Source organism: Shimia sp. R9_1, assembly GCF_017743775.1.
Lineage (GTDB): Bacteria > Pseudomonadota > Alphaproteobacteria > Rhodobacterales > Rhodobacteraceae > Shimia.
The window spans coordinates 568,166-793,542 of sequence record NZ_JAGHRN010000001.1 but is presented as its reverse complement, the minus strand read 5'-3'; the positions used below and the strand labels follow the sequence as shown (position 1 = coordinate 793,542).

Annotated in this window: 220 protein-coding genes (1 of these 220 cut by a window edge); 126 read left to right on the top strand and 94 right to left on the bottom strand. The window is 58.7% G+C overall.

Translation table 11 applies throughout. The features are described from left to right. Positions 1–71 precede the first annotated feature (71 nt). On the top strand, positions 72–686 hold the full coding sequence (locus J7399_RS03790; RefSeq protein ID WP_209061821.1) for a response regulator transcription factor: 615 nt from the start codon (positions 72–74) through the stop codon (positions 684–686). Between the two features lie 20 nt (positions 687–706). On the opposite strand, the gene J7399_RS03785 is transcribed toward J7399_RS03790, so the two are convergent. The 5 genes from J7399_RS03785 to J7399_RS03765 form a co-directional block, all read right to left on the bottom strand. Next, positions 707–3,319 (bottom strand): calcium-binding protein, encoded by a 2,613-nt coding sequence (locus tag J7399_RS03785; RefSeq protein WP_209084209.1) that lies wholly within the window; start codon positions 3,317–3,319, stop codon positions 707–709. A gap of 36 nt (positions 3,320–3,355) precedes the next feature. Next, positions 3,356–4,750 (bottom strand): nucleotide sugar dehydrogenase, encoded by a 1,395-nt coding sequence (locus J7399_RS03780; protein WP_209084208.1) that lies wholly within the window; start codon positions 4,748–4,750, stop codon positions 3,356–3,358. A 268-nt stretch (positions 4,751–5,018) separates the two neighbouring features. Then, positions 5,019–6,602 carry a glycosyltransferase gene (locus J7399_RS03775; protein ID WP_209084207.1) on the bottom strand — a complete coding sequence of 528 codons (1,584 nt, stop codon included), beginning with the start codon at positions 6,600–6,602 and terminating at the stop codon, positions 5,019–5,021. Continuing rightward, complete coding sequence (locus J7399_RS03770; protein ID WP_209084206.1) at positions 6,595–8,019, bottom strand: HlyD family efflux transporter periplasmic adaptor subunit; 1,425 nt, start codon at positions 8,017–8,019, stop codon at positions 6,595–6,597. Before J7399_RS03770 ends, J7399_RS03775 begins: the two co-directional genes overlap by 8 nt. A gap of 153 nt (positions 8,020–8,172) precedes the next feature. Then, positions 8,173–9,369 (bottom strand): ROK family transcriptional regulator, encoded by a 1,197-nt coding sequence (locus J7399_RS03765; RefSeq protein WP_209084777.1) that lies wholly within the window; start codon positions 9,367–9,369, stop codon positions 8,173–8,175. A 192-nt stretch (positions 9,370–9,561) separates the two neighbouring features. Here J7399_RS03765 and J7399_RS03760 point away from each other — a divergent pair, with 192 nt between their 5' ends. From J7399_RS03760 to J7399_RS03745, 4 genes are all read left to right on the top strand, one after another. Then, positions 9,562–10,572 carry a sugar ABC transporter substrate-binding protein gene (locus J7399_RS03760; RefSeq protein WP_209061812.1) on the top strand — a complete coding sequence of 337 codons (1,011 nt, stop codon included), beginning with the start codon at positions 9,562–9,564 and terminating at the stop codon, positions 10,570–10,572. A 92-nt stretch (positions 10,573–10,664) separates the two neighbouring features. Further along, positions 10,665–11,726 (top strand): ABC transporter permease, encoded by a 1,062-nt coding sequence (locus J7399_RS03755; RefSeq protein WP_209084205.1) that lies wholly within the window; start codon positions 10,665–10,667, stop codon positions 11,724–11,726. Beyond that, the gene (locus J7399_RS03750; protein ID WP_209061808.1) at positions 11,726–12,496 is read left to right on the top strand and encodes an ATP-binding cassette domain-containing protein; all 771 of its coding nucleotides are present in this window, start codon (positions 11,726–11,728) and stop codon (positions 12,494–12,496) included. Before J7399_RS03755 ends, J7399_RS03750 begins: the two co-directional genes overlap by 1 nt. Beyond that, complete coding sequence (locus J7399_RS03745; protein WP_348539426.1) at positions 12,493–13,134, top strand: nucleoside/nucleotide kinase family protein; 642 nt, start codon at positions 12,493–12,495, stop codon at positions 13,132–13,134. The genes J7399_RS03750 and J7399_RS03745 overlap by 4 nt, the downstream gene beginning before the upstream one ends. Positions 13,135–13,143: 9 nt before the next feature. On the opposite strand, the gene J7399_RS03740 is transcribed toward J7399_RS03745, so the two are convergent. Both J7399_RS03740 and nirK read right to left on the bottom strand, forming a co-directional pair. Continuing rightward, on the bottom strand, positions 13,144–13,911 hold the full coding sequence (locus tag J7399_RS03740; RefSeq protein WP_247742709.1) for an SUMF1/EgtB/PvdO family nonheme iron enzyme: 768 nt from the start codon (positions 13,909–13,911) through the stop codon (positions 13,144–13,146). A gap of 17 nt (positions 13,912–13,928) precedes the next feature. After that, a complete protein-coding gene (gene nirK / locus J7399_RS03735) occupies positions 13,929–15,146 on the bottom strand; it encodes a copper-containing nitrite reductase (protein WP_209061806.1) in 1,218 nt (405 codons plus the stop codon). A gap of 240 nt (positions 15,147–15,386) precedes the next feature. Here nirK and J7399_RS03730 point away from each other — a divergent pair, with 240 nt between their 5' ends. The 8 genes from J7399_RS03730 (at position 15,387) to J7399_RS03695 (ending at position 22,439) form a co-directional block, all read left to right on the top strand. After that, positions 15,387–16,103 carry a Crp/Fnr family transcriptional regulator gene (locus J7399_RS03730; protein ID WP_247738671.1) on the top strand — a complete coding sequence of 239 codons (717 nt, stop codon included), beginning with the start codon at positions 15,387–15,389 and terminating at the stop codon, positions 16,101–16,103. Positions 16,104–16,303: 200 nt separating this feature from the next. Continuing rightward, positions 16,304–16,756, top strand: a complete 453-nt coding sequence (locus J7399_RS03725; protein ID WP_209084204.1) for a cytochrome c — start codon at positions 16,304–16,306, stop codon at positions 16,754–16,756. A gap of 12 nt (positions 16,757–16,768) precedes the next feature. Further along, the gene (locus tag J7399_RS03720) at positions 16,769–18,118 is read left to right on the top strand and encodes a cbb3-type cytochrome c oxidase subunit I (protein ID WP_209061802.1); all 1,350 of its coding nucleotides are present in this window, start codon (positions 16,769–16,771) and stop codon (positions 18,116–18,118) included. Continuing rightward, a complete protein-coding gene (locus J7399_RS03715; protein WP_209084203.1) occupies positions 18,115–18,915 on the top strand; it encodes a CbbQ/NirQ/NorQ/GpvN family protein in 801 nt (266 codons plus the stop codon). The genes J7399_RS03720 and J7399_RS03715 overlap by 4 nt, the downstream gene beginning before the upstream one ends. A 5-nt stretch (positions 18,916–18,920) precedes the next feature. Next, complete coding sequence (locus tag J7399_RS03710; protein ID WP_209084201.1) at positions 18,921–20,804, top strand: VWA domain-containing protein; 1,884 nt, start codon at positions 18,921–18,923, stop codon at positions 20,802–20,804. A gap of 1 nt (position 20,805) precedes the next feature. Continuing rightward, complete coding sequence (locus tag J7399_RS03705) at positions 20,806–20,979, top strand: protein NnrT (protein ID WP_209084199.1); 174 nt, start codon at positions 20,806–20,808, stop codon at positions 20,977–20,979. Beyond that, positions 20,958–21,215 (top strand): NnrT protein, encoded by a 258-nt coding sequence (locus J7399_RS03700; protein WP_348539425.1) that lies wholly within the window; start codon positions 20,958–20,960, stop codon positions 21,213–21,215. Before J7399_RS03705 ends, J7399_RS03700 begins: the two co-directional genes overlap by 22 nt. A gap of 30 nt (positions 21,216–21,245) precedes the next feature. Further along, positions 21,246–22,439 (top strand): NnrS family protein, encoded by a 1,194-nt coding sequence (locus tag J7399_RS03695; RefSeq protein ID WP_209084197.1) that lies wholly within the window; start codon positions 21,246–21,248, stop codon positions 22,437–22,439. Between the two features lie 72 nt (positions 22,440–22,511). Here the strand turns inward: J7399_RS03695 and glyA are convergent, their stop codons facing one another. After that, the gene (gene glyA, locus J7399_RS03690; RefSeq protein ID WP_209084195.1) at positions 22,512–23,804 is read right to left on the bottom strand and encodes a serine hydroxymethyltransferase; all 1,293 of its coding nucleotides are present in this window, start codon (positions 23,802–23,804) and stop codon (positions 22,512–22,514) included. A gap of 194 nt (positions 23,805–23,998) precedes the next feature. On the opposite strand from glyA, the gene J7399_RS03685 reads away from it, so the two are divergent. Beyond that, positions 23,999–24,760: an NAD kinase gene (locus J7399_RS03685; protein ID WP_209077691.1), complete on the top strand. Its 762-nt coding sequence runs from the start codon at positions 23,999–24,001 to the stop codon at positions 24,758–24,760. 46 nt (positions 24,761–24,806) lie between these two features. On the opposite strand, the gene prpE is transcribed toward J7399_RS03685, so the two are convergent. Then, positions 24,807–26,699: a propionate-CoA ligase PrpE gene (prpE, locus tag J7399_RS03680; protein ID WP_209084193.1), complete on the bottom strand. Its 1,893-nt coding sequence runs from the start codon at positions 26,697–26,699 to the stop codon at positions 24,807–24,809. A gap of 312 nt (positions 26,700–27,011) precedes the next feature. Between prpE and J7399_RS03675 the strand changes: the two genes are divergently transcribed. After that, complete coding sequence (locus J7399_RS03675; RefSeq protein WP_209061781.1) at positions 27,012–27,638, top strand: YceI family protein; 627 nt, start codon at positions 27,012–27,014, stop codon at positions 27,636–27,638. Between the two features lie 45 nt (positions 27,639–27,683). Here the strand turns inward: J7399_RS03675 and J7399_RS03670 are convergent, their stop codons facing one another. After that, a complete protein-coding gene (locus tag J7399_RS03670) occupies positions 27,684–29,963 on the bottom strand; it encodes an NADP-dependent malic enzyme (protein WP_209061779.1) in 2,280 nt (759 codons plus the stop codon). 166 nt (positions 29,964–30,129) lie between these two features. Between J7399_RS03670 and J7399_RS03665 the strand changes: the two genes are divergently transcribed. The 7 genes from J7399_RS03665 (at position 30,130) to J7399_RS03635 (ending at position 37,215) form a co-directional block, all read left to right on the top strand. After that, positions 30,130–31,218: a cupin domain-containing protein gene (locus tag J7399_RS03665; protein WP_209084191.1), complete on the top strand. Its 1,089-nt coding sequence runs from the start codon at positions 30,130–30,132 to the stop codon at positions 31,216–31,218. Next, a complete protein-coding gene (locus J7399_RS03660) occupies positions 31,215–31,634 on the top strand; it encodes a cytidine deaminase (RefSeq protein ID WP_209061775.1) in 420 nt (139 codons plus the stop codon). Before J7399_RS03665 ends, J7399_RS03660 begins: the two co-directional genes overlap by 4 nt. After that, on the top strand, positions 31,635–32,939 hold the full coding sequence (locus tag J7399_RS03655; RefSeq protein ID WP_209084189.1) for a thymidine phosphorylase: 1,305 nt from the start codon (positions 31,635–31,637) through the stop codon (positions 32,937–32,939). 4 nt (positions 32,940–32,943) lie between these two features. Then, entirely contained in the window at positions 32,944–34,152 is a 1,209-nt protein-coding gene (locus J7399_RS03650; RefSeq protein WP_209084187.1) for a phosphopentomutase, read from the top strand. Further along, complete coding sequence (locus J7399_RS03645; RefSeq protein ID WP_209084185.1) at positions 34,149–35,135, top strand: adenosine deaminase; 987 nt, start codon at positions 34,149–34,151, stop codon at positions 35,133–35,135. Before J7399_RS03650 ends, J7399_RS03645 begins: the two co-directional genes overlap by 4 nt. After that, complete coding sequence (gene upp, locus J7399_RS03640; protein WP_209062081.1) at positions 35,132–35,764, top strand: uracil phosphoribosyltransferase; 633 nt, start codon at positions 35,132–35,134, stop codon at positions 35,762–35,764. Before J7399_RS03645 ends, upp begins: the two co-directional genes overlap by 4 nt. A 77-nt stretch (positions 35,765–35,841) precedes the next feature. Next, positions 35,842–37,215, top strand: coding sequence for an SPOR domain-containing protein (locus tag J7399_RS03635; RefSeq protein ID WP_209084184.1), 1,374 nt, complete (start codon positions 35,842–35,844; stop codon positions 37,213–37,215). 27 nt (positions 37,216–37,242) lie between these two features. On the opposite strand, the gene J7399_RS03630 is transcribed toward J7399_RS03635, so the two are convergent. Beyond that, the gene (locus J7399_RS03630; protein ID WP_209084182.1) at positions 37,243–38,253 is read right to left on the bottom strand and encodes a hypothetical protein; all 1,011 of its coding nucleotides are present in this window, start codon (positions 38,251–38,253) and stop codon (positions 37,243–37,245) included. Between the two features lie 143 nt (positions 38,254–38,396). Further along, positions 38,397–39,050: a fructose-6-phosphate aldolase gene (fsa, locus tag J7399_RS03625; protein ID WP_209061765.1), complete on the bottom strand. Its 654-nt coding sequence runs from the start codon at positions 39,048–39,050 to the stop codon at positions 38,397–38,399. Positions 39,051–39,229: 179 nt separating this feature from the next. On the opposite strand from fsa, the gene J7399_RS03620 reads away from it, so the two are divergent. From J7399_RS03620 to J7399_RS03605, 4 genes are all read left to right on the top strand, one after another. Then, positions 39,230–41,425, top strand: coding sequence for a primosomal protein N' (locus J7399_RS03620; RefSeq protein WP_209084181.1), 2,196 nt, complete (start codon positions 39,230–39,232; stop codon positions 41,423–41,425). Positions 41,426–41,562: 137 nt separating this feature from the next. Continuing rightward, on the top strand, positions 41,563–42,795 hold the full coding sequence (locus J7399_RS03615; protein WP_209084180.1) for an MFS transporter: 1,233 nt from the start codon (positions 41,563–41,565) through the stop codon (positions 42,793–42,795). 71 nt (positions 42,796–42,866) lie between these two features. After that, the gene (locus J7399_RS03610; protein WP_209084179.1) at positions 42,867–43,745 is read left to right on the top strand and encodes a 50S ribosomal protein L11 methyltransferase; all 879 of its coding nucleotides are present in this window, start codon (positions 42,867–42,869) and stop codon (positions 43,743–43,745) included. Positions 43,746–44,041: 296 nt separating this feature from the next. After that, positions 44,042–44,389, top strand: coding sequence for a hypothetical protein (locus J7399_RS03605; protein ID WP_209061757.1), 348 nt, complete (start codon positions 44,042–44,044; stop codon positions 44,387–44,389). 158 nt (positions 44,390–44,547) lie between these two features. On the opposite strand, the gene J7399_RS03600 is transcribed toward J7399_RS03605, so the two are convergent. Further along, complete coding sequence (locus J7399_RS03600; protein ID WP_209084178.1) at positions 44,548–44,736, bottom strand: DUF1127 domain-containing protein; 189 nt, start codon at positions 44,734–44,736, stop codon at positions 44,548–44,550. 330 nt (positions 44,737–45,066) lie between these two features. On the opposite strand from J7399_RS03600, the gene ruvC reads away from it, so the two are divergent. The 4 genes from ruvC to J7399_RS03580 are packed head-to-tail and all read left to right on the top strand — an operon-like array spanning position 45,067 to position 47,771. Beyond that, positions 45,067–45,573, top strand: a complete 507-nt coding sequence (ruvC, locus tag J7399_RS03595) for a crossover junction endodeoxyribonuclease RuvC (RefSeq protein ID WP_209061753.1) — start codon at positions 45,067–45,069, stop codon at positions 45,571–45,573. After that, on the top strand, positions 45,570–46,295 hold the full coding sequence (gene ruvA, locus J7399_RS03590; RefSeq protein ID WP_209084177.1) for a Holliday junction branch migration protein RuvA: 726 nt from the start codon (positions 45,570–45,572) through the stop codon (positions 46,293–46,295). The genes ruvC and ruvA overlap by 4 nt, the downstream gene beginning before the upstream one ends. A 3-nt stretch (positions 46,296–46,298) precedes the next feature. After that, positions 46,299–47,336 (top strand): Holliday junction branch migration DNA helicase RuvB, encoded by a 1,038-nt coding sequence (gene ruvB, locus J7399_RS03585; protein WP_209084176.1) that lies wholly within the window; start codon positions 46,299–46,301, stop codon positions 47,334–47,336. Positions 47,337–47,393: 57 nt separating this feature from the next. Then, positions 47,394–47,771 (top strand): hypothetical protein, encoded by a 378-nt coding sequence (locus tag J7399_RS03580; RefSeq protein ID WP_209084174.1) that lies wholly within the window; start codon positions 47,394–47,396, stop codon positions 47,769–47,771. On the opposite strand, the gene J7399_RS03575 is transcribed toward J7399_RS03580, so the two are convergent. Next, on the bottom strand, positions 47,756–48,619 hold the full coding sequence (locus tag J7399_RS03575; RefSeq protein WP_247742769.1) for a DMT family transporter: 864 nt from the start codon (positions 48,617–48,619) through the stop codon (positions 47,756–47,758). The two genes, J7399_RS03580 and J7399_RS03575, sit on opposite strands and share 16 nt — an antisense overlap. A gap of 122 nt (positions 48,620–48,741) precedes the next feature. On the opposite strand from J7399_RS03575, the gene dacB reads away from it, so the two are divergent. Both dacB and J7399_RS03565 read left to right on the top strand, forming a co-directional pair. Beyond that, positions 48,742–50,235, top strand: coding sequence for a D-alanyl-D-alanine carboxypeptidase/D-alanyl-D-alanine-endopeptidase (gene dacB, locus J7399_RS03570; RefSeq protein ID WP_209084172.1), 1,494 nt, complete (start codon positions 48,742–48,744; stop codon positions 50,233–50,235). A 248-nt stretch (positions 50,236–50,483) separates the two neighbouring features. Next, positions 50,484–52,109 (top strand): ATP-binding protein, encoded by a 1,626-nt coding sequence (locus J7399_RS03565; RefSeq protein WP_209084171.1) that lies wholly within the window; start codon positions 50,484–50,486, stop codon positions 52,107–52,109. Positions 52,110–52,157: 48 nt separating this feature from the next. Here J7399_RS03565 and J7399_RS03560 read toward each other — a convergent pair whose 3' ends face one another. Then, on the bottom strand, positions 52,158–52,580 hold the full coding sequence (locus tag J7399_RS03560; RefSeq protein WP_209061742.1) for a tellurite resistance TerB family protein: 423 nt from the start codon (positions 52,578–52,580) through the stop codon (positions 52,158–52,160). 142 nt (positions 52,581–52,722) lie between these two features. Here J7399_RS03560 and J7399_RS03555 point away from each other — a divergent pair, with 142 nt between their 5' ends. Both J7399_RS03555 and J7399_RS03550 read left to right on the top strand, forming a co-directional pair. Next, on the top strand, positions 52,723–54,375 hold the full coding sequence (locus tag J7399_RS03555) for a lysine--tRNA ligase (protein ID WP_209061740.1): 1,653 nt from the start codon (positions 52,723–52,725) through the stop codon (positions 54,373–54,375). A gap of 157 nt (positions 54,376–54,532) precedes the next feature. Then, on the top strand, positions 54,533–54,949 hold the full coding sequence (locus tag J7399_RS03550; RefSeq protein ID WP_209084170.1) for a DUF4864 domain-containing protein: 417 nt from the start codon (positions 54,533–54,535) through the stop codon (positions 54,947–54,949). Here the strand turns inward: J7399_RS03550 and J7399_RS03545 are convergent. Beyond that, a complete protein-coding gene (locus J7399_RS03545; protein WP_209084169.1) occupies positions 54,946–55,839 on the bottom strand; it encodes a DMT family transporter in 894 nt (297 codons plus the stop codon). The two genes, J7399_RS03550 and J7399_RS03545, sit on opposite strands and share 4 nt — an antisense overlap. 338 nt (positions 55,840–56,177) lie before the next feature. Here J7399_RS03545 and J7399_RS03540 point away from each other — a divergent pair, with 338 nt between their 5' ends. From J7399_RS03540 to J7399_RS03530, 3 genes are all read left to right on the top strand, one after another. Beyond that, positions 56,178–57,359 (top strand): aspartate aminotransferase family protein, encoded by a 1,182-nt coding sequence (locus tag J7399_RS03540; RefSeq protein ID WP_209084168.1) that lies wholly within the window; start codon positions 56,178–56,180, stop codon positions 57,357–57,359. Positions 57,360–57,371: 12 nt separating this feature from the next. Further along, positions 57,372–58,295 (top strand): ornithine carbamoyltransferase, encoded by a 924-nt coding sequence (gene argF / locus J7399_RS03535; RefSeq protein WP_209084167.1) that lies wholly within the window; start codon positions 57,372–57,374, stop codon positions 58,293–58,295. Between the two features lie 167 nt (positions 58,296–58,462). Next, on the top strand, positions 58,463–59,500 hold the full coding sequence (locus J7399_RS03530; RefSeq protein ID WP_209084166.1) for a 2-dehydropantoate 2-reductase: 1,038 nt from the start codon (positions 58,463–58,465) through the stop codon (positions 59,498–59,500). Between the two features lie 19 nt (positions 59,501–59,519). On the opposite strand, the gene J7399_RS03525 is transcribed toward J7399_RS03530, so the two are convergent. The 4 genes from J7399_RS03525 to J7399_RS03510 all read right to left on the bottom strand — a co-directional run bounded on the left by J7399_RS03525 (position 59,520) and on the right by J7399_RS03510 (position 64,799). Then, positions 59,520–61,001: an inorganic phosphate transporter gene (locus J7399_RS03525; RefSeq protein WP_209084163.1), complete on the bottom strand. Its 1,482-nt coding sequence runs from the start codon at positions 60,999–61,001 to the stop codon at positions 59,520–59,522. Between the two features lie 78 nt (positions 61,002–61,079). Further along, entirely contained in the window at positions 61,080–61,538 is a 459-nt protein-coding gene (locus tag J7399_RS03520) for an NUDIX hydrolase (protein ID WP_209084161.1), read from the bottom strand. A 107-nt stretch (positions 61,539–61,645) separates the two neighbouring features. Further along, positions 61,646–64,090, bottom strand: a complete 2,445-nt coding sequence (gene hrpB / locus J7399_RS03515) for an ATP-dependent helicase HrpB (protein WP_209084159.1) — start codon at positions 64,088–64,090, stop codon at positions 61,646–61,648. Positions 64,091–64,130: 40 nt separating this feature from the next. Then, positions 64,131–64,799 (bottom strand): DUF3108 domain-containing protein, encoded by a 669-nt coding sequence (locus J7399_RS03510; protein ID WP_209084157.1) that lies wholly within the window; start codon positions 64,797–64,799, stop codon positions 64,131–64,133. Between the two features lie 118 nt (positions 64,800–64,917). Between J7399_RS03510 and meaB the strand changes: the two genes are divergently transcribed. From meaB to J7399_RS03480, 6 genes are all read left to right on the top strand, one after another. Then, the gene (meaB, locus tag J7399_RS03505) at positions 64,918–65,889 is read left to right on the top strand and encodes a methylmalonyl Co-A mutase-associated GTPase MeaB (protein ID WP_209084155.1); all 972 of its coding nucleotides are present in this window, start codon (positions 64,918–64,920) and stop codon (positions 65,887–65,889) included. Between the two features lie 140 nt (positions 65,890–66,029). Further along, entirely contained in the window at positions 66,030–66,662 is a 633-nt protein-coding gene (locus J7399_RS03500) for a hypothetical protein (RefSeq protein WP_209084154.1), read from the top strand. A 153-nt stretch (positions 66,663–66,815) separates the two neighbouring features. Further along, positions 66,816–67,526: a hypothetical protein gene (locus J7399_RS03495; protein WP_209084153.1), complete on the top strand. Its 711-nt coding sequence runs from the start codon at positions 66,816–66,818 to the stop codon at positions 67,524–67,526. 171 nt (positions 67,527–67,697) lie between these two features. Beyond that, on the top strand, positions 67,698–67,988 hold the full coding sequence (gene rpmB / locus J7399_RS03490) for a 50S ribosomal protein L28 (RefSeq protein ID WP_209061714.1): 291 nt from the start codon (positions 67,698–67,700) through the stop codon (positions 67,986–67,988). Positions 67,989–68,089: 101 nt separating this feature from the next. Further along, complete coding sequence (locus J7399_RS03485) at positions 68,090–68,449, top strand: hypothetical protein (RefSeq protein ID WP_209084152.1); 360 nt, start codon at positions 68,090–68,092, stop codon at positions 68,447–68,449. A 36-nt stretch (positions 68,450–68,485) separates the two neighbouring features. Further along, positions 68,486–68,977: a copper chaperone PCu(A)C gene (locus J7399_RS03480; protein WP_209061710.1), complete on the top strand. Its 492-nt coding sequence runs from the start codon at positions 68,486–68,488 to the stop codon at positions 68,975–68,977. A 63-nt stretch (positions 68,978–69,040) separates the two neighbouring features. Here J7399_RS03480 and J7399_RS03475 read toward each other — a convergent pair whose 3' ends face one another. Next, complete coding sequence (locus J7399_RS03475) at positions 69,041–69,745, bottom strand: NAD-dependent deacylase (RefSeq protein WP_209084151.1); 705 nt, start codon at positions 69,743–69,745, stop codon at positions 69,041–69,043. Between the two features lie 90 nt (positions 69,746–69,835). Here J7399_RS03475 and J7399_RS03470 point away from each other — a divergent pair, with 90 nt between their 5' ends. Continuing rightward, entirely contained in the window at positions 69,836–70,264 is a 429-nt protein-coding gene (locus J7399_RS03470) for a low molecular weight protein-tyrosine-phosphatase (protein ID WP_209084150.1), read from the top strand. A gap of 144 nt (positions 70,265–70,408) precedes the next feature. Here the strand turns inward: J7399_RS03470 and J7399_RS03465 are convergent, their stop codons facing one another. Beyond that, positions 70,409–71,374, bottom strand: a complete 966-nt coding sequence (locus J7399_RS03465; RefSeq protein WP_209084149.1) for a LysR family transcriptional regulator — start codon at positions 71,372–71,374, stop codon at positions 70,409–70,411. Between the two features lie 89 nt (positions 71,375–71,463). On the opposite strand from J7399_RS03465, the gene hisD (J7399_RS03460) reads away from it, so the two are divergent. Then, positions 71,464–72,774 (top strand): histidinol dehydrogenase, encoded by a 1,311-nt coding sequence (hisD, locus tag J7399_RS03460; RefSeq protein ID WP_209084148.1) that lies wholly within the window; start codon positions 71,464–71,466, stop codon positions 72,772–72,774. 7 nt (positions 72,775–72,781) lie between these two features. On the opposite strand, the gene J7399_RS03455 is transcribed toward hisD (J7399_RS03460), so the two are convergent. Continuing rightward, a complete protein-coding gene (locus J7399_RS03455) occupies positions 72,782–73,102 on the bottom strand; it encodes a hypothetical protein (RefSeq protein WP_247742706.1) in 321 nt (106 codons plus the stop codon). A 228-nt stretch (positions 73,103–73,330) separates the two neighbouring features. On the opposite strand from J7399_RS03455, the gene J7399_RS03450 reads away from it, so the two are divergent. The 3 genes from J7399_RS03450 to J7399_RS03440 are packed head-to-tail and all read left to right on the top strand — an operon-like array spanning position 73,331 to position 74,620. Continuing rightward, on the top strand, positions 73,331–73,657 hold the full coding sequence (locus J7399_RS03450) for an antibiotic biosynthesis monooxygenase family protein (protein WP_209061698.1): 327 nt from the start codon (positions 73,331–73,333) through the stop codon (positions 73,655–73,657). 34 nt (positions 73,658–73,691) lie between these two features. Further along, positions 73,692–74,099 (top strand): universal stress protein, encoded by a 408-nt coding sequence (locus J7399_RS03445; protein WP_209061696.1) that lies wholly within the window; start codon positions 73,692–73,694, stop codon positions 74,097–74,099. A gap of 17 nt (positions 74,100–74,116) precedes the next feature. Then, on the top strand, positions 74,117–74,620 hold the full coding sequence (locus J7399_RS03440; protein WP_209077728.1) for a hypothetical protein: 504 nt from the start codon (positions 74,117–74,119) through the stop codon (positions 74,618–74,620). Between the two features lie 41 nt (positions 74,621–74,661). Here J7399_RS03440 and J7399_RS03435 read toward each other — a convergent pair whose 3' ends face one another. Together J7399_RS03435 and J7399_RS03430 are read right to left on the bottom strand one after the other, a co-directional pair. Further along, on the bottom strand, positions 74,662–75,060 hold the full coding sequence (locus J7399_RS03435; RefSeq protein WP_209084146.1) for a VOC family protein: 399 nt from the start codon (positions 75,058–75,060) through the stop codon (positions 74,662–74,664). A 31-nt stretch (positions 75,061–75,091) separates the two neighbouring features. Then, positions 75,092–75,595 (bottom strand): pyridoxamine 5'-phosphate oxidase family protein, encoded by a 504-nt coding sequence (locus J7399_RS03430; RefSeq protein WP_209084145.1) that lies wholly within the window; start codon positions 75,593–75,595, stop codon positions 75,092–75,094. A 405-nt stretch (positions 75,596–76,000) separates the two neighbouring features. Between J7399_RS03430 and J7399_RS03425 the strand changes: the two genes are divergently transcribed. Further along, positions 76,001–76,288: a zf-TFIIB domain-containing protein gene (locus J7399_RS03425; protein ID WP_209084144.1), complete on the top strand. Its 288-nt coding sequence runs from the start codon at positions 76,001–76,003 to the stop codon at positions 76,286–76,288. Positions 76,289–76,339: 51 nt separating this feature from the next. Here J7399_RS03425 and J7399_RS03420 read toward each other — a convergent pair whose 3' ends face one another. The 3 genes from J7399_RS03420 to uvrB all read right to left on the bottom strand — a co-directional run bounded on the left by J7399_RS03420 (position 76,340) and on the right by uvrB (position 79,781). Beyond that, positions 76,340–76,723 carry a hypothetical protein gene (locus J7399_RS03420; RefSeq protein WP_209084143.1) on the bottom strand — a complete coding sequence of 128 codons (384 nt, stop codon included), beginning with the start codon at positions 76,721–76,723 and terminating at the stop codon, positions 76,340–76,342. 29 nt (positions 76,724–76,752) lie between these two features. Further along, positions 76,753–77,241: a hypothetical protein gene (locus tag J7399_RS03415; RefSeq protein ID WP_209084142.1), complete on the bottom strand. Its 489-nt coding sequence runs from the start codon at positions 77,239–77,241 to the stop codon at positions 76,753–76,755. Positions 77,242–77,588: 347 nt separating this feature from the next. Next, positions 77,589–79,781, bottom strand: a complete 2,193-nt coding sequence (uvrB, locus tag J7399_RS03410; RefSeq protein WP_209084141.1) for an excinuclease ABC subunit UvrB — start codon at positions 79,779–79,781, stop codon at positions 77,589–77,591. 549 nt (positions 79,782–80,330) lie between these two features. On the opposite strand from uvrB, the gene J7399_RS03405 reads away from it, so the two are divergent. The 3 genes from J7399_RS03405 (at position 80,331) to J7399_RS03395 (ending at position 81,988) form a co-directional block, all read left to right on the top strand. Beyond that, the gene (locus J7399_RS03405; RefSeq protein WP_209061680.1) at positions 80,331–80,642 is read left to right on the top strand and encodes an ETC complex I subunit; all 312 of its coding nucleotides are present in this window, start codon (positions 80,331–80,333) and stop codon (positions 80,640–80,642) included. A 103-nt stretch (positions 80,643–80,745) separates the two neighbouring features. After that, complete coding sequence (locus J7399_RS03400; RefSeq protein WP_209084140.1) at positions 80,746–81,393, top strand: alpha/beta family hydrolase; 648 nt, start codon at positions 80,746–80,748, stop codon at positions 81,391–81,393. A gap of 127 nt (positions 81,394–81,520) precedes the next feature. Then, complete coding sequence (locus J7399_RS03395) at positions 81,521–81,988, top strand: thioesterase family protein (protein ID WP_209077737.1); 468 nt, start codon at positions 81,521–81,523, stop codon at positions 81,986–81,988. Between the two features lie 66 nt (positions 81,989–82,054). On the opposite strand, the gene J7399_RS03390 is transcribed toward J7399_RS03395, so the two are convergent. From J7399_RS03390 to J7399_RS03380, 3 genes are all read right to left on the bottom strand, one after another. Beyond that, the gene (locus J7399_RS03390; protein WP_209084138.1) at positions 82,055–82,831 is read right to left on the bottom strand and encodes an enoyl-CoA hydratase-related protein; all 777 of its coding nucleotides are present in this window, start codon (positions 82,829–82,831) and stop codon (positions 82,055–82,057) included. An 11-nt stretch (positions 82,832–82,842) separates the two neighbouring features. After that, positions 82,843–83,820 (bottom strand): nitronate monooxygenase family protein, encoded by a 978-nt coding sequence (locus tag J7399_RS03385; protein ID WP_209061672.1) that lies wholly within the window; start codon positions 83,818–83,820, stop codon positions 82,843–82,845. A gap of 166 nt (positions 83,821–83,986) precedes the next feature. Then, entirely contained in the window at positions 83,987–84,901 is a 915-nt protein-coding gene (locus J7399_RS03380; protein ID WP_209084136.1) for a LysR substrate-binding domain-containing protein, read from the bottom strand. 158 nt (positions 84,902–85,059) lie between these two features. Between J7399_RS03380 and ugpB the strand changes: the two genes are divergently transcribed. The 5 genes from ugpB to J7399_RS03355 all read left to right on the top strand — a co-directional run bounded on the left by ugpB (position 85,060) and on the right by J7399_RS03355 (position 90,171). Continuing rightward, positions 85,060–86,364 carry a sn-glycerol-3-phosphate ABC transporter substrate-binding protein UgpB gene (gene ugpB, locus J7399_RS03375; protein ID WP_209084134.1) on the top strand — a complete coding sequence of 435 codons (1,305 nt, stop codon included), beginning with the start codon at positions 85,060–85,062 and terminating at the stop codon, positions 86,362–86,364. Between the two features lie 88 nt (positions 86,365–86,452). Continuing rightward, complete coding sequence (gene ugpA, locus J7399_RS03370; RefSeq protein WP_209084132.1) at positions 86,453–87,334, top strand: sn-glycerol-3-phosphate ABC transporter permease UgpA; 882 nt, start codon at positions 86,453–86,455, stop codon at positions 87,332–87,334. Then, the gene (ugpE, locus tag J7399_RS03365) at positions 87,334–88,185 is read left to right on the top strand and encodes a sn-glycerol-3-phosphate ABC transporter permease UgpE (protein ID WP_209077743.1); all 852 of its coding nucleotides are present in this window, start codon (positions 87,334–87,336) and stop codon (positions 88,183–88,185) included. Before ugpA ends, ugpE begins: the two co-directional genes overlap by 1 nt. Before the next feature lie 10 nt (positions 88,186–88,195). Next, the gene (locus J7399_RS03360; protein ID WP_209084130.1) at positions 88,196–89,245 is read left to right on the top strand and encodes a sn-glycerol-3-phosphate import ATP-binding protein UgpC; all 1,050 of its coding nucleotides are present in this window, start codon (positions 88,196–88,198) and stop codon (positions 89,243–89,245) included. Then, positions 89,245–90,171, top strand: coding sequence for a glycerophosphodiester phosphodiesterase family protein (locus tag J7399_RS03355; RefSeq protein WP_209084128.1), 927 nt, complete (start codon positions 89,245–89,247; stop codon positions 90,169–90,171). The genes J7399_RS03360 and J7399_RS03355 overlap by 1 nt, the downstream gene beginning before the upstream one ends. A 67-nt stretch (positions 90,172–90,238) precedes the next feature. On the opposite strand, the gene J7399_RS03350 is transcribed toward J7399_RS03355, so the two are convergent. Continuing rightward, positions 90,239–93,832 carry a hydantoinase B/oxoprolinase family protein gene (locus J7399_RS03350; RefSeq protein WP_209084127.1) on the bottom strand — a complete coding sequence of 1,198 codons (3,594 nt, stop codon included), beginning with the start codon at positions 93,830–93,832 and terminating at the stop codon, positions 90,239–90,241. Between the two features lie 113 nt (positions 93,833–93,945). Here J7399_RS03350 and J7399_RS03345 point away from each other — a divergent pair, with 113 nt between their 5' ends. From J7399_RS03345 to J7399_RS03335, 3 genes are all read left to right on the top strand, one after another. After that, a complete protein-coding gene (locus tag J7399_RS03345) occupies positions 93,946–94,908 on the top strand; it encodes a TRAP transporter substrate-binding protein (protein ID WP_209084126.1) in 963 nt (320 codons plus the stop codon). An 82-nt stretch (positions 94,909–94,990) separates the two neighbouring features. Next, a complete protein-coding gene (locus J7399_RS03340; RefSeq protein WP_348539424.1) occupies positions 94,991–95,515 on the top strand; it encodes a TRAP transporter small permease subunit in 525 nt (174 codons plus the stop codon). A 1-nt stretch (position 95,516) separates the two neighbouring features. Beyond that, on the top strand, positions 95,517–96,818 hold the full coding sequence (locus J7399_RS03335; protein WP_209084123.1) for a TRAP transporter large permease subunit: 1,302 nt from the start codon (positions 95,517–95,519) through the stop codon (positions 96,816–96,818). A 21-nt stretch (positions 96,819–96,839) separates the two neighbouring features. On the opposite strand, the gene J7399_RS03330 is transcribed toward J7399_RS03335, so the two are convergent. Next, complete coding sequence (locus J7399_RS03330) at positions 96,840–97,346, bottom strand: winged helix DNA-binding protein (protein WP_209061649.1); 507 nt, start codon at positions 97,344–97,346, stop codon at positions 96,840–96,842. 179 nt (positions 97,347–97,525) lie between these two features. Between J7399_RS03330 and J7399_RS03325 the strand changes: the two genes are divergently transcribed. From J7399_RS03325 to J7399_RS03315, 3 genes are all read left to right on the top strand, one after another. Next, the gene (locus J7399_RS03325; RefSeq protein ID WP_209061647.1) at positions 97,526–97,912 is read left to right on the top strand and encodes a carboxymuconolactone decarboxylase family protein; all 387 of its coding nucleotides are present in this window, start codon (positions 97,526–97,528) and stop codon (positions 97,910–97,912) included. Between the two features lie 194 nt (positions 97,913–98,106). Beyond that, positions 98,107–98,625, top strand: coding sequence for a sigma-70 family RNA polymerase sigma factor (locus tag J7399_RS03320; protein ID WP_209062073.1), 519 nt, complete (start codon positions 98,107–98,109; stop codon positions 98,623–98,625). Beyond that, the gene (locus J7399_RS03315) at positions 98,622–99,257 is read left to right on the top strand and encodes a ChrR family anti-sigma-E factor (RefSeq protein WP_209084121.1); all 636 of its coding nucleotides are present in this window, start codon (positions 98,622–98,624) and stop codon (positions 99,255–99,257) included. Before J7399_RS03320 ends, J7399_RS03315 begins: the two co-directional genes overlap by 4 nt. A gap of 5 nt (positions 99,258–99,262) precedes the next feature. Here the strand turns inward: J7399_RS03315 and J7399_RS03310 are convergent, their stop codons facing one another. From J7399_RS03310 to J7399_RS03300, 3 genes are all read right to left on the bottom strand, one after another. Then, the gene (locus J7399_RS03310) at positions 99,263–100,375 is read right to left on the bottom strand and encodes a GTP-binding protein (RefSeq protein WP_209084119.1); all 1,113 of its coding nucleotides are present in this window, start codon (positions 100,373–100,375) and stop codon (positions 99,263–99,265) included. Between the two features lie 64 nt (positions 100,376–100,439). After that, positions 100,440–101,165, bottom strand: a complete 726-nt coding sequence (locus tag J7399_RS03305; protein ID WP_209084117.1) for an SDR family NAD(P)-dependent oxidoreductase — start codon at positions 101,163–101,165, stop codon at positions 100,440–100,442. Next, the gene (locus J7399_RS03300; protein WP_209084116.1) at positions 101,162–101,938 is read right to left on the bottom strand and encodes a DUF1365 domain-containing protein; all 777 of its coding nucleotides are present in this window, start codon (positions 101,936–101,938) and stop codon (positions 101,162–101,164) included. Before J7399_RS03300 ends, J7399_RS03305 begins: the two co-directional genes overlap by 4 nt. Positions 101,939–102,100: 162 nt before the next feature. Here J7399_RS03300 and J7399_RS03295 point away from each other — a divergent pair, with 162 nt between their 5' ends. Genes J7399_RS03295 through J7399_RS03285 form a run of 3 tightly spaced genes read left to right on the top strand, consistent with a single transcriptional unit; the run spans position 102,101 to position 105,330 of the window. Next, complete coding sequence (locus J7399_RS03295; RefSeq protein ID WP_209084115.1) at positions 102,101–103,471, top strand: FAD-dependent oxidoreductase; 1,371 nt, start codon at positions 102,101–102,103, stop codon at positions 103,469–103,471. A 6-nt stretch (positions 103,472–103,477) separates the two neighbouring features. Further along, positions 103,478–104,740, top strand: a complete 1,263-nt coding sequence (locus J7399_RS03290; protein ID WP_209084114.1) for an MFS transporter — start codon at positions 103,478–103,480, stop codon at positions 104,738–104,740. Further along, positions 104,740–105,330, top strand: a complete 591-nt coding sequence (locus tag J7399_RS03285; RefSeq protein ID WP_209084113.1) for a DUF3833 domain-containing protein — start codon at positions 104,740–104,742, stop codon at positions 105,328–105,330. The genes J7399_RS03290 and J7399_RS03285 overlap by 1 nt, the downstream gene beginning before the upstream one ends. Positions 105,331–105,371: 41 nt before the next feature. Here J7399_RS03285 and J7399_RS03280 read toward each other — a convergent pair whose 3' ends face one another. Next, entirely contained in the window at positions 105,372–105,641 is a 270-nt protein-coding gene (locus J7399_RS03280) for a hypothetical protein (RefSeq protein WP_209084112.1), read from the bottom strand. Between the two features lie 339 nt (positions 105,642–105,980). Between J7399_RS03280 and J7399_RS03275 the strand changes: the two genes are divergently transcribed. Beyond that, complete coding sequence (locus J7399_RS03275) at positions 105,981–106,919, top strand: diguanylate cyclase (RefSeq protein WP_209084110.1); 939 nt, start codon at positions 105,981–105,983, stop codon at positions 106,917–106,919. Here J7399_RS03275 and plsY read toward each other — a convergent pair. The 5 genes from plsY to J7399_RS03250 all read right to left on the bottom strand — a co-directional run bounded on the left by plsY (position 106,900) and on the right by J7399_RS03250 (position 110,853). Further along, complete coding sequence (plsY, locus tag J7399_RS03270) at positions 106,900–107,505, bottom strand: glycerol-3-phosphate 1-O-acyltransferase PlsY (protein WP_209061626.1); 606 nt, start codon at positions 107,503–107,505, stop codon at positions 106,900–106,902. The genes J7399_RS03275 and plsY overlap by 20 nt on opposite strands. Next, positions 107,505–108,779, bottom strand: a complete 1,275-nt coding sequence (gene pyrC / locus J7399_RS03265; protein WP_209084109.1) for a dihydroorotase — start codon at positions 108,777–108,779, stop codon at positions 107,505–107,507. Before pyrC ends, plsY begins: the two co-directional genes overlap by 1 nt. Positions 108,780–108,790: 11 nt before the next feature. Beyond that, complete coding sequence (locus J7399_RS03260) at positions 108,791–109,225, bottom strand: hypothetical protein (RefSeq protein WP_209084108.1); 435 nt, start codon at positions 109,223–109,225, stop codon at positions 108,791–108,793. Continuing rightward, positions 109,222–109,782: a hypothetical protein gene (locus J7399_RS03255; protein WP_209077763.1), complete on the bottom strand. Its 561-nt coding sequence runs from the start codon at positions 109,780–109,782 to the stop codon at positions 109,222–109,224. Before J7399_RS03255 ends, J7399_RS03260 begins: the two co-directional genes overlap by 4 nt. 117 nt (positions 109,783–109,899) lie before the next feature. Further along, on the bottom strand, positions 109,900–110,853 hold the full coding sequence (locus J7399_RS03250; RefSeq protein WP_209061617.1) for an aspartate carbamoyltransferase catalytic subunit: 954 nt from the start codon (positions 110,851–110,853) through the stop codon (positions 109,900–109,902). Positions 110,854–110,966: 113 nt separating this feature from the next. Between J7399_RS03250 and J7399_RS03245 the strand changes: the two genes are divergently transcribed. The 5 genes from J7399_RS03245 (at position 110,967) to J7399_RS03225 (ending at position 117,935) form a co-directional block, all read left to right on the top strand. Continuing rightward, positions 110,967–111,773 carry a uracil-DNA glycosylase gene (locus J7399_RS03245; RefSeq protein ID WP_209084107.1) on the top strand — a complete coding sequence of 269 codons (807 nt, stop codon included), beginning with the start codon at positions 110,967–110,969 and terminating at the stop codon, positions 111,771–111,773. After that, a complete protein-coding gene (locus J7399_RS03240; protein ID WP_209084106.1) occupies positions 111,770–112,375 on the top strand; it encodes a metallophosphoesterase in 606 nt (201 codons plus the stop codon). Before J7399_RS03245 ends, J7399_RS03240 begins: the two co-directional genes overlap by 4 nt. Before the next feature lie 9 nt (positions 112,376–112,384). Further along, a complete protein-coding gene (gene moaB / locus J7399_RS03235; RefSeq protein WP_209084105.1) occupies positions 112,385–112,927 on the top strand; it encodes a molybdenum cofactor biosynthesis protein B in 543 nt (180 codons plus the stop codon). Positions 112,928–113,078: 151 nt separating this feature from the next. After that, positions 113,079–114,533, top strand: a complete 1,455-nt coding sequence (locus J7399_RS03230; RefSeq protein ID WP_209084104.1) for an HlyD family efflux transporter periplasmic adaptor subunit — start codon at positions 113,079–113,081, stop codon at positions 114,531–114,533. A 3-nt stretch (positions 114,534–114,536) separates the two neighbouring features. Continuing rightward, on the top strand, positions 114,537–117,935 hold the full coding sequence (locus J7399_RS03225; protein WP_209084102.1) for an efflux RND transporter permease subunit: 3,399 nt from the start codon (positions 114,537–114,539) through the stop codon (positions 117,933–117,935). Positions 117,936–117,974: 39 nt separating this feature from the next. On the opposite strand, the gene J7399_RS03220 is transcribed toward J7399_RS03225, so the two are convergent. After that, on the bottom strand, positions 117,975–118,793 hold the full coding sequence (locus J7399_RS03220; RefSeq protein WP_209084101.1) for a protein-disulfide reductase DsbD domain-containing protein: 819 nt from the start codon (positions 118,791–118,793) through the stop codon (positions 117,975–117,977). 184 nt (positions 118,794–118,977) lie between these two features. Here J7399_RS03220 and J7399_RS03215 point away from each other — a divergent pair, with 184 nt between their 5' ends. Further along, positions 118,978–119,541 carry a YqgE/AlgH family protein gene (locus J7399_RS03215; RefSeq protein ID WP_209062069.1) on the top strand — a complete coding sequence of 188 codons (564 nt, stop codon included), beginning with the start codon at positions 118,978–118,980 and terminating at the stop codon, positions 119,539–119,541. Between the two features lie 28 nt (positions 119,542–119,569). Here the strand turns inward: J7399_RS03215 and J7399_RS03210 are convergent, their stop codons facing one another. Both J7399_RS03210 and J7399_RS03205 read right to left on the bottom strand, forming a co-directional pair. Then, positions 119,570–120,712, bottom strand: coding sequence for a serine hydrolase domain-containing protein (locus J7399_RS03210; RefSeq protein ID WP_209084100.1), 1,143 nt, complete (start codon positions 120,710–120,712; stop codon positions 119,570–119,572). Positions 120,713–120,791: 79 nt separating this feature from the next. Then, on the bottom strand, positions 120,792–121,736 hold the full coding sequence (locus J7399_RS03205; RefSeq protein WP_209084099.1) for an L-threonylcarbamoyladenylate synthase: 945 nt from the start codon (positions 121,734–121,736) through the stop codon (positions 120,792–120,794). A gap of 118 nt (positions 121,737–121,854) precedes the next feature. On the opposite strand from J7399_RS03205, the gene J7399_RS03200 reads away from it, so the two are divergent. The 5 genes from J7399_RS03200 (at position 121,855) to J7399_RS03180 (ending at position 125,994) form a co-directional block, all read left to right on the top strand. Continuing rightward, positions 121,855–123,576 carry an acyl-CoA dehydrogenase gene (locus tag J7399_RS03200; protein WP_209084098.1) on the top strand — a complete coding sequence of 574 codons (1,722 nt, stop codon included), beginning with the start codon at positions 121,855–121,857 and terminating at the stop codon, positions 123,574–123,576. Further along, positions 123,576–124,619, top strand: coding sequence for an MBL fold metallo-hydrolase (locus tag J7399_RS03195; protein WP_209084097.1), 1,044 nt, complete (start codon positions 123,576–123,578; stop codon positions 124,617–124,619). The genes J7399_RS03200 and J7399_RS03195 overlap by 1 nt, the downstream gene beginning before the upstream one ends. Positions 124,620–124,629: 10 nt before the next feature. Next, positions 124,630–125,079, top strand: coding sequence for a DUF6173 family protein (locus J7399_RS03190; RefSeq protein WP_209077774.1), 450 nt, complete (start codon positions 124,630–124,632; stop codon positions 125,077–125,079). A 116-nt stretch (positions 125,080–125,195) separates the two neighbouring features. Next, positions 125,196–125,330: an aa3-type cytochrome c oxidase subunit IV gene (locus tag J7399_RS03185; RefSeq protein ID WP_209061573.1), complete on the top strand. Its 135-nt coding sequence runs from the start codon at positions 125,196–125,198 to the stop codon at positions 125,328–125,330. Positions 125,331–125,358: 28 nt separating this feature from the next. After that, a complete protein-coding gene (locus J7399_RS03180) occupies positions 125,359–125,994 on the top strand; it encodes a hypothetical protein (RefSeq protein WP_247742704.1) in 636 nt (211 codons plus the stop codon). Between the two features lie 97 nt (positions 125,995–126,091). On the opposite strand, the gene J7399_RS03175 is transcribed toward J7399_RS03180, so the two are convergent. Together J7399_RS03175 and J7399_RS03170 are read right to left on the bottom strand one after the other, a co-directional pair. Then, positions 126,092–126,412, bottom strand: coding sequence for an AzlD domain-containing protein (locus tag J7399_RS03175; protein WP_209077775.1), 321 nt, complete (start codon positions 126,410–126,412; stop codon positions 126,092–126,094). Continuing rightward, positions 126,409–127,125, bottom strand: coding sequence for an AzlC family ABC transporter permease (locus J7399_RS03170; RefSeq protein ID WP_209061569.1), 717 nt, complete (start codon positions 127,123–127,125; stop codon positions 126,409–126,411). Before J7399_RS03170 ends, J7399_RS03175 begins: the two co-directional genes overlap by 4 nt. Positions 127,126–127,271: 146 nt before the next feature. Between J7399_RS03170 and fdhD the strand changes: the two genes are divergently transcribed. Genes fdhD through glp form a run of 4 tightly spaced genes read left to right on the top strand, consistent with a single transcriptional unit; the run spans position 127,272 to position 130,578 of the window. Continuing rightward, positions 127,272–128,159 (top strand): formate dehydrogenase accessory sulfurtransferase FdhD, encoded by an 888-nt coding sequence (gene fdhD, locus J7399_RS03165; RefSeq protein WP_209084096.1) that lies wholly within the window; start codon positions 127,272–127,274, stop codon positions 128,157–128,159. Next, on the top strand, positions 128,156–128,779 hold the full coding sequence (gene mobA, locus J7399_RS03160; RefSeq protein WP_209084094.1) for a molybdenum cofactor guanylyltransferase MobA: 624 nt from the start codon (positions 128,156–128,158) through the stop codon (positions 128,777–128,779). The genes fdhD and mobA overlap by 4 nt, the downstream gene beginning before the upstream one ends. Next, positions 128,776–129,270, top strand: a complete 495-nt coding sequence (gene mobB, locus J7399_RS03155; protein WP_348539423.1) for a molybdopterin-guanine dinucleotide biosynthesis protein B — start codon at positions 128,776–128,778, stop codon at positions 129,268–129,270. The genes mobA and mobB overlap by 4 nt, the downstream gene beginning before the upstream one ends. Before the next feature lie 36 nt (positions 129,271–129,306). Continuing rightward, entirely contained in the window at positions 129,307–130,578 is a 1,272-nt protein-coding gene (glp, locus tag J7399_RS03150) for a gephyrin-like molybdotransferase Glp (RefSeq protein ID WP_209084093.1), read from the top strand. Positions 130,579–130,610: 32 nt separating this feature from the next. Here the strand turns inward: glp and J7399_RS03145 are convergent, their stop codons facing one another. Both J7399_RS03145 and greA read right to left on the bottom strand, forming a co-directional pair. Further along, complete coding sequence (locus tag J7399_RS03145; RefSeq protein WP_209084768.1) at positions 130,611–131,633, bottom strand: hypothetical protein; 1,023 nt, start codon at positions 131,631–131,633, stop codon at positions 130,611–130,613. Between the two features lie 25 nt (positions 131,634–131,658). Then, positions 131,659–132,129: a transcription elongation factor GreA gene (gene greA / locus J7399_RS03140; RefSeq protein ID WP_209061561.1), complete on the bottom strand. Its 471-nt coding sequence runs from the start codon at positions 132,127–132,129 to the stop codon at positions 131,659–131,661. Between the two features lie 251 nt (positions 132,130–132,380). Here greA and J7399_RS03135 point away from each other — a divergent pair, with 251 nt between their 5' ends. The 3 genes from J7399_RS03135 (at position 132,381) to J7399_RS03125 (ending at position 136,783) form a co-directional block, all read left to right on the top strand. Continuing rightward, positions 132,381–134,030, top strand: coding sequence for an electron transfer flavoprotein-ubiquinone oxidoreductase (locus J7399_RS03135; RefSeq protein WP_209084092.1), 1,650 nt, complete (start codon positions 132,381–132,383; stop codon positions 134,028–134,030). A 211-nt stretch (positions 134,031–134,241) separates the two neighbouring features. Continuing rightward, positions 134,242–135,948, top strand: coding sequence for a tetratricopeptide repeat protein (locus J7399_RS03130; protein ID WP_348539422.1), 1,707 nt, complete (start codon positions 134,242–134,244; stop codon positions 135,946–135,948). Further along, complete coding sequence (locus tag J7399_RS03125; protein ID WP_209084091.1) at positions 135,938–136,783, top strand: 4-(cytidine 5'-diphospho)-2-C-methyl-D-erythritol kinase; 846 nt, start codon at positions 135,938–135,940, stop codon at positions 136,781–136,783. The genes J7399_RS03130 and J7399_RS03125 overlap by 11 nt, the downstream gene beginning before the upstream one ends. 20 nt (positions 136,784–136,803) lie before the next feature. Here the strand turns inward: J7399_RS03125 and J7399_RS03120 are convergent, their stop codons facing one another. Then, positions 136,804–137,805 carry a polyprenyl synthetase family protein gene (locus J7399_RS03120; protein ID WP_209084090.1) on the bottom strand — a complete coding sequence of 334 codons (1,002 nt, stop codon included), beginning with the start codon at positions 137,803–137,805 and terminating at the stop codon, positions 136,804–136,806. A 59-nt stretch (positions 137,806–137,864) separates the two neighbouring features. Here J7399_RS03120 and J7399_RS03115 point away from each other — a divergent pair, with 59 nt between their 5' ends. From J7399_RS03115 to J7399_RS03105, 3 genes are all read left to right on the top strand, one after another. Continuing rightward, the gene (locus J7399_RS03115; RefSeq protein ID WP_209061553.1) at positions 137,865–138,086 is read left to right on the top strand and encodes a DUF2007 domain-containing protein; all 222 of its coding nucleotides are present in this window, start codon (positions 137,865–137,867) and stop codon (positions 138,084–138,086) included. Further along, the gene (locus J7399_RS03110; RefSeq protein WP_209084089.1) at positions 138,083–138,841 is read left to right on the top strand and encodes a methyltransferase; all 759 of its coding nucleotides are present in this window, start codon (positions 138,083–138,085) and stop codon (positions 138,839–138,841) included. Before J7399_RS03115 ends, J7399_RS03110 begins: the two co-directional genes overlap by 4 nt. Before the next feature lie 181 nt (positions 138,842–139,022). Further along, entirely contained in the window at positions 139,023–139,187 is a 165-nt protein-coding gene (locus tag J7399_RS03105; RefSeq protein WP_209061549.1) for a YdcH family protein, read from the top strand. A 3-nt stretch (positions 139,188–139,190) separates the two neighbouring features. Here the strand turns inward: J7399_RS03105 and J7399_RS03100 are convergent, their stop codons facing one another. Together J7399_RS03100 and gcvA are read right to left on the bottom strand one after the other, a co-directional pair. Beyond that, positions 139,191–140,057, bottom strand: coding sequence for an EamA family transporter (locus J7399_RS03100; RefSeq protein ID WP_209084088.1), 867 nt, complete (start codon positions 140,055–140,057; stop codon positions 139,191–139,193). Next, positions 140,054–141,004, bottom strand: coding sequence for a transcriptional regulator GcvA (gene gcvA / locus J7399_RS03095; protein WP_209084087.1), 951 nt, complete (start codon positions 141,002–141,004; stop codon positions 140,054–140,056). The genes J7399_RS03100 and gcvA overlap by 4 nt, the downstream gene beginning before the upstream one ends. 74 nt (positions 141,005–141,078) lie before the next feature. Here gcvA and J7399_RS03090 point away from each other — a divergent pair, with 74 nt between their 5' ends. Continuing rightward, complete coding sequence (locus tag J7399_RS03090) at positions 141,079–141,276, top strand: hypothetical protein (RefSeq protein ID WP_209084085.1); 198 nt, start codon at positions 141,079–141,081, stop codon at positions 141,274–141,276. 85 nt (positions 141,277–141,361) lie between these two features. Here J7399_RS03090 and phbB read toward each other — a convergent pair whose 3' ends face one another. The 5 genes from phbB to J7399_RS03065 all read right to left on the bottom strand — a co-directional run bounded on the left by phbB (position 141,362) and on the right by J7399_RS03065 (position 146,175). Then, positions 141,362–142,084, bottom strand: coding sequence for an acetoacetyl-CoA reductase (phbB, locus tag J7399_RS03085; protein WP_209061531.1), 723 nt, complete (start codon positions 142,082–142,084; stop codon positions 141,362–141,364). Between the two features lie 193 nt (positions 142,085–142,277). Next, positions 142,278–143,453: an acetyl-CoA C-acetyltransferase gene (locus J7399_RS03080; RefSeq protein ID WP_209061522.1), complete on the bottom strand. Its 1,176-nt coding sequence runs from the start codon at positions 143,451–143,453 to the stop codon at positions 142,278–142,280. A gap of 210 nt (positions 143,454–143,663) precedes the next feature. Next, a complete protein-coding gene (locus tag J7399_RS03075) occupies positions 143,664–144,506 on the bottom strand; it encodes an EAL domain-containing protein (protein ID WP_209084084.1) in 843 nt (280 codons plus the stop codon). A gap of 283 nt (positions 144,507–144,789) precedes the next feature. Further along, entirely contained in the window at positions 144,790–145,416 is a 627-nt protein-coding gene (locus J7399_RS03070; RefSeq protein ID WP_209084082.1) for a DUF4189 domain-containing protein, read from the bottom strand. 156 nt (positions 145,417–145,572) lie between these two features. Continuing rightward, positions 145,573–146,175 carry a TlpA disulfide reductase family protein gene (locus tag J7399_RS03065; RefSeq protein ID WP_209084080.1) on the bottom strand — a complete coding sequence of 201 codons (603 nt, stop codon included), beginning with the start codon at positions 146,173–146,175 and terminating at the stop codon, positions 145,573–145,575. 22 nt (positions 146,176–146,197) lie between these two features. On the opposite strand from J7399_RS03065, the gene argH reads away from it, so the two are divergent. The 5 genes from argH to J7399_RS03040 all read left to right on the top strand — a co-directional run bounded on the left by argH (position 146,198) and on the right by J7399_RS03040 (position 152,341). Next, the gene (gene argH, locus J7399_RS03060; protein ID WP_209084078.1) at positions 146,198–147,589 is read left to right on the top strand and encodes an argininosuccinate lyase; all 1,392 of its coding nucleotides are present in this window, start codon (positions 146,198–146,200) and stop codon (positions 147,587–147,589) included. 131 nt (positions 147,590–147,720) lie between these two features. After that, on the top strand, positions 147,721–147,918 hold the full coding sequence (locus tag J7399_RS03055) for a hypothetical protein (RefSeq protein WP_209084077.1): 198 nt from the start codon (positions 147,721–147,723) through the stop codon (positions 147,916–147,918). Between the two features lie 138 nt (positions 147,919–148,056). Continuing rightward, a complete protein-coding gene (locus tag J7399_RS03050) occupies positions 148,057–148,365 on the top strand; it encodes a DUF2834 domain-containing protein (RefSeq protein ID WP_209084076.1) in 309 nt (102 codons plus the stop codon). Positions 148,366–148,465: 100 nt separating this feature from the next. Next, positions 148,466–149,731 (top strand): diaminopimelate decarboxylase, encoded by a 1,266-nt coding sequence (gene lysA / locus J7399_RS03045; RefSeq protein ID WP_209084075.1) that lies wholly within the window; start codon positions 148,466–148,468, stop codon positions 149,729–149,731. 84 nt (positions 149,732–149,815) lie between these two features. Beyond that, positions 149,816–152,341, top strand: a complete 2,526-nt coding sequence (locus tag J7399_RS03040) for a TIGR02302 family protein (protein WP_348539421.1) — start codon at positions 149,816–149,818, stop codon at positions 152,339–152,341. A 57-nt stretch (positions 152,342–152,398) separates the two neighbouring features. Here J7399_RS03040 and J7399_RS03035 read toward each other — a convergent pair whose 3' ends face one another. Further along, the gene (locus J7399_RS03035; protein WP_209084073.1) at positions 152,399–153,496 is read right to left on the bottom strand and encodes a zinc-ribbon domain-containing protein; all 1,098 of its coding nucleotides are present in this window, start codon (positions 153,494–153,496) and stop codon (positions 152,399–152,401) included. 144 nt (positions 153,497–153,640) lie between these two features. Between J7399_RS03035 and J7399_RS03030 the strand changes: the two genes are divergently transcribed. Genes J7399_RS03030 through J7399_RS03015 form a run of 4 tightly spaced genes read left to right on the top strand, consistent with a single transcriptional unit; the run spans position 153,641 to position 156,549 of the window. Then, positions 153,641–154,318, top strand: a complete 678-nt coding sequence (locus J7399_RS03030; protein WP_209084072.1) for an ATP-binding cassette domain-containing protein — start codon at positions 153,641–153,643, stop codon at positions 154,316–154,318. After that, positions 154,315–155,217 (top strand): FtsX-like permease family protein, encoded by a 903-nt coding sequence (locus J7399_RS03025; protein ID WP_209084070.1) that lies wholly within the window; start codon positions 154,315–154,317, stop codon positions 155,215–155,217. The genes J7399_RS03030 and J7399_RS03025 overlap by 4 nt, the downstream gene beginning before the upstream one ends. Continuing rightward, positions 155,217–155,960, top strand: coding sequence for a lysophospholipid acyltransferase family protein (locus J7399_RS03020; RefSeq protein ID WP_209084069.1), 744 nt, complete (start codon positions 155,217–155,219; stop codon positions 155,958–155,960). The genes J7399_RS03025 and J7399_RS03020 overlap by 1 nt, the downstream gene beginning before the upstream one ends. Continuing rightward, on the top strand, positions 155,944–156,549 hold the full coding sequence (locus tag J7399_RS03015) for a pyridoxamine 5'-phosphate oxidase family protein (RefSeq protein WP_209084068.1): 606 nt from the start codon (positions 155,944–155,946) through the stop codon (positions 156,547–156,549). Before J7399_RS03020 ends, J7399_RS03015 begins: the two co-directional genes overlap by 17 nt. A 62-nt stretch (positions 156,550–156,611) precedes the next feature. Here J7399_RS03015 and lpdA read toward each other — a convergent pair whose 3' ends face one another. The 9 genes from lpdA to mdh form a co-directional block, all read right to left on the bottom strand. After that, a complete protein-coding gene (gene lpdA / locus J7399_RS03010) occupies positions 156,612–158,009 on the bottom strand; it encodes a dihydrolipoyl dehydrogenase (protein WP_209084067.1) in 1,398 nt (465 codons plus the stop codon). 79 nt (positions 158,010–158,088) lie between these two features. After that, complete coding sequence (locus J7399_RS03005; RefSeq protein ID WP_209084066.1) at positions 158,089–158,478, bottom strand: MAPEG family protein; 390 nt, start codon at positions 158,476–158,478, stop codon at positions 158,089–158,091. A 355-nt stretch (positions 158,479–158,833) separates the two neighbouring features. Continuing rightward, entirely contained in the window at positions 158,834–160,330 is a 1,497-nt protein-coding gene (gene odhB, locus J7399_RS03000) for a 2-oxoglutarate dehydrogenase complex dihydrolipoyllysine-residue succinyltransferase (protein ID WP_209084065.1), read from the bottom strand. A gap of 3 nt (positions 160,331–160,333) precedes the next feature. Next, a complete protein-coding gene (locus J7399_RS02995) occupies positions 160,334–163,294 on the bottom strand; it encodes a 2-oxoglutarate dehydrogenase E1 component (protein WP_209084064.1) in 2,961 nt (986 codons plus the stop codon). Between the two features lie 228 nt (positions 163,295–163,522). After that, entirely contained in the window at positions 163,523–164,410 is an 888-nt protein-coding gene (gene sucD, locus J7399_RS02990) for a succinate--CoA ligase subunit alpha (protein ID WP_209084063.1), read from the bottom strand. 18 nt (positions 164,411–164,428) lie between these two features. Further along, the gene (locus J7399_RS02985) at positions 164,429–164,863 is read right to left on the bottom strand and encodes a hypothetical protein (protein WP_209084061.1); all 435 of its coding nucleotides are present in this window, start codon (positions 164,861–164,863) and stop codon (positions 164,429–164,431) included. Positions 164,864–164,869: 6 nt separating this feature from the next. Beyond that, positions 164,870–166,063 carry an ADP-forming succinate--CoA ligase subunit beta gene (sucC, locus tag J7399_RS02980; protein WP_209061479.1) on the bottom strand — a complete coding sequence of 398 codons (1,194 nt, stop codon included), beginning with the start codon at positions 166,061–166,063 and terminating at the stop codon, positions 164,870–164,872. Positions 166,064–166,357: 294 nt separating this feature from the next. Continuing rightward, the gene (locus tag J7399_RS02975) at positions 166,358–166,579 is read right to left on the bottom strand and encodes a hypothetical protein (protein ID WP_209084059.1); all 222 of its coding nucleotides are present in this window, start codon (positions 166,577–166,579) and stop codon (positions 166,358–166,360) included. A 168-nt stretch (positions 166,580–166,747) separates the two neighbouring features. Then, complete coding sequence (mdh, locus tag J7399_RS02970; protein ID WP_058241421.1) at positions 166,748–167,710, bottom strand: malate dehydrogenase; 963 nt, start codon at positions 167,708–167,710, stop codon at positions 166,748–166,750. A gap of 222 nt (positions 167,711–167,932) precedes the next feature. Here mdh and J7399_RS02965 point away from each other — a divergent pair, with 222 nt between their 5' ends. Together J7399_RS02965 and J7399_RS02960 are read left to right on the top strand one after the other, a co-directional pair. Beyond that, positions 167,933–168,142 (top strand): SHOCT domain-containing protein, encoded by a 210-nt coding sequence (locus J7399_RS02965; protein WP_209077804.1) that lies wholly within the window; start codon positions 167,933–167,935, stop codon positions 168,140–168,142. Positions 168,143–168,205: 63 nt separating this feature from the next. Continuing rightward, the gene (locus J7399_RS02960; RefSeq protein ID WP_209084057.1) at positions 168,206–168,946 is read left to right on the top strand and encodes a sulfite exporter TauE/SafE family protein; all 741 of its coding nucleotides are present in this window, start codon (positions 168,206–168,208) and stop codon (positions 168,944–168,946) included. A gap of 9 nt (positions 168,947–168,955) precedes the next feature. On the opposite strand, the gene J7399_RS02955 is transcribed toward J7399_RS02960, so the two are convergent. After that, positions 168,956–169,273, bottom strand: coding sequence for a hypothetical protein (locus tag J7399_RS02955; RefSeq protein WP_209061470.1), 318 nt, complete (start codon positions 169,271–169,273; stop codon positions 168,956–168,958). Positions 169,274–169,598: 325 nt separating this feature from the next. Between J7399_RS02955 and J7399_RS02950 the strand changes: the two genes are divergently transcribed. The 16 genes from J7399_RS02950 to J7399_RS02875 all read left to right on the top strand — a co-directional run bounded on the left by J7399_RS02950 (position 169,599) and on the right by J7399_RS02875 (position 182,325). Further along, a complete protein-coding gene (locus tag J7399_RS02950; RefSeq protein ID WP_209084055.1) occupies positions 169,599–170,453 on the top strand; it encodes a CoA ester lyase in 855 nt (284 codons plus the stop codon). A 38-nt stretch (positions 170,454–170,491) separates the two neighbouring features. Beyond that, a complete protein-coding gene (locus J7399_RS02945; RefSeq protein ID WP_209084053.1) occupies positions 170,492–171,043 on the top strand; it encodes an NnrU family protein in 552 nt (183 codons plus the stop codon). 4 nt (positions 171,044–171,047) lie between these two features. After that, positions 171,048–171,251 (top strand): DUF1737 domain-containing protein, encoded by a 204-nt coding sequence (locus J7399_RS02940; RefSeq protein ID WP_209061465.1) that lies wholly within the window; start codon positions 171,048–171,050, stop codon positions 171,249–171,251. Continuing rightward, complete coding sequence (locus J7399_RS02935; protein WP_209084052.1) at positions 171,252–172,283, top strand: MaoC family dehydratase; 1,032 nt, start codon at positions 171,252–171,254, stop codon at positions 172,281–172,283. Positions 172,284–172,292: 9 nt separating this feature from the next. Next, entirely contained in the window at positions 172,293–172,874 is a 582-nt protein-coding gene (locus J7399_RS02930) for a histidine phosphatase family protein (protein WP_209084050.1), read from the top strand. 38 nt (positions 172,875–172,912) lie between these two features. After that, positions 172,913–173,665, top strand: a complete 753-nt coding sequence (locus J7399_RS02925; protein WP_209084048.1) for a DUF4344 domain-containing metallopeptidase — start codon at positions 172,913–172,915, stop codon at positions 173,663–173,665. Positions 173,666–173,721: 56 nt separating this feature from the next. Then, positions 173,722–174,417: a DUF1194 domain-containing protein gene (locus J7399_RS02920; protein WP_209084046.1), complete on the top strand. Its 696-nt coding sequence runs from the start codon at positions 173,722–173,724 to the stop codon at positions 174,415–174,417. Between the two features lie 232 nt (positions 174,418–174,649). After that, the gene (gene sdhC, locus J7399_RS02915; protein ID WP_209061454.1) at positions 174,650–175,033 is read left to right on the top strand and encodes a succinate dehydrogenase, cytochrome b556 subunit; all 384 of its coding nucleotides are present in this window, start codon (positions 174,650–174,652) and stop codon (positions 175,031–175,033) included. 12 nt (positions 175,034–175,045) lie between these two features. Beyond that, positions 175,046–175,417, top strand: coding sequence for a succinate dehydrogenase, hydrophobic membrane anchor protein (sdhD, locus tag J7399_RS02910; protein WP_209084044.1), 372 nt, complete (start codon positions 175,046–175,048; stop codon positions 175,415–175,417). Between the two features lie 86 nt (positions 175,418–175,503). Continuing rightward, the gene (sdhA, locus tag J7399_RS02905) at positions 175,504–177,312 is read left to right on the top strand and encodes a succinate dehydrogenase flavoprotein subunit (protein ID WP_209077813.1); all 1,809 of its coding nucleotides are present in this window, start codon (positions 175,504–175,506) and stop codon (positions 177,310–177,312) included. After that, on the top strand, positions 177,312–177,854 hold the full coding sequence (locus J7399_RS02900; protein ID WP_209061448.1) for a hypothetical protein: 543 nt from the start codon (positions 177,312–177,314) through the stop codon (positions 177,852–177,854). The genes sdhA and J7399_RS02900 overlap by 1 nt, the downstream gene beginning before the upstream one ends. Positions 177,855–177,993: 139 nt before the next feature. Then, the gene (locus tag J7399_RS02895; protein WP_209061446.1) at positions 177,994–178,773 is read left to right on the top strand and encodes a succinate dehydrogenase iron-sulfur subunit; all 780 of its coding nucleotides are present in this window, start codon (positions 177,994–177,996) and stop codon (positions 178,771–178,773) included. 179 nt (positions 178,774–178,952) lie between these two features. Then, positions 178,953–179,111 carry a hypothetical protein gene (locus J7399_RS02890; RefSeq protein WP_209084042.1) on the top strand — a complete coding sequence of 53 codons (159 nt, stop codon included), beginning with the start codon at positions 178,953–178,955 and terminating at the stop codon, positions 179,109–179,111. 150 nt (positions 179,112–179,261) lie between these two features. Further along, complete coding sequence (locus tag J7399_RS02885; protein ID WP_209084040.1) at positions 179,262–180,902, top strand: FAD-binding dehydrogenase; 1,641 nt, start codon at positions 179,262–179,264, stop codon at positions 180,900–180,902. A 66-nt stretch (positions 180,903–180,968) separates the two neighbouring features. Further along, a complete protein-coding gene (locus J7399_RS02880) occupies positions 180,969–181,403 on the top strand; it encodes a DUF4399 domain-containing protein (protein WP_209084038.1) in 435 nt (144 codons plus the stop codon). Positions 181,404–181,464: 61 nt separating this feature from the next. Further along, on the top strand, positions 181,465–182,325 hold the full coding sequence (locus tag J7399_RS02875) for a DUF1989 domain-containing protein (protein WP_209084036.1): 861 nt from the start codon (positions 181,465–181,467) through the stop codon (positions 182,323–182,325). Positions 182,326–182,828: 503 nt separating this feature from the next. Here J7399_RS02875 and J7399_RS02870 read toward each other — a convergent pair. The 7 genes from J7399_RS02870 to J7399_RS02840 form a co-directional block, all read right to left on the bottom strand. Then, positions 182,829–183,860, bottom strand: coding sequence for a hypothetical protein (locus J7399_RS02870; RefSeq protein WP_209084034.1), 1,032 nt, complete (start codon positions 183,858–183,860; stop codon positions 182,829–182,831). Positions 183,861–184,354: 494 nt separating this feature from the next. Then, positions 184,355–184,939 (bottom strand): HNH endonuclease, encoded by a 585-nt coding sequence (locus J7399_RS02865; protein WP_209061434.1) that lies wholly within the window; start codon positions 184,937–184,939, stop codon positions 184,355–184,357. Between the two features lie 331 nt (positions 184,940–185,270). After that, positions 185,271–186,869, bottom strand: coding sequence for a DUF1302 family protein (locus tag J7399_RS02860; protein ID WP_209084032.1), 1,599 nt, complete (start codon positions 186,867–186,869; stop codon positions 185,271–185,273). Between the two features lie 349 nt (positions 186,870–187,218). After that, positions 187,219–187,884 carry an alpha/beta fold hydrolase gene (locus J7399_RS02855; RefSeq protein ID WP_209084030.1) on the bottom strand — a complete coding sequence of 222 codons (666 nt, stop codon included), beginning with the start codon at positions 187,882–187,884 and terminating at the stop codon, positions 187,219–187,221. Positions 187,885–188,003: 119 nt separating this feature from the next. Further along, positions 188,004–188,708 carry a purine-nucleoside phosphorylase gene (gene deoD / locus J7399_RS02850; RefSeq protein WP_209084028.1) on the bottom strand — a complete coding sequence of 235 codons (705 nt, stop codon included), beginning with the start codon at positions 188,706–188,708 and terminating at the stop codon, positions 188,004–188,006. 215 nt (positions 188,709–188,923) lie between these two features. Beyond that, on the bottom strand, positions 188,924–189,238 hold the full coding sequence (locus tag J7399_RS02845) for an H-NS histone family protein (protein WP_209061427.1): 315 nt from the start codon (positions 189,236–189,238) through the stop codon (positions 188,924–188,926). Positions 189,239–189,419: 181 nt separating this feature from the next. Continuing rightward, positions 189,420–191,396 carry a protein meaA gene (locus J7399_RS02840; RefSeq protein WP_209084027.1) on the bottom strand — a complete coding sequence of 659 codons (1,977 nt, stop codon included), beginning with the start codon at positions 191,394–191,396 and terminating at the stop codon, positions 189,420–189,422. Between the two features lie 192 nt (positions 191,397–191,588). Here J7399_RS02840 and J7399_RS02835 point away from each other — a divergent pair, with 192 nt between their 5' ends. The 5 genes from J7399_RS02835 to J7399_RS02815 all read left to right on the top strand — a co-directional run bounded on the left by J7399_RS02835 (position 191,589) and on the right by J7399_RS02815 (position 197,680). Beyond that, the gene (locus J7399_RS02835; RefSeq protein ID WP_209084026.1) at positions 191,589–192,968 is read left to right on the top strand and encodes a 1-acyl-sn-glycerol-3-phosphate acyltransferase; all 1,380 of its coding nucleotides are present in this window, start codon (positions 191,589–191,591) and stop codon (positions 192,966–192,968) included. A 151-nt stretch (positions 192,969–193,119) separates the two neighbouring features. Continuing rightward, positions 193,120–194,406: a crotonyl-CoA carboxylase/reductase gene (gene ccrA / locus J7399_RS02830; protein ID WP_209077822.1), complete on the top strand. Its 1,287-nt coding sequence runs from the start codon at positions 193,120–193,122 to the stop codon at positions 194,404–194,406. A gap of 179 nt (positions 194,407–194,585) precedes the next feature. Further along, positions 194,586–195,338 (top strand): VOC family protein, encoded by a 753-nt coding sequence (locus J7399_RS02825; protein WP_209084025.1) that lies wholly within the window; start codon positions 194,586–194,588, stop codon positions 195,336–195,338. Positions 195,339–195,422: 84 nt separating this feature from the next. After that, positions 195,423–196,955 carry an AAA family ATPase gene (locus tag J7399_RS02820; protein WP_209084024.1) on the top strand — a complete coding sequence of 511 codons (1,533 nt, stop codon included), beginning with the start codon at positions 195,423–195,425 and terminating at the stop codon, positions 196,953–196,955. Continuing rightward, positions 196,952–197,680 carry an SDR family oxidoreductase gene (locus tag J7399_RS02815; RefSeq protein WP_209084023.1) on the top strand — a complete coding sequence of 243 codons (729 nt, stop codon included), beginning with the start codon at positions 196,952–196,954 and terminating at the stop codon, positions 197,678–197,680. The genes J7399_RS02820 and J7399_RS02815 overlap by 4 nt, the downstream gene beginning before the upstream one ends. Positions 197,681–197,798: 118 nt before the next feature. Here J7399_RS02815 and J7399_RS02810 read toward each other — a convergent pair whose 3' ends face one another. The 10 genes from J7399_RS02810 to J7399_RS02765 all read right to left on the bottom strand — a co-directional run bounded on the left by J7399_RS02810 (position 197,799) and on the right by J7399_RS02765 (position 207,824). Beyond that, the gene (locus tag J7399_RS02810; protein WP_209084022.1) at positions 197,799–199,697 is read right to left on the bottom strand and encodes a PhoX family phosphatase; all 1,899 of its coding nucleotides are present in this window, start codon (positions 199,695–199,697) and stop codon (positions 197,799–197,801) included. A 165-nt stretch (positions 199,698–199,862) separates the two neighbouring features. Further along, entirely contained in the window at positions 199,863–200,357 is a 495-nt protein-coding gene (locus tag J7399_RS02805) for a VOC family protein (protein WP_209084021.1), read from the bottom strand. A gap of 174 nt (positions 200,358–200,531) precedes the next feature. Next, positions 200,532–201,374, bottom strand: a complete 843-nt coding sequence (locus tag J7399_RS02800) for a fumarylacetoacetate hydrolase family protein (RefSeq protein ID WP_209084020.1) — start codon at positions 201,372–201,374, stop codon at positions 200,532–200,534. Positions 201,375–201,392: 18 nt separating this feature from the next. Continuing rightward, a complete protein-coding gene (locus J7399_RS02795; RefSeq protein WP_209084019.1) occupies positions 201,393–202,142 on the bottom strand; it encodes an SDR family oxidoreductase in 750 nt (249 codons plus the stop codon). Positions 202,143–202,153: 11 nt separating this feature from the next. Further along, a complete protein-coding gene (locus J7399_RS02790; protein ID WP_209084018.1) occupies positions 202,154–203,656 on the bottom strand; it encodes an aldehyde dehydrogenase (NADP(+)) in 1,503 nt (500 codons plus the stop codon). 13 nt (positions 203,657–203,669) lie between these two features. Further along, on the bottom strand, positions 203,670–204,782 hold the full coding sequence (locus J7399_RS02785; RefSeq protein ID WP_209084017.1) for a fumarylacetoacetate hydrolase family protein: 1,113 nt from the start codon (positions 204,780–204,782) through the stop codon (positions 203,670–203,672). A gap of 1 nt (position 204,783) precedes the next feature. Continuing rightward, on the bottom strand, positions 204,784–205,614 hold the full coding sequence (locus J7399_RS02780; RefSeq protein ID WP_209084016.1) for an amidohydrolase family protein: 831 nt from the start codon (positions 205,612–205,614) through the stop codon (positions 204,784–204,786). Continuing rightward, complete coding sequence (locus J7399_RS02775; RefSeq protein WP_209061400.1) at positions 205,611–206,039, bottom strand: RbsD/FucU domain-containing protein; 429 nt, start codon at positions 206,037–206,039, stop codon at positions 205,611–205,613. The genes J7399_RS02780 and J7399_RS02775 overlap by 4 nt, the downstream gene beginning before the upstream one ends. Next, positions 206,029–207,081, bottom strand: coding sequence for an aldo/keto reductase (locus J7399_RS02770; RefSeq protein WP_209084015.1), 1,053 nt, complete (start codon positions 207,079–207,081; stop codon positions 206,029–206,031). The genes J7399_RS02775 and J7399_RS02770 overlap by 11 nt, the downstream gene beginning before the upstream one ends. 29 nt (positions 207,082–207,110) lie before the next feature. Next, positions 207,111–207,824, bottom strand: a complete 714-nt coding sequence (locus J7399_RS02765; RefSeq protein ID WP_247742702.1) for a GntR family transcriptional regulator — start codon at positions 207,822–207,824, stop codon at positions 207,111–207,113. A gap of 84 nt (positions 207,825–207,908) precedes the next feature. Here J7399_RS02765 and J7399_RS02760 point away from each other — a divergent pair, with 84 nt between their 5' ends. The 4 genes from J7399_RS02760 to J7399_RS02745 all read left to right on the top strand — a co-directional run bounded on the left by J7399_RS02760 (position 207,909) and on the right by J7399_RS02745 (position 213,067). Beyond that, positions 207,909–209,462: an altronate dehydratase family protein gene (locus tag J7399_RS02760; RefSeq protein ID WP_209084014.1), complete on the top strand. Its 1,554-nt coding sequence runs from the start codon at positions 207,909–207,911 to the stop codon at positions 209,460–209,462. Positions 209,463–209,505: 43 nt separating this feature from the next. Next, entirely contained in the window at positions 209,506–211,032 is a 1,527-nt protein-coding gene (locus J7399_RS02755) for a sugar ABC transporter ATP-binding protein (protein WP_209084013.1), read from the top strand. Then, complete coding sequence (locus J7399_RS02750; RefSeq protein WP_209061384.1) at positions 211,029–212,036, top strand: ABC transporter permease; 1,008 nt, start codon at positions 211,029–211,031, stop codon at positions 212,034–212,036. Before J7399_RS02755 ends, J7399_RS02750 begins: the two co-directional genes overlap by 4 nt. Positions 212,037–212,119: 83 nt before the next feature. After that, positions 212,120–213,067 carry an ABC transporter substrate-binding protein gene (locus tag J7399_RS02745; RefSeq protein WP_209061382.1) on the top strand — a complete coding sequence of 316 codons (948 nt, stop codon included), beginning with the start codon at positions 212,120–212,122 and terminating at the stop codon, positions 213,065–213,067. Between the two features lie 177 nt (positions 213,068–213,244). On the opposite strand, the gene J7399_RS02740 is transcribed toward J7399_RS02745, so the two are convergent. After that, positions 213,245–215,395 (bottom strand): ATP-binding protein, encoded by a 2,151-nt coding sequence (locus J7399_RS02740; RefSeq protein WP_209084012.1) that lies wholly within the window; start codon positions 215,393–215,395, stop codon positions 213,245–213,247. A 361-nt stretch (positions 215,396–215,756) separates the two neighbouring features. Here J7399_RS02740 and J7399_RS02735 point away from each other — a divergent pair, with 361 nt between their 5' ends. Beyond that, on the top strand, positions 215,757–216,215 hold the full coding sequence (locus tag J7399_RS02735) for a response regulator (protein WP_209084011.1): 459 nt from the start codon (positions 215,757–215,759) through the stop codon (positions 216,213–216,215). A gap of 23 nt (positions 216,216–216,238) precedes the next feature. Here J7399_RS02735 and J7399_RS02730 read toward each other — a convergent pair whose 3' ends face one another. The 8 genes from J7399_RS02730 to J7399_RS02695 form a co-directional block, all read right to left on the bottom strand. Beyond that, complete coding sequence (locus J7399_RS02730; RefSeq protein WP_209084010.1) at positions 216,239–216,646, bottom strand: universal stress protein; 408 nt, start codon at positions 216,644–216,646, stop codon at positions 216,239–216,241. A 43-nt stretch (positions 216,647–216,689) separates the two neighbouring features. Beyond that, positions 216,690–217,670 (bottom strand): alcohol dehydrogenase catalytic domain-containing protein, encoded by a 981-nt coding sequence (locus tag J7399_RS02725; RefSeq protein WP_209084008.1) that lies wholly within the window; start codon positions 217,668–217,670, stop codon positions 216,690–216,692. Further along, on the bottom strand, positions 217,667–218,428 hold the full coding sequence (locus J7399_RS02720; protein ID WP_209084006.1) for an SDR family oxidoreductase: 762 nt from the start codon (positions 218,426–218,428) through the stop codon (positions 217,667–217,669). Before J7399_RS02720 ends, J7399_RS02725 begins: the two co-directional genes overlap by 4 nt. Beyond that, entirely contained in the window at positions 218,421–219,728 is a 1,308-nt protein-coding gene (hisD, locus tag J7399_RS02715) for a histidinol dehydrogenase (RefSeq protein ID WP_209084005.1), read from the bottom strand. The genes J7399_RS02720 and hisD (J7399_RS02715) overlap by 8 nt, the downstream gene beginning before the upstream one ends. 11 nt (positions 219,729–219,739) lie before the next feature. Beyond that, positions 219,740–220,810 carry a DUF475 domain-containing protein gene (locus J7399_RS02710; RefSeq protein WP_209084004.1) on the bottom strand — a complete coding sequence of 357 codons (1,071 nt, stop codon included), beginning with the start codon at positions 220,808–220,810 and terminating at the stop codon, positions 219,740–219,742. After that, on the bottom strand, positions 220,807–223,119 hold the full coding sequence (locus J7399_RS02705) for a TRAP transporter large permease subunit (protein ID WP_209084003.1): 2,313 nt from the start codon (positions 223,117–223,119) through the stop codon (positions 220,807–220,809). Before J7399_RS02705 ends, J7399_RS02710 begins: the two co-directional genes overlap by 4 nt. Positions 223,120–223,209: 90 nt before the next feature. Then, on the bottom strand, positions 223,210–224,307 hold the full coding sequence (locus J7399_RS02700) for a TRAP transporter substrate-binding protein (protein WP_247738659.1): 1,098 nt from the start codon (positions 224,305–224,307) through the stop codon (positions 223,210–223,212). 112 nt (positions 224,308–224,419) lie between these two features. After that, positions 224,420–225,377, bottom strand: the 3' portion of a protein-coding gene (locus J7399_RS02695) for a GMC family oxidoreductase N-terminal domain-containing protein (RefSeq protein ID WP_209084002.1). Its footprint extends 644 nt past the window's final position; only the last 958 of its 1,602 coding nucleotides appear in the window; its start codon lies off the right edge, out of view; the stop codon is at positions 224,420–224,422.

Sequence of the window (225,377 nt, the reverse complement as noted above, 5' to 3'; positions counted from 1 at the left end):
CGCTCTCTGGTTCTGGCACCGCTTGCGAGTTAGGCTCGGGTCAGGCCAATCACATAGGGCGACCGGTTTCGATGCGAATTTTACTTGCTGATGATCATGGAATGGTTCGGGAAACCATTTCTGCCTACCTCACCTCTGAGGGGCGTGCGGCCGTTGTTGCGGTGTCTGACTACTTTGAAGCCATGAAGGCGCTGGAGCAGAAGGGGACCTTTGATCTCGTTTTGCTGGATTTCAGCATGCCCGGCATGAACGGGCTTCAGGGATTGACCGACGCTTTGGCCAAATACCCGGAACAGCCCATTGCGATTGTCAGTGGCACCGCCCCCAATAAGGTGGCGCAAGAGGCTCTGGATGCGGGTGCGATCGGATTTCTGCCCAAAACCATGGGTGCCAAATCGTTGGTGAACGCCGTGCGCTTCATGATCGCGGGAGAGAGCTTTGTGCCGCCCAGCGTGATGGCGGGGGGCGAAGCGGATGAGGAAACCGCTTTTGCCAAGCAGTTCAGTCAGCGTGAAAAAGAAGTGCTGACCGGGCTTTGCAAAGGGCATTCCAACAAGGAGATCGCGCGGGATCTGGATCTTCAGGAGGTCACGATCAAGCTGCATGTGCGTACCCTTTGCAAAAAATTGAATGCGAAGAACCGCACACAGGCGGCATTAATCGCGAAGGAAGCGGGCTTTGAGTAAGCCCACTTCTACGTTTTCGATCAGAACAGAATAGTGTCATAAAGATCGTTAAGTTGCGCGGCCGTGCCGTCCAGCACGAGAGTGGTGTTGTTTGACAGGGAGATCTGCAGATCATCGCCAGAGCTTGTGACATGGGTGGCAAACCATTGCAGATGTTCCGCGTCGCTTGCGCCCAACTCCAGGCGGCGGAAGTCCAGACGGTCACCGCCATCTATGTCGTAGTCCAGAATGCGGTCGGTGCTGCCGTCCAGATCATCACTGCGGAAGATGAAGCGGTCAGCTCCAGCGCCACCCGAGGCCAGGTCCGCTCCAGCCCCGAGGTAGAGCCGGTCGCCGCCTGCGCCGCCGTCCAGAGTGTCATTGCCTGACGCGCCGCTGAGATAGTCGCGGTCATCGCCACCGTTCAGGACGTCGTTGCCGCTGTCGCCGCGCAGGCTGTCGCGACCCAAGCCGCCGGTGAGCACATCGTCGTTCACACCGCCACGCAGATCGTCGCTGCCAGCGCCGCCATCAAGCTGGTCGTCGCCGGAACCGCCCCGGAGCGTGTCTGCGCCATCGTCGCCGTTGAGCGTGTCATCGCCTGATCCACCCACAAGGCTGTCATCGGCTGCGCCGCCTGAGAGTGCATCATGGCCGCTGCCGCCTTCGAGCGTGTCAGCATCTGCGCCGCCGTCGAGGGTATCGTAGCCGGAGCCGCCGCGCAGCAGATCACTGCCTGCGCCACCTGAGAGCGCATCGTCGCCTGATCCGCCGTCGAGGGTGTCCGCTCCGGTGCCGCCCTCCAGCGTGTCGTCTTGGCCGCCGCCTGACAACAGATCGTCGCCGGTGCCGCCATAGAGGGCATCCGAGCCGGAGCCGCCATTCAAGACATCATTGTTTGCGCCGCCATCCAGCGTGTCGTGGCCTGCTGAGCCCTCCAGAGTGTCGTCTCCGGCACCGCCAAGAAGCAGGTCGTCATCCTCTGGCAGGAGGTTGCCGTACTGGTCATAGCGCAGCCCGCCGTCGTAGTCGGATATGATGCTGCTTTCATAGTTGGGACCAGCTCCGCCGTGCAGATAGTCGTTGCCGTCGTCACCGCGCAGCGCGTCTCCGGCGCTGCCGCCGAACAGGGCGTCGGTGCCGATGCCGCCGTTGATGGTGTCATGCCCTGCATTTCCCGAGAGATGGTCATCATAGGTCAACGCGCCTTCGGTGGTGGCCACAAGCTCCAGATCGCGCAGAAGCACAGAGGAGCTGAGATCCACCTCGGCAAAGGGGCTTTCTGCGGTTGGGTCAGCGGCACCATCGTTGGAGTAAGACCGTGGCGCGTTGGTGATCAGGTGCAAGGCCGCTTCGCCGGTGTCTGGATCGATGATGACCTGATAGATGCCGCCGGAGCTGCGGGTGCTGTTGTTCATATCGTGATCGCCGGAGTTGCCGCCCACATAGAGCGTGCCATCTGCATCCACGATCGCAGCCCCAAAGGTTATGGCCGGTGCGCCAGCAAGGGTCTGCCCATCCACCACGGTTGATGTGACCGGAACGGTGGAGAAGGTGGGCTCACCTGAAGAGATGTCCACGACCAGAAGGATGGTGTCGTGACCTTCCCCCGGTGGGCGGGCAACGCCGTAGAATTTCTGGCTGCCGGCATCGTAAGCCACATCATAGACGCGATGCTGCACCAGAGAGCGGGGGAGGTGGTGCACGGTGACCTCGGGATTGCCGTTTTCATCAAACGTATCGACGTCGATTACCGCGATGCGGTCCATGCTGGATTCAAAAGACCAGAGATTGCCTTGATCATCAAAATCCCCAGTCCAGGAGCGGTAAGGTGTTTCACCGATCCGGTAGCTGTGGCCTTCGGCATCGAGCATGATCAGATCAGAGCGCTGAACCGCATTGCCAAGGCTGTCGATACCGTTGCTGACCGCAATCGCATAGAGCAGATCGTCTTCGGCGTTGTAGCCCATGGAGTTCACATTGACCGTGCCTGCGGCGCCTGCGATTTCATAGCTTTGGGTTTCCACGTCAAAGACATGCAGTGTGCCGTTGAGCACCTGATAGAGATTGGATTGGCCATCCGCAAAGGCCGCAACTGTCACTGTCTGCCCGCCGATCTCCATCTCTTTGTCATAGTGGAAAGCAGGGCCTGAGGTGTCGATGACCGGGCCTTGGCCTTCGCCCTGAACCGAGCGGATGGTGATTTCAGGCGCATTGCGTTGTGCCGTAAAGGTGGTCTCAAAAGTGGAGAAGGCCCCGCTTTCTGAAGAGAAGTCGCCGACCACCACGCCGTCGACCAGAACCTCGATTGAGGCGCTGGTCAGACCGGCGGAGAAGTTGGCCGCAAGATCAAAGCTCAGGCGGTAGACGCCGTTTTCAGCCAGAGAGAGGCTTTGGCTCATGGATTGGTGGCCGCCATCAAGGTCGGTGATGGTCCAGTTGCCGCTGTTGGCATAATCTTGAAAGCCGGAGGCGCCAGAGGTGCCAGACAGCAGGTTTTCCTGAGCGTGATCGCCGTGGATGACATCGTTTCCTGCAGAGCCGGTGAGCGTGTCATCCCCGTCCAGCCCGACCATGAGGTCGCTGGCTTGCGTGCCATCAAAGGCGTCGGACAGAATTGTGCCGATGAGTGTGTTTTCTGTTGGATCAGGCATAGCCGTTCCTTTCCTGTTTCTCGGAGGCGTGCGGGCTTACCAGCCGATGCCGTTTACGGCGATGTTGCGGGGAGCGGTGTCAAAGAGGCGCACCACGTCGATCACTTCGATGTCCGGGTGCCGTGTGACGGCCTCGCGATAGGTGTCGCTGGCGTGGCAGACGATCACCGCATCCACCGAACGCATCAGGTGGTCGATGTCGTCACACAGCATGTCTTTGAGCTGTGCCGAGAGGGTCGCCAGACCCTGGCTGCCATGTTTGGTGTAGCTGGCGAGGCCTTCCAGCGGGGTGTCTTTGGTGACGGCGGCGTCATGGGCCAGCAGTTCCACACCTTGGCCTTGCAGAGTGGCCATTGCCTCAAGGATCGGACTTTCGCGCAGATCGTCGGTGCCCGGCTTAAACGCAAGACCGAGGACGCCGACGCGCCGGGCACCTGTGGCCAAGGCCATTTCGACTGCGCGGTTGATCTGTTCCGCGTTGGAGCTTTCCAAATTGCCGATCATCGGCAGGGACACGCCGTGCTTTTGTGCCACATATTGCACCGCGCGCACCTCTTTGGGCAGGCAGGAACCGCCATAGGCAAAGCCGGGTTTGAGGTAGTAGGAGGACAGGTTGAGTTTCTGGTCCTGAGTGAAGATGTCCATCACGGCGTGGCTGTCGACACCAAGCGGTTTGCACAGACGGCCGACCTCATTGGCAAAGCAGACCTTGGTGGCGTGCCAGACGTTGTCGACATATTTGATCGTTTCAGCCACTTCGATGGTGGTGAGGATCGGATTGTCATCCACAGGGGCATAGATCCGGCGCATGATTTCCGCGGTGGCAAAATCGGTGGTGCCGATCACGGTTTTGGGCGGGTGATGGAAATCAGAGATTGCCACGCCTTCGCGCAGGAATTCCGGGTTAAAGCAGATGCCGAAATCGCGGCCTGCAACTTTGCCGGAGACCTCTTCCAGAATGGGTGTCATCACAGACATGGTGGTGCCCGGCGGGATCGAGCAGCGCATGGCAAAGACGTGAAACCCTTCTTTGTCGCGCAGCCCTTCGCCCATCGCGCGGGAGGCGGCCCGGATGTAGGTGTCGTCACAGCCACCATCGGCAGCGGTTGGCGTGCCAACGGAGACAAAGGTCACATCCGTCTCGCGCACAGCGGCGGTGAGATCGTCGGTTGCCGAGATCAGCCCATCCTTGACGCCCTGTGTGAGGGTTTCGCTCAGATCCGCCTCATGGATCGGGCTTTTGCCGCGGCCAATTTGTGCCACTTTGCCAAGATCCAGATCGACGCCGATCACACGGTGACCAAGTGCTGCGAGGCAGGCGGTGGACACCGCGCCGACATAGCCGAGACCTACGATGCTGATGCTGGCCTTCTCGCTTGGGATGGGGGTAACAAGCTCAGCTGGTTGGTTTGAAAAATCGCGGAATTCCATAAAAACGTCCTCCTGTTTGAATTGAGCTTAGGAGGAAGCCCGCAGTCTTTTTGCTGGCGTTAGATCAGGTGGGGATGGCTTTGGGTCACGAGGCTATCCTTTTGATAAAATTGGAAATACCTCCAAAAACGACAAAGCCTGCATGAGGGGACATGCAGGTTTGCCGCGTGGGCTGTATTGGGGTCGGCGTTGCCACAACCCACGTTGTGGTACCTATCTTAGGGCAGGGGCTGGTCAGGCGGGTTTGCGCGAAAGGATAGGGCGCGCCTCAAAACGGCAGCTCGATCAGTCCGACGTATATCATCAGCAATGTCAGGAAGCCTGTGACCGCTGTGACCAGCTGGAACTTGGCAAAGCCGTTGCGCAGCTGCTCCAGAAGACCATCGCCATCGCCTGCGCTTTGATTGCCCCGGTTGGACCATTTCTGCTTGGAGAGATGGAAGATCATGTAGATTTTGACCGACGCGTTGATGACCTGGTTGAGGTAGAGAATGAACGGCCAGGTCATGTCGGCGCGGCGGCTGTAGCCAAACAGGAACATGCAGAGCACGACGCGGGAGAAGATCACCCAGATCAGGCAGTTCCATATGTAGCCGGGGGCCACGATGCTGCCGAGCACGGCCATGAAAGGGCTCACCATCATGGTCCACATGGCGATGCGCTGATCGACCACGCACCACCAGATGAAGAACGGCATCCGGCGCGGGCCAAGCGCTATGGCGCGGCTGCCGTTGCGCAGCATATTGCCAGACCAGCGGCGGAAGTTTTGCACCATCCTCAGCAGGCCGTTTTCTTTGATGACTTCGATAGTGTAGACCGTGGCGTCCGGCACATAGGTCATCTTGGCACCCACGCTCAGCAGCCGGTACCAGGTGGATTTGTCATCCCCTGACAGGAAGCGGAAGCGCCCCCAGAGCCAGTGATTGAGGTGGTCGGCCTCAATGGTGCGGATGAACTTGGGATCGACGATGTGGCGCGCGCGAAAGACGCTCATCCGGCCGGTGAGGGTGAGCACACGGTTGGATAGGGCGTGGCTCTGCATGGCGAGGCGGCGCTGGGCAAAACGCATGTCGAGCCATTTGGCGATCCATGTAGGGCCGTAGCAGATCACCTCTTCATCGGTGGTAAGCGCCTGAAGCTCCGGATCATAGGCAAACATTGAAAGGGTTTTCTTGAGCACGTCCTGCCCGTAAAGCGCGTCCCCATCCATAAAGATGACCATATCATCGGGGTCCGCACCGGCCCGTGAAATGGCGCGTAGGATCAGCCCGATCGCCATGCGCTTGCCCGGTTGGTTTTGCCGGATAAACACCAGCTCGGCCAGATCATCCGGAATGTCCTGGGCGTAGGTGTCTACGAACTGGCGGATGATGTTTTCGTCATAGGCGCTGCCGGTGCCGATGTAGAGCGTGGTGGGAATGCGCTCGCGTTTAATCTGGCCAAGGATGGAGCCGATCACCCGTTTGGTGATCGAAGGTTCCTCATAATAGGTGGTCATCTGGACATGCAGGCGCTTGGGGCGCCAGCCTTCTTGCCAGAGCGCGTCGGCGCGGGCGCGTATGTGGGGCCACTTCAGGCGGGCATAGATCATGGCGCGCACCGAATGGGTGAACCACCAGCCAAAGCGCCACAGGCCCAAAGCGCCGAGGATCACGGTGATATGCAAAGCGTTGGGATCGACAAAGCGGTTGGGCACATTCACCAGCAGCCAGAGCAGCGCCGCGATCACCGCCATGAATGCCAGCACGTTGGGCAATGTCCAGCGCGCCCAATAGGGTTTGATCGGGGTCTGCAGATCGCGCAGCTTGAGGGTCAGATCCTTGTCAAAGGCGAACTCGGACAACTCACTCATCGCGGCTCACCAGAGATTGAATGCGCGCAATCATGCGCAGGCCAACCGCGCGGCGGGTTTGGATATTGACCGGCGCGTCGCGGCGCAGCAGGGATTTGGTCTGCGCCGGACTGATATCCTGGGGAGTGACGGTGACGATGATGCCAAATTCGCCAGGGCGGCGGGGATCAGCGCCCGCCCGCACATCGGTGACGGTGCCGGCGATGGTGGTTTTCTGGCCAAGGCTGTTGACGCCGATATGCGCCTCCATCCCGATGAAGATGGCCTCGGAATACCGCTCGGAGACCCATCCCATGGCCACGCGGGGGGTGTCAGACTCAAAGACAACCGCGAGATCATCATGGCGGTAGGGCTGCCCCTTGCGTACCAGAACCTCGTGTACCACCCCATCTGAGGGCGCGCGCACGTGGCTCATGGAGATCGCTGATTTGTTGGCATCGCGGGTGGCGCGCAGGCGGCGCACTTTGGCGTTGTGCTCGAGCTCCAGCTCGATGAGTTTGTCCAGCGCAAAGACAAAGGGGTCAAAGGCTGTGGCGGCTTCGGGATCATGCGTTTGAATATCGAGCCAGCGCTTCCATAGGGCGTCAAAGCCGCGATCTCCGATGAACTGCGCATAGATCTGAGCTGCAAGGGCACCCCGCACCTGAAGGGGCTGTGTTTCATCCAAGGCTTCCAGCATGGCGCGGGCTTCAATGACGCGGTCGAGCTCCTTCTCCGCAAGGCTCAGGCGGGCGCGGGTCTGGGACAGCTCTGCCTGTGCGGCCGGATCGCGCAGGCGCACCATGACTTCGCCTGCCTCAACCCGCTGGCCGGGGACCACGTGGATGGATTTCACAAAGCCTTCACTGGCGGGCAGATCTTCGGAAATGGGCGCGACGACGCGGCCGTGCTGGATATTGATGCGGGTGAGGCCGTTGAAGAGTGCCGATCCAAGAACGGTGGCGATGAGGGCTGCCAGCAGCAGGTAGATCACTACATGGATCACCGCTCGCACAGAGCCGGGCATCCTGGATTGCTGGTTGGTGGTTTTCTCTTCTTCGGTTTCTTCCATGGGCACGAGATCAACGGGCGTATCAAGGCTCATGATCACGTCTTCGCTGCTGGCCATGCGACCGGAGAGGATGGAACGGTAAAACAGCGCCAGCGTTTCGCGCTGACGCCCGCTGAGGCCTTCAAAGGCCACCGTGCCGTCGGCATCCGGTGCCGTCAGCCGCACGTCAAAGCGGACATCAACCCCCTGAAAAGGCACGCTCAGAGTGCCGGATTGCGGGGGCGATCCTGCATTCTCGGGCCAGTCAAAGCCAGCAAGAGACCACGCCTCAATGCGGATTTGGTCGCCGTCCGGCGTGTCCAAAAACAGCGGGGCGTGCACCTTCCAGCTGAGCTGGGCGCTGGGGTTTTCATGGCGGATTTGCACGGGCACTCTCACAGGTTGAATGCCCAGAAGGTAGCTGGCGGATGGCGCAAGCGTGCGTCGCGCTCAGGTATGGTTGGGGTGGCAAAAGGCAGGGCGACTATACGCAGGTATAGGCCCGCTCACTTTGGTTGCTACAAAGCCGGGTGTTGCGGCTCAGCGGGACAGTCCGGCGTGGGTGTTGAGGAAGAACTGCGAGAAGATCGGGCCGCTGGCGGCGCCAATTTCGCGGGCGTCCTGACCCACCACAGCCTCTTCGATGCGCGGCACGATCAGGCCGCGTGTGTCCTGATTGACCAGATAGCGCCGGACCCGCTCCACCAGCTCTTGGCGGACATCGGGGGGAAAGGCCCCGTCTATCAGAATGGCCTCAAAATCGACCACGGAGCAGACCGACAGCGCCGCCTTGGCGAGCTCCTGCGCGGTCTGGCCAAGCCAAGGATCGACATAGCGGCTGAGCACCGACCAGTCTTGTGGCTGGCTCCAGAGCATGTCGGGGTTGAGGCCGGCCTCGATCAGCCGCGTTTCCAGCAGGTGGATGGAGGCCACATCTATGAGCTGGCGGCTTTCGCCCATAGGGCCTGTGGCGCGCATGGAGCCAAGCGCGCCTGCGTTGCCCTGATTGCCTTCAAACACGCTGTCATTCATCACGATGCCGCCGCCAACGAAGGAGCCGACAAAGAAATAGGCATAGTCGCGGAACTCTTTGCCACGGCCATAGAGATGCTCGGCGCGGCAGGCTGCGGTGGCATCGTTGCCAACAAAGATGGGCAGGTCGCTGAAGCGGGCCACCTCTTGGGCAAAATCAATGTCTTTCCAGAGCTTGAACTGCTCTGCGGCGGGGCCTGCCAGATCGCTCCAGCGCCAGAGCTCAAAAGGGGCGGCGACGCCGATGCCGCAGATGCGCGCGACCTCCTCAGTACTGAGGGCAGCGAGCAATGTCTCTAGGCTGTCATGCAGGAAGGAGAAGACATCTGCGGGCAGCGGGTAGTCGTAGGTGGTGTGCTCTGAAGCGCGCACATTGCCTGCGAAATCCAAAAGCAGGAGATCCGCAGTCCGGCGACCGATCTTCAATCCCAAAGCCAAGACGCCGTCGGGGTTGAGGTGCATGGGGATGGAGGGCTTGCCCACCTTGCCGCGCGTGGGTTCGCCGCGTTGAAGCAGGCCATCGCTTTCCAGTTTGCGCAGCATGGTGGAGATCGCCGGTGGCGTCAGCCCCATGCGTTTGGCGAGGTCGATGCCGGGCAGGGCGCCCTGTCGCTGCAGGATGGACATCAGAAGGCGTTCATTGTGGTTGCGGACGCGCCGTTGATTCACGCCTCCGCTGAGTGCTCTGATTTTTCCGCCATCCATATGGCTGATCATAAAAGGCTCCTCCCAGCTTTGGAAGATAGGGGGCTTCGATTATTTAATAAAGTTAATTTATTTATTGACAGCTCTTGGGGAATCGCCGTTACCTATGGGGGCATCCTGCGTCACGAATTAGAGGCAGGCCTGGAGCTGGAGGGAGCCAGATCCAAATATTGCGAACCTTGGGAGGACATTATGAAAAAGCTACTTGCGACATCGGCCCTTGTTTTGGCCGGAATGACGGTCAGTGCGGCGGCGGATGTGAGCGCGTGCCTGATCACCAAAACAGACACCAATCCGTTCTTTGTGAAGATGCGCGAAGGCGCGACGGCAAAGGCCGAAGAGTTGGGCATCACGCTCAACAGCTATGCCGGTAAGGTGGATGGTGACCACGAAACTCAGGTGGCGGCGATTGAGACCTGCATTGCCAATGGCGCGAAAGGTATTTTGCTGACAGCCTCTGACACCAGCTCGATTGTGCCAGCGGTGCAGCAAGCGCGGGATGCGGGCCTTTTGGTGATTGCACTCGACACGCCGCTGGAGCCGATTGACTCTGCGGATATGACCTTTGCCACCGACAACTTCCTGGCTGGAGAGCTGATCGGAAAATGGGCGGCAGCGGCGCTGGGCGATGAGGCGGCCAACGCAAAGATTGCGATGCTCGATCTGGCGGTGAGCCAGCCCACTGTGGGTGTTTTGCGCGATCAGGGCTTCCTGAAAGGCTTTGGCATTGAGCTGGGCGATCCCGGCAAATGGGGCGATGAGACCGATCCACGCATCGTGGGCAATGACATCACCGCTGGCAACGAGGAGGGTGGCCGCCGCGCCATGGAGAACCTGCTGGCCAAAGATCCGATGATCAATGTGGTCTACACCATCAACGAGCCTGCCGCTGCGGGTGCTTATGAAGCGCTGAAGGCGATTGGCCGTGAAAACGACGTGCTGATTGTGTCTGTCGATGGCGGCTGCCCCGGTGTGGACAACGTCAAGGACGGCGTCATTGGCGCAACTTCGCAGCAATACCCGCTGTTGATGGCGTCCAAAGGTATTGAGGCGATTGCCGCCTGGGCCAAAGACGGCACCAAGCCGCAGGCCTCTGATGGCAAAGAGTTCTTTGACACTGGCGTCTCGCTTGTCACCGATCAGCCGGTAGATGGCGTGGACAGCATCGACACCGCCAAAGGCACCGAGCTTTGCTGGGGCTGATCGCGGCCAAGTCGTGTTAACCTGACGCGAGAGGGTGGGGGCAGCCTCACCCTTTTGCACAAGCTCAGACAGAATGCCGGGGGAGGGCTCACATGTCTCAGTCGGAGAATTATGAGGCTGTGGTGACAGATTCAGCGTCCGAAGTTGCTCATTTTGACGAGGGCAAAAGGGGGATTGTCGGGCGGTTTCACCACGCCTTGCACACCACGCCCGCGTTGGTGCCGCTGATCGTTCTGGTTGGGGCGGTGGTGATTTTTGGCCTGCTGCTGGGCAGCCGGTTTTTCTCACCCTTCGCGCTTACCCTGATTTTGCAGCAGGTGCAGATCGTTGGCATTGTGGCGGCGGCGCAAAGTCTGGTGATCCTGACCGCGGGCATCGACCTGAGTGTCGGGGCCATTGCGGTGATCTCCTCTGTGGTGATGGGGCAATTCACCTTTCGCTATGGCTTGCCACCTGCGGTGGCTGTGGCCTTCGGACTGGCATTTGGCACCGCGATTGGCGCGCTTAATGGCTGGCTTGTGGCACGCATGAAGCTGCCGCCGTTTATCGTCACATTGGGCATGTGGCAGATCGTACTGGCGGCGAATTTCCTCTATTCGGCCAATGAAACCATCCGCTCACAGGACATCGCCGCAGAGGCGCCTTTGTTGCAGCTCTTGGGGGCAAAGTTCAAACTTGGCGGGGCCGTGTTTACGCTGGGCGTGGTCTTCATGGTGCTTCTGGTTGTCGTGCTGGCCTATGTGCTGAAGCACACGGCCTGGGGCAGGCATGTCTATGCGGTGGGCGATGACCCTGAAGCGGCGGAGCTGTCGGGCGTGAATGTGAAGGGCGTGCTGATCTCAGTCTATGCACTGGCCGGGCTGATCTGTGCCTTTGCGGGCTGGGCGTTGATCGGGCGGATTGGCTCTGTCTCGCCGACATCGGGGCAACTTCTGAACATCGAGAGCATCACCGCGGTGGTGATCGGGGGCATATCGCTCTTTGGCGGGCGCGGCTCCATTCTGGGCACATTCTTTGGCGCGCTGATTGTGGGGGTCTTCACACTCGGGCTGCGTTTGGCCGGGGCGGACGCGCAATGGACCTTCCTGCTCATCGGCGCGCTCATTATCGGCGCGGTGGCCGTGGATCAGTGGATTAGAAAGGTGGCGGCATAATGGAACCGATTTTGAAAGGCCGCGGACTGGTCAAGCGCTATGGCCGTGTGACGGCACTGGATCATTGTGACTTCGACCTGATGCCGGGCGAGATTTTGGCGGTGATTGGCGACAATGGTGCCGGGAAAAGCTCGCTGATCAAGGCGGTCTCCGGTGCGGTGATCCCCGATGAAGGCACCGTGACGCTGGAGGGCAAGGAAGTGCGCTTTACCTCCCCCATTGAGGCGCGTGAAGCGGGGATTGAGACGGTTTATCAAACCCTTGCCATGTCTCCAGCGCTGTCGATTGCCGATAATATGTTCATGGGGCGCGAGCTGCGCAAACCCGGTTTTCGCGGCAAATGGATGCGCCAGCTCGACCGTCCTGCCATGGAGAAATTTGCCCGCGACAAGCTGAGCGAGTTGGGGCTGATGACCATTCAGAACATCAATCAAGCGGTGGAAACCCTCTCCGGCGGTCAGCGGCAAGGCGTGGCCGTGGCGCGTGCGGCGGCGTTTGGCTCCAAGGTGATCATTCTGGATGAGCCCACCGCGGCGCTGGGCGTGAAAGAGAGCCGGAAAGTGCTGGAGTTGATCCAGGATGTGAAGGCGCGGGGCATTCCGATCATCCTGATCAGCCACAACATGCCGCATGTGTTTGAGGTGGCTGATCGCATCCATGTGCACCGTCTGGGCAAGCGGCTCTGTGTGATTGATCCAAAGGATTACACCATGTCAGATGCGGTGGCCTTTATGACGGGGGCGAAGGCTGCGCCATCGGAGGCGGCGTGAGCCGCGTGATGCAGGATCTGGATGCGCTGGTTGCGGCTATAGCGGCCGCGCCGCGCAAAGGCGCGCGCCGGGTTGTGGCGGTGGCGGGCGCACCGGCGAGCGGGAAATCTACGCTGGCAGAAGAGATTGCTGCGCGGTTGCGTGCCGCCGGATCAGCGGTGCAGGTTGTGCCGATGGACGGGTTTCACATGGACAATCAAGATCTCGTGGATCTGAGGCTTCTAGCGCGCAAAGGTGCGCCAAATACCTTTGATGTAGAAGGGTTTGTGGCCTTGGCGGGTCAGCTGTCTCAAGGCGGGGTGCAGGCCTATCCAACCTTTGACCGCGCCCGCGATGTGACCATACCCGGTGGCGGCGCGGTGTCGGCGCAGTGCGATACGGTGGTGGTTGAAGGCAATTACCTGCTGTTTGACGCGCCGGTCTGGCGGGCGCTGTCAGACATTTGGGATGTATCGGTTTTTCTGTCGGTGCCAGAAGAAGAGCTGCGTCGGCGTCTGGTGGAGCGGTGGCTGACCCACGGGCTGTCGCAGGAGCAGGCGGAGCAGCGCGCAGAGGAAAACGACCTGACAAACGCGCGTTTGGTGCAAAGCCAGCGTCTGCACGCGGATATCGAGTTTCAAAACACCGGCGCTTTTTAGAGCGGGGCCTTAGCCGCGCGGAACGTCATGATCAGAGATCAGACGGAGCCCGAGATGAGCGGGCGGGGAGCCGACGGCGCATCCACCGCGGGCTGGATCGCGGATCAGATAAGACATCGCGGCGACGTGTTCACCGCCCACAAAATATGCCGGACAACGGTCGCGGTCGATGCCTTCCTCGGCACCAGCGTAGCATTCCATGGTCCATTCCCAGACGCTGCCATCCAGATCAACCACACCCTCAGGAGAGGTGGAAAAGCTGCCTTGAGGTTTCAGCGCGCGGGGTGTTGTGCCTTCGGTTAGGTAGGTTGAAGCCCAGGTGAGTGAGGGATCGGTGAAGAGCGGATCGGGTTCTTCTGGCAGAACCTCGGCCGCCATATGTTCCCATTCTGTGGCGGTGGGCAGGCGAAAGCGCTGTCGGGTTTGCGTGTTGAGCCACGCGATGTATTGCTGCACATCTTCGTAGCTGAGACCGGTGGCTGGCGTGGTCTCGGGCTTTTGGTCCGGCCGCACGCGCAACGACACCGCGCAGCGGCCTTCTGCCGCGCATATGTTCCACTCAGCAACGGAGACCTCAAAGCGCTGCGCAAAAAACCGTTGCCCGTCTGGCATAACAACCGCATGGGCGGCCATCTGCGGCAGTAGTTCGGGCCGTGATGGTGATTTGGGGGCAAATTGCAGGGCAGCAGCCCCCAAAAGAGCCGCCGCCAAGACACCAAAACCGGCAAGACGAAGGGAGGGTCCGCTTGTGAGGTTTGGGCGCTTGGCGGCGGGCATGGGTTTATCCTTTCAGATCAAGTTTCAAAGTATCTGGGAGCGACCACCTGCTCCATCAGCTCGTTGTTCCACGTGCCATCGACAACGAAGTGGGCCGTGGCACCAAGCATGACACCTTCGATCAGGTTGTGGTTGACGTAGGCATAGACGCCCGGTTGCTCGAAGGTATACATCGCTGCCACCGCGCAGCCGCCGCGCACGAACCAGGTCTCCATGTCCTGCAAGGGCGCATCAGTGAAGGAGCTTTCCCAGACATAGTTACCGTGCCCACCGATCAGGTGCGGACGGGAGTCGCGGTTGGCCTGATTGTGTATCATCAGGACCGTTTCACCCACCTCGGCTTTCAGGGCATTTTCGCCGGTCAATGCGCCCACGGCTCCGTTGAAGACAGAGTGCGTCGGGATCAGGGTGCGCATGGCGTCAAGGCTGTCAGAGAAGTCTTCGCCCGCTTGCTCATATTGAATGAAGTCGCCGTTTTCATCTTGTGGCAGGTAGTAGTCCTGCTCGCCGATGTAGGCGATGCGGTCATAGCGCAGCGGATTGCCGTCTTTGTCCTTCAGTCCGTCTCTTGGCAGCACCATCACAGCGCCGTTCATGCCGTGGGTGACGTGGTAGGGGATCATCGCGCCGCCGGGGGCACAGTGATAGGTGAAGCAGCCTGGTTTGGTGGCCTTCCACCGCAGCACTACCTCTTCGCCGGGTAGAACATGGGACAGTCCGCCGCCGCCAAGCGCTCCGGTGGACGCGTGGAAATCGATGTTGTGCTCCATCATGCTGCTCTCAGGATTGCGCAGGGTGAGCTCGATCATGTCGCCTTCGTGGCAGATGATCAGCGGGCCCGGCACCGAGCCGTTATATGTCAGCGCCCAGATGCTGGCACCGGTGTCTTCATCCACCACCATCAGACGCTCTTCGGTGATCATGGTGATTTCGATGATTTTTGGCCCACCAGTGGCGACCTGCTCATGTTCCGGTGCAAAGGGCGGCGCGACCAGCTCCTGTTTCACACGGGTGTAGCCGGAAAGATCTGCTGGCTTCGCGGTGCTTGCTGTCTCTTGTTTGCCAGCTGTTTTGTAAAGGTGTGTGGAGGTTGCATTGATCGCGTCGATTTTGGGCGCACGCGGTGTCGCCTTAACCGTGGCACCCGCCATAACGGCGGCCCCTGCGAGCATGCTGCCGCGCAAAACATTGCGGCGGCTTGTTTTCATGAGACCGGGATTGATGATTTTGGCCATTTTACCCTCCATGAGGTGGTTGCTTGGCACCGGGTGGTCGACCCATGTGCTGCTTTTGAAGAGAAACGCGCAGTCACGCCTTGAAAGTTTTTGCAGTGTTCAAAGTGGGCTGTGTGTTGCGGCGAGATTTAACGGATTTGAAAATCTGAACTTTGTTCCAGCGCAAAGAACTTTGGTTTTGTCGGCGCGCGGGCCTTGCGGCAGGTGGTCTTCGCCTTGGTGTTCTGGCACAACTCATGCATGGACCGTACGCCGCCGCATAAAACGCTGCCTAGGCTGGATGAAAGCCTGCTCACGCACTTGCCGCCGTTTTCCGAACTTGAAAAACGGCAGATCCGCAGGATTTTGGATCAGGCGACCTCTAAGCGATATGAAGCGGGGGTGGCGATTTTTGACGAAGGCGCTCCGGCAGAGCGCTTTTATATGCTGCTGGATGGGTATGTGCGTGTGGTGCGGATCACGGCGACCGGCGAGCAGGTGACTTCCCTGTATATCCCGTCGGGCCAGCTGCTCGGGATTGCAAAGGCCATTGGGCGCGAAACCTATCCCGCAACCGCAGTGACGGCGACGGAGTCGATTGTTCTGAGTTGGTCGATGGGGCTGTGGGAGAGCTTTGTTTCCGACTATCAAGGGTTTGCCGTGAACACCTATAAGACGGTGGGCAAGCGGGTCGGAGAGTTGAACACACGCATTGTGGAGCTGGCCACGCAGCAGGTGGAACAGCGTTTGGCCAATGCCTTGTTGCGGTTGATCAACCAGACCGGACGCAAGACACCCGACGGTATAGAAATAGACTTCCCGATCACGCGGCAGGATCTTTCTGAGCTCACAGCGACCACGCTGCATACGGTCAGCCGTTTGTTGAGCGACTGGGAAAAGCGTGGGCTGGTGCAGAGCAAACGCAAACAGATCAAGGTGCTTGATCCCAGTGCGCTTGTGGATTTGAGCCGGGCCTAAACGCGGCTTTTGCCTTTACTGGCGCGCCTGAGCAATCTGCAGCGATCTCTTCTCGTCCGACATTTTCTCCGCAGGCATTTGCGTGCTGCGTTTTAGAGCAGGTTTGCCCCAAAAACCGTTTCAAAGGTTGTGCTGGCACAAACTTCCACGTGAGCTGCCCCGCTATGACAAGGCCATCCCGAATCCAAGGAGGCCGGCTCATGGCTGAATTTCTGACAAAGTCGCGGGCGCGAAACATCTTCTACGGAGGTTCGATCTTTTTTGTCGTGATCTTCGTGGGGATGACCGTCCAATCGCACAAATACGTGGTGAACACCTCGACCGCCGGAATGGCGCTGAGCGAGGCGGTGATCCACGGTAAACATGTCTGGGAAGAGAACTCCTGTATCAATTGCCACACCCTGCATGGCGAGGGTGCCTACTTCGCGCCTGAAGTGGGTAATGTGATGACCCGCTGGGGTGTGCAGGACAGCCCGGAAGACGCCTTTGAAATGCTGAAGGGGTGGATCGAAAGTCAACCCAGCGGAGTCGAAGGACGTCGCCAGATGCCCCGCTATGAGTTGAGCGATGAAGACATCCGCGGGCTGTCTGAGTTTTTGCGCTGGGCGGATCAGACAGACACGCAGGGCTGGCCGCCCAATGACGCCGGATAAGGAGGCGAAACCATGAAATATCAGTCTCAAAAAGTGGCCCTTTACTATTTCGCCGCAGCGCTGGCGCTGTTTGGCGTGCAGGTATTGGGTGGTCTGCTCGCAGGTTGGGTTTACGTTTCTCCCAACTTCTTGGCGGAAATCCTGCCTTTCAATGTGATCCGTATGATCCACACCAATGCGCTGGTGGTTTGGCTGTTGCTAGGTTTTTTTGGCGCGGCTTACTTCCTTATTCCCGAAGAATCCGAGCGCGAGCTTTGGTCACCGAAATTGGCCTATATCCAGCTCATCATTCTGACAGTAGGCGCGCTGGGCGCAGTTGGCTCTTACCTTGTGGGCATCCACGGTGGCCGTGAGTTTCTGGAGCAGCCGTTATGGGTGAAATTCGGCATTCTTGTTGGGGCGCTGATCTTTCTGCTCAACATCTCGATGACTGTGCTGGCGGGAAAGAAAACCGCGATCACCAATGTGCTCCTGATGGGGCTTTGGCTGCTGTCGCTGTTGTGGGTATTTGCCTTCATTAATCCGGCTAACTTGAGCCTTGATAAAATGTACTGGTGGTTTGTGATCCACCTCTGGGTAGAAGCCACCTGGGAATTGGTGATGGCTGCAATCCTCGCCTTTCTGATGCTGAAGCTGACCGGCGTGGACCGTGAGGTGGTTGAAAAATGGCTCTATGTCATCGTGGCCACGGCGCTCTTCAGCGGCATTCTTGGCACGGGGCACCATTTCTACTGGATTGGCTTGCCGGGCTATTGGCAGTGGGTTGGTTCGATCTTCTCCACCTTTGAGGTGATCCCCTTCTTCCTGATGATGTCCTTTGCCTTTGTGATGGTCTGGAAGGGCCGCAAGAACCACCCCAACAAAGCCGCGCTCCTGTGGTCTTTGGGGGCAAGCACAGTCGCCTTCTTTGGCGCAGGGGTCTGGGGCTTTTTGCACACGCTGCATGGTGTGAATTTCTATAGCCATGGCACGCAGATCACCGCAGCCCACGGTCACCTGGCCTTCTACGGTGCCTATGTTGCGCTCAACCTTGCGGTCTTTACCTATGCGATGCCGATGCTGCGCAACCGGATGCCGTATAATCAGGTGCTGAACATGGCGTCATTCTGGCTGATGACCGGCGGCATGGCCTTCATGACATTTGTGCTGACCTTCGCAGGTACGATCCAGACCCATATGCAGCGCGTGGTGGGCGACTATTTCATGGACGTGCAGGAGAGCCTGTCGGTCTTCTATCTGATGCGCTTTGGCGCGGGTGCCGCTGTGGTGATTGGCGCGCTTCTGTTCATCTACTCGCTGGCCGTTGTGCGTGAAAAAGAAATCATCGCACCGGGCTCTGCCAAAATTGTTGCAGGAGAATGAGTATGAATATCGCAACTGTTCCTTCGTTGCCGTTTTATCAAGAAACCGGCCGTGAGTGCGATCTGTTTGAGACCGCTTATGACAATGGTTTGCCCCTTCTTTTGAAGGGGCCGACCGGCTGCGGCAAAACCCGTTTTGTTGAGCACATGGCCGCCAAACTAGGCAAGCCGCTTTATACGGTGGCCTGCCATGATGACCTATCTGCGGCAGATTTGATCGGGCGCTATTTGCTGAAAGGGGGCGAGACTGTCTGGGTCGATGGCCCGCTGACGCGCGCGGTGCGCGAGGGCGGGATCTGTTACCTTGATGAGGTGGTTGAAGCCCGTAAAGACGTGACTGTGGTGCTGCACCCGCTCACAGACTCGCGGCGCACATTGATGATCGACCGCACCGGAGAGGAGCTGGTGGCGCCCAAGGACTTCATGTTGGTCGCCAGCTACAACCCCGGCTATCAGAATGTGCTTAAGCGGTTGAAACCCTCTACACGCCAACGCTTTCTGTCGATCTCCTTTGACTTTCCGGATGCGGAAACCGAAATCTCGGTGGTTGCACAGGAAAGCCGTCTGGAAGTGGGGCGGGTCGCGCCCCTAGTGCGGCTTGCCGGGCATATCCGGAAGCTCTCCGGCATGGATCTTGAAGAAGGCGTTTCGACCCGTTTGCTGATCTATGCCGCCAGTCTGATGGCGGGAGGCATGGGGGTGGATCGCGCGCTTGAGGCGGCGATCATTGAACCTTTGAGTGATGAGCCAGATGTGCAGCAGTCCCTCAGGGATCTGGTTGCAACGATCTACGGGTGAGTGGAATGCGACTTCTCGATTTGATGGAGCCGGAAGAGACCGTGGGCAACCTTTGGCATGAGATGGCCAGCGGATTGGGTGCGGAGGCACATTATCCGGAGGCGGCGGTCACGTTGGCGTCTGTGCGCCCAAGTCTTGCGGTCTTGTTTCGTGCGCTGGGCGGGGATGCTGCAGTGGAGCTGGGCGAGGCACCTGCGACCGTGATGCAGCATCGCCGTCCGCTGCGCCGCAAGTTGGGTGCGGAACGCGAAAAGGAATATGTGGCGCGTTTTGATGGCGAGCGTCTGGCGCTGCCGCCACAGATCGCGGTCTTTCCCGAGAAGTGGTTGAACCGCGCCGCCTATTTCTGGCTGACAGCGCTGGCGGCCAAGGCAGACATCGCGCCAAACACATTCTCTGGCGATGGTGCCGCACTTGATTGCGCGCAAATCCGGGCAAATGCGCAGGCTGCGGATGACGCCTTTGAGGCCTGCCCGGGATTGCGCAAGGGCTATGCCCAGATGGCGCGGCATTGCCTGAATATTCGGCCCGAGGTTACCCGACCCGCGCAGGAGGCCGCCCTTGAGCAGGCTATCCGCGATCAGCTGTGCGGCACACAGGCCACTCTGGAAGCTGGCGTGGCAACGCGGGGCTATATGCCCTTTGCGCCAGTACCAATTTGGCTGCGTTTTGCGGCCCCCGGCACAGGTGCGGTGGCTGGCGAGGAAGACGCTGCGGATAAGGCCCCGCCAACGGCAGCGGTCTATTCAAAGCGCAAAGCTGGTGAGCGCAAAGATCAGGAACAGCAAAACCGTAAGGACAGTTTTATCATTCACCGTTTTGAATCCATCCTGTCCTGGGTGGAGTCGATGAACATCAACCGCAGTGTGGATGATGATGACGATGAAAACGCACAGAAAGCCGCGGATGATCAGGATCGCATCACTCTGTCCAAACAGAACCGCAAGGCAGCGACGCGCTTGCGCCTGCACCTTGATCTGTCCCCCGCGGATGCGGATCATGAGGCGCTTGCGGGCGTGCATACCTATGACGAATGGAACCACCGGGCGCGCAGCTATATGAAGGATCACTGCCGTGTGCTGGAAGCGCCCGCGCCGCCGGACGGTACCGAATTCATTCCCCATGCACGCACAGTGCGCGAGGTGCGCAGGCAGTTTGAAGCGCTGCGTCCGCGCAGGATTCTGCAGGCGCGCCAAATCGACGGCAGCGAGCTGGATCTGGAGGCTGTGCTGACGGCGAAGGCGGATCTGGCAGCCACTGGTCGTGGTTCTGACCGCATCTGGCAGGCAGCTCGCAAAGTTGAACGCGATGTCTCGGTCGCTTTCTTGATTGATGTGTCCCGCTCGACCGAGGCCGCGATTGGCGACACCAGCGTGATTGAAGTGGCTCGTCAAGCCATGGCCGCTTTGGCCGTGGGTGTGGATGCTGCCGGTGACCGGATCGGCATCTGGGGCTTTTCCTCCCTACGCCGGGATCGGGTGTTTTTGACGCGTTGCAAGGATTTTGAGACGCCGATGACCCGTGAAGTGACCGACAACATAGGCGCGTTGAAGCCCGGCCATTTTACGCGCCTAGGGGCCGCGATACGGCATGTGACCGCGCAGCTGGCTGAGGAGCCGAGCGCACATAAGCTGTTGATCGTGCTCACCGATGGCAAGCCCAACGATCTCGATCACTATGAGGGGCAGCATGGCATTGAAGACAGCCATATGGCCGTGCGGGAAGCGCGGGACTTGGGGCTAAACCTGCATGGTGTGATCATTGATGAAGACGGGCAGGATTGGTTTGCCCGCATCTTTGGGCGCGGCGGCTTCACGCTTTTGCCAAATCCGATGCGATTGTCGCGCGCCTTGCCCGACATTTACCGCAGTCTGACACAGGAGACTTGAGATGAAACTTTCTGTCGTTCTTTTTGCATTGATGGCTTCGCCTGCAATGGCAGAGGCGTTTGATCGCCCAATCCCGCAGGCGCAATCTGCCACAGCGGAGTTCTGGTATGCGCTGGCCTGTCTGACGCTGGTTGCGTCCATGGCTGCGGTGCAATGGCTGGTGTCACGGCGATGACACAAGCGGGCTGTTCAACACAGAGAATTGCGCTGGCGCTATATCCGTTTGGGGCAGGGGCCGCAGCGGTGAACGTGTTTTTCCTATCTTTGATCTTCAGCTGGGTAGGTGGTCCGGTAGTCTCGACCGGCCTTTCGATCTTGCTTGGCGCGCTGATTGGCGCGCCTGCGACATGGTACTTTGCCCGCCACATTCGTCATCTGATGGATGTGGCCGACGGCACGGATGCGCGTTGAGCGCCATCTCACACATAAGGAGGCCGCAATATGGCCCTGTGTTCTTCTGAACAAATGCGTCGCTGGTCGGGACCGGCGTTGCTGAGCTATGGGTTCCGCCCGTTCTTTCTGTTTGGCGCGCTGTGGGCGGCGCTGGCGATGCCGGTCTGGATTGCCGCGCTGAGCGGTGACTTGGAGCTGCCGTCGCGCTTTGACCCGGTGACATGGCATGCACATGAATTCCTCTTTGGCTATCTTGGCGCGATCTTAGCGGGGTTCCTGCTCACCGCGGTGCCCAATTGGACAGGGCGTTTGCCTCTGGTGGGCTGGCGGCTGGGCGGGTTGTTTGCACTTTGGGTGGCAGGGCGCGTATCAGTGCTTTTCTCGGCAAGCTTACCCCTAGGGGCCGCTGCCGCAGTTGATCTGGCTTTTCCCATCGTTTTGGGTGGCGTGATTTTGCGAGAGATCATTGCTGGTCAGAATTGGCGCAACCTGATCGTGTTGGCGATGCTGGCCGTTTTTACACTGGCGAATGGGGTGTTTCACCTAGAGGCGCTGGTGGACGGCTTTGCCGCGCAGGGGCTGGGCCTCCGTTTGGGTCTCGCGACCGCTGTGATGATGATTGTCGTGATCGGTGGGCGCATCGTGCCGTCGTTCACGCGCAACTGGTTGGTCAAACAGGGCAGCGATGTGCGCCCCGCCCCCCCCATGCAGCGCTTTGACAAGTTTGTACTGCTGACAACGGTTGCGGTGCTTCTGCTTTGGAGTTTTTGGCCAGAGGAGGCTGGCGTAGGTGGGCTGTTGATCGGTTTGGCACTGCTGCATGTGGCGCGCCTCTGGCGTTGGAAAGGCACGCATACGCTGGCTGAACCGTTGCTGTCGGTGCTGCACGCTTCCTATGCTCTGATCCCGCTGGGAGCCCTGGCATTGGGAGCCTCCATTCTGGGAGTCGGGGCAGGGCAGGCCGCCGCGCAACACATATGGATGGCAGGTGCGATCGGGGCAATGACCTTGGCGGTGATGACGCGGGCGACGCTGGGCCATACCGGTCGTGCGTTGAAAGCGGATGGGCCCACACTTGCGATCTATCTCAGCCTCTTTGGCTCTGTTATCGCACGGTGGTTGGCGGGCGAAGTCCCTGTATGTCTAGAGATTTCCGCCGTGCTTTGGGTTACGGCTTTTGGCGGATTTGCGCTGCGCTATGGCGCCGCGCTGGTGCGACCCAAACCGCCAATAGAAGGGTAACGCCGGCCCCACAAAAAAAAAGCCGCCGCAGAGGGTGTCTGCGGCGGCTTTGTCTTTAGCTAAGCGCTGGGCTTAGAGGTTCGGGTAGAGCGGGAAGCGTGCGCAGAGATCTGCCACTTTGGCTTTCACAGCCGCTTCCACTTCGCCGTTGCCCTCTTCGCCGTTGGCGGCCAGACCGTCGACCACTTCCACAATCATGTCAGCAATCGCGCGGAACTCTTCCTCGCCAAAGCCACGGGTGGTGCCGGCCGGGGTGCCCAGACGGATGCCGGAGGTGACCATTGGCTTTTCAGGGTCAAACGGGATGCCATTTTTGTTGCAGGTGATGTGGGCGCGGCCGAGAGCTTTCTCGGTGGCGTTGCCTTTCACACCTTTGGGGCGCAGGTCGACCAGCATCACGTGGGTGTCGGTGCCACCGGTGACGATGTCCAGACCACCTTTGACCAGCTGATCCGCCAGCGCCACAGCGTTGGCGCGAACTTGCTTCTGGTAGGCTTTGAACTCAGGACGCAGCGCTTCGCCAAAGGCGGCGGCTTTGCCTGCGATCACATGCATCAGCGGGCCACCCTGAATGCCTGGGAAGATCGCGGAGTTCACCTTCTTGGCGATTTCTTCGTTGTTGGTCACGATCATGCCGCCGCGCGGGCCGCGCAGGGTCTTGTGGGTCGTGGTGGTCGCTACATCCGCATATGGGAATGGGGAGGGGTGCTCACCTGCGGCCACGAGGCCAGCGAAGTGTGCCATGTCGACCATCAGGTACGCGCCAACGGAGTCCGCGATTTCACGGAATTTTGCGAAATCGATCTGACGCGGGATGGCGGAACCGCCTGCGATGATCAGCTTTGGCTTGTGCTCGTTGGCCAGCTCTTGAACCTGATCGTAGTCCAGCAGGCTGTCCTGCTTTCGCACGCCGTACTGCACCGCGTTGAACCATTTGCCGGACTGGTTCGGCTTTGCGCCGTGGGTCAGGTGGCCACCTGCGTCCAGGGACATGCCGAGGATGGTGTCGCCAGGCTGCAGCAGAGCGGTGAATACACCTTGGTTGGCCTGGGAGCCGGAGTTTGGCTGCACGTTTGCGTACTCAACGCCAAAGAGCTCTTTTGCGCGGTCGATGGCGAGGTTCTCCGCCACATCCACGTGCTGACAGCCACCATAGTAGCGGCGGCCAGGGTAGCCTTCTGCGTATTTGTTGGTCAGCACAGAGCCCTGCGCTTCCATAACGGCCGCAGACACGATGTTTTCAGACGCGATCAGTTCGATCTCGTCGCGCTGGCGGGCCAGCTCATCTGTGATGGAGCCAAACAGCTCCGGGTCGCGGGATGCGAGGGTTTCTGTGAAAAAGCCAGAATCACGGGAGGTGCTCATGGACGTTTGCTCCTGTTGAACGGTTCGAGTTGCGAGTTTCCTAATGGAAACATGCCCGGCTTGAAAGGTCCCAAAGCGACGCAACACCTTGCCTGAGCGCCGCAGATGGTGCAGGGGGTAAACATATGTCGCTATCGGAAACCTTTGGCGGCGCAGGGAAACCTGCTTTTTGGGAGTTGGGAGCATGAGCGACGATGTCTGAAAGAATCGCTTTTATGGCCAGCGATGCGCCAGTTGCGCAGACCGCACGGGCGGCTCTGATCGGGCGTTACGGCAATGTCGCGCCTGAGGAGGCGGATGTGATTGTCGCGCTTGGCGGCGATGGTTTCATGCTTCAGGCCCTGCATATGACGCAGGCGATGTCTGCGCCGGTCTACGGTATGAACCGCGGCACGGTGGGCTTTCTGATGAATGCCTATTCCGAAAGCGATCTGCTGGAGCGGCTGGGGGCCGCAGAGGAAGAGATGCTCAATCCGCTGGCGATGCGTGCCACAGCTGCGGACGGCTCGGTGCATGAAGCGCTTGCCATCAACGAAGTCTCGCTGCTGCGGGCAGGGCCACAGGCGGCCAAGCTGAAGATTTCGATTGATGGGCGTCTGCGCATGGAAGAGCTGGTCTGTGACGGGGCATTGATCAGCACCCCTGCGGGTTCCACTGCCTACAACTATTCAGCCCACGGGCCCATTTTGCCCATCGGGTCGGATGTGCTGGCGTTGACGGCGATTGCGCCGTTCCGCCCGCGGCGCTGGCGCGGGGCGCTGCTGCCAAAATCTGCGGCAGTGACCTTTGATGTTCTGGAGCCGCAGAAACGCCCGGTGATGGCCCATGCCGACAGCCGCGCGATTGAGAATGTGTCGCGGGTTGAAATCCGCTCGGACGCGCAGATCGCGCACCGCATTCTGTTTGACCCAGGCCATGGGCTCGAAGAGCGGCTTATTCGCGAACAGTTCGTCTAAGGACAAAAGAGGCGCGCGAGCGGGGTGCGCGCCTCTCTGACACAGGTCACGCGGATGCGTAGCCTATGGTTTTCAGGGCCTCGGTGATTTCATCGAGGATGACTGGATCGTCGATGGTGGCGGGCATTTTCCAGTCGGTGCCATCTGCGATGGAGACCATGGTGCCGCGCAGGATTTTGCCCGAGCGGGTTTTTGGCAAACGATCCACCACAACCGCGAGCTTGAAGGCGGCAACGGGGCCGATTTTCTGGCGCACCAGAGCGACAACCTCTTTGACTACCTCGTCATGGGCGCGTTCGTTGCCAGCGTTGAGGCAGAGGAAACCGACGGGCATCTGGCCCTTGAGCTGATCCGCCACGCCAATCACCGCGCATTCTGCCACATCCGGGTGCCCGGCAAGCACCTCTTCCATGCCGCCGGTGGACAGGCGGTGGCCAGCGACGTTGATGACGTCATCGGTGCGCGCCATAATATAGACGTAGCCGTCCTCATCCTTCATGCCCGCATCACCGGTCTCATAATAGCCCGGGAAGTGGGTGAGGTAGGAGGATTTGAAGCGCTCTTCGGCATTCCACAGCGTGGGCAGCGTGCCGGGAGGCAACGGCAGCTTGATGGCGATGGCGCCAAGTTCGCCAGCCGCGACGGGGTGGCCGCCTTCGTCCAGAATTTCGACGTCGTAGCCGGGCATGGGAACGGTTGGGGAGCCCAGTTTGATGGGCAGCTCTTCGATGCCGAGCGGGTTGGCGGCAATCGACCAGCCGGTCTCAGTCTGCCACCAGTGGTCCACGATTGGCACGCCCAGTTGCTCCTGCGCCCAGACGATGGTGTCCGGATCCGCACGTTCCCCCGCGAGATAGACCTGCTCAAGGCAGCTGAGGTCATATTTCTTGACGTACTCGCCTGTTGGATCTTCGCGCTTCACGGCGCGGAACGCGGTGGGGGCGGTGAAGAAGCTCTTGACGTTATGCTCTGAAATCACGCGCCAGAAGGTGCCCGCATCCGGTGTGCCAACCGGTTTGCCCTCAAAGACAATGGTGGTGTTGCCATGGATCAGAGGGGCGTAGCAGATATAGCTGTGGCCCACGACCCAGCCCACATCGGAGGCCGCCCAGAACACATCGCCGGGGTCGACATTGTAGATGTTTTTCATGGTCCAGTTCAGCGCGACCAGCTGACCAGCGGTGTGGCGGATCACGCCTTTGGGCTGTCCTGTGGTGCCGGAGGTGTAGAGGATATAGGAGGGGTGGTTGCCTTCGACCGGAACACATTCGGCCGGTTCTACGCCATACTGAAAGCCGTGCCAGTTGACGTCCCGCCCCTCGACCAGCTGCGCAACCTCTTGTTCGCGTTGGAGTATCACGCAGAAATCAGGCTTGTGTGTGGAGAGGTCGATGGCGCCGTCGAGCAGAGGTTTGTAGTGCACCACGCGGCCCGGCTCCAACCCGCAGGAGGCGGCGATGATGGCTTTGGGCTTGGCGTCGTCGATGCGCACTGCAAGTTCGTTGGCGGCAAATCCGCCAAACACCACGGAATGGATGGCACCCAGTCGGGCACAAGCTAGCATGGCCTCCAGCGCCTCGGGGATCATCGGCATGTAGATGATGACGCGGTCGCCTTTCTCAACGCCTTTGGCGCGCAGGGCACCGGCAAGTGTGGCGACTCGGTTGCGCAGCTCAACATAGGAGATTTCGCGTTTGGTGTGGGTGATCGGGCTGTCATAGATGATGGCCGTCTGCTCGCCGCGCCCGGCTTCGACGTGGCGGTCCACCGCGTTCCAGCAGGTGTTGACCTTTGTGTCCGCGAACCACTCATAAAGATGGTCGCCTTTGTCCGTCAGCGCCTTGCTGGGCGGCGTATGCCAATCAATTGCTTCTGCCGCCTGCATCCAGAAAGTTTCCGGATCGTTTTTCCAGCGTTCGTATACGTCTTGATATGACATTTGGTCCTCCTCTACCTGCCAGACGGCATAGAGGAGGTATCACATCGTCGGCAAGTGTGGGGCAGAAAAGCGGGACAGATTATCGCATTTGTCGGGCCAGTTTTCGGTGTTTGAAATTGCAAAGTTTAGTAAAGTCGCCAATTTTTGCAGGAAAAATAGAGAAATTTGTTGTTTTTGCAAATTTGCAAATTTTGCGACTGTGGCTGATAGTTGACTCACCTTTTCTCGCAAAAACGTGCAACTCTGTAACGGTTTTCTCTGCCATACTGACGGGGACTAGCCCATCCGGGCCTGTGAACTGGGAGGAAGATCATGATTGGGACATTGGTTAGCGTCAAAGGAAGACGTCATGGTCTTTGGAGTGGATTGCGCGTTTTGGCGGCTGTGACACTGCTTGGTGGGGCTGTTGTGCAGCCCGCGCAGGCGGCACCCGTGCAATATGAGCTTGATAAATCGGCCAGCGTTGTTGGCTTCACCTACTACTTCAATCAGGACGGCACAGAAGGTCAGATGCCGGTTGAGGCGGCGGATCTGCAGTTGGATCTGGGCAATGTCTCCCGCAGCAAAATTGATGTGACCCTGAGCCCCAAGCGGGCAAAGGCTGGGTTCCTGTTTGCCACCGAGGCGCTCAAGGGGGCGCAGGTGCTTGATGCCAGCAACCACCCCACTATCCGTTTTGTTGCGCGTGAGATTTCGGGCACGATCCACGGGGCGAAGGTGCTGGGGGATCTGACGGTGCGGGGCGTGTCGCGTCCGGTGACGCTGGCGGCGCAACTGTTCCGTCAGCGCGGCACCGAGGCCGGAGATCTGGACAAGCTGTCGATTTTGCTGACGGGCAGCCTGGATCGGCGGGAGTTCGGCGCGGATGGCTATCCCGATCTGGTGGGACCAACCATTGATTTGCGCATCCTTGCGCGGGTGAATCGCTCAGACAGTTGAGCGGTACGGCGGGCTTTGGGTGCCCGCCGTTAAGTGGTTCAAGTTTTATCCGTAGTGGGTGACCGGCGAGCCAGCAATGGCGGCCATGTTCAGCAGGCCGCGCGCCGTGATCGATGGGCTGACAATATGGGCGCGGTTGCCCATGCCCATCAGGATCGGTCCCACTTCCAAGGCATCAGCGCGCATTTTCAGGATGTTACGCACCCCTGACGCCGCATCGGCGTGGGCAAAGACCAGCACGTTGGCGGCCCCTTCAAGGCGTGTGCGCGGGAAAATGCGGCTGCGCAGGTCTGGGTCAAGCGCGGTGTCCACGTTCATTTCCCCTTCATAGGCAAAATCGCGCGGCTTGCTGTCCAGGATTGCGATGGCTTCGCGCAAACGCTTGCCAGAGCCTTGGCGGTGGTTGCCAAACTGGCTTTGCGAACACAGCGCGATTTTTGGCTCCAGACCAAACCGGCGCACATGCCGCGCAGCGCCTTCCGCGATGCGGGCGATATCCTCGGGGCTTGGCAGCTCATGCACCTGCGTATCGGCGATGAAGAGCGGGCCATCCTCCAAAATCATCAGAGACAGCGCGCCATGCGGAGAGAGAGTGCCTTTGCCCAGCACCTGTTCAACATAGTTGAGGTGCCAGCGGTATTCACCAAAGGTGCCGCAGATCAGGCTGTCGGCCTCCTCGCGGTGCACCATGATTGCGCCGATTGCCGTGGTGTTGGTGCGCATGATGGCCTTGGCCAGATCGGGTGTGACCCCCTCGCGTTCCATCAGCTCATGATAGCTGTTCCAGTAGTCATAATACCGTGGATCGTTTTCCGGGTTTACTATCTGGAAATCGCGGCCGGGGCGGATGGACAGGCCCGCGCGTTCACAGCGGGCTTCGATCACCTCGGGGCGGCCGATTAGGATGGGGGTCTCTGTGGTCTCTTCCAGAATTGCCTGCGCTCCGCGCAGCACGCGCTCATCTTCGCCCTCGGCAAAAACGATGCGGCGGGAGGCTTTCTGGGCGGTCTCAAACACCGGGCGCATCAGCAATGCGGATTTGAAGACCGATTGATTGAGTTTGTGAACATAGGCGTCGATGTTTTCAATCGGGCGGGTGGCAACACCACTGTCCATGGCAGCCTGGGCCACGGCGGCGGACACCACGCCGACAAGGCGTGGGTCAAAAGGTTTGGGGATCAGATACTCAGCGCCAAAGGTGAGCTGTTCGCCTTTGTAGGCAGCCGCTGCCTCAGCCGACGTGGTGGCGCGGGCCAGTTCGGCAATGCCGTTCACGCAGGCGACGCACATTTCATCGTTGATCTCTGTCGCGCCAACATCAAGCGCACCGCGGAAGATGAACGGAAAGCACAGGACGTTGTTGACCTGGTTGGGGAAGTCGGAGCGGCCGGTTGCGATGATGGCATCGGGCGCAACTTTGCGTGCCAGATCCGGCATGATTTCCGGGGTTGGGTTTGCCAGAGCAAAGATGATCGGCTGGCTGGTCATCTTTTCGACCAGTTCAGGTTTTAGGACGCCGGGGCCGGACAGGCCGAGGAACATATCCGCGCCATCGATCACCTCTTCGAGTGTGCGCAGCTCGGAGTTTTGGGCAAACTCGGCTTTTTGCGGATTCATATCCTCTTCGCGACCCTCATAAACGAGCCCGTGGATGTCGCAGAGCCAGATGTTCTCGCGTTTGACACCCAGCTTCACCAGCATGTTGAGGCAGGCAATGCCCGCCGCGCCACCGCCGGTGGAGACAATTTTGATATCTTCAAACTTTTTGCCCGCCACGCGCAATGCGTTGGTGGCTGCGGCGCCGACCACGATGGCGGTGCCGTGCTGGTCGTCGTGAAACACTGGGATGTTCATCCGCTCGCGGCAGATTTTTTCCACGATAAAGCAATCGGGGGCTTTGATGTCTTCAAGGTTGATCGCACCAAACGTTGGCCCCATGGCGCAAACGATGTCTGCCAGTTTTTCCGGGTCTGCTTCGTCCAGCTCGATGTCAAAGCAGTCAATGTTGGCAAATTGCTTAAAGAGAACCGCTTTGCCCTCCATCACCGGCTTTGAGGCCAGCGCGCCAATGTTGCCAAGCCCAAGCACGGCGGAGCCGTTGGAGACCACCGCCACAAGGTTTTGACGTGCAGTATAGAGTGCAGCATTTGCCGGATCGTCTTTGATCTCAAGGCAGGCCTCGGCCACGCCCGGGGAATAGGCGCGCGACAGGTCGCGCCCGTTGGCGAGCGGTTTGGTCGCGCGGATCTCCAGTTTGCCGGGTTTTGGGTTGGCGTGATAGGCCAGCGCCGCCTCGCGCAGGGATTGGTTGCGATTTTCAGACATCGGAGACCTCTGTTTGGCACTTTGGGTGCGGTCAAAAAGAAATTAGTTCAGCCTTAAACCAATTTTCTCCCAGTTAAAATGCACAAATCTGACGCAACGGCACAAGCTTGTATTTTTGACCATTTGGTCTCAATCTCGCGCAATCAAATGAGCGGAGAGTGACACCTTGGAGATCAAAGCCGAATTTCGCCTGCCGACACAGGAATTGCGCGACGATATCCCGTTTTACACCAAAGTGCTGAAAATGCGGATGGACATGATCTATCCCGCGGATGACCCGACGATTGCGGTGTTTTCCGGCCATGGGCTACGGTTGCGGATTGAGAAGGGGGCTGAAGAAGCGCCGGGCACGCTGCGGATCTTGACCGATGATCCGGACGGGTTTGCCGACGGGCAGCGCCATCTGACCGCGCCCAATGGCACAAAAATCGAGATCGAAGAGCTGAACCCGCCTTTGGTTTTGCCTCCTGTGCAGTATTCCTTTGTGGTACGCCGTCTGGCGGATCAGGCCCCTTGGGTGATCGGGCGGGCCGGAATGCATTATCGGGATCTGGTGCCGGATCGTTTGGGCGGCGCGATGATCGCCAGCCACATCCGCATTCCTGACGGCGGGCCGGTGCCGGATATGGTTCATTATCATAAGGTTGGCTTTCAGCTGATCTTCTGCGTCAACGGTTGGGTTGATGTGCTTTATGAAGATCAGGGGGGCATGCGCCGCCTGAACGCGGGCGATTGTTTTATCCAGCCGCCCGAAATCCGCCACCGGGTTTGCGAGGCGAGTGATGATCTGCAGGTGATCGAGATTGGCGTGCCAGCCGATCATGTCACTGAGATTGACCATGAGATGGAGCTGCCGACACCCCATGAGCGGCCTGAGCGTGAATGGGATGGCCAGCGTTTTGTGCACAATCTGGCAGAAGGTGCGGCGTGGGCGCCGTTCCGCCTGCCCGGGTTTGAATGCCGCGACACCACCATTGCAGCCAACACCAAAGACGTCGCCGGCGTGCAGGTCGTGCGCCGGGGCGCGGGCACACCGCAGTGGAGCCGCCATGACGCGGATATCCACTTTACCTTTGTGATGAAGGGCACGATGCTTTTGGAAGGGGAGGAGCGCGCGCCATTCCCGCTTGAAGCTGGTGATGCCTTTGTTGTCCCGCCGGGCATGAAAACCCGCTACGCCGAGCCAAGCGACGACATCGAACTGTTGGAAGTGACCTTGTCGGGTGCGTTTAAGACGAAAGTGATCGAGACATGAGCCAAGACAAAAGCCTTGAAACCCTCGCCTTTGAGGTGCGTGAAAACGCCTATGCACCTTATTCCAACTTCAAGGTTGGGGCGGCGATCCTGTCTGAAGGTGGCGTGAAATACGCAGGCTGCAATGTGGAGAACATTGCCTATCCTGAGGGCACATGCGCGGAGGCCGGAGCCATTGCGGCCATGGTGGCGGCAGGGGAGACCCGTCTGACCGAGGTTTTTGTGGTGGCCGACAGCAAGCAGCCGGTCAGCCCCTGTGGCGGATGCCGTCAGAAGCTGGCGGAATTTGGCGGCAAGGACACCAAAGTCACGCTGGCCAATCTGGAAGGCGTGCGGGTTTCCATGACCATGGCAGAGCTGTTACCCGGAGCCTTTGGCACGGATCATATGGACGCAGACCACAAGGATCGCGACTAAATGGGCGCGCGGGCGATTATCGCGAATCTGCGCCGTGGAGAGACGCCAAGCCGAGAGGAATTGGCGTGGTTTGCCAAAGGTCTGGCGGATGGCACCGTGTCTAATGCTCAGGCTGGGGCCTTTGCCATGGGGGTCTGCTTGCGCGGACTTTCAGAGGAGGGGCGCGTGGCGCTGACGCTTGCGATGCGCGACAGTGGCGACCGGATGGCATGGGATTTGCCTGGCCCGGTGTTGGACAAACACTCCACCGGTGGCGTTGGCGATTGCGTTTCGCTGGTGCTTGCCCCGGCTTTGGCGGCCTGCGGGGCTTATGTGCCCATGATTTCCGGACGTGGTCTGGGGCATACCGGTGGCACGCTCGACAAAATGGAGGCCATTCCGGGGCTGTCCACGAGCCTGACGGAAGACCGCTTCAAAGAGGTGGTGGCCGATGTGGGCTGCGCCATTGTCAGCGCCACGGCGGAGATCGCCCCGGCTGACAAGCGCCTCTATGCCATCCGCGATGTGACCGCGACCGTGGAAAGCCTCGATCTGATCACCGCTTCGATCCTGTCCAAGAAGCTTGCGGCGGGGCCTGAGGGCTTGGTGCTTGACGTGAAAGTCGGCTCTGGCGCGTTTATGAAGTCCGTTGAGGATGCGCAGGCCCTGGCGGACTCGCTTGTCAGTACGGCGAACCTTGCGGGCTGCCCCACCAGTGCGGTGATTTCCGACATGAACCAGCCTTTGGCGGCGTCGCTTGGCAATGCGCTTGAGGTTGCGGAATGCATGAAGGTGCTCTGCGGGCAAAATGGCGGGCCACTCGCAGAGCTGTCTGTGTCACTTGGTGGTGTGCTCTTGGCCAGCGCCGGGTTGGCTGCGGATGTGGAAGAGGGTGTCGCGCGAATGCTTGACGCGCTGTCCAGCGGTAAGGCCGCAGAGATCTTCGGGCGCATGGTCGCCGCGATGGGTGGCCCGATGCGCTTCACAGAAGAGTGGCAAAGGTTCCTGCCGGAAGCGCCGATTATTCGCGAAATTGCGGCGCCACAAGCTGGCGTTGTGCAAGCTATTGATGGCGAGGCACTTGGGCTGGCGGTTGTTGGTCTGGGCGGCGGCCGTCAGGTGGAAAGCGACGTGATTGACCCGGCGGTTGGCCTGTCGGACGTGGTGCGTCTTGGCGAAACAGTGCAGGCGAGGCAGCCCCTGCTGCGTTTGCATGCGGCGCGTGAGGATGCGGCGGCAGCGGCTGAGGCGGCTGTGCGAAAGGCCATTGTCATTGGCGAGGGAATGCCCGATATACCCCCGCTTATTCATGAGAGGAGCCGATAGGGCGATGGCACGTGTGTTTCTGGTGGTGATGGATTCCGTTGGCTGCGGCGGGGCAGTGGATGCTGCGCGGTTCTTCAACGATGATCTGCCGGACACGGGTGCGAACACGGTCGCGCATATCGCGCAGGCTTGCGCCAAGGGGCTGGCGGAGGAGGGGCGGTCCGGCCCACTGACTGTGCCACATCTTGATGCGCTTGGCTTGGGCGCGGCGGCGCGGCTGGCGTCCGGCGATGAAACGCCCGGATTGGACGCAACGCCAACTGGCTTCTGGGGCGCGGCCAGCGAGCAAAGCCCGGGCAAAGACACGCCATCGGGCCATTGGGAGCTCGCCGGACTGCCTGTGCCGTGGGATTGGGGGTATTTCCCCAAAGGTGCGCCCTGTTTTCCGGACGAGCTGGTCGCCAAAGTCTGCGAACTGGCAGGAACGGACGCGATCTTGGGCGATTGCCACGCTTCTGGCACGGTCATCATCAACGAGCTTGGAGCCGAGCACGTGAAAACCGGCGCGCCGATTTGTTACACCTCTGCGGACAGCGTGTTTCAGATCGCAGCGCATGAAGAGCACTTCGGGCTGGAGCGCTTGATTGATCTGTGCCGCGACCTCGCGCCGATCCTGCATGAGATGAAGATTGGTCGCGTGATTGCGCGCCCGTTTGTTGGCAACGCGGAAGAGGGCTTCACCCGGACGACCAACCGGCGTGACTTTGCGATTGCGCCGCCGGCGCCGATCCTGACCAACTGGGTGCAGGACGCAGGCGGCGCGGTGCTGGGTGTTGGCAAGATTGGTGACATCTTCACCATGGCTGGCATAGACAGCTGCACCAAAGGCAGCGACGCGAAGCTGATGCAGGATTTGCATGGGCTGGCGGAGACCGCGCCGGACGGCAGCCTGACCTTTGCGAATTTTGTGGAATTTGACAGCCTTTACGGGCACCGCCGCGACGTGGCGGGCTACGCCCGTGCGCTGGAATGGTTTGACCGCGAGATTGGTGCCTTCATCGCGAAGATGCGAGAGGATGATTTGCTGATCCTGACGGCCGATCACGGGAATGACCCAAGTTGGCCGGGCACAGACCACACCCGTGAGCGCGTTCCTGTGCTCTGTGCCGGTGTCGGCTCCGGTGAGGCTGGATTGATTGATTTTGTGGATGTGGCCGCAACTGCGGCGTCCCATCTTGGCGTGACACCGCCGCGTGGAAGGAGTTTCCTATGACAGTGGCAGACCTGAAAAAGATCGAGCTGCACATTCACCATGAAGGCGCGGCTCCGCCCGCCTTCATCAAGCAGCTGGCGCATGAAAAGAAGATGGACCTGAGCAAAGTCTTCACGGACGATGGTGGCTATGCGTTTGAGAACTTTGTGCATTTCCTCAGTGTCTATGAGGCGGCGACCAGTGTTCTGACTGGCCCGGAAGAGTTCGCGCGGCTGACATCTGCCTGGCTTGAGGAAAGCGCAGCGAATGGCGTGGTCTACACCGAGAGCTTTATCAGCCCCGATTTCTGCGGAGGCGGCGATGTGGGGGCGTGGCGTGAATATCTGCACGCCATTGAAGAAGCGGCCAATGCGGCGGAGGCCAAGCATGGCATCACGCTGCGTGGTGTCGTCACGGCGGTGCGTCATTTCGGTCCAGAGAAATCCCGTGCCTCCTCGCTCTGCGCGGCGGAAACGGCGGGCGATTTCATTGTCGGCTTTGGTATGGGCGGTGACGAGGGGCAATTCACGCAAGGCGACTTTGCCTATGCCTATGATCAGGCGCGTGAAGCCGGTTTGAAACTCACCACCCACGCGGGCGAGTTTGGCGGGCCGGAAAGTGTGTGGGATGCGATCAACGACCTGAATGTGGAACGTATCGGCCATGGCGTGCGCTCGATCGAAGATCCTGATCTGGTCAAAGAGCTGGTGGCGCGTCGGGTGACGCTTGAAGTGTGCCCCGGATCCAATGTGGTGCTGGGGGTCTATCCTGATTTTGCCTCTCACCCGATCCAGAAACTGCGGGGCGCGGGTGTGCGGGTCACTGTCAGCACGGATGATCCGCCGTTCTTTCACACCACCATGCGGCGCGAATACGAGATGCTCGAAAAGGCCTTTGGTTGGGGTGAGGCAGATTTTGCCGAGATCACCAATACCGCGCTTGACGCCGCGTTCTGTGACGCGGATACGAAGGCAATTGTGGCCAAGAGACTGGAGAAAACCTGATGGATCATTTGACCGTAGTGAACCACCCACTTGTGCAGCACAAGCTCACGATCATGCGGGATGAGGCAACCTCAACGGGCGAGTTCCGTCGCTTGCTGCGCGAGATCAGTCAGCTGTTGGCCTATGAGGTGACGCGCGAGTTGCCGATGACAACCAAACGCATCAAGACACCTATGGTCGAGATGGATGCGCCGACACTGGATGGGCGCAAATTGGCGCTGGTGTCGATCCTACGTGCGGGCAACGGCCTGCTGGATGGCATGCTGGAACTGGTGCCTTCTGCACGTGTTGGCTTTGTTGGTCTTTACCGCGACGAAGAAACGCTGGAGCCGGTGCAGTACTATTTCAAAGCGCCTAGCGAGCTGGGCGAGCGTCTGGTGATTGCTGTGGACCCGATGCTGGCAACCGGGAACAGCTCTGCGGCAGCTATTGATCTTCTGAAGAAAGAAGGCGCGACCAATATCCTGTTCCTTTGCCTGTTGGCGGCCCCTGAGGGTGTAGAGCGTATGAAAGAAGCGCACCCTGACGTTCCAATCGTGACAGCAGCGCTGGATGAGCGTCTGAACGAAAAGGGCTACATCCTGCCGGGTCTTGGCGATGCGGGCGACCGCATGTTTGGCACAAGATAGGCAGAATTTGGGCTTTTCAGTGGTTTACTCACTGTAAAGATTTTGGCTAATGTACCCCTACATCTTGTGGGGGCAAAATGACATTAGGCAAATTTCTTGCGATTGCTGCAATCGCAACCGCTTCTGGATTCGGCGCAGCCCATGCGCAATCGATCAGTGACAGGCAAACACCGGCGGAGTTTCCGCCGGCGAATTTCCAGGGCAAACAGTTCGTTGACAGCCGCGGCTGTGTATATATCCGCTCAGGTGTGGACGGGGTGACCACATGGGTGCCCCGTGTGACCCGCGACCGCAAAGTGATCTGCGGGTTTAAGCCGACCTTCGACACCGCAACCCGTCCGACCAATGCAGCGCCGCAGCTTGATGGCGACGTGGTTCAGATCGAACCAGCCGCGCCACCGACAGAGCGTCCTTCGTTGTTTGGCAATGCGCGGCCCACACCTCAGGCGGCACCCACGACGACGCCAAAAGCACCAGCGGCGACAGTAGCGACCCCGGCACCCAAAGCCGCGCCGGTTGTGATCCAGCCCAAAGCGCAGCCTGCGCCCACCAAGTCGACCGCGAAGGCTGCCCCCAGCACGGTAAAAGCTGCACCGGCAAAAACCACTGCTTCAGCTGCGGCGCCGTCACCTGCGCCCGCAAAAACAGTGGTTTCAAAAACCGTACCGGCACAAGCGGAACGTCGCACCACTGGGCAGGCCCCTCGCGCCTCCGGTATTATCTCGCCATGTCGTGAAGGCGTGACCCAATACAAAGGGTCCACCGTGCGCTGTGGTCCGCAGGCGCAATCGCCTGTGACGCCCGGTGTCGGCGGCCCGATTGCGACCCCGCCGCAAATCAATCTAGAGCAAAGCAGCGCGCTGCCGCGCCCGCCTGTGGGCACTGTGGTGCGCGTTGGCGAAGCGGCGCCGGACGTGCGGATTGTGCCCAAGCATGTCTATGAGGCGCGCCTGACCAATGCGGTGTCCTCCTATGTGCCGGAAGGCTATCGCCGCGCCTTTGAGGACGGTCGTCTGGACACCGAACGCGCAGTGATGACCTTTGCCGGGCACGCGCAGACCAACTTGATCTGGACTGAAACAGTGCCGCGCCGCTTGATCCAGGTGACGCTGGAGTCTGAGGCCGCGGAGCCGACCACCACCCGGTTCAAAACCGGTGAAAGGGTCAAAACCAAAACGGTTTCCACCAAGTCGGAAGCCCCGCAGAAGTCTCTGCGTCTTGCGGGCACACCTTATGTGCAGGTGGCGCAGGCAACGGATGCAGCACAGGCGCAAGCTTTGGCGCGGGATGTGCGCAAGCTGGGCGTGCCGGTGCGGATCGGGCGGTATGAGCGCAATGGCGCCACCCAACGGATTGTGCTCGCTGGGCCTTTTGCCACACAGGCAGAGGCGGCCTCTGCGCTGGCCAAAGCCAAAGGTGCCGGATTTGGCGGCGCGTTCCTGCGCAAGTAAACTGACAGTCTTTGAGATTTGCGGTGGTCAGCTGTCGCAAATCTCCTGAAGCGCCACCCAATAGCGGTCAATCAGCACCGGCTCTGGCAGATTGTCTGTGAACGGAGCCGCTTCAATCAGCGCCAGCGTGCTTTCCCCGGACGGGTCTTGGGCCAAAGCATAGGGTTTGAGGCGCACGCGCTTTTCCTCAAAGGCAGCAATCAGAGTGTCATCCGGTGCCGCCATTGGCGGAGCGCTGATCAGCTCTTCAATGTGGCTGCTGAGCAGCGTGTCTGGCAATGTGCCGGTGGTCAGTAGGCGCAGGCTGGCGCGAATGCCGCCGCTTTCCAGAAGGCCGCGGAGCGGGTCTGCGACCGCGGCTTGCGCGGAAATCACATAGCCTGCTGCCACATCCGGCTCCTCAAAGTCTTCCACCGCGTCGCGCCCCAAAAGCACGATGTTGCCGGGCAGGGCGACCGCGTCCCGCAGGGCGCTTGGCACCACGGTGATGGCGCGTACTTGCAGGCGTTTTTGAAAGGCATCAAGCGCGGGCAATGCCTGCGGGCCGGTGCAGGCTTTGCCGGTCAGGCGCAGTGCATGGGTCTGCATCTCCTGACCAATTGTCTGGCGGGTCACATTGGGCACAACCCGCAGCGCGTGGTTGACCAATGCGTTTGGCAGCCAAAACACGCCCAAGGCCACAATTGCCGCCACCGACCCGCCAAGAATGAATTTGCGCAGCCTGCCTGTGGCCTGGCCCGGGTTGGCGACCGCTTTGCGCAGCTTCTCGATGGCTTCGACCACCTCAGGGTGATCTGCACCGATTTCCAAGGTCTCGCTTGGGTCGCCGTCCGGATAAAACACGGCAGGCCGTTCGCCGGGGTTGAGCCTGCGCACGGCGGGAAGAGACCAATGGGTCAGCGCCCGATCATTGCTGTCTTTGATCACAAGCGTTGCGTCCCCCAGAGACACAATCACATCCCTGCGTTGTGCGTCGGGGTTTTCGCGCCACAGAGCTGTGGCTTCCAAACGTTGGAATTTCTCGAGTGCAGTGCTCATGTTGGGGTCTGCTCAGGCCTCTGATTGAAACAACCCCTATCATGGCCTGAAAGGGCGGGGCAATCATTTGCCGACAGTCGGCCTCTCATAAAAAAGGCCCGGGCAAACGCCGGGCCTTTGTCTGGTTTTCTCTGTAGTTGAGATCAGAGGATCTTGATGTCTGCCGCTTTGATGTCCGCGAGGAAGGCATCGAGACCTTTGTCGGTCAGCGGGTGGTTGATCATGGATTTGATCACGCCGGGAGGGGCGGTCATCACGTCGGCACCCACCAGCGCACATTGGGTGGCGTGGTTCACGGTGCGCACGGACGCGGCGAGGATTTCGGTTTCAAAGCCATAGTTGTCATAGATCTGACGGATGTCAGCGATCAGGTCCATGCCATCAAGGTTGATGTCGTCCAGACGGCCGATGAAAGGCGAGATGAAGCTTGCGCCCGCTTTGGCGGCCAGCAGCGCCTGGTTGGCGGAGAAACACAGGGTCACGTTCACCTTGTGGCCCGCATCGGTCAGGGTTTTACAGGCTTTCAGACCGTCCCAGGTCAGCGGCACTTTCACGGCGATGTTTTCAGCGATCTCAACCAGCTTGCGGCCTTCAGCGATCATTTCGTCAGCGTCGGTCGCGGTGACTTCGGCGGAAACCGGGCCTTCGACCAGATCACAGATCTCTTTGGTCACTTCGAGAATGTCGCGGCCGGATTTTTTGATCAGGGAGGGATTGGTGGTGACACCATCCACCATGCCAAGGGCGTTGAGCTCGGCAATGGCGTCGATTTCGGCAGTGTCTACAAAGAATTTCATGTCAGGTCCTTTGCTGGCTTTGACAAGTGCATGGATGATTGGTGCAACTGCGGGATTGCGCTGCGGCTGTGATGGCTTTACCCGATAGAAGGCCGCGCCGAAAGCTGTAATGCGCCATTTGGGCGCAATTATCGTTAGCGATAACGGCATTTGGTGGGCAAAGCTGGCAAGAGGGTCTGTTGAGCGACGCAGAGTTTTATCCCGAAGGGGCTTTGATTGCGGTTCTGACCACGCAACCGCTGGACCGGGTTTTGGATTACAAAGCGCCGGAAGGAGGCGTTTTTGCGGGCAGTTTTGTCGAGGTGCCGCTTGGGCCGCGCAAGGTGCTTGGGGTGGTCTGGGGGGCGGGCAAAGGCGATTATGACATCTCCAAAATTCGCGCCGCCAATAAGGCGCTGGATGTGGCACCCATGCGGGCCGACATGCGCAATTTCCTGCAGCGGGCAGCGGATTACACGCTGACACCGCTGCACGCGATGTTGCGGTTGGCGACCCGTGCGCCGGGGCTGAGCGATCCTCCCTCGATGCGCAAAGTCTATCGCCGTGGCGCAGGGGAGCCCGACCGGCAGACCGATGCGCGGCGGCGGGTTCTGGCGACATTGGAAGACTATGGCGGGCTTGCTTTCACGCTGGGCGAACTTGGCGAGATGGCTGGGGTCACAAACTCCGTCATCAAGGGGTTGGTGAAACAGGGCGTTGTGCTGGAAGAAGCCGCGCCTCGGGACACACCATATTTGCGGCTTGATCCGGACTACGGCGGCAAAGAGCTGACGGCGGATCAGGAAGCCGGGGCGGCGGAATTGCGCGCCGGTATTCAGTCAGGTGTTTATGGCACCACATTGCTGCGCGGGGTCACGGGCTCAGGCAAAACTGAGGTTTATCTTGAGGCCGTCGCGGAATGCCTGCGCAAAGGGCGGCAGGCGCTGGTGCTCTTGCCGGAGATCGCGTTGACCGCGGAGTTTCTGACGCGCGTTGAGGCGCGTTTTGGTGCGCGTCCTGCGGAGTGGCACTCCGGTGTGACCATGACCGAGCGTCGGCGGGCGTGGAAAATGGTGGGGGAGGGTGGCGCGCAGCTTGTGGTTGGTGCGCGCTCTGCGCTGTTCTTGCCGTACCGCGATCTTGGTCTGATTATCGTCGATGAAGAACACGACACCTCCTATAAGCAAGAGGACGGCGTGCTTTATAATGCGCGCGATATGGCGGTGCTGCGCGCGGCGATGTGTGACGCGCAAGTGGTGCTGGCTTCTGCCACCCCCTCGTTGGAAACCTGGGCCAATGCGGAAGCGGGCAAATACAAGCGGCTTGAGCTGACCAGCCGCTATGGCGCGTCGGTTTTGCCGGAAATGCGGGCGATTGATATGCGCACGCAGGAGCTCCCGGCCAGCCGTTGGATCTCGCCTGCGTTGAAACAGGCGGTGGACGCGCGCATTGCCAAAGGGGAGCAAGCGCTGCTGTTCATCAACCGCCGTGGCTATGCGCCGGTGACAATCTGCCGGGCTTGCGGGCACCAGATCGGCTGTGATCATTGTGACGCGCGGATGGTGGAGCACCGCTTTCTCAAGCGTTTGCTGTGCCATCAGTGTGGCGAGACAAAACCGATGCCGGAGGCCTGCCCGAGCTGCGAGGTCGAAGGCAAGCTGGCCCCGGTCGGGCCGGGCGTTGAGCGGCTGGCCGAAGAAGCACAAGCGCTTTGGCCGGAGGCGCGCCAAGCGGTGCTGAGTTCGGATCTCTTTGGCTCAGCGCGTGCGCTGAAAGAAAGCATTGAGACCATCGCCAACGGCGGCGCAGATATCATCATCGGCACGCAGTTGGTGGCGAAAGGTCACAATTTTCCGCTGCTGACGCTGGTGGGCGTCATCGACGCGGATCTTGGCCTGCAAGGCTCTGACCTGCGCGCAGCAGAGCGGACCTTTCAGCTCATGCGACAGGTTGCCGGGCGGGCAGGGCGCTCTGAACGCGCGGGGCTTGCGCTGTTGCAGACCTTCCAGCCGGAGCACCCCGTGATCCGCGCGATCCTGACCGGCGATGAAAACGGCTTCTGGCGGGCTGAGGCGGATGAACGGCGTCACGCTGTGGTGCCCCCCTTTGGCCGCATGGCCGGGATCATCCTTTCAGGCAGCGATGTGGGGCAGGTGTTTGATCTGGGCAATGCGCTGGCACGCAATTCGGAGGCTTTGCGGGCGATTGGGGCTGAAGTTTATGGCCCGGCCCCGGCCCCCATAGCGCGTGTGCGTGGACGACATCGGGTGCGGCTTTTGGTGAAAGCCGACAAATCTGCGCCGCTGCAAGTCGCACTGGCGCGCTGGGTCGGCCAGTTCCGCCTCAAAGGCGATTTGCGCCTCGCCGTGGATATCGACCCGCAGAGCTTCTACTAAGCGCAGGGTTTCCTCTTGCGTCCAATATCCCGGAGCGCGAGGCAGAGCCTCGCATTTGCCTTGCGTGCAAATACGCAGCCCAACCTGTGCATCCTTTCGCTCTCGCCTTTTGGGGTATTTCCCCGTATGCGCTAGGCATGTTCGAAAAAATTGCCATTGATGACGCGCAGGCTTTGCCGTGGTGGCGTCGCCCGATCGCGCTTTTGTTCCTGATGGCGCTGGCCATGCCCATCGCGTTCAACACTTGGAGCGCGCTGCTCAACAACTTTGTGGTTGAGCTGGCAGATTTTGACGGGGCTGACGCAGGCCTCTTGCACACTGTGCGGGAAATACCGGGCTTTCTGGCTGTTGCGGTGATCTTCTTAATCCTCTTCATTCGGGAGCAGGTTTTGGGGACGATCTCCCTCCTGCTCCTAGGCGTTGCAACTGCGCTGACCGCCTATTTCCCGAGCATGGGCGGCATTCTGATGATCACGCTGCTGAGTTCTATCGGGTTTCACTATTATGAGACCGTGAACCAGTCTTTGCAGCTTCAGTGGCTCGACAAGAAGCGCGCGCCCAAGGTGCTGGGCTGGCTGGTAGCTGCGGGTTCTGGCGCAACGCTGCTTGCCTATGGGCTGATTATCCTGAGTTGGAAGCGGTTTGATCTGAGCTATGAGGTTGTCTACCTCGCTGGAGGCGGCATAACCGCGCTGATCGCGCTCTACTGTATTTTCGCCTTCCCGCAGTTTGAAGGCCGCACGCCACAGGCGCGCAAGATGGTGCTCAAAAAGCGCTATTGGCTTTATTACGCGATGCAGTTCATGGCCGGCGCTCGCCGTCAGATTTTTGTGGTCTTCGCTGGATTCATGATGGTTAAGCACTTCGGCTATGAGGTGCATGAGAGCACCGGCCTAAATATGGTTACGCTTGTCGCAACTATGATGTTTGCACCTTTGGTTGGGGGTGCGCTCTCGCGCTTTGGTGAACGTCGTATATTGGTTTTCGAGTATACGGGGCTTTTTGTTGTGTTCTTGGCCTACAGCGGAATCTTCTTCTTTGGCTGGGGGGTGACACTCGCTGCTGCCCTATTTGTTATCGACCATTTGCTTTTTTCTCTCGCTATAGGGCTTAAGACCTACTTTCAAAAAATTGCTGATCCCGAGGATATGGCCCCTACAGCGGCTGTTGCCTTCACAATTAACCATATTGCGGCCGTGTGCTTGCCGTTTCCATTGGGGTTGTTGTGGGTGTATTCTCCTGGCTCAGTGTTTGTGCTGGCGGCGTCTATGGCGGCGGTGTCACTTGGCTTGGCCTGCCTGATCCCGCGCCACCCTGAGAAGGGTAATGAAACCCGCCTGACACGCCCTTTGGCCGCCGCTGCAGAGTAGTTTGCCCCCGTCAGGCTTGACGAAGCTGGGCCAAGACCCTAGGCCCGGCACAAAGTTTCTGGAGATCTGTTATGGCCACATTCACCGCGCTGACCACGCTCGTCGGGAAATCCCAAGCTGAGGCGCTTGGCGAAGCCATGGAGCGTTTGGTGCCGGAGCCCACCGGTGTGGGCGTCTTTGAAATCGAAGACGGCTCTGGTCTCTGGGAAGTGGGCGGCTATTTCACCGAGGCGCCTGATGAGGCGGGCCTTGCGGTTCTCGCTGCTGCTTTTGAGGCAAAGCCCTTTGTGGTGTCCGAGCTGCCAGAAACCGACTGGGTGGCCCATGTAAAGCGCGAGCTGGCCCCTGTGGAGGCCGGTCGTTTCTTTGTTTACGGCAGTCATGACGCAGACAAAGTGCCAGAAGGCGCAGAGCCTCTGTTGATCGAGGCGGCGATGGCCTTTGGCACCGGACACCACGGCACCACGCTTGGGTGTCTGAAAGCGCTGGATCGCCTCGCCAATGAAGGTTTTGTCGGCGAGAACGTCGCAGACATCGGGTGCGGCACTGCCGTGCTGGCCATGGGCGCGGCGCGCATCTGGCCCAACAAGGTGCTCGCCAGCGACATTGACGAAGTCGCCGTGGATGTGGCGAAGGCCAATGCGGTTGCCAATGGTCTGGAAGACAAGCTGATCTGTCTGGAGGCGGCAGGCTTTGGCCATCCGGATCTGGCTGCAAAAGCGCCATATGATCTGGTGTTCGCCAATATTCTGAAAGCCCCGCTTGTGGATCTGGCGCCTGACATGGGCGCCAATATCGCGCCACAGGGCCACGCGATCCTGTCCGGTATCCTGAATGAGCAGGCGGATGAGGTGGTTGCGGCCTATGAGGCGGCTGGCTTTGCCGTGCATACGCGCGAGGAAATTGGCGAGTGGACCACATTGACCATGACCCGCAATAGCGCAGGCTGACATTTCCAAGCAGATAAGGCGGGTTGAGATACATCTCGCAATCGGCCCTTGTCGAATCATGAATAAGGCGTTCCGCGACGGAGCGCCTTTTTTGTATGTTTTTGCGGGATTGTTTGGCTTGAGGGGATAGTCAGGATCGCTGCTCTGCGACTGTTTCCAAATGAGCGTGATCTGTTAAGCATAAAAACAAGTTTTGTCTCGAATTTGCCTTATTTGTCAGGGCTTGCCTTGATTTTAGGGCAATTTTTTGGTCAATTTTATTCGAGTTTGGTGGGGGCCAAACCTGAGTATTTGCTATGAGTGAATCCAACGCTGAGTTTCATGAGCGTCTCGCACGGATTTACCGCAATCAAGCGGAAGCCGGGCCGAAGGCGCGTGAGGCAGTTGCTATTGACCGCAATGGCTACGTCATCGTGCGCGGTGCAGGACGCAGACGCACGATCCCGTGGCACGGTCTGAGCATGGTTGTGGTCTCTTTTTTTGTCATCAAAGGCTTGATGATGTCCCAGCTTGGTCCTGACTTCTATTCGCAGGATGTGGCGCGTTTGAGCGGCGGAAATGCTGTGGAGAAAGCTGCAGCCTGGACCATGCGCCCTGATCCGGTGTCTCGCTGGATCGCGCTCAAGATCAATTCACTGGGCTAACACCCTTCTTTTTCATGGATCCCTCCAAGATCCTTGCGGCCTCGGGTTCTCTCCCCCGGGGCCGCGTTTGTTTTGGGCACGAAAAAACCGCAGCCTCCCCAAGCTGGCTGCGGTTTCCGACCCGAAGGCCCGACCATGTGAGTGGTGACTTGCCAGACTCAGCGATAGCGGGGGATGTCGGCACGAGACATGCCGATGTCCTCCAGCTCGCGATCGGTGAGCTGTTCCAGGGCTTTCCGGGTCAAACGTTTCTCGTTCCAGTCTGCAACCTGAGCAGCGAACACAGTGAATGTGTCACGGATACGGCCAGCAAAACTGGGGGTCGACGTCGTTTCAAAAGAGGCCATATCAGTGTTCCTTCTGCCAATTTGGTATGGTCTATTCTTCAAGATGGACGGCAAATATGGAGGTCGATCAAAGCTCACAAGACGGATTCCGGCATAGGTCCTATGCAGGTTGTGCATGGGTCGGATCGGCTTGTGAAAATGCGCGTTGGTTTGGCATTTACGACATTTTTGAGGGTAAAAACGACCCCCTTGTAACAGTTATGTAACGGGTGCAAGGCGGGGCTGCAGAATACGCATGCAGCTATTGGAATGGGATTGGCCTTGGCGTTTGTTCTCGTTTCGTGCTACTCCGGAGCACAACAGAACAAAAAGAGCAGAATGGGGCGGCAGATGCGCGTATTGGGAATTGATCCCGGCTTGCGGAATATGGGCTGGGGCGTGATCGACGCTGATGGCAGCCGGTTGAGCCATGTGGGCAATGGAATCTGTCATTCGGTTGGCGAGGATCTGGCCGCGCGCCTGCTGTCTTTGCATGAGCAGCTGACGGATGTGGTGGCACGCTTCCTGCCGGATCATGCGGCGATTGAGCAGACCTTTGTGAACAAGGATGGCGCGGGGACGCTGAAGCTGGGGCAGGCGCGCGGGATCGCCTTGCTGGTGCCTGCACAGGCCGGGCTGATCATCGGGGAATATGCCCCCAACAAAGTGAAGAAAACCGTGGTGGGCGTTGGCCATGCGGAAAAGCATCAGGTGGAGCATATGGTGAAGCTGCAGCTGCCCGGTGTGCAGATTGCCGGGCCTGACGCTGCAGATGCGCTGGCCATTGCCATGTGCCATGCGCATTATGCGCGGGCAGGGGCCGGATATGCGGCCGCATTGAAAAAGGCGCAGGCATGATAGGCAAGATTTCTGGAACGCTGGAATATCGCAGCACGGATCACGTTCTGATCGACGTGCGCGGGGTGGGCTATATGGTCTACTGCTCTGACCGGACGCTGGCGGCGATGCCGGCCGCAGGGGAGGCCGTGGCGCTTTATACCGATCTCTTGGTGCGCGAAGACCTTTTGCAGCTCTTTGGATTTGGCAGCCTGTTTGAAAAAGAATGGCACCGGCTCTTGATGAGTGTGCAGGGCATTGGCGCAAAGGCCAGTCTTGCCATTCTGGGCACGCTGGGCGCCGAGGGGGTCAGCCGCGCTGTGACGCTGGGCGATGTGGCGGCGATCAAAGCCGCCAAGGGAGTCGGCCCCAAAACCGCTCAGCGGGTTGTCATTGAGCTGAAAGACAAAGCGCCTGAAATCATGGCGCTGGGCGGCAGTCTCAGCAATGCGATGGCCACAGCCACCGGTGAGGCGGCGCAGAGCGCGCCGGAGGAAGATGACGCGGTGTTGGAAGATCCGGCACATGCACCGGTCACGCCAGGTGGCGCTTCCGGGGCGAGCGGCTCTGCGGCTGCGGCATCCATGAGTGTGCAGGCCGACGCTTTGTCCGCACTTGGCAATCTGGGCTACAGCCCCTCCGATGCGGCAACCGCAGTGGCACAGGCGGCGGGCGAAGATCCCGAGGCGGATACGGCAACCTTGATCCGCACAGCCCTCAAGCTCTTGGCGCCGAAGGGATAATCTATGGATCAGCCAGACCCGACATTGCGCCCCGAGCCGCGACCAGAGGATGCGGATCGCGCCCTGCGCCCACAGGAGCTTGACGCCTTCATCGGCCAAGCCGAGGCGCGGGCAAACCTACGGGTGTTCATTGAGAGCGCCCGGCGTCGTGGCGAAGCGATGGACCACACGTTGTTTCACGGGCCTCCGGGGCTGGGGAAAACAACGCTCGCCCAGATCATGGCGCGCGAGCTTGGTGTGAACTTCCGGATGACCTCCGGCCCCGTGCTGGCCAAGGCAGGCGACCTCGCGGCGATCCTGACCAATTTGGAAGCGCGCGATGTGTTATTCATCGACGAAATTCACCGTCTGAACCCGGCGGTGGAAGAGGTGCTTTACCCGGCGATGGAAGACTTTGAGCTTGATCTGGTGATCGGGGAGGGCCCTGCTGCGCGGACCGTGCGCATTGAGCTGCAGCCGTTTACCCTGGTTGGCGCAACCACTCGACTGGGGCTCTTGACCACGCCTCTGCGCGACCGTTTCGGCATTCCGACACGTCTGCAGTTTTACACCGAAGATGAGCTCAACGAGATCGTGACCCGCAATGCACGCAAGCTTCATGTGCCTGCACAGGATGGCGGTGCGCGTGAGATTGCACGCCGGTCGCGTGGCACACCTCGGATCGCGGGGCGGCTGTTGCGTCGGGTGGTGGACTTCGCGCTCGTGGAGGGCGACGGCGTCATCACCAAGGCGCTTGCGGACGGGGCGCTGACGCGGCTAGGGGTGGACAATCTCGGCTTGGACGGGGCCGACCGCAGATACCTGCTTTTCATTGCAGAGAACTACGGTGGTGGCCCTGTTGGGATCGACACCATCAGCGCCGCGCTGAGCGAGAGCCGCGATGCGATTGAAGAGGTGATCGAACCGTTTTTGCTACAGCAAGGGCTGATCCAGCGGACGCCGCGTGGCCGGATGCTGGCGCAAAAAGCGTGGCGACATCTGGGGCTTTCGGCGCCCAAACGCCCGGATCAGAAAGATCTGTTCTCGCCAGGCAAGCGGTAAGAGAGGTCTTTGAGGGGGCGAAGGTGGCGCAGTTGTTCAGATCTGTGGAGTGTGTGAATGAATGAATTGGATCGACCCACAGGGCGGAGTGTCGCGGATCTGACGGCTCGGGCCAAACAAGTCAGCGACATCTATGCTGAGACCTTCGAGATCACGCGCGACCCTGCTTGGTATCTTGCAAAACTGACGGAAGAGCTGGGGGAGATGCAATCTGCCTATCTCGCGTCCATTGGCAATCAGCGTCGCAGTGGCTCCGGGCAATGTGCCAAAGAGGCTTTGGAGGACGAAGCCGCAGACCTGTTTGGGTTTCTAATGGTCTTTGCCCAATGGCAGGGGATCGATCTGGAAGCCGCCTTTGAGCGGAAGTGGGGGAAATATCTTAACGGTTCTCCTGCCACGCAGGCTGCACCAGAGACCCCTCAACCAGCTGTCTGACGCTTGGCTTTTGCCTGCAAGCTCGGAAGGGCTGCGGAGAGCACGCCCGCGCTCAGGATCAGCGCCAGACCGAGCCAGGTGAGGGCGGCGGGCAATGTGCCAAACACCACCCATCCAAGCGCCGTTGCACTCAGAAGCTGGAGGTAGACCAAGGGCGCAAGCTGTGCGGCCTCGGCGCGGCGATAGGCGAGCAACAGGAGGAGATTTCCTCCCATCGAAAAGGCCGCACTGCCAAAGGTGAGTGCGCTGAACTCCAGTGTTGCGGCGGTCGGCAGATGTGGCAGGCCAAAAGGTGTCAGGATCAGAGCGCTGAGCGCCAGTTGGGTGACAAGCAGGTCGGTGGCGCGCACCGTGCCTGAGAGCCAGCGCGAGGCCGTGAGAAAGGCACCGTAGCAGAGGCCTGCGGCCACCGCGTAGAGAAGACCGGGAGACATCTCGGCACTTGGCCGCACCACGAGCAGGACCCCGAGAAACCCAAGCACCATCAGAAGGTTGCGGCTCCGTGTTGCGGGCTCGTTGAGCAACATGACAGACAAGATGTAGGAAAAGATCGGCCCGATGAAAAACGCGGCAAAGACGTCGGCGATGGGAGCCGTCTGCAGGGCGTTTTGAATGCAGAAGATACCACAGCTCATCAATGCGGCGCGCAGCCAGATGGCCCAATGGCCTAGCGCATGCAGGGTTGTTGGTCGCAGCAAAGGCAGGGCCATCAACGCGCCAAGTGCGAAGCGGGACCAGGCGACAAATATCGGGCTGGCGCCATGGGTCTGCATCATGAGTTTGCCCGCCGTGTCCCCTGCGGGGATCATGGACATGGCGACAAACATCAGGGCAAAGACTTTCCACATAGGCACAGCGGTAACATGTTAACAGCCTCACCAAAAGCCCGCTGATTTTTGTTTATTTTGTGAAGTCGCACGGGCACTCTGCTGGTTGAACCATCAAGCGGTTCAGAGGTACGGTTGCGACTATGAAAAAGAGCTTCACACGCCGGTCGTTTCTGACCTTGAGCGCCGCCAGTTTGGGGACACCTCTTTGGGCCAATGCGCCGAGCCGATCATTGCGGCCTGTGCTGCGCCCGGATGCGCAGAGACTGATCGACAGTGCGCCTTCTGCAGAAAGTTTGATCCGCGACAGTGGCCTCACCGGCAAGGTGAGCTATGCGGTGGCGCGCGCCGGAGATGGCGGCATTCTGGAAGGGCATAATGCGGCCTCGGGGTTGCCGCCCGCCAGCGTGACCAAAGTGCTGACCGCGCTTTATGCGTTACACTATCTGGGGCCAAACCACCGCTTTCTCACAAGCTTGGTGGCTGTCGGGACAGTGGAGAACGGTGTTCTGAATGGCGATCTTGTGTTGCGCGGCGGCGGCGACCCGACGCTTGACACAAACGGGCTGGCGGACTTGGCAAGAACGCTGAAGGCCTCCGGCATTCGTGAGGTGACCGGCCGGTTTTTGGTGTGGGGCGGGGCGCTGCCATCGGTCAAAAGGATCGATAAGAAACAGCCCGACCACGCAGGCTACAATCCAGCGGTTTCCGGCATCGCGTTGAACTACAACCGGGTCCACTTTGAGTGGAAGCGTGGCGCAGACGGTTACGGCGTGACCATGGATGCGCGCAGCAACAAATACCGTCCTGCCGTGACCGTGGCGCAGATGAAAATCGTCAACCGTGCGGTGCCCGTTTACACCTATCAATCGGCGGGGCAGACGGATCAGTGGACAGTCGCTAAAGGCGCGTTGGGGAAGAGCGGCGCGCGGTGGCTGCCGCTGCGCCAGCCAGAGCTTTATTCGGGCGAAGTGTTTCGGACTCTGGCGCGCGCGCATGGCATTGTGCTGCAGGCACCCAAGGTGGCGCAGGGCGCACCGCGTGGCACGATTGTCGCCCGCCAGCAAAGCCCGGATTTGAAGACCATCCTCACCGGCATGCTGAAATACTCCACCAACCTCACCGCGGAGATGGTGGGTCTAGCGGCCTCTCAGGCGCGCGGGGCGCAACCTTTGACCTTGAAGGACTCTGCTGCGGCGATGAATGCCTGGGCCAAGGAGCAGCTTGGTATGCAGGCGGCTGCATTGGTGGATCACTCCGGTTTGGGCGAGGCATCGCGACTGCGTGCGGATGAAATGGCTTTGATGTTGGCGCAGGCGGGGCAACATGAGGTGCTTCAGCCGATCCTGAAAGACATACCTGTGAAAGACGCCAAAGGACGGCCGATCAAAGCCCATCCGGTCAAGGTCCGCGCCAAAACCGGAACGCTGCATTTTGTGAGCGCGCTTGCAGGCTACATCAACGCGCCTGACGGAAAAGTTCTGGCCTTTGCAATTTTTGAGGCCGATGTCGGCGCGCGCCAGCGTCTGATTGGCCCTGACCGCGAACGCCCGAAAGGCGCGCGCACCTGGAATGGGCGGGCCAAGCGATTGCAGCAGGCGCTGATTGCGCGGTGGGGCACTGTCTACGGGGCGTAGAGCGGGCAGGATCAGCGTTCTCTCATCTTGAGGGGGGCTGCTGGATCTCAGGGAAGCGTTTGAGCGCTATAATGCGTCACTCAGCCGCCAAGGCTCTCCTTTGCGTAGCAAAGATCTACGGCGCGTGCAGGCGTATGTAGAAATACGGCGCGTGTTGTATTTGGCGTTTGGTAGCAATAGTTTCGTAATTATTGCTAAGTAAATGAATTTGTACCCATGTTTTTGGAAAGGGCTGTTGCTCTAGCGTGATGAATACCCCCAGGAAGCCCAGTAATCTCTCACACCATTTCGCGTTTCTAGACGCAGCTCAGGGTGCGATCTTCGTCTTGGAGGTCGGCACGGATGGTATGCCGCGTTATGTGAAGGTCACCAAAGAGTGGGAGCGACGCACAGAGATCGCCGCCAAGGATGCGCTTGGCAAGACTGCCCTTGAGATTTTTGGCGGTTGGAATGGGGAGCGCGGGCTTGCGCTCCATCTTGAGGCTGTCAAGGCGCAGACCGAAAGCGTGCATTTTGTGACCATCCCGTTTGATGATCGTATCGCTGATTTTCGCACTACGCTAAGACCGGTGTTTGATGACGCTGGGCAGCTGACGCATATTGTTGGCACAACAGAAGACATCACCTCGCAGCGGGAGCGCGATCAGGCGCTTGAGCTGAACAAGCTGGCACGCGAGGAGGCAGAGGAAGCCAACCGCGCCAAAGAACGCTTCTTGGCAAATGTCAGCCACGAAATACGCACGCCGATGAACGGGATCATGGGGATGTGCGAGCTGTTGTCGGAGACGGAGCTGGACGACCACCAGCGCCTCTGCGCCAACACAATCTACAATTCCGCCAATGCGCTGCTGACCATCGTCAATGATGTGTTGGATTTCTCAAAGATTCAGGCGCAGAAGATCTCTCTGACGGATGAGCCGTTTTCTTTGCGGGAGCTTGTGCGCGAGTGCTGTGCGCTTCTATCGCGGCATTCTGATGCCAAGAAGCTGGAGCTGGTTTTTGACTATCCGGAGGATATGCCGAGCAGCTTTGTCGGTGATATGAGCCGCGTGCGTCAGGTTTTGCTGAACCTCATCGGCAACGCGGTGAAGTTCACAGAAGTGGGGCGTGTGTCTGTGAAGGTCTCATTCGCATCAGGCGTGGATGAGATGCCGCTTAAGATAGCCGTGTCAGACACGGGCGTCGGCATCGATCCGGCTCAGCTTGAGATGATCTTCACAGCCTTTGAGCAAGTGCACGAAGATGGCAAATTGCGCGGCAAAGGCACCGGGCTTGGCTTGGCGATCAGCAAGGCTCTGGTGGAACGTATGGGCGGAAAACTCTCGGTTGAGAGTGTTCCGAATGAGGGCACCACCTTCCTTGTGGCCTTGAACTTGACCCCGACAGATGCGGTGACGCCCAAAGTGGGGGCAGGCCAAGAGATCCATTCTGAGCCGACCGAGAACGTCATCTGGGACAGTCGCAAGATTGCCCGAACCGATGCGAGCCTGGCTGTCGGGAAGGGGCCGCTCTCAGGGCGTCAAATCCTAGTGGCGGAAGACAACAAGACCAACCAGATGGTTGTGCGGAAAATGTTGGAGCCTACCGGTGCCGATATGCGCTTTGTGCAGGACGGGTTGGAAGCCTTGGAGTGCTGTCGCAATCAGGTCTACGATGTGATCCTGATGGATCTGTCGATGCCGGTGATGGGCGGGCTACAGGCGACGCGGGAAATCCGTCTCTTTGAGAAGGAAAGCGGGAGAGCGCCCTGCCGGATTGTCGCGTTGACGGCAAATGCGCAGCCCAGCGACACGGAGGCCTGTTTTGAGGCTGGAATGGATGGATTTCTCAGCAAGCCGTTCCGCAAGCAGGCCCTGATCGACATCCTTCAATAGCCGCGCAGGCGTGCTACCTGCGCAGCTCATTTTGTTACCGTAAGCGGCTTAGGTCATGTGACGCGCACGGGCGCCGCGCTCAATTGCGGCAGCGTGCAGGCGGTCGATGTTCAGCTCATAGCGGATCTCTTCAAGCAGGCGCAGTTCCGGCTCAGCCAGAGTGCCATCCGCAGCCCCGACATCACAGGCCAGCGCATAGGCGGTTTCAAAGAGCCGTTCATCCAGATTGTCGCGTACCAGACCAAACAGCGCGGCGAGACCGTCTTCCTGTTCAAACAGGTCAAACACCAGCTGGCTGATGACCTGCATCCGGTCCACATCATATTCCGCAAATACCGGCAGGTGGTTCACGGCCGCCTGAATTTTCACGAGTTCAGCGGTGCGGATGTTCTCGTCAGACGCGGAGACAGCCACCATCACCAACACCAAGCAGTCCTGCGGGGTGAGCGGGTGTGGAATTTCTTGGGTCACTTGCAAATCCTTTGCATTGCTGTGTTGCAGTGCAGAATATTGACTGCCAGTCTCAGGAGCAATAGGAAGCGTCGGATTGTCACGTGCAATGAGGCGCTTGGCATTCTTTCGCTGAAACCCGATCCTGAACCGGAGATGGACAATGTCTGACCTGCGCGCAGCAGCCCTCGAATCCAAAGCTTGGCCCTTTGAAGAAGCCCGCAAGCTTCTCAAACGCTATGCAAAGGGTGCGCCAGAGAAGGGCTATGTTCTGTTTGAAACCGGCTATGGCCCCTCAGGCCTGCCGCACATCGGCACCTTTGGCGAAGTGGCCCGGACCACAATGATTAAGGTGGCCTTTGAGGCGATCAGCGACATCCCAACCAAGCTGATTTGTTTCTCCGATGATCTGGACGGGCTGCGCAAAGTGCCCTCCAATGTGCCAAATCCGGAAACGCTTGAGCCATATCTGCAGATGCCGCTGACCGCTGTGCCTGATCCTTTTGGCACCCATGACAGCTTTGGCGCGCATAACAACGCCATGCTGCGCCGCTTCCTGGATACCTTTGGCTTTGAGTATGAATTCTACTCCGCCAAGGAATTCTACGAAACCGGCCAGTTTGACGAAGTGCTGAAACGCGCGGTGGACAATTATGATGCCATCATGGCGATCATGCTGAAATCCCTGCGCGAAGAGCGCGCCGCGACCTATTCGATCTTCCTGCCGCTGCACCCGGAAACCGGCCGCGTGCTTTACGTGCCGATGAAAAAGGTCTGCGCCGAGACCTACACCGTCACCTTTGATGATGAAGACGGTAAAGAATGGACCGTGCCTGTGACCGGCGGCAACGTGAAGCTGCAGTGGAAGCCGGATTTTGGTGCGCGCTGGGCGGCGCTGGGCGTGGACTTTGAGATGTATGGCAAGGAGCACGCCACCAACGAGAAGATCTATGACGCGATCTGCCGCGCACTGGGTGGGCGTCAGCCCAACCACTTCTCATACGAGCTGTTTTTGGATGAAAACGGGCAGAAGATTTCCAAATCTTCCGGCAACGGTGTGTCGATTGACCAGTGGCTGACCTATGCTTCTACCGAGAGCCTCGCCTATTTCATGTACCAGAAGCCCAAAACCGCAAAGCGGATGCATTTTGATGTGATCCCCAAAGCGGTGGATGAGTATCACCAGCAGCTGCGCGCTTATCACACTCAGGACATCAAGGCACAGCTGAACAACCCGGTGTGGCACATCCACGGCGGCGACGTGCCGCAATCCGATATGGTGGTGCCATTCAGCATGCTGCTGAACCTGGCCTCTGCGTCTTCTGCGGAAGACAAAGAAACCATGTGGGGTTTCATCAACAAATACGCCCCTGATGCGACAGCAGAAACCCATCCGGGCATGGATGCGGCGGCTGGCCATGCGGTGCGCTATTTCAACGACTTCGTGAAACCGGCAAAGGTTTACCGTGCCCCAACAGAGCAGGAGCGCCGTGCGCTGGAAGATCTGGCCGGCGCGCTGAGCTCGCCTGAGACCGCACTGGCGGTGATTGCGGCCAAGAACGCGCTTGTTGGCAATGACGATCCGCTTCCGGAACCGGATTTCACCGATGAGGAGTTCCTGCAGTCCATCGTCTTCGCGATTGGCAAAAACCATGAGTTTGAGCCGCTGCGCGATTGGTTCAAGGCGATCTATGAGGTGCTTCTTGGGGCGTCTCAGGGTCCGCGCTTTGGCGGCTTCATTGCGCTTTATGGCGTGGAAGAGACTGTGACGCTGATCCACAAGGCGCTTGCCGGAGACCTCGTTTCAGGCGCGTGATCCGCAAATGTGTTTGACGTTTCAAAAGGCTCTGCTCCGGCGGGGCCTTTTCTTTTGGCGATACCTCTCAACGCATCGGCTCGCCATCGGGGCTCAAAGCACCACGTGTGATCTGTAGCTCCTCATTGGCCGTAGGCTCCTAAAGGGAGGACGTAAGATGAAGCATGTTTTGCTCGCCTTTGTGGTGGTTTTGGAATTTGCCCGCTCGGGGGCTGCGCAAGCACAAGTGAGCGCCAAGGCGGAGATCGAAGCCGTGATCAGCGCGCAGATAGAGGCGTTTCGCGGCGATGATTTTGTGACGGCCTTCGGCTTTGCCGCAGACAATATCCAGCGCATGTTCCTGACGCCCGAGAATTTTGGCGCCATGGTGCAGCGCGGCTACCCGATGGTCTACCGGCCTCAAACCGTGCAGTTCGGATCGCAGACCTTGGAAGGCGCGGCTGTTTGGCAGCGGGTGCTGATGAAGGACGCTCAGGGTGTGACCCACGCATTGGATTATCTGATGGTGCCGCAAGGGGGTGTTTGGCGCATTGCAGCTGTACAACTGCAACCCGCTCTTGATGCTGCGGCTTAAGCGTCGGGCCTGTTGCGGCCTTCGCGCCAAACCAAAATGGCTGCGGCGGTCAGAATGACACCCGCGCCAACCCGGCTCACCACATCGGGCAGCACCGAAAACACCAGCGCATCATAGAGCGCGGCAAAAGCCAGCGTTGCGTAGAAGAACGGCGCCACAAAACTCGCATCTGCAAGCCGCATTGCGTTGATGAAGCAGGTCTGGGCAGAGGCCATCAACAGCCCAATCCCGGCGAGTGCGGCCCATTGCGCTAGTGTCGGCAGTTGCCAGACAAAAGCGGCGGCCGCTGTGGATATGGCCAGACCAATGGCATTGTTGATAAGCAGAATTTGAAACGGGCGCTCGCGGCCGGTTAGCTTCTTGATGAAGATCAGCTCGCCGCCCATGGCGACGGCGGCACATAGGGCCAGCACCGCCCCAAGCTCCAGCGCCCCGGTGCCGGGGCGGGTCAGGATCATCGCGCCACAAAATGCCAATGCCGCAGAACCCCAGCGCCACGGGCCGATTTTTTCCCCAAGAAACGGGATCGCCAGCAGCATGCCGACCACGGGGTTCAGAAAGCTGATCGCAGTGGCATCCGAGAGCGGGATGAACGCCGCCGCCGCAAACATCAGCGTCACGCCGCCCCAGCCAAGTGTGGAGCGACCAATATGGAGCCCCCAGTGAAGGCGCTCAATTTGCGGGCGCAGGATCATCGCCGCAGTGGCAAACCCAATGAAGGCAAAGAGGAAGCGCCCGTGACTGATCTGCAGCGGGTGCAGCGCTGGCCCCAGCGTTCCGGTTCCAAGCGCTTTCGCCAGAAGCGTTGTGCCAGCGGCAAAGGCAGACGCGGCCAATGTCAGCGCGGCAGCGAGTGCGGGATTCGTCTTGGGGGCGGCGATGGGGTGCATAAGGAGGTTATGGGGGCAGTGCTCACTGCTGACAAGCGGCCGATTTACGCAGCACAAAATTCGCCGCGTGTCAGTCCGAAATGATCAAAAACCACAAAAACCATCCATAGTGGAAGTTGGGGGTTCCCATTCGTCGATTGCCGCATTAGGGAGAGGTCATGAACAAGTGCATCCATATCTCTTTGCTGCGACGCCGACGCTTTATCGCGTAAAAGGCGCGTAAGCCTGTGTTTGTTCTGATGCGTTAGAAAGTGACGCAAACCCCCTCAAAAACATTGACCTAAATGCCTTAAGTGATGCAGTCACTGAGGCTCATGATCTGAAAAAGGAAGATCGCAATGATCCCGTCCATTCTGCCGACATACAACCGTGCGCCGCTCACTTTTGAGAAGGGCGAAGGAAGCTGGATGATCGAGGTGGATGGCCGACGTTTTCTGGATCTGGGCGCAGGCATTGCGGTGAACGTGCTGGGTCATGCGAACCCTGTTCTGGTCAATGCGCTGACAGAGCAGGCCGGTAAGCTCTGGCATGTTTCCAACCTTTACAACATCACCCAGCAGCAGGCGCTGGCGGATAAGCTGGTGGCGCATACTTTTGCCGACACCGTGTTTTTCACCAACTCTGGCACCGAGTGCTGTGAGTTGGCCGTTAAAATGGCGCGCAAGTACTGGAACGACAAAGGGCAGCCCGAGCGTGTGGAGATCATCGCCTTTGAAGGAGCGTTCCATGGCCGGAGCTCTGCGGGCATTGCCGCTGCAGGCTCTGAAAAGCTGGTGAAAGGCTTTGGTCCTTTGCTGCCGGGCTTCCATCAGGTGGCTTGGGGCGACGTGGAAGCCGCCAAGGCGCTGGTGGGTGATCAGACCGCTGCGATCATCGTGGAGCCTGTCCAAGGTGAGGGCGGCATTCGCCCGCTGCTGGATGCAGATCTGAAGGCGCTGCGGGCCATTTGTAATGAGGCCGGCATCCTGCTGATCATGGATGAGGTCCAATGCGGCGTTGGCCGGACAGGCAAGCTCTTTGCCCATGAATGGGCGGGCGTGGCGCCTGACATCATGATGGTGGCGAAAGGCATCGGTGGGGGCTTCCCGCTGGGCGCGGTGCTGGCGACGGAAGAGGCAGCAAGCGGCATGGTTGCGGGCACCCACGGCTCCACCTATGGCGGCAACCCTCTGGCCTGTGCCGTGGGCGGCGCGGTGATGGATGTTGTGGCGGATGATGCCTTTTTGAGCGACGTGAACCGCAAGGGTGGGCTTTTGCGCCAAAAACTCGAGGGACTGGTTGCGGCGCATCCGGATGTCTTCGAAGAGGTGCGTGGCGCGGGGCTGATGCTGGGACTGAAGTGCTCCAAAGCAGTCTGCGGCGATGTAGTTGCAGCGGGATATGACCATGAGGTCGTGACCGTGCCAGCCGCAGACAATGTGGTGCGCCTGTTGCCACCGCTGAACATTACAGATGAAGAAATTGCCGAAGCCGTCCAGCGGCTGGAGAAGGCGGCAGCCCAAGTGGGCGCGCAGGCGTAAGGACCAAATAAGATGAAACATTTTCTGGATATCCACAAAACCGAAGTCGCCGATTTGCGCGGCATGATCGACAGCGCGAAAGCGATGAAAGACGCGCGCAACGGCCGCCCCAAAGGCGCGCTGGACGATGATCTTCCGCTGAAAGATCACATGGTTGCGCTGATCTTTGAAAAGCCCTCCACCCGGACCCGCGTGAGCTTTGACGTTGGTGTGCGCCAGATGGGCGGGCAGACCATGGTGCTGTCCGGCTCTGAGCTGCAGCTGGGCCATGGCGAGACTGTTGCGGACACCGCCAAAGTGCTGAGCCGCTATGTGGATCTGATCATGATCCGGACCTTTGAAGAGGCCACGCTTCTGGAAATGGCGGAAAATGCCACGGTGCCGGTGATCAACGGTCTGACAAACCGCACGCACCCCTGCCAGATCATGGCGGACATCCTTACCTTTGAGGAAAAGAACGGCCCAATCGCGGGCAAAAAGGTTGTCTGGTCCGGCGATGGCAACAACGTGTTTGCAAGCTTTGCCCATGCGGCGGGTCAGTTCGGCTTTGACCTCACTTTCACCGGCCCCAACACTTTGGATCCGGAGGCCGTCTTCATCGAGGAGGCGCGCGCCAAAGGTGTGAAGGTGGAGATCGAGCGTGATCCGGTGAAAGCTGTGCAGGGCGCGGATCTGGTGGTCACCGACACTTGGGTCAGCATGCATGATGCGGTCTCGACGCGCGAGCGACGCCACAATCAGCTGCGCCCCTATCAGGTGAATGAAGATCTGATGAGCCACGCTGCGGACAACGCGCTGTTCATGCATTGCCTGCCCGCCCACCGCAACGAGGAAGCCACGGATGCGGTTATGGACGGTCCGGCTTCGGTGATCTTTGACGAAGCAGAAAACCGGCTGCACGCGCAGAAAGCCATCATGAAATGGTGCCTGAGCTAACGCTTGGTTCCGCAGTTTGCATAGGAAAGGCGCTGGCTTCGGCTGGCGTTTTTTTGTTGGGCATCGCTATGTTGCCCGCTTGCGTTTTGGCGCTCGCATGTCTGTTGCCGTAGAATTGCCTCAAATTATCTATACTGGCAGAGCTGGCGCAACAGGGGACAGAAGACATGAGCGATGCGGAACGCAGCGCGCTCCATCCACGTATCGTGGTGGCAGGGGCGGGCAGTATTGGCTGTTTTGTGGGGGGAATGCTCGCGCACGCGGGGCGCAATGTGACGCTGCTGTTGCGGGCGGGAACCCTTGAAGAAATCAGCCATCACGGTCTGTCACTGACCGACTATGATGGTTTGGATGAGGCGCTTTCTCCTGACAGTTTTGCCATGCAGACGGATCCCTCTTGCCTCGCTGAGGCTGATATTGTGCTGGTGACCGTCAAAAGCGGTGCAACCGCCCAGATCGCTGATGAGATTGCGCGCCATGCCCCCAAAGGGGCGATTGTGGTCAGTTTGCAAAACGGCGTGGAGAACGCCGACACACTGCGCACGGCCTTGCCGGATCACGATGTGCGCGCAGGCATGGTGCCGTTTAACGTGGTCTGGGTCGGCGGTGGGCGCTTTCACCGGGGCACCAGTGGCCAGATCGCGATCGAGAAGGGGGCAGGGCATGTGGCGCGGCATCTGAGCTGTCTTGGGCTTGAGGTGCATGAGAAGCGCGATATGACCGCTCTGCAGTGGGGCAAGCTGGTGATCAATCTCAACAACGCGCTCAATGCGCTGTCAGGCCTGCCCCTGCGCCAGCAGGTCGGCGACATGCGGTGGCGGCGCTTGATGGCGGCGCAGATGTCAGAGGCACTGACGGTTCTGGAAGGGGCAGGGATCACCCCGAGCAATCCCGTTGCGGCTCTCCCCATGAGCGTTGTGCCGCGCGTGCTCAGGCTGCCTACCTGGGCGTTTCGTTGGGTTGCCCGCGCGATGCTGTCGATTGATCCAAATGCCCGCAGTTCCATGTGGGAGGATCTTGATCGCGGGCGCCGCACCGAGATTGAAGAGCTGCAGGGGCAGATTGTGCGGCTGGCACGGCAGAACGGTCAGGACGCGGCGATCAACGGGCGCATTGCGGCGCTGATCCGTGCGGCGGAGGCGGAGGGCGTTGGATCACCCTGCCTGAGCGCCAAAGAGGTGCAAAAACGCCTGCGGGGCAGATGATCCCCACAGGCGTATGCTGTTAGCTTGTGATGGCGTTGAGCAGCAGGAAGATCACTGCGGACATGGACGCTGCGGCGGGCACTGTGATGACCCAGGCTGCCACAATCGTCATGAAGTGGCTGCGGCGCACAAGCTTGCGGCGGCGACGCTCTTCCGGTGCGATGCGCTTGGTGACAGGGCGCTGGCCGGCGTTCTTGCGCAGGCGACGCTCTGCGTCCCATTCGCGATAGAAGCCGACGCCAAAGATCCCGCCCACTGCAATATGGGTGGAGCTGACCGGTAGGCCCAGCCATGAGGCCACAATCACGGTGATGGCGGCGGACAGTGCCACACAATAGGCGCGCATCGGGTTCAGCTTGGTGATCTTCTCACCCACCATGCGGATCAGTTTGGGGCCAAACAGGAAGAGGCCGAAGGAGATGCCAAAGGCCCCGATGATCATGACCCAGCTTGGGATCGCCACTTTGGCTGCGATGTCGCCAAACTCTGCCGCGTGCACAATGGCGGCGAGCGGGCCCACTGCGTTGGCCACATCGTTTGCACCGTGGGCAAAGGACAGGAGCGCAGCGGAGAACACCAGCGGAATGCCAAAGAGCACTTTGAGAGATTTATTGCGGTTCTCCAGCCCTGCTGATTGCTTACGAATGAAGGGTTTGGACACCGCGTAGAGCAGCACGCCCGCCGCGAAGCCGATCAGCAGGGAGGTTTGGATGTCGATCTTAACGATCTTTTTCAGGCCTTTGAGTGCCAGATAAGAGGCAAAGGCGGCTGCCATGATACCAATCAACACCGGCACCCAGCGGCGGGCGGCAGCGATCTTGTCATCCTGATAGATGATCTTGGCTTTGATGAAGGCCAGGAACATGGCGGCAATCACACCGCCCAGAACGGGGGAAATCACCCAGGAGGCGGCGATTTTGCCCATGGTGGGCCAGTTCACAGCGGCAAAACCCGCCGCTGCAATGCCCGCGCCCATCACGCCCCCCACAACGGAGTGGGTGGTGGACACTGGCGCGCCGACCCAAGTGGCAATGTTCACCCAAAGCGCGGAAGAGATCAGCGCGGCCATCATGGCCCAGATAAAGATGGCGGTGTTCGCCATGCCCGAAGGATCAATGATCCCTTTGGAGATGGTGGAGACCACGTCGCCCCCAGCTAGCAATGCGCCTGCGCTTTCACAGATCGCGGCGATGATGATGGCGCCGCCCATGGTCAGGGCGTTGGCCCCCACGGCGGGGCCCATGTTGTTGGCCACATCGTTTGCGCCGATGTTGATTGCCATATAGGCACCAAAGCCAGCGGCGGCGATGATGATCATATTGCCTGAGTCAGCGCCGGTCAGCAGGCCTGCAAGCACAGCGGCAAGCACGATGAACGCCAGCGCAATGCCAAGACCGACCATGGGGCGGGAGACATAAAGAGTGGCGGCTTCGAGGTGAGAGATGCGGTGAAGGTCGCGATCCAGCGTGGACCATTCGTTGCCAGAGGTTGGCGAGGACATAACAGAGAATCCCAGTTTGCTTAGCGCTGGGGCCTATCCCCGTTGGCGCCGCAATGCAAGAAACGGGTTATAAAACTGTTACATTTGTCGCAGGAGCGCCTGCAATTCGGGTTCATCGACCATATGCGCGGCCTCAGAAGGAGCCACCCATTTGCGGGTGCGCTCGTCCGCTTCGGGGAAGTCGTCCACCAATTTGGTCACTTCCGCCTCAAACACAGTGACGTCCACACCAACAGCAAGGCCGCCATCAAGCCGCTTGTCATAGGTATAGATGCCCAGAGGCTCGCGATTGATATTGGCGTCTTTCACCCCGGCTTCTTCCCAGGCTTCGCGCAGGGCCGCACCGGCGGCATCCAGCCCGTCAATCGGCCAGCCTTTGGGCAGAACCCAGCGGCCTGTGTCGCGAGAGGTGATCAGCAGAACTTCACGGCCCTGGCCCGATCCGCGCGTGCAAAGCGCCGCCAACTGAATGCGGCGGGGACGGCGCCAAAGCGGCGCAATCACGCTGTCGTAAGCGGTTTTCAAGGCGTTGGTCATAGACGTCTGCTCAGCTTGTGGATAAGTCCGTTTGGCGGACCTGTTGTTAACTAGGAAGTGTATATACGTTTCTCGCGCCAGTAAATCAAGGTTTGGTAAATTTTCCGCTAATTTCCACGTCTTTTGGCGCGCAATGTCGGATCAGCTTGCGTCGGATCTTCGGGCCAGGGGTGCTTTGGATAGCGCCCGCGCATGTCCTTGCGCACGTCCACATAAGAGCTCGCCCAGAAGCCGGGAATGTCCATGGTGGTCTGCACGGGTTTCTGTCCGGGAGAGAGCAGGGTGACACGCAAAGGGGTGTTGCCGACCATCGGGTGCCTGGTCTGGCCGAACAGCTCCTGCAGGCGCAGGGTGATTTCAGGGTGCTCGCCACCGTAGTCGATGGGAATTTTGCGATCCAGTGGCGTGGTGAAATGCGCAGGGGCCATGCGGTCCAGAAGCTGCATCTGGTTCCAGTCCAGCCGCGCGCGCAGGGCGTCCAGCACGTCAAACTTCTTCCAGTGCTCAGCCGTTTTCACGCCGCCAAGATGTGGCAGGAGCCACTCTTCGATGTTGTCCATCAAAGCGTCCGGTGCCATGTCCGGCAAATCATGCCCGGCGTCACGGATCAGGGTCACACGCGCAACAAAACGTTGGGCGGCGGGTGAGAGCGTAAGGCCAAGGTCGCGCACGCCGTCCAGCATGGCATGTGCGATTGCCTCTGAGGGGGCCTCTTTCCAGATGCGGTCGTCCAGCGCAATGGAACCAAAGCGCTCCTGGCGTCGCGCAATCACGCGGCGCTCGCGCTTTGACCATGCGCAGCTGTCGACCCATTCAATATGTGGCTCAAACAGGCTGCGGACCTGCGCTTCGGTGATCTGAATGGCTTGCCGGATGCGGGCTTCGCGCGGGTTGCCATCGGTGTCAGTCACCACGATCAGGCGGCTTCCGGCAAGCGGGTCGCCGTCTTCCATCACCGCGCCCTTGCCGCCGGAGAGTACAAAGCGGGGCGCGTCGCCTTTGCGGTGCAACCCGATGCGGTCAGGGTAGGCGAGCGCGGCGAGTTCGGCTGGCGCATAGGCGGGCGCGTCTTTGGTTTTGCTCGATTTGGCGAGGCGTTTGGCTTCGTCTTTCAGAGTGTGCAGCGCTGCGCGGTTGACCCCGAAGGGCCGCCGTTCTGTGAAGGTTTTGAGGTCAGTGAGCGCTTCAAGCCGTAAGGCCAGATCTACAGGGGCACCGCGGATCAGCGGATCGCGCGCCGCCAAGAGCGCTGCCATTAGCGCACCCTGAGGCCCGGCGATGGTCAGCATATGCGCAAGGCGCGGATGCAGGGGCAGGGCTGCGATGGCTTTGCCGTGTTCCGTGATCCGGTTGCTGTCATCCAGCGCATCAAGCATGTGCAGCACGGCCTGCGCCTCAGAGAAACTCCCGGGATTGGGCTGGGACAGAAGCGCGAGGTCGCTGGGCGCTGCGCCCCAAAGCGCAAGCTCAAGCGCGAGGCCGGTGAGGTCGGCAGCTTCGATCTCTGCAGGCGGGAAGGGAAGCAATGCGCCTTCTTCGCCCTTGGTCCAGAGACGGTAGCAGACCCCTTCGGCCACACGGCCTGCGCGGCCCTGACGCTGGGTGGCTTCTGCGCGGGTGACACGCTCTGTCACAAGGCGTGACATCCCGGTGCCGGGATCAAAGCGCGCGCGGCGGGCGCGGCCTGCGTCCACCACCACCCGCACGTCTTGAATGGTGAGCGAGGTTTCGGCAATGGAGGTGGCGAGCACCACTTTGCGGCCCTGTTCAGCGGGGCGGATGGCGGCTTGCTGATCCTTAAAGGGCATCGCGCCAAAAAGCGAATGCACGGTGCAATCCGCAGGCAGTTTCAGCAGAGTCTGCGTGCGCCGGATCTCCCCTTCGCCGGGCAGGAACACCAGAACGCCGCCGGTTGTCTCGCTCACCGCCTGAGTGATCAGCCGCGCAGTCGCATCCTCCAGCCGCGTGCCTTTGACCAAGGGTTTGTCCAGCCAGCGAGTCTCCACCGGGAAGGCGCGACCTTCGGAAGTAATGATGGGGGCGTCCCCCATAAGCGCGGCCACAGGGGCGGCATCCAGCGTGGCGGACATGGCAACAAGGATCAGATCGTCGCGCAGGGCCTCGCAGATCTCAAGGCACAAGGCGAGGCCCAGATCAGCGTTGAGCGAACGTTCGTGAAATTCGTCAAAGATCACCGCGCCAATACCCGCCAGCTCCGGGTCGGACTGGATCATACGGGTGAGGATGCCCTCGGTGACCACCTCAATCCGCGTGGCTTTGGAGATTTTGCTGTCGCCGCGCACGCGATAGCCAACGGTTTCGCCCGCTTTCTCGCCCAAGGTTTGCGCCATGCGCTCGGCAGCCGCGCGCGCGGCAAGGCGGCGCGGCTCCAGCATCAGGATGCGGCCCTTGGTCAGGCCCGCCTCCAGCATGGCGAGCGGTACCACGGTGGTTTTGCCGGCGCCAGGAGGGGCTTGCAGGACCGCGCGGTTGTGGCTGCGCAGGGCAGCGAGGAGCGGATCGAGGGCGTCGTGAATGGGCAGCTGCGTCATGGCGCTGTTATCGGCCAGCTGCGCCGGAGGGTCCAGAGGCTTACTCGCGCCGCATCAGCTTGGCCTTGCCATGTCTTGAGGTGAGCTGCACCTCACTCGCGCGCCACAGATCGCCGTCGCGCTCATAGGTCACCGACAGCGGAGATGTTTTGAGCTCCGTCAACTCCTCCTCAGAGTAGCCGCCAATGCGGTCATAGGTGCCTGAGCAAGTCACGCTGTTGCCCTCTGAGGCGCGGGTTTTCAGAGTGATGCGCACAAGGCGGGTGCCGTCAAACTGGGTCTGGTCGATCTGACACAGTGTTTGATCCGTCTGGTCGCGCAGGCTGAGCCACATCATGCTCATCGGATCAAGCGCGCCCTTGGTGGCGCTGGGCGCAATTGGCGTTGCGGGATCCTGCGCGCCTTTGGTTTTGATGAGCAGGTTATTTTGCGCCTGAAGGCTGGTTTCAGACACCCGCTTGCCGGTGTTGATATATCCGTCATAACGCGCGGGGCGCAGGTTTTGTCCAACCTGCGTGCCCTCACCTGAAACCGTGAAGCGGATGCTGCGCAGGATGCCCGCGAGGCCGGTGGTGCGAAAGCTGCCTGCCCCCTCATAAGCGTTGTCCGTTTCGCTTACGGCCAGCGTTAGCTCCCCCACTTTGATGCCAAAGGCGTGTACCGACCAGAGCTGCGCGTGGCTCTCTGCCCGCGCCGCAGGTACCGTCATCGCCGCCGCGCAAATCCAAAGAGGCAGCAAATTGAAGCGGCTGACGTATCGCCGGACTAGACAAGACAGGGTGGGGCGCGGCATGTAGTTTTCCAAACAAGAAGCACGGGTTGTCGCCATGGATATCGCAGAACTGCGGGACAGAATACTGAAACAAGACCGCAGGGCTCTGGCGCGGGCGATTACATTGGTGGAAAGCGCACGGGATGACCACCGCGCACAGGCCAGCGCGCTTCTGGAAAGCCTGCGCGGCGCTGGGCGACAATCCCTGCGCATCGGTCTTTCTGGCACGCCGGGGGTTGGGAAATCCACGTTCATTGAGAGCTTTGGCATGATGCTGACCGCGCAGGGTTTGCGCGTGGCCGTGCTGGCGGTTGATCCCTCATCGGCCCGCAGCGGCGGCTCAATTCTTGGGGACAAAACCCGCATGGAGCGGCTGAGCCGGGAGAAAAACGCCTTTATCCGCCCCTCGCCAAGCCAAACCCATCTGGGAGGCGTGGCGCGCCGCACCAGAGAAGCGGTGGCGCTTTGTGAGGCGGCTGGGTTTGATGTCGTGCTGATTGAGACCGTTGGGGTCGGGCAATCGGAAACGGTTGTGGCAGAAATGTCTGATCTCTTCCTGCTGTTGTTGGCGCCTGCGGGTGGTGACGAGCTGCAGGGCGTGAAGCGCGGGATCATGGAAATGGCGGACGTGATCTTGGTGAACAAGGCTGACGGTGCGCTCAAAACCACCGCCATGCGCACCTGCGCCGATTATGCCGGAGCGCTCCGTCTGTTGCGCAAGCGTCCGCAGGATCCGGAAGGGTTCCCAAAGGCAATGACCGTGTCGGCGCTCGAAGAGGAAGGGCTGCTGACGGCTTGGACTGAAATGACTGCGCTGACGGATTGGCGCAAGACGGAAGGGCATTGGGATATCCGCCGCGCCACGCAGGCGCAGTTTTGGTTCCACGAAGAGGTGCGGCAGGGGTTGCTGGCGCGTCTGCATAAAGAGCAAGCGCGCAAGGACCTGCAATCATTGGATGAAAAGGTGGCCTCCGGTGTCATCACGCCGTCGCAGGCCGCGCAGGAGATGCTTGCGCGACTGGCCTAGCTGACGCATGGTTTTCTGAGAAAATTCAATTTTGAGCGCATGTTGGCGTTCAAGATAGAGGCAGAAAACCTATGGGGAAGAGGTCAATTGCACCGGCAAAGCGTCCGGAGCTTTAAAGGTTTGAGTGACCCCAGCGCCGGTTGGAAGACGCCACCACTGCGTTTTCGCAAATGCCGGATGGTCGTCTTGAGCTGACGGTTGAGCATCAACGGCTGAACGGCATCAGCTGTGAAATGCTGTGCTGGTGGTTCGGTGTCTATGCGTTCCTTGAAGTCGACTTGGGCGCGCATATTGAAAAGACGTTCTCGGTTTGGCATCCGCGAGATCACATAGATATCAAGCCTTTTCTGGCCACGCAGATGATGCCGAGCAACCCCGGCGATTATATTGTCATGGAAGAGGCTTACGGCGCTGAACCCTCTTATCGCACCATCGAGAAGTTCAAGATCGTACAGCGGGATACCTCCAAATACGCCATCGAAGTCTATCGCGCCGGGCTTCGGGTGGCCGGACTTGAATATTCCTTTGAAGCCCACCGGGATGGAACGGACGTGGTCTCCTGCCTTTGGGTCGGCGTTGATAAAGGGTGGTCCCGGATCCTGATCAACAATCTCGTCGTGCCGTTCCTGTTTGATGTGAAAAAGACCGAGGCATGGATGCAGCACAATGTGGAGGAGATTGGCGTCTTGGAGCACCTGCTGCCGATCCTCTATGAGCGGCGCGGCGAAGGCCGCCGCATCACTTGGCCCACGCCAGCCAATGGTGTGTTTTAATCCCCCATATCCGCAAGGCGACGCAGCGGGACTTCCGGAAAATCTTGCGTGGCTTGTCGAAAATGCGCAGCCTGTCCTGAGAAATATCAGGTGTTGTTGTCAGTGGAGAAAGCAGAGGCGGGTTTGGCCTAATATGAGCTGGGAGGGTGGTGCATGGAGTTTCCTGAGCCGCGAGACTTCGGATGGGACCTCAAGAGTTTTGACAACGCGTTTTCGACTGTGACGCATCTGTCAGATGGACGGACCCTATTTGAAATCGAGCACCCACCGGTTCGGGAAGTGACCGCAGAAATGCTCTGTTGGTGGTATGGGGTCTATGCGGATCTTTCTCTGGTGATTGATGGCACGACCTATCCGGCCTTTTTGGTGAGCCATCCTAAGGACCATATCTCTCTGCAAAGCGAAAAGGCAGACAAAGAGCGACCGCTGACGGCAGGCGACTTTGTCACCATCGTTGAGGGCTATCAACGCAACCCCGATTTCACGACAAATGAGCGGCTGGAGGTCGTGCGCAGAGATGAGACCCGTTTTGCCCTGCGCGCCACCAGAAGCGGTGTGACGGTTGCGGATGTGGAGTTTCACTATGAGGATGGACCTGAAGGGCTCAAGGTGCGCAACCTCTTGACCGTTGGTGTGGCCAAAGGGATTTTCAAACCGATTGTGAACCGGATGATCATTCCCTGGCTCTACTATGAGGACAAGAATTACGCCTGGCTCTTGCACAGCGTTGAGGAAATCGGCAATTTCGAAAACTTCCTGCCGGAGATCTTTGCGCGCCGTGATCAGGGCATGACGATCAGATGGGATCGCAACAGCCTTCCGTCTAAAAAGCCGCTCAGAGGGCCTTCCCCGGCGGATGTATAAGGTTTAAACGCCTTTGCAGGCCATCAGAGTCATTATGTGATGTTGAATCACTTGACGGCCCTGCCAATTCCGCCTAATCACGCCAAACAAAATTCCGGGCGCGGCCTAGGCAGCGCCCTTATGCTTTGACGGGGCCGTTATCCCCGTGCACCGTAAAACGAGGATGAACCCATGTCGCGCCGTTGCGAATTGACCGGAAAAGGCCCGATGACTGGCAACAATGTCAGCCACGCCAACAACAAAACCAAGCGTCGTTTTCTGCCTAACCTGAACGACGTGACTCTGCAGTCCGAAACTCTGGGCCGTGGCGTGAAACTGCGCATCTCCGCAGCCGCGCTGCGCACCGTGGACCACCGCGGTGGCCTGGACGCGTTCCTGGCAAAAGCAAAAGACACCGAGCTTTCCGACAACGCTCTGAAAGTGAAAAAAGAGATCGCAAAAGCGCAGGCAGCAAACGCCTGATCGCACTGATCTTTTTTGAGATTTTAACAGCCTCACCCTCGGGTGGGGCTGTTTCCTTTTGTCGTCTTCACAAAGCTTAGACGCCATGTCTATATGCGGGCATGACGGCAACTTTCCGCGCATATATCTCCGGAGTGCTCGCGCTCCTGCTGGTCCTGACAGGGCACAGCATGGCGATTGCGCGTGGAATGCCCGGCGTTACAGGCTATGCGGAATACTGCATCGGCGAAAATCCGGTGATGGTGCCCGTGGATGCCGATGGCAACCCCACAGGCGCGCCGCATCTATGCCCTGATTTTTCGGCGTCTTTGCTGACTTGGATCGCGGTGCCCGAGGTCGCAATAGAAGCCCACTTTGGGCAGGGTCGCATTGCGCGATTGGCTTTGGGCGACCACGTAGAGGCGATTCGTCAAACCTCCCCCAGCGCACGTGCGCCTCCGATTGGTGTGTTCATTTTTTAATCTGACACATCAACTCACAGGGACAGGAGACCAATAATGTCCGTCAAAACCTTCACCCTCGCCGCCGCTGCCGCTGTGGCTTTCGCGCTTCCGGCATTTGCCGAAACAACCATTGCCGTGAAAGACGCCTATGCCCGCGTCGCCACCAAGATCTCCAAATCCGGAGCAAGCTTTATGGTGATCGAGAACACCGGCAGCGAAGATGACCGTCTGGTCTCTGTCAGCTCCGATGTAGCCAAGCGCACAGAGCTGCACACCCATAAGGACATCGGCGACGGCAAAATGAAAATGCTGCATGTGAAAGAGGGCTTTGTGATCCCGGCAGGTGGCAAGCACATGCTGCAACGTGGCGGCGATCACGTGATGTTCATGGGGCTGACCCATGGTCTGGAGCATGGCGACGTTGTGAATGTGACGCTGACCTTTGAAAAAGCAGGCGATATCACGCTTGAGGTGCCTGTGGATCTGGAGCGCAAGCCCGCCGCAGGGGCGCATGGCCATGGCGAGATGAAAAAGACCGACGGCTGACCGCCGCGCTCTGTTTACGTCTTCAATCTGGGCCGCCCGTTGAGGTGGCCCTATTTGTTTGCGTCAGCTGTTGGTGCGGGCCAGCTCGCTCGCCACCCATTGCGGGACTGTTTCCGTGGCGGGGCCAAGATGCACTTCGGCAAAGCGGGATGCCCCGGCAGAGGGCTCCAAATTCAGTTCCACCGTATGCGCGCCAATATAGTCGGCGTGTGACACGAAGTTCGCCGCCGGATAAACCTCTCCTGACGTGCCAATCGAGACAAAGATGTCCGCCGCGGAAAGCGCATCCTCAATGCGCTCCATCTCATAGGGAATTTCGCCAAACCACACCACGTCCGGGCGCGTCTGAGGCGCGGCGCAGGCCGGGCAGGGGTCTTCCTTGGCCATCACCGCCGGAGCCTCCCAGCGGTGACCGCATGCGGCGCACAGTGCTCCGGCAAGGATCCCATGCATATGCAGCACGTTCTTGCTGCCAGCTTTTTCATGCAAGCTGTCGACGTTTTGGGTGACAATCAGCAGGGTGCCGTCAAGTTTGGCTTCAAGCTCGGCCAGCGCATAATGCGCGGCGTTGGGTGCCGCCTCTGCCGCATTGGCGCGACGGGCGTTATAAAACTCATGCACGAGATCGGGATTGCGGGCAAAGCCCTCTGGCGTGGCCACATCCTCAATTCGGTGCTGCGCCCAAAGTCCGCCTTCGTCCCGAAATGTGCCAAGGCCGCTTTCCGCGCTGATACCGGCGCCGGTCAGGATAACGATGTTGGTGGTCATATGCGCGTCTCGCTGGTTGCTGCATGTGGTGCCTCTGTGTTGACTGTGGCAAGGTGTCGGGGTGCTGGCAAGGTAAGGGGATGATCCGCCATGAAAATTTTGTTTGTCTGTTTGGGCAATATCTGCCGGTCCCCCACCGCCGAAGGCGTGTTTCGCAGCTTTGCACCGGAGGTGGACGCAGACAGCGCTGGCACTGGAGGCTGGCACGTGGGAGAGCCGCCCTATGGCCCGATGCAAACGGCGGCCAAGGCGCGGGGCTACGATCTCTCAGATCTGCGCGCGCGCCAGTTCGACGTCGCAGACTTCTCGCGTTTTGATCTGATCATCGCAATGGACGGAGACAATCTCGCCAATATTGAGCGGTTGCGTCCGGCGGGCAACGAAACGCCAGTGCGGCTTTTCACCGATTATGAAGACAGCGGCGCTGATGCGGTGCCTGATCCTTACTACACCCGTGATTTTGACGGGGCATTGGATCTGATTGAAACCTGCGCACGCGGTCTTGTTACTGCGCTTTAGATCTGCGCAACTGAGGCCGTAGTTTCAGAAAAATGAAAAGTAGAGGCTGCTGTTTGCAAAGCAGCGCTGCGGCCTCTTGCTGAAATGAGCGGCACCGGCAGACAGTGAAACCGAAGTCATTTCGGAGCCAGACCTGTGCGGTGCCTATCGGTCCAACACGCGAAAATCATCCTCCAGCCACGGGAGTTTCTCGATGGCCGGGGCAATCATGTGGCTGCTCAGCAGATTGCGCATGGTTTGGGCCACGTCGCGCGGCACTGTGTCAGCCCAGTCTCCGCTTGCCAGAAGCGAAATGGTGCGGCTGAAGGGGGCAAACGGCAGCGGGTGTGCGGTGACGCGATCATGAAAGCGCGTCGCACGCAGGTAGCCCAGAGGCGTGGTGATGGCCCATCCAATGCCGCGCGACACCATGGCAATGAGCGACGGGTTGGAGCCGATTTCAAACCGTTGCGGAATGTCAAGTTTGCAGCGTTTCAGGTGGGCTTCAATCTGACGTCCAATCAATTGCTCCTGCCCGTAGCGCAGCATCGGCAGATCGGCCAGCGCGCCCATGACATCGCCTTTCGCAGGCACGCGACCGGCTGGGGCAATCAGGATAAACGGATCTCGGGTCAGCGGGTATTCGGTAATCCCGTCAATGACTTCTCCGGAGGAGGCGGTGATTGCGAGATGCAGATCACGGGCGCGAATGGCTTCGGTGATCTCATGGCTCGGCGCGGTGACAAGGCGGAACTGACAGCGGGTCATCGACTCCGCCAGCGTCGTAACAAGGCGCGGGGTCAGGTCATTGTCAAAGTCATCAATGATGCCCATGGAGAGCTGCGTCAGGTGGGTGAGATCCATCACCGCCAGCTCAGACTGCGCCAGCCGCAACTGCGAGAGCACGGCACTGGCGCGGATCAGATAGGCGCGCCCTGCAGGAGTGAGCTGCATGGGTCGTTTGCTGTGGTCCAGCAAGTCGGCACCAAGCGCTTTTTCCAGATTTCGGATCTGTTGAGACACCGCCGGTTGCGACAGCCCCGTGATCTCCGCCGCCTGCGCCACGGCTCCGGTTGCTGCGAGCGCTTCAAACACTTCCAACCCTCTGAGGGTGACACCTTTGTTCAACATTTTGGCTCTCCGGCAGATTTGCCTTTTGTGAATAGTCGTAGGGATTGGGTCAAGCCAAGAATAACATCGAGATATGGCAGGAGACTGACATGACCATCACTTATCTGAAGCGGGCGGACGCCACGATTGCAGAGGCCGGTACGGCGGATGCGCGAGACACTGTCGAAATCATGCTGACCCGTATCCGGCAGGGCGGAGAGGCGACGGTGTGCGAGTATGCGCAGCGGCTGGATCGCTGGGACGGCGAGGTTGTGGTGGGGCGGGACCAAATGGCCGAAGCTGCACAGCATGTCACGCCTGATCTGCGTGATGCGATCCGCTACGCGCATAACAACATTCGCCGGTTTGCCGAAGCGCAGCGCAGTAGCCTCAACGAATTTGAGGTCGAGCTGCGCCCGGGTTTGTTGGCCGGGCAGCGGGTGATCCCACTGGATGCAGCGGGCTGCTATGTGCCTGGCGGGCGCTATAGCCACATCGCCAGCGCGTTGATGAGCATCACCACCGCGCGTGTGGCAGGGGTCGGGGATGTGACAGCTGCCTCACCGCCGCGTCCGGGGGAGGGCATTCCGGCGGCGATCCTTTATGCGATGTGGCTTGCCGGGGCGGACCGCGCCTTGGCGCTTGGCGGTGTTCAGGCGGTGGCTGCCATGGCAGAGGGGCATTTCGGAGCTGGCCGCGCCGACATTCTGGTGGGGCCGGGCAATCAATATGTCGCTGAGGCGAAGCGGCAGCTTTTTGGCGAAGTGGGCATCGATATGTTTGCGGGTCCCACAGATGTCTTGATCATTGCAGATGAGAGCGCCGATCCCGATCTTGTGGCTTGGGATCTGGTGGGGCAGGCGGAACACGGCAGCAACTCTCCGGTCTGGCTCGTCTGTGACAATCGCGCGTTGGCAGAGGCTGTGATGGCGCGGATCGCGGATTGCGTGGCACAGCTGCCGGAGCCCAACCGCAGTGCCGCGCGGCAAGCATGGGAAGAGCGCGGCGAGGTGATCCTCTGTGAGGGGCGCGAAGAAATGGCTTTGGTCTCAGACAGATACGCGCCGGAGCATTTGCATGTGCAGGCGGTGGATCTGGCATGGTGGAAAACGCGGCTGCGCAGCTATGGCTCACTGTTCCTTGGGGCGCGCGCCTGCGTGACCTTTGGTGACAAGGCGGCGGGGCCAAACCACGTGCTGCCCACTGACAGAGCCGCGCGCTACACAGGCGGGCTGTCGGTGCATAAATTCCTGAAAACCGTGACTTGGCAGCGGCTTGCGGATGAGGCTTTGCCTGAGTTGGTGCGGGCCTCCTCTGTGATTTCGCGCGAAGAGGGCATGGTTGGCCATGCCATCAGCGCGGAGATGCGAGAGGAGCATTTTCTGACGCCGCCGAGCTTGAAGTTGGTCAGCGGTGCGTAAATGCGCCTTAGCGCAGGTGGTTGCAGCTGCGCGTGGCGTCTTCGCCAAAGGCCTTGTAGCGCTTCCAGAAAATCTCATGGCTGCGGCTGTCTGACTGGCGGATTTCCTGCGCCTTATGCGGCTCTTTGATGAAGCTGGCGGCCAGTCGCTGATCCGCACGGGATAGCGATTTGTTCGCCACTTTTTGAATGCAGCGGCACAGGCTGCGGTTGGCGGCGTCACGCTCTGATTGCTGACAGGCGCGGTTCAGTACACGCGCGTCTGCCTGCTGTGGGATCGACGGGATCAGAAAAGCTGCCATCAGCAGCGCAAAAAGTGCTCGGGTCATTACTGCCTCATGTGTCTGCTCGGGCCCGCGGAAATACTTTTGCTCCGTCATTTGGCCTGACCGTATTTGCGCCCAGTATGGGCCAGAGGCGGGTTTGTTGCAATCACAAGCGCGTGGGGTGCGGTTGCGTGGCGCAGCCCGACAGGCGCGGCTCTGTGCCGATGCGGCTTTATTCATTGGCCAATCGCGGCGTGGCTGCGCTAAGCTGAGGAAAAGGAAGGAGGAACTATGCCCAAAATCACCAAGGAGGCGGACCTTCAAACCGTCATCACGACATTTGAGATGACCCCCGGCACCTGTCAGGATCTGCTCGATGCGCTGACCGAAGCTTATGATCAGTTTATCTCAAAACAGCCGGGTTTTATCGCGGCGGGGTTGCACGTGAATGATGCGCAGACCCGGATCGCCAATTATTCTCAATGGCGTCGCCGCGAGGATTTTCAGGCCATGCTGCGGAGTGAGGAAATGCGGGAGCGAAACCGGCGTATCCATCAGCTCTGCCGCAGTTTTGAGCCGGTGATGTATGATGTTGTAGAGGCTTTTGATCGGGCCTAGTCTGGTTTGGGTTTCAAAGGCTTGGGAGAGTCACATGTATCAGCATATCTTGGTTCCCGTGGCCTTTGATGATGCGCATGATCCGAAAGAGGCGATTGCGGTGGCGCGCCGCTTGGTTGCTGAGGATGGTCAGGTGACGTTGCTGCATGTGATGGCCAATGTGCCCAACTATGTGATCAACTATGTGCCAAAGGGCTTTCAGGAAGAGGCGCAGGCCGCCATTGTTGCCAGCCTTGAGGCGATGGGGGCAGAGATGCCCAATGCGCGCGGGGTGGTAACCGAAGGTTCCGCAGGGAAAACCATTGTCAATTGGGCCAAAAACGAAGATGTGGACTGCATCGTCATTGCGTCGCATAGACCCGGGGTTCAGGATATTGTACTGGGCAGTACTGCGGCGCAGGTTGTGCGCCACGCCACCTGTGCGATTCACGTGACCCGTTAACAAGGAGCCCCGGCAAAATGATCAAGACTGTCAAATGGTTGCGCGGAGCCGCGATGGTTGCGGTATTGGCTTTGGCGGGCGCTGTTTCTGCGGAGGAGGACAATGGATTCTCCGAGCATCAGACCAAGCGGGCCGTTGACACTTTCACCTACGGTGCAGAGCAATGCGCGACCTTGGATCCGATCTATCGCGTAGATTGCCTGCGTCAGGCCTATAGCCAGACCGTGCGGGTGGTGGCCAATGCCTCCGTGTATTGGGAGGCCGAGGTTGCGCTGACCCGTGTAAATCGCGGGCTCTATGCCTTTGTGCGCGAGCATCTTGACAAGAACGTCGACCGGGTCCGCGTGAATGGTGGGCGCATCAAGGCGGTCACGGCTGACTCGGTGCCCGTTGCGCAGGCGCTTTATGGCGACGGTGTGGATCGGGCCGTAGCCGCAATGCGGGGCGCGTCATCGCTGGAAGTGCGCTACTTTGAGCCGATCGCTCAAGTGCTTCTGGCGTCCAAAGCTTTGATGCAGTGACGCGTGAGCGGTAGCGGCGCTCATCGAATGCGCGCCACTGGCTAAGCCGGGCGGAGTTTCTCCGGCAATTCATCAATGTGAAAATCCACATGCAGATGATTGCCGTCTGGATCATTCAGATTGACTTGCACAATCGGAAAGCCCGGCGGGAAGCCGAGGTAGTAGTCGATCTTGCGGGATTTCAGCAGGTCGAGAAACGCCGCCATGCCCGTCGCACCAAAGGCGGCATGCTCAAGCGCCAGATCACCATCGGTCTGCGGGCTGCCCTCCACCTCCACAAGATGCACCACCGCTTGCTCCCCCAGATACATCCACGCGCCGGGAAAACCGAAATCCGGTCTGGGGCCTGCCTTCATCCCCAAGACTTCTTCGTAAAAGGCGACCATCCTGCTGAGATTGCCGGTGCGGATGTTTGCGTGATCAAGCGAATATAGGGGCATAGCCCGACGGTAGGGACGCGCGCGCCATGGGTCAAGCTGGGCTGGATGGCGCCAACATATCCACCGGTGTCAGCTTGAAAGCCTTGCCAAATCCGCCGTTCAGAAGACCGCTGAGGGCGTCAAACCGCACAAAGCTGAAGTCGCCAAAGTCCACATAGAGTTTCGCCTTGGGCCGCTGCGCCAGATAATGGCTGCGCAGCGCTGTGTGCTCTTCACTGTCGCGTGGCACAAAACAGGCCTTGGCATGAACCGTCAGGCGCGGATGGGTAAGAGGATCGCCCTTCTCGGCAGGCTCGCCCAGAAGCAAGGCGCAGCGGGGATCAGCGCGCAACGCTGCCGTGTGGCTGGAGAGGTCGGAGATCAAAGTGAGCGGCGCCGCATCAGGTGCAGTGGCGATGGCGATCCGCGTGACCGAGGGTGCGCCTGTCTCGGGATCTGTCACCGCCAGTGCGGCAAAGCGGGCCTCTGAAATCAAGGCGCGCGCCAAGGCTCGGGCATCTTCATCGGTGGGGCGGATCGGAGATTTTTCAGTCATGTCAGCACATTGCCAGCCTATGGCCCAAAACAAAAGCGGCGCTGGGGATTTTCCCTTGCGCCGCATTGTATCGCTGGCTTGATCTTTGCTGCCTACGTGCGTGGCTGGCTGTCTGGCTGGACCTGGCGTTGGGCTGGGCCTTGCTGGAGCGCTCGCTTCGTACGTGAGTTGCCGATCTGGCTCGCTGATGTCTTGAGTATTTATCTAGAGTGAGTCGCAGGGAGGTGCAAGAGAAAATCGTTTAAAAACATATAGTTGAGTGGTTTTGTCAGGATCGGAATTTGAGCGTTTCAGTCAGGTTTGCGCGAAATTTTGCGCGTGTGGCGCTATGTCTTTGCCTGCGCTCATGAAATTTGAACGGTGCGTGCCTATCTCTGTCTCAGGAAACATAGGAGGAGTTCTTTGATGAAATGTCCGGTTGATGGCGCGACGCTGGTGATTGCAGATCGCAACGGTGTGGAGATTGACTATTGCCCTGAGTGTCGCGGCGTGTGGCTCGATCGCGGGGAGCTGGACAAGATCATTGAACGCGCAAGCGCCTACAGCCCGCCACCGCCGCCAAAGCAGCAGGCCCCGCAAGGCCGTGGCTATGAGAGCCGCGACTATGACCGCGGGCACGATCGCGATTACCACAGCAAGCCGCGCAAAAAGAAAAGGATGAGCAGCTTTCTGGATGACATCTTTGATTTCTAAGCGTGTGCTCGGATGAGATGACAACGGGGGCCTTGCGCCCCCGTTTTTGGTTTAGCCTTCGGGATAGGCCGCAAAGCACTGATCCGACTGTCGCGCGGCCTGTGTGCGTGCAGCCCGCAGATCCCGGCGCAAGCCATCGCGCTTTTCCCGCTCCGCCCGAATGTCGATGTCCACCGGCACTTCGACAGTGTGATATTCCGTCTCATCACAACGATACCAACGCCCGTGCTCATCGTGACAGTCTTTGGGCACAACAACCGGCTCCTGATAGGTATGGATGGCATAGCCGCGCGAGATATTGCCTTCGGCTGTGGCGACGGCGTTCTGCAGCTGCGTCACCCGGCTGTTGGCGGTGTTGAGGCAGCGTTCCAGCGGCGTGGCGCAGGCGGCAAGTGCATAAAGGGTGAGCAGGGCGAGGGCGCATTTTGCGTGCATGTGAGTCTCCGTTTTTTCGGAGCCATGGCTTAGGGCGCTGTGACAGGCAAAAACGCGGCGGTGTTATCGGATAACGGGTGGCTCAAGAGTGTTGCAGCGGCGCAGTCACGAAATTTCTGCACTTCCGGCCCGGCCCCTTTAAGCGAAAGTGGAATGGTCTGCGCCTGAGTGAACGCCGCTGCGGTGTGGTTGAACTGCAACCCGTCCAGCACATTGCCAAACCCGCTGTCCGCCACATTGAGCGTTTGGTCATTGTCCGACAGCGCATGTTTCGGCGTGGAGATGGTGATCTCATTGGGGCCAAGGAACCGCATGGCGAACCATGGGGCTTGCTGCCATGGATCGGACTTGCGGGTGATTGCGAGGGTGTAGAGCGGTTTGCTTGGGTCGTAAGTGAGGTGGACGCGGGTGTCGGCGGTCTCATGCGTCAGGGTGCAGATGTCGCCGGTGGTGGCTTCCCATGCTGTGGCAGGGGAGGCGAGGGTGGCTAAGAGGAGAGGGATGAAGAGTATGCGCATGGGGGAAGGGTAGCGATTGGCATGGCTTGCGCCAAGTCACGGCTTTGTGCTGCCTCAGGGCGCGGATGCCGCCGCACAGCGACCGAACAGGCAAAACCCTCACTTCAATTGCTGAGCCGGAAAACTCATTCTGAGTTAGCCCGGAAAAAGGCGCCTTGCGCCGCCGGGCCAGCGCCGGACCGGCCCCATGGGCCGGCGCTTTTACGAATATCGTGACCACTTGATGGAGTGGGAGATACTTGGCTGACATAAAATGCCAAATTGTGCGCTTTGGTGCGCCGCCCCCGGTCCGGCGCTGACCCTTTGTTGTGCGTGCGTCGGTGCGCAAGGATTGCGCACCCTACGTTTTACCGCCCGCGTTTGCTCCGCACGTTCCCACCACGCTGCCCAGCACGGCCTGCCGTCGAGCGCCCCTTGCTCTTCACCGCCTCTTCCTCAGCAGCCTTAATCGCGTATTGGCGCGCCATGGGGTCATCTGCCACAGCCAGATCCACGGCTTCCAGACGTTTGATCTCGTCGCGCAGGCGCGCGGCCTCTTCGAACTCGAGGTTCTCTGCGGCTTTGCGCATATCGTCACGCAGCCCGTTGAGCACGGTCTCCAGATTGCCGCCGTGCAGCGGGTTGTCGATCTTGGCGGTGACGCGGGACTGATCGGTGTCGCCCTGATAGAGCCCGGCCAGCACATCCTCGACGTTCTTTTTGACCGTCGCGGGCGTGATGCCGTGTTCTTCATTATAGGCTATCTGTTTGGCGCGGCGGCGGTTGGTTTCGCCAATTGCGCGCTCCATGGAGCCGGTCATACGGTCCGCATACATGATCACGCGGCCTTCAGCATTCCGCGCCGCCCGGCCAATAGTCTGCACCAGCGAGGTCTCAGAGCGCAAAAAGCCCTCTTTATCCGCATCCAGAATGGCCACCAGCCCACATTCCGGGATGTCGAGCCCCTCACGCAGCAGGTTGATGCCGACCAGCACATCAAACGCGCCAAGCCGCAAATCCCGCAGAATTTCAATGCGTTCCAGCGTGTCGATGTCGCTGTGCATATAGCGGATCTTGATGCCCTGCTCGTGCAGATATTCGGTGAGGTCTTCGGCCATGCGTTTGGTGAGCGTGGTCACCAGCGTGCGGAACCCATCGGCGGTGACCTTACGGATCTCATCGAGCAGATCGTCCACCTGCATTTCCACAGGGCGGATTTCCACCTCCGGATCAAGCAGGCCGGTGGGGCGGATCACCTGTTCAGAAAACACACCGCCGGATTGGTCCAGTTCCCAGCCCGCGGGCGTGGCGGAAACAAAGACCGATTGCGGGCGCATGGCGTCCCATTCCTCAAACTTGAGCGGGCGGTTGTCCATGCAGGAGGGCAGGCGGAAGCCGTGTTCCGCCAGCGTGAATTTACGGCGGTAGTCGCCCCGGTACATGCCGCCAATTTGCGGCACCGACACGTGGCTTTCATCGGCAAAGACGATGGCGTTGTCGGGGATGAATTCAAACAGGGTGGGGGGCGGCTCCCCCGGCGCGCGGCCTGTCAGATAGCGAGAGTAGTTCTCGATGCCGTTGCAGAAGCCCTGCGCCTCCAGCATCTCCAGATCGAAGTTGGTGCGCTGCTCCAGCCGTTGCGCCTCAAGCAGTTTTCCTTCGTCCACCAGCTGATCCAGCCGCTGACGCAGCTCTTTCTTGATGTTCACAATGGCTTGGTTGAGCGTTGGCTTGGGCGTCACATAGTGGCTGTTCGCATACACGCGGATCTGTTCAAATGTGTCGGTCTTCTCGCCTGTCAGCGGGTCAAACTCGGTGATGCTTTCCAGTTCCTCGCCAAAGAAGGAGAGCTTCCATGCGCGGTCTTCCAAGTGGGCAGGGAAGATCTCAAGGCTGTCGCCCCGCACTCGGAAGGACCCGCGCTGGAAAGCAGCGTCGTTGCGGCGGTATTGCTGGGCCACCAGATCGGCGATCACCTGCCGTTGGTCATATTCTCCACCCGCCTTCAGATCGAGGGTCATGGCGGAGTAGGTCTCAACCGAGCCGATACCGTAGATGCAGCTCACCGAGGCCACGATGATCACATCATCGCGCTCCAGCAAAGCCCGCGTCGCAGAGTGGCGCATCCGGTCGATCTGTTCGTTGATCTGGCTTTCCTTCTCGATGAAGGTGTCAGAGCGCGGCACATAGGCTTCCGGCTGGTAGTAGTCATAGAAGCTGACGAAATATTCGACCGCGTTTTCCGGGAAAAAGCCTTTCATCTCGCCATAGAGCTGCGCCGCCAGCGTCTTGTTGGGCGCAAGGATGATGGCGGGGCGCTGGGTCTCCTCAATGACCTTGGCCATGGTGAAGGTTTTACCGGTCCCTGTGGCACCAAGCAGCACCTGATTGCGGTCGCCGTCGTTCACGCCTGCGGAGAGTTCAGCAATGGCGGTGGGCTGGTCGCCTGCAGGCTCAAATTCTGTATGCATAACAATGCGTTTGCCGCCCTCAAGCTTGGGGCGGCGGGGGGCGCTGGGATCAGGGCCATTTAAGAGCGGAGCATTGGCGGCATCGGTCATCGTGAATATCCAGGCGCTGGGCAAACGTTTTGCGCGCGCGGGCGCGCCAGTCTCTGATGTTGGTCTCTTTTTGTTCTTATGCAAGGGCGAAATAGCAATTCAAGGGTGGCTGATGTGAAATGCTGACAATAAGTGACAGGAGGGGAGGTTTTGCGTTTGCAGAAAAACAGCGCGATCTCCGTTTTGGCGCTGCAGCAATTTGGCTCAAATTGCCCTAAGGGAAGCAGTTGGTGCGCTTCATTAAGTAAGTCGTTGTGCTTGCTTTTGAAATTTTAGAACAAAATTCCAGCGCTTTGCGTAATTAAATATATGTTGCACTTGCAAATAAAGCGGCATGTTCGATATGCTCATTTCAGCAAGCAACCATGTGCAACGACCGTTTCAATCTGCACTTACACCCCTCGCTCCCCGCAGTTTGGAAAGGCGTTTTGGTTGCTTGCGAGCCTTTCCTTTCCAAAGATTGAATATTTGCAAGCGCTTCTGCGCTATTCTGCCACTTGTCGCAGCGTCCGGAATCCGTGATAAAGTGAACAGTCCAAGGAGAATGCGATGATTGCGCGTATCTATCAGCCAGCCCGGACAGCGATGTCATCGGGCACCGCCAAGACACACCAATGGGTGCTTGAATACGGCCCTTCGGAGGCCAAGGACATTGATCCCCTGATGGGGTGGACCGGCTCCGGCGACACGCAGAGCCAGGTGCGCCTGAAGTTCGACAGCAAAGATGCGGCAGTGGCCTACGCGCGGGATCGCGGGATCGACGCACAGGTGGTTGAGCCGCAAAAGCGCAAGCCAAACATCCGCGCGGGCGGCTATGGCGAGAATTTTGCCACCAACCGGCGCGGGCCTTGGACACACTGAGGCTGGATCTGCCAAACCCCGTGTTGTGCCTTTCTAGTGGGCGGAGCCGGGGTGAGTGTTAATCGAGGCGCCTGCGGGCGCCTTTTCTATGTTTGGAGGCCGCATGACTGCACCTGAATTTCTGATTAACCCAGCGGGCAAGGGCGCGCCGACCTTTGTGTTCGCACATGGGGCGGGGATCGGCATGGAAGCGCCGTTTATGACCACCGTGGCCGAAGGTCTGGCAGCGCGCGGTGTGCAGGTGGCGCGGTTTGAATTTGCCTATATGGCGCAGCGGCGCACGGGCGGTGCGAAACGGCCGCCGCCCAAGGTGGCGCTCTTGCAGGATGAATATCTCGCGGCGCTGGCGGCGCTGGCCCAAACTGGTCCGGTGGTCATTGGCGGAAAATCCATGGGCGGGCGCGTTGCCAGCCTGATTGCGGATGATCTTTTGGCGGCAGAAAAGATCAAAGGTGCCCTGTGCCTTGGCTACCCGTTCCATCCGCAGGGCAAGCCCGAAACCCTGCGGGTTGCGCATCTGGAAACGCTGCTGACGCCGACCCTGATATGCCATGGCACGCGTGATCCCTTTGGCACCCAAGAAGAAGTGGCGACTTATGCGCTGTCACAGCAGGTGGAACTCGCTTGGTTTGAAGATGGCGACCATGATCTGAAGCCGCGCAAACGGGTGACGGGGCTGGACCACGCCGCGCATTTGGAGCGGCTTTGCGAGGTGGCGGCTGATTGGATCAAACAGGTCTGTGCTCACTAAATTGCCTGCCCAAGAGACATGTTGCAGGGACGTTGCGTAGCGACCTAATGCGCTGACTGGCGCAGTGTGAATGCAATCTCTAGGGTGTCTCAAAATCCTCCTTCCCAAGCCAACGTGAGCAGTGCACATGACGGATCAAGAGATCGAAAACCTCGCTGATTTTCCAAACTCTTACTGGAAACGCTTTCAGGTCACCAAAGAGGATCTGGACGGGTTTCACCACGTCAACAATGCGGTCTATCTGAAGTGGCTGGACGCCACCGTTTGGGAGCACACGCGCGCGGTTGGTTTGACCGAAGAAGTTTGCCTGAAGATGGAGCGCGGCATGGCGGCTGTGCGCCATGAGATCAAATACCTGTCGTCAGCCTTTCTGGATGACGAGGTCGTGGTGTTTAACTGGATCCTGTCAAACGATGGGCGCTTGCGCTGCAGTCGATTGTTTCAGGTGGTGCGCCTGAGCGATCAGAAAACCATCCTACGCGCGCAGTCTGACTATGTGAGCACCAATTTGACCACAGGTCGCCCTGTGAAGATGCCAGAGATTTTCAAAACCGACTACGCCGTGACCGTGCCGGAAGGGGCCAAGCTGGTCTGAGTTTCCACAGATTTTGGCAATAGAAAAAAGCCGATGCAGGGAGGTCCTTGCATCGGCTTTCTTGTCTTATTTGAAGACCGGTTTACGCTTTTCGGTGAAGGCTGCGTAGGCCTCTTTGAATTCGTCCTTGTCCAGACCGGCGGCAAAATCCGATAGCTCATTGCTGACGCGATCCCAAAGGGTGCCTTCCAGATCACGACGCAGGAACGCCTTGGTCAGGCGCATGGCTTCCGGTGGCTGTTCGCACAGCGCCTTGAGCGTCGCCTCAACCGTGGGCACCAGATCGGCCGCAGGCAGAACCTGATTGATCAAACCCGCGCTCAGCGCTTCGTCCGCGTCAAACATGCGGCCCAACAGCAGCAGCTCCGCCGCTTTGGCTTGGCCCATCAGACGTGGCAGCACGTAGCTCGCGCCGGCTTCTGGCACCAGACCAAGGTTGACAAAAGGCAGGCGGAAGCGGGTGCCTTCCGCCACATAGATCAGATCGCAATGCATCAGCATGGTGGCGCCAATGCCGATTGCGACGCCTTCAACCTCGGCAACGATCGGTTTCGGGAATTCGATCAGCGCCTTCAGGAAGGCCGCCACCGGAGGATTGTCCCCTTTGGCGGTCTGATCAAAGCCAGAGACCACATTGCCGCTGGTGAAGTCATTGTCTGCGCCGCGCAGCCAGACTGCACGGATCTCGGAGTTGGCAGCGGCCGCGTTGAAGGCGTCGGCCAGACCAAGGTACATGTCTTTGTCGATGGCGTTTTTCTTGCCCGGCGCGGTCATGGTGATGCGCATCGCTTGGCCGAGCTGTTCGGTGAGAACGCCGTTTTCTGGTGTGGTTGTATCGGTCATTTTAGGTCCCCTTACGCTTTGCTGAAGCCAACAAGGCGCTGATTGATGATCTCATCAGCTTCCCGCATGATGCGCGAAATCAGCTCCTCGCAGGTCGGGATGTCGTTGATCAGGCCCGCGACCATGCCACAGGACCATGCGCCCGCATCCATTTCGCCATCCTGCATAACACGCGGATAGACGCCTGCGACCTCATCGATGATGTCGTCAAACTGGATCGCGTCGCCTTTTTCTTTCTCTTTGGTGAGAACACGCTCCACCGCCTTGTTGGTCAGCACACGCTCGGTGTTGCGCAGCGGGCGCATGACGAGACGGGTGTCAAGCTCTGTAGCAGCGACCAGCGCGTCTTTGACGTTCTGGTGCACAGGGGCGTCCTGCGTGGCCACAAAGCGGGTGCCGAGGTTGATCCCCGCAGCGCCAAGCGCCAGAGAGGCCACGAGAGAGCGGCCGTCTGCCTGACCGCCGGAGGCCACAAAGGGGATCTCCAGCTCATCTGCGGCACGCGGCAGCAGGATCATGTTGGGGATGTCATCTTCGCCCGGGTGACCACCGCATTCAAACCCGTCCACGGAGACCGCGTCACAGCCAATCTCCTGCGCCTTCAGCGCGTGGCGAACAGAGGTGCATTTGTGGATCACTTTGATGCCCGCGTCTTTGAGATAAGGCATCACCTGCGCAGGGTTGCGGCCTGCGGTTTCCACCACGGTCACGCCGCCGTCGATGATGGCTTTGATGAGCGCGGGATAATCCGGTGCGTTGACGGTTGGCAGGAAGGTCACGTTCACCGCAATCGGCTTGTCGGTCATGTCCTTGCAGCGGGCAATTTCATTGGCCAGATCTGCCGGTGTTTTCTGGGTGAGGCCGGTGATGGTGCCAAGCCCACCTGCGTTGGAAACCGCCGCCGCCATCTCGGCAAAGCCGACATAGTGCATTCCGCCCTGAATGATCGGGTGTTCAATCCCCAACATTTCGGTGATGGCTGTTTTCATGAGAAGCCTCCTCTATCTCTTACGATCCTGATTTGGTGCATAAGAACCATGGGAGGCGCGACGGATGAAAGCGCTGATCTTGAAAACGTAGCGTCCTTGATTTTTCCGGCCATTTAGCGTGCCTTTATGGCCGGAAATGGTAATTTTCAGGAGGCCGTTGAGGCCTTTATCCCGGTGCGTTCGGACCTGCGGCCATGAATGGCACAAGGCTGTCTGTGAAGGCTTTGATAAAATCAAAAACCAGCGGCGAGGCATTGGCGGTCACCGGGCGCAGAATGGTCAGCCGGTGGTCGATCTGTGGCGAAAAAGGCCGGATGGTCAAACCCTTGTTGCGATATTGCTCCGCGTCCAAGGCGCTGACAATCGACACACCATGACCCTGGCTGACAATGGTGCAGGCAGCGGTGAACTGGCGCACTTCGATCCAGGATTTGAGCTGCTCGCCATGATCGGCAAAGGCGCGCTCTACCCGGCGAAAGAATGGGCTGTCGCGGCGCGAGTGGATCAGCTTCTCATCCCGAATGTCGCTGGGCGTGATCACCTGCTTGACGGTTAGCGGGTGACCTTCTGGCATGATCAGCACGGAGCGGATGGAAATATCGGTGGCCTCCGTCGCCGGATGCCCGGCAAACCCGTCGGTGATGCCACAGTCATATTGCTCCCCGATGATCCACTCCAGAATGCGTTCAGGCCGATCCGGCTCCAAGGTGACGGTCACTCCGGGGCGATCGCTGAGAAAATCCACCAGCACGCCGGGCAGGTGGCTGGTCGCAAATCCGGGAAGGCAGGCAATGCGGATATGTCCCGTTTTCCGCTCGGCAATGTCGCGGCGCAGATCATCCAGATGATCAAGCCGGTCCAGAATGCGGGTCACCTCTGCCAGCAAATAGCGGGAGTCGCTGGTGGGTTCGAGCACCCCGCGCCGCCGGTGAAAAAGCTCAAAGCCGACCGACTTGGAAAAGTCCGACATAAGCCGACTCACTGCCGGTTGAGAGACGCCAAGTGCCTCCGCAGCTTTGGTAATTGACCCGCTTTCCGCCACCGCACGGAAGGCTTCGAGTTGTCTCATCTGAAATTTCACGGCACCCGAACCCTTGGTTTTTCTTATGTTTGTATCGTTTTATCGCACCTATATAACACTGAGTTATGTTTGTGTCTAAAAAGTTTAACTTGCATTATTTCATCTATTTTCGAATGCTTTGCCTGAAATTTGGTCAGTTCAGTGAGGGGACGAGAGAGATGAATTTTACCAAAGCAGCATTTTCCGGCGTGGCATTGGCGAGCCTGATGGCAGGAATGGGCATGGCCCAGACCGAGATCCAGTGGTGGCATGCCATGGGCGGCGCCAATGGCGAGCGTATCGACAAGATGGCGGCAGACTTCAACGCCAGCCAGTCTGAGTACAAAGTGGTGCCAACCTACAAAGGCAACTACACCGAGACGATGACCGCGGCAGTCGCGGCTTTCCGCGCCAAAGAGCATCCGCATCTGGTGCAAGTGTTTGAAGTGGGTACCGCAACCATGATGGCGGCAAAGGGCGCGATCTACCCGATTGAGCAGATGATGGCGGATGCCGGTGAAGGTTTTGACAAATCCGACTATCTGCCAGCGGTGATTTCCTACTACCAGACGCCTGAAGGCGAACTGCTGTCGATGCCGTTCAATAGCTCCACACCGGTGCTGTGGTACAACGCCGATGCTCTGCAGGCGGCGGGTGTTGATGCACCCAAAACTTGGGATGATGTGAAAGCCGCCTCTCAGGCGCTGGTTGACAGCGGCATGGACTGCGGCGTGAGCTTTGGCTGGCAATCCTGGGTCATGATCGAGAACTTCTCCGCATGGCACGATCTTGAGATGGGCACCAAAGAAAACGGCTTTGCGGGCTTTGACACCGAATTCACCTTCAACAACGACAAGGTCGCGGCCCGTCTGGACGATGTCGCGGCGATGTCAGATGGCAACCTCTTCAAATATGGCGGTCGTCGCGGTGACTCCCTGCCGATGTTCACCAATGGTGAATGCGGCATGTGGATGAATTCCTCCGCATATTATGGCTCGATCAAATCCCAGGCAGGCTTTGAGTTTGGCCAGACCATGCTGCCGCTGGACACCGCTGTCGCAGACGCGCCGCAGAACTCCATCATCGGCGGGGCAACGCTCTGGGCGCTCGCAGGCCATGAGGCGGATGAATACAAAGGTCTGGCCCAGTTCATGACCTATCTGTCTTCTGCTGAGGTGCAGGCATGGTGGCATCAGGAAACCGGCTATGTGCCGATCACCACAGCCGCTTATGAGCTGTCCAAAGAGCAGGGCTTCTATCAGGACAATCCGGGCACAGACACCGCCATTCAACAGCTGAGCCTGAACACGCCAACCGCCAACTCTCGCGGCATCCGCTTTGGTAACTTCGTGCAGGTGCGCGACGTGATCAACGAAGAGATGGAAGCGCTCTGGGCTGGTGACAAAACCGCTCAAGAGGCACTGGACGCGGCTGCCGAGCGCGGCAACGCCCTGCTGCGCAAATTTGAGCGTGCAGCCAACTGATCAAGGTTAACTCCGGGCGCCTGGCGGTCTTTCATGGCTGCCGGGCGTTTTTTGTCGTTCAAAACGACCACAGGTTTTCAGGGGTGACATGCTCAAACGCGTCCATTTCCCATCCTCTGCGCTGCCCTTCCTTCTGGTGGCCCCGCAGATCATCATCACGCTGGTCTTTTTCATCTGGCCAGCCGCTCAGGCGATCTATCAGTCGTTTCTGATTGAGGACGCTTTCGGGCTGTCCACAGAGTTTGTCTGGTTTGAGAACTTCCAGATCCTGTTTCAAGACAAACAGTATCTCGCAACATTCTGGCGCACGCTGTTTTTCTCCGCTGCGGTGGCCATCTTGTCGATGTCGATTGCGCTGATCCTTGCGGCCTTTGCCGATCGCGTGGTGCGCGGGGCGACCGCCTACCGGACGCTCATGATCTGGCCCTATGCGGTCGCCCCGGTATTGGCGGGCGCGCTTTGGGTGTTCATGTTCAATCCGACGCTTGGCATTTTCCCGTTCCTTCTGGATATGGTGGGGCTGGATTGGAACCACTACCTCAAAGGCAGCCATGCGATGATGCTGGTGATCTTTGCCGCCGCGTGGAAGCAGATCGCCTACAACTTCCTGTTCTATCTCGCCGCGATGCAATCCATCCCGCGTTCGGTGATCGAAGCTGCTGCGATTGATGGGGCAGGGCCGGTGCGCCGGTTCAAGGATTTCATTTTCCCCCTGATCTCGCCCACGACGTTTTTCCTCTTGGTGATCAACGCGGTCTACGCCTTCTTTGACACCTTCGGCATCATCCACGCGGTGACACAGGGCGGGCCAGCGAACAGCACCACAATCCTTGTCTACAAAGTGTTCAACGACGGTTTTGTGGGCCTCGATCTGGGCGGCTCAGCGGCACAATCCGTGATCCTGATGTTCCTCGTCATCACCATGACCGTGGTCCAGTTCCGCTACGTTGAGCGAAAGGTCGAATACTGATGGTTGAAAATCGTCCCATCCTGACTTTGGTCAGCCATCTGATCCTGATCTTTGGCGTGGTGCTTGTGGCGCTGCCGATCTGGATCACCTTTGTGGCCGCCACCCATGACGCCGTGCGCATGACCCAAGCGCCAATCCCGCTGCTGCCGGGCACGCACTTCTTGGAAAACCTCAAGGCAACGCTTTTTGGTTCCGGGCTCTCCAGTGCGGAGGCCGCGCCGGTGTGGCGGATGCTGCTGAACTCGCTGGCTATGGCGCTGATGATTGCACTGGGCAAGATCATCATCTCGCTCTTGTCAGCCTTCGCCATCGTCTACTTCAAATTCCCCTTCCGCATGGGCTTTTTCTGGCTGATTTTCATCACCCTGATGCTGCCCGTAGAGGTGCGCATCCTGCCCACCTTTGAGGTGGTGGCCAATCTGGGGATGCTCAACAGCTATTGGGGGCTGACCGTGCCGCTGATTGCGTCGGCCACCGCGACCTTCATGTTCCGGCAGGTGTTTCTGACCATCCCGGATGAGATGCTGGAAAGCGCGCGGATTGACGGGGCCGGACCGATGCGGTTCTTCATCGACATCCTCGTCCCGCTCAGCCGCACCAACATTGCCGCGCTGTTTGTGATCCTCTTCATCTATGGCTGGAACCAGTATCTCTGGCCGCTGCTGATCACCACAGACAACGACATGACCACGATTGTCATGAGCATCAAACAGATGCTGGAGGCAGCAGAGCAATCCCCGCAATGGAACATCATCATGATGACCGCACTACTGGCGATGATCCCGCCGGTGTTTGTGGTGATCGCAATGCAGAAGCTCTTTGTGCAAGGGCTGACCGAGACAGACAAATAGGCAAACGACCATGGCATCCATTACATTGAAAGACCTTGTGAAAGCCTATGGCGACACCGAGGTTCTGCATCACATCGACGGAAAGATTGAGGACGGCGAATTTGTTGTGATTGTCGGCCCGTCCGGCTGCGGGAAATCCACTTTGCTGCGGATGGTGGCAGGGCTGGAAACCGTGACCGGCGGGGAAATTCACATTGGCGACCGTGTGGTCAACGAGCTGGAACCCGCAGACCGCGACATCGCAATGGTGTTTCAGAACTACGCGCTTTACCCGCATATGTCGGTGCGCGAGAACATGGCTTATGGCCTGAAAATCCGCAAAATCAGCAAGGATGAAATCAACCGCCGCGTTGAGGAAGCCGCGGATATTCTTGAAATCCGTCCGTATCTTGAGCGCAAACCGCGCCAACTGTCCGGCGGTCAGCGCCAGCGCGTGGCCATGGGGCGTGCGATTGTGCGCGATCCGCAGGTCTTTCTGTTTGATGAGCCGCTTTCAAACCTCGATGCCAAGTTGCGCGTGCAAATGCGCCTTGAGATCCGCAAGCTGCAGCAAAAGCTGGGCGTGACCTCGATCTATGTGACCCACGATCAGGTCGAAGCCATGACGCTGGGGGATCGGCTGATGGTGCTCAATGGCGGCTATGTGGAACAGTTCGGCACCCCCATTGAGCTCTATGACCGCCCGGAAACCATGTTTGTGGCTGGCTTTATCGGCAGCCCGGCCATGAACTTTCTACCTGCCGAAGTGGCGAAGGGGGTGACGACCTTGTCCAATGGAGCACAGCTTGGCGTTGCTCAGGGGCAGGGCCATGTGGTTCTGGGCGTGCGACCGGAGCATCTGGAGCCCCAAGAGGACGGTGCAATTGAGGTACAGGTGCAACTGATGGAACAGTTAGGTGCCAACACATTGTTACATGGCGCACTTAAAGGTACCGACACTGAAATGGTGGTGAGTCTGCCCGGACATGTGACGGCAGCACCCGGCACCGAAATGAAATTTGGTGCGGCGCCTGAGAATTTGCACTTCTTTGCGCCGGACACGCAAAAACGGATCGAGTGATGCGTCAATATGGGCAGCTAGATGGATTTCGCGCAGATGCGGCGGGGCCCCGGATTTCCGGGCACCGCGGTGCGCGCGGGGTTTTGCCGGAAAATACCATGGAAGGCTTTGCCTTCTGCCAGCAGATCGGCGTGGCGTCGATTGAATTTGATGTGGTGATGACCAAAGACCGGGTGCCGGTTGTGGTACACAATCACACGCTGGACGGCGCCTTGGCCCGTGGCGCAGATGGCCTCTGGCTGCCCGATCCCGGGCCGCGCGTGGCCGAGATGACCCTGGCCGAAGTGCAGGGCTGCAATGTGGGTGCCGCCAATCGAGACACTGAATACGGCCGCCGTTTTTCTGATCAGGCGACACTGCCGTCAGCCAAAGCGCCCACTCTGGCCGATGTGCTGGCCTTTGCCGCCAAGCCTGAGAACGCATCGCTCTCGCTGTTGCTGGAGATGAAGACAGATCCTGATGCGCTTGATATGGCGCAGGAACGCGAAGAGATGGTCGCCGCCGTTGCTGCCGAGGTGCGCCGAGCCGGTGTGGTCGAGCGCACGGTGATGCACAGCTTTGATTGGGGCATTCTCGATGTGGCCCGCGCGCAAGCGCCGGAGATGCCGACCTCCTATCTGTCCTATCTGCCCAAGGGCTTTCCGGGTGAAAACGTGGACCGCACAGTGATGCCACGCTGGAAAGAAATTCCTCCGTCCCTGCCCAAAGCGGTCGTGGCGGCCGGCGGCCAGATGTGGTGCCCGCATTTTCTGGATGTGACCGCCGAGTTGGTGGAGGAGGCCCACGGCCTTGGCTTGGTTGTCGGCACATGGACTGTCAATGAGGTCGCAGACATCAACCGCATGATTGAATGCGGCGTGGACAGCATCGTGAGCGATTATCCCGGTCGCGTGCAGGATTGCCTGCTCCGCCGCGCCGCCGCTTAACAAGGCTTCCTGCTGCAAAGAACAAGGGCCGCTTGGGGATCTCTCCAAGCGGCCCTTCTTTGTTGCTTTAAGCAGCGCCGAAGCCGCCGCCTCCCGGAGTTTCCATCACAAAGATATCGCCAGCAGTCAGTTCAGCCTGATCGTTCCCGGTGAGCTTTTCTTCGGTGCCATCGGTGCGGACCACGCTGTTGAGGCCCACTTTCCCTGTGCCACCTCCTGCTGTCCCATGGGGCGGGATCACGCGGTGCGAAGATAGCACCGTCACGGTCATCGGCTCATTAAACCGCAGCCGCCGGATGATGCCATCGCCGCCTTGCCACTTGCCTTCACCGCCAGAGCCATGCCGGATGGAGAATTCCTCCACCCGCACCGGGAAGCGGGTTTCCAGCACTTCCGGGTCAGTCATACGGGTGTTGGTCATATGGCTGTGCACCGCGCTTGTGCCATCAAACCCGTCGCCCGCGCCTGTGCCACCGCAGATGGTTTCGTAGTTCTGATAGGTGTCGTTGCCATAGACAAAGTTGTTCATGGTGCCCTGACTGCCCGCGATCACCCCGAGCGCGCCATATAGCGTGTCGGCAATCGCCTGACTGACTTCCGTGTTGCCAGAGATCACCGCCGCAGGGAATTTCGGGTTGATCATCGAGCCTTCAGGCACAATGAGAGACAGCGGTTTCAGGCAGCCTTCGTTCATGGGGATGTCACTGCCCACCAACGTGCGGAAGACATAAAGCACCACCGCGCGGCAGATTGCCATCGGGGCGTTGTAGTTCGTCGCGCTTTGCTCTGAGGTGCCGGTGAAGTCGATGGTCGCGGTGCGGTTTTCCTTATCCACTTTGATCGCGACTTCGATCTTTGCGCCGCCGTCCAGCGGGTAGGAGAACGCGCTGTCTTTCAACACGTCCAGCACCTGCCGCACGCTTTCTTCGGCGTTATCCTGTACGTGGCCCATATAGGCTTGAACGGTGGAGTGGCCGAACTGTTCGGTGATCTTCGTGAGCTCGGAGGCCCCAGTGGCATTGGCCGCAATCTGCGCGGCCAGATCGGCCATGTTTTCATTCACGTTCCGGCAGGGGTAGCGCCCGGAAGTGAGCAGCTCGCGTGCGGCCGCCTCCTGCAGGCTGCCTTGATCCACCAGAAGGAAGTTGTCGATCACGATGCCTTCTTCTTCGATATGGCGGCTGTCAGGCGGGGCGGAGCCCGGCGTCTTGCCGCCAATATCCGCGTGGTGCCCGCGCGAAGCGACGGTGTAGATGATGGTTTCGCCCGCCGCATCAAACACCGGGGTGATCACCGTCACATCCGGCAGGTGGGTGCCGCCGTTGTAGGGGTTGTTCATCATGAACACATCGCCGGGGCGGATCTTGCCCGCGTTTTCACGCAGCACCGTGCGCACACTTTCCGACATAGAGCCCAGATGCACAGGCACATGCGGTGCGTTGGCCACCAGATCACCATTCTGATCAAAGATCGCACAGGAGAAATCATAGCGCTCCTTGATGTTGACCGAATAGGCCGTGTTCGCAAGCGTCGCGCCCATCTGCTCGGCAATCGACATAAAGAGGTTGTTGAACACCTCTAGCATCACGGGATCCACCGAGGTGCCAATCGCCTCCGAGCGTTTGAGCGGCACGATGCGCTTCAGCACCAGATTGCCGCCGGTCGCGCATGTCGCCTGCCAGCCGTCTTCAATCATATTGGTGCCGGTTGGTTCTGTCAGAATGGCCGGGCCGGTCACCGATTGCCCAAGCGCCAAAGTGGCGCGGTCCACCAGCGGCACCTCTTGCCAGCGCCCGCCCGTGTAAAGCGTCACATTGGGGGGCGCGCTGTCGGTGCCCTCGGGATCTGGCATGGTCACGGCTTCGCCGGTTTGCCCGATCGCTTCGGCCACCACCACATCAATGATCAGATCATCGGTATCCGGCGCAAAGCCAAAGCGCTGCTTGTGTGCGGTGATAAAGTCGTCCCGCATGGTCTCAGGAGCGCCGAACGCCACGGTAAGGCTCTGTTGTGCCCCCTTGGGGCGGATGTGCGCGGTTTGTGAGACGGTGATATCCTGATCCGCAACCCCTTGCTCGGCCACTTCGGCATGCGCTGCAACGGTGAGATCTTGCAAGGCGTCGGCGGCCTCCGCCGCGTTAAGCGCACAGGCCACTTGGCTCTCCCGCATGGCGCGGATGTCCGCAAGCCCCATGCCAAAGGCAGAGAGAACGCCCGCAAACGGGTGGATGAAGATGCTTTCCATGCCAAGCGCATCCGCCACCAGACAGGCATGCTGCCCGCCTGCGCCGCCAAAGCAGTTCATCGTGTATTTGGTCACGTCATAGCCGCGCTGCACCGAGATCTTCTTGATCGCATTGGCCATGTTTTCCACGGCAATCCGCAGGAAGCCCTCTGCAAGATCTTCCACGGATTTCTCGCTGCCAATCTCCACCTTCAGCGCTTCAAATTTCACGCGCACCGCGTCCACATCCAGCGGCTGATCGCCGTTTGGACCAAAGACATGCGGGAAATGGTCGGGCTGCAGCTTGCCCAAAAGCACGTTGCAGTCTGTCACCGTCAGCGGCCCGCCACGTCGATAGGCGCAAGGCCCCGGATTGGCGCCCGCGCTTTCCGGACCCACCTGCATACGGCCATCACGGTAGCTCAGGATCGAGCCGCCGCCCGCCGCAACCGTGTGGATCGACATCATCGGTGCGCGCAACCGCACCCCGGCCACTTCGGTCTCAAAGGAGCGCTCATATTCACCGGCATAGTGGCAGACATCTGTGGACGTGCCGCCCATGTCAAAGCCGATCAGCTTGTCAAATCCAAGCTCCGCCGCAGAGCGCACCATGCCGACAACACCGCCCGCCGGGCCAGACAGGATTGCGTCACGCCCCTGAAACAGCCGCGCATCGGTCAATCCGCCATTGGATTGCATGAACAAAAGCCGCTCACAGCCGCCTTTGGCCGTGTCCAGCGCAGTGGCCACCTGATCCACATAGCGGCGCAGGATGGGGGAGAGGTAGGCATCTACAACAGCGGTGTCGCCACGTCCCACCAGCTTGATCAGCGGGCTGGTCTCATAGCTCAGCGAAATCTGCGAGAAGCCAATCTCCTCAGCAATCTCCCCCAGCGTCTTTTCATGTGCGGGGAAGCGATAGCTGTGCATCAGCGCAATGGCCACAGACCGGAACCCCGCCGCATGGGCCGCTTCCAGCGCACTTCGCGCCGCTTCAGCATCTAGCGCGGTGATCACATTGCCATCCGCATCCAGCCGCTCTTCAACCTCGATCACCTCATCATAGAGCAGCTCAGGCAACACAATGTTGAGATCAAAAAGAGTCGGACGGTTCTGGTAGCCAATCCGCAATAAATCGTGCAGCCCCTTGGTGATCAGGAGTGCCGTGCGCTCGCCCTTGCGTTCCAAAAGTGCGTTGGTTGCAACCGTTGTGCCCATTTTTACGGCATCGATCGCGCCTCTAGGAATCGCGTCGCCTTCAGCCAGATCAAGCAGCTGGCGGATGCCATGCACCGCCGCGTCTTTGTAGATTTCTGGGTTTTCTGACAAGAGCTTATGGGTTTTTAGCCCGCCATCCGGCGCCTTCGCCACGATGTCGGTAAACGTGCCGCCACGGTCGACCCAGAATTGCCATGCGCTGTCGTGCTCTGTGGTCATCGGTCTCTCCTAGAATCGAATTATTGTTGCTTTATGATGAGAACGCTGACAATTTGTCAACGTTATGTGAGCGTCAGATTCGACGTTCTGCAAAAACAGGGAGCACCAAAACAATGCGCAATATCACATTTGCCGCCGCCGCCATGGCCTGTGCCACAATGGTCCACGCCGAAGGCTGGGATATGCCAACACCATATGGTGACAGCACATTCCACACACAGAACATCATGCAGTTTGCCGATGATGTGCGCGCCGCCACTGATGGCGGGCTGGACATCACCATCCATTCTGCTGGCTCGCTGATCCCGCACGCGGAAATCAAAAACGCCGTGCGTTCGCGTCAGGTTCCGCTGGGGGAATTTTTCCTATCGCGTCTGTCCAATGAGGATCTGGCCTATGGTCTGGACAGCCAGCCATTTGTCGCCACCAGCTATGATGACGCGCGCGCCCTTTGGGAAGCGCAAGAGCCGGTTGTAACCGAGCTTCTGGCAGAGCAGGGGCTGATGCCGCTCTTTTCCGTGCCATGGCCAGCGCAAGGTCTCTATACCAATGGCGAAATCGCCACCGTTGAGGATCTGAACGGTCTGCGCTTCCGAGCCTACAACGCCGCGCTGGAAGAGTTTGCCACCCTCGCCGGTGCCGCGCCGGTACAGGTTGAAGCGTCCGACATTCCGCAAGCCTTCACCACAGGTCAGGTAGCCGCGATGATCACCTCGCCCTCCACCGGGGTGAACTCCACCGCCTGGGATTTTGTCAGCCACTACAGCCCGATCAACGCTTGGGTGCCCAAAAACATCGTTGTGGTGAACAAGCGCGTGTTTGACCGTCTGGATGCAGATGTGCAGGCCGCTGTTCTGGCCGCAGCAGACACCGCCGAAACCCGCGGCTGGGACATGTCCGCCGCTGAGGCCGACGCCAAAACCGCCGAACTCGCCGCCAATGGCATCACCGTCTATGAGCCAAGCCCGGCTCTGGTCGAAGGCTTGCAGGGTATTGGTGCCAAGATGCTGGAAAACTGGAACGCAAACGCCTCTGACGCCGCCAAAGCAGCGCTGGCGGATTATTCCAGCAAGTAAGCCCCATCGCGAACCGGCGGTGCCTGTCATCGCCGGTTTTCATATGTGGCGAACAAGACCAGACCAAACAGGAGGGCAGGGCGTGAGCAGAGCTTTGGACGGAATTTACCGGGCCGCCGGATATCTCAGCGCCATGCTGATACTGGCGATCTGCCTTCTGGTCAGCGCGCAGATTGTACTCAACGGCATGGGCCGCGTGATGCCCGGCGTCTTGCCTTCCACCATTCCCTCTTATGCGGATTTCGCGGGTTTCATGCTGGCCGGCGCCACCTTTCTGGCCATGGCCTACACCCTGCGCTCAGGCGGCCACATCCGGGTGACGCTGTTTGTGCAGCGCATGGGCCGCCGCGCGCTTGTCGCGCTCGAAGCGATCACGCTTTTGGTGGCCATCGGTTTTGTCGGCTATGCGCTCTACTTCAGCGGCGCGCTGGTGATGGAGAGCCTGCACTACGGGGATGTCTCCAACGGTATCATTCCTGTGCCGGTCTATCTGCCTCAAGGCGTGATGACCTTTGGCATCGGTCTGCTGTTCCTTGCGCTGGTGCAGTCCTTGGTGGAACTCATGGCAACCCGCAAGCCGGTGCTGCACGCCGCGGAGGAGATGTAATATGGCCGATCCAATGATTGCCGCTGTCCTTCTGGGGCTGATGCTGGTGTGCCTCGCTGCTGGGCTTTGGGTGGCCATGGCGCTGGGCGTGGTCGCGCTGGTGGCGATGACCGCCTTTTCCAACGCCCCCGCCGGGCTGGTGCTTGCCACCACGCTTTGGGGGCACTCCCACAGCTGGGCGCTCACCGCCTTGCCGCTCTTTATCCTGATGGGGGAGATCCTGCTGCGCAGTAGGTTGAGTCAAGATATGTTCTCCGGCCTCGCACCGTGGCTCACCCGCGCGCCGGGGCGGCTTTTGCATGTGAACGTCTTTGGCTGCGCGATCTTTGCCGCCGTCTCGGGCTCAAGCGCCGCCACTGCCGCCACCATCGGCCGCATGTCGGTGCCCGAACTCACCAAACGCGGCTATCCAGAAAGCCTGATCATCGGCACGCTGGCAGGCTCCGCCACCTTGGGCCTGTTGATCCCGCCCTCCATCATCCTGATCGTCTACGGCGTGGCGACAGAGCAATCCATCGCACGCCTGTTCGTGGCGGGTATCCTGCCGGGCTTTATGTTGATTGCGCTTTTTGCCGGCTATGTTGCCGTGCGCGCATGGATGAACCCCGCGCTGATCCCCCAGGAAGTGCGGGATTTCCCGCTGCGTGAAAAGCTTGCCGCCTCGCGCAATCTCATCCCCGTGGCCCTGTTGATCATCGGCGTGATCGGCTCGATCTACACGGGGCTTGCCTCGCCAACAGACGCGGCCGCGCTGGGCGTGGTGCTGGCCACCGTGCTTGCCTGGGCCTCCGGCAGCTTCAGCGTGAAACTCTTCAAGGACGCGCTGCTGTCTGCCACCCGCACCAGCTGTATGATCGCCTTTATCCTTTTGGGCGCTGCCTATCTTTCCGTGGCGATGGGCTTCACCGGCCTGCCGCGCAATCTGGCGGCTTGGATTGGCGCGATGGAGCTCTCCGTGCCCGCTCTTTTGGTGGCGCTGACACTGTTCTTCATTGTTCTGGGCTGTTTTCTGGATGGAATCAGCGTGGTGGTGCTCACCACCTCGATCATCATGCCGATGATCTCCGCTGTCGGCATCGACCCGCTGTGGTTTGGCATCTATCTGGTGATCGTGGTGGAGATGAGCCAGATCACCCCGCCAGTGGGCTTCAATCTCTTTGTTATCCAAGGCATGACCCGGCTCGACATCCTGCGCATCGCCAAAGCGGCCTTCCCGTTCTTCCTGCTTTTGCTGCTGGGCGTCCTGCTGATCTGTGTCTTCCCACAAATCGTGACCTACCTGCCTGAGCTGATGAGCCGCTAAACCTTCGGCCGCTTCGCTCAATCAAAGCGAGGCAGCCGCCCGGCTGGCCTGATCATACTGCCCAGACAGCGACCGCAGAGAGGCCGCAATCTCGCGCATCTCCTCGCCGGAGATATCCAATCGTGGCAGCCCATCGATAAAGCACCGATTGCGCACCACACGGTAAGCTTCACAGACGTCCTTGCCTTCCGCCGATGTGCTATAAAACACCTCTTTGCCGCGTTTCTCCGATTGGATCAGCCCAAGCTTCAGCAGCTTCTTCAGCGCATAATTGACCGTATGGCTGTCCTCGATATTGAGCAGAAAACAGATGTCTGTGAGCCGCTTGTCCTTGTCGCGGTGATTGACATTATGCAGCGCCAGGATCTCCAGCGGCGTCATCTCAGGATGTCCCGCCGCCGCCATGCACCTGGTCATCCAGCGCGAAAACGCGTTGTAGGCGATGATCATCCCGTACTCGACCTCTGAGGCTTCCCAGCCATCCCCCTCAGCGAGGTGACGGGAGGAGACGATAGGGCGTTTTTCCATGGGTTTGACCAATCATATCGGCGTTACGTCAGTAAATTAGTAGCATAATCTCTCGGATTTACGAGGGAAACCCCGTGGTTCCCCCTCAACGCCACAAAGCGTTTGGGAAATTCGCCTGTCGCTCGCTATTCAAGAGGTGCCGCGCATTTTCGCGGGAAATTTGGAGGAAAGGGCAGAGGATGAGTTTGGACAAAGAGATGTTTGAAAAAGGTCTGGCCGCGCGCAAGGCGACGCTGGGGGCCGAGTATGTGGAAAAGACGCTGGACGGAGCAGATGATTTCAACCGCCCGTTTCAGGAGGCCATGACCGCGTGGTGCTGGGGCTTTGGCTGGGGCGATGACACCATTGACGCCAAGACCCGCTCGATGATGAACCTGTCGATGATCGCGGCCCTTGGCAAAATGACCGAATGGGAAATTCATCTGCGCGGCGCGCTTACCAATGGCGTGACGGCAGAGGAGGTGCGCTCCATAATCCATGTGATCGGGATCTATTGCGGTGTGCCGCAATCGCTGGAGTGTTTCCGCGTGGCGCGCCGCGTTCTGGAAGAAACCGGCCATATCTGAAGCATCGCGCTGAAAAGACGCCAGAAAAAATCCACCACGGGGGTGATCCGTCTTTTAAGCCCCCGCGTATTGGGGATATGGTGAGTGCAACACTTGATATTTCCCGCGATCGGGCGAAAGCCCCGATAACGCGACCAAAGGAAAGGCAGCGCGTGACGCAAGCCAGAGCGGAGCCCTCACAAGAGACTCAGTGGATGATCGCCGTGCGCGATCACCGCGACAAAGCCGCATTCTCGCGGCTGTTTGATCACTTTGCCCCACGTTTGAAGGGCTTTGTGATGCGCAATGGCACCTCTGCGGCGCAGGCCGAAGAGATTGTGCAGGATGTGATGCTGACGTTGTGGCGCAAGGCCCATATGTTTGATCCGCATCGTGCTCAGGTGTCCGCTTGGGTCTATCAGATCGTGCGCAACCGTCAGATCGACGTGGCGCGCAAAGAAAACCGCCCGATGCCGGAGGCGCTGAAGGAAGAACCTGATGCGGAGCCGGATGCCAGTCAGATCCTGGCCATCGAGCAAGAAACGGGACAGCTGCGGGCCGCTTTGCAAAAGCTGCGGCCTGAACAGCGGGAGGTGATTGAGCAGGCCTATCTTGGGGAGCTGACCCATCAGGAGATCAGCACAAAAACGGGCTTGCCGCTTGGTACTATCAAATCGCGCATCCGCCTCGGATTGCAGCGTCTGAGACACGAATTGAAAGACCTGAGTGAATGACAGCCATCAGCCATCATATCCCAGAGCCCATGTTGGCGGCTTACGCGGCGGGCAACCTGCCGCACGCCTTCTCCCTTGTTGTGGCCACCCATATTTCGATCTGCGCGGAATGCCGTGCTGTGGTCGAGGCCCATGAAGCTGTGGGCGGTGTTGTGGTCGAAGACAGCGGCGCGGTCGCCGTGTCAGCCTCCATGAAAGCCGACCTTCTGAGCCTTCTGGATGATCCTATTCCAGAGGCCCCGGTCTATGCGCGCAGCGGCCCCTATCCGGGCCCTGTTGTTGAGGCGCTCAATGGGCGTGAACCTCGGTGGAAGAAACTTGGCATGGGTGTGCGCCAGGATATTCTCGCCGAAGACAAGCACGGCAGCGTGCGTCTGCTCTATATTCCGCCGGGACAGGCGGTACCCGATCACGGCCACAACGGGTTGGAGCTGACACTGGTGCTGCAAGGCAGCTTCACTGATGAGACCGGCTTCTTCGGGGTTGGCGATGTGGAAGTTGCTGATGAAACGCTGGAGCATACGCCGATCGCCGGAGCAGGGGATGCCTGCATCTGCCTTGCCGCGACGGATGCCAGGCTGAAATTCAACGCCTTCGTACCGCGCATGTTGCAGCCGATTTTCCGGATTTGAGCAATCTAGTTTTGACTTCGCACCTCTAGGTCTTTCCAACCCGGAAAGACCTCCTTTTGTTTCGGCGCTGCCGTTGCGCGCAGCATATCGAGACTGCGCTGCAATTCGGGATTGGTCATGTCCCGTGCAATCACAACGATGCGCGAGGTGGTGTCGCCGTCTGGCCAGTTGTTGAGTGACTCCGGACGATCAAAGATGTGCTGCACACCATGAAAGACAAAAGGTGTTTTGAGCCCTTTGAGAAAGACGATGCCTTTTACTCGTAAAAGGTCTGGTCCCTTCAGCGCCACCAGTGTGTCCAGCCAGTGATCAAAAATCGTGTCTTCCAGTGGAGTCTCCAGCGTAATAGAAGCCGACTCAATGCGCGCATCATGCGGAGAGAACTTGCGCACCAGCTTGGTTGGCGCAAAGCCTGAAAGATTGACGAGCGGATCAGATGGCGCGGCCGCAGATGGCGCACGTGTCAGCCAATTGAGCGCTTGAGTGGCATCAGCATTCCGGCGCAGCGCAGACAGGCCCCAAAGCCGCTTCGGATCTTCCACCGCCTCAGCGACATTCAGGATCTCCGCTGTGGGATTGAGCTTTTCCAAACGACGGCGCAAAGCCGAGGTTGCCTTGGGGGTGGCAATATCTGTCTTGGATATCAGGAGAAGGTCGGCGGTTGCGGCCTGTGATACCGCTTCAAATTGGGCGTCCAGTGTCGCCTTCCCATTGCTTGCATCCACCATCGTGACAACGCCGTCCATTCGCGTCGCCCGGGCAAGGTAGTAATCCCGCAACAAGGTTTGTCGTATCGGTGCAGGGTCCGCCAGCCCGGTGGTTTCAATCACCACACGGTCAAATTCCAAAGTCCCACGCGTGCGGCGCTCTATCAGATCTGCAAGGGTTTTGGAAAGATCATCGCGCATGGAGCAGCACAGACAACCAGACGATAGAAGCACCACCTCTTCGTCGGTGGCTTCGATCAGATCGTGATCCAACCCAACTTCCCCGAACTCGTTCACAATCACGGCAATTTTCTCTTTGCCAGTCTGAGATAGAATTTTATTGAGTAGGGTGGATTTCCCTGCGCCTAAAAATCCGGTGAGCAGGGTAACAGGTAGGCGTGAATCGGTCATGACGGGCCTTCAGATAGCTGACGGCTGCACATCTAATGGTATGTTATAACATTTACAATGCACTTCACTTTCCGCGATAAATCAGCCAATCCGGCAGATATTGCAGCAAGCGGATCACCCAGGAAAAAGGCCTTGGAAAATCGGTGCGGAAGCGGCGCGATGTCATCGCCCGCAAGATATGATCTGCAGCCACATCCGGCGTCATGAGCATGGGCATCTTGAAGGCGTTTTTGTCGGTCAGACGTGTCTTGATGAAGCCCGGATTGACCAATCGCACCGTGATACCAGTGCCTTTGAGATCGTGGCGCATGGTTTCCGCAAGGCTCACCAGCGCGGCTTTACTGGCCCCGTAGCCGATGGCATTGGGCAGGCCGCGATAGCCCGCAAGAGAGCCGACAAGCGTGATGTCGCCCGCGCCCCGCGCGGTGAAACCGGGCATAAGCGCGCCCAAGACGCGCATCGCGCCCATGAAGTTGACATCGGCCACGGTCAGCGCGCTGTCAGCCTCCCATTGGGTGGCCGCCATCGGCTCATAGGCACCTGCGTTATAGATCACCCCGTGAATCTCACCCACGGATTTGGCGGCCGCCTTCACCGCCTTGCCATCCGTCACATCAAGCATCAGCACCCGCGTATTGGGCAGCTTTGCCGCCAGCGAGGCAAGCCGTTCGCCATTGCGCGCCGACACAATCAAATGCGCGCCTTCGCCGCTCAGCTTCTCAGCCAATGCGCGGCCCAAGCCTTCACTGGCCCCGATGAGCCAGAAAGTTTTGCCGGAAAACACGCTCATTGGTTCTGCGCCGGGGCGGGTATATTGTCAGACAAGAGGGCTTCGGGCGCAGGCTGTTTCCTCAGGAACGGTGCGCGTTTTGCCCACAAAATCGCCGCCTGCCAATGGATCAGAGCCACCACCCGCGCCGCACCAAGGGGTCGACGCACAGCCGCCCAAAGCAGGCTTGCGTTGCTTGCGGGTTTGCGCGGACCAAAGAGCGTGGCAATCACACCCTGATCCCCGTTTTCATAGGCAATGCGGATGTTCAGCGCGTCCGCACTGAACCCGAAATTGAAGCGATACCCGCCTTCGACTTTCTGAAACGGGGACACATGCATGAGTTTCTGGGCATGCATCTGGTCTGAGGCCGCTATCGGTCGAAAATCCTCATGGGCACAGAAATAGCAGTGCCGGTCACCAAAGGTGTTGTTCACCTCTGCCACGAAGGCGCAGGGCTGATCGTCGATCAACGCAATCCAGAAGCTGACCGGATTGAAGTGAAACCACAGAAAGCTTGGCTGCGTGAGCAGCACCAGCCGCGCGTTCTCCACCGGAAAGCCACGGTCGCGTAGCACATGTTTGAACCACTCGACCCCATCACCCGCGCCGCGTGTGCCCCCGTGGTGGCGATCCCAGATCGACCAGAGGTTAAAGCGGTTGCGCGACAGGAGGGCGGGCCTGCGGCTCTCGGAAAGGTCAGTCAGGACAAAATCCACGCCATAGCGAAAGGCGTTTTTCAGCTGTCCTCTGCGGGCGTGTGTGGTGTGGCCCTGTATGTGCTCTATCGTCATGGTCCCTTTACGCTTTTGTCTGCGTCACAGATCACACAGGTCAGGGTTTTCTGACCTTTTAAAGCGCCCGCGCTGTTGAGCGAGTTTTGCATGTCATTGAGAGTGAACCAAGGTTTAGTTCGCCGCGTATCTGCTTTCAAACGATCAATAAATGAGGGTTTCATGTTCGATCAGTCGATGAATGCACGCCGCAAGATTGCCATTGTCGGGGCCGGTATCTCAGGCCTCTCTGCGGCCTATGCTTTGTCGGAGCAGCATGATGTCACCATTTTTGAAGCTGAAGGGCGTCTGGGCGGCCATGCCCGCACGGTGCTCGCGGGGCTGAACGGTGATCAGCCGGTGGACACAGGGTTCATTGTGTTCAACTACGCCACCTATCCTCATTTGACCCGCCTGTTTGACGAGCTCAACGTGCCGGTTGCCAAAAGCGAAATGAGTTTTGGGGCCAGCATCGACAATGGCTGGCTGGAGTATGGCCTGAACTCCTTGGGGGCGATTGCCGCGCAGAAGCGCAACCTGCTGCGGCCCAAGTTTTACGGAATGATCGCGGACATTCTGCGCTTTGGCAAACATGCAGAGGCCGCCGCGCAGGATGACGACAAAACCATCGGCGAGCTTGTGGATGAGCTGAAGCTGGGACAGTGGTTCCGCGAGTATTACCTCATGCCCATGTGCGGCGCGATCTGGTCCACACCGATTGCCGAAGTGGATCAGTTCCCGGCGCGCTCGCTGGTGCAGTTCTTCAAGAACCACGCGCTGCTGGCGGGCAACAAACAGCACCAGTGGTACACTGTGGATGGCGGCAGTATCGAATATGTCAAACGGCTGGAGGCCGCGCTGGTCACACGCGGTTGCACCATTCGCCTGAATGCCCCCGTGGAACATGTGAGCCGCGGGCTGAACGCCGAGCGCGGAGTGCCGGGCGTAACGCTCAAAGCAGCCGGCAGTGAAGCGCAGAGTTTTGATGAGATCATTCTGGCCTGCCACTCTGATCAGGCGCTGCGCATTCTTGGCAAAGACGCCACCGCTGCCGAGCGCAAGGCGCTCAGCGCAATCCGCTATCAGCCCAACCGCGCCGTGCTGCACCGCGATCCGGCGCTGATGCCAAAGAACCGCAAGTGCTGGTCAAGCTGGGCCTACCGCTCTCAGAACGGGGCGATTGGCGTGACCTACTGGATGAACCGGCTGCAAAACATTGACACCAAAGATCCGCTGTTTGTGACGCTCAACCCGACGCAGGAGATCGCAGAGGACGCCATCTATGACGACGTGAGCTTTGCGCATCCGGTGTTTGACAAAGCTGCTCTTGTGGCTCAACGCGAGATCCGCGAACTGCAAGGCCACAACCGCACCTGGTTTGCAGGGGCTTACAACCGCCATGGCTTCCATGAGGACGGTATCGACAGCGCCATGCGTGTGGTGGCTCAACTGAGCGCCCAGCAGGAGGCCGTGCAAAACGCCGGTACAGCGGCAGCGCAGGTTGGTGAGGCCGAACGCGCCGCCAATGCCGTTTTGCTGCGTGACAGCGCATAAAGATCAATGTCTGAAGCGGCGGTCATAGAGCAAACGCGCGGCCTCTATCCGCGCGTCAGTCTTTATGCGCTGATCTTGGCCGCCGCAGGCATTCCGCTCTATATCCATTTGCCGCGCTATGCTTCGGTTGAACTTGGCATTGGGCTCGCCACGCTGGGGGGGCTTCTGCTGGCGATCCGTTTGGTCGATCTGGTACAGGACCCGCTGATTGGCTGGGCCATAGACCGCTTCCCACGGTTTCAACTTGGCTTTGCGCTGCTGGCTGTCGGCGGGCTGGCCGTCGGCTTCCCGTTGCTGTTCACCCGCGCAGAGGCGCTGGTGCAAGGCGGTATGGGCGCACTTGCGGCGGTCTTGGTGTTGCTGTTTTCAGCCTATAGCCTTGGTATGATCCTTCTCTACGGGCGCAGCGCCACCCTCGCACTTAGGCCGGCACCGCCGGAACTGATGCGCTTGGCTGCATGGCGGGAGGCCGGGATGCTCGCGGGCGTGATCATGGCCGCGCTGCTGCCCACGCTTTTGGTCGCCATGGGCGCGACCGGTTCTGGCTACGGGGCCTTTGGTCTGACATTGGGGGCGGCTGCGCTGCTGGTCGGGGTGCTCACGCGGCCGATCTGGCAACGCCCCGTGATCCAAGGCGCGCGCTTTTCACTGGCGGATCTCACGCAGGCTGGTGCCACCCGCCTGATCCTGCTCGCGCTGGTCAACAGCCTGCCGGTTGCCATCACCTCAACGCTCTTTCTGTTCTTTGTGGAAGACCGCCTGCAGCTCGCCAATGCCGCCGGGCCGCTCTTGGTGCTCTTCTTCCTCAGCGCCGGGCTCAGCGTGCCGCTTTGGGCGCGAGTTGCAGGGCATCTGGGCGGGCGCAAAACGCTGCTGATCGCCATGCCACTGGCCATCGGCGGCTTTGTCGGGGCAGCCTTTCTATCGGCAGGCCATCTGGTGGGCTTTGCCCTCATCTGTGTGGCCTCCGGCGCGGCATTGGGTGCGGATATGGTGATCCTTCCGGCGCTCTTCTCCGTATCTCTCACAAAGGCACGTCTGAGCGCGTCTTTGGCCTTCGGAATATGGTCTTTTGCCGGAAAACTGGCACTGGCTCTCGCGGCGTTTCTGGTTTTGCCAGCGCTGCAGACCAACGGGTTTGTGCCCGGAGAGACCAACACGCCTGAGGCCCTGAACGCGCTCAACATCGCATATGCGGTGGTGCCCTGTGTGTTGAAACTTGTGGCGCTGGCGATGGTGCTGGCCCTTCCTGCCGAGGAGGCAGAGTGATGAAACTACTGACTGTATTGTTGATTTTGGCGTTGGGGCTGACCCTTGGCGTGGTCTACCTCAAAGGCCGCCTGTTCAGCTTCCGCTCCCAAGAGCCTTCTGACTATGCCGAACTCGGCCCTTTCATCTCGCTCAAAGAGCATCTGAACGGCCCCATCCTGTCAGAAGGGCTGATCTACGGCCCTAACGGGCGTGTGGCCAACAGCTTTGTGGCCCGTATGGAAGGCAGCTGGGACGGCGACACCGGCACCCTGAAAGAAGCCTTCACCTACTCCAACGGCAAACAACAAAACCGCCAGTGGAACCTCACAATCGTGGACGACACCACCTTCACCGCCACCGCTGATGACATCATTGGCGTGGCCAAAGGCAAGGTCTCCGGCGCCACCATCCGCATGGACTACACCATCGTGCTCACCGAGGAAGCGGGCGGTCACAGCCTGAACGTGACGGACTGGCTTTACATGACCGAGAGCGGCGTGATCATGAACCGTTCAGAGATGCGCAAGTTCGGCATCAAGGTCGCTGAACTGATCGCCACCATGCGCCCGCAGGCCGAGGAAGAAGAACGCAGAGAGGCGGCGGAGTAGGGGGAAGATGGTGGTGGCTTCCTTGTGAACGGAGCTGCCATCTAATTTATCATCTTATGAACCGCGTCTCTGAGTTGCCTTAGGTTCGAATATGGATGACCGTTTGCGATTAGCGTGCGGGTAAAGTAATTCATGATGACAACCCATGCATAATCAATTTCTCTTCTGTCGGTTTCTGTCTTGTCTTCCTTATGGTGAAGCCGAATGAGCGAGGCATGAGCTTGTAAATACTCGAGGTTTTCTTTCGCGCCATCCAAAATTTCGGATACGGTTTCGTCCGAAAGAGGTTCGTGGGCAGCTTGCTGGACCATGGTTTATGCCTTCTCCGAACTAAAACATGCCAGATAGTAAGATGTAGGCTGTGTTATGATCTGACTGATCTAAGTCGGTGTAAAGTTTGAATTTGTGAAAGCGTACACGCGGACTCATAGCCGAAGGAGCGCGTTCAACGGGCCCCTCACTTCACCCAAATCTCAGGCTCTTCCCCATTCCACAGGCTGCCGCAGTCCCGAACAAAACACACGCTTGAGTCTCAACTCATTGATAGTTGAGCTAAATTTTACGTTCAAAAATATATTTAGAAAGAACCTTTTAACTTCTGCTGATCTAATGCTCGTACCCTACAAGCCGTTATAGAGGGAGGCTGTAGCGTGAGAGTGTCTCAGTTATTGAAATCGAAGGACACGAACAAGGTCGAAGGCATTCGACCTCATTCGACGCTTCGGCAGGCCGCCCGTGTTCTGATCGATCTCAAACTTGGCGCATTGGTCGTGACGGATGAAGCCAACACAATGGTCGGGATTGTCTCGGAAAGGGATCTCCTGCCTGTGGTGGCAAGTTGCGATCCCAACGCCGCAGAGGCTTTGGTTTCAGACGTCATGACCTGTTCCGTGATTTCTTGCGGCCCGGAGGACGAGGTGAGCTATCTGCTGCACCTCATGAATGAAAATGCGATCCGGCACATTCCCGTGCTTGAGGATGAGAAGCTTGTCGGCATTCTGAGTATTCGAGAGCTGACCAAAGCCTATGAGCTGCTTCAGATCGAGGCGAATACGGACCCGCTGACCCAAGTTTCCAACCGTCGACCGTTTCTGAAAACACTTGAAACCCAATTTGATACGGCTCGGAAACAAGGTCTGCCCATGTCGGTGGCCATGCTCGATGTCGATCATTTTAAGCGGATAAATGATACCTATGGTCACGATGCAGGGGATAAGACCCTGCAACAGCTCTCAAGGATGCTGATACGCGAATTTCGCACGATTGACCTTGTTGGCAGACTGGGCGGCGAGGAATTTGCGCTGGTCTTTCCCGACACCGATTTGATCGGCGCATATGCGGCCTGCGAGCGGTTGCGATCCACCATCCAATCCAGCGAAATTGTAGCTGACGCCAACAAAATCCGCTTAACGGTGAGCATCGGGCTGACCGAGATTTGGGATCAGTCCAGCGCCGCCGCGGCCCTACTCAAGCGCGCGGATGAGCTGCTCTATATGGCGAAAAACTCTGGCCGGAACCAGGTGATGGTGGAAGGCGGGGTGAGGATACCTGCGAAGCTGGAAAGCACGCTCACTTCGCCCCAATCTTAGGCTCTTCGCCCGCGCGCAGGCGCTCAATATTCTCGCGGTGCCGCCACATTACAATTGTGGCAAGCGCCAGCGACAAAAACACTGCGCTGCCGTAGCCCAGAACAAACATCCAGATGGCACTCGCGCAGGCGGCCACAAGCGCTGACAGCGACGAGATGCGAGAGATCGCAGCCGTCACAAGCCATGTCAGACAGCAGGCGATGCCCACGGGCCATGCCAGCGCAAGGATTAGGCCAAGGAAGGTCGCTACGCCTTTGCCACCTTTGAATTTCAGCCACACCGGATAGCAATGGCCTAGAAACGCCATCAGCCCGGCCAATTGTGCGGCGTCCTCGCCTGCCATGGCGCGCGCGATCAGCACGGCCACCGCGCCTTTGCCGCCATCCAGCAGCAAGGTCAGCGCGGCGGCTTTCTTGGAGCCTGTGCGCAGCACATTGGTCGCGCCGATGTTGCCGGAGCCGATGTTGCGCAGATTGCCCAGCCCCATCACGCGGGCCAGCACCATGCCAAAGGGGATCGAGCCCAAAAGATAGCCAATCGCGGCCCAGAGAAGCAGGGCGGCGGGCGCGGTTTCCAAAATGGGCATCAGTCTCTCCGGTATACGGCCTCACCGGCCACGTAAGTTGCCTGCACCTTACCCTGCATGCGGGCGCCGTCAAACGGGGTGTTCTTGGATTTGGAGCGCAGCTTGAACCGGTCGAGCACAAAGGGCGCATCCGGGTCAAACAGCACCAGATCAGCAGGCGCGCCTTCGTCCATCTGACCGCTTGCAAGCCCCAAACGCTGCGCCGGGTTCAGCGCCAGCGCGCGGAACAGCTCGGGCAGGGTCAGATCGCCATTGTGATAAAGCCGCATCGCCGCTGGCAGCAGAGTCTCCAGTGCCACCGCGCCGGACGCGGCCTCCTCAAATGGCAGGCGTTTGCTTTCCTCATCCTGCGGGGTGTGCATGGAGCTGATCACGTCGATCAGTCCGGATTTTACCGCCGCAATCAGCGCCAGACGGTCTTCTTCTGCCCGCAACGGCGGCTTGATCTTAAAGAACGTGCGGTAGTCCGCCACATCCAGCTCATTCAGCGTCAGATGGTGGATCGAGGTGCCCGCCGTCACGTCCAAGCCGTTGTTTTTGGCGCGTTCCAGCGCGGGCAGAGCGCGCGCGGTGGTGATCTGGTCCGCGTGATAGCGTGCGCCGGTCATCTCCACCAACGCGATGTCGCGATCCAGCCCCATACGCTCCGCCATGGGCGAGACCGAAGGCAGCCCGCGCAGCGCCGCAAATTTGCCCGCGGTTGCCGCGGCGCCTTTGGACAGCACAGGCTCCTGCGGGTGGGCAATCACCAGCGCACCGCAAGAGCGCGCATAGGTCAGCGCACGGGACAGCACTTTGGTGTCGCGCACCACATGGTCACAATCGGTGAAGGCCACCGCGCCCGCGTCCATCAGAAAGCCGATCTCGGTCATCTCGCGACCCTCGCGCCCCTTGGTCAGCGCGGCCATAGGCAACACATTGACCGGTGCGGCTTCATTGGCGCGGCGCGCGACAAATTCCAGCGTCTCCGGCGTGTCAATCGCAGGGAGCGTGTCAGGGCGCGTGACCATGGTGGTCACACCACCCGCCGCCGCCGCCAGACCTGCGGATTTGTAGCTTTCCTTGTGGCGCTCGCCGGGCTCACAGACCTTCACACCAATGTCGACAATCCCCGGCGCAAGGCACAGCCCGCCGCAATCAATGGTCTCTTCCGCTGCGGGCGGCGTGTCGGTGCCAAAGCCTGCGATCTTGCCATCTGCAACCAGCAGCCAGCCGGGGGCATCCGTGCCCTCCGCCGGGTTGATCAGGCGGGCGTTGGTGAAAAGCGTGGTCATCTCTGCTCTCCTTAAAGGGCGCCGCTTTGGCGTTTCAGGGCGGCCACCGTGGCCTCTGGGTCCAGCTGATACTTGATCAGATGTTTGTCGCCACTCTGGGTCACAACCTGCACGAAGCTGCCCATTTTGTTGATTTTATCGATGTTTTCCAGCGCGATCATCCGGCCGCCGGGGCCCAGAAGGCGCTGATTTGTCAGGTCCCAACGCATCGCCAGCTCATCAGACATCAGATAAGCGCCGCGCACCACAATCGCGCCCAAGCCCCCCACAGCGCCGGTCCAGACATAGGGGTTGCCCAGCAGCCAAAGCACGACCATGCCGCCGAACATCGCTGCGGCTGCAAGCCATGTGTTGGCGCGGATATAGGTCGCGCGATCCGCAGAAAAACTCTGCTGCACGCTTTCGGCGTCAAGCAGCTCTGCATTGGGGGTCAGATGCGTGTTCATCCGATCATCCATAATATGAGAAAACCAAGCAGTGCCGCGCCAAGCGGCAAAGCAAAAAGCGCAACCAGCAGTGTGAGGTAAGGGCTGCGCGGGGCAGGGACGGGCTCCGGGGCGACCTCCGGCGGCAGCGGTGCACCTTTTGCGGATTTGTCCGGCAGAGGGGCAAACTGCACCGGCGCGGTTTCTTCCTTATAGGTGCCGATCCAGCGCAGCGGAGATCTGGGGGAGAGGGTTTGCGCAGTGCCCTCAAACGCCGAGGACAGCACCACCAGCATCCAGCCCTTCTGGCTCGACAGCCGCGCCGCGTCCTCTTTCACATCGGCTGCGGCGATCCCAAGGCCTTCGACCATATAGCCTGTCAGTCCGAGATCATCGAGATCACGCAGATCAAACAGCTCGACAAAATCGGGGTCCAGCGTGCTTGCGCCCAGCGCTTTGGCAACCGGCCAATCCGCGCTGTCCTCCGTATCTTCGGGCATATCGCGAAAGCCCGGAATCTGCTCCGGCGACAGGTCGACGGCAAAGAGCCGCACCAGCCCGCGTTCGGAGTCAGACACCCGCACCGCGCTTAACCTCCGATCCAGATCATGAGGCCGACAAAGGCAAACATCACCAGAAGCGCCACCATGGCGACGCGGCCGGACATGCGCGGATCTTTGGGATCTTCCATAGGCTTAAACCTCCGCTTCTGCAGGTTGATTTGCCCGCAGGTTGCGTGCAAGCAGATCCATCGCCGCCATGCGCACCGCCACGCCCATCTCCACCTGCTCCTGAATAACGGAGCGGTTGATGTCATCGGCGATCTCGCCGTCAATTTCGACGCCCCGGTTCATCGGGCCGGGGTGCATCACAATGGCGTCGTCTTTGGCGTGCGCGAGCTTCGCGGCATCCAGCCCGTAGCGGTGATAATATTCGCGCTCGGAAGGGATAAAGCCGCCGTCCATACGCTCTTTCTGAAGGCGCAGCATCATCACCACGTCCACATCCTTGAGGCCTTCTTCCATGTCCTCATAGATTTCGGCACCAAATTCGGCAAAGTTGCCCGGCACCAATGTGGGCGGCCCGATCAGCCGCACACGGTTCTCCATCTTCCCCAGCAGGATCAGGTTGGAACGCGCGACGCGCGAATGCGCCACATCCCCGCAGATCGCAATGTTGAGACGGTGCAGACGGCCCTTGGCGCGGCGGATGGTCAGCGCATCCAAAAGCGCCTGTGTCGGGTGTTCATGTTTGCCGTCCCCGGCGTTCAGCACCGCGCAGTTCACTTTCTGCGCCAGCAGGTCCACCGCGCCGGAATGCGGATGGCGCACCACCAGCAGATCGGGATGCATGGCGTTGAGCGTCATGGCCGTGTCGATCAGGGTTTCGCCCTTTTTGATCGAGCTCGCCTGCATCGCCATATTCATCACATCCGCGCCCAGCCGTTTGCCGGCCAGCTCAAAGCTCGCCTGCGTGCGGGTGGAGTTCTCAAAGAACATATTGACCTGTGTGAGGCCCTTGAGCGCATCGGAATGTTTGTGGGCGCGGCGGTTCAGATCGACATATTGATCGGCCAGATCCAGCACGGTGGTGATTTCCTCGGGCCGTAGCGGCTCGATCCCCAGAAGGTGCTTGTGGTCAAAGCGCATGGTCTGCTCCTTATGCCGATATTGGCCCGCTTATAGGTAGCCCGGAGGGGCGGGGCAAGCATGCGGTGTGATGCGCCCTTTTGTCTGGTCGGCCATAGGGATAGTCTGTGGCCATGGAATCGACTTTGGACCCCTCCGCACTGGATTATCACACGGCGCGTGCCCTGCTGGAATGGCAGGTGGAACTGGGGGCCACAGAGGCGATTCTGGATGCGCCGTTCAACCGCTATGAGGCCCCCAAAGAGGCGCCCAAGGCGAAGAAAAAGGCCGGACAGCCTGCGCAGCCGATGCCGCTTCAGCCCGTGCCACAGATTGATCCGGTTGCCGAGGCGCAGGTCGCCGCCAAAGCCGCAAAAAGCTTGGAGGAGCTGCAGGCCGCCATGGCCGCCTTTGAGCATTGTCAGTTAAAACGCGGCGCGCGCAATCTGGTGTTTTCCGATGGCAATCCCGCCGCGCGGGTGATGATCATCGGCGAAGCGCCGGGGCGGGACGAAGACCGCGAAGGCAAACCCTTTGTGGGCCGCGCCGGTCAGCTGCTTGATCGTATGCTCGCCGCCATCGACATGGGGCGGGATGTGCCTTTGTCCAAAGATGCGGTCTACATCACCAACGTGCTGCCGTGGCGCCCGCCGCAAAACCGCGACCCCAAACCCGAAGAGATCGCCATGTTGCGCCCGTTTCTGGAGCGCCATGTGGAGATCGTTGCGCCTGAGGTCATTGTGCTGATGGGCAACATCTCCTGTGCGGCGGTGCTGGGCCGACGCGGCATCACCCGCCTGCGCGGCAACTGGCAGGAGGCTTTTAACAAGCCGGTCATGCCGATGTTCCACCCCGCCTATCTGCTGCGCCAGCCCCACGCCAAACGCGAGGCCTGGGCGGATCTCTTGAGCCTGAAGGCCAAGCTGGAGGATATGTCGTGAGAATACTTGCTTTCTCCGATCTGCACCGGTCGCGGGTGCAGGCCGACCGCTTGGTTGCCGCCAGCAAAGAGGCCGATCTGGTGATCGCCGCTGGGGATTTTACCAACCACCGACAGGACCTGGAAGGCGCGCTTGCGCTGATCGAGGGCATCTCGGCCCCCATGGTGATGGTACCGGGCAACAACGAAAGCGAAGCTGAGCTGCGCGCTGCCGCACCGGCCAACGCGATTGTATTGCACGGCGAGGCCCATGAGTTTGAGGGGTTTAAGCTTTTTGGACTGGGCTACGCCGTGCCGGTCACGCCATTCACCGATTGGTCCTGTGATCTTGATGAGGCCACTGCGGCCGGGATGCTTGCCAAATGTGAGGCCGCCGACATTCTGATCAGCCATTCCCCACCCAAAGGCGTGGTGGATGTTGCCTCAAATGGCATGTCGCTTGGCTCCACCGCCGTGCTTGACACCATCAAACGCATCGCACCGCCGCTTGTGGTCTGTGGCCATATTCACGACTGCTGGGGAAAGAGCGCTATGGTTGGTGACACCCGCGTCATGAACCTTGGCCCCACCGGCACATGGCTGGACGTCACCCCGCAAAACTAGGAGCCGCTCATGGGCCGCATTGACGAAAGCAAAGACTTCATTCCCGTGCGCATTGCCGTGCTAACCGTAAGCGACACCCGCGCCCTTGAAGAAGACCGCTCCGGCGACGTGCTGGTCGGGCGGCTTGAGGCGGCAGGGCATGTGCTCGCTGATCGCAAGATCATCCGCGACGAACGGGCAGAGATCGCCGATCAGCTGCGCGCATGGTGCGCAGACGAAGCCATTGATGTGGTGATTTCCACCGGCGGCACCGGTCTCACCGGGCGCGATGTCACGGTAGAGGCGCACCGCGATGTCTATGAGAAGGAAATTGATGCCTTTGGCACGGTGTTCACCATGGTTTCCATGCAAAAGATCGGCACCAGTGCCGTGCAGAGCCGCGCCACCGGCGGCGTTGCGCAGGGCACCTATCTCTTTGCGCTGCCCGGCAGCCCCGGGGCCTGCAAAGACGCCTGGGATGACATCCTCGCCTATCAGCTCGACTACCGGCACCGCCCCTGCAATTTCGTCGAAATCATGCCGCGTCTGGATGAGCATCAGCGCCGCAAGTGAGTGCGCGCCTTCACGGCCCATCACATTTATCGGCAAAGCGTAAATTAAAGTGACGGAAACCTGACGGGCGTCCGTATCAACCATGCGTCGTCTTGGAATCTTCCCGGATCAGGCGCATCATGGGGTTAAGCCACGCACGGAGGCGCAGCATATGAGATTTTTGCGGCAAAGTTTGACCGGGCTTTTTCTGCTCTCGGTGACCGCTGGATTTTTGCTCTACGCGGGCCATCTGGTGCGCGGCGCGGTCGAAGAGCGGCTCTCTCAGGATGCCAAAGGCCCACCGGCGCGTGAGCGTATCTTTACGGTCAACGTCAAACGCGCCGAGCCGGGGGCGGAAACGCCGGAGCTTGTCGCCTTTGGCGAGGTGCAGAGCCGCCGCTCGCTCGAAGTGCGCGCTGCTGCCGCCGGAACCGTCGTGCATCTCTCTGAAAACTTTGAAGATGGCGCGCGGGTCACGGCTGGTGAAATGCTGGTTCAGGTCGACCCCACCAAAGCACGCTATGGGCTCGATCGTGTGGCCAATGATGTACTGGATGCAGAGGCCGAGCGGCGCGATGCGGATCGCACTTTGGCGCTCGCACGGGATGAGCTGAGCGCGGCCGAGGCGCAATACGCGTTGCGCCAGACAGCTTATGACCGTCAGGTGGATCTGCAGGAGCGCGGCGTGGGCACCGCTGCTGCGGTGGAAACCGCAGAGCTCGCGCAGGCTTCGGCGCAGCAGGCTGTGCTGTCCAACCGCCGTGCTGTGGCGCAGGCAGAGGCGCGTGTGGATCAGGCCAAAACCCGGTTTGAGCGCACCTCCATCCTCTTGGCCGAGGCCCAGAAAGATCTCGATGACACGGTGATCCGTGCAGATTTCAGCGGCACCCTGTCAGAGGTGACCATTGTGCAGGGCGGACTGGTCTCGATGAATGAACGGCTGGCCACTCTGATTGACGCAAACGCGCTGGAAGTCGCGTTCCGGGTCTCCACCACCCAATATGCGCGGCTGCTCGACGCCACGGATCAACTGCATCAGGCCGAGGTGCGGGTCTCGCTGGATGCGCTCAACACCGACCTCTCCACCACCGGCGTGATCACCCGCGATGCGGCTGCCGTGGGGGAGGGGCAAACCGGTCGGGTGCTCTATGCGCGGCTTGACAGTGCGCGCGGCTTGAAGCCCGGCGATTTTGTCACCGTGCGCGTGAAAGAGCCGGAGCTTGAAAATGTGGTGCGCCTGCCCGCAACCGCGCTGAGTGCCGCCAATGACGTGCTTGTGGTGGGCGAGGGGGATCGCCTTCAGGCCATGAAAGTGAACCTGATCCGCCGCCAGGGCGATGATGTGCTTGTGCGCGCCCGTGGTCTTGTGGGCCAGAACGTGGTGACCCGACGCACCCCGCTCTTGGGGGAGGGAATCGCCGTGAAACCGCTGAGCGGTGACAGCTCCCAGATCGAAGCGCCCGAAATGGTGGCGCTCAGCGACGAGGAGCGCCAGCGCTTTGTGGCCGCAGTCGAAGCCAATGGCCGGATGCCAAGTGATGCCAAAAAGCGCATCCTTGAGGCGCTGGCCAAACCGGAGGTGCCCGCCCAGATGGTTGAGCGCCTGCGCCGCCGGATGGGAGGTTAACCCATGCGTGAGATCGGAGTCCGCGCGGGCGGATTGCTGAGCTACTTCACCCGCCACCGCACAGCTGCCAATTTGCTGCTGGTGGTTCTGATCATCGCCGGCATCGCGGCCATGCCCCGCATGCGGGCGCAGTTCTTCCCGGATGTGGTGGTCGACAATGTCACCGTCAACATCACATGGGAGGGCGCCGGCGCCGAGGATGTTGATGCGGCGATTGTGCAGGTGATGGAGCCTGCCTTGCTGGCCGTCGAGGGCGTCGAGTCGACCGAGTCCCGCTCAACCGAAGGCTCCGCCCGCATCACCATGGATTTCGAACCCGGCTGGGATATGGCGCGGGCCACGGATGACGTGCAGGTGGCGGTGGATGCCGTGACCACTTTGCCGGAAGAAGCCGATGATCCGGTGGTGCGACGCGGCGCTTGGCGCGACCGCGTGACCGATGTTGTGATCACCGGCCCCGTTGACGTGGACCAACTTGCGCGCTTTGCCGATGAGCTTGTGGCGCGGCTCTACACCGAGGGCGTGACGCGCACGACCATACGTGGCTTGGCTGAGCGACAAACCATCGTTGAGGTGTCCTCGGTTGATCTGATCACCCACGATATCGCCATAGCAGAGATTGCCGATGCGATTGCACAAGAGGTCAACGCTGACCCCGCGGGAGACGTCACCGGCGCTGTGGCGCGTGTGCGCACCGGCATCGAGAAACGCGCACCAGATGAGATTGCCGGTATCGTTCTGCGCTCCAATCCTGATGGCACAAAGCTGACAGTGGAAGATGTCGCCTCCATCCGCCTTGAGGGGGTAGATCGTAACCGCTCTTACTTCGTGGGTGAAAACCCGGCCATGGCTGTGCGTGTCGATCGTTCAGAGGCAGGCGACGCCATCGCCATTCAGCGACAGGTCGAAGACGTGGTGGCAGAGATGAGTGCCACCCTGCCTGAAGGCGTGTCTATCGAGCTGATCCGCACCCGCTCTGAGGCGATCACCGGCCGTTTGAACCTGCTGTTGGACAATGGCATTGCCGGTCTGTCGCTGGTGCTGATCCTGCTGTTTTTGTTCCTGAACACCCGCACAGCCTTTTGGGTGGCGGCGGGCATTCCCACCGCGATGTTTGCCGCTGTGGCGCTCATGTATGTGGGCGGGTTGACCATCAATATGATCTCGCTCTTTGGCCTGATCATCACGCTCGGTATCGTGGTGGATGATGCCATCGTTGTGGGCGAACATGCCGATGCCCGCGCCCGCCGCTTGGGCGAGCCAGCCCCCGTCGCCGCCGAGAACGCCGCGCGCCGGATGGCCATGCCGGTGTTTTCCTCGACCCTGACCACCGTGATCGCCTTTTTTGGCCTCACCGCGATCAGCGGGCGGTTTGGCGACCTGATCGCCGATATCCCCTTCACGGTGATCGTGGTGCTGATCGCCTCGCTGGTGGAATGTTTCCTGATTCTGCCCCACCACATGTCACATGCCATCAAACACTCCGCCAAAGAGCATTGGTATGACGTGCCAAGCCGCGTGGTGAACCAAGGGTTCCGCTGGGTGCGTGAAAACATGTTCCGCCCCTTCATGCGTCTCGTGATCTGGGCGCGCTATCCGGTGCTCGCCGTGGCGGTTGTGGCTCTGGCCTCGCAGGCGGCACTCTTTATCAACGGGGATGTGAAATGGCGCTTCTTCAATGCGCCGGAACGCGGCTCGGTCACGGGCAACTTCTCCATGCTGCCCAGCGCCACCCGCGCAGACAGCCTTGCCATGATGAAAGAGATGCAGCGCGCCACCGAGGAGCTGGGCAAGGAATTTGAGGAGCGCTACGGTGAAAACCCGCTGGACTATGTGATCGCTGTGATTGGCGGCAACAGCGGACGGGCGCTGCCCGGCTCTGAAAGCCTTGATCCGGATCTTTTGGGCAGCATCGCCATTGAGCTGATTGACGCGGACCTGCGCCCCTATTCCAGCTTTGCCTTTGTAGGTGCGCTGCAAGACAGCGTTGCGCGCCACCCGCTGGTGGATCAGATCAGCTTCCGTGGCTGGCGCTCCGGCCCCGGCGGCGACGCGCTGGATGTGGAGTTCTACGGCTCTGACAGCCCAACCTTGAAAGCGGCCAGTGAGGCGCTCAAAACAGCGTTGGAGGAGTTCCCTGAGGTCTCCGCCGTTGAGGATAATCTCAACTACGACAAACAGGAACTGATCCTTGATCTCACGCCGCAGGGCCGCGCGCTGGGCTTCTCCATTGACGCGCTCGGTCGGGAGTTGCGCCACCGGCTCAACGGGCTTGAGGCCGCCACCTTCCCGGATGGCCCACGCAGCGCGGCGATCCGCGTGGAACTGCCTGAAGGCGAGCTGACCGCTGATTTCCTCGAAGGCAGCCTGATGCGCACACCCGCCGGAGCCTATGTGCCGCTCGCAGATGTGGTGACCGTGCAAAGCCGCACCGGCTTCAGCACCGTGCGGCGCGAAAATGGCGTGCGGCTGATCAATGTGACCGGCGACATCTCCGAGGATGATCCGGCCCGCGCCGAGGCCATTCTGCAGCAACTGCGCGAAGACATCCTGCCCACCATCGCCAGCGAGAAACAGGTCGAATGGCGTCTCGCGGGTCTGGCAGAGCAGGAGGATGAATTCCTCAACGATGCGCGCACGGGGCTTATTCTATGTCTCAGCGGGATCTATCTGGTGCTGGCATGGGTGTTCTCAAGCTGGACCCGGCCCATGGTGGTGATGGCGATCATCCCCTTTGGCCTCGTTGGCACGATTTTTGGCCACAACCTGCATGATGTGCCGCTCAGCATGTTCACCGTTGTGGGGCTGCTGGGCATGACCGGGATCATCATCAATGACAGCATCGTGCTGGTCACCACAATTGACGAGCACGCCAAAGACCGCGGTGTGATCCCCTCCATCATCGACGGCGCGGCAGACCGCCTGCGACCGGTGTTCCTGACCACCGCCACCACGGTTCTGGGCCTCGCCCCGCTGCTGTTTGAGCGCAGCGCGCAGGCGCAGTTCCTCAAGCCTACTGTGATCACGCTGGTCTATGGCCTTGGCTTTGGCATGTTGCTGGTGCTGATCGTGGTGCCCGCGCTGATGGCGATCCAGACAGATTTCGCCCGTCAGGTACAAGCCTTTGGCCGCGCGCGACGTGCGCGCCGGTTGCAAGGCGCGCTGCTTCTGAGCGGGGCGGTCCTGACCGGCTGGCTGGTGATGACCATGGGCTGGATGGTGTTGCAGGGACAGATGCACCCGCTGCTCGGTCAGATCGTGCCCGCGTTGGCAGGTGTGACCACGCCGATCATGGCACTCTTGGTGTTCATCTTGGGCGCTGGGCTGGTCTGCGTGCTGGGCTATGGCGCAGCGGCGGGCTGGATGCTGTATCGCGCCCGCCGGTCCGAAGCGTCGGCCTAGGCTTTCGCCGCCTCGCTCGGATTACTCTGTTTGCCCTGATTACCCGGTGCAGCCGTGAATATCGACCGCATCGCCGTCACTCAGCACTGTGAAGCGCAGATCGGAGCGGTTGATCAGGAACGACGCATCAGAGACATGCACCATCTCGGTCTCCGCAATCAGCGTGTCCCCGCTGCGCGTTGTGGTGCCTTCCGCAACCCAGATCTCAGGATTGGCGGTTTCAATCACCGCGACTTCTGCGCCACCGGCGCGGGGCATCTTGATTTTGGCCTGAAGCTTCACACCGCCGTTTGTTGGGGCAAGGGTGCAGGTGACCTTATAGACGCCCGCCTCATCTGCCGAGAGTGGCTGATCCACGATAGAGGCCACAATCCGCGCGTCCCGCGTGCCGGGTGCGGCCAGCTCACCATCAAGATGCAGCCGCTGCGGCACACAGATGTCGCGACAAACGCCAATATCCAGCACCGCCTTTAGCCGCACAGGCTTGTCTGATTTCTTCGGGTCGATCTTCACCGGCAGAACCAGCTCTTCGGAATACCCGATGGAGCGCATGCCGTTTTCATAAAACACATCCGGTGTCGGCCAGCTCACGGCAATATCGCGCGCATTGTGCGAGCCCTGCCAGGAAATTCGCGGCGGAATGCCCGCATCCCCGGGCGCACGCCAATAGGTCTTCCACCCCGGATTCAATGTGATCCGCAATCCCGCCATATGGGTCCCATCCGCATTGCGCCAGCCGGGCAGCACTTCGGCCTGAACGACTTGGTCAAAGGACTGTGCCGTCGCCACAGCAGGCGCCACGGCAGGCGAAATCAATGCGCAAAGCGCGGTGAGGGTACGTGCGGTTGTCTTGAACATGAGCTTTAGATGGGCCAGAATCGGCTGAAATCCAACTCACAATCGGGCGAGAAACCCGTGTGAGACTGAAACACAACGCTTACCACTTGAGTCTATGATGGCGGGCGCACATGTTGGATGTACAGACAGCGCGTCTGTTGAAGGAGGCGTCTTGAGCAGCGAAGAAAACAGCACCACCACCAAAATGGACGAGCTCGATTTCACCGGGCAAGTTCTGATTGCCATGCCGGGGATGGAAGACTCGCGCTTTGCCAACTCCGTGGTGCTGATGTGTGAGCATTCTGAAAAAGGCGCGATGGGGTTGATTATCAACAAATCCATCGACGGGCTGAAACTCACCGATCTGTTTGAGCAACTCTCGATTTCCACCCACCAACCGGATGCGCCCTCTGCGCTGCATTTTGGCGGCCCTGTGGAAACGGGGCGCGGTTTTGTGCTGCATTCGCCGGAATATAAATCCGGTCTCAGCCACATGCGCGTGGGCGCGGATTTTGCCCTGACCACCACACAGGATGTACTTGAGGATATGGCAGAAGGACGCGGCCCGCAAAAGGCGCTGACCATGCTGGGCTACAGCGGTTGGGGCCCGGGGCAGCTCGAGCGCGAAATCGGCGAAAACGGCTGGCTTGTGGCCGAAGCGGCGCCGGATCTGGTGTTTGACGATCCGGACGGTGAGAAATGGGCCAATGCCCTCAAAAGCCTCGGCGTCGACGCGCTGACACTCTCCGCCGCCGCCGGTCGGGCGTGAGGCAGCCCAACGCCCGCCTCAACCGCCTCTATTGCGTATAAACCGCCGTTTCAAACGCCTCATAGGTCCGCAGATAGGGCGCTTCCACAAACGGCAGGGATTGCGTGAACACCAGACCGGCCACATCTGACGCCGGATCAACCCAGTAATGCGTATTGCACACCCCGGCCCAGCTTTGTGACCCGGCTTTGCGCCGTCCCGGAACATCGGCCTCAAAACGCACCGCCGCAAAACTATGGGTGGTGCCTTCAGGCAGTTCCACATCTGCCGTCACAGGTGGAGCAATGGTCACCATCTTCTGAAACGTCTTACCCTCCATCTGGTCCTCCAGCATTTCGGCAAATGCGCCTTCAGTCAGAATGCGCTGCCCATCCAGCGCGCCTTTGTTCAGCAGCATGCGGAGAAACTTCATATAGTCCGGCGCCGTGGAATAGAGGCAATGCCCCATGCCATAGACCTCCGGCTGAGGCGGCGGGGCCAAGTCAAATGGCATAAAACTGCCGTCCTCACCGCGGGCCCGCACCTCTGAAAGCCGATCTGCAAAGGCGTCCGGCTCAAAGGCGGTGTCGTTCATGCCAAGCGGGTCAAAGATCTCCTCGCGGCAGAACTGGTCAATGCGCCGACCGTCCAGTGCTTCAACCACTTGCCCCAGCCAGTCGATGCTTGGGCCATAGCCCCAGCGATCGCCGGGGTCATACATCAGCGGATAGCTGAGCGACGCTTTGGTGCCGCTCAACACGCTGGGATGTCCGGTCGCCTCAAGGTACCTGCCCACATCGGGGTTCCAGAATTCATACTCCAGCCCGCTGCGATGGGTGGCCAAATGGCGGATGGTGGCCGTGGTTTCGGGCGCACGCATCACAGGCGTGTCGCCGTCCCAGCGCGCCAGCACCTGCAGCTTGTTCCAGTCGGGCAGGATATCGGCCACGGCTGTGTCCATCGACAGTTTGCCCCGGTCGATCATGATCATCGCGGCCACCGAACCGATGGCTTTGGTGGCAGAAAAAATCCGGAACACCGTGTCCTCAGAGGCGGGGCGTCCTGCGGCGGCCTCTCCTGAGCTTCCCGAATAGGTGACGCCATCGGTATTGGCGCTCATCGCCACAACAAAGGGCACATCCTGCGCCGCAACGGCATCCTTGAGGATGCGATCAAAATTTTCAGACGACATGTGGTTCCTCCCAAAACCTCGATTGGGAGAAAAGCTAGCCCAAGGGCCTTTTCAAAACAACTTTGCAGGCTTGAAGGGGCTAATCCCTTGGCGCGGCCGCCCGTCTCAGCCGGTCATTGATCGCCAGTCCAAGTCCGGTTTCAGGGATCGGGGACACCGCGATGGGCGCGTCTCCGTCCTGATCGAGCTGGTGCAGGTGGTGAAACAGATTTGCGGCTGCTTCTGTCAGATCCCCGGAAGGGCTGAGGTTGAGGGTTGCGCCGTCAACCTTGCCAAAGCCAAGCAGCCGCTCCTGCGCACTGATCTCGGTGGCGTTCAGGCGGACCGTGGCACCGGGTGCGTAATGTGAAGTCATCTGACCCGGCGCAGTGAGCGGCGCGTTCTCGGCGCGGCCCGCCACGGGCGCCCCAATCGCTGCTTCCAGCGCTTCTACCGGCAGCCCGCCGGGGCGGAGCAGGGTGGGGGTGTCAGGCAGGCCAAGGATGGTGGATTCCACACCCACGTCACAGGCGCCGCCATCAACCACAGCTTCGATCCGGCCCGTGAGGCCAGCGCGCACATGGGCGGCTTCGGTCGGGCTGATCTTGCCGGAGGGATTGGCCGAGGGGGCGGCCACCGGCCCGTCAAACTGCGCCAGCAACGCTTTGGCCACCGGATGGGCGGGCACGCGGATCGCAAGGGTGGACAGCTCTGCGGTGACAAGCGAGGACAGGCCCGAATCCGGGCGCAGCGGCAAGACCAGCGTCAGCGGGCCGGGCCAGAAGGCGGAGGCGATGCGGTCTGCAAGGTCGCTCCAAATGACGTAGCGTTTCGCGGTTTCGACATCTGCGACATGCACGATAAGCGGGTTGAAACGAGGGCGTCCCTTGGCCTCAAAGATGCGGGCCACCGCATGATCCTGACGGGCGTCAGCCCCCAGTCCATAAACGGTTTCCGTTGGGAAAGCGACTAAACCGCCACCCCGAAGAAGGGTCGCGGCCTCAACAAAGCCGGAGGCATCAGCAGGGAGGGTTTTGGTGTCCAAGATGGGGCTCTCCAGTGACGTCGCGTTCCGCTATGATAGGATCCTTGCTAACACTATCTTTGCGCTCAAAGCTGCATACATGCGGCGCTCATCAAAGCCAAGCCTGCCGGAGAGACAGATGCCCTTTCGTGCCCCAGTGACAGATTTCCAATTCCTGTTCGACCACGTGGTCGATTTTGCTCAGATCACTGCAACCGAGCGTTTTGCAGATGCAGACAACGACACCCGCGACGCCATTCTGGTGGAAGCTGGTAAGATGGTCGAGGAGATCATGGCCCCACTGCAGCGCAACGGTGACCTTGAAGGTGCGTTGCTGGAAAACGGTGTTGTGCGCACCTCTCCCGGATTTGGTGACGCCTATAAGCAGATCGCAGAAGGCGGCTGGGTCTCCACCAGCGCCGATCCGGAGTACGGCGGCATGGGCTTGCCTCATTCTATCACCACCGCCGTGAACGAGATGATGGGAGCTGGCTGTTTGTCTTTGCAGCTCAACCCGCTGATGACCCAGGGCCAGATCGAAGCGCTGGAGCACCATGCCTCTGACGAAATCAAGGCCACCTACCTGCCCAAGCTGATCTCTGGCGAATGGTCCGGCACCATGAACCTGACCGAGCCTGCCGCAGGCTCTGACGTGGGAGCGCTGCGCTCCAAAGCCGAACCAAACGGCGACGGCTCCTACGCGATCACCGGGCAGAAGATCTACATCAGCTGGGGCGACAATGATTTTACAAACAACGTCTGCCATCTGGTTCTGGCCCGTTTGCCCGACGGCGTCCCCGGCACCAAAGGCATCAGCCTCTTCATCGTGCCCAAGTTCCTGCCAGATGAGAACGGCGAGCCCGGCGTGGCCAATACGCTGAAGGTGGTCAGTCTTGAGCACAAAATGGGTCTGCACGGCTCCCCTACCGCGGTTATGCAGTATGACGGTGCCAAAGGCTGGTTGGTCGGCCCAGAGCACGGCGGCATGAAAGCCATGTTCACCATGATGAACAACGCCCGTCTCGGTGTGGGTGGCCAAGGTGTTGGTGTTGCCGAAGGCGCCTACCAGCACGCATTGGGCTACGCTATGGACCGCACACAAGGCCGCAGCCCAATTCAGGGCGGCACCGGAACCATTATGGACCACGCCGATGTGCGCCGCATGCTGACCGGTATGAAGGCGGATATCTTCGCCGCCCGCGCCATCGAAATGGCCTGTGCTGTGGCGATCGACATGGGGACTGCCACCGGCGCGGCAGATTGGAAAGCCCGTGCGGCCTTTCTCACGCCTATCGCCAAAGCCTTTGGCACCGATGTGGGCATGAAGGTCTCTGAAGACGGTGTGCAGGTGCACGGCGGTATGGGCTTCATTGAGGAAACCGGCGCAGCGCAGTTCTATCGCGATGTGCGTGTGACCGCGATCTATGAAGGCACCAATGGCATTCAGGCCATGGACCTTGTGGCGCGTAAGCTGATGGACGGTGGCGACGCCGCCTACGCCATCCTTGATGAGATCGAAGATTGCGCCGAAAAAGTGCGCGAGAGCATGGCAGACCTGGCAGAGCCTCTGTGGCAGGCCACCGAAACCCTGCGCGAAGCCACCGAATGGATGGTGGCACAGGGCGATCTGAACGACCGCTTTGCTGGCTCCGTGCCGTTCCTGCGCGGCTTTGCCCGCGTGCTGGGTGGCTACTATCACCTGCGCGCAGCGATTGCTGAAGGCGGCGAAGGCCCACGCTCCAAGCTGGCCAAGTTCTACATCAAGCGTCTGCTGCCAGAGCACGCAGGTGTGCTGGCCCACGCCATGGAAGGCGCTGGCGACCTCTACGCGCTGAGCCCTGAAGAACTGGGCGCAGCCTGATGCACGACGGCGCGGCAGGCATCCGCTATCCATGGGAAACGCCCCCTGCAGAGGGGGAGGCCATCGAGGTTGCCGAAGGGGTCCTCTGGATGCGCTTGCCGCTGCCGATGAAGCTGGACCATGTCAACATCTACGCGCTGGATGATGGCGACAGCTGGACAGTGGTGGACACCGGCTTTGACAGCAGGAAGTCCCGCGCCATCTGGCAAAAACTCCTTGATGGCCCGCTCGCTGGAAAACCAGTCGGGCGGGTTGTCGTGACGCACCACCACCCGGATCACGTTGGTCTTGCCGGCTGGTTTCAGTCCGAGCATGGTGCGGAGCTCTGGACAACCCGCACAGCTTGGCTGTTTGCCCGTATGCTGCAGCTTGATGAGCAGGCGGTGCCCCGTCAGGAAACGCTCGATTTCTACCGCGCTTGCGGCATGGATGAAGAGATCTTCCAGAAACGCGCGAGCGAACGCCCCTTCAACTTTGCCGATATGGTCGCGCCCATGCCGCTGGGCTTTAAGCGCATCAAACAGGATGACGTGATCCGCATGGGCGGACGCGACTGGGATGTGCATATCGGCAACGGTCACGCGCCAGAGCACGCCACCTTCTGGAGCCGCGACGACCATCTGGTGCTGTCTGGCGATCAGATACTGCCCTCGATCAGCTCCAACATTGGCGTCTACGCCACCGAGCCTGAGGCGGACCCCGTGGCCGATTGGCTGGAGGCCTGTGAGCGTCTGGCCATCTATGCACGTGCGGATCAGTTGATCCTTGGCGGGCACAAACTGCCTTTCACCGGCGCGCCGACCCGCATGCGCCAGCTGATCGACAACCACCACGGCGCGCTCGACCGTTTAAAAGATCACCTTGATGATCCGAAAACCGCAGGCGAGTGCTTCCCGCCTTTGTTCAAGCGCACCATTGATGAAGGGGCCTACGGTCTCGCCTTGGTGGAGGCCCTTGCCCATTTGAACCATCTCTACCAGATTGGAGAGATAAGCCGGACAAAGCGCGCAGATGGCGCCTACGTCTGGCAGAGGATCAAATAGGGCAGCTTTTATGAGCGAAGACATCAAGACCACAGCAGAGGCGGCCGAGGCTGCGGCTCTGCCGCGCCGCCGTGAGGTACATTCCAATCCAGAGGTGGCAGAGGTTGAGGTGCCCGAAAAGGTCGCCAAGGAGCCTGTGCAATCCAAGAGCGCTGCCGAATGGGCCTATGAGCGGTTGATCCTCTATATCCAGAATTTTGAAAAGCAGCTGGATGAAACCCATGAGGTGGCCATGGGCTTTGTCGGCGGGGAGGCCGGTGTGCTGCGGATCGAGGGTATGGGCTATTTTGATCCCGACATCGTGACCTTCTATGGCACCGACTCAAACGGCATCAAAACCCAGCTTGTCCAGCACGTCAGCCAGCTCAATGTGATGCTGCGCGCTTTGCCCAAACCCAGCGATGATGGTGAGGCGCCCACGCGCATCGGTTTCCGTCTGGCAGAAGGGCTTAAGAAATAGGCCCTCAGGCAGTGCGGCATTTTGTGTCGCCTCTCTGGGGGCTTGCTCTGCGCAGGCAGGGTGACAGGTGATCCTGAATCAGCTATCCAAGCACATAAGCGACAGGAGGAATGACCATGGCAGAACACAAGCACGGCTCGATGGATATCGAAGTTCAGGAAAAAACCTTTGCAGGCTTTATCAAAGCCTCTGTGTATGTGGCTTCTGCAAGCATTGGCATTCTGATCTTCCTGGCTCTCTTCAACAGCTAAGGCCGATAGGGCTACAGAGGTGCCCGACATGATCAGGACAATTCGTATGATGGCGCTGGCTTTGCTGGCGCTTTCTCTTGCTGCGTGTACCGTGCGCAATCCGGTTGAAACCAACGCGCCCGATCAGGCGGTCGCCGCAGCCCGCTATGCCCATGCCGGGCCAAAGCAGCTCACGCTCTTTACAATGATTTCCAATGACAACGGATCAGGCGCGCATACCTCGCTTCTGATCAACGCCAGCGAACGGGTGGCCTTTGACCCGGCCGGGTCTTTCCGCACGGAAGGGATCACCGCGAAGAACGACGTTGTCTACGGCATGACGCCCTATCTGGTCGACCAATACACGCGCTTCCATGCGCGCGAAACCTTCCACGTGGTGGTGCAGACTTTGGACGTGGAGCCGGAGGTGGCGGAATTGGCGTTGCGCAAGGCGCAGTCCCTTGGACCGGTGCTGGAATCACAATGCGCTTTGACCACCTCTCAGGTGCTGGCAGGCCTGCCGGGTTTTGAGGATGCGCCGCGCACTTATTCTCCCCGCAAGCTGAGTGAGTATTTCGCGGCCAAAGGGGCGAGTTATGATCGCCTGTTTGAGTATGACGACGCGGACAAATCCAAGGTTCTTGCGGCTTTTGTCCCCGAATATGAGCGCGCGCCGACCAACTGATCTGCGCACGTTAACCATGGTTTTTCGGGTGTTCTGTGCGTGAAATGCCACAGACGCAATACCGTAGGGATACCGACGCGATACAGACGTGAAATTTTCAGAGGATTTGGAGCCCGCCAAAAAGGGTTAACGCACCGACGAGGATCGCCCACAGAATGTTTTTGGTGACATAGCCGGTGACCAGCGTCGCCGCTGCTGCGGCCATCCGTGCCGGGTCCGGTTGCCCCCCTGTGGCGCTTGGCCAGATCACCAGCGGGGCCACGAGGCCGGGCAACACCGCTACAGCGGTATAGCGCAGGTGGCGCAGCACCCACTCGGGCATTTGCCGGTCGCCGATGATGCCCAAAAACACATAGCGCAGTCCGAAACTGCCGATTCCCATGCAAATGATGATGATCCAGGTTGTGGTCTCATTCATTTGGAATCCCTCGCTTTTTCCGTCTGGCGTTCAACTTCTGCCCCGGTAATCATCCCCGCCGCAGCGGCCACCATCAGCCCGAGGTTCCAGGGCAGGAAGGCAAAGATCAGGGCCGTGATGACAGAGACCACAGCGGCCAGAACATGGGCTTTCGTGCGCAGCATCGGCCCGATCATCGCTAGGAACGTGATCGGCACCGCAAAATCCAGCGCAAAGGAGGGCGGAATGGCTTGTCCCACCAAAGCCCCCACCAAGGTCGCCGCATACCAGGCGGGAAAAACCGGGGTGATGGAGCCCAGAAAATATGAGAATTTCTGCCCAAGCGACATCTCGGAGCGTTTCTCAAATTCAATGATTGCAAGGGCATAGCTCTGATCAACCAACCCATAAGCCACAAAAGCCCGTCGCCAAAAAGGCAGAGCTCCAAAGTGCGGAGTCAGCGATGCGGAATACATCGCCATGCGCAGGTTCACCGTCAGCGCAGAGGCGATCACAACAACCGTCGGCGCATTCTCCGCCATCAGCTGAAGAGCGGTGAACTGCGCAGCGCCAGCGATCACAACCACTGAAAAAGCAAGGGTTTGCACCACCGGCAAGCCCGCCTCGGTCGCGACCACGCCAAAGAGCAGGGCAAAGGGCCCCACCACCAGCAGAAACGGCAGACCATGGCGAACACCGCGCAGGAACTCGGTTCGATCAAAGTAGGATGTCATGAGACTCGCTCAGAAAATAAAGCCCTCAAGGCCTACCCAAGTCCGGTTGGGGATGCAATGCGTGGGGATAGCTGAAACGTGTTTGATTGGTGGTGGTCAAGGCAGCGAAAGCTGATTAGGTTTCAGTGCGATGTGGAGGAGGATGCATGTCAGAAGCATCAGATTTGGCAGACTATTTGATCGCGCCCGACCCAAAGGCGCCACGGCTGACACGCGCCGTGGTGGGCACAGATCAATTTGGTCACCCCACCGAGATTTCGGTCGTGGAGGAGCGTCCCCTGACGATCTATCTCAACAGCCGAGAGATCGTCACCGCGATGACAATTGGGGATTATCCGGAATATCTCGCGCTTGGTTTTTTGCTCAATCAAGGGATGCTGAAGCCGACCGATGACGTGACCCGCGTGGACTATGATGAGGAGCTTGAAGTCGTCGTTGTCCGCACCGCAACCGAGACGAACCACGAAGAGAAGCTGAAGAAAAAGACCCGCACATCAGGCTGCGCAGTGGGCACTGTGTTTGGCGATATGATGGAGGGGCTTGAGAATGTGACCCTGCCGCAAAGCTCCATCCGGACCAGCGATCTCTATGCCTTGGCGCATAAGATCAACCGCACGCCCTCGCTCTATCTGGAAGCCGGAGCCATCCATGGCACGGTGCTCTGTCAGGGCGATCAGCCGCTGGTCTATATGGAAGATGTCGGGCGTCACAACGCAGTTGATAAAATTGCAGGCTGGATGTTTCAGGAGCAAGCAAGCGCCTCTGACAAAGTGCTCTACACCACAGGCCGACTGACCTCTGAGATGGTCATCAAATGCGCTTTGATGGGCATACCGGTGCTGGCCTCACGATCCGGATTTACCGCCTGGGGCGTTGAAATTGCACGACAAGTCGGGCTGACACTGATCGGGCGCATGCGCGGGCAGCGGTTTGTTTGCCTGAGCGGCGAAGACCGCCTGCTGCGGGATGTTGATCCCAACAGCGTGCCGGAGGAAGCGCGCAAACATGGACGCAAGAGCGGAGCAAAAACGTGAAGCAACCACTCGGAGTGATCCTTGCGGGAGGGCAGGCCACGCGTATGGGCGGCGGCGACAAAGGGCGCTTGATGCTTGGTCAACGCAGCATTCTGGAGCATGTTATCGAGCGGCTCGAGCCCCAGGTTGCTGGATTGGCGCTGAACGCCAATGGCGATGCTGCGCGGTTTGAAGATCTTGATTTACCTGTGTTGCCGGATTCGATGGAGGGCTATCCCGGACCTTTGGCCGGGGTGCTCGCAGGCTTGGATTGGGCGGCAGAGCAGGGGGCGGATGCCATTGTGACCGCTGCTGCAGACACACCGTTTTTCCCGTGTGATCTGGTGCCGCGTTTGTTGCTGGCCGCAGAAGACAAACAGCATACGCTCGCACTCTCTGCGTCGCGTGAACCGGACGGCAAAGTCTGGCGACAGCCCACATTCGGCCTTTGGCCTGTGGCGCTTCGGGATGATCTGCGCGCGTCTTTGCAAGAGGGGCTTAGAAAAGTTGTGCTTTGGACGGACAAACATGACGCAGGTCAAGCCATCTTTGCCCAAACCGGGGTAGATCCCTTTTTTAACGTGAATACCCCGGACGATCTGCAAGAAGCGCGCCGGTTGGCAGGAGACCCCACAAAGTGAAGCAGGTTTATGGCGTTGTCGGCTGGAAAAACTCTGGCAAAACCGGATTGATGGAGCGCTTGGTGGCGGAAATCACCAGCCGAGGCTTGACCGTCTCTACGATCAAACACGCGCATCACAGTTTTGATGTGGACCAGCCGGGCAAAGACAGCCATCGGCACCGCGAGGCGGGGGCAAGCGAGGTCTTGCTTGCCAGCCGCGCGCGTTGGGCCTTGATGCGGGAGCTACGAGAGGAAAATGAACCGTCGCTGTCAGAGCTTCTGGAGAAGCTCGCTCCGGTGGATCTGGTCCTGATTGAGGGCTATAAGCGGGACAAGCACCCAAAGGTAGAAGCTCACAGGGCCGTGACGGGCAATGCGCTGATCGCGCCGGAAGATCCAACCGTGCGCGCCATTGCCTCGGACACAGCATTGGAAAGCGATCGGCCGGTGATGGACCTTGATGATACCAAAAAGATCGCAGATTTCATTCTGTCAGACCTTGGAATATAGCCTCTTTATCAGCCGTTTACACAAAAGAGCAGAGCAATGGTGCAAGACAACAAACTGGTGCCGCCACCGCTGAAGAATGATTGTTTTGCCTTGCCTGCAGACACCCACTGGACGCCGGTTTCTGACGCTTTGGAGCGGTTGAAAGAGCGGTTGCATATTTGCGTGCCGGTCGAACAGGTGGCGCTTTCAGAAGGTTTGGGGCGCATTTTGGCGCAGGATGTTGTTGCGCAACGCTCCAATCCTCCGCAGCCCAATTCTGCGGTTGATGGCTATGGTCTCAATCATGCGGATGTCGTTGATGGCGCACAAAGCCTGCCGCTCGCAGAGGGACGATCCGCCGCTGGGGAACCCTTCGACGGCGCTGTTCCCGCAGGCCATGCGGTGCGAATCCTCACCGGAGCCACGATCCCTGAGGGAGTGGACACGGTGATCCTGCAGGAAGATGTGAGCACGGATGGCAAGGCGATTGCTTTCCATGGGCCGCTCAAGAAAGGAGCGAACACCCGGAAGGCCGGAGAAGATGTTGCAAGCGGTGATGTGATCTTGCCCAAAGGGCGGCAAGTGACTCCCTCGGATCTGGCGTTGATCGCGGCAACGGGGTGCTCCGGTTTGAGTGTGTATGCACGTTTGCGCGTGGCTGTGATCTCCACAGGTGACGAACTGGCGGAAGCCGGGTCTGAGGCGCGGGAAGATCAGATATTTGATGCCAATCGGCCAATGCTGTTAGGCATGATCGCGCAGTTTGGCTTCACACCCGTGGACATGGGGCGGGCCCCTGATGATCGCGAGGCTCTAAGAAGCTTCTTGGATCAGGCCGCAGAGCAGGCTGACATGATCCTGACTTCTGGTGGCGCGTCTGCAGGGGACGAAGATCACATGTCCGCGCTGCTGAATGAAACCGGCTCCATGACCCTATGGCGTCTGGCAATCAAGCCGGGCCGTCCGCTGGCGTTGGGCGTGTGGAACGGGACGCCGGTCTTTGGGCTGCCTGGCAATCCGGTGGCTGCCATGGTCTGTACCCTGATTTTTGCCAAGCCTGCCATGAGTGCGTTGGCTGGCGCGGGTTGGACTGTGCCGGAGCCTATCTGGGTGCCTGCCGCGTTTGAGAAAGACAAGAAGGCCGGTCGTCGCGAGTATCTGCGCGCGCGACTTGTTGCCGGGCGAGCCGAGGTGTTCAAGTCCGAAGGTTCGGGCCGGATCAGCGGTTTGAGTTGGGCAGAAGGGCTTGTGGAGCTTCCTGACGAGGCCATGCAGGTCGGCGAGGGCACACTTGTCGCCTACTACCCCTACGCGGCCTTTGGTCTGTAAAAAAAAAGGCGCCACTTGGGCGCCTGTTTTGCTCAGTCAAATATGCCGGCAACACGCCCCAGAAGCATGAAGGCTCGGGCTGTGCGTGTGTCAGACAGTGCGGCGATATCCGCGTCTGTGGCGGTCTCTTCAAACTCAACGAAGCTCTTGTCAAAGCGGCGCAGAAAATGATGCGCTGCGTCGCGGAAAATCGCATCTTGTTTCATGCGGCCTGCCGCCAATGCCAGAGAGCTGCGATCACGCACTCCCCCCAATGCTGCGATGGCTTTGCCACGTTCGCCTGAGGCAAAGCGACGCCAGATTTCTGGACGCGCCAGATCAGGACGCAGATCATCCATGTAGATGCCGTCTTGGCTCAGCAGGGTGAGAACATCTTGGCTCGCCTGAATGAGATGTGCAGCTTGCCGGTCCCGCAACGCCTTGCGCAGAGCGGCAAAGCCTTCGGCGTCTTCTGCGTTTTCGGGGAAATTGAGCGCTTGGATAAAGTCTGCACGGGCGAGAGGCGGGGACAGCTCCTCAGCAGGTGTGCCAAGTGCCAAAGTGCCCTGATCGGTCAGATCTTCCGCAGGCGCGTCAGTTGTGGGGGCCTTGCGAATGCCGTCCTCACGGTCCCGGCTGGTTGAGAAGGTGGCCAGCGCGGTTTCAGTCTTGCGTGTGGCGGCGGCGATCTCGTCGAGCTTTTTGGTGACGGAAGGCTCAACACCCTGCGCGGCCTGTGCGCCTTGTGCTTGCAGCACATAGGTGCGGCGCATGGCATCTATTGCCGCCTGAAGGCGTGCGCTTTCTTCGCGCATCACGCGGGAGGAACGGGCGGCGGTGGCCGCCACCCAGATCATCGCAATTGGCATGAACACGGCAAAGAGAGTCATCAAGAACGCCACGCCGTCAGCTTGTTCTACTGGATTTGACGGAAGGATCAGAAAGAAGATGACGGCGCCGAGCAGCCAGATAAAGCTGAGACCAACCGCAATCCATTCGATTGCGGTGATCTTGGGCTGCTGAGGTTTGTCGTAAATACCCAGCGGTGTTGACTGGGATTCGGTGTCGTCTTTCATGCCAGTGCGTGTGGTGGCCATCGGGTTACTTGTACGCGATACTCAGGACTTCGTAGCTTTTCTCACCACCGGGGGTGCGGACTTCGACGCTGTCGCCTTCTTCTTTGCCAATCAGCGCCCGTGCGATCGGTGATTTGATATTGAGAAGGCCTTTTTCAACATTGGCTTCGTGCTCGCCCACGATTTGCCAAGTTTTCTCTTCGTCTGTGTCTTCATCAACCAGAGTGACGGTTGCACCAAATTTGATGGCGCCAGAGAGGGTTGCGGGGTCAATGACCTCGGCAAGACCAATCACGCCTTCCAGCTCTTTGATACGCCCTTCAATGAAGCCCTGTTTTTCACGGGCTGAATGGTATTCCGCGTTCTCTTTCAGGTCGCCAAGCTCGCGCGCAGAGGCGATGGCCTCGATGATCGCGGGGCGTTCCACCGTTTTGAGTTGCTTCAATTCCGCTTCGAGCGCCGAGTGACCGGCGCGAGTCATTGGTATTTTTTCCATGGGTGCGGTCCCGTTGGTCCTTGGCCGCCTTAAACACAGGGCGGCAGTTCTGTTTCAACTGTTGCGGTGCAGAATGCACTGAGGCCTCTTTCAAATGCAAGTGGCGCACCCTTTGCAAGAAGAAATATCCGAGCGTGCCGCAAAAACGCGCTATTGGGGCGAAATGTCGTTGGGTTCCGATTGACGGATCGATTAAAGACACGCTAGCAGATGCGAAAGAAAATTACCCAGCGATCCGAAAGGGGAAGCCAATGTCGGAAATCGAACGCGAAGCCATGGAATATGACGTTGTCATCGTTGGCGCGGGCCCTGCAGGTCTGTCAGCAGCGATCCGTCTGAAACAGCTAGATGCGGACCTTGACGTTGTTGTGTTGGAAAAGGGTTCCGAAGTTGGTGCACATATCCTTTCGGGTGCTGTACTGGACCCTTGCGGGCTGAACGCGCTGATCCCTGATTGGAAGGGAAAAGGCGCGCCGCTGAACACCCCGGTGAAAGAAGACAACTTCTACATGCTGGGTGAAGCCGGTGAAATTCGTATCCCGAACTTCCCGATGCCACCGCTGATGAACAACCACGGCAACTACATTGTTTCCATGGGCAACGTCTGTCGCTGGATGGCAGAACAGGCGGAAGAGCTGGGCGTAGAAATCTTCCCGGGCATGGCGTGCTCAGAGCTGGTCTATGGCGACAATGGCGAAGTCAAAGGCGTTGTGGCTGGTGTCTTCGGTCTGGAAGAAGACGGCTCTTATGGTCCTGGCACTGAGCCTGGGATGGAGTTGCACGGCAAATACGTCTTCCTGTCGGAAGGTGTGCGTGGGTCTCTCGCGAAGGAAGTGATCGCCAAATACAATCTGCAGGACGGCAAAGAGCCTCAGAAATTTGGCGTTGGCATGAAAGAGATCTGGGAAATCGACCCGGCGAAACACAACGAAGGTGAAGTCACCCACACCATGGGCTGGCCTCTAGGTAGCAATGCGGGCGGTGGTTCCTTCATCTATCACCTTGAGAACAATCAGGTGTATGTGGGTTTCGTGGTGCACTTGAACTACAAGAACCCGCATCTGTTCCCATACATGGAGTTCCAGCGCTTCAAGCATCACCCAAAGGTGGCCAAGCTGCTTGAAGGCGGCAAACGGGTCGCTTACGGCGCCCGCGCTATTTCTGAGGGTGGCTATCAGTCCATGCCGAAGATGGTGGCGCCTGGTGTTGCGTTGCTTGGCTGTTCGGTTGGTATGGTCAACGTGCCGCGCATCAAGGGCAACCACAATGCGATGCTGTCTGGCAAAGCCGCAGCGGAAGCTGCCTTTGAGGCCATCAAGGCAGAGCGTTCCGGCGATGAGCTGAGCGCATATGAAGAAGAAGTGCGCACCGGTGCCATTGGTCAGGACCTGAAGAAAGTTCGCAATGTGAAGCCGATCTGGTCCAAATGGGGCCTCACCGCATCCCTGATGCTGGGCGGTTTGGATATGTGGACAAACACCCTTGGGTTCTCCCTGTTTGGAACCGTGAAGCATGGAAAGAACGATGCGGAGGCCACGGAAGAGGCCAGCAAGCACAAGCCGATCGACTATCCGAAACCGGATGGGAAGCTATCATTTGACCGCTTGACCAATGTGAGCTTCTCCATGACGAACCATGAAGAAAGCCAGCCTTGCCACCTGCGTTTGACCAACCCTGACACACCGGTGTCTGTTAACCTGCCTAAGTTTGCGGAGCCAGCACAGCGTTACTGTCCTGCGGGCGTTTATGAGGTGGTTGAGGAAGAGGGCAAAGATCCGCGCTTTGTTGTGAACTTCCAGAACTGCGTGCACTGCAAAACCTGCGACATCAAAGATCCAAGCCAGAACATCACTTGGGTCACGCCACAAGGTGGCGACGGGCCAAACTACCCGAACATGTAAGCTTCACTGGCCTATCCAAGGCCGCCGTGTATGAAATCGCCCCGATCAGCAACTGCTGGTCGGGGTTTTCATTTACCGGTTGGAATTGCGCAGAACGCGGTGGATCCCTCAAAAACTTGATCTGTTTTGCGCGCATTCTCGCCGGTGCGCCATTGCGCGTGGCAATGGGCGCGACTAGGTTCAAGGGAAGGCATGAACATGGGAGTTTCACGTGGCCAATAAGCTTTTCAGATCGGTTGCCGTTTCGGCGGTTTTGGCGGCGATGGCGCTCCCAGTGCAGGCAAATGGCTTGGCGGGGTCTTATCTCGCGGCGCGGCAAGCAACCTATGAGTCTGATTACAGCCAGGCCGCGCGGTATTTCACTCAGGCGTTGACCCGCGATGCCGGCAATCCAATGCTGCAGGAAAACGCTGTTCTGGCGTTTCTGTCTTTGGGGCAGATTGATCGGGCGATGCCGATTGCGCGCAAGATGATTGCGGAGGGCAACCACAGCCAGCTCGCGGAAATGGCACTGACCACAGGACTTGTTGAGGATGGGAATTTCTCTGAGCTGATTGATCGCCTTGAAAAGGGCGGTGTCGGTCCTCTGGTGGATGGGTTGTTGAAGGCCTGGGCTGAGATTGGCCGTGGCGAGATGTCTGAAGGACTTGCCGCATTTGATGAGGTGTCCAAAGAGCCGGGGCTTGGCGGGTTCGCAGAGTATCACAAAGCCATGGCCTTGGCTTCGGTTGGTGATTTTGAAGGCGCGCTGGCGGTGTTTGACGCGGGCACTATGGATGGTTTGCAGCTGACCCGTCGTGGTGTGATGAGCGAAGTTGAGGTGCTGTCTCAGTTGGATCGCACTGAAGATGCGATCGCGCGCATTGACGAAGCCTTTGGCAACGATCTTGACCCGGCCTTGCGCCAGATTCGCGATCGCCTGGTGGCTGGAGAGACCTTGCCATTCACGCATGTGACAAGCGCGGCGGACGGCATTGCAGAGGTCTATCACTCCATCGCAAGCGCGCTGCGCAATGAAGCCAATGCGGATTACACGCTGCTCTATGCCCGGATCGCTGAGTATTTGCGCCCAACGCACACTGAGGCTTTGTTGATGACCGCAGAGCTTCTGGAAACGCTTGGACGTTATGAACTGGCCTCCCAGACCTATCAGAAGGTTCCAGCGGATGATCCCTCGTTTCACGCGGCCGAATTGGGGCGCGCAGAGGCCCTGCGGGAAACGGGTAAGACTGAAGCCGCGCTGGAGGTGCTTGAGCAGCTGACGCGCAGCCACGGGGACGTGGCCTATGTCCACACCGCACTGGGGGACCTGCGCCGTCAGGAGCGCGATTTTGCGGGCGCTGTTGCCGCCTACAACGACTCGATCAACCTTTATGACGAACTAGAGCCGCGCCAGTGGTTCCTGTTTTACGCACGTGGCATCAGCTACGAGCGCTTGGGAGAATGGGAAAAGGCAGAGGCGGATTTCCGCAAGGCATTGGAGCTGAACCCGGAGCAACCGCAGGTGCTGAACTATCTGGGCTATTCTCTGGTCGAGAAGCAAATCAAACTGGATGAAGCGCTGGATATGATTGAGCGCGCTGTCGCGGCCCGTCCTGACAGCGGCTATATCGTGGACAGCCTCGGTTGGGTTTTGTTCCGCCTTGGACGCTATGACGAAGCTGTGGCCCATATGGAGCGTGCGGTGGAGTTGATGCCGGTCGACCCTGTGGTGACCGATCATTTGGGCGACGTCTATTGGGCGGTCGGGCGTAAGCTGGAAGCTCAGTTTCAGTGGCGTCGGGCCCTGAGCTTTGTTGATGCAGACACTGTGGAAGAGGCCGATCCAGAGCGCATTCGGCGCAAACTGGAAGAGGGTCTGGATGTTGTTCTCGAAGAAGAAGGCGCTGCGCCTCTGACGGCTGCCAATGAAAATTGAGGCATTTGCGCCTGCCAAGATCAATCTGACCTTACATGTGACCGGCCAACGCGCTGATGGGTACCATCTTTTGGATTCCCTTGTGATGTTTGCCGACTTTGGGGATCGGATTTGGGTCGAACAAGCAGATGAGACCACGCTGGACGTGACGGGGCCTTTGGCAGGTCCAGTCCCGACCGACAGCCGCAACCTTGTTAGAAGAGCTGCTGACTTTTTGGGTGTGACGGCCAAAATCACGCTGGAAAAAAACTTACCGGCTGCGGCAGGTATCGGCGGGGGGTCTTCCGACGCAGCAGCAACGCTGCGCGCTTTGTGCGCGCTATACGACCTGCCGTTGCCTTCCGAAGATGCTGCGCTCGCGCTTGGGGCGGACGTCCCGGTGTGCCTGCAGGGTGGCTGGGCGCGGATGAGCGGTATTGGCGGAGATGTAGCGCGTTTGGGCGCAGGCGCTGCGTGGCCCATGCTCCTGATCAATCCGCGCGTTGCAGTCTCCACTCCGGACGTGTTTCGCGGGCTAAAGGCGAAAACAAACGCGCCAATGCCGGATCAGATGCCAGCATGGAGTGATAGGGAAGCTGCGCTTGAGTGGCTCGCTACGCAGCGAAATGACCTACAGGCCCCTGCCATAGAGCTTGAACCGATCATCGCAGAAGCGCTTCAGCTGCTGGAAGGCAGTGAAGGCTGCCAGCTGGCCCGAATGTCGGGATCTGGTGCCACTTGTTTTGCAATTTTTGAAGATGAGATGGCGCGCAATGCGGCGGCTGAAAAAATCCGTGCCGAACGACCAAACTGGTGGATCCAGCCGGTCCAGGACTGCGGAATGAACTGGCGCTAGAAGCGCCAGTCTTTTTTGGTTCAGTTGAGGCGCTCAACCACGTAGTCGGCGATACCCATCAGCAGATCGCGGATGGCGTGCTCCGGAAGGTGTTCCATCGCGGCCTTGGCCTTTGCGATCCAAGCGTATGCGTCATCGCGTGTTGCTGTGAGCGTGTCGTATTTGGCCATCAGCGCGAGGGCATGCTCGAGGTCGCCGTCTTCTTGGCGGCCCTTCTCGATGGTGCGCACCCAGAATGCCCGCTCTTCTTCTGTGGCCTGAGCGACCGCTTTGATCACCGGCAGGGTGAGTTTGCGCTCGCGGAAATCATCGCCAATGTTCTTGCCGGTCTGAGCGGTATTGCCCTGATAATCCAGTAGATCGTCGGCGATCTGGAACGCGATACCAAGCGCGTCACCATAGTCAAAGAGTACTTTAACCAATTTCGGATCCGCGCCAGCGATCACGCCGCCAACTTCGGTAGCTGCTGAGAAAAGCGCCGCTGTTTTACCGCGCACAACTTGCAAATACACGTTTTCGTCGGTGCGAAGATCGGTGGCGGCAGTGAGCTGAAGCACTTCGCCCTCAGCGATGGTAGCCGAAGCATTGGACAAAATCCGCAGAACGTCGATTGATCCGGTTTCTGTCATCAGCTGAAAGCTGCGGGAGAAGAGATAGTCGCCAACAAGGACAGAGCTCTTGTTGTCCCAGAGAAGATTCGCGGTGGGGCGGCCGCGGCGCTGGGCGCTTTCGTCGACCACATCATCATGCAGCAGCGTCGCTGTGTGGATGAACTCCACAGTGGCAGCGAGATGCACATGAAAGGGGCCTTCGTAGCCACAGAGGCGCGCTGCGGCGAGGGTGAGCATGGGGCGCAGACGTTTGCCACCCGCGCCAACCAGATGCGCTGTGACCTCAGGAATTCGCGGCGCATGTTCAGAGGCCATGCGCTCCTGGATCAAGCCGTTCACGGCCTCCATATCGTCGCGCAACAGAGTGGCGAGGGCTTCATGCGGTTTACTTGCAGCGTGATCGAGGCTCATCTGTGACTTCCTGATGTGAGGGGTCGACATTCGGCGATCCCTGACTTTACATCCCCATTATGAAAGAGCTTTTGCGCAGCACAGATCCGACCATCATCGCATTCGCCACAGCCCTGCTTCAGGGGGAGGGTATAGACTGCTTTGAAATGGACGTAAATATGAGCATCTTAGAAGGCGGGATCGGAATTTTTCCGCGTCGTTTGATGGTGCGATCAGCAGATTTGCAACAAGCTGAGCGGGTTATGCGCGACAATGAGATCGCGCTGGGCCGGCCGGTATGAGCCAGGCGCTCACCAAAAACGCCTTTTTGAATGGTCGTGTGCAACTTTGGCAGCCCAGAGATGGCTATCGGGCAGGAGTGGATCCGGTTCTCTTGGCAGCCTCTATCCCGGCCAAGCCCGGTGAACGTGTCCTTGAGCTGGGCTGTGGCGCGGGCGCCGCGTTTTTGTGTTTGTGCAAACGGGTTGATGACCTGACCTGTGACGCTGTGGAGATACAGGCGGATTATGCAGCTCTGGCGCGAAAGAATGTTCAGGAAAACGATGTGGATGTCACGATCTGGGAAGCTGATTTGGCGGCGCTCCCAGAGGATCTCAGACAGGGGCAGTTTGATCACGTTTTTGCGAACCCCCCCTATTTTGATCGGGCGGCGGGAACACTGGCTCAGGACTTGGGGCGCGATTTTGCAAGAGGCGAACTGACACCTTTGAGCACGTGGGTTTCTGTGGCTGCGAAGCGGTTGGCTCCCAAAGGCACAGCAACCTTTGTGCACCGCGCAGAGAAGATGCCCGAGCTGCTTTCAGCGATGATGCCTGTGTTGGGCTCATTAGAGGTTTTGCCGCTTCAAGCGCGGGCTGGGCGCGCTGCAGGCTTGGTGCTGGTGCGCGGGCGCAAAGGCGGGCGCGGGGCGTTTAAGCTGCATGCGCCCTTGTTGATGCATGAGGGGGCGGAACACTTGCGAGATGGGGAAAGTTATACGCCTCAGGTGCGGGCTGCTTTGCGAGAAGGCGCCCCGCTCCCATTTCCAGAAAAATAGTTTTCTTGCCAGAAATGATTCGATGGGAAAACGGCGCTGTTTTGCGTCAGTTTTGCGAAGGTGAGGCTGCGCGTTGGCGGAAATTTTCCTGTGTTTCGAATGCGACACAGTCGGTGCGTGACAGGCGATAAATTCTGTGCTGCACTGTTTGGGCTAAAGATCGTTTGGATAGGAGACCAAGATGAGCGTAAGCGCACACCTGCAAGAGCTGAAACGCAAACATGAAGCCCTCTCTGATCAAGTCGAACAGGAACAACGTTCGCCAGGCAGCAGTGACCTCGCCATCGCCGACCTAAAGAAGCAAAAGCTCCGACTTAAAGAAGAGATCACGCGTCTCTCGATATAAGTTCTAGTTAGACTTTAGACTGGCGCGCGCGGCGAGTATGGCGCCGCCAGTCACGAGCAAGGTAGCGACCGCCAAGTGCAAGGTTGGTTCTGCGAAGCCAAATGCCACCAAAGCCAATGTCGACAAGATCGGTGCCGAATAAGACGCGGTGCCCAAGAGTTGAATGTCGCCGCGCTTTACGCCGATATCCCAGACATAGAAGGCCAATCCTACCGGGGCCAGCCCTAGCGCTAGGACAGAGCCCCAGCCCAAGGAGCTGTCCGGCCAAGCAGTGTCCTCAAAGAGGATATGGAGTCCGGCGGAAAGTACTGCGGTGGCAAGGCAAAACACCACAACTGAAACGGTAGGCACATCGCCGAGGCGACGGGAAAACACCGAGTAACTCGACCAGGTGAAAGCACAGGCAAGAGCTAATGCGTATCCGGGTAAATGCTTTGGATTAAAGCCGATCCCGCCGCCGCCAATGATCAAGGCAGCACCGACAAACCCCAAGAACGCACCGAGCAGGTGGCCCGCCCGTAACTTTTCACCGGGCAGCAGGCCTGAGAGCAGCACAATGAGGAGCGGCCAAAGATATGCAATTAGTCCGGCTTCCGCGGCTGGTGCCAAGCGCAGAGCGCTGAAATATAGCGCGTGATAGCCAAAGAGGCCGATTGTCCCAAAGAGGTAGACCCTGAACGGTACCTTCGAAAGTGCGCGCCATTCGCCTGTGACCGCGGCCCATACAACGCCAAGGGTTCCGCCAATGGTGAAGCAGAGCGCGTTCAGCAACAGAGGCGGCGTGGGGGCGCTGCCAACGGTGAAAAGCGCCAGCAACGCCCAGAGCAGAACTGCGATGAAACCCGTGGCGGTGGCTTTGCTGCGCGTCATGTGGGGAAAATCTCTTCAATGGGTGTCAGGGTTAAGGCTTCCGTGACTGCGGCTGTCTTTTCAATCTCTTTCATCATCCATGCGTGGAATGCAGCAATATGCGGGCGGGTCTGAGTGCCTTCGCGGCAGAGGAAGCGAAACCCAGCCTTGAGGGAAATGGCCTGTCCGTAGGGGGCAACGAGGCGTCCTTCATAAATGTCTTTGATCACGAGCGCGCGGCGTCCCAAGGCAATTCCCGCGCCTGCAAGGGCTGCGTCAATACTATGATCTGCGCCTGTGAAGCGCGGGCCATGGCTGGTGTCGATATCGAGTTTCATCAGGCGGCACCATGCGGCCCAATCTGCGCGGGGTCGCAGGAAGTCTATTGATTCATCGTGGATCAGCGTGGCGCCAGAGAGGCTCTCTATCGTGGGGAACCGCTCTGCCAACTCTGGCACCATAACCGGGGTGACCCATTCACGGGCCATCGGGAAGGACCAAAGGCCAGCTTCCTTGCGATCCTCGCCAAAGCGGATCGCGACATCCACCTCATCTCGGTTGAAGTCCAGATTGCGCAGGGTTGCGGAGAAACGCAGGTCGATCTCTGGGTGCGCGCGTGCAAATTCATAAAAGCGCGGGGCAAGCCATTTGGCGGTGAAGGCAGGACCGGCGGTGACCATCAATGTTGCGTCGTCGGTCTGGCGTTGCGCGCTGCGCCAAGCTGAGGATAGGGTCTGAAATCCTTCCTGAACACCGGGAGCAAGGGTCTTGCCGATTTCCGTGAGTGCGACAGCGCGGTTGAGGCGGTGGAACAGCGGTGCCCCCAAATGCTCTTCAAGAGATTTGATCTGGTAAGAAAGCGCGGCAGGAGTCACGTATAGCTCTTCTGCGGCTTTCGCGAAGGACATATGGCGTGCAGCGGCCTCAAAGGCGCGTAAGGCGGTGAGTGGGGGAAGGCGGTCCGACATCTTCAGTTAAGTACAGTTTAACTGAACTCTTGAAAAGTCTCGTTTGTCGAGAACTACGGATAAAGCGATATTGGGTGCAGTTAGACATTCCTCCAGTAGCAAGTGAGAACGCCATGATTGAAACTGCTTACAATGCCCGCACCCGCCAAGCTTTCGAGGCCGCGCACGCAGAGCGCAGCAAAATCTTCGTTGGCTTCTTCAAATCCTTGTTTGGCACCAAAAAAGTTCCGCTGAGCCAGATGGCACTTACGGAACCGTCCCGCTGTGCATGAGATGTGAATTTCAAACACTTACGGGGCATAAAGAAAGGGCCGGTCCATATAGACCGGCCCTTTGCGTTTGGTAGAGATCCAGAGATCAGACGAAGAATTGCCCGCCGTTGGCGGAAATCGTGGAGCCATTGATGAACCCGGCGTCTTCAGAAGCCAGGAAGCTCACGCAGCGTGCGATCTCTTCGGGTTCACCCAAACGGCCTGTCGGAATTTGGCCGATGATGGATTCGCGCACCTTCTCCGGCACAGCCATCACCATCTCAGTGGCGATGTAACCGGGGCAAATAGCATTTGCGGTGATACCTGCACGGGCGCCTTCTTGCGCGAGAGATTTCACAATACCCAAATCGCCCGCTTTGGTGGCAGCATAGTTCACCTGAGCGAACTGACCTTTCTGGCCATTGATCGAGCTGATCACAATGATGCGGCCAAATTTGCGCTCGCGCATGCCAGGCCATACCGGGTGAACAGTGTTGAACACACCGGTGAGGTTTGTATCCACAACCTCTTTCCATTGTTCCGGGGTCATCTTGTGAAACGGCGCGTCGCGGGTGATGCCCGCGTTGGCGACCACGATGTCAATTGGGCCCAGATCTGCTTCGACCTGTGCGATGCCCGCAGCAGAAGCCTCATAGTCTGCCACGTTCCATTTATATGTCTTGATGCCGGTGGCTTCGGTGAAGGCGGCTGCCTTCTCATCGTTGCCTGCATAGGTTGCTGCAACTTCATAGCCATCCGCTTTGAGTGCTTTAGAAATGGCTTCTCCAATGCCACGGCTGCCGCCGGTGACGAGTGCTACTCTTGCCATAGTGGTCCTCCAGTCCAAATTTACTTAGTAACTCTGTTACGTATTTATGTGTTAATTCGCAAGAAAATTGCGCAGTAAGAATGCCGCACCGCAGATATTTTTTCTGCTTGTGCGAAATTGACCTCCCAAAGGCACAAAAAAAGGGCGCCGGATAGGCGCCCCTTCGCGTTGTAAAACGTGCTGGGGCGCAGGCTTAGGGGCGCTCAAGGCACATAGCCACGCCCATACCGCCGCCGATGCAAAGTGTGGCGAGACCTTTCTTGGCATCGCGGCGCTGCATTTCAAAAAGAAGTGTGTTCAGAATGCGCGCACCAGAAGCGCCAATCGGGTGGCCGATTGCGATTGCACCACCATTGACGTTTACGATCTCGGGATTCCAGCCCATGTCCTTGTTCACGGCACAAGCCTGTGCTGCGAAGGCTTCGTTGGCTTCCACAAGATCAAGATCTTCGGCGGACCAACCTGCTTTGTCCAAGGCTTTGCGGGAGGCATAAATCGGACCAACGCCCATGATCGATGGGTCCAGGCCAGCGGTCGCATAGGATGCGATGCGGGCGAGTGGTTCGATGCCGCGCTTCTCGGCTTCGTCTGCGGTCATCAGCAACGCGCCGGCTGCGCCATCGTTAAGGCCGGAGGCGTTGGCCGCCGTGACAGAGCCATCTTTGGTGAAGGCCGGGCGCAGCTTCTGCATGCCTTCGATGGTTGCACCATGACGGATGTATTCGTCTTTATCGACGATGATGTCACCCTTGCGGGTCTTCACGGTGAAGGGGATCACTTCATCTTCGAATTTGCCGGCTTTCTGAGCCGCTTCAGCTTTGTTTTGAGATGCGAGCGCAAATTCGTCTTGCGCTTCGCGGCTGATTTGCCATTTCTCGGCGACGTTTTCGGCGGTCTGGCCCATGTGATAGCCGTTGAATGCATCCCAAAGACCGTCGCGGATCATGCTGTCGATGTACTTGACATCACCCATTTTGGTGCCAGCACGCAGGTGTGCCACGTGGGGAGAGAGTGACATGCTTTCCTGACCGCCTGCGGCCACGATGTTCGCGTCGCCAAGCTGAATGTGCTGTGCGGCGAGGGCGACAGCGCGCAGTCCGGACCCGCACACCTGGTTGATACCCCACGCGGCGCTTTCGATTGGCAGGCCCGCATTGATGTGTGCCTGACGCGCCGGGTTTTGGCCTTGGCCTGCAGTCAGCACTTGACCCAGAATAGTCTCAGAAACGTCTGCTTTTTCGATGCCTGCGCGGGCCACCAGCGCTTCCAAAACCGCAGCGCCAAGATCGTGAGCTGGGGTGTTGGCGAATGATCCGCTGAAGCTGCCGACTGCGGTGCGTGCCGCGGAGGCGATCACTACGTTTGTCATTTGAAAATCCTCTACCAAATTCTGGGTGAAGGGTGCGCCCGGTTCTCCTCAACCAAAGGTGCAATCTTCCTCTCCAATGGCTGAATAGCGCATTTGCCGCACTGCGGCAACGGTGAGGGTTTTGGGGTGTCAAAGTGGCGCGGAAGTTTGGCAAAGCTTCGCCTGCCAAACTGAACCAGGAGGTTGTCAGATGGTAGTGGGGGCTTCGGGCTATGCAGCGCTGCGTTTATCTTTGCGCGATTTCCATGGGGGGGAGATCGTCGGGGCACCAAAGGCAAAACCTTGCAAACAATCAAATCCAAGATCCGTCATCATCTGTGCATCTGCCGGGCTTTCGATGCGGCTTGCAACGGAGTGCATGTCAAAGCGCTCGCAGATCGCAGCGACAGCACTCGCAAGCACTTGGTTTGCCGCGTCCGTCGCGATGTTTCGACTGAAAGAACCGTCCAGCTTGATGATGTCAAAATCAAAGTCACGGAACACCGTCAGAGTGGTGAGTCCGCTTCCATAGTCATCAAGGGCAAAGGACATGCCTTTGATCTGCAACTCTTCCATGAACCCTTTGACGATTTCGGGCACTTGGACCACCGACTTTTCGGAAATCTCAAAAATCAGTCGCTCAGGAATTGTTGCCGAGCGGGACAAGCCACGCTGCAGGCAATCCATCCAAGGGGCATAGCCAATGGAGCGAGCGGACATGTTGATGGAAAGGCGCAGCGCGGGCTGTTCTGCCAGCGCCTTCAACCCAAGCTCCAGTGCAAGAACATCGAGCTGTCGACCCAGTTCGCTGTCCTCAACAGCTCCCATAAAATCCTTTGCAGGAATGATCCGGCCGGTTTCATCCAGGACCCTGACAAGCGCCTCATAGAATGCGGGACGTTTGGTGTTAGAAGCCTGCACCACAGGTTGGTATGCGAGCATCACCTGTTTGTGCGCTATGGCCTCTCGCACCATATCCAAGGTCGAGGAGTCTCGCGTGTCAACAGCGTAGGCAAGCGGGCTGCGATGCTCTCGCGGCGTCCCTGCAGAATTTTTCTTGGTCGGGCGACCCATGGCAGACTCCCGGTTTCCCAATAGTGCGTCCTTCATCTTAGGCGCGGACAAATGAAACAACGCTTAAACTGCTAAGCAGAAAAATGCTTTACTAGTGGGTATTTACGCTCGATTTTAGCCAATTTGCATGGACACGGTGCGTGGCCGCTACTTTCCATTGATTTCCTGTCGGTTCCGAGCGGATGGCAAAGGGAGCGCTTCTTTTGAGAAATTATCCTAAAATCTCTGGAGACCTCGGCAAAACTGGGGGGCTAAATGAGCCTTGCAAATAAGGACGTGGCTGTTAGCGAGAGAGGTGGATAAGGCGGCATCCTTGCCGAGATGGGGCGGCCACCACGGGCTTCAATAATTTTGGCACATCACGCATCAGTTTAAGGGCGGATTTCGCGCAGCGTTTTAGCGCTTCTTTTTCGGCGAAATCGCGTGAGGGCTCGGCCCAAGAATAGCCAACCGCACCATTGTCAGACACCGCAAAGGCGCCAAATCGTTTGCCATTTTGCAGGCGCAGATATTCTTTGAATTCGCTATTGGCATCACGCGAAAGAGTCTCCCCATTTGTGGGAGGCGTAAAATTCTTGGGTGTGACGCGGGCATATAGAACGCAGTGCCGCGGGTTTTTGGATTTCGCATGACAGGCCGCGCGCGCGTAGTAGTCGGCAAGTTCAATGGAATTCACGTTTGAGAAGCTTCCAGCGAGGCGCTCCGGACGATTCACATAGATACTGCCGAAATATTCTGCCTTCCGGCGAAACTGTCTGAAAGATGACTTCGCATCGCCTTTCAGCGAGAAGTCCTTGAGTTGCTCGAGCTTACTGCGATTGCTTTGAGGTATGACATCTTCGGCGGTCAGCAATTGAGCTGGCAGCAGCAAACTTAGTGTCACAAGCAAGAGCAAACTAAATCGGGTCATCTGGCGGCCCACACTAAATCGTCAAAGTTAAAAAAAGCCCGCCTTTTTGAGGTCAGTGCATCAACCTGGCGATCAGCGATCACGCCAAATGCTTCGAAATTTATCAATATCTTGGGAGGATATCGCGAAACCCAATACGGGGTTTCGCAATTTGCTTTATTGAGCGGTCAGCTCGATCACGCCGGAGAGAATTGCACGGGCAGTATCGCTGGACCAATCGGCATCGCCATGGAGGCGCGCGATTTCATTGCCTTTGCGATCCAGCAAAACGGTCGCGGGCAAACCCAAAACCCCCATGTCGCGCGCGACGGCGCTTTGAGGATCGCGGTGAAGTGGCAGGTTGGAAACATTGATCTCTTCAAAGAACTTTTCCATTGCCGGCACCAAGTTACGTCCGGTCGCCAAGGTTACCACTTCAAAGTCATCACCGGACAGCTGTGATTGCAACTCAGACAGCATGGGCATTTCATGACGACAGGGCGCACACCAGGTTGCCCAGAAGTTCAGCAACACAACCTTGCCTTCATAGCCTTGCAAAGTTGCCTCAGTGCCTTCCCCCGTAACAAAGGACTTTTCAGAGATATCCTTTGGCTTGGGGTGGAAGATGAGCTTGCGCATATCACCTTCGCGCAGCTCCTTGACAGCTGTGTAATCCAGCTCGGCGGCCTGTGCTGGGGCGGTGAATGTGACAAAGGACATGGCGGCAATTGCGATTGCTGCCAAGCCTGTATAAACCGACGCGGACCTATTTCGTTTCATTTTCGCTCCAAAAGGGCTGCTCATGACCAAAGATACCTCGAACCAGATGTGGGGCGGCCGTTTTGCCGCTGGACCGGACGCCATCATGGAAGCGATCAACGCTTCTATCGGGTTCGATCAGCGAATGGCAGCGCAGGACATTGCTGGCTCTCGGGCCCACGCGGCGATGCTCGCCAAGACAGGCATCCTGACAGATACCGATGCGGAAGCCATTCGGGAAGGCCTGCTCACGGTCTTGTCAGAGATTGAAAGCGGAACGTTTGAATTCTCCACCGCGCTGGAAGATATCCACATGAATGTGGAGGCGCGCCTGAAAGACCTGATTGGGGAGCCTGCCGGGCGTCTTCATACGGGTCGTAGCCGCAATGACCAGGTGGCGACGGATTTCAAACTCTGGGTGCGCGATCAGATTGACGCCGCCATTGGCGGGATCGAAGCGTTGATCCGCGCCTTTGTTGCACAAGCCGAAGTGGGTGCCGATTGGGTGATGCCGGGTTTCACGCATCTGCAGACCGCCCAACCGGTGACGTGGGGTCACCACATGATGGCTTATGTGGAAATGTTCGGGCGCGACCTGAGCCGTTTCAAAGATGCCCGTGCGCGCATGAACGAATCTCCCTTGGGGGCAGCGGCGCTTGCGGGAACCTCTTTCCCGATTGATCGTGAGATGACGGCTGCGGCGCTGGGCTTTGATCGCCCTGCGGCAAATTCATTGGATGCAGTGGCTGATCGCGACTTCGCGCTGGAGTTTCTGTCTTCCGCCAGCATCTGCGCGATGCACCTGAGCCGTTTTGCCGAAGAGCTGGTGATCTGGTCCTCTGCACAGTTCCGTTTTGTCACGCTCTCTGACCGCTTCTCCACGGGCAGCTCGATCATGCCGCAGAAGAAGAACCCAGACGCAGCCGAGCTGATCCGCGCTAAGATTGGTCGGATTTTTGGAGCCAACACCGCGCTTCTGATGGTGATGAAAGGCTTGCCGCTGACCTATTCCAAGGACATGCAGGAAGACAAAGAACAGGTCTTTGATGCAGCGGATAACCTGATGCTGGCGCTGGCGGCGATGGAAGGCATGGTCAAGGATATGACTGCCAACCGCGAAAGCCTTGAAGCCGCTGCGGGCAGTGGTTTCTCAACCGCGACCGATCTTGCTGACTGGTTAGTGCGCGCTTTGAATATGCCGTTCCGCGATGCCCACCATGTGACGGGCTCGCTTGTTGCGATGGCGGAAAGCAAAGGCTGTGATTTGCCGGATCTGACCTTGGAAGACATGAAGTCGGTACACGACGCCATCACCGAAGATGTCTTTGGTGTGCTGGGCGTGCATAATTCAGTTTCTTCGCGCATGTCCTACGGTGGTACTGCACCAACACGAGTGCGTGAGCAGATCGCTTCCTGGCAGGCCAAATTGGGCTAAATCAGCTCAAACGTCTTGGATGCCCCGGCTTTTGCTGGGGCATTTTTGTTTGTGGGAAAGGTTTCCAATCGCTTTGCGCTATGGCGCTTGATGCGATAAAACGATCCTCGCTGATTTAGGAGACTGCGCCGATGCTACGGATCTGTTTTGCGATGCTGAGCCTGCTTGTGATCGCTGCATGTGGCGCAGATGGCGAGCCGTTTAAACCGCGTGCAAATGCCAATATTGGTATCGGTTCTGATGGTGTGCATACCTCCGGAAACGTTGGCATTAGCAATGGCACCGTGAGCATCTCGATTGGTGGCGGCTGCCGCTGGTACGGCTGCTGATACTCTGCGGATTGCCCTCAGGTGCTTGAAATCGCGCTAATAATCGCATCATTCTGATCTGGAACCTTCAAGCGCGCGTAGCGTTTGCAGAGACAGTGGAGCGCGCAACGGCGCGAGCGGAGAGGCATGATGTCAGCAATGCGATGGATTTATCTGGGATTGGCAATCTGGGGCGCGATTATGCCAATGCGGTACTTTGGGCCGTGGATTGCTGAAAATGGCTTTGATCTCCCGGCATTGGTCGCTTTGTGGAAGGCGAATCCAGCCGTGACTGGCATATATTGGGATCTGGTGATCTCAGCGATTGTGCTAACGATCTGGGTGGTTTTTGAGGCGTTCTCGCGTCGCAACTGGCTTGGGTTGCTCGCCATACCTGCGACCTGGATGGTTGGTGTCAGCTTTGGTTTGCCATTGTTCCTATTCTTACGCTCAAAACCGCAGAGCTGAGATCTTTCCTATGAAAGCGCGCTTGGCAGGATTGAATGGTCATTGCCTGCCGCGTAAGAGGGAGCGGTAGCGATGCAAAGGACTTCAGGAGAGCTCGGCCATGGATCATTTTCTTTATCGTGACGGCGTGTTGCATGCCGAAGATGTTCCGGTGACTGAGATTGCATCGCAGGTTGGCACACCCTTCTATTGCTATTCCACCGCGACGCTTGAACGCCATTTCAAATTGTTTGATGAGGCGCTGGAGGGCACCAAGCATCTGGTTTGTTATGCGATGAAAGCTGCCTCAAACCAGGCGATCCTAAAGACCCTCGCGGCGCTGGGCGCAGGTATGGATGTGGTCTCAGGCGGCGAATACGCGCGGGCCAAGGCCGCGGGCGTGCCCGGCGACAAAATCGTGTTTTCGGGTGTCGGCAAAACCGAAGAAGAGATTGAGGCGGCGTTGACTGGCGGCATCCGCCAATTCAACGTGGAAAGCGAGCCAGAGATGGCGGTTATCAGCGCGGTTGCAAGCCGCCTGGGCGTTGAGGCGCCAATCACCATTCGCGTGAACCCAGATGTCGATGCCAAGACACATGCCAAGATCGCAACCGGCAAATCCGAGAATAAGTTTGGCATCCCGATCAGCCGTGCGCGCGAGGTCTATGCCTTGGCGGCGTCGCTTCCCGGCCTCAAGGTCGTAGGCATTGATGTGCACATAGGCAGCCAGTTGACACAGCTGGAACCGTTTGCGGCGGCGTATCGCAAGGTCGCCGAGCTGACAGAAGTGCTGCGCGCAGATGGGCATGACATCAAACGACTGGATTTGGGTGGAGGACTGGGCATTCCGTATGAACGGTCCAACACAGCTCCACCGTTGCCGATCGAGTATGGTGCCATGGTCAAGCGGGAACTTGGGCATTTGGGCTGTGAGATCGAGATTGAGCCCGGTCGTTTGATCGCGGGCAATGCCGGTATCATGGTCAGCAAGGTGATCTACGTGAAATCTGGCGAGGATCGGGAATTCCTGATCGTGGACGGCGCGATGAACGATTTGATCCGCCCAGCGATGTATGAGGCGCATCACGATATTGTCCCCGTTTCCGAGCCAGCTCCCGGAGAAGAGCCCGGTAAATACGACATTGTTGGTCCGGTGTGTGAAACCGGTGATACCTTCGCCAAGGAACGCGAGATGGCCAAGCTGGCCGCAGGCGATCTCGTTGCGTTCCGCAGTGCGGGAGCCTACGGCGCTGTGATGTCTAGCGAATACAATACCCGGCCTTTGATTCCGGAGGTTTTGGTGCATGGCGATCAATTTGCGGTTATCCGCCGACGCCCGAGCTATGAAGAGATGATAAATCGCGATAGCATTCCAGAGTGGTTGTAGGGCCAGACGGCCCAAGGCAGTGCGGATGGGAGTGACGTGGCTTTAAAAAGCAGGTCTGAAGCTACTCTAAAACGTCTTGGCAGAGTGATTGCTCTGACACGCGCAGGCCTGTTTGCAGAATCAATCACCCGCGCGTTCTGGCCGGTTTGGTCCATTCTCTTTGTTGTACTCGCAGCGCTGATGATCGGCTTGCAGGATGTATTGCCACTGGAGGTGACTTGGGTAGGGGGTGTTCTGGCGCTTTTGGCGCTGGTGGCGGCTCTCGTGATAGGTGCTCGGCGCTTTGAAGTGCCAACGCAGGAAATGGCCATTGCACGTTTGGATGCCACCTTGCCGGGGCGGCCCCTTCAGGCATTGAGAGACACACCCGCCATTGGCAAGGGAGACGCCGCTTCCGAGGCGCTTTGGCAGGCGCACCAGACACGCATGGCGCAACGGACGGAACGTGCCAAGGCGGTTGAGCCGAATTTACGGATTTCCTATCTGGATCCCTTTGGCCTGCGCTATATCGCTACCTTGTTCCTGATGGTCGCTTTGGTTTTTGGTTCGGCTGCCAACATCTCTTCGGTGAAAGATATTGGAGCGCCGGGCGGGGCTGCGCTGGCCAGCGGACCCACTTGGGAGGGCTGGATTGAGCCGCCTTCTTACACAGGCAAACCTGCACTTTATTTGAATGACCAACCGGAGGGGGGCTTGGAGCTTCCTGAAGGCAGCCGTGTTGTCTTGCGCCTCTATGGTGAGGTCGGCGCGCTGACGGTTGCTGAGACAGTCTCAGGCCGCACCAGCGTTGTTGAGAGTGCGGCAGATGCGGAGCAGAGCTTTGATGTCGCCCAGTCAGGGGGGCTTGAAATTTCTGGGACCGGCGGTGCCAGCTGGGATATTGCGGTGTTGCCGGATGTTGCCCCGACGGTCATGTCCACACAGCGTCCGGAGACGTCAGGCCGTGGAGAGATGACGCTGCCGTTTGAAGCGACAGATGACTATGGCGTCATTGGCGGTACGGCAGTTGTGCGCTTGGATATGAGTGCGATTGAGCGCGTCTACGGACTGCGGGTGGCACCTGAAGAGCGCCCCGAGGTTGAAGTGCCGCTGCCTTTGCCGATTTCGGGAGATCGGGCGTACTTTCAGGAAGTCCTGATCGAAGATTTCTCCAAGCATCCTTGGGCGCATCTGCCTGTCGAAGTCACCTTGACCGTCGAAGATGATGCTGGGCTGACGGGCACAACAGGCACGATGCGATTTGCGTTGCCTGCGCGCCGATTCTTTGACCCGCTCGCCGCGGCGATAGTTGAGCTGAGGCGTGATCTCCTCTGGTCCAAGGAAAACGGTGCCCGTGTTTCGCAGTTGATGCGCGCGATTTCGCATCGTCCGGAAGAAGGCGTTTTTAAGCAGGAAACGGACTATCTGCGGTTTCGAACCATTTTGAAGCGGCTTGAAACCAATGTCGCCCATGGACTGACAGGCGACAAACGTGACGAGTTTGCAGAAGCGCTTTGGGCCTTGGCGCTTGATCTTGAGGAAGGTGATCTCGGGAGTGCAGCAGAACGGCTGCGCCAAGCGCAAGAACGCCTGTCAGAAGCGATGAAAAACGGCGCCAGCGACGCCGAGATCGCGCGATTGATGCAGGAGCTGCGCGAGGCGACTGAGGATTATCTGCGCGAATTGGCGCGGCGCGATCAGCAGCAGGGCGACGGTCAGGAGAGCCAGGACACGGCGCAGAACAATATGCAGCTCAATCAGAATGATTTGCAGCGCATGATGGACCGCATCCAGGAATTGATGGAGCAGGGTCGTATGGCGGAAGCGCAACAGGCTTTGGAAGAGTTGCAGCGGCTCATGGAGAACATGCGGGTCACCCAAGGCGAAGGTCAGCAAAGCCCGGGTGAGCAGGCGATGCAGGGCTTGGCGGATACATTGCGCGAACAGCAGGGGCTTTCTGACGAGGCCTTCCGTGAACTCCAAGAGCAGTTCAACCCCGGTGCCCAGAGTGGCCAATCCAGCGAAAATCAGGGCTTCAACGGCGGTGAAGGACGTGGGCAAGCTCATGACGGCACCGGTGGTGAAGGGCGCGGAGAGGGAGAAGGTGGGGCCGAGACAGGGCAGTCTGATGGTCAGCAGCCTGGCCAATCTGAAGCTCTGGAAGACCGCCAGCAAGCTCTGCGTCAGGAACTTAATCGTCAGCTTGGCAATCTGCCAGGCCAAGGGACGCAGGAAGGCGATGCCGCGCGCGAAGCGTTAGGTCAGGCCGAGAGCGCAATGGAGGGGGCAGAGGAGGCTCTGCGCCAAGATGATTTGGCCACCGCAATCGACCGGCAAGCTGAGGCGATGGATGCGCTGCGCGAAGGCATGCGCAATCTGGGCGAGGCGATGGCGCAACAGCAGCAGGAAGGTCAACAGGGTACCGCAGAGGCGCAAGGTAGCGCGCAAGATCCCCTGGGCCGCAGTCAGGGCAACCGTGGTGCAGCTGGCACCCAAGAGGGTTTGTTGCAGGGCGAAGATGTTTATCGTCAGGCGCGCCGTTTGCTTGACGAGATCCGCCGTCGCGCAGGCGAGGCGGAACGACCAGAGATTGAGCGCAATTATCTTGAGCGTCTGCTCGATCGCTTCTGAGATCGATCTCCGAAAGTGAGAAACGGCCCAGTTGTCAACAGGAAGCTATCGCGCGGCTTAGCCTGTCATCTCATTCAGTTTGAGAAACAGCTGGGTTACTTTGTCATCCAGCCAGATACGGGTGTCATTGGCTGATGCCATAAAGCCTTCAATGAAGGGCGCTGCTTCTGGATAGCGCAGACTTAGGGTGTCATGTGAGCTGTAGACAAAGATCGCTGCCGCAGCGAGCATGAGCACGACGCAGAACCCCAGCCGAAAACCTCTGCCACGGCGCAGTCGTTCGTCAACTGCTTTGCGTGGGTCAGCCTTTCGTTTGGGCATTTCCGTGCTGCGTAAAGTGGAGTTGATTTCCTCGATGTCGGGCAAAAGATCACGACGGGTAGAGCGCCGGTCTTTGATCTTTGCTTTCCGAAGTTTCGGCTGCTCTTGGCCTCGAAGTCGATCTACGCGGGCTGCAACCGGGTCTGAAGCTTCAGACGTGTCATCATGACCGGCATCATCGAGCCCAAGGTCGCCCTGTGTCTCCAGGCTTTGTGGCTCCTCAGCAGCGCGGGCTTGGAACTCATAAGCAGCTTCTTCACGCAGGATATCGGCAACGTCTGCGTCAAGCCCGCGGCGCGGGCGGTTCGAGCTGGTTTGTGCAGGTTCTAGTTGCTCGTCTTCATCTTCGGAGGTTTCCTCCGAGGTGTGTTCATCCTCAGCGGTCTCATCCTCGAGATCTTCGTAGAAATCCTCATCATCCGGTTCCTGGGCAGAACGTGACGCAACCTCGGCCGCACCGGGGTCGTTCCAGGCTTCGTCGGTCTCCAGATCCCAATCTGTACCGCCGAGATCAATATCGTCCGAGTCGGCTTCTTCTTCCGCTGAAATGTCCTCCGCAGTTTCCGGAGAAATCGAAATTTCAGGTGGCTCGATTTCTTCAAAAGGCTCAGCTTCGGGTGCGTCTTCTACAGGCTCTGCGTCCCCGTCCTCGCCTGAGGGTGTCTCAGCGGGTATGGACTCTTCCTGAGTGGCTTCGAGTTCCACGGAGTGGTCAGGATGCGTCTGGAACCAGGTGTTGCCGCAGTTTGAGCATTGCACATCACGCCCCGCGGTGGGGATGATGTCGTCTGGTACTTCGTACTGTGCTCCGCAATTTGGGCAAGTCAGCCGCATAGTCTTCCCCTGCGCTCCCAATTCTTATCTTTGTTTGTGAACCATATTCTGTAATCAGACTTTGCGAAAGTGCAAAGCCGGACCAGAACGGATTGCAACCAAGACGATGCTCGTGCACAACAGCCAAGACAAATGAGGCCCGCAGTGATCGAACTTGATAACATAGCCTATAGCTACGGCGGTGGAGAGCTGCTGAGCGATGTTTCCCTTAAACTTGCACCGGGGTCATTCCACTTTCTCACCGGCCCGTCAGGATCAGGGAAAACGACGTTTCTGAAGCTTTGCTACGGTGCGCTGAGCCCGACGTCAGGCCAAGTGCAGCTGTTTGGAAAAGATGTGCGCAACATGACGCGGGATGATCACGCGATGACCCGTCGTCAGATCGGTGTCGTGCATCAGGACTGTCAGTTTCTGGACCACCTGCCAGTGCGAGAAAATGTGGCCCTACCTCTGACGGTGTCTGGGCGAGACACGCTTGAGCAACATTCCAACTTGAAAGAGCTGCTCAGTTGGGTGGGCCTTGGCCATCGCGCCAATGCTTTGCCGCCAGAGCTGTCTGGTGGTGAGCGGCAACGCGCGGCACTGGCGCGTGCGGTGATCATGTCACCTGATGTGGTGCTCGCAGATGAGCCTACAGGCAACGTGGATTGGGAAATGTCACAGCGACTGCTGCAGTTGCTCGTGGAGCTCAACAAGATGGGCAAAACCATTCTGATTGCGACCCATGATCTCAATCTCATTCGGTCCGCCAAACATCATGTGCAGGCCCGGGTGCTGCGCATTTCCGGTCGGAAGCTGCAGCTGGCAGGAGCGGACCTATGAGAAAAAAACTCCGGCTTTCTTCTCTCATCGTTGGCGATGCGCAAGCGGACCGGGTTGTTCCGCCAACAGGGTTCACCGCGCGTTTGACGCTGTTTGCTGCTGGTGCGATGGCTTTTTTGACCGTTTTTGCGCTCGCGCTTTCGCTGGCAAGCGGCCGGTTGGCTGCGCGTTGGGGAGCGGAGCTGGCGCAAAGCTCCACGTTGAGAATTTCCGCGCCCGCTGAACAGGTCGGCGCGCAGACGGCAGCTGCGCTAGCTGTGTTGGAAAGCACGCCGGGTGTGGCCTCTGCAAGAGCACTGAGCGCGGAAGAGCAGCGCGGGTTGCTTGCACCCTGGTTTGGGCCCGATCTTCCGATTGACAGTTTACCAATCCCACAGTTGGTCGAAATCGTGGAGACCGAAGAGGGGTATGACGCAGCGGGGCTGCGGTTGCGCTTGCAGGCAGAGGTGCCTGGCGCTGTGCTGGACGACCATACACGATGGCGTCGACCGTTGGAGCGGGCCGCAGAAAGGTTGCGCTTGCTTGGCTTGGTGTCGATAGGGCTCATTGGAGCGGCCATGGCGGCGATGATCACGCTGGCGGCCAATGCTGCCTTGGCTGCCAATTCTCAGGTGATTTCGGTGCTGCGTTTGATCGGTGCACAGGATCACTACATCGCGTCCGCCTTTGTGCGGCGCTTCACCCTGCGCGCGCTGAGCGGTGCCTTTGCTGGCACCGCCATGGGGGCGCTGGCGATCTATTTGTTGCCTTCCGCACAAGAGGATGGCGGTTTCCTGACTGGATTGGGATTTGAGGGCGCAGGCTGGTTCTCTCTCTTCCTGATCCCGCTCGTGGCTGCGGTTGTGGCCTATTTTGCAACGGGGTCTGCTGCGCGCAGAACTCTGTCGGAGTTGACCTGATGCGGCTGGCTGTTCAATGGATTCTCTCGATCATCTACGTGCTTCAAAACGCGGTGATGATGTTACTGATGGGCATTCTTTTCTTCCCGTGGGCACTTGTCTCCCCCAAAGGGGCAATGACAGCCTGTAAGTCTTACGCAACTTGGGCGATCTGGAGTGCGCGCTGGCTGGTGGGTATCCGATCTGAGGTGCGGGGGCAGGTCCCGACAGGTGCGGTGTTGGTTCCCGCAAAGCATCAGTCTTTTCTGGATATCATGATGATCTTCAAAGCGGTGCCGCAGCCCCGTTTCATCATGAAATATGAGCTTTTGTTCACTCCGATTATTGGTGTCTATGCTTGGCGGCTTGGCTGTGTCCCGGTGCGGCGTGGCAAGCGGGGCGCGGCCATCAAATCGATGTTGGCGGATGTTGAGAGCGGACGCGTGGCCCCGGGGCAGCTTGTGATCTATCCACAAGGCACGCGGGTGCCGGTGGGAGAGTATGTGAAATACAAGATTGGCCCCTTCGCGCTCTATAAAGAGACAGGTCAGACAGCGGTGCCCGTCGCAACCAATGCGGGGATGTTCTGGCCCAAAGGCACGATGTTGCGCAAACCTGGTTTGGCCGTGGTTGAATTTCTTGACCCTATTGCACCAGGTGCCGTGCAGAAGGATTTCATGACACAGCTTGAGACGGTCATTGAGGATCGTTCCAATGCATTGATGCGCGAAGCGGGGTTTGATCCAGATGGAGTACGTCACTGATATTGCTGAGCTTGAGGCTCTTTACGGCACACCGGGTTCCGCTTCTTTGCACAAAGTGGCGCATCAAATGACGCCGCTTTATCGCAAATGGATCATGGCTTCGAGGTTCTGTGTGCTGTCAACAGTTGGGCCGAATGGCACAGATGGCAGCCCGCGGGGCGATGATGGCCCGGTGGTGCGGGAATTGGATGCCCAGACGCTGCTGATGCCCGATTGGCGCGGTAACAACCGGATTGATACGCTTCGCAACATCGTGGCCGACGGACGCATTTCTCTGATGTTTATGGTGCCGGGATCTAACAATGTGGTGCGGATCAATGGTCTCGCTAAGGTGACCACCGATCAAGAGCTGCGCGAGAGCTTTGAGGTGAAAGGGCAGCATCCACGGTCAGTGATTGTGATCAAGATTGGTGAAATCTATTCGCAATGCGCGCGAGCCGTCATGCGGGCGGGGCTTTGGTCAGCAGGTGACGAGAGCGCTCAATTGCCAACCGTTGGCGAAATTCTGGCTGAACAGACCCGCGGCGCGGAGGGCGGCCAAAGTTATGATGATGGCTGGGCCGCACGGGCGGCAAAAACCATGTGGTGACGTTTGCATAGAAAAAGGGCGCCTGATGGGCGCCCTTCGTCTTTTTGATGTCTGACAGAGACTTAAGCGTGGATCGCACCGTCACCACAAGCCAGAGCGGCTTCGCGCACGGCTTCGGAGTAGGTTGGGTGGGCGTGACAGGTCAGGGCGATGTCCTGAGCGGATGCGCCGAATTCCATTGCAACGCAGATCTCGTGGATCATGTCACCGGCCGCCGGGCCGATGATCGCTGCGCCAACCACGCGATCGGTTTCCGCATCGGCAATGAGTTTCACAAAGCCATCGGCCTGATGCACGGCTTTGGCGCGGCCGTTGCCCATGAAGTTGAACTTGCCCACTTTGATCTTGCGGCCTTCGGCTTTCAGAGCGGCCTCTGTGGCGCCAACGGTGGCCACTTCTGGAGTGGTGTAGACCACACCTGGGATCACGCCGTAGTTCACGTGGCCATGTTTTCCAGCGATTACTTCGGCAACCGCCATGCCTTCGTCTTCGGCTTTGTGCGCAAGCATTGGGCCTTCGATGACGTCGCCGATTGCGTAGACGCCTGGCACATTGGTGGCCCAATGCGCGTTGGTTGCGATCTGGCCGCGCTCGGTCAGTTTGACGCCAAGGGCGTCGAGGCCCAGGCCTTCGGAGAATGGCTTGCGCCCTGTGGCAACCAGCACAACATCCGCGTCCAGCGTTTCCTCAGTATCCGGGGATTTCTTCAGTGCATACTTGACCTTAGCTTTGGACTTGGCCGCTTCTACACCGGACACAGCAGCGCCCATGATGAACTTGAGACCCTGCTTTTCCAGAATGCGCTTGAAGGTACGCTGAACGTCCGCGTCCATACCTGGGCAGACTGCATCCATGTACTCAACCACAGTGACCTCGGAGCCGAGGCGCGCGTAGACAGAGCCAAGCTCCAGGCCAATCACGCCAGCACCGATCACGGTCATCTTCTTTGGAATCTTTGGCAGATCAAGTGCGCCAGTGCTGTCCACCACGATGCCCTTGCCGTTGTCGACTTCCACACCGGGCAGGGAGGATGGTACGGAGCCGGACGCGATCACGATGTTTTTGGTTTCGTGTACGTCGTCGCCAACTTTGACTTTGCCGGCCTCAGGGATCGATGCCCAGCCTTTGAGCCAGTCGATCTTGTTCTTCTTCATGAGGAACTCAACACCGCCGGTGTTCTGGCCAACCACCTCGGATTTATAGGTTTTCATCTGATCCCAGTCGACCTTCACGGCGCCGGTTTTCAGACCCATGCCTGCGAAGTTGTGCTCAGCTTCGTGCAGTTCGTGGGTGGCGTGAAGCAGGGCTTTGGACGGGATACAGCCAACGTTCAGGCAGGTGCCGCCGAGGGTTTCACGGCCCTCTACGATGGCGGTTTTTAGGCCCAGCTGAGCGCAGCGGATCGCAGAGACATAGCCGCCCGGGCCAGCGCCGATGATGATGACGTCATAAGTTGCCATTTACGGGGTCCTTTTGATTTTAGGGAACCGGGCATTGTGAAATTTGCCGCCACAGTTCGAAGATTATGTTATTTGTCAGTTAGATAAGTGCTGCGACAAGCATCGCCATTGTGGCGAAGAAGCTCACCAACCAGATGACTGTACGCCAAGGCTGCCATGCCAGAGCATACGCTGGGACATAGAGCAGTCTTGCGCCAAGATAGATGCTCGCGCAAGTCGCGGTGAAGCCTGTGGACTGGCCGGAAACTGAGACCACCAATGCGGCGACGGCAAAGAGCACCAAGCCTTCGGTGTGGTTGGCCAGCGCACGGTGCATACGCCCAACAGCGCCGGGGCGTTCGCCTTCCTGATCGCGTGGTCCCATAGCCCAGTCGAAATCCATCTTGCCGTGCCCAACCGCGAGATAAGCGAGGAACTGCAAGCCCCAGAGCAGGCCAGCATAAGTCAGGATTGTCAGTTCGTGGGTCATGGGGAGCGTCCTGTTGTGGTGATTTGGTCTTTGTATCGGGCTTTGGCAGAGGCGTCAGGTCAAGCGAAATTTCGGGTCGGTATCGCGTCGGTATTGCAGCAGTATCGCGTCGTTAAAGCGGCTGTGCTTTGTCGGTAAAAGAACACTAGCTTTGATAGGAGTAGGGCGCAGTTGCTGACGCATTTTAGATGCGCGTGCTCCCCGATATCTAGGACGAGAGGAATGGAGGTGATCTTGTCCAAAGATCATTGTCTGCCCTCTGTGTGTGCCCTGGGGTGCCAGCGAACCATCGCCACGCTCAAGAGCGGCCGCTAACGAATGCGGGGCTGGAGTGTGTTCCAGCCCCGCAATTGTCTTACAGATCCATCAGCAGGCGGCGGGGATCTTCCAGCGCTTCCTTCACGCGTACGAGGAAGGTCACAGCACCTTTGCCGTCAACGATGCGGTGGTCATAGCTGAGCGCCAGATACATCATCGGACGGATCACCACTTGGCCGTTGATCGCCATCGGACGGTCCTGAATTTTGTGCATGCCCAGGATACCGGACTGCGGTGGGTTCAGGATCGGGGAAGACATCAGGGAGCCGTAAACACCACCGTTGGAGATGGTGAAGGTGCCGCCCTGCATCTCTGCCATGGAGAGCTTGCCGTCGCGTGCGCGTTTGCCTTTCTCGGAAATTGCTTTCTCGATGTCGGCAAAGGACATGCTGTCCGCATCACGGATCACGGGTACAACCAGACCGGTCGGGGTGCCCGCCGCAACGCCCATGTGTACGAAATTCTTGTACACGATGTCAGTGCCGTCGATCTCTGCGTTCACTTCAGGCACTTCTTTCAGAGCGTGACAGCACGCTTTGGTGAAGAAGGACATGAAGCCCAGGCGCACGCCATGTTTCTTTTCGAACTGGTCTTTGTACTGGCTGCGCAGCGCCATTACCTCGGTCATGTCCACCTCGTTGTAGGTGGTGAGCATGGCGGCGGTGTTCTGGCTGTCTTTCAAGCGGCGCGCGATGGTCTGACGCAGACGGGTCATTTTCACGCGCTCTTCGCGAGACGCGTCCTCTGCCGCAACAGGGGCGCGTGGTGCGGCTGCCGGGGCCGGAGCTGCTGCTGCCGGTGCCTGAGCAGGGGCAAGAGCGGCTTTCAGCACGTCTTCTTTCATGATGCGACCGTCGCGACCGGAGCCGGTCACAGCGGCTGGATCAATGCCTTTTTCTGCCATCAGTTTGTTGGCGGAAGGTGCATTTTCCACATCCGCAGAAGAGGCTGGTGCTGGGGCTGCTGCAGGCGCTGCTGCCCCAGCACCCGATGCGCCGCCGATAACGGCGAGCTTCGCGGAGGCGTCCACGGTGGTGCCTTCTGGCGCGAGGATTTCGCTCAGCACACCTGCGGCAGGGGCCGGTACTTCAACGGAGACCTTGTCGGTTTCCAGCTCACAGAGCATTTCGTCTTGGGCAACGGTGTCACCCACAGCTTTGAACCATGTGGAAACGGTTGCTTCGGTCACAGACTCGCCCAGAGTTGGGACCATCACATCCACAGCGTCGCCACCGGCCGCAGCCGGTGCGGCTGCTGGAGCTTCCGCCGCTGCTGGGGCAGGGGCTGGTGCCGCACCTTCACCTGCGGTGATGGTGGCCAGCAGGGCGTCAACACCTACGGTGTCGCCTTCGGCTGCAACGATTTCGCCCAGAACGCCGGCCGCTGGCGCAGGTACTTCGACGGTCACTTTGTCGGTTTCCAGTTCGCAAAGCATTTCGTCCACGGCAACCGCGTCACCCGGCTTTTTGAACCAGGTGGCGACGGTCGCTTCGGTGACGCTTTCGCCAAGAGTGGGGACTCGGACTTCGGTCATGGATTAGTTCCCTTCCATGGTGAGCGCGGCATCGACCAGCGCTGCTTGTTGTGACTTGTGTTGGCTTGCCAGACCAGTGGCGGGCGACGCGGATGCTGCGCGGCCTGCGTAGATCGGGCGGGTGTGTTTTGCTTTGATGCGGGTCAGCGCCCATTCGATGTTTGGCTCAATGAAGGACCAAGCACCCTGGTTCTTGGGCTCTTCCTGACACCAGACCATCTCGGCGTCTTTGAAGCGTTCCAGTTCCTTGATCAGCGAGTGCGCCGGGAACGGGTAGTATTGCTCAATACGCATCAGGTAGATGTCATCAATGCCGCGTGCGTCACGCTCTTCGAGCAGGTCAAAGTAGACCTTGCCGGAGCACATCACGACGCGTTTGATGTCTTTGTCTTTCTTCAGCTCAGTGTTGGAGTTGCCCTTTTCGGCGTCATCCCACAACACGCGGTGGAAAGAAGACCCATCAGTGAAATCTTCGGCTTCCGAAATGCAGAGCTTGTGACGCAGCAAGGATTTTGGCGTCATCAGGATCAGCGGTTTACGGAAAGTGCGGTGCAGCTGGCGGCGCAGGATGTGGAAGTAGTTCGCCGGAGTCGAGCAGTTCGCCACGATCCAGTTGTCTCCCCCACACATCTGCAGGAAGCGTTCCAGGCGGGCAGAGCTGTGCTCTGGACCCTGACCTTCAAAGCCGTGTGGCAGCAGAACGGTCAGACCGGACATACGCAGCCATTTGCTTTCGCCGGAGCTGATGAACTGGTCAAACATGATCTGCGCGCCGTTGGCGAAGTCGCCAAACTGGGCTTCCCAAAGGGTCAGCGCGTTTGGTTCTGCCAGCGAGTAGCCATATTCAAAGCCGAGTACGGCGTACTCAGAGAGCGCGGAATCGATGACTTCGTACTGGCTTTGACCGGCACGGATGTTGTTGAGCGGATAGTAGCGCTCTTCCGTTTCCTGGTTCACGATGCCGGAGTGACGCTGAGAGAAGGTGCCGCGTGTGGCGTCCTGACCGGCCAGGCGGACTGGGTAGCCCTCTGTCATCAGGGAGCCGAAAGCCAGCGCTTCAGCGGTGGCCCAGTCAAAGCCTTTGCCGGTTTCAAACATCTTGCCACGGGTGTCGAGAAGTCGGCCCACGGTTTTGTGCAGCGGGAAGCCCGCAGGCACGGAGGTCAGTGCCTTGCCGATCTCTGCAAGAGTGTCTTTTTTGATAGACGTCTGACCACGCTCGTAGTCCTCGCCGCGTTTGTCGAGGTGGGACCAACGGCCATCGAGCCAATCTGCTTTGTTGGGTTTGTAGTCTTTGCCGACCTCAAACTCTTCATTCAGATGCGCCTGGAACGCTGCCTTCATATCCTCGATTTCGCCTTCGGGGATCAGGCCGTCCTTGACCAGACGTTCTGTGTAAAGCGTCAGCGTGGTCTTCTGCTTCTTGATGCGCTTGTACATCACCGGGTTGGTGAACATGGGCTCGTCGCCCTCGTTGTGACCAAAGCGGCGGTAGCAGAAGATGTCGAGCACGACGTCTTTCTGGAACTTCTGGCGGAACTCGGTCGCGACCTTTGCAGCGTGTACCACGGCCTCTGGATCGTCCCCGTTGACGTGGAAGATCGGGGCTTCAACCACCAGAGCGTTGTCTGTTGGGTAAGGCGACGAACGGGAGAAGTGCGGCGCGGTGGTGAAGCCGATCTGGTTGTTCACCACGATGTGCATCGTGCCGCCGGTTTTGTGGCCGCGCAGGCCAGAGAGGGCAAAACACTCCGCAACAACGCCCTGGCCCGCAAAGGCCGCATCGCCGTGCAGCAACACAGGCATCACCTGAGTGCGCTGCGCGTCGTTCAGTTGGTCCTGCTTGGCGCGGACTTTGCCGAGCACAACAGGGTTCACAGCCTCAAGGTGAGACGGGTTCGCGGTGAGCGACAGGTGAACTGTGTTGCCGTCAAACTCGCGGTCAGAGGAAGCACCGAGGTGGTACTTCACGTCGCCAGAGCCGTCGACGTCTTCGGGCTTGAAACTGCCGCCTTGGAATTCGTTGAAGATGGCGCGGTACGGCTTGCGCATCACGTTGGCCAGAACGGACAGGCGGCCGCGGTGGGGCATGCCGATCACGATCTCTTTCAGGCCGAGGTTGCCGCCGCGCTTGATCACCTGCTCCATAGCCGGGATCAGGCTTTCGCCACCGTCCAGACCAAAGCGCTTGGTGCCCATGTATTTGACGTGCAGGAATTTCTCAAAACCTTCGGCCTCAACCATCTTGTTCAGAATGGCCTTACGGCCCTCACGGGTGAAGGTGATCTCTTTGTCATAACCTTCGATGCGCTCTTTCAGCCAGCCCGCTTCTTCGGGGTTGGAGATGTGCATGTATTGCAGCGCGAAGGTGCCACAGTAGGTGCGCTTCACGATGGCCATGATCTCGCGCATGGTTGCGATGTCGAGACCCAGAACCTTATCGATGAAGATTGGGCGATCCATGTCTGCATCGGTGAAGCCGTAGGACTTTGGATCAAGCTCCGGATGCGGGGTCTGATCGCGCATGCCCAATGGGTCGATGTCAGCAATCAGGTGGCCGCGAATACGGTAGGCGCGGATCAGCATGAGGGCGCGGATCGAATCCAGCACCGCGCGTTTGACGGCCTCGTCAGAAACAGTAACGCCCTTCTCGGCGGCCTTGGCTTTGATCTTGTTGCCTGCGGCTTTGGCTTCGGCAGGTTCTGCCCATTCGCCGGTCAGCGAGGAGGTCAGATCATCATTGGGCTGCTGGGGCCAGTCGGTGCGCTGCCAGCTCGGGCCTTGGGCCTCGGCTTTGACATCAAGCTCCGCATCGCCGAGCTGACGGAAGAATTCCTGCCAGGTTGCGTCAACCGCATTCGGGTCGGCGGCGTAGCGGGCGTACATCTGTTCGAGGTATTCCGCGTTGTGCCCCTGCATAAAGGAGGAGGCGTGGAAGATGTCGTTAGGCGACTGTTCGGTCATGATGGCACCTCATGGAGAATGGGACCGGTTTTGATATTGGCCCCATGTAGGGCGGGGTTGGGGTAGATGAACGCGTGAACGTTTCAAAACACTTAGCGCGGTTCGCTTTGAAACACAGAAATTCGCGTTCACCTTTCAGTTATCTGCGCGACGCTTATGCGGGACAGCGCCCGAACCTATGAGGCTCGGACGCTGAAAGTTTGCATATGTGCCGTGCGAGTGGACAATTTAGCCCAGCTCGATTGCTTTGAGCACAGCTTCGCCGAGGCCGGCTGGGCTGTCGGCAACGATGATGCCCGCTTCTTGCATTGCGGCGATCTTGTCTTCTGCGCCACCTTTGCCACCGGCAACAATCGCACCGGCGTGGCCCATGCGGCGGCCGGGAGGCGCTGTGCGGCCTGCGATGAAGCCAGCGGTTGGCTTCCAGCGGCCTTTTTTGCGCTCGTTTGCGAGGAAGTCTGCGGCTTCTTCTTCTGCAGAGCCACCGATTTCACCGATCATGATGATGGACTGGGTCTCGTCATCAGACAGGAACATGTCCAGCACATCGATGTGCTCGGTGCCTTTGATTGGGTCGCCGCCGATGCCCACAGCTGTGGACTGGCCCAGACCGATGTCTGCGGTCTGTTTCACAGCTTCGTAGGTCAGAGTGCCGGAGCGGGACACAACGCCCACGGAGCCACGCTTGTGGATGTGGCCAGGCATGATGCCGATTTTGCAGGCGTCAGGTGTGATGACACCTGGGCAGTTTGGGCCGATCAGGCGGGAGGAAGAGTTTTCCAGCGCGCGCTGCACCTTCATCATGTCCAGCACAGGAATGCCTTCGGTGATGCAGATGATCAGTTCCATTTCCGCGTCAATCGCTTCGAGGATCGAATCTGCCGCGAAGGGGGGCGGCACATAGATCACGGAAGCATCGGCTTCGGTTTTTGCTTTCGCATCATGTACGGAGTCAAAGACCGGAAGGCCCAGATGCTCCATGCCACCTTTGCCCGGGGTCACGCCGCCGACCATTTTGGTGCCATATGCGATGGCTTGTTCAGAGTGGAAGGTGCCCTGAGAGCCGGTGAAGCCCTGACAGATGACCTTGGTGTTTTCGTCTACGAGGATTGCCATATTGAGGTTCCTTCTACGCTATCTCTTCCGAAACACAGATAAATTGAACCGTGTCGCGCTGAGTGGCGTGGTTTCGATGTGGGGGGAACCCGGCTTTGCGCCGGGTTTGATCATTTGAGTCGCCCATTCGGCAAATTCACCTCCGGGCAGTTTGTCGCGCCCTTTTTGAACAACAAAGCGACCGTTGCAGACCTCTTTGTTTACTCTGAGCTGAATGGCCCACTTGGGGTGCTCATAAAGACCAGTGCTTTTGTCGATCTCAAAGCCGTTTGCTTCCGCTGTTGCAGTCGCGAGCTTCAAGTTCGGATAGGCGTTTTGGCAAACGCTCCCATAGAGTTTGCCTGCAATTTTGATGGAAGAGGTTTTTCCTTCAGGAGGTGCAGCAAAGGCTGAAGTGCCAACTGTGACGGCCGAAGCCGTAGCAAACATGAATAGGAGCTTCGCACAACGCATATCAGATCATCCCTTAACCGCTTTCACGATCTTCTCGGCACCGTCAGAGAGGTTGTCCGCGGCGATCACGTTCAGGCCGGAGGTGTTGATGATCTCCTTGCCTTGCTCCACGTTGGTGCCTTCAAGGCGCACAACCAGCGGAACTTCGAGGCCAACCTCTTTCACTGCGGCCACAACGCCCTCTGCGATGACGTCGCAGCGCATGATGCCGCCGAAGATGTTCACCAGGATGCCTTTGACGTTTTTGTCAGAGGTGATGATCTTGAACGCTTCGGTCACTTTCTCTTTGGTTGCACCGCCGCCTACGTCAAGGAAGTTGGCTGGCTCTGCGCCGTAGAGTTTGATGATGTCCATGGTGGCCATCGCGAGGCCCGCGCCGTTCACCATGCAGCCGATTTCACCATCCAGAGCGATGTAGTTCAGGTCGTACTTGGACGCCTCAAGCTCTTTTGGATCTTCTTCGGTTTCGTCGCGCAGCTCGGCCACGTCTGGGTGGCGGTACACGGCGTTGCCGTCAAAGCCGACTTTGGCGTCGAGCACTTTGAGCTTGCCGCCTGGCATGACGATCAGTGGGTTGATCTCCAGCTGCTCCATGTCTTTTTCCATGAAGGCTTTGTAGAGAATGCCCATCAGCTTCACGCATTCTTTGACCTGTGCGCCCTCAAGGCCCAGAGCAAAGGCAACGCGACGGCCGTGGTAAGCTTGGTAGCCGGTGGCTGGGTCAACGGAGAAGGAGAGGATTTTCTCAGGAGTTGCGGCCGCAACTTCTTCGATGTCCATGCCGCCTTCGGTGGAGCAAACGAAAGAAACGCGGGAAGTCTGGCGATCCACGAGCAGGGCCAGATACAGTTCGCGCTCGATGTCAGAACCATCTTCGATGTAGATGCGGTTGACCTGCTTGCCCGCTGGGCCGGTCTGGTGGGTCACAAGGGTGCGGCCCAGCATCTTTTTGGCTTCTTCGGCGGCTTCTTCAACCGACTTGGCAAGGCGGACACCGCCTTTTTCGCCTGCATCAGCTTCCTCAAAGGTGCCTTTGCCGCGGCCACCTGCGTGGATCTGTGCTTTTACAACCCAGAGCGGGCCGTCAAGTTCACCAGCGGCGGTTTTGGCATCTTCTGCTTTCAGAACAACGCGGCCTTCGGACACCGGAGCGCCGTAGGAGCGAAGCAGGGCTTTCGCCTGATATTCATGGATGTTCATAGAACTGGTCCCATCTTGCTGCGATTGGCGGCGTTTTGACACAGACCAAGGCGGTCGATAAGCAAATTCTGCGAAGAAGGTGGATTTTTCGTTATTTGTGATCACAGGTGGAAAAAGTGTGATCACAAATTGACGGCGAGCAATTCTGCCAAAAACAATTTTGTTAAATTGTCAGTGAAATAAGGGCGCTGGGGGTTTGAGTCGATGCGCGGGGTCCGTTATCGCAAACGGTCCCCGCGAGTGCTGACTAGGGGTGTGCGCCTGAAATGGCCTGAGTTTCGACGCAGAGGGATATCAGGTGAGGTCTTCTTCGAGAGCTGCCTCGGCGGATGGCCATGTGCCGTTGTAGGGCACTGTGTTGTTGGGGCCCGGGGTGATTGGCGCCTGTGTCTGTGGCCCGCTACGGATGTTGTAATCCGCGGTGTCGCCAGGTTGGTTGCGCAGGGCGGAGGACGTGCAGCCTGCAAGGGCGATCAGCGTACCCAGAGTAAGGCCTTTTGCGAGTGAGTTGGTCATTGTGTCTCCAAGTTTATGAATTCAAAAGAAATATGGCGCGGCTGGCACAGCGCCGTCGGAGATGAGTTAACCCGAACTCAGGCAAAAAGATCAATGATGTGTTGCGACGAGGCATAGAAAAAGGCCTGCGAAACATGTCGCAGGCCCTTCAATTGCTTGTCGTTTGGCTTATGCCAGAGAGCTGTCGATGCCTTTGCAGGCGTCCACGAGGCCCTTCACAGCGTTGACAGAGGTGTCAAACATCTCTTGCTCTTCTTTGTTGAGCTTGATGTTCACAACTTTCTCAACACCACCTGCGCCGATAACGGTTGGCACGCCAACATACATGTCTTTCACGCCGAGGTCGCCGTCACAATATGCGGCACATGGCAGAACGCGCTTCTGGTCTTTCAGATAGGCTTCAGCCATTTCGATGGCGGAGGCGGCTGGTGCGTAGAACGCGGAGCCAGTTTTCAGAAGGCCAACGATCTCTGCGCCACCGTCACGGGTGCGCTGTACCATTGCGTCCAGTTTCTCCTGCGTGGTCCAGCCCATCTCGATCAGGTCTGGCAGAGGAATACCTGCAACGGTGGAGTAGCGCACGGAAGGCACCATGGTGTCGCCGTGGCCGCCCAAAACGAAGGCGGTTACGTCGCGCATGGATACGTTGAATTCTTCTGCCAGGAAGTGGCGGAAGCGTGCGGAGTCCAGAACACCTGCCATGCCGCACACTTTGTGTGTTGGCAGACCGGAGAATTTCTGTAGCGCCCAAACCATCGCGTCCAGCGGGTTGGTGATGCAGATCACAAATGCGTCCGGTGCGTTGTCGCGGATGCCTTCGCCAACGGATTTCATCACTTTGAGGTTGATGCCCAGCAGGTCATCACGGCTCATGCCTGGCTTACGTGCCACACCTGCGGTCACGATGCAGACGTCTGCGCCGGCGATCGCGGAGTAGTCGGAGGTGCCGGACATCGCGGCGTCGATTTTCTCAACAGGGCCGGATTCTGCGATGTCGAGCGCCTTGCCCTGGGGCAGGCCGTCTGCGATGTCGAAAAGAACGACGTCGCCAAGTTCTTTGATTGCAGCGAGGTGGGCGAGGGTGCCGCCGATGTTGCCTGCGCCGATGAGGGCGATCTTAGGTCTGGCCATTGGATCTGTCTCCGGTCCGGTTAAATATCGCCGGTGGCTTAAGTCGAAAACGGCTTTGACGCAAGCCTTAGGCCAAGAGCTGTTAGGAAGTGTCGCAGGGTTAGGTCACCTGTTGCGGGGGTTCTGCCTATTGGTTTGGCATTGTCGTGCACGCTTGAATTGTGCGCAGCCGTAGGTCTAAGTTTGTGCCAAGACACAAAAAAATGCCGAGGAGAATTGGCAATGACGACAGTGATGAAAACCCTGATGGCGCTGAGTTTGGCAGCGCTAACGCTTTCTGCATGCGGTGGCGGCAATGCGAATACTACGACAACGGTGCAAACCGCGACTGTTGGCGAACAGCTCGCATCCCTTGAAGACGCCTATGCGCAAGGACTGCTGACAGACAAAGAATACAAGCAGCAGCGCAAGAAGATTTTGGACGGCGAGTAAGCTGCGCGCCTCGTGTCCCTGACATTTGGGCGCGGCGGTGATGCCTGATTCTGACGGAAAATCATGACTGATTCTCTTGCGTTTCTTGTTGTTGCGCCGCTCGCGGTCGTTTTTGCAGGGATTTCGAAGGCTGGATTTGGGTCAGGCGCAGCTTTTGCCAGCGCTGTTTTGCTTGCGCTGATTCTTCCGCCCGCGCAGGCCCTGGGGCTGATGCTGCCCCTATTGATGCTGATCGACCTTCTGACCTTGCGCCCCTATTGGCAGCGGTGGAGCTGGCCAGATGCCAAGGTTCTGATTTTAGGCGGTTTGCCGGGGGTTGCCCTTGGCGTAGCATTGTTCAAAGTGGCCAATGACGATGTGCTGCGCCTGCTTATCGGCGCGGTTTCTTTGGGGTTTGTGATTTGGCAACTTTGGCCGCGCAAAGCCGCGGCACGCCAACTGCCTGTTGGCGCGGGGTTGCTCGCAGGCGGGGTTGCTGGTTTCACCAGTTTTGTCAGCCATGCCGGTGGGCCACCAGCCGCCGTCTATCTGCTGTCTCGCGAATTGAGTAAGACGGGATATCAGGCCACATCGGTGCTGGTGTTTTGGGCGATCAATGTCGCGAAGTTTGTGCCCTATGCCTTCTTAGGCGTCTTCACCTATGAGACATTTCTGGCAGGCCTGCTGCTTGCGCCGTTTGCCTGCCTGGGAGCGTATCTCGGTGTGAAAGCGCATCACGCCGTTTCAGAAAAAGCCTTCTTCGTAGTGACTTATATTCTGTTGTCTGTGACTGGCGTGAAGCTTATTTTTGACGCGCTGACATAGGATGACACGTTAAGCGTCATCCCCTTTGGTCGGGAGCACTTCGGCAAGGGTTTCAAACGCTTGACCCGTGGCCATCAGGCAGGTTGCACCATTGGGCATGGTCATTGTGATGGTCCAGCTGCCGGAATCCTCAGAGGCAAAGATCTCAACCATTGCACCCTGCGCTCCGAGGCCTAGGGCCTGTCGGGATTCACCGTATTTGTCGGCCAAACGCTCAACCACTTTGTCGCGATCCGCGCAATTGCGCGCCGTCTGTGCCTCCGCCAGTGGGGCAGAGAGTGTGAGCAGGGAAAGACCGGTCGTCAGGGTCAGAAGCAGGGATTTCATATGGTTTCCTTTCAGGAAAATCTTGTCACGCAGCGGACGTTTTCCCGCCAATGCGCGCCATCTGTGTCTAGTTGCTTCGCCTCTTATTATTAGTGTTGCAGCCCTTTCTGTCTGCGTTCGCTCCTCCCCAGGAAGCGATAGAGTTAATCTGCATCCAAACTGGAAAACAAATGGTTAATGGTGTGGATCAAAAGTACTAACGGACCGTATCTGCTCATAAGACGGCGCGTCATTTCTGCGTTGCGGCAAAAAGGAGCTTGAAGTTTTCTGAGAAAAATGCCCCATTCTGCGCAACAAAATTACAGATGGAAATCGGAGAGCATCCATGGATCAGCGCGCGCGCCCTTATCGTTCGGTTCTGTACATTCCCGGGTCCAAGGACCGGGCGCTGGAAAAGGCGCGGGGCCTGCCGGTGGATGCCATCATCTTTGATCTTGAGGATGCCGTTGCTCCTGACGAGAAGGAAAACGCCCGGGCCACTTTGGCGGATGCGCTCTCCCAATGCGGGTATGGAAGCCGGATGCGGATTGTGCGGATCAATGGTCTCGATACCCAATGGGGAGAGGCTGACGCCAAGGCCGCCGCCGCAATGGATTGCGACGCAGTGCTGTTGCCCAAGGTGGAGAGCGCTGCGCAGTTGGATGCATTGGCGGCGCTGGTCGGTGACAAGCCGATTTGGGCGATGATGGAAACCCCACGTGGGATGCTGAATGCTGCAGAAATTGCAGCGCATCCGCAGCTCACCGGCTTTGTGATGGGCACAAATGATTTGGCAAAAGAGCTTCAGACCCGTTTCCGTGCTGACCGTTTGCCGATGATGGCAGGGCTTGGGCTGTGTCTGCTTGCGGCCAAGGCAGAAGGCATCGTGATCGTGGATGGCGTCTATAATGCCTTCAAAGACGCGGATGGCCTAAAAGCGGAATGTGATCAGGGCCGTGACATGGGCTTTGATGGCAAAACCTTGATCCACCCGGCGCAGGTGGATGTGGCCAACGCGGCATTTGCCCCATCAGAAGCAGAGATTGATCTGGCGAAGCGGCAGATCGCAGCCTTTGAAGAATGCGAAGCCAGTGGCCAAGGGGTGGCCGTGGTGGACGGCAAAATTGTCGAAAATCTGCACGTGGTCACCGCACGAGAGATTCTCGCAAAGGCGGATGCAATCGCCGCACTTGAGGGGTAACCTCTGCCCCAACAACCAACAATCCAGCGGAGAGCGAGATGACATTATTGGTTCTTGGGGTTTTGCTTTGGGCGGCGGCCCATTTTTTCAAGCGGGCGTTGCCGGGTGTGCGGGAGCCATTGGGTAACAAGGGGAAGGGCTTGGTTGCCCTGACACTGGCTATATCTATCGTGTTGATGGTGCTCGGCTACCGCGCGGCAGAGATTGAGGATGTGCTTTGGATTGCGCCAAGCTTTGTCTATCACATCAACAACTTGCTCGTGCTCATCGCGATTTTCCTGATGAGCCCAGCGCCTCGCAAGGGCAAGCTGTTTAACAACATGCGCCATCCGATGCTGATCGGTTTTTCGCTCTGGGCGGTGGCGCATATCTTGGTGAACGGCGATGCGCCGTCGGTCGTTTTGTTTGGCGGCTTGCTGGCTTGGGCGCTTGCGGAAATCGTTGTGCTCAACCGGGTTGAGGGCCCTTGGGAGCCGACCGAACGCGGCACCATCGCAAAGGATGGCATGTTCTTTGTCGCTTCTATAGTCCTGATGGGTGTGATCGGTGCCATTCATGGCATGATCGGACCATCGCCATTTGGAGGCTAAGAGCATGAAACTTTACCGTTTTCTATCAGAAGAAGACACATCGGCATTTTGTCACAAGGTGACGGATGCACTTAACAAGGGGTGGGAGCTTCATGGCTCTCCGACACAGACTTTCTGTCAGGCGACGGGCGTGATGCGTTGTGGCCAGGCGGTCGTGAAGGAAGTGGAAGGCACCTACACCCCGGAGACTAAACTGGGAGAACACTAAATGGCCAAGACCAATCCGGGCCGGTTTTTTGAAGACTATTCGCTGGGGCAGGTGATTGAACACGCTGTGCCACGCACTGTCGGGGCAGGGGAGCGCGCACTCTATCATGCGCTCTACCCAGCGCGTCATGCGCTTTATTCCAGCGATGAATTTGCGCGTGCCTCTGGCTTGCCGCAGTCGCCGCTGGACGATCTCGCGGCCTTCCACGTGGTTTTTGGAAAAACGGTTCCGGATGTGTCGCTGAATGCGGTGGCAAACCTTGGGTATGCCGAGGGGCGTTGGCTGAAGCCGGTTTATGCCGGCGATACTCTGCGCTCCACATCCGAAGTGATTGGTCTGAAGCAGAACTCCAACGGCAAGACCGGGGTGGTTTACGTGCGCACGCGCGGTATGAACCAGCGCGACGAGGTTGTCATGGAGTATGTGCGCTGGGTGATGGTGCGCAAGCGCGATGCAGATGCACCCGCGCCTGAAGCCGTGGTGCCGGAACTTTCCAAGGTGATCGATCCTGCGGACCTCGTGATCCCCGAAGGACTCGATTTCACCGGCTATGACTTCTCTCAGGCTGGAGAAAGCCATCGTTGGGGTGATTATGAAATCGGCGAGACCATTGACCACGTCGATGGCGTGACGCTGGAAGAAGCCGAACATATGATGGCGACGCGCCTCTGGCAGAACACCGCCAAGGTGCATTTTGACGCGACCTTCCGTCCCGATGGGCAGCGCCTGATTTATGGTGGCCACATCATTTCGCTGGCACGCGCGCTGAGCTTTAACGGGTTGGCCAACGCACAGATGATTGTGGGCCTGAACGGCGGCGCACATGCCAATCCGGCCTTCTCTGGTCTGACGGTCAAGGCTTGGTCTGAAGTGCTTGATAAGGCCGAAACTTCTGCACCCGGCGTTGGGGCAATTCGCCTGCGGCTGGTGGCCACAAAAGGTGGTGAGCCGTTTGCGCTGAAAGGCGAGGATGGCAAATACCTGCCTGAGGTTCTGCTTGATTTGGACTATTGGGCATTGATGCCGATGTAAGGAAACACGATGCCGCGCGCGATCTACCTGACCCATCCTGAAGTGAACATCGATCCGCATATTGCTGTGCCGGATTGGGGGCTGAGCAAAGTGGGACAGGCGCGCGTGGATGCGCTTGCGGCGCGCTGCATTAAAGGAGGTTGGCGCGTAGCCTCCAGCTCAGAGCGCAAGGCTTTGGAAGCCGCTTGGCCACTGGCCGCAAAATTTGGAGCAACGCCTATGGCCGTGCGAGAGGGGCTTCGGGAGAATGACCGTTCAAGCACAGGTTTTCTCACAGAGCAGGCGTTTCAGCGCGCGGCCAATGCGTTCTTTGGAGCGCCTGAGGTGTCCTTTGAAGGTTGGGAACGCGCTGTTGACGCACAAAAGAGGATTCTCAGTGAGGTGCGCGCGCTCCTGGCGGCTTTTCCCCCCGAAAATCTTCTCATCTGTGGGCATGGCGGTGTGGGCACCTTACTGTACTGCGCTCTCGCGAGGCGCAAGATCGACCGAAGGTGGGATCAAGCGGGCGGCGGTCATTGGTTCGCGTTTGATACACTCAGCATGGTGCCAGAAAATCACTGGCAGCCGATGGAGACCATGAGTTTCAATTAGCGCTCGACACCAAGGCGCACTGCCGCTCTAGTGCGCTTATGAAACGATATTTACTCCCCTTGGTAATCTGTGGTGCAGCCTCTGGTGCTCAAGCAGTAGTGCAGTTTGGCCATACATCCGAAGACACGCTTGCCTATGTTGAGGGCAATCTGCTCGGGATTTTTTATCATGAGCTTGGTCACGCTCTGATCGATATTCTGGGGTTGCCGATCTTTGGGCAGGAAGAAGACGCAGCGGATGTGTTGTCGATCTTTTTGATTGATGCGTTTTACGAGGAAGAGGCGGCTGTTCAGTTGGCCTATGATGCGGCTTTTGGCTTTTTGGGCGAGGCTGAAGCCAGTTCTGAAGTAGCATTCTGGGACGTGCATGGCCCGGATTTGCAGCGCTACTACAACACGGTGTGCTTGTTTTATGGGGCCAACCCGGAAGAGCGTGAGGATGTCGCGGAAGATCTCGGTCTTCCGGAAGAGCGGGCAGACTATTGCCCATCAGAATATGATCAGGCTGCTGCCAGCTGGGGGGGCGCATTGGACGAAGTTGCCCATGGTGGTGGAGGCGAGACGCTGGTGATGGGCGACGTTGTCGTCGAAACGGATGGTGCACAGCTCACCGAAGAAGTGATCCGGGCAGAAGTCACGGCGCTGAACGAAGAGTTCCGCCTGCCGGAGGCTTTGACGATTTCGGTTGTGCCCTGTGGTGAGGCAAATGCCTTCTACGATCCTGAGCGGATCGAGATCACCATGTGTACTGAGTTTGCGGACGCATTGGTGGAGATGGCGCCGGAGTTCTAAGCCCGCACACGCGGAGTTGATGACGCAGGCTGCCGGATCGCGCTAGGCTGCGGTTTATGCGGTTTTTGAGTGTCTTAGCAGCAGGACTCTTTTTTGCGCCAGCGATGGCGCGCGCCTGTGATCTCGCGCTTTTGCTGACGGTTGATGTGTCCGGGAGCATTGATGCCAAAGAATATAGTGTTCAAATGGATGGGCTGGCAGCGGCGTTGCGCGACGGGATTGTCGTAGAAGCACTGATAGACCAAAGAGCATCGGTTTCCCTCATGCAGTGGACCGGAGAAGGGCGACAGCATGTCAGTGTACCCTGGACCGAGGTTGCTTCCGCCGAGCAAGCTGAGGCTTTGGCCATCGCCGTGGAGGAAATGCCGCGTCAGTGGAGCCAATACTCTACAGCGATAGGGGATGCGCTACTGGCGTCCGCAGAATTAATCGAGACTGCGCCTAACTGTAAGCGCAAGGTGGTCGACGTCTCAGGAGACGGCATTTCCAATGAGGGTCCGCTGGTGGAGTATGGGCGTAAGCGGTTGGCTGGTCAGGGCGTAACAGTCAACGCCGTAGTGATCGAAACCGACGATACGGACCTGACCGGGTATTTCTGGGAAAATGTGATCACGGGACCTGGGGCTTTTGTTGTGACGGCTGCAGGTTTTGAAGAATACCCGCTGCGCATCCGCCAAAAGCTCATTCGGGAAGTCGCCAAACAAGTGGCAGAAGGTCCTGAAATGGGGCGTCCCTTGTCAGATCGAATGTGAGCGCCAACACGTAAGGGGCCTGTTAAGCAGTGGTGTGGTAACCCCTTGGGGTGAATAATTCCTGACAAAAAAACTTGAATTGCAAAATGTGATCACGAATAAAAACGTGTGATCACAAAATTAAAAAAATCCCTCAGATTGGGTCAAAAAACCGCGTGAATTAAGCTTTCGCCAAGGTGACACATCGCAAAAAACCGTTAGAAGACATCAAGGGAACCTGAAAGGATTCATTATGGCTGACGTGAAAAGGATTGAGCGCCCGCTCTCCCCACATTTGCAGATCTATCGCCCGCAGATGACCTCCGTGTCTTCGATCATGGTGCGTATCACCGGCATCGCCCTCATACCAATTGCGGCAATTGTTGTTTGGTGGCTTTTGGCGGCTGCAACCTCTGAAAGCGCATTTGCTTTCATCGATGGGTTGCTGCGCAGCTTTATCGGCGATGTGTTCCTGTTCCTCGCTTCCTGGGCAGTGTTTTACCATATGCTGGGGCGTCTGCGTCACGTGATCTGGGACTTCGGCTACTGCCTCGACATCGACACCGCTGTTACGCTTGGCAAAGGCATGTTCATTGGCGCCACTGTGTTGGCCATTCTCACCGCGCTGATCGTGTAAGGAGCTGAAAAGATGAATTTTCTGACTGACCGCAAACGCGCGCAAGGCACTGGCGCTTCAGGCAAGGGCACCGAGCACCACTGGCACATGATGATAAACTCATCGCTGCTGGTTGTTCTGGTTCCCCTGTTTGTGCTGACCTTTGGCATGGGTCTTGGCGGCACATACGAAGAGGTGCTGGCCTATTTCGGCAAGCCTTTCCCGGCCATCATCACCGCGCTGACCCTGATTGTGGGCGTCATCCACATCAAAAATGAAGCGCAGGACGCGATCGAAGATTACATGCACGGCGTCGCTGAGAAGCTGACCTACATCGCTGCTGGCGCTGTTTGCTACACCATTATCGCTGTGGGCCTGTTTGCCCTGATCAAACTCGCTCTTTAACGCTGTTGCGCCCGGCCTCGGCTGCGGCGCCAGCGCTCTTCCCGTGAACAGAACGCCCTGCATAGCGGCGGCAAGGATGAAAACCGATGACAGCAGCATACGAATACGAAACACATGAATATGACGTGGTCGTGGTGGGCGCCGGTGGCGCTGGTTTGCGCGCCACTCTTGGTATGGCCGAGCAGGGCCTGCGCACGGCCTGTGTGACCAAAGTCTTCCCGACCCGGTCTCACACTGTTGCCGCACAGGGCGGCATCGCGGCGTCCCTTTCCAACATGGGCCCTGATAACTGGCAGTGGCACATGTATGACACGGTCAAAGGCTCTGACTGGCTGGGCGACACCGACGCGATGGAATACCTCGCGCGTGAAGCCCCCAAGGCGGTTTATGAGCTGGAGCACTATGGTGTGCCGTTCTCCCGGACCGAAGAAGGTAAAATCTACCAGCGTCCGTTTGGTGGCCACACCACCGAATTTGGCGAAGGCCCCGCTGTGCAGCGGACCTGTGCCGCTGCGGACCGGACCGGTCACGCGATCCTGCACACGCTCTACGGTCAGTCGGTCAAAAACAACGCGGAATTCTACATCGAGTATTTCGCGATTGACCTGATCATGTCTGAGGACGGCCAGTGTCAGGGCGTTGTGTGCTGGAAGCTTGATGACGGTACCATGCATGTTTTCAATGCGAAGATGGTTGTGCTGGCGACGGGCGGTTATGGCCGTGCCTACTTCTCCGCAACTTCTGCGCACACCTGCACCGGCGATGGTGGCGGCATGGTGGCCCGCGCAGGTCTTGCGCTGCAGGATATGGAGTTTGTCCAATTCCACCCAACCGGCATTTATGGTTCCGGCTGCCTGATCACTGAGGGCGCACGTGGCGAAGGTGGTTACCTGACCAACTCCGAAGGTGAGCGCTTCATGGAGCGTTATGCTCCGCAGTATAAAGACCTTGCACCACGCGACTATGTTTCGCGCTCCATGACCATGGAGATCCGTGAAGGCCGCGGTGTGGGCGAGAATGGCGACCACATTCACCTCAACCTGAACCACCTGCCTGCCGAAGCGCTGGCGGAACGTCTGCCAGGTATCTCTGAATCTGCAAAGATTTTTGCGGGTGTGGATGTGACCAAAGAGCCGATCCCGGTTCTGCCAACCGTGCACTACAACATGGGCGGTATTCCGACCAACTATTGGGGCGAAGTGCTGAACCCAACCGCAGAAGATCCAACCGCGGTGGTCCCCGGCCTGATGGCTGTGGGTGAAGCGGGCTGTGCCTCAGTTCACGGTGCGAACCGTCTGGGCTCCAACTCTCTGATCGACCTTGTGGTGTTTGGCCGCGCTTCCGCAATCCGCGCCGGCAAGGTGGTGGATGCAGACGCTCCGAACCCAGTTCTGAACCAAGCGTCGGTGGATGCAGCATTCGCGCGCTTTGATGGTCTGCGCTACGCCAAAGGCGGCGCGCCGACTGCTGAGCTTCGCCTTGAAATGCAGCGCACCATGCAGGCGGATGCGGCGGTGTTCCGTACCGACAAGACGCTGAAAGAAGGCGTTGAGAAGATGACGGCGATTGCGGGCAAGATCGATGATCTGAACGTCACCGATACCTCGTTGGTCTGGAACAGCGATCTGATGGAAACGCTTGAGCTGACCAACCTGATGCCAAACGCACTGGCGACGATCCACGGTGCGGAAGCCCGTAAAGAAAGCCGCGGTGCGCACGCACATGAAGACTATTCTGAGCGTGATGACGCGAACTGGCGGGTCCACACGGTGAGCCGCGTAGAAGGCGATAAAGTTGAACTATCTTATCGCCCTGTGATTGTTGACCCGCTGACCAAAGAAGAGGAGGGTGGAATCGAACTTAAAAAGATTGCACCTAAAGCGAGAACCTTCTGATGAAACGAATTTGCACTGGCGTCATGATGGCAGCAATTGCCGCAACTCAAGTTATGGCGGACGAAACACTTGTTGTTCAACAAATTAGCCAGTGCATTGTCGATACAGGTTCCCAAGGTGCCTATAAGGTTACAGAGTTCGACAAGGTGCCAGTGGTCGTCGCAGATGCGGGTGGCACCGAACGCGGTGCGCGCAATGTGAATGACTGCCTCCAGGACAACTACAACGTCCAATATGACAATGGTGCATTTGGTGTTGCAGATGGCGACAAGGTGGCGAGTGGACCTGATGTCTGTCAGCAGGAACGTATTCAGGGCTTTGTCATCGGCACTGTTGTCATTGGAGCCATAAACGCATCTCTCGGCGGCAACTTTTTCGCAGGTGCCGCTCTTGGTAATGCGCTGACGTGGGGAACCATCCAGCGCGACTACCGTGAATGTGTGCGTCGTGAAGGCGGAGCAAAATATGCTGGTGTTGAATTCCATTCCGGCTGCTCTCGTCATTCCGATGTGTTGCACGGTGGGGCTCAATACTGCCGCTAAGGAGCGGAAACGTGGCCGTTTAGGCCAGGTGATCAGAAACAACCGAATGCTCCGCGCATGTGTGAATGCGGCATCAGAGTGTTTGAACAGGAACGAAGGTAAGCGCAGTTTGCGCGCCCACGTGTAGGAAGGAAAGACGATGGTCGAATTTGCCCTCCCCAAGAACTCCCGGATTATGACCGGCAAAACCTGGCCAAAGCCGGAAGGCGCTACGAATGTGCGCAAGTTCCAGATCTACCGCTGGAATCCGGATGACGGCAAAAACCCTCAGGTGGATACCTATTTCCTGGACATGGACAAATGTGGTCCGATGGTTCTGGATGCGCTGATCAAGATCAAGAACGAGATTGACCCAACCCTGACCTTCCGTCGCTCTTGCCGTGAAGGCATCTGTGGATCCTGTGCGATGAACATCGACGGGATCAACACGCTGGCCTGTATCTATGGTCTGGACGAGATCAAGGGCGATGTGAAGATCTACCCGCTGCCGCATATGCCGGTGGTGAAAGACCTGATCCCGGATCTGACCCATTTCTATGCGCAGCACGCGTCGATCATGCCGTGGCTGGAAACCAAGACCAACCGTCCGGCAAAAGAGTGGCGTCAGTCGATCGAGGACCGCAAAAAACTCGACGGTCTGTATGAATGTGTGATGTGTGCATCCTGCTCCACTTCCTGCCCAAGCTACTGGTGGAACGGCGATAAATATCTCGGCCCAGCAGCACTGTTGCACGCCTATCGCTGGATCATTGACAGCCGCGATGAGGCGACAGGCGAGCGTCTGGATGAGCTGGAAGATCCGTTCAAGCTCTACCGCTGCCACACCATCATGAACTGTGCAAAGACGTGCCCGAAGGGTCTGAACCCGGCGAAGGCCATTGCAGAGATCAAGAAGATGCTGGTGGAGCGCCACGTCTGATTTCAGACACATGCGACTTTGACGAGGGCCCGTTTCGGGCCCTCTTCTTTTGTTTGTTGGGACGTTGCCTCTGCGCAGATTGCATGGCGCCTTTGCCATTTGAGCAGTTCTTTGACTTTGTTGGCTTAGCTATATGAAGGAGCAGGGAAGGAGGTCAGATGTGAATACGGAGACTGCCCATGTCCGCCCCAGAGACAAACACCCCAGAAGATTTTGCAGCGCGCGCCCTGGAGGTGCTGGAGCAAGCCTACGCATATTACTCCGAGCCGCCACGCCGCCCGGTTTTGGTGCAGGACAGCGATGAAGAAACCTACTTCGAGTATGTGAAAGCAGCCTAAGCCTGCACATTGAAGCTTGTTGAAAGCGCCTCCTGGTTGGGGCGCTTTTTGCGTTTCTCCCTCAGGGCTTGATGGCCTTATGTTTACGTAAGGTCGGTCTTGGTCCTTGGCTGGCCGCTGGCTAGCCTTTGCCAAAGGGGAGGAAGCACAATGACCGATGTGATCATCGTAGGCGGCGGGCTGGCTGGGATCGTAGCGGCGCGTGAAGCTGCGCTGCGGGGGCGAAAGGTTCTTTTGCTGGATCAGGAGGGAGAGCAGAGCCTAGGAGGGCAGGCTTTCTGGAGCCTTGGCGGCCTCTTCATGATCGATACTCCCGAGCAGCGGCGCATGGGGGTCAAGGACAGCGCAGAGCTGGCCTACAATGATTGGATGGGGTCAGCGCAGTTTGACCGTCCTGAAGATGCCAACCCCCGCAAGGTGGCCGAGGCTTATCTCTCGTTTGCAGGCGGGGAGATGCGCAGTTGGCTCCACAGCATTGGAACGCGGTGGTTTCCTGTGGTTGGCTGGGCCGAGCGCGGCGGGGCTATGGCGCATGGTCACGGCAATTCCGTACCGCGGTTTCACATCACGTGGGGGACCGGCCCGGGCGTTGTTGCGCCGTTTGAGCGTGATGTGCGCAATCTGTCAGCAGAGGGTAAGATTGAACTGCTCTTTCGCCGAAAGGTAACTGATCTCATTGTGGAAAATGGCACGGTTAAAGGCGTGCGCGGCGAAGTTCTCGCCGACGACGATGCAGAGCGCGGCCGCTCTACCACCCGTGACGTCGTGTCAGATTTTGAACTGCACGCTTCGGCTGTGGTTCTTACCACCGGTGGGATTGGTGGCGACCACGATATGGTGCGGCGCTATTGGCCTGAGGACCGGTTGGGCAAGCCTCCTAAGCGTATGGTGGCCGGGGTGCCGGACTATGTCGATGGGCAGATGCAGCGCGTGGCAGAGACAGCGGGTGCGGCGATCATCAATGGGGATCGGATGTGGCACTACACTGAGGGGCTGGCAAATTGGGATCCGATCTGGCCAAACCATGGAATTCGGGTGCTGCCGGGGCCCAGTTCCATGTGGTTTGACGCCTTGGGCACCCGTATGGAAGCGCCTTATCTGCCGGGGTTTGACAGCCTTGGCACCCTCAAGCGCATTCTCTCCACGGGGCATGAGCACAGCTGGTTTATCCTCACGCAGAAGATCATCGAAAAAGAGTTCGCGCTGTCGGGTTCTGAACAAAACCCGGATCTGACATCCGGTAAGTTTATCGAAGTGCTCAAGGGGCGGTTGATGTCCAAGGGGGCGCCAGCTCCGATTGAAGCGTTCAAGCGTCATGGAGAAGACTTTGTGGTCGCTGATGACCTGGAAGCGCTGGTGGCGGGAATGAACGCGCTCACGCCCGAAGTTCCTGTCAACCTTGATAAAATCCGGGATCAGATTGTTGCACGGGATGCGCAAATCGAGAACCCGTTCAGCAAGGATGCGCAGATCACAGCGATCCGGGGAGCACGGGCTTTTCGCGGGGACCGGCTGATCCGCACGGCGAAACCGCACCGTATTCTCGACCCGGCCAATGGCCCATTGATCGCCGTGCGGCTAAATATCCTTACGCGAAAATCTCTCGGAGGACTGCATACGGATGAAACCGCGCAGGTTCTGAAGCCCGATGGGAGCGCCTTTGAGGGGCTGTTCGCGGCGGGAGAAGTGGCTGGCTTTGGCGGTGGCGGCTATCATGGTTACAATGCGCTGGAAGGTACTTTCTTGGGCGGATGTATATTCTCTGGGCGTGCAGCGGGGCGAGCGGTTTAGCGTTAGGCCTGTGTGATCTGCCATGCTAGGCTCCCGTTATTTTAATGAGTTACGGGAGGAAATGGTATGAAACACTCGATCGCTGCGGCGCTGATAGCCTTTGGTTCTCAGGTACTTGCGGGGGGTGCGCCATCGCCTGAAGGGGCGGAAGTTTATTTCATCAATATTGAAGATGGCGCCTCGGTGCAGTCTCCGTTTGTGGTGCAGTTTGGCTTGTCCGGCATGGGGGTTGCACCTGCGGGGACGGAAGCGGAGAACACCGGACACCACCATATTTTCATCAATCGCCCGCCTTTGGGAGAGGGGGCTGAAGATGCGGATCTGCTTGAAAACGGTGTGCCGACAGATGACAATCACCGCCATTTCGGGGGCGGGCAAACCGAAGTGAGTTTGGACCTTCCGCCGGGCACACATACGCTGCAGCTCGTGCTGGGAGACGAGTTCCATGTGCCCCATACGCCGCCTGTGGTATCAGAGGTCATTTCGATTACTGTGAACTAACTCCGGCGTGCGTTGCGGATAGCCATTGCAACGCGTTAACAATTGGGGGCAGGATTGCGCCATGACTGAGACGATCCTGCCCCCCGCCGATGCCGAAGACCGCCGCGCCATCAAGCCGGTGATCTGTTATCCAAACACCACTTTGCCGACCCCGCCGATGGCGCTTTATGAGGCCGCCAGATCCGGCGCTGTGAAGGTCGATGAGGTGCTGATCCCGGCGCGGGATGCGCGGTGTTTTGAGGTGCCTGCAGGGCATTTCTTTCGCATCACCTCTGTCGAAGGCCCGCAGGTGGGTGATCTCAATCTGTGGAACCTCAATGATTTGAGTGAACGGTTTTTCTCTGGAAAAACAAGAGCTTTGCACGGTACTCACATCACGACGGGTGAACGCATGTGGTCAAGCCTGCCAAGCCTGCGCCCCATGGCGACGATCGTGAGTGATACACTTGGCTGGTACGGGATCGACGCCTACGGTGGCTCCGTCCATGACGTGATTGGCACGCGCTGTGACCCATACACCGGCAATTTGCTGAGTGGCGATCAATATCACTATTGCTGTCATTCAAATCTGGCCCGCGCCCTGGCGGCGCATCAGGGGATCAGCCTTGAGGAGGCGGAGCCTCATGTGCACGACGTTCTTAACGTTTTTATGTGCACAGGGTTCACGCGCGATACCGGGCAGTACTTTATGAAAGCCAGCCCCGTGCGGCCGGGGGACTATCTGGAAGCCTTCGCGGAAATCGATTTGCTGGGGGCGCTGAGCGCCTGCCCAGGGGGCGATTGCTCGGCAGAGCACAGCAGTGATGTGGCGGCCTGCCACCCGCTTCTGGTGGAGGTCTTTGCGCCCCAACAAGACGCGCTGGAAGGGTGGGAAAGCCCGACCAAAAATGGCTATGACCGCAGCCATGGGCTGTCGCGTTAACCATAAAATTTTACGTCTGTATTGCGTCGGTATCCCAACGGTATTGCGGAGGTGCAAATTTGCGCTTCCGCAAAAAAGTAAACGCTGCGCGCGGGTGGTGCGGCTTTAATGGATCGTATCACCAGCGCGCGGTGTTGCTTAGGAGGGGAGATTTGGCATCGTAGGCGCGTTTCTAGGGTGTCGAGCGAGCAGGGGCTTACGGCTAGAAGTGCAGTGGGGCGGGCTGGTTCGATCGGCTAGCCGGACACCTTGCCGCGAATGTTGGAAGTGAACCCGATTTGACCGATGCCGCGCTCCGCTCCAACGACAGCAATGCGCAGGGAAGCGGACTTCGTAAAGTTGGACATAGGCAGTAACAACGCGGAAAGAACGGCCACTCGACCCTTGGAAAGGAATGACCGCAGTCAACGCAGAAGCGGACGCCTGCAACTAGGTGAGAGTGTTCGATTGTCGAGTTTTGCCTCGCAGATCAGGAACTATCAGGGTGCGTAGTGAATTTACTGTTATTCACTACAGGTATATGTTCGAGTACGGAAACCAAACTCTGTTATCTCCAAAATGGCAGTAACTACTGATGTAACGCTGAAGGTCAGCGCTAAAATGAAAGCTGCTAACCAGCCAAGCGAGAACAGAGGTTTCTTCTCAAGGTTTAGCGCGAATTGCATGAACCGTAGTATGCCACCGGTACGGGCTAAGAGGCGAACCAGTAGGGAAGAAAAAAAAGTTACCCAAATCCATATACTGGAAATCATTGCTGTAAGGACCATTCCCGGAAATACGTAGTTGTAACTGTTGGGAAAATAAGTCGCATGCGGCGCCAGAATCGCATCGATGAGTTCATAGACACTCGCCAGCGCGTATGAGAACTTTTCCTCTGGAGTTTCCGCCCAAACCTCTTCGACAGTGAAGAAAACGAGACTTGTCCAAACAATAACTAAGAATGCCAAAAAGAAAGCTAGCGAGCAAAAAGCATCGCTGAGCATAACCTTCGGCAATGAGTCCGGTTTTCTTGTTGCCCACTGAAGATGCAAGCGGGTGATCCAAAGAGAGATAAAATCAGCCAGAGGATTAAAAATGAGGAAAAATGCCAGAGCAGGCCAGTAGCTCACCAATCCCACAAAGAACGTTTCGACTGTAAGCGGTGGTTTTTGTTGAAATAACGTCGACTGCGCATCAAAGCCATCGGGGCAAGGCCCAGCTTCCACTATTATTTCTGTTCCTGGTGGTGAGCCGCAAAGCCCAGTATCTAGCGAAAGCGCAAGTCCAAGCGAAAACAGTGACAAGAGCACAAGCGAGTAAGCGAACGAAACAGTTGCGCATCGCCAACTAAGTTGTTTGGCGCCGAAAATCGAAACGAATAGTTCAATGACCGTTCTGGCAACCGGCGAAGATTTGGAAGGGGGGGAAATTGCCCGAATCCAGTTAGATAACTCAAGGCGCGCTTCCTCAGAAATTGCGTCATCAGCCTTCCAGAACACGCCCAATAATAGTACTAGAGTAGCCGGAACACCAAGAAAGCTAAGAAGTTCGTCCATCAGTGGCTTTGGTCCCGATTAAATGGCAATAACGACTTCGAAAAACGTTCCTTCTGCAACTATGCCGTCATAATTAGGCTTGGGTGTCTCTCGGTTCTCATAACATTGTAGACGAACGTATGCTTTTGTGAAACAGCCCAAGCTTTGCGAAGCCCGCCCACGGTGCTCCGACGACATTCATGCCGACAGCAGCATCAGCTAATTAGGTTCATAGAAGTCTTTTGCTGCTGTTTTTTCCAAGGACCACTTCGGGCTCACAGCGGTCATTAAAAGCAAAAGCACCGTCCTGAAAATCTGAAACGCATGGCCTTCAGCGACGCGCAGGCGGCGAAGCCGACCAGCCCCCGACCCTCCCCACAGGAGGGGGCTACACCCCCACCCAGGGTCGGGGGCTGGTCTATGTGATCTGTTAAAGTCGTTGCAACTTTGTTGGGGGATGATCTGGCAGCCAAATAGAACGCCGCCGCTGCCTTTGCGCGGGCTATTCCTTCCGATCACGCCTGCAATTCTGCGTCCCAATAAAGGTAGTCCATCCAGCTGTCGTGCAGAAAGTTGGGGGGGAATTTACGCCCCACATTGCGCAGCTCCTCAGAGCCGGGCTGGCGTGGGGGCTTGCGCAGGCTCATATGCGCTTGACGCAGGCTCTTGGAGCCTTTCTTGAGGTTGCAGGGCGAACAGGCCGCGACCACATTCTCCCAACTTGTAACGCCACCTGCGGCACGAGGAATGACGTGATCAAAGGTTAGATCTCCTTTGGCTCCACAGTACTGGCATTGGAATTCGTCCCTCAGAAATAAATTAAAGCGCGTGAAGGCCACGCGCTTTTGCAGTTTTACATAGTCTTTGAGAACGACAACCGAGGGGATACGTATCTCGGTAGAGGGGCTGCGGACCACATGGTCATATTCAGCCACGATGTCGACACGGTCCATATAGGCGGCTTTGATGGCGTCTTGCCAGGGCCAGAGAGAGAGCGGGTAGTAGGAGAGCGGGCGGTAGTCGGCGTTGAGGACAAGGGCAGGGTGGTGTTTCAACCCGCCGGGACTTCGTGTGAATTCTGTCCTGAAATCGCCGTCCATCTTAGCTCTCCCTATGCGCCCATTGGCCTTTCGGCCGACCTGCTTACAACCACTATATCTCGTGTCTTTGATCTGACAAGCCTCACGATATACGTGATTTTCGCCAATGCTGAGACAGCTGCAGGATGCCAGCGCCCAATGACGCTTTGATGACAGGCCTGTGGATAAAATGTAAGCGCCGCGCCTGAATATCAAGCGCGGCGTAAAGGGGGCTTTTGCAGAAGGGCTTTGCCTGCTGCGCGTTGGGCTAGTTTCGCTGATGCGAGGCTTAGCCCAACGGTCGGAGCGGCAAAGCGGATCGTGGCCTTAAATTTGGCGCGAGTAGCGCGCTTTAGTAGAACTTCAGTCCGTTGAGATCGAAGGTTTTTGACAGGGTGAGCGCGAAGCGTGTGTCGTCCTGTGCGACCATGCTGCCAATGCCGTGACGGCCAATGGCGTTGGTGGCTTGGGCGTCCACGGTGAAGCCGGATTTGCCAAGGTGATAGCGCGCACCGGCGGCCCATGTGGCCTCATCACCATCGCGACCGATTGGTGTGACTTCGGCGATTAGTTCCAGGCCGTTGTCAAAGCCATAGTTCACGCCCATGCCAAAGCCGACAAGTTCGTTGCTGCCAAAGGCGCCGATCTTAGGGCTGGCGGTGAAGGAGAAGCCGTTTCTGGTTTTGTAGTTGGCGATCAGATCCGTGTAAAACACGCCGATCTTGGCTGGATCAGAGTTGATCTGACGGCCATAGAGCATGCGTCCGGTGAGGGAGAAGAGATCGCCGTTGTTCTGGTCCATGAAGCGCAGTTTCGGGCCGACCATGTAGCGCACGCTGGTGGTGGGCACGAGGTCCTGATCTGCGGTTGGGTTGTCTGAGTATTTTTCAAAGATGACCTGAATTTCGCCGTCGCGATCTGGGCTGAAACTCAGGGAGACACCTTGGTTGCTGTCGTTGCCTCCCCAGACATCGGTGCGCAGCATGCCGGGCTCAAGCGTGTCGGCGCTGCCCAGCGTGAAGCCGTCCTGTTGCAGGTTCACCTGACGTGCGGTGGGTGGCAGGGACAGGCTGCGATAGCTGACCGGGCGATTGGCGCCGGGGGTGTAGATCAGGCGGGCGCCGGCGAGCACGTCGTCGCCATCTGGCCAAAAGGTCATGACACTGGTGGCCGGTGTGTTGCCCCAGCCGTTGGTGAGATACCCTTCAAGTCCAAGGCGCGGCGTGACGTTATAGCGCCCGCCCACGGTCCAGACCGGAACGCTCTCAAAATTGCCATCGCTGTTGATGGTGTTGTCGCCGGAGATAGCTGTTTCGACGGTACCGAACATCAGCACGCGGTTGGAGGCGCGGTAGCTGACCCCGGCGCCGAGGCTGACGATGGTGCCGTAAAATTCGTCGCCAGCGATGTCGTCAGGGGCAAGGGTGACACCCGGGGTCAGGTGCAGCTGAAGCTTGGGCGAGACGCTGTAGGTGATCGGTGCTTTGATCGCGCCGACGAACACCCCGTCCTGAGTGGTGTCAAATCCGCCCCAGAAATCGGAGCGCAGCGCGGCGAAGTTCTCAACCGAGCCAAGGGCAGCAACACTTAGGCGGCCATTGCTAAAGAGTTGGTACTTGCCCCAGAGTGCGACTTCGGTGGTTTCGATCTGCGGTATGGTTGGAAAACCTGCGACCGGGCCGCCGATGGGATCCACAAAGTTCTGGACGTCGATGCCCATGGTAAAGCTATCGGTGAAAGCGTAGGAGCCGCCGCCATTGTAGATCTGGTTGCCTGTGCCAGCACGGTTGCTTGGCGAATTCTGGCGCGCGCCGATGTTGAACTCCACCGTGCCTGCGTGGTTCACGTTGGCCGTTTCAAAGCCCACGATCCGCGTGGGAGGGCCTTCGACCACTGAAGGGCTGGTGGATTGCGCGGCGGCAAGGGCCGGAATAGCGGTTGCAGTGGTCAAGCTCAGTGTCAGAACTAAAGGGGAAAAGGGGCGCGCCTCAGAATTGTGATGGCTCACGGTGGGCTCCAGTAACAATAGGGTTAGTACGAAAGGACAGTATCTTGGGCGTCGGGGTGACCCAAGCGAAATTAGGGCCCAGCCGCGATTTTTGTGAGAGTTTTTGCAAGGCGTGGCCTTGGGGCATCGGCCGCATTAATGCGGGTGCACTCAACCAGCAATTTGCAGAATAAAATTCAGAGTTGAACTTTTTAAAGAGTTTTCTTCTTGAGGTGAGTTTTTATCCCGGTCCCTTTGGTAATAACAAAAACGTGATGGTTTGCATTCTACTCGGAGCCGAGATGGATGGCTTTTAAAGCCCCAATTTGTCCCGCATGAAGGCGAGGGCGACGCCGAGACCATCTGGCGCGATGCCGTGGGCGGTGCCTTTCATGATATGGGCGTAGACATCTGTAAAACCGGCTTCTTGAAGCGCCTCAGCGGCTTCAGGAAGGGATTGCGGCGGCACCACATCGTCCTGGTCTCCGTGAATAAGCAGGACCGGTGGTTTGCTGATCGCTTCGTCCTTGAGCAAATCGGGCTGCAGCAGGCGGCCGGAAAAGGCCACCACACCTGCGACCGGATCTTCGCGACGCGGCGCAACGTGCAGGCTCATCATGGTGCCCTGGGAGAAGCCCAGCAGCACAACCTGCTCCGGCAGCAGATCTTCGTCCACCATCACGGCATCCAGAAAGGCATTCAGATCATCGACCGCTGCCATCATGCCGCGTTCGCTTTCTTCTTCCGAGGAACCGTCAATCCACGGAATGGGGAACCACTGACGGCCCATAGGCATGCCAGGAATTTCTTCGGGCGCGTCAGGCGAAAGGAACAGCGTGTCAGGGAGGTGTTCCGCCAGCGGATCTGCCAACCCCATCAGATCGGCGCCATTGGCACCATAGCCATGCAGGAAAATCACCGCGGAACGGGTTTCGCCGGAGGCGGGTTCTTTGCGGAGGGTTTGCAATACGCGCGTCATGTCATGGCCTTATGTGATCTCAGAAGGGGCTTTGTTCTGGGATGTGTGTGGCATGTCAGAGCGCGGGTCGCAAGGAGGACGCGGGGACGCAGCCGCGCCCCCGGTCAAATATGCAGACTTTAGGCGAAAGCCGCTTCCAGTGCGATTTCCACCATATCGCCAAAGCTCTTCTCGCGATCCTCGGAAGGCAGGGCTTCGCCGGTCAGCAGGTGGTCGGACACGGTGAGTACCGCCAGAGCGCGGCGGCCATGGCGGGCCGCAAGATTATAAAGCTCTGCCGCCTCCATTTCGACGCCAAGGATGCCGTGGCGTGTCATCTGCTCGTTCAGATCAGGGCGTTCGTCATAAAACACATCGGAGCTGTAGATGCCGCCCACATGGGTAGGGGTGCCTTTGGCGGTGGCTGCATCCGCCGCAGCACGCAGAAGGCCGTAGTCTGCACAGGGGGCAAAGTTGATCTCTTTGAAGATGCCGCGCGACGGGGTGGAGAGCGAGGTGGCTGTCATGGCGATGATGACATCACGCACTTGCACGCTTTCCTGCATGCCGCCACAGGAGCCGATGCGGATCAGGGTCTGAGCGCCATAATCTTTCATCAGCTCATTGGCGTAGATTGACAGGGAGGGCATGCCCATGCCGGAGCCGTGGATGGTGACGCGATTGCCTTTCCACGTGCCGGTGAAGCCCAGCATGCCGCGCACTTCGTTGATGAGCTTCACGTCACTCAGGAAGTTTTCTGCAGCCCATTTGGCGCGATACGGGTCGCCAGGCAGCAGCACTGTTTCAGCAATATCTCCGGGCTGGGCGCCGATATGGACGGTCATGCAGGTATCCTTTCAAGCATCAAAGCGACGGCATAGCGGTCGCTGTCAATAAAGAGCCTTGATGCGCAACCGCGTGGGCAACATCAAGACGGAATTCAGGGAAAGTGCTTAATTGAAAGCAATAAAGCCGGGACCTCTGTCAGATCAACCTTTGTCAGGTGTCTGCGGAGGTCCCGGCTTTCAAAAGCGGTCGTCTCTGAACCGAAAGTCGTCGATCAGACTTCCATTTGATCAGGCGTGATGCCTGCAGCCAGAGCCTGATCAAACCATTTTGGCTTGCGGCCTTTACCAGTCCAGGTTTGGGTCTTGTCCTCGGGGTGCGCGTATTTCGGCACGCCTTTCATAAAGCCGTTCTTTTTCTTGCCGGTCGCAGTTGCCAGTTCTTCCAGAGAGAAGCCATACTTTTCGGCAGCTTCTTCGACAGCTTTCAGCGCGTCGGTTTTGCGCTGTGCTTCGCGCTTCTCCAGTTGAATGTCAATTTGCGCGCGCAGGTCAATAAGTGCGTCGCGGGACAATTCTTCCAAGTTCATTTGTGTAGTCTCTATTCATGTGGTGGTGGCGACTTTTCGCCGATGCTGTATAGAGATTGCAAGTGTAATATCTATTAACCGGGTGATATTCTGAGAAATTGCACGAATTAGTTGCGGGAAAGAGTATTTCTTTCCCGCTTAAATCTGTTTCTTTCTCAATGAAGAGTTGAGGCGCGATTTCTTATGCGGCTGCAGACTCCGGGGCTGCCAAGGTTACGATATCGCGCATGATGGTGTTCAGTTCGAAGTCTTTCGGGGTGTAAACCCGCGCCACGCCCATCGCCCGCAGGCGTTCTGCGTCGTCATCCGGAATGATGCCACCAACGATCACGGGCGTGTCGGCAAGACCGGCGGCAGACATGCGCGCCATGAGGTCTTCGACCAGCGGGATGTGCGAGCCTGACAGAATAGAGAGCCCGACAACATGCGCCTCGTCTTCAAGTGCCTTGGCCACGATCTCCTCCGGGGTCAGGCGGATGCCGTCATAGGTGATGTCCATGCCGCAATCGCGTGCGCGGAAGGCGATTTGCTCGGCGCCATTGGAGTGACCGTCAAGGCCCGGTTTGCCAATAACAAACTTCAGGCGGCGGCCCAGACGGTCGGAAACCGTATCCACGGCATCCCGGATGTCATCCAACCCTTCGGTTTTGTTGGACGGCGCGCCGGATACCCCGGTTGGGCCGCGGTATTCGCCGTGCACAACGCGCATTTGCGCGGCCCACTCGCCGGTTGTGACACCGGCTTTGGCGGCCGCAATTGAAGCTGGCATCACATTGGCTCCGCTGGCCGCTGCTTCACGCAGATCTTTCAGGGCTTTTTCCACGGCGGCCTGATCGCGGGTGGCGCGCCACTCGTTCAGACGTCCGATTTGATCCTGCTCCACAGCGGGGTCCACCACCATGATGCCGCCATCGCCGGTCATCAGCGGCGATGGCTCGCCCTTCTGGAATTTGTTCACCCCGACCACAACGGTTTCGCCAGCCTCGATACGGTTGAGGCGGTCGGCGTTGCTGTCCACAAGGCGGGATTTCATGTAGTCGATGGCACCGATGGCACCGCCCATGCTGCCGAGGTTGGCCAGCTCGCTGCGGGCACCTGCCTTGAGCTCTTCGACTTTGGCGTCCACTGCGGGGTTGCCGTCAAACAGGTCGTCATATTCCAGCAGGTCGGTTTCAAAGGCCATGATCTGCTGCATGCGCATGGACCATTGCTGATCCCAAGGACGGGGAAGGCCGAGGGCCTCGTTCCACGCGGGCAATTGCACCGCGCGGGCACGGGCTTTCTTCGACAAAGTTACCGCCAGCATTTCGATCAGAATGCGGTAGACGTTGTTTTCAGGCTGCTGCTCGGTCAGCCCGAGAGAGTTCACCTGCACCCCGTAGCGGAAGCGGCGGGATTTAGGATCGGTCACACCATAACGCTCAACCAGAATTTCATCCCAGAGATCCACAAAGGCGCGCATTTTGCACATCTCGGTGACAAAGCGGATGCCGGCATTCACAAAGAAGGAGATACGGCCGCAGAGGCGCGGGAAATCTTCTTCGGGAACGCGGGGCTTAAGGGCATCAAGCACGGCGATCGCGGTGGCGAGCGCAAAGGCCAGCTCCTGCTCTGGCGTCGCACCTGCTTCCTGCAAGTGGTAGGAACAGACGTTCATCGGGTTCCACTTGGGCACATTGGTGTAGCAGTATTCCGCCACATCCGCGATCATCTTCAGGCTGGGCTCGGGCGGACAGATATAGGTGCCGCGCGACAGGTATTCCTTGATCAGGTCGTTTTGCACCGTGCCTTGTAGCTTGGTGACGTCAGCGCCCTGTTCTTCGGCAACTGCAATATAGAGCGACAACAACCATGGCGCGGTGGCGTTGATCGTCATGGAGGTGTTCATCTGCTCGAGCGGGATCTGGTCAAACAGAGTGCGCATGTCGCCAAGGTGACACACAGGCACGCCCACTTTGCCAACTTCGCCACGCGACAGAACGTGGTCGCTGTCATAACCGGTCTGGGTCGGGAGATCGAAAGCCACGGACAGGCCGGTCTGACCCTTTTCCAGGTTGGAGCGGTAGAGCGCGTTTGAGGCTTTGGCGGTGGAATGACCGGCATAGGTCCGAATCAACCAGGGACGGTCTTTGGTCGGGGTTTGCTGCGTCTGCGACATGGGGCTTCCCTCTGTTCGGCGGCCAAGACAGGGCTCGGCAATAATCTTGCGTTTGAGCGTAGATATGCGAAACATCATGCGCAAGTCAATTCGCTGCATTGCGGCAAATACGTCCCGTCATTCCAGCAGGCGGAAGCGGGCATGCAGAGATACCTGTTTACCTCAGCAGACGCAGTTGACAGACTCCGCGCCATGACATCGACCGTAGAACTCCCTCTCTGGCTGTTTGTGCTGATCCTGCTGTTTGCGATTGTAACAGCCGCGAGCCATTTGCTTTTTCCCTCTGTGCGCTGGTTTTTCCGGCGGCGGATGGAGCGGGCTGTGGCGCAGTTGAACGAGCGCCTGCAGCGACCGATTGAGCCGTTCAAGCTGGCGCAGCGCCATGACATGATCCAGCGGCTGATTTATCAGCCGGACGTCACACGGGCGGTGTCGGAATATGCCCGTGAGAAAGGCATTCCCGACGCTGTGGCCTTTGAGGAGGCCCGCCGGTATGCGCGGGAGATTGTGCCCTCTTTCTCGGCGACCATGTATTTTGGGATCGCTATTCGCCTGACGCGTTTCTTCAGCCGCGCTCTGTATCATGTGCGTGTGGGCTTTGCCGATGAGGCTGCCATTAATGCGCTGCCCAAAGATGCCACGGTGGTCTTTGTGATGAACCATCGCAGCAACATGGATTATGTGCTTGTGACTTATCTGGCGGCGCGACGGTCGGCGCTGACCTATGCGGTCGGGGAATGGGCGCGTGTGTGGCCGCTGAGCCGTCTGATCCGGGCGATGGGGGCCTACTTTATCCGGCGACGGTCACAAAGTGATCTCTATCGCCGGGTTCTGGCAGCCTATGTGCGGCTGGCCACCGAGGCCGGGGTGACACAGGCCATGTTCCCGGAAGGTCGGTTGAGCCTTGATGGCGCGCCGCAGGAGCCGAAACGCGGGCTGCTCAAATATATCACGGATGCCTTTGATGGTTTTGAGGAGCAGGGGCATGATGTGGTGTTTGTACCGGTGGCCCTGAACTACGACCGTGTGCTGGAAGATCGCATATTGCTGGAAGCCAAGGCGCGCGGGGGGAAAGGGTTCCGCGCGCGCATCAGCGTGATCCTCGGCTTTTTTATGAAGCAGATCCTGCTGCGCTTCGTCGGGCGCTACCGCAAGTTTGGCACGGCTGGGGTGCGGTTTGGCCATCCGCTGTCGCTGACGGAGTTTGTCGCGGGGCAGGCACGGCAAGAGAATGAAGACCTTGCTGAACCGCTGTCTTTGGAGCTGATGGAGCGCATCAACGCGGTGGTGCCTGTGCTGTCTGTGCCGCTGGTGGCCGCGATTTTGCAGGACGCTGAGGCGCCGTTGACCCTCGATGAGGTCAAAATGGTGTATGATGGCCATATGGCCCGGCTGGGTGACGCTTCGGAAGGGGCGCAAGACGCCGGAGATGAGGACGCAACGGAAACCGGACTGCGTATTTTGGTGGGCCGCCGGATGATCGCCCAAGAGGGTGACCGCTACTTTAGGGAAGAAAATCAAGATGATGAGCTGGCATTCTATGCCAATTCAGTGCGTCACCTATTGAATTAATTTCGCATATGCAGCGTGAAATGCTGCAGCTGCTGGGTCATAAAATTACAAAAAGCAGCCAGAGATGGTTGCAATGTTACTTTGCCGCCGGTATCTCGGTGGTAGAAACGCGATTCTGCATCGCGGCAATATGACCAAACAGGAGGCGAAAATGGCTCTGGATACCGAAAACAGCATTTTGACCTACGATGCGCCCAAGAAGGACCTCTATGAGGTTGGTGAAATGCCTCCCATGGGGCACGTCCCAAAGCAGATGTATGCTTGGGCCATCCGTCGTGAGCGTCAGGGCGAGCCGGACAAGGCGATGCTTCAGGAAGTTGTCGACGTACCAACGCTCGACAGCCACGAGGTGCTGGTTTTGGTGATGGCCGCCGGTGTGAACTACAACGGTGTTTGGGCGGGCCTCGGTGTGCCTGTGTCCATGTTTGATGTGCACAAGCAGCCTTACCACATTGCGGGTTCTGATGCGTCCGGCATCGTTTGGGCCGTGGGTGACAAGGTGAAGCGCTGGAAAGTTGGCGACGAAGTTGTGATCCACTGCAACCAGGATGACGGCGACGACGAGCACTGCAACGGTGGCGATCCGATGTATTCCGACAGCCAGCGCATCTGGGGCTATGAGACACCAGATGGGTCTTTCTCCCAGTTCACACGGGTGCAAGCACAGCAGTTGATGCCACGCCCCAAGCACCTGACCTGGGAAGAGAGCGCGTGCTACACGCTAACGCTGGCAACCGCTTACCGTATGCTGTTTGGTCACGAGCCGCATGACCTGAAGCCGGGTCAGAACGTGCTGGTTTGGGGCGCGTCCGGTGGTCTGGGTTCATATGCGATCCAGCTGATCAACACCGCAGGGGCCAACGCCATTGGTGTGATCTCTGACGAGAGCAAGCGTGACTTTGTCATGAGCCTCGGTGCCAAAGGTGTGCTCAACCGTAAAGACTTCAACTGCTGGGGGCAGCTGCCGACAGTGAACACGCCGGAATATGCCGAGTGGTTCAAAGAGGCGCGCAAGTTCGGCAAAGCCATCTGGGACATCACCGGCAAAGGCGTGAACGTCGATATGGTGTTTGAACACCCCGGCGAAAGCACCTTCCCTGTGTCCACCTTTGTGGTGAAAAAGGGCGGCATGGTTGTGATCTGCGCCGGTACCTCCGGTTTCAACTGTACCTTTGATGTGCGCTACATGTGGATGCACCAGAAGCGTCTGCAGGGCTCCCACTTTGCGCACCTGAAGCAGGCCTCCGCTGCCAACCAACTGATGGTGGAGCGTCGTCTGGATCCGTGCATGTCCGAAGTGTTCCCATGGGCAGAGCTGCCCGACGCGCACATGAAGATGCTGCGCAACGAGCACAAGCCGGGCAACATGTCGGTGCTGGTGCAGGCGCCCAAGACCGGTCTGCGCACGCTGGAAGACGTGCTTGAGGCTGGCAAGTAACAAGATTGGTCAAACGGTTTCCCCCGTTTTCCTCCTGCCCCCGGATCAGAGATGGTTCGGGGGTTTTTTGTTTCTTTGGACAGCTTGTGCGTGGTGTGGTGCGCAGAGATTGCGCACCCAACGGGGTGGTCCATTGGGGGCTGGGGCGTTAGGGATCTAGATCAAGAGGGGGGATGGCCATGGCAAAACTAGACACAGTGACTTTGCGGGTCTTGGATCCGGACCGGCAAAAGCAGTTTTATTGCGACGTGCTGGGCATGCGGGATCTGGGTGCTGGGCGTATCGGCTATGGCGGCGATGAAGCGGCGCTGGTTTTTGAGCAGGCGCACGAGGGCTATCAGGCCACGCGCAGCGACCTCTACTGGAAAATCGCGCTTTCGGTGCCGGATATTGAGCTGGCCTGCGCGCAACTGACCAAGGCTGGTGTTGCGGTCTCTGAGCCGCACCAATTTGAAGATGTCGGCTATCTTGCGCATTTTGCGGACCCTGAAGGGTTTTCAATTGAGCTGATTGATCATGCCTTCAAAGGCGCGCGGGGATCGGTTTCCAGTGATGCTGCACTATTGGGTGGCGGGGCACATCTGAGTCTTGTGACCTTGCGGATCGCGGATCTTGAAGCAGTGGAGCCCACACTTCTGCGCTGGGGGATGCGCAAATTGTCGGTGCAACCGCTGACGGACTACGGCTTTACCCTGCATTTTTATGCCTTCACAGAAGAGCAGCCGCCGGAAGCGGATCTGCTGGCGGTGGCCAATCGCATGTGGACCTATCAGCGCCCTTATACGGTGCTTGAACTGCAACATGTGGCTGCGGTTGAGACGGTGCGGGTGCCGGAGGAGGGCGAGGGTGGCTATGTGGGGGTGTCGATTGCCTCTGATGCGGATGCGGGTTTTGAGGATCTGGGGCGTTTGAAAATACGATGGGCGAGATAGAGCAGCGCAGAGATTGCGCGCCTGGCGGGTGGTGGTGAGCGAAAGCTGCTGGCTCCTGCGGGCTGCCCGCTATAGGGTCGCGCCATGAGCAGTACATCCATCACTTTCAGCCATGATCAGGCTGACGCCTTTGACAATATTTCCACCCTGCTCAAAGGGCTGGGGGTGGATCTGGACGAGGGGCTGTTGAGCCCACCTACTGAAGGCAAACAGGCCATCGCGGCTGTGACTGGCAAGGCCGGATCCGGTAAAACCTTGTTGCTTTCGGAGCTTGTGAAGGCGCTGGAAGAGGCCGGCGTAGATATCGTTTCCGGTGATTTTGAGGGCAAAAAGAAGAAAGATCGCCGGACGCTGGCGGTTTTGGCGCCGACCAACAAGGCGGCCAGTGTGCTTCGGATGCGTGGGGTGCCTGCGACCACCATTCACCGCATCATCTACACTCCAGTCTATGATCCTGAATATGAGAAGATTGCGGAGTGGCTGGCCGAGAACGGCGAACGCCCAGAGATTGAGGGCCTTACCGATGAGGCGCTGGACCGTGCCTTGGAGTTCTACAAGGTGCATAAATCCATTCCCGGCGCGCTGGCGGCTGCGGGGCTGCGGGGCAGTGATTTTATCACCGGCTGGAAGCGGCGCGATGAGCCGTTGGATATTGGCTTTATCGATGAAAGCTCGATGCTCGATGACAAGCAGTTTGATGACCTGAAAGAGATTTTCTCCACGCTGCTGCTGTTTGGCGATCCTGCGCAGCTGGCACCGGTCAACCAATCCGGCGCGATGGTGTTTGATAAGCTGCCTGCGCCATCGGTCTATAATCTGGAACGCATTCACCGTCAGGAGGCGGACAACCCGATCCTTGATCTGGCCCATGCTTTGGCCGACCCGCAGATGGCGTTTCACGACTTTGAGCGCATGGTGGAAGAAACCGCGCGTAAGGATGATCGGGTGCAGTATGCGCAACGGGTTGAAGTGGACCTGATGGCGCGCAGCCCGGTTCTGGTGTGGCGCAATGCGACGCGCATTCGGCTGATCCACGCGTTTCGCCATGTGCATGGGGCACCAGAAGATGAACTGCTTGAGGGAGAGCCGCTGATTTGTGACGGGATCGAGCTGCCGCTTAAGCACCGTAAGAAGCGGCTGGATCTGGAGGCGCGGGGGCTGATCAAAGGCGCGCAGGTGATCTATCTCGGGCCGGGGCGCAAGCCGGGCTTTTCTCGGCTGCATGTGATGGGCGCAGAAGATCCGCGGGTCTCGGCGGCCTCGATTGTAAAGATCGAGGCGCCGGAGGAGGAAGAGCCGTTTATTCCTTATGCGGCGCGCATGGGAGCAACCTTTCTGCACGGGGCAGCGGTGACCATTCACAAGGCGCAGGGTTCTCAGTGGGAGAATGTGCAGGTGTTTGCGCCGGATTTGTTTGTGGCGGCGCGGATGAACCGGATGGAGGCGGGGCAGCCTTTGTGGAAGCGGTTGGCCTATGTGGCGATCACGCGGGCCAGCGAGCGCCTCTATTGGGTGGTGCGCAACCGGTTGGCCAAACCATCAGACGGGCTGCGGGTAGATGATCTGATCACCGCGCCAGCCCCATTGACGTTAGAAGCGCAGGAGGAGAGCGCATGAAGAGCATCATTGTGACCGGCGCAAGCCAGGGGATCGGGCGCGCGACGGCAGAAGTGTTCCTGAAGGCGGGCTGGCGCGTGGGTGTTTTGGCCCGCAGCGAAGACAGGCTACAGGAGCTGGCCAGCACCTATGACACTGCGGTGCCGCTGGTGGCAGATGTGACCGATGCGGCAGCCATGGAAAGCGCTTTTGCTCGGTTTGTCGCCCGCACCGAGCGCCTTGATGCATTGTTCAACAACGCCGGTATGTTTGGCCCCGTGGGGCCGATTGATGAAATTGATCTTGGTGGGTTTGATCAGGTGCTTGATGTGAACGTGCGTGGCATGTTCATTGCCGCGAAACTTGCCTTTGCGCAGATGCGGCGTCAGTCGCCGCAGGGCGGGCGGATCATCAACAACGGGTCGCTGGCCGCGCATGTGCCGCGCGAAGGTTCGGTGTGTTACACGTTGACCAAACACGCGATTACGGGGCTTACGCGGAGCCTGTCGCTGGATGGGCGCGCCTATGATGTGGCTTGCGGGCAAATTGATATTGGTAACGCCGCCACCGATATGGTGACGGGCATCAACGAGCGATTGATTGCGGAGGGCAAAACGCCCAATCCATCGATGGATGTGGAAGATGCCGCCAAATCGGTGTTGCATATGGCGGAGCTGCCCCTGAGCGCAAATGTGCAGTTCATGACCGTTATGGCGACCAAAATGCCCTATATCGGCCGCGGCTGACATCGCCGCCGCTTTCGCGCTCACCGCAGCCAAATAGGAAAGCCCCCGACCAAAGTGAGATCGGGGGCGAATGTTTTGGTGCTAAAAAGCGTTTTGGTAGTCAGAATAGGCGTCGTCGTTATCCGATCAGGCCGCCGTCGGTGCGACGGACTGCAAATACACCGGACCGTGGCACAGAGGTGCCGCCGTCAGGGAAGTGAGAGTCGCCGCGCTCGCCAGGATGCTGAATTCCGACAAACATGGTGCGGCGGTCCGGGGACCAGCACACGCCGGTGACTTCGCATTCTTTTGGCCCCACCAGGAAGCGGCGGATTTCGCCGGTTACGGTGTCGCCTGCGAGCATCTGGTTGTTGCCCATGCCCGCAAAGTCTTCGGCATTAGAATAGTTGCCGTCGGTCTGGATCCACAACAGGCCGGTGCTGTCAAATGCCATGCCATCCGGAGAGTTGAACATATTTCCGGCATTGATGTTCTCGCTGCCTGCATATGCATCGCTGTGAACATCCGGGTTGCCCGCAAGCGCGAACAGGTTCCAGCTGAAGCCGGTGGATGTGTGGTTCTCATCATCCGCCATCCAGCGCGCGATTTGGCCATAGTGGTTCTCGACGCGGGGGTTGGGGCCGTTTGCGGAGGTGTCATCGCCACCTGCATTGGGCTTCACGCCGCGGTTCTTGTTGTTCGTGAGGGCGACATAGGCCTCGGTCTTGGTGGGGTTCACCGCGACCCATTCCGGGCGATCCATGGTGGTGGCACCCACTTTGGAGGCGGCCTGACGGGTGTGAATGCGGATTTCCGCCTCGGTCATGCCGGTGGTTTCCGGTGTCAGCGCCAGCCATTCGCCGCGCATGTCATCGTGGAATTTGGCCACGTAGAGATCGCCGCTTTCCAGAAGATCCGAGTTGTCGCCTACGCCGGAATAGGTGCCTTCGGAGACAAATTTATAGAGGAACTCGCCGCGTTCATCATCGCCCATATAGACGACTACCTTGCCATTGGCGGCAACAACCACGGCGGCGTTTTCATGTTTGAAACGGCCAAGCGCGGTGCGCTTCTTCGGGGTTGAGGTTGGGTCGAACGGGTCGATTTCCACGACATAGCCTGCGCGGTTGGGTTCATTTGGATCTTTGGCGACATCAAAGCGCGGATCGACTTTGGCCCAGCCATAGCCCCAGTCTTTGGAAGAGACACCGTAGCGCTTGAGCTCTGCGCTGACCTCATGGGCCTCATCTTCTGCGGAGAAGTAACCGTTGAAGTTTTCTTCGCAGGCCAGATAGGTGCCCCAAGGGGTTTCGCCGTTGCCGCAGTTGTTCCAAGTGCCTTTGCAGGTGGTGCCGGTTGGATCGGCGGTGGTTTTCATGAGGTCATGGCCTGCTGCGGGGCCGGTGATCTCCATATCGGTTTGCGGTGTCACGCGGCGGTTCAGGTCGCTGTCGATCACAACTTGCCATTTGCCATCATCCCCGCGCGCCACTTCGACTATAGACACACCATGGGCCATCATGCCTTTTTCAACATCGTCATCCGTGACCCACGCGCCGTCCGGGTTGTTGCCCCAGAGGATCTTGCGGTTGGTATATTCATTGTTGATCGCCATCACATGACGGCCACCTTTGGTGAAGAAGGCCATGCCATCGTTGTTGTCGCCAAAGGCACCGGCCTGAGAGGCGGCGGTGCCACGGGTGGCTTCGTCAAACGCCGGGGTGCTGCTGAAAAGCGGATCACCCCATGTGACAACCTGTTCCCACTCAAAACCTTCGGGCACGGTGATCGTGTCTTCCGAATTGGCAGGGATTTGGTGGAAGCCGAAGCGGTCAGCGTGGCCATGGCCGCCAGCTTGTGCATCGCGGGTCAGAGCGGTGGTGCCGACAAGGAAGGAGCCCAGACCAAAGGTCATCACGCCGCCAAGAAAGCCACGGCGAGACAGGGCGCTTTCGACCACGCGATCAAAATCAGTTTCTTCGGCGCGAGGGGAAATCAGTTCGTCAATCTCGTCAAACGACAGGTCATCGTGGGACATGGCTGGCTCCTTAAGCTGGCTGGGGCGCACCCCAAGTTAATACTAGGTAAAGAAGCTAGGATGCGTCCGATTCAGTTTTGTGACAAGAAATACTCATCTTTATGACAGTGCGGCTGACGTAGATTTCCCTGAGATTTCGGCATGTTCTTGCCGGCACGTGGATGGCTATCGTGCCTCTGACAGGAGTTGCTCCAAGGGCAATGGGCGGCTGTACATCTGCAAAGAGCCGTCTTCATGGCGGGGCCATTCTGCGGGGTCGCGGTCGCAATAAAGCTCGACACCATTGCCGTCGGGATCGTTGAAGTAGATGGCTTCTGAGACGCCGTGATCAGAGGCTCCCATCACCGGAAAGCCCGCATCTATGACGCGCTTAACGGCGGTGGCGAGATCCGTGCGGGAGGCATAAAGCAGGGCGGTGTGAAACAGGCCTGTGTGGCCCTCAGGCGCAGGCGTGCCGCCTTTGCTGCGCCATGTGTTGAGGCCTATATGATGGTGATACCCATCCGCCCCAAGAAACGCGGCCTCACTGCCAAGGCGGGCCTGCACCTCAAATCCCAACACATCCGCATAAAAGGCAATGGCACGTTCCAGATCGGCGACTTTCAGATGGACGTGGCCGATGCGCGCTGAGGGGGCGAGGGCTGCTGCGGGCTGTGTCATGGGACTCTCCTTTGCTTAGGGAGAGTGTAGGAGCAGGCAGCGGGGGCGAAAACTCGCGTTTAGGCGCGAAGCCTGTGCGTGAACGCGCAGAGCGCGCGCTGATCGGTAGGCGAAGAAAAAGGGCCGGAGCTGCTTCGCGGTCCGGCCCTTTTGGTGATGTTTTGTCAGGGAAACTTAGCCTGCGATGACGTTTTGTTTCTGAACGCCCAGACCTTCGATGCCCAGCTCCATTTTGTCGCCCGGCTTGAGATAGGTCTGTGGGTTTTGGCCCATGCCCACACCCGGAGGGGTTCCGGTGGAGATCACGTCGCCCGGCTGCAGGGACATGAACTGGCTGAGGTGTGAGATCACGGTGGCCACGTCAAAATGCATCGTCTTGGTGGAGCCGTCTTGATAGCGGTGGCCGTTGACCTCCAGATACATCGGCAGGTTCTGCGGATCTGCCACTTCGTCGCGAGTCACCAGCCATGGGCCAATGGGGCCGAAGGTGTCGGCGGATTTGCCTTTGACCCACTGGCCAGAGCGGTGCAGCTGGAAGTCACGCTCAGACAGGTCGTTGACCACGCAGTAGCCTGCGACATGGTCCAGTGCGTCTTCGCGGCTCACGTATTTGGTGTGTTTGCCGATCACCACGCCCAGTTCAACTTCCCAGTCGGATTTCACCGAGGTGCGAGGGATTTCAACATCGTCGTTGGGGCCAGAAATTGCCGAAGTGGCCTTGAAGAAGATCACCGGCTCCTCGGGCAGGGCCATGCCGGATTCCGCTGCGTGGTCGGCATAGTTCAGGCCGATGCAGATGAATTTGCCAACGTGGCCGACGCATGCTCCGATGCGCGGGGATCCTTCGACCACCGGAAGGCTGGCTGGGTCGATCGCGCGCAGTTTGTCGAGGCTTTCGTCGCTGAGCGCCGCGCCTGCGATGTCATCCACATGGCCGGAAAGATCGCGGATATTGCCCGCATCATCCTGCAGGCCGGGTTTCTCTGCCCCGACCGGGCCGTACCGTAGAAGCTTCATTGAGGTGTCCTTTCTCGCTCAGATCGTCCAGCCGCCATCGATGGCGAAGGGCTGGCCGGAAGTGTATTTGCTGGCGTCGCTGGCCAGATAAAGCGCCAGCTCTGCGATTTCATCTGCGGTGCCGATGCGGCCCATGGGCTGGCGGGCAATAAAGTCGCTCATTGCCTGCTCATAGTCCCCTGTGGCGCGCAGGCGGTCATGCAGGCTGGGGCTGTCCACGGTGCCCGGGCAGATGGCGTTGCAGCGGATGCCCTGCGCCACGTAATCGGCTGCCACAGCTTTGGTCAAGCCGAGAACCGCGCCCTTGGATGCGCAATAGGCAAAGCGGTTTGGCACGCCTTTCATGGAGGACGCCACGGAGGACATGTTGATGATCGAGCCGCCGCCGTTTTCCAGCATGGCCGGGAGGGTCAGCTGGATCAGGCGGTACATTGCCTTGACGTTGAGATCGAAGCTGAAGTCCCAGTCTTTCTCCGAGCACTCCAGAATGGTGCCACCTGCGACATAGCCTGCGCAGTTAAAGAGCACGTCCAGCGCAGGCAGGTCGGCGGCGGCCTTTGCCACTGCAGCACCATCGGTCACATCAAGCTTGAGCGCGGTCACCCCGTCGATTTGGGCCAGCTCGGCCAGCGATGCATCGTTGATATCGCTGGCGATGACCTGGGCGCCTTCTGCCACAAAGAGCTCTGTGGTGGCGCGGCCAATGCCTTGGCCCGCCGCCGTGATGAGCGCTGTTTTGCCAGCCAGTCGGCCAGTTACCTCAGTCATTTGTTTGGTCCTTATACCTGTTCAGGCAACAGCTCTGCCGGAATGTTCTGATAGCAGACCGGGCGCAGGAACCGGCGAATGGAGAGCGTGCCCACAGAGGTGGCCCCAAAATTGGTAGAGGCCGGGTAGGGGCCGCCATGTACCATCGTATCGGAGACCTCAACGCCGGTTGGGAAGCCATTGGCGAGTACGCGGCCGGCTTTGCGCTCCAGCAGCGGCAGCAATGCTTGCGCTTCTTGGGTGTCGCCCGCGTCCATTTGCAGGGTGCAGGTCAGCTGGCCTTCAATCGCCCGGGCGACCTCGTGCATTTGTGTGGTGTCACGCACGCGCACGATGATGCCCATCGGTCCAAAGACTTCTTCTTGGAGGTGGGCATCCGCGAGCCAATCTTCGCCCGCAACGCTAAAGAGATAGGGCTTGGCTGCGCGATCCGGACAAGAAGAGCCCATGACTTCGGTCACGCCTTTGCCGCCTGTCACACGCGCCACGCCGTCGCGGTAGGCAGCGGCGATACCGTCTGTCAGCATGGTTTGGGCGTCGGTGGCTTCCAGTGTGGTCTGCGCGGCCGCTTGAAGGGCGTCTGCCTCTGCACCGTCGATCACCACGGCGATCCCAGGGTTGGTGCAAAATTGTCCTGCGCCCATGGTCAGGGAGCCTGCCCAGCCCGTGCCGATTGCGGCTGCGCGGGCGCCTGCAGCGGCGGGCAGAACAAACATTGGGTTTACAGAGCCGAGTTCGCCAAAGAAGGGGATTGGCTCGTCGCGCTGAGCGCAAAGGTCAAAGAGCGCACGGCCCCCGGCGAGGCTGCCGGTGAAACCCACGGCGCGGATCAGGGGATGTTGTACGAGACGGGTGCCCACATCGCGTTTTCCGCCCTGAACAAGCGAGAAGATACCCGGATGCATATCGAGTGCCTTCAGTGCTGCATCAACCGCCTGCGCAACGATTTCGCCTGTGCCGGGGTGGGCGGAGTGGCCTTTGACCACAACGGGGCAGCCAGCAGCAAGTGCGGCGGCGGTGTCACCCCCAGCGGTCGAGAAGGCCAGTGGGAAGTTTGAGGCACCAAAAACGGCCACCGGGCCAATGGGGCGCTGAATCATGCGCAGCTCCGGGCGCGGCAAAGGCGCGCGATCGGGCAGAGCTTCATCATGGCGCAGGTCAAGGTAAGCACCCGCTTCAATGTGATCGGCAAAAAGGCGTAGCTGGCCAGTGGTACGGCCACGCTCGCCTTCCAGACGCATCGCGGGCAACCCGGTTTCTTGAGTGCCTATTTCGGTGATAGCGTCGCCACGTGCATCGATCTCTTCGGCGATTTTGCGCAATAGCGCGGCGCGTTCACTGCGGGAGGACCAGCCGAAGCTGGCAAATGCGGCTTCAGCCGCTTCCACGGCGGCATCCACATGTACAGGTGTGCCTACAGCAAAATCATGGCTTTCGCCGGTGGCGGGTTCAGAGGCAAAGGTTGCGTCGCCTGCGACCCAGTCGCCAGCAATTAGGTGTTTTCCGGTCAGCATATCTTTCGCTTTCTTAGAGCAGGCCACGGTCGGCCAGGTTGCGCATTAGGTGAGAAGCGCCAAAGCGCCACTCGTCACATTCGGTGGACAGGCGCACGGTGTTGGTGAGCTGTCCGAGTTGGTTGTTTGCGATGGTCACAACATCGCCAAGCTTGTGGGTAAAGCCTCCACCGGGGGTGTCGCGGTCTTGGGTGGGGGCAAAGAGCGTGCCCAAAAACAGCATCAGCCCGTCCGGGTATTGGTGATGCCGGCCAATGGTTTGGCGCACCAGATCTGCCGGATCACGGCTGATCTGTGCCATCGAAGAATGGCCTTGAAGCTCAAATCCTTCCGGCCCGGAGACGGTGAGGGTCAGTTCTGCCTGGCGGACATCATCCAACGTAAAGCGCTCGTCAAAGAGGCGGATCATCGGGCCGATGGCACAGGAGGCGTTGTTGTCTTTGGCTTTGCTGAGCAGGAGGGCAGAGCGGCCTTCCACATCGCGCAGATTGACGTCATTGCCGAGGGTCGCGCCTTTGATCTCTCCTTTGGAGGTCACGGCGAGCACCACTTCGGGCTCGGGGTTGTTCCATGTGGAGATCGGGTGCAGGCCGATGTCGGCACCAAAGCCGACAGATGAGAGAACCTGAGCTTTGGAAAACACTTCCGCATCCGGGCCGATGCCGACCTCAAGATATTGGCTCCAGAGGCCTTCTGCGATCAGGGCTTGCTTGACTTCCTCCGCGGCATCAGAGCCGGGAACGATGTTGGAGAGGCTGTCGCCAATACGTGCGCCAATGCGTTTTCGGATGGCTTCGGCCTTGGCGGGGTCGCCGGCAGCCTGCTCTTCAATCACGCGCTCAACCATGGAGCCTGCAAAGGTCACGCCACAAGCTTTGACGGCCTGAAGGTCACATGGTGCGAGCCAGTTGTGGTCTTCTGTCACCGCGCCCAAAGAGGTGCCGGGGGCAGAGCGGGTGTAGTCTGCGGCGTCCTCGCGCTCCAGAATGTCGCGCACGGTGGGGGCGGTTTTGGACGTGATGTCCACCAGCTGCCCATCACGGATGGTTACAACTGCCGGGCCGATGCCGGGGCGTTCTACGCGGCCGAGCCAAAGCCCGGAAGGATCAAGGGAAAGAGCAGTCATATCAATCTCTGAGGTTGTAGGCCCGTGCGGCGTTGCCGCCCCAGACAGCCTTGAGTTCGGTTTCTGTCAGTGCGCTCAAAAGGTCGTTGCTGGTGTCGACCCAGCGCGCATAGGTGCTGGCAAGGGTGCAGACCGGCCAGTCGCTTCCCCAAATCAGGCGTTCAGGGCCAAAGGTGCCGAGCAGATGATCCGCGTAGGGGCGCAGATCGTTGGTGGCCCAATCGCTTGCGGCCTCGGTGACCAGGCCGGAGAGCTTGCAGAACGCTTTGGTCTCGCTTGCCAAGGCGACCATGTCCTCGGCCCAGCCTTCAATCACACCGTCTTTGATGAGGGGTTTGGATGCATGGTCGATCACCACACGCATGTCGGGGTGACGTGTAAGCAGCTTGTGCAAGTTGCCCAGATGTTGGGGCAGGGTGAGCGCATCAAAGGTGAGATCATGCGCGATCAGAGCCTCGAAAGCCGGGGTGAGCGCATCGCGCAGCATCCAGTCGGGATCGGCGATGTCCTGTATCATCGGACGCAGGCCAACCAGTGCCGGATTGCTTGCGAGTGTCGCGATCTGATCGGCGGCATCTTTAGCCTCGAAATCAACCCAGCCGACAACACCTTTGATGAAGCTGTTTTCTGCTGCCAGAGAGAGCATGAATTCGGTTTCTGCCACTGTGGGGGCTGCCTGAACCAGAACGGTGCCTCCTATATCAGCAGCCTTCAGCAGAGGAGTCAGGTCGTCAGGCAGAAAGTCGCGGTAGATGACACCCAGTTCGGGCGTGAGCCAGCCGTAGTCTCCGCGCGCGATCGACCAACAATGCTGGTGAGCGTCAATTCTCATGAAATCACACCCTTCTTGAGGATGATGTTTCCATAGAGCCGACGTTCGCCGGTTTGTACGATGGCAAAGGCAGTGGCCGCGCGGTCGTAGAAGGCGAAACGTTCAAGCGTTTGGATTTGCACCGGATTGTCGGCTGTGGCCTCGATGATGCTTTGAAAATCGGCGACGGCTTCGGGGATTGCATCTGGATCGCCTACCACTTGCATCGTCAGGGCGGGGTCAGGCACAAAATTGTCCAGAGGCATGATCGAGAGCACGGCTTCCAGTATTTCGCTCGCTGTGGAGCCGTCGGCACGGATGCAGGCGGGGCCGGTGCTGGTGCCGGGGAAATTGGCATCTGCGATGACGATTTCATCGCCGTGCCCCATGGCGCGCAGCGTGTGCAGCAGGTCGGGCGACAGCAGCGGGTTGATATTACGCAGCATCAGAACGCTCCGAAGGCAGAGGGGCATTGGGGCGGATCAGCCCTTCACCGCGCAGGTCAGACCAGAGCGCATCCGGGATGGCGCGTTCCATCAGGCGGGCATTGGCCTCCACTTCTGCACGCGAAACCGCACCCGGAACCACGGTTTTTACACAGGGGTGGCCGAGCACAAATTGCAGAGCGGCGGCAATCAGGGGCGTGTCATGGGCGGCGCAAACCGCTTCGATTTTGCGCACGCGCGCCATGATCTCTTCGGGGGCGTCATCGTAGTTGTATTTCGCGCCTTCCACGGCACCGGTGGCCAGAATGCCGGAGTTATAAGGGCCGCCGAGGATGATGCCGACGTCGCGCTTTTCACAAAGGGGCAGGAAGCTGTCGAGGGCCTCTTGCTCTAAGAGGGTGTACCGGCCCGCGAGCAGGAAGCCGTCAAAGTCACCAAGCCCCAGCAGCTTTTCGCAGACTTGCCATTCGTTCACACCTGCGCCGATGGCCGCGATTTCGCCTGAGTCGCGAAGCTCTGTGAGGGCGCGATAGCCGCCTCCGTCAAACAGTTCGCGCACCTTGGCATCCGATGCTTCCTGGCTGCCTTGGCTGAAAACGCAGACGTCATGTACCAGCAAGATGTCCGCGTTCTGAATGCCGAGGCGCTCTTTGCTGGCCTCATAGGAGCGCATCACCCCGTCATAAGTGTAGTCAAAAACAATGCGCTTTTGCGGCACGTCGACAAAAGCCTCAGGAGTGACTTCGTGAGGCTCACAGTCCAGAAGAAGCCGACCGATTTTGGTGGACAGTTGAATGTTGTCGCGCCCGAAACGCTTCATGCCTTCGCCAAAACGCATTTCTGAACGGCCAAGCCCGTATTGCGGCGCAGTGTCAAAGAAGCGCACGCCGACGTCATATGCGGATTGCAACGCATCTTGTGCGTCTTGCTCAGAAACCTTTCGGTACAGATTGCCGAGTGGCGCACCGCCAAAGCCCATTTGGGTGAGGGGCACCGGACGGGACGTTCGGTTGTTTAGAGGACGTGTTTTCGAAACGGACATAGCAACTCTCTGGTCTCGCGCTGGGCGGTTTAGGGGGTGTTGAACAATTCGGGTTTTGTGTCGTGCAGGGTTTCAATGCGGGGCATGAGCTGGCCAAGGTGGTGGCGCATCTGGCTCTGCGCTGCGGCTTCGTCTCCGGCGCAAATCGCGTCAAAAATCGCGCGATGCTCTACCAGAGTTTCCGAAATTCGGCCGGGTGTTGGCAAGAGCAGAAGGCGCGCGCGCCGGACCTGCAAGGAGACCGTCTGTGCCACCGCTGGGAGGCGGTGGAAGCCCGTGAATTCCATCAGCAAATTGTGGAAATCCTCATCGGCCTGATAAAAACCTGTGATGTCCTCATCCTCGATCATGAGTTCTTGCAGGCGCATGTTGCGGCTCAGAAGCTTGCGCTGCTCAGGCGTGAGGTCGCGCGTGACTTTGGCAACTGTGGCAAGCTCCAGCGCTTCGCGCAAAAACACGCCTTCGCGAATCTCTGACATGGAAAAATAGGACACGTGGGTGCCGGACTGGGGCACAACGTCGACCAAGCCTTCTGCTGCCAAGCGGGCGATGGCTTCGGTTACTGGCGCACGGGACACGCCGAGGCGCTCGCAAATTGGCGCCTTTCTCAAATTCGCGCCGGGCGGGAAGTCCAGCGCCAAAATGGCTTCTTTTACGGAGAGATAAACGCGCTGAGCGAGCGACCCTTCTGAAGGGGCTGTTTCGCGCAAAAGACTGGCGTCGATATCAATGATTTGGTTCATGCTAAAATTTCTACCATGCTAACATGTTAGTTGACAAGTGGTGAATTGCCGCTTAGCAAAATAGGGAAAGCAAGCGAGAAGACGATGCAAGCACCGCATAAAAATCATAATTTACAAAGCTCTAGCGGCGACGTGCTGCGACTCAGCCCGTCTGACAACGTCGTGATTGCGCTGCGCGAGATCGCGGCTGCGGAGCAATTGGATTTGGTTCCTGTACCTTTGGTAGGCTCTGTCACACGGGGGCATAAAATTGCCGTCGCGCCGATCGCCAAGGGTGAAAATGTGATCCGTTACGGCCAGATTATTGGGCAAGCCAAGGCAGATATCGCACCGGGTGAGCATGTGCATGTGCACAACCTTGGGATGGGTGCGCACCAGCAAGACTATGCCCATGCCAGCGCGTCTTACCCTTTGCAGAGCATTACCGACGCCCGGACGTTTCAAGGGTATCACCGCAGCAACGGTAAAGTGGGTACACGCAACTACATCGGCATTCTGACGACGGTGAATTGCTCCGGTTCTGTGGCGAGATTTATCGCCGAAGCGGCTGAGAAATCGGGGTTGCTCGAAGAGTTTCCGAATGTGGACGGGGTCGTGCCGATTGTGCATGGCACAGGCTGTGGCATGTCGAGCGACAATGAAGGATATGCCACTTTGTTCCGCACCCTGGCGGGCTATGCGCAACATCCGAACTTTGGCGGCATTCTGTTGATTGGGCTTGGCTGCGAGGTGATGCAGGTCGCCGATCTGGTGGGCGGTCAGCCGATCCGCGCAGATGGCGCGCTGCGCTATATGACCATTCAGAACGAAGGCGGCACCCGTAAGACGATTGAACACGGGCTTGAGCAGCTGCGCGGGATAGCCGAGATGGCCAACAAAGCCGAACGCGCACCGGCGCCGATCAGTGAGATCACTGTGGGTATGCAATGTGGTGGCTCAGATGGTTATTCCGGTATCACCGCCAATCCGGCGCTGGGCTATGCCTCTGACCTGCTGGTTCGCCACGGTGGCACGACCATTTTGTCTGAAACGTCTGAGATTTACGGCGCTGAGCATCTTTTGACCCGGCGTGCGGAAAGCATTGAAGTTGGCGAAAAGCTGATCGAGCGCGTGCGTTGGTGGGAAGACTACACCGAGCGCAATGGCGGCGAGATGGACAACAACCCTAGCCCTGGCAACAAGCGCGGCGGGTTGACCACCATCTTGGAAAAATCGCTGGGAGCCGTCGCCAAGGGTGGGACAGCACCAATGCGCGATGTCTACCAGTTTGGAGAAATCATCGACAAGCATGGCTTTGTCTTTATGGACAGCCCCGGCTTTGACCCATGCTCCGTGACAGGGCAGGTGGCCTCCGGTGCAAACCTGATCGTGTTTACCACCGGTCGCGGCTCTGTGTCAGGATATCAGCCGACGCCCTGCATCAAGCTGTCCACCAACTCGGAAATGTATGCCCGCATGTCAGAAGACATGGACCTCAACTGCGGAGACATCGTGACCGATGGCGTCAGCATCGAGAGCAAGGGCGAGGAGCTGTTTGAGATTTTGATCCGTGTGGCCTCGGGCGAGCGGACGAAGAGTGAGGAACTTGGCTTTGGCGGGGTCGAGTTTGTCCCCTGGCAAATTGGCGCGGTGATGTAACGCTGCGCTGACTGCTTGGGAGGGCAGGAAATTGGGAGGAACTATGAATAAACTGGTCGAAATGACGGGGATCGATAAATTTTTCCCCGGCGTACATGCGCTCAAGCGGGTGCAGTTCGATCTGATGTCGGGCGAAGTTCACGCGCTGATGGGCGAGAACGGGGCTGGCAAGAGCACATTGATGAAAATCCTTTCGGGGATCTATCAGCGTGATGGCGGTGTTCTGAAGATTGACGGGCAAGAAGTCAGCCCGACGACGCCAAGCGAGGCGCAGGACCTTGGGATTGGGATCATCCACCAAGAGCTGAGCCTGATGAATGACCTGACAGTCGCGCAGAACATTTTTATCGGGCGGGAGCCGCGCAAGAGTTTTGGGCGTTTGGATGAGGTGGCGCTGAACGCGCAGACGGCCGAGATCTTTGCGTCGATGAACCTTGAACTCGATCCTAAGACCATTGTGGGCAGCCTGACCATTGCCAAACAGCAGATGGTGGAGATCGCCAAAGCGCTGTCTTTCCGTTCCAAGGTTCTGATCATGGACGAGCCGACTGCGGCGCTCAATGATGCGGAGATCGCGGAGCTGTTTGTGATCATTCGCCGCCTGAAATCCGAAGGCGTAGGTATCGTTTATATCAGTCATAAGATGGATGAGCTGAAGCAGATCGCGGACCGTGTGACCGTGATGCGCGACGGAGAATACGTTGGCGTGGTTGAGGCCGCGGAGACACCGATCAGCCAGATCATCTCAATGATGGTGGGCCGTGAAGTGACCGAAGAGCCGCTTGAAGTGCCGGATTTGACTGGTGCTGAGGTGTCGCTTGAAGTGTCCGGGTTGAGCCGGGGGCGCGAAATTCAGGATGTGAGCTTCTCCGTGCAACGCGGTGAAATCCTTGGTTTTGCCGGGTTGATGGGGGCTGGGCGCACCGAAGTTGCGCGCGCGATTTTTGGGGCTGATGTCAAAGAGGCCGGGGAGATCAGAGTGCATGGCCAAAAGGTCAGCATCAAAACCCCAAGCGACGCTGTAGAAGCGGGCATTGGCTATCTGTCCGAAGATCGCAAACACTTTGGTCTGGCGACCGGAATGAATGTACGGGACAACATTGCGCTGGCATCGATGGATCTGTTCTCGAGTTCTGTGGGGGTGCTCAATGATGCGGGCATGGCGGAGACGGCGCAGAAATACATCAGCCAGCTGGGCATTCGCACACCGTCTGATACGCAGGAAGTGCGCCTGCTGTCTGGCGGCAATCAGCAGAAAGTGGTGATCGCCAAATGGTTGCTGCGCGATTGCGATATTCTGATTTTTGACGAGCCGACCCGTGGCATCGACGTGGGGGCGAAGTCGGAAATCTACAAACTGCTGGAAGAGCTCGCCGAGGATGGAAAGACGATCATCGTGATCTCCTCTGAACTGCCAGAAATTATGCGCCTCAGCCACCGGATTGCGGTGATGTGCGAAGGCCGGCTGACCGGGATTTTGCCCGGCGGCAAAGACACCACTCAAGAAGACATCATGCAATTGGCGACCCAGCGTGAGGCGGTCATGCATGTAACGGAGACAATACAATGAGCACCGCAACCGACGTAAACGAAAAATCGCCCCTGTCCGGGCTTGGAGATTCCGGGGCGTACCAAAAGCTTCTGGCGTTTGCGAGTTTGATTGTGCTGTTGATCGGCTTTTCGATTGCCTCGCCGAACTTTATGCAGACATCCAATATGATCGCCATTTTGCAGGCGACTTCGGTGAACGGTGTGCTTGCGGTTGCGGCCACGCTGGTGATCATCACCGGGGGCATTGACCTGTCGGTGGGCACATTGATGACCTTCTGTGCGGTGATTGCCGGGGTTGTGCTGACCTATCTGGGAATGCCGCTTCTGCTGGGCGTTGCAGCGGCGATTGGGGCCGGGGCGCTCTGTGGTCTGTGCTCGGGCACCTTCGTGGCCAAGATGAAGATCCCGCCGTTTATTGCGACACTTGGCATGATGCTGATCCTGAAGGGCCTGTCGCTGGTGATTTCGGGCACACGACCGATCTACTTCAACGACACACCGGGCTTTGATCAGATTTCCCGTGGTTCGCTGATTGGAGAGATCTTTCCGGCCCTGCCGATCCCCAATGGCGTGCTAATCCTGTTCCTTGTGGCTGCGGCGGCCTCCTACATTCTGAGCAAGACGGTGCTGGGGCGCTACACCTTTGCGCTGGGCTCCAACGAAGAAGCGGTGCGCTTGTCTGGCGTGAACACCGATCGCTGGAAGATGCGCATCTACGCTCTGGCCGGCGGCATCTGCGGCATTGGCGGCATCCTGATCGCATCGCGCCTGAACTCTGCGCAGCCGGCACTGGGCCTTGGCTATGAGCTGGAAGCGATTGCGGCTGTGGTGATCGGCGGCACCTCATTGTCCGGCGGACGCGGCACCATTCTGGGCACTCTGATCGGCGCATTGATTATGGCGGTGCTGACCAATGGCCTGCGCGTGCTGTCGGTTGCTCAGGAATGGCAGACCGTTGTGACCGGCGCGATCATCATTCTGGCGGTTTATGCCGACATGGTGCGCCGCAAGAAATCGGGCTGAGGCCTGACGCGAGGGGCGCACATGGGGGCGCCTCTTGCACCTCGAACTAAGAAAAAAGCGTGACCAATATGGAGGAGAATATCATGCTAACACGTCGTTTTATTTTGGGGGCCTTGAGTGCCGCCGTGATGAGTGCGCCAGCGTCTATGGCAGTGGCCGAAGATGAAATGTATATCCCGCTGGTTTCCAAAGGCTTCCAGCACCAGTTCTGGCAGGCGGTGAAGCTGGGTGCAGAACAGGCAGCGGATGAGTTCGGGGTGCGCATCACCTTTGAAGGTCCAGACAATGAGACCATGGTCGACCGTCAGATCGACATGCTGGCAGCGGCGCTGGCCAACAAGCCTGCGGCCATCGGCTTTGCGGCTCTGGACAGCCAGGCGGCGATCCCTCTGCTGCGTCAGGCCAATGATGCGGGCATTCCGGTTGTGGCCTTTGACAGCGGTGTAGACAGCGACATCCCGCTTTCCACAGCGACCACCGACAACGCACTGGCAGCCGGCATGGCCGCAGACAAAATGGCGGAGCTGATTGGCGGCAAAGGCAAAGTGGCCGTTGTTGCACACGACCAAACCAGCCGCACCGGCATTGACCGTCGCGATGGCTTTGTGAACCGTATCGAAGCGAAATACCCAGACATCGAAGTTGTGACTGTTCAGTACGGTCAGGGCGACCACCTGAAATCCACAGAGGTGACCAAGGCGATCCTGACAGCCAACCCTGATCTGAACGGTATCTTTGGCACCAACGAAGGCTCCGCAATCGGTGTTGTGAATGGTGTGCAGGAACTGGGCACTGAAGGTCTGGTGATCATTGGTTACGACAGCGGTAAAGCGCAGAAAGATGCGATCCGTAGCGGTCTGATGGCAGGTGCGATCACGCAGAATCCTGTTGGCATCGGTTATGAAACCGTGAAAGCGGCTGTGATGGCGACCAAAGGCGAAGAAGTGCCTGCGCTGATCGACACAGGCTTCTACTACTACGATGCTTCCAACATCGACGAGCCGAAGATCCAAGCGGTTCTGTACGATTAAAAACATCACTTTGACCCGCCCCTCTTGGGCGGGTCTTCTTTCACCGGGCCAGTCGTATATGTGATGTGTCCCAAGGTCCGGTGAAATCCTCGCCCTAGGATCTTAATATGGGCTTCCTGTGAAAATCAGACCGCCCCTTTGGGTATCAATTGTTTAGCCGCCCTGTGGCATCGGCCTCTAGGATTTCCACGAGGCTTTGGCTCCGGAAATGGATTGGGCGATGGCGGCTTGCAGTTCTGAGCGCTGCACGGGTTTGGTCAGGCGCAGGTCTTCAGGATTTATGTTCTCCGCTTGCAAGGCTTCTGAGGCATAGCCCGACATGAATATCGCTGGTAGATCTGGGACCTTTTCTCGCAGCGATTTGACAAGCGTGGTGCCCTGAAGTGTGCCGGGCATAACGACATCTGTCAGCAGCAGGTCAAATGCAGGATCGCTATCAAACAGAGTTTTGGCCTCATCAGCGGTTTTTGTGGTGACGACCTTATGGCCATCCGCTTGAAGCATTTCCTGAAGCACCTCGCGGACTTCGGCTTGGTCCTCGACCAGCAAGATGCGGCAATCTCTGGTGATGATAGGTGCATCTGGTTGGGTTAGGTCTGACTGCATTAGCTCCTGAGTGCTATCGGTTGCCGGGAAATAGAGCTCGAAGACTGTGCCTTCCTCAGGCGTGGAATGAACGAGTACCACGCCACCGGATTGTTGCATAAAACCAAGGACCATAGAGAGCCCAAGCCCGGAGCCCTTGCCAATGGATTTGGTTGTGAAGAATGGTTCAAACACTTTTTTCAGCGTTTCGGCAGGCATGCCTGTGCCGGTATCACGCACGGAGACCATGACGTAGCGCCCGGGCTTCAGAACATTACCTTGCGCATCCGAGATTTGGCGGTTCGCGGTGATGTTCTGTGTCTTCAGCGTCAATGCGCCGCCATCTGCCATCGCGTCCCGGGCATTCAAGATGAGGTTGATCAAAGCGCTTTCCGCGGCGCTTTGGTCGGCGTTGACCGGCCAGAGCGCATCCTCAAAGATGGTGTGGATTGCGATGTTTGAGGGCAGGGTGCGTCCGGTCCAGGAATGGGTTTCCTTTACGAGTTCGTTGAGATCGAGGCGGCTTGGCGACAAAGGTGCGCGGCGCGCAAAGCTGAGCATATTGCGGGTCAGGTCTGCGCCACGCAGGGTGGCATCGATGCTTGGCTTCAACAAACGCAAATGGCTGGGGTCGTCGGTGCGCTCGCGCAGAAGCTCCAGATTGCCAAGCACAATGGCGAGCAGGTTGTTGAAGTCGTGGGCAACTCCGCCTGTCAGTTGGCCGATGGCCTCAAGTCTCTGAGAGGCTGCAAGGCGGTTTTGCAATTCCTCGCGTTGCGCCTGTTCCGCCAGACGGCCAGAAATATCCACGATGGAGGCACGCACCAGTTGCTCTTCAAATGGCGGGATGCGCGACAGTGAAATCTCACAGGGGATCTCTTTGCCCTCTGCATTGAGATGGGTCCATTGAAACGTAGGATGTTCTCCGGTCAGGGCCTGTTTCAAAAGTAACTGCGCCCGCTTTTCGGAGAGCTGGCCAGAAGGCTGATATTCCGGACTTATCTCAGCGAAGACCGGGCTGCCGACCAGTTTTTCGCGAGGTATGCCAAAGAGGGCTTCTGCCTTGGAATTGGCCGCGATGAAATGTCCAAGTTCGACATCCATTATGACAATTGCCTCATGGGCATATTCAAACAGCGCCTCAAACTGTGAGAACTTTTCAGATGATTCGCTGTCGGTGTCCTGCCAGGACCGTTTTAGGCTGTGAATCAGCAAAATCATCAGTTGGCTGAATACGAGTGTGATAAAAAGTGTTACCACCCAATTGCCAAAGGCGGTATTCCACTCAAGCATGGTGATTTCGGGGGCTTGCAATTGGCCCGTGAGGAAAAGACCGGCAATGATCAGCAAGGTGAGTGCTGTGGCGGCCAGGATTGACTGAATCGCCTTTGGGTTGAATACGGCGGCGCCCAGAGCAAAGAAGAACGGGGTGGCGATCATAGAGGTGGCAACAACGCCGAGGGTCATGACGGCAAAGCCTATGCCCAGCAGATTGCCTGCGATCATAATGGCTGCGCGCAGTTTGATGTGTTCGTCCTTACGCAGCACGAAGAACGGGATAATGCAGGTGCCAACCAATAACACAACGAGCGTCAGAAAACTCGGCCCGAATTGTTCGACCCGCACCATGGCGATCAGAACGGAGACCGTTGTCGCAGAAGCAAGCACATCCATGATCATGTGCATGGCACCGCGCAGGCCAGCGCTGTAGCTGTGATGCGGTTGAAGAGTCTTCAGTGTCATCTTGGGGTGCCCAATCAATCTGTGTTGTTTCGCAAAGACTTGCCCGTGGGTTCTGCGCAGCGGGGACTTGGCACTCAAAGCTCCGCCAAAAGTCATAGGCAGCGCAGCATACCTTGGTGAGGCAAATGTCCTGATTTTCCCTAAACTCGCAAAAGCGAGGCTGGATATACGCCCATGATCTCGTTAGCGCAAACACCTTTGGGTTGTTGGGTTGGGGTATACTGGGAAGACTTTGTCGAACGGGGCGAAGATGGCGAAAATTCGCCAAGAGTACCGCGCGCGACTTCTGTTAATCTTTATTACCCGGGGCATTTGTTAACGAATGAAGGGGCTGGAATGACTCAGGCCGTGACTGCGCCTCTTGACACTACATCTTTCAAGTGTAGAGAGCGCCTTTGTTTTGTCGGGTGGACATAAGATGCGGTTATATATTGCCGACGATAATGCTGATTTTGCGGAGTTCTGCTCTGAAGTTGCCATTTTGGAAGGGTGGTCTGTGACCATTTGCCAAAATGGGGTGGAACTGCTTGCAAAAGTCCGGGAAGAGCGCGGCCCTGCGCTGCTTTTGGTGGATATCCAGATGCCGGTGATGGACGGTATCGAAGTTATTCAGTCGCTCAACAAAATCGATCGCGATTTGCGTATTCGCTTCATTACGGGTGGGCCGAGTGCTTCCGCGCATGCCGCTCAGTTGATTGCTGGCGCGCGCGCCTTGAACGTGGGCGAAGTCCTTAGCAAGCCGCTGTCTTTGCAGGACTTGCGAGGCGTGCTGAAGACCGAGATCGAAGATCAAAACGGTATCTTTGCAAAGGCGTCTTAAGCGTACCGCTCCGCTAAAGTTCTTTAACTGCGATAGACCAGCACTGAGCAGGCAGCATGGCGCACCACCCGCGCCGCGGTTGATCCAAGCAGATAATCCGAGAAATCAGGCTTGTGAGAGGCCATGACAATGCAGCCGATGTTATTGTCCGCGGCATATTCCACAATCGTACGGTAGCAGTGCCCGGTCACAATCACCGGATTCACTTCTGGATGGGCCGCGGTCTTTTCTTCGAGCAGGGTTTTGGCGGTGTCAAAACCCTGTTGCAGCATCTTCTCTCCCAATGCGGCTTTGGCCATGCTGTGGGGGGCTTCGTAGACATGAAGCGCAATGATCTCGCCACCCGGTTTGCTGAGCGCCTTCGCTGCGGTCAGAGTTTCCGGCGAAATGTCATGGTTGAGTGCCATGGGCACGAGGATTTTGTCGTACATCGTCATCTCCTTTGCGCTGCCCCAAAAAGACCGGCTTAGGTGCCTAATCCCAAGGAGCCAGTATCACTTTTGGCGCGGCGACGCGTCCGGCGTGTAACGCTTCAAAGGTGACTGGGCCGCTTTCCAGTGGCCGTTCCTCAAACCATTCCAACGCGCCGAGTTCGCCAGCAAAAATAGCCTGTGCTGTGTCGCGGAAATCCTGCATGGAATAGGTGTAGGTCCCGATGAATGTCACTTCCTGAAGCGTCATGCGCCGGATGTCCAATCCGCCTGCATCGTCTCCTAATCCGATATGCGTGATGACCCCGCCGGGTTCAACGTGGGTTGATGCCGCAGCCCGCGTGGCCGCGATGCCAACTGCGTCCACCACGAGGGGTGCGGTCCGATCTGGTTTTGCGAGTATGCGTGCATCGCAGTGTGCGCTCAGGAATTCTGCGCGCTCGGGGTTGGGCTCGATAATGTCCACCGTAGGTAGCCCTTGGGCGCGTAGGCATAGGTAGCTCGCCAATCCAATCGCACCGCCGCCAAGCACAAGAGCGCGTGGCTCCATTGCCGGATGAAGGGCTTCGAGCCCCAACCGCGCGGCGTGCCAGCCCACCGCCAAAGGCTCTGCCAGAGAGGCCTTTGGCAAAGCAATGTCATCCGGCACGGTGACAAGATTGCTCGGCGGGATGGCGACAAATTGAGCGAAGGCCCCCTCACGCGGGGGCATGGAGATGATCTGCCGCTGAGGGCAGAGGTTTTCCCGGCCGGTGTGGCACGCGGCACAGTCGCCACATGACACCAGCGGGTTGATTGTGACCCGCCGGCCTTTCTCAGGCCCTTCTTCAATCACGCCCGCGGCCTCATGGCCAAGGATCAGCGGGGCTGGGCGGCGGCTGTCATGGCCAAGGAATGCGTGCATATCAGAGCCGCAGATCCCGACGGCTTCCACACGGACCAGCACATCCCTTTCCTGCATCGCGGGCATGGGGACGTCTTGAAAGCGGAGGGTGTGGGGCGCGTCGTAGATCAGGGCTTTCATTTTGCGGTATATCCTCCGTCGACCATCAGGACCTGTCCGGTAGTATAGGCGGAAGCGTCTGAGCAAAGAAACAAAAGCGGGCCGTCGATGTCAGTTAGCTCGCCGTTGCGGCCGACGCAGGTTCGAGCGGCGTTGCGGGCTGCGCGGTCGGGATCGTCAAACACCGGCTGTGTGAGTTCCGTGGGAAAGAAGCCGGGGCCGATTGCATTGGCGGTGATACCGTGGGGCGACCAAGCCTCTGCCATGGCGCGCGTAAGCTGGGCGATACCTGCCTTACTTGCGCCATAGGCGATCCCACCGGGGAAGGCGCGGGTGGTCTGTAACGAGGCAAAGGTGACGATGCGGCCCCAGCTCTTGGCTTTCATGGCAGGCGCAAAGGTCTGGCTGAGGAAGAAAGGGGCGGTAAGGTTTAGGTTCAGCGTGACATCCCAGCCTTCCGGGGTCACCTCATCTGCGGGCTGGCGCGTGTTGATCCCTGCGGCGTGTATGAGGATGTCAGGCGGCCCGAAGGGGGCTGAAACGGCTGTTCTGAGTTTGGAGAGATCGTTCCGGTTTGTGATGTCAAAGGCGACAAACCCAGCTTGTTCGCCGATCTCGTCTACCAATGTCAGCAGCTCTGTTTTACGACGGGCAACGCCAATCACGTTTGCCCCTGCTACAGCGAGGGCAAGCGCCGCGCGGCGGCCAAGGCCGGAGCTGGCGCCCGTGATGCAGGCGGTCTTGCCCGTCAGATCAAAGAGCGCGCGCGGGTCATCCATTGGCAGAGAGGTCGAAGTTCTCACCGGGGAAGTATTTGGCAAGGCGGGCGTCTGCGGCGCGGGCGTGGCCTTCCATGCCTTCAAGGCGGGAAATGCGCGCGGTGGCTTCTGCGACTGGCCGCGATCCCTCGCGGGTAGCGCGCTGCCAAGTCACGATCTTCATATATTTGTGCACAGACAGTCCGCCGGTGTAGCTGGCGGCGCGGGAAGTGGGCAGCACATGATTGGTGCCTGCGGCCTTGTCGCCGTAAGAGACGGTGGTTTCTTCGCCTAAGAACAGCGAGCCGTAGCAGGTCAGGCGGTCGAGCCACCAATCAGGGTCAGCGGCCTGTACGGTGAGGTGCTCGGGGGCGTATTCATCCGAGGTGGCAGCCATGTCTTCGCGGTTTTCACACAGGATAACTTCAGCATAGTCGCGCCAGGCTGCTGTGGCGTTGTCGCGGTTCACCTCGGGCAAGGTTGCGATCAGATCGGGCACACGGGTGAGCACCTCCTCGGCCAAGGTGCGGTCATCGGTGACCAGCCAGACCGGAGAGTTGTAGCCATGCTCCGCCTGGCTGACGAGATCTGTGGCGACGATATGAGGATCAGCGGTGCCATCCGCGAGGATGAGGCTGTCGGTGGGGCCGGCGATCATGTCGATGCCAACGCGGCCAAAGAGGATGCGTTTGGCTTCGGCCACAAACTGGTTGCCGGGGCCGACGAGGATATTAGCTTTGGGCAGGCCAAAGAGGCCAAAGGTCATCGCCGCCACCCCCTGCACGCCGCCCATGGCGAGAATGCAGTCTGCGCCGCAGATATGGGCGGCATAGGCAATGGCCGGAGCAACACCGACCCCGGGCTGAGGCGGGGAGCAGGCGGTGATGTGACGGCAACCGGCGACTTTGGCAGTGGTGACTGTCATGATGGCGCTGGCGATATGGCTGTAGCGCCCGCCGGGCACGTAGCACCCGGCGGCGTCGACGGGGATGGCTTTTTGCCCGGTGATGAAACCGGGGATCAGCTCCGTTTCAAAATTTTGCACCGTGCCTTTTTGCATCTCAGCAAAGCGGCGCACGTTGTCATAGGCAAAGAGGATGTCATCCTTGAGCTTGTCTGGCACCAGCTCTGCTGCGCGGTCTATGTCGGTTTGCGTCATCAGTGTTGGGCCGTCGTATTGATCAAACTTGGCCGCATAGTCCAGCGCTTTCGCATCGCCCCCGGCCTCAATGTCATTCAGGATCGTTTTCACGGTTTCATGCACGTCAGTGGCATCGGATTTTGGTGTCAGCGTTGCTTTCTTCAGATAGGTGCGAGCCATTGATGGGATCCTCATGAGCGGGAAAGTTCGTTGTTTTCGCGTTGGTTGTGTCTGATGGAGGAGAAGAGCGCCAAGCCGATCATCATCACCCCCACGCCGCCGGTTATCATCTCGGGAACATGCCAGAGCGATTGCATGAACATGATCAGGGCGAGAGCGAAGATGGAGTAAAAGGCGCCGTGTTCGAGGTAGCGGAAGTGCTGCAAGGTGCCATTCTCCACGAGCATGATGGTCATGGAGCGCACATACATCGCGCCGATTCCAAGGCCGATGGCGATCAGGATGATGTTGGAGGTCAGCGCAAAGGCCCCGATCACGCCGTCAAAGGAGAAGCTCGCGTCGAGCACCTCAAGGTACATGAACGCGCCAAAGCCGCCCTTTGCTCCGGCGTTGATCATGGCTTTGTTGGAGTTGTCGAGAAATGTGCCGAGCCCGTCCACCATGGTAAAGACCAGGAGGCCCATGATGGCTGAAAAGAGGAAATTTGTGCGTTTGTATTCCGGTAGCGCCATGGAGATTCCGACGACGATCACCAGAACCAGCGCGATTTCAAAGCCGCGCACGGAGCCGCATTTTTTGAGACGGCACTCTAGGCCTTTGAGCCAGTCCACGGATTTGTCTTCATCTACAAAGAAGGTGAGGGAAACCATCATCAGGAATGTCCCACCAAAGGCCGCGATAGAGCTGTGGGACTGATGCATGATGTGGCTGTATTGCTCTGGTGCGATCAGGGCGAGGCGCAGGGCTTCGAGGGGCGTGAGCCAGGCAAAAACGGTGACGATCAGGAGCGGGAAGACGATCCGCATGCCGAAGACGGCGATGAGGACGCCCCAAGTGAGGAAGCGGCGCTGCCAGACAGGGGTCATGTCTTCGAGTTTGTTTGCGTTGACGATGGCGTTGTCAAACGAGAGGGCGATTTCCAAAGCCGCGAGCACAGCACCGATCAACAGGAAGGAGATTATCGCGTTGATGGTGCCTTCGGTTTCCCAGCCCAGCCATGCGGAGAGGAACAAGCCCACCACGGTGACAATCAGCGCCCATTTCAGATAGGCCAAAGGAGATTTTTGTGCCTGCATGGTCATTGCCCGTAAATGAAGTTCGGCAGCCAGAGGGCGATTTGCGGGAAGAGGAAGATCAGGGTGAGGCCGATCAGCTGGATCACCATGAATTGCATCATGCCAAAGTAGATGTCTCGGAGATCCCACTCAGGAACGACGCCTTTGAGGAAGTAGGCTGAGAGCGCCACGGGTGGGCTAAGCCAGGCGGTTTGCAGGTTCACGGCCACGAGGATGGCGAACCAGACCAGAAGATCATTGGTGTTTTCAAAGCCGAGGTCCAGTGAGGTGACCGTGGGGATCAGGATCGGCACGATGATGAGCACGATGGGCACCCATTCCAGAGGCCAGCCCAGCAGGAAGATCAGCGCCATGATCAGCATCAGGATGAGCACTGGGCTCATATCGAGCGACAGGAGCAACTCGGTCAGCATCTTGGGTGTGCCAAGGTTGGAGAACACCGCGCCGAAGAAGTTAGAGGCCGCCACGAGAAACATGATCAGCACGGTGATCTCAAGACTTTTGAGCAGCGCATCATAAAGTCCCGGAATGGTGAACTTGCGATAGAGCACGGAGAGGACAATCGCTCCAAAAGCTCCGCAGGCAGAGGCTTCGGCAGGGGTGGCCCAGCCTGCCAGAATGGAGCCAAGCGCGAAGGCAATGAGAACCGTTGGCGGCACAAGGCCCATGAAGAATTCATACCAAAGCTCTGAGAAGTAGAAGCCGCCGGGGCGCGCTTTGTTCATCCAGCCATAGACGGCGAACATGATCCCGACCCAGCCGACGGGTACCACCAGAGCGCCGAGCGGGAAGCCAAAGCCTTCGACCAATCCACGGGTGATGAGCCAGATCAGGAAGACCAGTGATGCCATCACCAGCACCACTTCCAACAGGTAGTATTGCGAGGTTTCGGGCTGCTCTTCCGGAGGCAGAATGGGGCCGAGATCTGGGTTGAGCCAGCAACGGCCCAAGGAATAAAGGAGGTAAAGTCCGGCAAGCATAATCCCGGGGATGATGGCTGCGCGGAAGAGGTCTGTGACCGGCACTTCGAGCACCGGCCCCATCACGATCAGCATGATGGACGGGGGGATCAGGATGCCAAGGGTGCCCCCTGCGGTGATGGTGCCTGCGGCAAGGCGCACGTCGTAGCCGGATTTGTTCATGGTACGCGCAGCCATAATGCCGAGAATGGTGACCGAGGCACCAACGATACCAGTGGCCGCGGCAAAGATTGTGGAGACAAACAAGACGGCGATGAAGAGCGCGCCGCGGGTGCGGCTCATCATCATCTGAACCGCTTGGAACAGGCGCTCCATCAGGCCTGCTTGCTCCATGACAATGCCCATAAAAATAAAGAGCGGTACGGCGACAAGCTGATCAGACAGCATCACGGAGTTGGTTTGCAGCGTCATCAGGAAGGTCGCGAGTTTGAAATTCGCGCCCCATGTGCCGAAGACAAAGCCAAGAAAGATAAGCGTGAAGGAGATTGGGAAGCCGACAAAAATCGCAAACAGCATCACTGCGAGCATGATCAGACCAATGGTGGGTTTTGCGATGCCGGGACCTTTGCCAAACACGCTTTCCCAAACGTCGCCGAGCGGCAGGACATCGGGAAAGAACACCCCTACGGTGACTGTCGCGAGAGCGATTACATAGAAGGGCAGGATGCGCAGGAAGACGCGCTCCCGCTCTTTGCCCATCTGGTGAAACGCGCGGAAGAGTTCGGGGAAACCTTGCAGGAATAGAAGGGCTGCGCCGACGGGCATGGCAAGACGCGCAGGCCAGAGAATGGGGGCCCATGTGCTGTCAGCTGCGGTCTCGTTCACGAGGAAGGCCTTGAGCCAGTATTCGGTCGACACCCATGTGAAGAACAACATCGCAGGCAGGTAGAACGCCATGTAGAGCGTCGCGTCGACGGTGGCCTGTGTCTTGGGAGACCATGTGCGGTAGAGGAAATCGGCACGGATGTGCACGCCGCGCAGAAGGGCGTAACCCGCGGCGGCCATAAAGAGCACCCCACCGATCATTCGGCTGATGTCATATACCCAAAGCGTTGGACCAAGGCCCCAGGCGGTGGCAACGTCGTGCATGCCGTTCTGTGTGAGGATCGCAAACATATTGCGCGAGAAGACCTCAAACACGATGGCCAGGATCAGCGGGATCATCAGCAGACAAATCAGACGGCCTGCCCACATGTTGAGAACGTCAATGGCGGCCGTGATCGGTCTTTGCCATGGGGTCATGTCCTCGGGTGTTTCGCCCGGCTGCTCTGTTCGTCTTTCGGCAATCAACTCGTCTGTGATGTCGAGTTCGTCCGGAAACACCTCTTCGGCCATGAGACCCGCCCTTGTTGGAAGTTCTGGATTTCTGAGTGCTTTGGAAAGCCCCGAGCGTGGTCAGGGCTTCCCAGTCGCGTGTGGCCAGCCTTACTTCAGGCTGTCAGCGAAGGCCTTGCCGAGGTTCGCATTGGAGGTCTGTGCCCCCGCCCAAAATGGGACGGCGATTTCTGCAAAGTCCTTTTGGGACTGCCAGACTTCTGCGAAGAACTCATTTTCCGCAGCAGCCGCTTCCAGAGAGGCTTGGGCGGCGTTCATGTATTCGGTGAAGTAATCTGTTGGCGTGTCGTGCAGCTGCACGCCGTGGTTTTCGGTCAGATCCTTCAGCGCCTTGCCGTTTTCATAGATGCGGTAGGACATCGCTTTGGAGAGAGAGGCGTTGGCCGCAACTTCCAGCGCTTTCTTTTCGCCATCGGTCAGCCCGTCGTAGACGTCGCCGTTGATGTAAAGGTCAGCGTTCACAACAACCTGGTGCAGACCTTGCAGGTAGTAGTGCTTCAGCACCTTCTGGAAGCCAAAGACGGAGTCAGGCTTGGGGCAGCACCATTCGGCCGCATCAATTGTGCCTTTCTCAAGGGCAGGCAGGATGTCCCCGCCGCCCATAGCCACGGCGGCGACGCCGATGTCGCTATAGGCTTTGCCGACCATGCCGGGCGGCGCGCGGAAGCGTAGTTTGCGGAAGTCGTCCATGGAGGCAATCGGCTCGGGGAACCATCCCAGTGCTTCCGGGCCAACCGGCTGAAGCATGAAGCCCTTCACATTCACACCCATCTCATCCCACAGGCGGTCATAGAGCTCTTTGCCCCCGCCGTATTGGAACCAGGACATGAAGGCGATGTTATCAAGGCCAACACCTGCGCCCGCGATGGGGGCACCAAAGAGGTTGGCCGCAGGGTGTTTGCCGCCCCAATAGTGGGTCCAGGCAAAGCCGCCTTCGATCAGGCCGCTGTCCACCGCATCCAGTGTCTCGCGCACGCCGACCACGGCACCTGCGGGCAGCACTTCGATTTTGACTGACCCATCAGTCAGCGCGGCGACATCTGCAGCAAATTCATTCAGCATATGCACTTCATCCGCCTGCGCCGGGATCACGGATTGTACTCTGATCACGGTTTCAGCGACCGCCGCTGAGGCGGTTAGGGCGAGGGTAGCGACCCCCACCGCAACGGATTTCAACTTGAACATCATGTTTCCTCCCTAGATGTGTGCCTTCTGGACGTGTTTTTGTCTCACCAGGGCCGAAGGCACTAACCTGGTGTTGTCTTTGGTGGCATGTTGCCCTTCCTCTTCCGAATTCTGGTCATGGGGCCGCGTCCTCCAAAATGAGGTCGCTGGCTTTCTCGCCAATCATGATGGCGGGTGCATTGGTGTTGCCGCTGACAATGCGAGGCATGATGGAGGCATCCGCAATGCGCAGGCCGTCGACCCCAATCACCCGCAGGCGCGCGTCCACCACGGCCATGGGATCCGTGCCCATTTTGCAAGTGCCTGTGGGGTGATAAATTGTGACTGCGGTGTTGCGTGCCCAATCCAATGTGCCCGCCTCATCGTCATAGGCAATTTCGCGGCCCGGTGCGTATTCTTCGGTGATTTGCGACTTTAGCGGCTCGGTCTGCGCTATTTTCCGCGCGATCTGAATGCCTTTCACGATGGTGTGGCAATCGGTGTCGGAGGCAAGGTAGTTCGGATGGATCTCTGGGTGATCATCGATATTGGCGGATTTCAACTCCAGATGTCCTGCACTTTCCGGGCGCAGTTGCAGCACCGAGGCCGTGAAGGCGGAGAACTTATGAGCACCCTCTGCGGGGCTGTCCGCGCTGAACGGTTGAATGTGAAACTGGATGTCCGGCGTCTCAAGATGCTCAGCGGTTTTGAGAAACCCCGTGCCAAGGCTTGCGGCCATGGTCATCGGGCCGCGCTGGGTAGCAGCGTATTGCAGGGCGATGGCCGCCTGTTTGAGGATATTGCTGGTCTCAACATTGATGGTGCTGAGGCGGGTTTTGAAGACGGGGCGTGCCTGCAGATGATCCTGCAGGTTTTTGCCGACCCCTTTCAGCGCAGCTTTGGGCGAGATGCCATGGGGTGCGAGCGTATCCGGGTCTCCGATGCCGGAAAGCATCAGTATCTGCGGGGAACCAATGGCCCCAGCGCTTAGGATGACCTCGCCACGCGCGGTTATGTCTTGCGGCTTGCCTTTCAGGCGCGCCCGCACACCGGTGGCGCGGCCATTTTGAAAGAGTACTTTCTCGGTTTGCGCT

Bases quoted from the DNA above. Each gene is read 5' to 3' on its own strand.
- J7399_RS03790 (WP_209061821.1), top strand. From the start codon at position 72: ATGCGAATTTTACTTGCTGATGATCATGGAATGGTTCGGGAAACCATT.
- J7399_RS03785 (WP_209084209.1), bottom strand. From the start codon at position 3,319: ATGCCTGATCCAACAGAAAACACACTCATCGGCACAATTCTGTCCGAC.
- J7399_RS03780 (WP_209084208.1), bottom strand. From the start codon at position 4,750: ATGGAATTCCGCGATTTTTCAAACCAACCAGCTGAGCTTGTTACCCCC.
- J7399_RS03775 (WP_209084207.1), bottom strand. From the start codon at position 6,602: ATGAGTGAGTTGTCCGAGTTCGCCTTTGACAAGGATCTGACCCTCAAG.
- J7399_RS03765 (WP_209084777.1), bottom strand. From the start codon at position 9,369: ATGGATGGCGGAAAAATCAGAGCACTCAGCGGAGGCGTGAATCAACGG.
- J7399_RS03760 (WP_209061812.1), top strand. From the start codon at position 9,562: ATGAAAAAGCTACTTGCGACATCGGCCCTTGTTTTGGCCGGAATGACG.
- J7399_RS03755 (WP_209084205.1), top strand. From the start codon at position 10,665: ATGTCTCAGTCGGAGAATTATGAGGCTGTGGTGACAGATTCAGCGTCC.
- J7399_RS03750 (WP_209061808.1), top strand. From the start codon at position 11,726: ATGGAACCGATTTTGAAAGGCCGCGGACTGGTCAAGCGCTATGGCCGT.
- J7399_RS03740 (WP_247742709.1), bottom strand. From the start codon at position 13,911: ATGCCCGCCGCCAAGCGCCCAAACCTCACAAGCGGACCCTCCCTTCGT.
- nirK (WP_209061806.1), bottom strand. From the start codon at position 15,146: ATGGCCAAAATCATCAATCCCGGTCTCATGAAAACAAGCCGCCGCAAT.
- J7399_RS03730 (WP_247738671.1), top strand. From the start codon at position 15,387: ATGGACCGTACGCCGCCGCATAAAACGCTGCCTAGGCTGGATGAAAGC.
- J7399_RS03725 (WP_209084204.1), top strand. From the start codon at position 16,304: ATGGCTGAATTTCTGACAAAGTCGCGGGCGCGAAACATCTTCTACGGA.
- J7399_RS03720 (WP_209061802.1), top strand. From the start codon at position 16,769: ATGAAATATCAGTCTCAAAAAGTGGCCCTTTACTATTTCGCCGCAGCG.
- J7399_RS03715 (WP_209084203.1), top strand. From the start codon at position 18,115: ATGAGTATGAATATCGCAACTGTTCCTTCGTTGCCGTTTTATCAAGAA.
- J7399_RS03710 (WP_209084201.1), top strand. From the start codon at position 18,921: ATGCGACTTCTCGATTTGATGGAGCCGGAAGAGACCGTGGGCAACCTT.
- J7399_RS03705 (WP_209084199.1), top strand. From the start codon at position 20,806: ATGAAACTTTCTGTCGTTCTTTTTGCATTGATGGCTTCGCCTGCAATG.
- J7399_RS03700 (WP_348539425.1), top strand. From the start codon at position 20,958: ATGGCTGGTGTCACGGCGATGACACAAGCGGGCTGTTCAACACAGAGA.
- J7399_RS03695 (WP_209084197.1), top strand. From the start codon at position 21,246: ATGGCCCTGTGTTCTTCTGAACAAATGCGTCGCTGGTCGGGACCGGCG.
- glyA (WP_209084195.1), bottom strand. From the start codon at position 23,804: ATGAGCACCTCCCGTGATTCTGGCTTTTTCACAGAAACCCTCGCATCC.
- J7399_RS03685 (WP_209077691.1), top strand. From the start codon at position 23,999: ATGTCTGAAAGAATCGCTTTTATGGCCAGCGATGCGCCAGTTGCGCAG.
- prpE (WP_209084193.1), bottom strand. From the start codon at position 26,699: ATGTCATATCAAGACGTATACGAACGCTGGAAAAACGATCCGGAAACT.
- J7399_RS03675 (WP_209061781.1), top strand. From the start codon at position 27,012: ATGATTGGGACATTGGTTAGCGTCAAAGGAAGACGTCATGGTCTTTGG.
- J7399_RS03670 (WP_209061779.1), bottom strand. From the start codon at position 29,963: ATGTCTGAAAATCGCAACCAATCCCTGCGCGAGGCGGCGCTGGCCTAT.
- J7399_RS03660 (WP_209061775.1), top strand. From the start codon at position 31,215: ATGAGCCAAGACAAAAGCCTTGAAACCCTCGCCTTTGAGGTGCGTGAA.
- J7399_RS03655 (WP_209084189.1), top strand. From the start codon at position 31,635: ATGGGCGCGCGGGCGATTATCGCGAATCTGCGCCGTGGAGAGACGCCA.
- J7399_RS03650 (WP_209084187.1), top strand. From the start codon at position 32,944: ATGGCACGTGTGTTTCTGGTGGTGATGGATTCCGTTGGCTGCGGCGGG.
- J7399_RS03645 (WP_209084185.1), top strand. From the start codon at position 34,149: ATGACAGTGGCAGACCTGAAAAAGATCGAGCTGCACATTCACCATGAA.
- J7399_RS03635 (WP_209084184.1), top strand. From the start codon at position 35,842: ATGACATTAGGCAAATTTCTTGCGATTGCTGCAATCGCAACCGCTTCT.
- J7399_RS03630 (WP_209084182.1), bottom strand. From the start codon at position 38,253: ATGAGCACTGCACTCGAGAAATTCCAACGTTTGGAAGCCACAGCTCTG.
- fsa (WP_209061765.1), bottom strand. From the start codon at position 39,050: ATGAAATTCTTTGTAGACACTGCCGAAATCGACGCCATTGCCGAGCTC.
- J7399_RS03615 (WP_209084180.1), top strand. From the start codon at position 41,563: ATGTTCGAAAAAATTGCCATTGATGACGCGCAGGCTTTGCCGTGGTGG.
- J7399_RS03610 (WP_209084179.1), top strand. From the start codon at position 42,867: ATGGCCACATTCACCGCGCTGACCACGCTCGTCGGGAAATCCCAAGCT.
- J7399_RS03605 (WP_209061757.1), top strand. From the start codon at position 44,042: ATGAGTGAATCCAACGCTGAGTTTCATGAGCGTCTCGCACGGATTTAC.
- J7399_RS03600 (WP_209084178.1), bottom strand. From the start codon at position 44,736: ATGGCCTCTTTTGAAACGACGTCGACCCCCAGTTTTGCTGGCCGTATC.
- ruvC (WP_209061753.1), top strand. From the start codon at position 45,067: ATGCGCGTATTGGGAATTGATCCCGGCTTGCGGAATATGGGCTGGGGC.
- ruvA (WP_209084177.1), top strand. From the start codon at position 45,570: ATGATAGGCAAGATTTCTGGAACGCTGGAATATCGCAGCACGGATCAC.
- ruvB (WP_209084176.1), top strand. From the start codon at position 46,299: ATGGATCAGCCAGACCCGACATTGCGCCCCGAGCCGCGACCAGAGGAT.
- J7399_RS03580 (WP_209084174.1), top strand. From the start codon at position 47,394: ATGAATGAATTGGATCGACCCACAGGGCGGAGTGTCGCGGATCTGACG.
- J7399_RS03575 (WP_247742769.1), bottom strand. From the start codon at position 48,619: ATGTGGAAAGTCTTTGCCCTGATGTTTGTCGCCATGTCCATGATCCCC.
- dacB (WP_209084172.1), top strand. From the start codon at position 48,742: ATGAAAAAGAGCTTCACACGCCGGTCGTTTCTGACCTTGAGCGCCGCC.
- J7399_RS03565 (WP_209084171.1), top strand. From the start codon at position 50,484: ATGAATACCCCCAGGAAGCCCAGTAATCTCTCACACCATTTCGCGTTT.
- J7399_RS03555 (WP_209061740.1), top strand. From the start codon at position 52,723: ATGTCTGACCTGCGCGCAGCAGCCCTCGAATCCAAAGCTTGGCCCTTT.
- J7399_RS03550 (WP_209084170.1), top strand. From the start codon at position 54,533: ATGAAGCATGTTTTGCTCGCCTTTGTGGTGGTTTTGGAATTTGCCCGC.
- J7399_RS03545 (WP_209084169.1), bottom strand. From the start codon at position 55,839: ATGCACCCCATCGCCGCCCCCAAGACGAATCCCGCACTCGCTGCCGCG.
- J7399_RS03540 (WP_209084168.1), top strand. From the start codon at position 56,178: ATGATCCCGTCCATTCTGCCGACATACAACCGTGCGCCGCTCACTTTT.
- argF (WP_209084167.1), top strand. From the start codon at position 57,372: ATGAAACATTTTCTGGATATCCACAAAACCGAAGTCGCCGATTTGCGC.
- J7399_RS03530 (WP_209084166.1), top strand. From the start codon at position 58,463: ATGAGCGATGCGGAACGCAGCGCGCTCCATCCACGTATCGTGGTGGCA.
- J7399_RS03525 (WP_209084163.1), bottom strand. From the start codon at position 61,001: ATGTCCTCGCCAACCTCTGGCAACGAATGGTCCACGCTGGATCGCGAC.
- J7399_RS03520 (WP_209084161.1), bottom strand. From the start codon at position 61,538: ATGACCAACGCCTTGAAAACCGCTTACGACAGCGTGATTGCGCCGCTT.
- hrpB (WP_209084159.1), bottom strand. From the start codon at position 64,090: ATGACGCAGCTGCCCATTCACGACGCCCTCGATCCGCTCCTCGCTGCC.
- J7399_RS03510 (WP_209084157.1), bottom strand. From the start codon at position 64,799: ATGACGGTACCTGCGGCGCGGGCAGAGAGCCACGCGCAGCTCTGGTCG.
- meaB (WP_209084155.1), top strand. From the start codon at position 64,918: ATGGATATCGCAGAACTGCGGGACAGAATACTGAAACAAGACCGCAGG.
- J7399_RS03495 (WP_209084153.1), top strand. From the start codon at position 66,816: ATGGAGTTTCCTGAGCCGCGAGACTTCGGATGGGACCTCAAGAGTTTT.
- rpmB (WP_209061714.1), top strand. From the start codon at position 67,698: ATGTCGCGCCGTTGCGAATTGACCGGAAAAGGCCCGATGACTGGCAAC.
- J7399_RS03485 (WP_209084152.1), top strand. From the start codon at position 68,090: ATGACGGCAACTTTCCGCGCATATATCTCCGGAGTGCTCGCGCTCCTG.
- J7399_RS03480 (WP_209061710.1), top strand. From the start codon at position 68,486: ATGTCCGTCAAAACCTTCACCCTCGCCGCCGCTGCCGCTGTGGCTTTC.
- J7399_RS03475 (WP_209084151.1), bottom strand. From the start codon at position 69,745: ATGACCACCAACATCGTTATCCTGACCGGCGCCGGTATCAGCGCGGAA.
- J7399_RS03470 (WP_209084150.1), top strand. From the start codon at position 69,836: ATGAAAATTTTGTTTGTCTGTTTGGGCAATATCTGCCGGTCCCCCACC.
- J7399_RS03465 (WP_209084149.1), bottom strand. From the start codon at position 71,374: ATGTTGAACAAAGGTGTCACCCTCAGAGGGTTGGAAGTGTTTGAAGCG.
- hisD (WP_209084148.1), top strand. From the start codon at position 71,464: ATGACCATCACTTATCTGAAGCGGGCGGACGCCACGATTGCAGAGGCC.
- J7399_RS03455 (WP_247742706.1), bottom strand. From the start codon at position 73,102: ATGACCCGAGCACTTTTTGCGCTGCTGATGGCAGCTTTTCTGATCCCG.
- J7399_RS03450 (WP_209061698.1), top strand. From the start codon at position 73,331: ATGCCCAAAATCACCAAGGAGGCGGACCTTCAAACCGTCATCACGACA.
- J7399_RS03445 (WP_209061696.1), top strand. From the start codon at position 73,692: ATGTATCAGCATATCTTGGTTCCCGTGGCCTTTGATGATGCGCATGAT.
- J7399_RS03440 (WP_209077728.1), top strand. From the start codon at position 74,117: ATGATCAAGACTGTCAAATGGTTGCGCGGAGCCGCGATGGTTGCGGTA.
- J7399_RS03435 (WP_209084146.1), bottom strand. From the start codon at position 75,060: ATGCCCCTATATTCGCTTGATCACGCAAACATCCGCACCGGCAATCTC.
- J7399_RS03430 (WP_209084145.1), bottom strand. From the start codon at position 75,595: ATGACTGAAAAATCTCCGATCCGCCCCACCGATGAAGATGCCCGAGCC.
- J7399_RS03425 (WP_209084144.1), top strand. From the start codon at position 76,001: ATGAAATGTCCGGTTGATGGCGCGACGCTGGTGATTGCAGATCGCAAC.
- J7399_RS03420 (WP_209084143.1), bottom strand. From the start codon at position 76,723: ATGCACGCAAAATGCGCCCTCGCCCTGCTCACCCTTTATGCACTTGCC.
- J7399_RS03415 (WP_209084142.1), bottom strand. From the start codon at position 77,241: ATGCGCATACTCTTCATCCCTCTCCTCTTAGCCACCCTCGCCTCCCCT.
- uvrB (WP_209084141.1), bottom strand. From the start codon at position 79,781: ATGACCGATGCCGCCAATGCTCCGCTCTTAAATGGCCCTGATCCCAGC.
- J7399_RS03405 (WP_209061680.1), top strand. From the start codon at position 80,331: ATGATTGCGCGTATCTATCAGCCAGCCCGGACAGCGATGTCATCGGGC.
- J7399_RS03400 (WP_209084140.1), top strand. From the start codon at position 80,746: ATGACTGCACCTGAATTTCTGATTAACCCAGCGGGCAAGGGCGCGCCG.
- J7399_RS03395 (WP_209077737.1), top strand. From the start codon at position 81,521: ATGACGGATCAAGAGATCGAAAACCTCGCTGATTTTCCAAACTCTTAC.
- J7399_RS03390 (WP_209084138.1), bottom strand. From the start codon at position 82,831: ATGACCGATACAACCACACCAGAAAACGGCGTTCTCACCGAACAGCTC.
- J7399_RS03385 (WP_209061672.1), bottom strand. From the start codon at position 83,820: ATGAAAACAGCCATCACCGAAATGTTGGGGATTGAACACCCGATCATT.
- ugpB (WP_209084134.1), top strand. From the start codon at position 85,060: ATGAATTTTACCAAAGCAGCATTTTCCGGCGTGGCATTGGCGAGCCTG.
- ugpA (WP_209084132.1), top strand. From the start codon at position 86,453: ATGCTCAAACGCGTCCATTTCCCATCCTCTGCGCTGCCCTTCCTTCTG.
- ugpE (WP_209077743.1), top strand. From the start codon at position 87,334: ATGGTTGAAAATCGTCCCATCCTGACTTTGGTCAGCCATCTGATCCTG.
- J7399_RS03360 (WP_209084130.1), top strand. From the start codon at position 88,196: ATGGCATCCATTACATTGAAAGACCTTGTGAAAGCCTATGGCGACACC.
- J7399_RS03355 (WP_209084128.1), top strand. From the start codon at position 89,245: ATGCGTCAATATGGGCAGCTAGATGGATTTCGCGCAGATGCGGCGGGG.
- J7399_RS03350 (WP_209084127.1), bottom strand. From the start codon at position 93,832: ATGACCACAGAGCACGACAGCGCATGGCAATTCTGGGTCGACCGTGGC.
- J7399_RS03345 (WP_209084126.1), top strand. From the start codon at position 93,946: ATGCGCAATATCACATTTGCCGCCGCCGCCATGGCCTGTGCCACAATG.
- J7399_RS03335 (WP_209084123.1), top strand. From the start codon at position 95,517: ATGGCCGATCCAATGATTGCCGCTGTCCTTCTGGGGCTGATGCTGGTG.
- J7399_RS03330 (WP_209061649.1), bottom strand. From the start codon at position 97,346: ATGGAAAAACGCCCTATCGTCTCCTCCCGTCACCTCGCTGAGGGGGAT.
- J7399_RS03325 (WP_209061647.1), top strand. From the start codon at position 97,526: ATGAGTTTGGACAAAGAGATGTTTGAAAAAGGTCTGGCCGCGCGCAAG.
- J7399_RS03320 (WP_209062073.1), top strand. From the start codon at position 98,107: ATGATCGCCGTGCGCGATCACCGCGACAAAGCCGCATTCTCGCGGCTG.
- J7399_RS03315 (WP_209084121.1), top strand. From the start codon at position 98,622: ATGACAGCCATCAGCCATCATATCCCAGAGCCCATGTTGGCGGCTTAC.
- J7399_RS03310 (WP_209084119.1), bottom strand. From the start codon at position 100,375: ATGACCGATTCACGCCTACCTGTTACCCTGCTCACCGGATTTTTAGGC.
- J7399_RS03305 (WP_209084117.1), bottom strand. From the start codon at position 101,165: ATGAGCGTGTTTTCCGGCAAAACTTTCTGGCTCATCGGGGCCAGTGAA.
- J7399_RS03300 (WP_209084116.1), bottom strand. From the start codon at position 101,938: ATGACGATAGAGCACATACAGGGCCACACCACACACGCCCGCAGAGGA.
- J7399_RS03295 (WP_209084115.1), top strand. From the start codon at position 102,101: ATGTTCGATCAGTCGATGAATGCACGCCGCAAGATTGCCATTGTCGGG.
- J7399_RS03290 (WP_209084114.1), top strand. From the start codon at position 103,478: ATGTCTGAAGCGGCGGTCATAGAGCAAACGCGCGGCCTCTATCCGCGC.
- J7399_RS03285 (WP_209084113.1), top strand. From the start codon at position 104,740: ATGAAACTACTGACTGTATTGTTGATTTTGGCGTTGGGGCTGACCCTT.
- J7399_RS03280 (WP_209084112.1), bottom strand. From the start codon at position 105,641: ATGGTCCAGCAAGCTGCCCACGAACCTCTTTCGGACGAAACCGTATCC.
- plsY (WP_209061626.1), bottom strand. From the start codon at position 107,505: ATGCCCATTTTGGAAACCGCGCCCGCCGCCCTGCTTCTCTGGGCCGCG.
- pyrC (WP_209084109.1), bottom strand. From the start codon at position 108,779: ATGACCACGCTTTTCACCAACGCCCGCCTGATCAACCCGGCGGAGGGC.
- J7399_RS03260 (WP_209084108.1), bottom strand. From the start codon at position 109,225: ATGAACACGCATCTGACCCCCAATGCAGAGCTGCTTGACGCCGAAAGC.
- J7399_RS03250 (WP_209061617.1), bottom strand. From the start codon at position 110,853: ATGCGCTTTGACCACAAGCACCTTCTGGGGATCGAGCCGCTACGGCCC.
- J7399_RS03245 (WP_209084107.1), top strand. From the start codon at position 110,967: ATGGAATCGACTTTGGACCCCTCCGCACTGGATTATCACACGGCGCGT.
- moaB (WP_209084105.1), top strand. From the start codon at position 112,385: ATGGGCCGCATTGACGAAAGCAAAGACTTCATTCCCGTGCGCATTGCC.
- J7399_RS03230 (WP_209084104.1), top strand. From the start codon at position 113,079: ATGAGATTTTTGCGGCAAAGTTTGACCGGGCTTTTTCTGCTCTCGGTG.
- J7399_RS03225 (WP_209084102.1), top strand. From the start codon at position 114,537: ATGCGTGAGATCGGAGTCCGCGCGGGCGGATTGCTGAGCTACTTCACC.
- J7399_RS03220 (WP_209084101.1), bottom strand. From the start codon at position 118,793: ATGTTCAAGACAACCGCACGTACCCTCACCGCGCTTTGCGCATTGATT.
- J7399_RS03215 (WP_209062069.1), top strand. From the start codon at position 118,978: ATGGACGAGCTCGATTTCACCGGGCAAGTTCTGATTGCCATGCCGGGG.
- J7399_RS03210 (WP_209084100.1), bottom strand. From the start codon at position 120,712: ATGTCGTCTGAAAATTTTGATCGCATCCTCAAGGATGCCGTTGCGGCG.
- J7399_RS03200 (WP_209084098.1), top strand. From the start codon at position 121,855: ATGCCCTTTCGTGCCCCAGTGACAGATTTCCAATTCCTGTTCGACCAC.
- J7399_RS03195 (WP_209084097.1), top strand. From the start codon at position 123,576: ATGCACGACGGCGCGGCAGGCATCCGCTATCCATGGGAAACGCCCCCT.
- J7399_RS03190 (WP_209077774.1), top strand. From the start codon at position 124,630: ATGAGCGAAGACATCAAGACCACAGCAGAGGCGGCCGAGGCTGCGGCT.
- J7399_RS03185 (WP_209061573.1), top strand. From the start codon at position 125,196: ATGGCAGAACACAAGCACGGCTCGATGGATATCGAAGTTCAGGAAAAA.
- J7399_RS03180 (WP_247742704.1), top strand. From the start codon at position 125,359: ATGATCAGGACAATTCGTATGATGGCGCTGGCTTTGCTGGCGCTTTCT.
- J7399_RS03175 (WP_209077775.1), bottom strand. From the start codon at position 126,412: ATGAATGAGACCACAACCTGGATCATCATCATTTGCATGGGAATCGGC.
- J7399_RS03170 (WP_209061569.1), bottom strand. From the start codon at position 127,125: ATGACATCCTACTTTGATCGAACCGAGTTCCTGCGCGGTGTTCGCCAT.
- fdhD (WP_209084096.1), top strand. From the start codon at position 127,272: ATGTCAGAAGCATCAGATTTGGCAGACTATTTGATCGCGCCCGACCCA.
- glp (WP_209084093.1), top strand. From the start codon at position 129,307: ATGGTGCAAGACAACAAACTGGTGCCGCCACCGCTGAAGAATGATTGT.
- J7399_RS03145 (WP_209084768.1), bottom strand. From the start codon at position 131,633: ATGAAAGACGACACCGAATCCCAGTCAACACCGCTGGGTATTTACGAC.
- greA (WP_209061561.1), bottom strand. From the start codon at position 132,129: ATGGAAAAAATACCAATGACTCGCGCCGGTCACTCGGCGCTCGAAGCG.
- J7399_RS03135 (WP_209084092.1), top strand. From the start codon at position 132,381: ATGTCGGAAATCGAACGCGAAGCCATGGAATATGACGTTGTCATCGTT.
- J7399_RS03125 (WP_209084091.1), top strand. From the start codon at position 135,938: ATGAAAATTGAGGCATTTGCGCCTGCCAAGATCAATCTGACCTTACAT.
- J7399_RS03120 (WP_209084090.1), bottom strand. From the start codon at position 137,805: ATGAGCCTCGATCACGCTGCAAGTAAACCGCATGAAGCCCTCGCCACT.
- J7399_RS03115 (WP_209061553.1), top strand. From the start codon at position 137,865: ATGAAAGAGCTTTTGCGCAGCACAGATCCGACCATCATCGCATTCGCC.
- J7399_RS03110 (WP_209084089.1), top strand. From the start codon at position 138,083: ATGAGCCAGGCGCTCACCAAAAACGCCTTTTTGAATGGTCGTGTGCAA.
- J7399_RS03105 (WP_209061549.1), top strand. From the start codon at position 139,023: ATGAGCGTAAGCGCACACCTGCAAGAGCTGAAACGCAAACATGAAGCC.
- J7399_RS03100 (WP_209084088.1), bottom strand. From the start codon at position 140,057: ATGACGCGCAGCAAAGCCACCGCCACGGGTTTCATCGCAGTTCTGCTC.
- gcvA (WP_209084087.1), bottom strand. From the start codon at position 141,004: ATGTCGGACCGCCTTCCCCCACTCACCGCCTTACGCGCCTTTGAGGCC.
- phbB (WP_209061531.1), bottom strand. From the start codon at position 142,084: ATGGCAAGAGTAGCACTCGTCACCGGCGGCAGCCGTGGCATTGGAGAA.
- J7399_RS03080 (WP_209061522.1), bottom strand. From the start codon at position 143,453: ATGACAAACGTAGTGATCGCCTCCGCGGCACGCACCGCAGTCGGCAGC.
- J7399_RS03075 (WP_209084084.1), bottom strand. From the start codon at position 144,506: ATGGGTCGCCCGACCAAGAAAAATTCTGCAGGGACGCCGCGAGAGCAT.
- J7399_RS03070 (WP_209084082.1), bottom strand. From the start codon at position 145,416: ATGACCCGATTTAGTTTGCTCTTGCTTGTGACACTAAGTTTGCTGCTG.
- J7399_RS03065 (WP_209084080.1), bottom strand. From the start codon at position 146,175: ATGAAACGAAATAGGTCCGCGTCGGTTTATACAGGCTTGGCAGCAATC.
- argH (WP_209084078.1), top strand. From the start codon at position 146,198: ATGACCAAAGATACCTCGAACCAGATGTGGGGCGGCCGTTTTGCCGCT.
- J7399_RS03055 (WP_209084077.1), top strand. From the start codon at position 147,721: ATGCTACGGATCTGTTTTGCGATGCTGAGCCTGCTTGTGATCGCTGCA.
- J7399_RS03050 (WP_209084076.1), top strand. From the start codon at position 148,057: ATGCGATGGATTTATCTGGGATTGGCAATCTGGGGCGCGATTATGCCA.
- lysA (WP_209084075.1), top strand. From the start codon at position 148,466: ATGGATCATTTTCTTTATCGTGACGGCGTGTTGCATGCCGAAGATGTT.
- J7399_RS03035 (WP_209084073.1), bottom strand. From the start codon at position 153,496: ATGCGGCTGACTTGCCCAAATTGCGGAGCACAGTACGAAGTACCAGAC.
- J7399_RS03025 (WP_209084070.1), top strand. From the start codon at position 154,315: ATGAGAAAAAAACTCCGGCTTTCTTCTCTCATCGTTGGCGATGCGCAA.
- J7399_RS03020 (WP_209084069.1), top strand. From the start codon at position 155,217: ATGCGGCTGGCTGTTCAATGGATTCTCTCGATCATCTACGTGCTTCAA.
- J7399_RS03015 (WP_209084068.1), top strand. From the start codon at position 155,944: ATGGAGTACGTCACTGATATTGCTGAGCTTGAGGCTCTTTACGGCACA.
- lpdA (WP_209084067.1), bottom strand. From the start codon at position 158,009: ATGGCAACTTATGACGTCATCATCATCGGCGCTGGCCCGGGCGGCTAT.
- J7399_RS03005 (WP_209084066.1), bottom strand. From the start codon at position 158,478: ATGACCCACGAACTGACAATCCTGACTTATGCTGGCCTGCTCTGGGGC.
- odhB (WP_209084065.1), bottom strand. From the start codon at position 160,330: ATGACCGAAGTCCGAGTCCCCACTCTTGGCGAAAGCGTCACCGAAGCG.
- J7399_RS02995 (WP_209084064.1), bottom strand. From the start codon at position 163,294: ATGACCGAACAGTCGCCTAACGACATCTTCCACGCCTCCTCCTTTATG.
- sucD (WP_209084063.1), bottom strand. From the start codon at position 164,410: ATGGCAATCCTCGTAGACGAAAACACCAAGGTCATCTGTCAGGGCTTC.
- J7399_RS02985 (WP_209084061.1), bottom strand. From the start codon at position 164,863: ATGCGTTGTGCGAAGCTCCTATTCATGTTTGCTACGGCTTCGGCCGTC.
- sucC (WP_209061479.1), bottom strand. From the start codon at position 166,063: ATGAACATCCATGAATATCAGGCGAAAGCCCTGCTTCGCTCCTACGGC.
- J7399_RS02975 (WP_209084059.1), bottom strand. From the start codon at position 166,579: ATGACCAACTCACTCGCAAAAGGCCTTACTCTGGGTACGCTGATCGCC.
- mdh (WP_058241421.1), bottom strand. From the start codon at position 167,710: ATGGCCAGACCTAAGATCGCCCTCATCGGCGCAGGCAACATCGGCGGC.
- J7399_RS02965 (WP_209077804.1), top strand. From the start codon at position 167,933: ATGACGACAGTGATGAAAACCCTGATGGCGCTGAGTTTGGCAGCGCTA.
- J7399_RS02960 (WP_209084057.1), top strand. From the start codon at position 168,206: ATGACTGATTCTCTTGCGTTTCTTGTTGTTGCGCCGCTCGCGGTCGTT.
- J7399_RS02955 (WP_209061470.1), bottom strand. From the start codon at position 169,273: ATGAAATCCCTGCTTCTGACCCTGACGACCGGTCTTTCCCTGCTCACA.
- J7399_RS02950 (WP_209084055.1), top strand. From the start codon at position 169,599: ATGGATCAGCGCGCGCGCCCTTATCGTTCGGTTCTGTACATTCCCGGG.
- J7399_RS02945 (WP_209084053.1), top strand. From the start codon at position 170,492: ATGACATTATTGGTTCTTGGGGTTTTGCTTTGGGCGGCGGCCCATTTT.
- J7399_RS02940 (WP_209061465.1), top strand. From the start codon at position 171,048: ATGAAACTTTACCGTTTTCTATCAGAAGAAGACACATCGGCATTTTGT.
- J7399_RS02935 (WP_209084052.1), top strand. From the start codon at position 171,252: ATGGCCAAGACCAATCCGGGCCGGTTTTTTGAAGACTATTCGCTGGGG.
- J7399_RS02930 (WP_209084050.1), top strand. From the start codon at position 172,293: ATGCCGCGCGCGATCTACCTGACCCATCCTGAAGTGAACATCGATCCG.
- J7399_RS02925 (WP_209084048.1), top strand. From the start codon at position 172,913: ATGAAACGATATTTACTCCCCTTGGTAATCTGTGGTGCAGCCTCTGGT.
- J7399_RS02920 (WP_209084046.1), top strand. From the start codon at position 173,722: ATGCGGTTTTTGAGTGTCTTAGCAGCAGGACTCTTTTTTGCGCCAGCG.
- sdhC (WP_209061454.1), top strand. From the start codon at position 174,650: ATGGCTGACGTGAAAAGGATTGAGCGCCCGCTCTCCCCACATTTGCAG.
- sdhD (WP_209084044.1), top strand. From the start codon at position 175,046: ATGAATTTTCTGACTGACCGCAAACGCGCGCAAGGCACTGGCGCTTCA.
- sdhA (WP_209077813.1), top strand. From the start codon at position 175,504: ATGACAGCAGCATACGAATACGAAACACATGAATATGACGTGGTCGTG.
- J7399_RS02900 (WP_209061448.1), top strand. From the start codon at position 177,312: ATGAAACGAATTTGCACTGGCGTCATGATGGCAGCAATTGCCGCAACT.
- J7399_RS02895 (WP_209061446.1), top strand. From the start codon at position 177,994: ATGGTCGAATTTGCCCTCCCCAAGAACTCCCGGATTATGACCGGCAAA.
- J7399_RS02890 (WP_209084042.1), top strand. From the start codon at position 178,953: ATGTCCGCCCCAGAGACAAACACCCCAGAAGATTTTGCAGCGCGCGCC.
- J7399_RS02885 (WP_209084040.1), top strand. From the start codon at position 179,262: ATGACCGATGTGATCATCGTAGGCGGCGGGCTGGCTGGGATCGTAGCG.
- J7399_RS02880 (WP_209084038.1), top strand. From the start codon at position 180,969: ATGAAACACTCGATCGCTGCGGCGCTGATAGCCTTTGGTTCTCAGGTA.
- J7399_RS02875 (WP_209084036.1), top strand. From the start codon at position 181,465: ATGACTGAGACGATCCTGCCCCCCGCCGATGCCGAAGACCGCCGCGCC.
- J7399_RS02870 (WP_209084034.1), bottom strand. From the start codon at position 183,860: ATGGACGAACTTCTTAGCTTTCTTGGTGTTCCGGCTACTCTAGTACTA.
- J7399_RS02865 (WP_209061434.1), bottom strand. From the start codon at position 184,939: ATGGACGGCGATTTCAGGACAGAATTCACACGAAGTCCCGGCGGGTTG.
- J7399_RS02855 (WP_209084030.1), bottom strand. From the start codon at position 187,884: ATGACGCGCGTATTGCAAACCCTCCGCAAAGAACCCGCCTCCGGCGAA.
- deoD (WP_209084028.1), bottom strand. From the start codon at position 188,708: ATGACCGTCCATATCGGCGCCCAGCCCGGAGATATTGCTGAAACAGTG.
- J7399_RS02845 (WP_209061427.1), bottom strand. From the start codon at position 189,238: ATGAACTTGGAAGAATTGTCCCGCGACGCACTTATTGACCTGCGCGCG.
- J7399_RS02840 (WP_209084027.1), bottom strand. From the start codon at position 191,396: ATGTCGCAGACGCAGCAAACCCCGACCAAAGACCGTCCCTGGTTGATT.
- J7399_RS02835 (WP_209084026.1), top strand. From the start codon at position 191,589: ATGACATCGACCGTAGAACTCCCTCTCTGGCTGTTTGTGCTGATCCTG.
- ccrA (WP_209077822.1), top strand. From the start codon at position 193,120: ATGGCTCTGGATACCGAAAACAGCATTTTGACCTACGATGCGCCCAAG.
- J7399_RS02825 (WP_209084025.1), top strand. From the start codon at position 194,586: ATGGCAAAACTAGACACAGTGACTTTGCGGGTCTTGGATCCGGACCGG.
- J7399_RS02820 (WP_209084024.1), top strand. From the start codon at position 195,423: ATGAGCAGTACATCCATCACTTTCAGCCATGATCAGGCTGACGCCTTT.
- J7399_RS02815 (WP_209084023.1), top strand. From the start codon at position 196,952: ATGAAGAGCATCATTGTGACCGGCGCAAGCCAGGGGATCGGGCGCGCG.
- J7399_RS02810 (WP_209084022.1), bottom strand. From the start codon at position 199,697: ATGTCCCACGATGACCTGTCGTTTGACGAGATTGACGAACTGATTTCC.
- J7399_RS02805 (WP_209084021.1), bottom strand. From the start codon at position 200,357: ATGACACAGCCCGCAGCAGCCCTCGCCCCCTCAGCGCGCATCGGCCAC.
- J7399_RS02800 (WP_209084020.1), bottom strand. From the start codon at position 201,374: ATGAAGCTTCTACGGTACGGCCCGGTCGGGGCAGAGAAACCCGGCCTG.
- J7399_RS02795 (WP_209084019.1), bottom strand. From the start codon at position 202,142: ATGACTGAGGTAACTGGCCGACTGGCTGGCAAAACAGCGCTCATCACG.
- J7399_RS02790 (WP_209084018.1), bottom strand. From the start codon at position 203,656: ATGCTGACCGGAAAACACCTAATTGCTGGCGACTGGGTCGCAGGCGAC.
- J7399_RS02785 (WP_209084017.1), bottom strand. From the start codon at position 204,782: ATGACTGCTCTTTCCCTTGATCCTTCCGGGCTTTGGCTCGGCCGCGTA.
- J7399_RS02780 (WP_209084016.1), bottom strand. From the start codon at position 205,614: ATGAGAATTGACGCTCACCAGCATTGTTGGTCGATCGCGCGCGGAGAC.
- J7399_RS02775 (WP_209061400.1), bottom strand. From the start codon at position 206,039: ATGCTGCGTAATATCAACCCGCTGCTGTCGCCCGACCTGCTGCACACG.
- J7399_RS02770 (WP_209084015.1), bottom strand. From the start codon at position 207,081: ATGTCCGTTTCGAAAACACGTCCTCTAAACAACCGAACGTCCCGTCCG.
- J7399_RS02765 (WP_247742702.1), bottom strand. From the start codon at position 207,824: ATGAACCAAATCATTGATATCGACGCCAGTCTTTTGCGCGAAACAGCC.
- J7399_RS02760 (WP_209084014.1), top strand. From the start codon at position 207,909: ATGCAAGCACCGCATAAAAATCATAATTTACAAAGCTCTAGCGGCGAC.
- J7399_RS02755 (WP_209084013.1), top strand. From the start codon at position 209,506: ATGAATAAACTGGTCGAAATGACGGGGATCGATAAATTTTTCCCCGGC.
- J7399_RS02750 (WP_209061384.1), top strand. From the start codon at position 211,029: ATGAGCACCGCAACCGACGTAAACGAAAAATCGCCCCTGTCCGGGCTT.
- J7399_RS02745 (WP_209061382.1), top strand. From the start codon at position 212,120: ATGCTAACACGTCGTTTTATTTTGGGGGCCTTGAGTGCCGCCGTGATG.
- J7399_RS02740 (WP_209084012.1), bottom strand. From the start codon at position 215,395: ATGACACTGAAGACTCTTCAACCGCATCACAGCTACAGCGCTGGCCTG.
- J7399_RS02730 (WP_209084010.1), bottom strand. From the start codon at position 216,646: ATGTACGACAAAATCCTCGTGCCCATGGCACTCAACCATGACATTTCG.
- J7399_RS02725 (WP_209084008.1), bottom strand. From the start codon at position 217,670: ATGAAAGCCCTGATCTACGACGCGCCCCACACCCTCCGCTTTCAAGAC.
- J7399_RS02720 (WP_209084006.1), bottom strand. From the start codon at position 218,428: ATGGATGACCCGCGCGCGCTCTTTGATCTGACGGGCAAGACCGCCTGC.
- hisD (WP_209084005.1), bottom strand. From the start codon at position 219,728: ATGGCTCGCACCTATCTGAAGAAAGCAACGCTGACACCAAAATCCGAT.
- J7399_RS02710 (WP_209084004.1), bottom strand. From the start codon at position 220,810: ATGACCATGCAGGCACAAAAATCTCCTTTGGCCTATCTGAAATGGGCG.
- J7399_RS02705 (WP_209084003.1), bottom strand. From the start codon at position 223,119: ATGGCCGAAGAGGTGTTTCCGGACGAACTCGACATCACAGACGAGTTG.
- J7399_RS02700 (WP_247738659.1), bottom strand. From the start codon at position 224,307: ATGATGTTCAAGTTGAAATCCGTTGCGGTGGGGGTCGCTACCCTCGCC.